Genomic DNA, 202,764 nt, shown 5'->3' with positions numbered 1-202,764 from the left:
TCGGGCCAGTACACGGTGACGCAGAACCATGCGATCCAGCATGCTGCGGGCAACAACGAGAACAACCAGAGCTTCACGATCGGCTATCAGGTGAAGGATGGCGACGGCGATGCTGCCAACGGCTCGATCACCATCAATGTCGATGACGACACGCCGACCATCGGCACCCCGGCGCTCGGCCATGCCGCCGAAGTCGGCTCTTCGCAGATGCTGGCAAACGGCACCTTCGAGCAGAACAGCCTGGCCTCTGGCCAGCCCGGTGTGGAAAGCGACACCAGAGGCAACTACAGCTACAGCGCCCCGAACGGCTGGACCATCAGCGGCGGCGCCGGTGGCCTGTTTGCCCCTGCGGCGGCGATCGTTTCGGCCGAGGGTCATGATGGCGGCAATGTCGTCTGGCTGCGTGAAGGCGCGACGCTTGCTAAGGACACCGGCACGACGCTCGCCGCCGGCCAGGTCTATTCGCTGCATTTCGATGTTGGCAACCGCGCCGACCAGGACTTCGGCGGCGGCGTCGCCAAGCTGATCGCCACCAACGGCAACCAGACGGTCGTTCTCTCGCAGATCACCCTGACGGAACCGGCTGACGGCAAGTGGGGTTCGATCGACCTGAACTCGCCGCTGATCGGCAGCGATTATGCCGGCTGGCAGCTGCGCGTCGAAATCACCCAGACGAGCGGTACCGGAAACCAGATCCTGATCGACGACGTCGAGCTGCGCCAGTTCACGCCATCGGTGGCGACCGGCTCGCTCGGCATCAACTGGGGTGCCGACAACGACGTCGACCTGCGCGGTGTCACCTTCGACAGCCAGCAGGCCTCCGGCCTGACCTCGAACGGCGATGCGATCCACTACACGCTCTCGGCCGATCACACGCTGCTGACGGCGATCTCCGCCGATGGCCGCACCATCTTCACGGTCGAACTGTCGAAGACGACGGGCGAATACAAGCTGACCCTGCTCGACACGCTCGATCATCAGTCGGTGCCGCAGGGTGGCCTGCAGTTCGCCTTCACCGCGACCGACGCCGATGGCGATCCGGCCTCGAGCACCTTCGCGGTCGCTGTCGCCGACGACAAGCCTGTCGTTTCCAACCCCACCGGAAACGCGCCCGGAGTGTCCAACGCCAGCGTTGACGAAAGCGGCATCGTGGCCGCCAGCGGCCAGCCTGCTGGCACCGATGCCGGCCACGGCAACGGCGCGACCGGTAACCTGCTGGTCAATTTCGGCGCCGACGGCTTCGGCTCCACGGCCTTCTCCGGCGCCTTCCAGGTTCCGAACGGCAAGAGCGGCACGCTTGTTGCCGGCGGCACGGGCGCAGATAGTGGCCTGACCTCCGATGGCCGCACCGTCTTCTTCAGCCTGTCGGCCGACGCGCGAACGGTCGAAGGCCGCACCGCGAGCGGCGAAGTCATCCTGCGCGCCGTGCTCAACCAGGGCGACGCCGGCTGGAAGGTCACGCTTCTCGGCAATATTGACCATCAGCCGGGCGATTCCGGCCGTGGCGAAGGCCAGTCGCTGAACTTCACCGTTGTCGCCACCGATGGCGACGGCGACAGCGTCAACCTGACGCTCTCCACGCGCATCCATGACGACAAGCCCGTCATCGCGGCGCCTGCCGATACCGGTCATCTTGCCGAAGCCGGCCTGCCGCGGGTCTCCAGCGACTTCGGCTCGCTGCACGTCAATCTCGGCGCCGACAACAAGGCGACCCATGTCGAGATCGGCCTTGGCACCGATGGCAAGCCGGTTATCAATGGTGGCCTGACCTCCGATGGCGTCGCGCTGGACTATCTCGTCCGCCCGACCAATGGCGGCGACCAGGAAATCGTTGCCTTCAAGCATGGCGAGAGCGCCGACAACCCGGTCTTCATCGTAGCCGTCGTTCGCGAAGGCAGCTTCGCGGCAACGCTCTTCCAGAACCTCGATCACGCGCCGGGCAGCGATACGCTGACGCTTAACCTCGTCGCCCGCGTCTATGACGGCGACGGCGATTACGTTGATCAGGCATTCTCTGTCGTCGTGACCGACACCCAGCCGACCATCACCGGCTCGTTGCAGAACGTAAACCTCCTGTCCAACGGTGATTTCACCGGCGGCACCTGGGCACACGGCGCAAGCTGGGGTGCTTGGGCGACGGAATCGACCGGTTGGAAGATCGACGGCACCGTTGCCGGCCAGACCGGCGTTCAGCTGGAAAAGATCGTCGGACCCTACCTCGGTCTTGCCTCGTCCAACGGCCATCCGATGGTCGATCTCGGCGCATCGCCTGGCAACGTCGCGATCTCGCAGAGCGTTGCCGGCCTGACGGCTGGCGACAAGTACACGATCAGCTTCGAGATCGGCTCGTCCGATCCGAACTCGTCGGCTCTCGAGGTTCGTTGGAACAACGAGGTCTACACCTACGCGGTGACCGGCCAGATGAAGGTAGTCACTCTTGAGGTGACGGCGGGCAGCGGTGCGAATACGCTGACCTTCAAGGAGACCGGTTTTGCAAACGACAACACCGGCACCTATCTCGCCAACGTGAGCCTGACGCACGGCGCGGCCGTTCCCGTCTTCACGACAACGACCGGCGAAGACAGCGGCCAGATCAAGTTCAACCTTCACGAGGGCACCGATTTCTCCTTCGGCGCCGACGAAAAGGGCACGGTGACCTTCGATACGTCGCATGTCACGATCTCGACGCCATCGGGCACGACGATCACGCTCGATCAGTCCGCCTATCACTACGACAAGGCAACCGGCGCCTTCACCATCAACCCCGACTGGCACTTCAACGGGCTGAGCGAAGGCGAGATCGCGACGATCACCATCCCGTTCACCGTCACCGACGGTGACGGCGATAGCAAGTCGGCGGTGTACCAGGTAACGGTCACCGGCAAGAACGATGCGGTATCGACGTCTATAGGCTTCCCCGACGGCGGCACGATCACCGAATACCAGGCGACCGACGCCCGCGCCGGCTCGACCACGGATCGCACCGAGTTTGATGCGCCCGTGGGCTATGCCGGCCACAACGGCGGTGGCTTCTACATTTATGACGATCAGGGCGACAAGCACACGGTGACGGTCGCCGCTGCCGGCACCGGCTATTTCGGCACGCTGACCGCGGCTGTCGGCGAAGAAACCGCCAATGACGGCATCGGCTGGATCGACTGGAAGTATCACGTCAACGACGCGACGCTGAACAAGCTCGCCGAGGGCGAGACGCGGACCGAAGTGTTCCACGTCACGATCGACGACGGCCATGGTTCGACCACGACCCGCGATATAACCGTCAAGCTCGTCGGCACCAATGACAAGCCGGTCTTCGACATCGTCGATCCCGCTGCCGGCGCGGTCACCGAGGATACCAGCCCGACGGCAACAGGCACGATCGCCTTCACCGACGCCGACCTGATCGACACCCACACGGTGACCGTCGCCGGCCCTCAGGGTCCAACGCTCGGCACGTTCACGCCAGGCACCGTCAGCGAATCTGCCACCACGGCGGAAGGCAGCGTTGGCTGGACCTACACGCTGAACAGCGCCGCGCAGGCGCTCGCAGACGGTGAGACCCGCACCGAGACCTACACAGTCTCGATCAGCGATGGTCATGGCGGCGTGATCAGCAAGGATGTGACGATCACGATCACCGGCACGAATGATGCACCGGTGATCGACCTCAATGGTCCCGGCGCCGGCAATGATGCCGCGACCACGGCGGTCGAGCAGCTGGGCCAGCAATTTGCCTGGCAGGCAACGCTCGGCGATGTCGACTCCTCGACACTGCAGTCGATGACCTTGACGCTTGCTCACAATCTGGATGGAGCAGCCGAAAGCATGACGCTCAATGCAACCGCAACGGCAGCGGCAAATGGTTTGACGGTCAGCTACGTCAACGGCGTCCTGTCGATCAGCGGTACGGCATCGATCGCCACCTATCAAACGATCCTGAAAAACGTGGTCTACACCAACAGCAGCGACAACCCGGATGCCTCGATCGATCGAACCGTTACAGTTGTCGTCAACGATGGCCATGATAACAGTGCCGCGCAGGTGGCAACCATCCACATTCAGCCGCTCAACGATGCGCCGGTTCTTGCCGGTACGCTGGCAGCTTCCGTTGTCGAGGGCCAGACGCATACGCTGACCGCCGCCGAGCTTGGTTATGCCGATCCGGATGACATTGCCTCTGGCGTCGTATTCCAGGTGTCGAATCTGTCTCACGGTGTGATAACCAACGGAGCGGCGTCTGCAGCATCGTTTACCGCCGCCGAGCTGAATGCTGGGCTGATCAAATTCACCCACGATGGCTCTGAAGGACCGTCGGCGTCGTTCCAGGTCAAGGTCGAAGACGGAAACGAAGATAGTTCCGCCCCGGTGACAGGCACCTTCAATTTCACCGTGACCCCAGTGAACGACGGTGCCGCGACAGTCTCCATCAGCGATACGACCCAGCAGGCAAGTGCGCCGAAGGTCGGCGACGTTCTCCAGGCGACGCTGGGTGCCGATCCGGATGGTGCGAAGTCCAATATCGTCTATCACTGGCTGCGGGACGGCGTTGACACCGGCGCGAGCGGCGCGAACTACACGCTGGTCGCAGCCGATGCCGGACATGCGATTTCGGTGAGGACTACCTATACCGACGGTCAGAACTTTGCGGAGACCGTGACAAGTGCTGTGACCGCGACGGTCGTCTCGGCAAACCATGCTCCGCAGGCTGCGAATGACGTAGTCATAACAAATGATACGACGATCTCGATCCCGGATTGGGCACTGCTTCTCAACGACCAGGATGCTGATGGCAACAGCCTGCAGATAACGGGTGCCAGCGGCACGTCGTTCTTCGATACCGCGACTCACAATTCGGGCGCAGTCTCATTCACGGACAACTCGTGGCCAATCCCGAACGGCGGGTCGTTTAACTACACCGTTTCGGATGGTACGGCGACAACAACCGCTGGGGTTGAAGTGGACCACCAGTTCTCCAACTTGTCCGGTGGCGCTGCCAACGAGATCCTCATAGGCAGCAACTCAGGGGAAACAATCAACGGCAACGGCGGTAGTGACGTCATTATAGCAAATGGTGGAGATGACACGCTTGTCGGCGATCAAAGTGATCGGCTGCTTGATGGTGGCAATGGCACCGATACTCTGCAGGTTGGCGCTAATTTCACCAGCACAAGTGATGTGCAGATCGCCGGAATTGAGGAAGTGACGATCACCGGCTTCACAGGCCGCACTCTCGATCTCTCCAACCAGAGTGAAGGCTTCAAGATCACCGGCTCCTCCGGCAGTGACACGATAAAAGGCGGCAGCGGTGCTGATATCCTCATTGGAGGTAATGGTACGGATACGCTTACTGGAAATGGCGGAGCTGACGAATTCCGCATATCCAATGGTACCGGCACGGATACTATCACCGACTTCGTCCATGCGGCAGACAAGCTGAGTTTCCTCGGCGCAACGGGGGTTTCGTCGTACAGCAGCTTTGCAGCGATACAGGGTAGCGACGACGACCGCGTTGTCATTATCTCGGCCATTAACCAGACCACGGCCTCTATCACAAATGCGACTGGAGGAAATGCCCAAGATACATATGTGCTTGTCTTCAATTCCGAACTTGGTCGTGCTGAGATCTGGTACGATACGAACTGGAATAGTGCCAATTCCCGTTCGCTCGTCGGAATTCTGAGTAACATCACGAGCCAGGCCCAGTTCAATGCGATTACAGCGTCCGACATCACCAGTCACAACAATGCCACCGACCCCATCATCCTCGACCTCGACCATAACGGCGTCGCTCTGACCTCGCTCGATCACGGCGTCCAGTTCGACATCAATGCCGATGGTCACAAGGATCAGATCGCCTGGACGGCCGGCGCTGACGGCATCCTGGCGCTTGATGTGGACGGCAACGGCAAGATCGACAATGGCAGCGAGATCTTCTCGCCGCACTTTGCCGGCGGCACCTATGTGGATGGTCTGGCTGCGCTCGCAACGCTCGACAGCAACCATGACGGCAAGATCGATGCGGCCGACGAGGCCTTCTCGAAGCTCACCGTCTGGCAGGACCTGAACCACAACGGCATCACCGACAGCGGCGAGCTTTCGAGCCTGGCCGATCACTCGATCGCCAGCCTCTCGCTGGATGCGCACACTTCGGGTGCGGAGATCAACGGCCAGTCGATTCTTGCTGATGGCAGCTATACGTTGACGGACGGCTCGACCGGCCACTTCGTCGAAGTCGCCTTCGACACCACGCTCGGCGGCAGCAATGCATACTCGCTGATCGGCGGCGACGGTGACGACAACCTGTCGGGCAGCGGCGGCATGTACACGATATCCGGCGGGGCAGGGGCCGACACCTTCGTGCTCGACACCGATGCGCTGGCAGACGTCAAGCTCGGCGATGTCATCACCGACTTCAAGGCAAGCGAAGGCGATACACTCGACGTCTCGAAACTCCTCGACAGCCTACTCGGCCATGAGGCAAGCGAGGCCGAAGCGCTCTCAAGCATCAAGACGACGGTCAGCGGTGCCGACACCGTGGTCAGCGTCAACGCCAATGGCGGCTGGCATGACGTGGCGGTTCTCCAGAACACCACGGAAGCGGTGAAGATCCTGTTCGACGACAAGCACGACGCGGTCACCGCGCCGCATGTCGGCTGATCTGGATTGTCTGATGACGGCAGCATTGCCGATGAAACCGGAAAAGGCGCGAAAGCGCCTTTTTCTCGTTCTGGCTTGGAATGCCCAAGGCGCCGGTCTCCTGCTGTCGCTATGCGGCGGGCAGCCTGGCGATCGGCAGGGCTTCGTCCGCATCCGGGCCGCCGCGCTGCGTGGCCATTTCATCGGCGAGCTGGCGGATATGGTTGAAATCGGTCGCACCCTCGAAGATGGCGCCGCCGAGACGGATGTCGATCGAAAGCGGCGCATCGCCGGCGGTGAATGCGGCCTCGGCGACACGGCGGCGAATGCGCGTTCCGACGTCCTGCGCGTTCTCCACCGATGCACCCGGCAGGAAGACGCCAAGTTCGTTGGAGGCAAGCCGGGCGACCAGGTCGCCGCTTCTGACCGAGGTCTGGATGATCGCCGCCAGCGACTGCATGACGGTGTCTGCCCACTGGGGGCCGTAGCGGCGGTTGATGGCGTCCAGGCTCTCGATGACGACAGCGATCATCACGCCGCCGGCATCCGTGGCGATTCGCTTCCGGCGGTCGATGTAGTGCTCGACCGCAGCGGCAAAGGCCGTGCCGTTCAGCGCCTTGGTAACGCTGTCGTGGCGCTGGGCATAGTTGACCGTTTCCTGCAGTTTTCTGATGTCGCTATTCTTCAGGTACAGGCCGATCAGCAGCGGAAATGCAACAAAAAGAGAAATTGCGGTGGCTCCGGCAAATCCTACCAAAAATGGTCGATCCGGAACGAGAAGGTTTAAGATAAGTAAAAATCCGATGGAACCCGCCGCAAAGCAAAAAGCGCCGATTGCGGCTGTCCGAAGAGCTGAAATGATTGTGGCGGAAGAGTAACGCTGGCCGAATTTCATTGCGGGTCAAATCCGTTTGAAAGTAACGTCAGATAAGCAGAAGCGGGAAAAGCCGGGTTTAAAAAAACCTGTAAAATTCTAGCTTTGCATCCTTTTGCGGGGGAATTAACTGTCTCGGCAGGAAAGCCCCGCGCGACAATTGGAATGTGGAAAAATTGGTGTTACTTGTTTGCCGTAATTAATTCTTCGGTATACGGGTAGCCGGTGAATTTTGATGTTGAGGGGCATCCGTCTTGTTTAAGCACAAAAGAATATTTGCGGCTTTGTCTGCTGCCGTTGCTTTTAATTTTGGATTTTGCGTCGATGCCAACGCAATGTCGCTGCAGCAGGCAATCGAGAAAACGATGAAAACCAACCCGCAGATACTTCAGGCTGCGAAAGATCGTGAAGCGGTGGAGTTCGAGCTGCGCCAGGCGCGCGGTCTGTATTTGCCGTCCGTTGATCTTGAGGCTGGTATCGGGCGGCGCAGACTGTCGAACGACACGACCGGTACCTTGAACTCCGACCACGAGTACTTGTCGCCGGGCGATGTCGGCGTCACGATCAGCCAGACGCTCTATGACGGCGGTGGCCGCAAGGCGCAGGTCGATCAGCAGGCCTCGCGCGTCGATGGCGCGTCCTTTCGGGTTCTCGAACGTTCCGAAGCGCTCGCCCTCGAGGTGACGCAGGACTATCTCGAATACATGCTCCAGAACCAGATCGTCGCGGCCGCGAAGGAGAACGTCGGCTTCCATACAGCGATGGTGGGGGACATCAACGAGAGCATCAAGGGCGGTGCCCTTACCGATGCCGATCGCCTCCAGGGCAGCGAACGTCTCCAGGCCGCCAAGGCACGCCAGCGCGAAGCGTTGGAAGAGCTTGAAGCCACGAAGATCCGCTTCCTCAAGGCCGTCGGTGAGCCGATCGTCAATCCGACATCCCCGCCCTCGCTGGCCAAGTACCTGCCGAAGACGCTCAATGACGCCGTCTTCATCGCCGGCAAGAACAGCCCGCGTATATACTCCGCCAACGCCGATATCGACGCGGCTGACGCCGGCGTTCGCGGCGCGCGCGCCAACTATCTGCCGAAGGTCAATCTAGAAGGCACCGCACGTGTCGGCGACGATATCGATGGCGATGAAGGCAACACCAACGATTACCAGGTGCGCGTCGTCGCCCGCTGGAATCTCTATCGGGGCGGCATCGACGTTGCCCGCGAACAGGAGCAGATCCGTCGCGCCGACGAGCAGCGCTATGCGCTTGCTCAGGTCCAGCGCGAGGTTCAGGAGTCCGTGCGGTCTGCCTGGAACGAGCGCGCCAGCCGAAGCGACCTTTCCGGCATCCTCGGCAAGCAGGCGGAGATCAACAACCAGCTCGTCGGTTCCTATCGCGAGCAGTTCAAGGTCGGACAACGTTCGTTGCTCGATGTTCTCGATGCGCAGAACACCAAGTTCAACACCAAGGTTCTCGCAGACACGGCGCGCGTCGCCTCCCTGTTTGCCGAGTACAAGATCCTGGCCGCATCAGGCAATCTGCTCCAGACGATGAAGCTGAAGCCGGTCGAGCAGGCCAAGGAGTATGCGCGGCAAGATTTTGCTGTCCCCGCGAGCGTTCCGAATCCTGGATATGTCGAGCTGAATTCTCATCAGACGCCCGGCATGCCGTTGGACCTCCTAGCGCCCATTCGACAGCAGTAGTCGAGATGGCCATGGAACCATGCTGAACGTAGCGTTAGAACCGACCAGCGGTACGCCGCTTCAAACATTTAAAGCTGCTTTCAAATCAGTGGCTGCGTTCTATGGCCGACCGAGCTCAGATACCGTTCTCTTCTCCGGACTTCCGGACGAGGTGACTGAATCGCTGGATGCCGACGACGTCGAGCGGATGGCGGAGCGGATCGGTCTCCAGGTCATCAAGCATCAGGAGCGCGACTGTCGCTTGGGCAATTTCGATTGCCCGGCGATCGTCGCCTTTGCCGATGGCGCCGTGCTTCCCGTGCTGGAAGTCGGCGAGGACGGCTCCTATGTGACCGAAATCGTCCCCGTTTCCGGCAATCCTATCCGGCTGACGCGCGACGAGTTCGTCGCGTTGCGGCCGCAGATCGCCTTCGCCTTCACGCTCTACTACCAGAATGCCTCGGAAGAGGCGCTGGTCGGCAATGCCGTCGAGATCGAGAAGCGCCACTGGCTGGCGACGACCCTGGCACCGTACTGGCGAACCTACGTCCGCGTCATGGTCGCCGCGCTATTCATCAATCTGATCGCGCTCGGCTCGCCTCTGTTCACGATGAACGTCTACGATCGGGTGCTGCCCAACAAGGCGATCCCGACGCTCTGGGTGCTGGCGGCCGGCATTTCGCTCGCCTATATCTTCGATTTCCTCCTGAAGACGGCACGGTCGTCGCTGATTGACTACGCCGGCCGCAAGGCCGACCTGCGCCTGTCGCAGCTGCTGTTCGACAAGGTGCTGAATTCGACGCTCGCATCGCGCCCGATGTCGACGGGCGAATACGCCAACCGCGTCACCCAGTATGAGTTCGTGCGCGAGTTCTTCACCTCGAACACGATCGGCGTGCTGATCGACAGTCTGTTCGTCTTCATCTTCCTGGCCGTCATCTATCTGATATCGGGCTGGCTGGTGGTCATCCCCGCCGTCGCCTTCCTGCTGTCCGTGGTGATCGGTCTCTATGCCCAGGCAGCGATCGGCAAGCGCATGGCGACCGCCGCCAACGAGGCTTCGCGCCGCCAGTCGCTGCTGGTCGAGACGATTTCGACGATCGAAACGCTGAAGAGCCTGCGGGCCGAGGCGACCATGCTGCGCCGCTGGCAGGAGCTTTCGAAGTACTCCAGCCGCACCAGCGAGGAAATCAAGCACGTCTCCACCAACGCCATCAACCTGACGATGTTCGTTCAGCAGATGGTGAGCGTGCTGATCGTGATTGCCGGCACCTACGAATTCTCCGAGGGCCGCATCGCCATGGGCGCGATCGTCGCGACCGTGATGCTGGCGAGCCGCGCCGGTGCTCCGCTCGGCCAGATCGCCATGACGCTGGCTCGCTTTCGGCAGGCGACGATGTCGCTGCGCATTCTCGACAAGATCATGGAGCAGCCGGACGACAGGCCGTCCACCGTCGGTTTCGTCAACCGCGAGATCGCGCGCGGCGCCTTCAGCTTCCAGGACGTGTCGTTCCAGTACCCGGGCTCGGACTATCCCGTGATCAACAAGCTGTCCTTCTCCGTCACGCCCGGCGAGCGGATCGGCATCATCGGCCGCATCGGTTCCGGCAAGACCACGCTCGGACGCCTGCTGGACGGCCTTTTCGCACCGTCGGGCGGACGCGTGATGATCGATGGCGTCGATATAAGGCAGTATCACATGGCAGAGGTGCGCTCGGCCGTCGCGGTGGCGGGCCAGTCCTCCGATCTCTTCTCGGGCACCGTCAAGGAAAACCTCCTGATGGGCCGCGCCGATGCCAGCGACGAAGAGTTGCTGGAAGTCGCCCGCATGACCGGTGTCGACGAGTTCGTCGGCAATCATCCGCGCGGTTTCGACATGCCGGTGGGCGAACGCGGCACCAACCTGTCCAGCGGCCAGAAGCAGGCGCTGACGATTGCGCGACTGCTTCTGACCAAGCCCAAGGTCGTGTTCCTCGACGAGCCGTCGGGCGCCATGGATTTGGCGACCGAAAGGCATCTCATCGCCCGCCTTTCCAAGGCGTTCAGCCGTGAGACGACGCTGCTGATCGCCACGCACCGCTACAGCATGCTCGAACTGGTTGACCGCCTGATCGTCATCGACAAGGGCCGGATCATCGCGGACGGGCCGAAGCAGGCTGTCATCGAAGCGATGCAGCGCAAGCCGGCGGGGCAGGCGTCATGAGCAATCGCCACGACAATCCGCCACTTCTGGCGCGCGGCATTCTGGCGCTGGTGGCGCTGGTGATCGCCAGCTTCGTCGCCTGGGCCGCCATTGCCAACATCAATGAGATCGCGCGCGGCGAAGGCAAGGTCATTCCGGTATCGAAGACGCAGATCATCCAGTCCTCGGAACCCGGCGTCGTGCAGCAGATTGCCGTCGTCCTCGGTCAGGTGGTGCGCAAGGGCCAGCTTCTGGTGCAGCTCGACAACACGACGACGACCTCGTCGCTCGGCGAATCCGTCGCCAAGGCGCGGGCGCTGGGCGCCAAGGTGGCGCGCCTGAAGCTCGAGGAGGACGGCAAGTACGATGTGCCGTTCATCTGCCCGGAAGATATCCTGTCGGTGGCCAAGGAAGTGTGCGCCAACGAAGCACAGCTGTTCGCGGCCGACCGCGCCAGCTACAAGAACAAGCTCGGCGTCCTGCAGGAGCGCGTTCGTCAGCGCGAGAACGAACTCGGCGAAGCCCATGCCAACATCGACCGGCTGCAGCAGAACATCGACGGCGCGCAGCGCCAGTATGACCTGATCCATCCGCTGGCGCAGAAGAAGCTGGTCGCGCAGACCGAAGTGCTGAAGGTCGAGCGCGACCTCACCGATCAGCAGGGCCAGCTCAAGGTCTATGAGGAAAGTCTCGACCGGCTTCAGGGCGCCATTCAGGAGGCCAAGCTTCAGCTCGGCGATCTGGCGCTGGAGCTTCGCCAGCAGGCATTGACCGAGAAGGCGCAGGCGCTGGCCGAGCTGTCGGTGGTCGACGAGACCGTTCGCGGCGCCTCCGATCGCGTCAAGCGCACCGATATCCGCTCACCGGTGGACGGCATCGTCAACACGCTGGAGGTCAACACGATCGGCGCCTATGTGGATCCGGGCCGCGTCATTGCCGGCATCGTACCGACCGCCGATATATTGCTGGTCGAAGCCAAGATCTCGCCGCGCGACGTCGCATTCGTCCGCCGTGGGCAGCCCGCGATCGTCAAGGTCACGGCCTACGACTTCTCGATCTTCGGCGGCCTCGAAGGCGTCGTCGAGAACATCTCGGCCGACAGCCTTGTCGAGAAGGAAAAGGGCGAGACCTACTATCTCGTCCAGGTGAAGACCGATCGTTCCGAGCTCGAGCGCGACGGCAAGTCCTACCCGATCATTCCCGGCATGGTCGCATCGGTCGAAATCATGACCGGCAGCAAGACCGTGCTCAGCTATCTCATGAAGCCGATCAACAAGGCGCGCACCGAAGCGCTTACGGAGCGGTAGAATGCTGATCATCAAGCCCGGCAGCAATGCAGTTTCCGACCTCGAGCCGATCGATGAGCCTTTGCCCGCCATCGACGCGGAAGAGATCGAACCGCGTTTCCGGGCTGTCGTCGGCCGTGGCGGCGAGCGCCGCGGCATTCGCCTCGAGCGGATCTACTGGGACGGCCTCGGCCGCATGTCGACGTCGGGCAAGATGACGACGGCCGATCTCGTGCACTACACCGCATCGCAGATGCCGGAATCCGGCAACCTTGCCTCGCTTCTGCGCGTGCTCAGCCTCAAATGGGCGCTGCGCCGGCTGGATACGGTCGAGGACATCTCATCCATGGCCAACATCAACGCCATCATCCAGGCGTCGCCGTCGCCGACGATCCTGCTTACGCAGGAAAAGAAGGTACAGCTCTTCAACGATCCCTTCCTGTCGATGTTGCGCCAGCGTCTGCCGCTGAGCGACACGGCGCAACTGACCAAGGGGCTGCGCTTCTCGGTCGATACGCAGATCGAGGAAGCGATAGCGACGCTGCGGCGCAACAAGGGCAAGACGCTGAACACCGGTTTCACCATCTCAGTCGGCACGCAGACGATGAAGGGCCAGATCAACCTGGCCCTGGCGCCGACGCACGAAAAGTCGATGCTGATCGGCTACATCTCGCGATACTGATCGGCGAGGGGCCGTCCATGACATGGACGTGCGGGTGCGGCGCCGTGGAATGCCTGTGCTGCCGAGCAGCCCGGTGACCTGTCCGGCCTGCCGCGCTTGCTTTCAAGGCAGCCAATCTACCTGATCGGCATTTCCATATACCGCGTAGCCTCTTCCAAACCCTTCGGCGCCGGTTCGAACGGTTTGCACGCCCGAAAGCGGAACTTGTGGTAAAGGGAGATGGCGTCCTTCATGAACGAAATTGTCACCAGGTTCACTTTTTTGAACTTTGATTGTTCGATAACATCGAGTGCAGCCGCAAGCAGGCGAGTTCCTGCGCCTTTTCCTCTTCCCTCCGGACGCACGAAGAGTTTGATAATCTCGGCAACATCTGCATGACTCACATAGCCGACGCAACCCAGGACGACTGGGCCGGCCCGAGCGAGGTACATACCCGTGTTCGGTCGTGTGCACTTTTTCAACAAGCTCGCCGCATCGTCGGAATAATAGGCCGAAATCACCTCATCCGACGGAAGACCGTGCTCACGGCACTGTGAAACGTCCCACCGGCCCATCTCCGCGATGAGCGCGTGGGTTTCTTGGAAGTCAGCAAGCGTCCGTGCCTTTGTAATGACAACCATTGCGCCGCTCCGCGATCCGGACTTGCTACCCGACCTTTTTCACCTGCGGGATAACCCAGGAACCGTCCAGGATCGACGGCGGACTGTCGTCGGGCCAGTAGAGCCTCATCATCAGGATGAACTTGCCTTTCGGTGCCGGAAGCCAGTTCGATTCCTTGTCGGCGCCCGGGGATTTGTTCTGGATGTAGATGTCGATCGATCCGTCCGAATTCGGCTTCAGGTCCTGCCGTGCGCTGATGGAGTAGCGGTTGATCGGATTGGCGACGAAGAAGTACTTTTCGTTGTACATCGTGATCGACCAGAACCCCTTCACCGGCGGCGTCTGTCCTTTCTGAAACGTCAGGACATAGTTGTCAGAACCGGCATAGGCACGCGAGAAAAGGCCGTCCCTGGACTTCGTCGACGTCGGATAGATGGCATCTTCCGGACGGTTGGCCCCGAGCCCGATCGCCGCTATGAGAGCACGCTGCAGGTAGTTTGTCCCGTAAATTCCCGTCTTCGTCGTGTAGCCCCAGCCGTTGATATCCTTGATGTCGCCATCGCTGAACTTGAAGTGCAGCATGATGCGTCCGAAGGCGACTTCCGGAATACGTTTGACGAAATGCGCGTCGAGTTTGCTCTTGTCGAAGTCCTTGCCGGGGACGATGCCGACCTCAGCCATCTTTTCGACCATCTCCGTGTCGGCAGCCGTAGGTGGATTGGTCTTCAACAGCTCGCTCAGCAGCGTGAAATATTCGACCGCGTCCATTTTGTTGACCTGCTCGCGGACCGCCGTCTTCATGTCGATCTTGGAGTCGACCTTGCCGGGCGGTGGCGTCCAGTCCTTGCCGTAGCCGCTGAGTGGCACGAGCTTGCATTGGTCCTGCGCGGCGTGAACCGCCTTGTAGTCTTCCGGCGTGCCGGTGCAGTAGATGCGCCCAAGGATCCAGACGAGATTTGTCTGCGATTTGTACTCGGTTACGCCCTCAGGCAGCTTGCCTTGCCATCCGGGGCCGGTGATCGCGTAGGTCTGCGCGCCGCCGCCGGTGGTCCTTTTCCCCGGCACCTCGAAGACGGTCGTCCATCCGTCGAGCATCGGGAACAGGAAGTACCGGTCCTTCATGTCAGGGATCGACAGGACCCAAGGTTCCTTGCCGACGTCGACGAATGCGGTCGTGTAGAGCGTATCCGCATTCGGCGCGGTAACGTCGGTAAAGGACGCGTCAGGGTATTCCCGGACCTTGATGATCTGGCCCATCGGCCCCTTGGTGCCCTTGACCTTGGCGACGTTGGTGACCACCCGCCGTGTCATCTCCATCGTGACCAGCGGATAACCGTAGATGTAGGCGTCGACCGCCAGCCAGAAATCGCTCTTGCCCTCGAACGGGTCGAGCAGCGGATCGTCAAAAGCATGTACAGGTGAAAGCGAGCTGGCGGCAAGCAGGCCAAGACCGCCGATCGACACGGTGCGGCGTGTGACTTTCATCGTAACCTCCCCGGGGCATGTTTCTCCATGGGCAGATTTGGCCGGTTGCCAATATCATGCTCCCGCAGATTGTTTAACATGTCCTAATTTTACCTACTAGGACTAGAAGTGCGTGGGGGACTACAGCAAAAGGATTATGGTCACGGGCGGGCGCCTACCTCTGCATTCCGCCTGGAACGGCTCCTGCTCGCGTCACGTCCGGCGCTTGAAGGTCCATTTCACAACATATTCGCCGCTGCGCTTCTTTTTGGTCTTGGTCTTCAACCGGACCGGCCCGCCCAGCGCGATCTGCGCGTTTTCGAAGGCCTGGCGAGCCTCGGCCATGGCGCTGTGATACGCGCTGTTGTCACGCTTCGGGCTCTCGGCAATCGCCTTCAGCAGGGCGATCGTGTCTGGCTTGTCTTCCGCCATGAATGGTCGCACTCCTCGACGCTGTACCGCGGCCCGCGGGCCAATCTGTGCCGCGGCAAATCGGTTCAATACACCAACCGGCACGCGCGCCTCAATCCAAACCTCTGTCGGCGGGTCCGCCGTGTCGCGTTGCAGCGGCAATTGCCTTAGGCTCGCGGGGCAGTTGCCCGTTGCCTCGGAGCGGCCGAATGATAGCCTCGTTAAAACGATGATTTTTACGTCTGCATTTACCGTAACGTACTTCCTCGTAGAGTGCATTCGGACGATGTTTTCAGCCAAACAGCTGGAGGAAGCACCACATGCAACGACTGTTGCTCGCTACGTTGGCGGCCAGCGCGGCAATTTCGTCAGCCGCTGCTGCATTCTCCTCCCGTGAATTGGCAGAGCGCACAATAGAGCGTCGTGCCGTGGAGGCTGCGATCTGGGGCATCCCCGCCGTCAATTATGACCTTATGCTGCAGGAGATGCTGACGAAGACGAAGGGCAAGGTCAACGAGATCGTCTATTGGTCTCGCCCTCTCGACTGGCATAACCAGACACTGACGCCCAATCCGGACGCCATCTATCTGATGAGCTTTACCAACACGAAGGATGTCGGACCGGTCGTCATCGAAGTGCCTCCGGCCGAGGGCGGATCGATCAACGGCAATATCGTCGACACCTGGCAGGTGCCGCTTGAAGATGCAGGACCGTCCGGGGCCGACCAGGGCAAGGGTGGAAAATACCTCATCCTGCCGCCCGGCTACACCGAGAAGATTCCCGATGGCTATATCCCGCTGAAGTCGGACACCTACGGCGGATACGCGCTGCTCCGTTCCAATCTCGCAAGCCACAGCGACGCCGATATTTTAAAGTCGGTCGCCTATGCCAAGCGATTGAAGGTCTATCCTCTGTCTCAGGCCGCCACCCCTCCGGAGACGGTCTTCACCGACGCCAGGGGCGTCCTGTTCGATTCGACCGTCAAGTACGATGCCAGCTTCTTCAAGAACCTCGACCGCATCGTACAGGGCGAGCCATGGCTCCCCCGCGACCGGATCATGATCGACCAGCTCAAGACGCTGGGTATCGAGAAGGGCAAGTCCTACAAAGCGGACGCGAGAACGAACAGGCAGCTTGAGGCTGGCATCCACGAAGCGCACGAATGGCTCGAAGCCAAATACGACACTGAGTTGATACCTTTCTACGAGAAGGGACGCTGGAATTTTCCGGCCAACCCACATCTGGTCAAGGCGGCGGCCGCCTCTTTCGACGAGCCTGACGCCTATCCCGTCGATGTAAGGGGCCTGACCTACAGCTATGCCTATGTGGGGATCAAGCGTCTTGGAGCCGGCCAATTCTACCTGATCTCGATCGAGGACAAGGATGGGAAGCGTTTCGACGGATCGAAGACCTATCGCCTCAACGTCCCCGCAAAGGTACCGGTCGAGCAATATTGGTCGCTGACAGCGTATGATCGCGAGACGCATGCGTTGATTCGCAACATGCCCCGCGCCAGCCGGTCGTCGCAGATCCAGCAACTTGCGAAAAATGCCGATGGTTCGGTCGATCTCTTCCTTGGGCCCAAAGCGCCAAAGGGACAGGATGCCAATTGGATCCCGACCGACCCGAAGCGGGATTTCGAGGTCATGTTCCGGCTCTATGCGCCGACGAAAGCCTTGTTCGACAAAACCTGGGTGCTGCCGGACATCGAGCGGGCGCGCAAATAGCGCTCAAAGTGGCATGCACTCCGTGAGGAAGGCGGCCATGGCCCCGCACGTTCGAACTCAGGGATCACCCTCAGCGACGATCTGAGCGACGTCGCGCGGGACATCCGTTCAGTGGCGTGGGTCGAGGGCACCGGTTCGTGCGCAGGGCACCCGCCCTTGCGCTGCGTCTCAGAAGGCGACGCCTTCGCCGGGGGCGACTTTTTCAATCGGCAGGGCAGAGGCCATCTGGCTGCCGCCGACGCGTGAGCCGTGGATGTAGCCCTTGCCGCCGGCGATGGAGTAGAGCGGCATATAGTCGGGCAGCCGCGTGTCCGGCAGCACCTCGTCGCGCATGTTGTCGAGAATGAAGCGGTTGCCGTTGACCGAGACGGACAGGATCGCATGGTAGAAGTGCCGCTTCTGGTCGAACAGTACGACCACTGCCATGTCCTTGAGGTCGATCCCCTCGGCATGCAGAGCTGCCATCTTCAGGATCGCGAAGTCTTCGCAGTCGCCCTGCTGGCGGGCAAGGGTCTCGGCTGGCGTCGCCCAGTAATCGGCGACCTTGTAGGTGTCGATGTCGCGGCGGTAGCGGATCGTATGGTTGATGGTGGTGTTGACCGCATTCATCTTGTCGCGGATGGAGCCCTGCGAAGTCTTGGTGAAGGCCGCCTTGATGGCCACGGTCGCATTGGAGCACTTGCCGGCGCCGCAGACGATCGCCGTGCCGTCGTTCATTTCCGACAGCGAAGGGGCCAGTCTCTTGAGTGCGGCAAGACGCTTGAAGGGGATGGCGACCGATCCGAACACGGCGCTGTCGGTCGGAGGAGCCGCAACAGACGGCCGAACCGCTGGTGTCACTGATGCTGTCGTCTCGCGCGTCCATCCGGCGGGCGCAGGCTCCAGCGGCTGCGTCAGAGCCGCAATATCAAGCGAACCGACTGCGCGCGCGATGCTGCGTCCCGCGATGCCGATGAGATCGGCAATGCCGCCGATGCTCGCGCCCTGCGCCAATTCGCGAACGATGCCAGTCGTAAGTGGAGCGGAGTATAGTGCGCTAGACACTTGCGTATCGTATGGTGTTGATGCAGATGCTGTTTCGAAAGAGCAAGATGAAATAGTAGAAACAAATGTAATAAGTGCAATTCTTTTGAAGGTTATTGTTGTTTTCATGGGGCGTAAGTTCTCCCTGTTCGGAAGAAATGTACGAAATAGCTATAAATATGAGGTATTTAAGCGTAGATAACTTTGAACGAAATTATAAGCTCAAAAAAGCAGAAAATTTTAGTGTTTCCATCAACCAACTTTGGGGGAAGGGTTTGCTTTCGCCTGTCGCCTGTGCAGATATGAGGCCAGAAAAATGGCCGTTTCGGACGGCATTCATAGGGTTGGGGGACATCGTGACAGTGCATTGGACCGGGCAGGCGCGGAACTCGCATGGTTTACGGCGGGCGCAGCAGGCATCTCTCCTGAATGCCTGCATTGGAGCGAAATCCCTCAGAAGGCTCCTGGCATCGCTGGTCGTCGTATCATGCGGCGTCCTGGCAGCGTGCCAGTCCGATGTCGATGGCATTGCCAAGAATGTGAAGACCAACGACATCAAGCCTCCATCCACCGAGGTCGAGGAAACGTTCGGCGAAAACGGCGCCGAAATTACCTTGCTGCTGCAGAAGGGGCCGAGCGGCCTCTATGAGGGCGCCTCGCGCGATATTCGCGATGGTTCTGCGTTGAGCGTTGGCGAACTCGGCGGCAACCAGGCCTTCGTCAAGGTCGTGGATGTGACGGGTGGCGCAGCAAGCGTGCCGGCGGCGGTCGCAGCGGCAAAGGCCAGAAACTCCGCACTGCTCGTCAGCTACGTTCAGCCCGCGGTGGCAGCCGCCATTGCCGCGATGCCGTCCGACCAGCGGCCGCCTCTGATCAATCTCGATGCGCCCGTGCCGGCGACCGCAGGCAATGTCTACAATCTCGTCTCCGATGAGGTCGACAGCGCGATCGAGGGCGTGCGGGCCTCTTTTGCCAGTGGCCGCAAGAAGGTGATGGTTTTCGCCCAGAAGGACTTGCCTCAGGCCGGCGAGACGCAGCTCGCCAACGCCATTCGCGGCGCCGGCGGTACCTTCGTCGGCATCGCCCGTTACGATCTGACCGATGCATCCGCCGCCGATGCCGTCCAGAAAAGCCGGCCGCTGCTGCAGACCGCAGATACCGTGCTCATCCTTGGCCGGACGGCGATCGCCACCACCGTGGAAGGTGCCGTCAAGGCGGGTGGACAAAGCAATCTCAATTTCATCGGCACCAGCGCCTGGCCGCCGCAGGCCTATGCGGAGCCGACCGCCAACGGCACGTTGATCGCACTGGTCGAGCCGGAGGGCGCGTCGCTGATCGCCGATCGCTACCAGCGTCACTACAAGCGCCCGCTCTCGACCGAGGCGGCCTACGGCTACGATGCCGTCGCCATCGCCTCGGGTATCATCCGCACCAAGGGGCCGGAAGGTCTCAATGCGCAGAACCTCACCAGCAAGGTTGGTTTCCGCGGCGTGACGGGCCTTTTCCGGCTGACGCCCACGGGTCTTGTGGAACGGCGGCTGAGCCTCTATGCGATCAGCGGCGGCAAACTCAACGTGCTCGCCGGCGCCCCGTCGTCGTTCTGATTTCTGCGGCGCTCCGGATCAGGATGATTAGGTCAGATCGACCTAAAGTCTGAATCCTGAAGTGCCGCGTCTCCTTTTCAGGACAGAGCTGCCGCCGAAGCGAAAAACGCCTCGGGGCTTTCCACCTCGATCAGCCGCTTCCGTTCGATCAGCCAGAAGCGATTGCCGACGGTGCGGATGAAGCGCCGGTCGTGTGAGACGAGCAGGCAGCTCGCCTGTTGCGTCATCAGTTCGCCTTCCAGCGATTCCTGTCCCTCGATGTCCAGGTGGTTGGTGGGCTCGTCGAGGAGGTAGAAGTTCGGATTGGCGAGCCGCAGCGCAAGCATGCCCAGGCGCGCCTTCTGCCCGCCCGAAAGCCGCCCGATCGGCTTGTCCTGCATCTCGATCGTCATGCCGGCGCCGGCCAGAAGCGCGCGCGTACGCTGGTCGCCGACGTCGAAGCGCCGGATGATCATCCGCATCGGCGTCTCGCTATCCGAAAGATCGGCAAGCGCCTGGTCGCAGTAACCGAGAACCAGCGACGGCGTTGCCTTGACGTCGGCCTGTGCGGGTTCGGTGCCCATTACCGCCCTGCGCAGCATCGCAACCAGGCGGCTCTTGCCAACCCCGTTTGCGCCGAGAAGCACGATGCGGTCGCCCTGGCAGATGAACTGCTTTCCTGTGCGGAAGAGAGGCGTGCCGTCGGGTATCGCCACCGTCGCGTCATCCAGCGTCAGCAGCACCTTTGCATGCGTGCCGCGATTGGCGAGCCGGATGGCGCCGGACGAGCGTTCGAGATGCGCCGGCTTTGCCGCATCCTCCAGCCTGTCGGCCCGCTGCTTCAGCTGCTTGGTCTTCACCACCAGCAGGTCGCTGCCGGAGTTGATGCCGATGTTGTTGAGCTTGGCTGCCTGCTGGCGAAGCTGCTGTGCGGTCTTCATGTCCCGCTGGTAGCGCCGCTCCTCGGAGGCGTCCGCCTCGTCGAGTGCGGCGCGCGCCGGGCTGTAGGGCAGGGCAAAGACCTGCGACTGGTCCGGTCGCAGGAACAGCGTCCGGTTCGTCGTCGCGTCCAGAAAGGCGCGGTCATGGCTGGAGAGGATCACGGGCATGTCGCGCGGCAGCGCGTTCAGCCATTCCTCCAGCCGCGTGATCTTGCCGAGATCGAGGTGGTTGGTCGGCTCGTCGAGCAACAGGACGTCCGGCTCGGTCACCCACACGCGGGCGAGCATCGCCAGCCGCTGCCAGCCGCCGCTCAGCTGCCCGACGGACCGCTCCCTCAGGTCCTCGGGAACCTCCAGCGAACCCAGCACCATGTCGACGCGCCAGCTTTCGTTCATCTGCTGGTCGCTGGGCAACGCCTGCATGACAGCCTGATGGAATGGCAGCGGGAGGAGGGCAGGTGGTACGTCCTGCTCGACATGGCCGATCGTCAAGCCGCGCGAGCGGGTCACGTCGCCTTCGGTCGCTTCCAGCGTGCCTGCAAGGCATCGCAACAATGTCGACTTGCCCCGCCCGTTGGCGGCAACGAGACCGATGCGATCGCCGCCGCTGACGGCGAGATTGAGCTTCGAGAACAGCGTCGTGCCAAGGCTGACGCCGAGATTGCGGATATTGATGAGAGTCATGATCTTGCCCTGGTCTTCCAAGCGAGCACGACAGCGAGGGCCTCGGCCTTCATCGCGTGCGTGTGCTCAAGCTCGGTGGATTTCAACAAACGCAGCCGAGCGACAGCTCGGATCTGCATTGCCACGAGGGGCAGACCAGGAAGAGATTTGCGAGAAACGGTCTCTGGTCAGCCCTGCAAACGCATCTGCAGGGCGTTGACGGGGCCACGCTGGCGGTTGAACCGGAAATATGTCTTCACGCGTAGCCCTCCTTTCCAAGTAGGCAATGAATTAGCATCGGCCGTGAGAATTTTCAACCGTGCTGTTCGTAGGAGGTGACGAGGAAGATATCCTCCGCTTCGATACTGCGCAGGATCGCGCCGCCGTCGCTTCGGTAGATCTGGAGTTCGCAGAGAAGACCCGCCGCCTCGAAGAGGATGATGTCGACGAGAGGTCCGTAGGGATCGGGCGTGTCCTTGTCGTCGAAGTAGGCCGATGCGATCGGACGAACGATCGCACCGGTCGCAAGATCGGCCTTGTCGCGCGGCCGAAGCCGCAAGGAGCCGAAGTCGTCGATCTCGGCTGCGCGGTAGTTCTCGATATCCCAGGCCGGTGCGACATTGCCTCGGGCGGCGTGGCGCACCAGCCGCTCGATGATCCGCTTTTCAGCGGCGGTCAGCTCTCTCCACGTCACCGTCACGAGGGTGTTTCCGACATGGTTGGCAGGCCTACCGCTTCAGGCTTCCGAGGATGCCACGTACCAGCGCCCGGCCGACCTGCGTGGCAACGGTGCGGGCGACGCTCTTCATCGCCGCCTCGACCACCGTTTCGCGCTGATAACCGGCTGAGCGGGTGCGGCCCTGGGCGGCTGGTTTGTCCTCGTTGTCGTCGTCGCCGAATCCCGGCAGCGTCCAGCGGCCGGAAGCGCCGCCTTCGGTCGGCTGGTCCTGTTGCGCCTGCTTTGCCGCGTCGGAATCGGAGGCTTTTTTCGCCCTGGCGGCAAGGATCTCGAAAGCCGATTCGCGGTCGAGATCCTCGTCATAGACCCCGATGACCGGGCTCTTGTCCATGACCTGCTGGCGCTCCGCATCGGTGAGGGGGCCGACACGGGCGGACGGCGGGCGGATCAGCGTGCGCTCGACGATCGAGGGCGAGCCCTTCGCCTCCAGCGTGGAAACCAGCGCTTCGCCGGTGCCGAGCGTGGTGATCACGCTCGCGCAGTCGAAGGCCGGGTTGGGGCGGAAGGTGTCGGCGGCCGTCTTGACTGCCTTCTGCTCGCGCGGCGAATAGGCACGCAGCGCATGCTGCACGCGGTTGCCGAGCTGGGCGAGCACGGTCTCGGGCACATCAAGCGGATTCTGCGTCACGAAATAGACGCCGACGCCCTTCGAGCGGATGAGGCGAACGACCTGTTCCACCCGCTCGGTCAGCACTTTCGGCGCATCGTTGAACAAAAGGTGCGCTTCGTCGAAGAAGAAGACGAGGTTCGGCTTATCAGGATCGCCCACTTCCGGCAGCTCCTCGAACAGCTCCGACAGTAGCCACAGAAGAAACGTCGCGTAGAGCCGCGGGTTCATCATCAGCTTGTCGGCGGCAAGCACGGAGATCTGGCCATAGCCGCGGTTGTTGGTGCGCATGATGTCGGTGATCTTGAGCGCCGGTTCGCCGAAGAAGTGCTCGGCACCCTGCTGCTCGAGCACCAGCAGCCCGCGCTGGATCGATCCGACGGATGCCTTCGAGATCAGCCCGTACTGGTTCGAAAGCTCGCTGGCGTTCTCTCCCATGTAGTTCAGGAGCGACGAGAAATCCTTGAGGTCGAGCAAGGGCAACCCGCCCTTGTCGGCGATCTTGAAGGCTATGTTGATCACGCCTTCCTGCGGCTCCGACGCATCCATCAGTCGCGACAGGAGCAGGGGTCCCATCTCGGCGATGGTGGTGCGCACGCGATGGCCCTTTTCGCCGAAGAGGTCCCAGAAGATCACCGGGAACTGATCGAACTCATAGTCGTCGAAGCCGATCTGCTCGGCGCGCTTCGTGATAAAGTCCTTCGGCTCGCCCTTGGCGGCGATGCCGGACAGGTCGCCCTTGATGTCGGCGCAGAAGACCGGGACGCCGGCCCTGGAAAAGCCCTCGGCCAGCACCTGAAGCGTTACGGTCTTGCCGGTACCGGTGGCGCCGGTCACCAGCCCGTGTCGGTTTCCGAACTTGAGGTCGAGGTATTCCGGCTTGTTGATGCTGTCATCCGGCTTGCGGCTGACCCCTACGAAAATCTTGCCTTCCTCGAGCATTTCGGAACTTCTCCTGAGACGGTTTGCGCCCTTGTGTCAAAATGCGGAGCGCGGTTTCCGCATGGTCATTGTAATATCGTTCGCCTGTTATAAGCAGGGAGTTCGGTGGGGACAACTGTCTGCACCCAAAGGAAAACTCGGATAAGGCCTGCTATCGCAGCGGGCGGCTTGAGTTACCTGACAAAGTCCATTAACGTTGACGTTAACGTCAAATAAACAGGAGGCCTGACGATGAATGAAATGGTGGATCAGATTGCCGCGCGGGTAGGGATTCCGGCTGAAGTGGCGGAGAAGGCGGTCGGCATGATGCTCGGCTTCCTGCAGCGCGAAGCGGCCGACGGCCCGGTCGCCAAGATGATTGAAGCCATTCCTGGGGCATCCGACCTCGTTGCCAAGTATAACGGCGAAGACCAGAGCGGCGGTGGCGGCATCCTCGGCAGCATCATGGGAGCGCTCGGCGCCGGCGGCGGCGTCATGGCGCTTGGCCAGCAGTTGATGTCCGAAGGCCTCGGCATGGGTGAGATCACCACGCTTGCCAAGGAAACGATCGCGATTGCCGAGCAGCACGCCGGCAAGGATGTGGTCGATGAAGTCGTGGCGTCCGTACCCGGCCTGAGCCAGTTCGTCTGAGGCGGATCGACTGCAAACAGGATGACGGGCGGATCTCTTCCGCCCGTCGCCGCACCGGCGCATGGCTCTACGGGCTCTCGCCTCTGGACGCTTGGTTATTGCGCTATGCCGAGCAGGCCGAGCCAGACTGTCGATTGATCGCGGGCCGCTTGTCTGTCCGCGTCGTCGACAAATCCCGAACCGCAAAATTGCCGGATGGCCGCCGTGTCGGCTTCTGCAGACTGCGGGTGCCTTGAGCCGGCGATTACATGGCGCCAGGCGCAGCCGAGGACACGGTTCTCGATGATGGCGTCATCGCAACCCGTACTGAGGCACAAGGCGACCGCCCGCTGGCTGTCGTAAGCGCCGGCGACGGCGCTCGCGTAGGTCTCTGTCCATGTTTCGCGGGTGTGGGCGCAGCCGCCTGGGGCGGCGCTTTGGCTGCAGCTGGTTTTCGCGACATAATCGTCAGCCGGCGGCCAGTCGGCAAACTCCGCCAGACTGACGCATCCGCAAGCCAGAAGAGCGGCGGCAACCCACTGCAATAGCAATCCCCGTTTTCGCGCAACCAAACGGACCGCGGGAATCACCGCAAGTCGTCGCTGAATCTAGTACGTGTTGTCTGCACTTGCCAGAAGCCGTTTTCGGCACCGGACAGGGTATCCGATCGTGAAGCGGGTCAGTGTTTGCTTTTTGTTTCGCGCGCGAGTTTCAATATGACGTCGTCGGCCGCGTCAGCCACCGCCATAGCAATCTCAGCCGCCTTCCAACCCCTCTTTTCGCCATTGCGGATGAGTTCGAAAAGCATGGGTTCAAATTCGGACCTGCAGGTCTCCATTCGCTGGTCGGAATTGGAGCGATTCTTGGAAGATTGAATATCAGTCATCTCAATACCCCAGATTTAGAGGGTAGATTTAGCAAGGCGGCTGAGGAGCGCAAGTAAATATGTTAATCGAACATTAATAATTCGATTATTTGAGCCATTTCAACCGCAAACCACTGAAAACCTAAGAAGGGCTCGCCGGGGTTTGACGAGCCCCGCCTTCTTTGTCGCACTGGAAAAGCAACGCGGTCAGCCTAAAAACCTTGCGTTTGCCTAAGCGGTCAGTCAACTCCTACTTATTTTGTATGGACCAAGCTCCTGGGATCCACTCTTGGAGTATTCACTGTCGAAGAATTGTCGGAATACCTCTGAAATACGATAGGTTGCAGTATCGTTGGCGGAGGGATGCTAACTAAAGAGTGTATTTTATTTGCCGGCCTTTGTGTGGTTGTGCATCAGGACGCCGAGCTCATGCCATTCTCGGCCATCCCTGCGGATGAGATCGTCGGCGCAGGCAGGACCCATGCTTCCCGGCGCATAGGGATCGGGTTTCTCGCCGCTTTTCGTCCAGGCATCGAGGAACGGCTGAACGGCGGCCCACCCGGCCTCGATGCCGTCGGCGCGCTGGAACAGCGTCTGGTCTCCGATAAAAAGGTCGTAGAGGAGGGACTCGTAGCCCGTCATCTTACCGATGTCGAACTTGTCGGCATATCGGAAGTCGAGCGAGACTGGCACGGTGTCGACCGAAAGCCCCGGCGACTTGATCGACAATTCGATGCTGAGGCCTTCGTCCGGCTGCACCTGGATCACCATTCTGTTCGGCGGAAGACTGCGTTTTATGTCGGTCTCGCGGAACTGCGCGAAGGGGACCTGCCGAAAGGTCACCACGATTTCGGTATCGCGCGCGGTCATCGCCTTGCCGGTCCGGAGATAGAAGGGCACGCCGGCCCACCGCCAGGTGTCGACGTAGAGCTTGAGGGCGACGAATGTCTCGGTCTTGCTGTCGGGCGATACGTCTTTCGTCTGCGTGAAGGCGGTGACGGTGTTGCCGTCGAGGGCGCCGGCGGTATAGGCGCCGCGCACGGCATGGGTGGCGGCCTCTTCCGGTGTTGCGATGCGAAGCGCGCTCAGCGCCTTGCTCTTCTCCGTGCGAATGGCTTCGGCGCCAAAACCGTTCGGAGCTTCCATGGCGATCATCGCCAGAAGCTGGAACAGGTGGTTGGGGACCATGTCGCGGAGCGCGCCGGTGGCGTCGTAGAATTTGCCGCGGCTGCCTACATCGACGACCTCGGCAGCCGTGATCTGCACGTGATCGATGTAGTTGTTGTTCCACAGCGCCTCGATCATCATGTTGGCGAAGCGCGCCGTCAGGATGTTCTGCACCGTTTCCTTGCCGAGGAAGTGATCGAGTCGATAGACTTGGCTCTCGGCGACCTTGCTCAGGATCCGCGCATTCAAGGCGCGGGCCGAGGCGAGGTCGGTTCCGAACGGCTTCTCGATCGCAATCCGGCGGAACGATCCGTCGCCTTCTTTGGTCAGGCCGCGCTCGGCCAGTTTTTCGACCAGTGTTCCGAAGAATTGTGGCGGTACGGCAAGATAGAAGGCCGCGTTGCCGCTCGGCGCGCTCGCCAGCCGCGCCTTGATCTCCGCGAAGATCTCGTCCTTGGTGAAGTCGCCGGCAATGTAGGCAATACGCTCGCGCAGCTTCTGCCAGGCCTCGCTGTTTTGATGGGCGCCGTCATCGTCGAGTTCGGAGAGAAAGCTGTCCAGCCGCGCCACCAGCGTCGCATCGTCGCCGGGTTCGATCCCGACGCCGAGAATGTGCAGATCGTCCCCCACCAGCCCGCTCTGGGTAAGGTTGATGATAGCCGGCACGAGAAGGCGGCGTGTCAGGTCGCCGGTGGCGCCGAAGATAACCAGCGTGACCGGCGGGGTGGGGGCTGCTGCCATGATGATCTGCTCCTTGGGGCCGCCGTCGATTTCAGCGGTCAATGTAAAGCGAGGCGTTTGCCTGGCAAGGGGGAAGGAAATCGCAGCGAGCTCCCCTCAGCCTTTCACCGCCACCACGAAGAGCCGCGGGAAGCGCAGCAGCACTCTCCCGTCCGACATGTTAGGATAGGCTTTCTGCACCCGTGCAAGGTAATCCGCAATGAATGCCTCGCGATGCGCTTCGCCGGCATGATCGAGATAGGGGCGAAGGCCCGTGCCTTTCACCCACTCGACGATCGCCGCCGCATCCGCCATCGGGTGATTGTACGCCGTGTGCCATATATCGACGCGGGCCGCCTTCCGGATCAGCCGGCTGTAGTATGTGGATGGCGGCGGCAGCGCCGCACGCCGCACACTCCTTGCCTCGAACGCCGTCTTCCATGGCCCGGCATGCGCCGTCTCCTCCATCAAGAGATGCGTCGGTTCGGTGAGATTGTCTGGCATCTGCACGGCAAGCACGCCGCCGGGCGCCAGCCCGTCCATTAGCCGGTCGAATATATCGATATGGTTCGGCAGCCACTGGAAGACGGCATTGGCAAACAGCAGGTCCGCCGGTTCGCTCGGCTGCCAGGTCGCAAGGTCTGCCTCGACGAAAGCSGTGCCGGGCAGGCGCTTGCGGGCCGCCTCCAGCATGTTCATGTCGCTGTCCAGCCCGCAGACACCCTCCGCCCCGAACCGCTCGACGATCAGCTCCGTCGAATTGCCCGGGCCGCAGCCGAGATCGATGGCGTGATGCAGGCGCTCCAGCGGAACCTGCGCCAAGAGGTCGCGCGCCGGGCGGGTGCGCTCATCCTCGAATTTCACATACTGGCTGGCAGACCAGGCCATCGGTGCTCTCCATGTTTATGCGGCTTCGTCGATACGTTTGATACGAACCTTGTCGATGTTGCGGCCATCGAGCTTGACGACCTCGAAAGAAAGCTCGCCGACGCTGATGTTCTCGCCCTCGTGCGGCAGATGGCCGAGCCGCCAAAGAATGAAACCCGCAAGCGTGGAGTAGCGATCCGCCCCGTCGACAAGATCGGCATTCAGCAGCTTCGAGGCGTGGCGGATTTCGATCCAGCCGTCGACGGTCAGCGAGCCGTCGTCTCCCCGCTCGATGGTGAGCTTCTCCTCGTCCTCGTCGGGGAATTCGCCTGCGATGGCCTCCAGAAGGTCCGTCGGGGTCACCATGCCTTCCAGGTCGCCGTATTCGTCGAGAACGATCGCGACCGCCTCGCTGGAATGGCGCAATTGTTCCATCAGCTTCAACGCGCTGATGCTTTCGTGGACGACGAATGGCTGACGGATGGAACGCTCGGCGTTGATCTCGCCGTTGACGATGAGGTCGCGCAACAGGTCGCGGGCGTTGGCGACGCCGACGAAGTTGTCGAGGCTGCCGCGCGCGACCGGGAAGCGCGAATGGCCGAGATCGACGATGCGTCGCTGCAGCTCGGCCTGCGGTGCATCGAGGTCGAGCCAGTCGATGTCGATGCGTGGCGTCATGATCGACTTTGCCGACCGTCCGGCGAGCGTCAGCACGCCCTGGATCATGTCCTTTTCCTCAGTGGAGAAGACGTCGTCCTCGGCGGTCTGTTCGGCGATCAGGTCGGCCGTCGGGCCGAGCGCCACCTGTGACCGCTTGCCGCCTAGAAGACCGAGAACGGCATCCGCGGTGCGCTCGCGGATGTTGGTGGGCGTGATCAGGCGTTCGCGGTTGTGCCGCGCCAGCTGGTTAAGCGATTCGATGATCACGGAGAAGCCGATCGCCGCATAGAGATAGCCCTTCGGCAGATGCACGCCGAATCCCTCGATGATCAGCGAGAAGCCGATCATCATCAGGAAGCCGAGGCAGAGGATGACGACGGTCGGGTGCTTGTTGACGAATGCCGTCAGCGGCTTGGAGAGCAGCAGCATGACGCCGATGGCAACGACGACGGCGATCATCATGACGGGCAGATGCTGCACCATGCCGACGGCGGTGATGACGCTGTCGAGCGAGAAGACCGCATCGAGTACGACGATCTGGACGATCACCTGCCAGAAGACGGCATGGACGAGCTTCTTCTCCGACGTCTCCACATGGCCCTCGAGCCGCTCGTGCAGCTCCATCGTTCCCTTAAACAGCAGGAAGAGGCCGCCGACGAGCAGAATGATGTCGCGGCCGGAAAAACCGAAGCCGAAGGCTGAAAACAGCGGCGTCGTCAGCGTCACGACCCATGCGATGGAGGCGAGCAGTCCGAGTCGAATGATGAGCGCGAGGGCGAGGCCGATCAACCGCGCCCGGTCGCGCTGATGCGGCGGCAGCTTGTCCGCCAGGATGGCGATAAAGACGAGGTTGTCGATGCCGAGAACGATCTCGAGCACGATAAGGGTTGCAAGACCGACCCAGGCGGAAGGGTCGGACATCCAGTCAAAGAACATCAATGGTTTAATGCGGCCAGGTCGGACGGGCCGCTCCTTCTCAGATGAAAGCGTGAAACGCGGAAAGCGTCGGGCACGAGCGACCGACGACGAACTACCGCAATGAACAGGAAGGAGGCCGCGTCATCCGCGGCGGTTGTCGGCCTTGGGCCGGCACGATCACAATCGAGCCATCTACAGTGGTCACCGCCATCGTCATCGGGAAGATCCCGTTGGGAATGGGCGGAGTTGGTACTGGAAGGGTCGCTGTCAGGCATGGCGTAATTTTGGAGACGAATGGGAACGAACGCAAGAGGGGCGCGTAAGAATTCGTTTAAACGATCTGTCCGTGGCGTCCCACGAAAGGGCACGCACGGTGGCCGTCCGGGCGGACCGGACGGCCAATCGGCGGTTCAAGCCGCCAGAACGGTTGTGCCGTCGGTGTTGGCGACGACCGTCACGCGGTTCATCGTCTCCCCGGAGAGAGTGGCCTTGGAGGGATCGCGGGACGCCGTGGCTTCGAAGAATTCCGCCATTTCGCTGTCGATGATCGCCGAGAAGACAGCGGTCTCCGGTCCGGGATTGGAATAGCCGTGCGCCTGGTCGGCATCGATTCTCACGATGTCTCCCGCGGTCGCCTCGAATTCTTCCAGGCCCTGATCCGTCATGCGGCGGATTTTCAGCCGGCCTCCGATAATACGGAAAATCTCGGGGCTGGCGTGCCGGTGAAGCGGCGTCCGGCAGCCTGAAGGCACTGTGACGTCGAAGATATTGAGCCAGGTTCCTTCCAGGCGAGCCCGTCGCTCGACCTGGTCGTCCGTGACGAAGAGGGCCTTCGCGCCTGACTGGGCATGCGTGTTTACAAATGAGTTGGACATGATGTCTCGCTTTTCTTTTTCTTGGCGGCGAGCCGGTTAGACCTTTCTCAAGCTCTTGGCAACCCGCCTGCGGCCATCGGGTGCTGCCGCAATTGACCTCGCGGCATATGTGTTTTGCGGCTCCGCCATTCAAGCGGAAACCTCTCTTTGAGGTTGGTTCCGTGCAGCAAGACAGCCCCGGGCGGCCGCGTCCGGAGCCGTCTCGCCGATTGCCGGCCCGGCGATCAGAATCGCGTGATCACACTGATCCCTGTGGTCTCCGCCTTATCAAGCGTCATCAGCGCGGGAATGCCTTCCTCGAGACTGATCCTGCGGGCGATCAGCTTCTGCGGCGCGATTTTGCCGGCAGCAAGCATGGAAAGCATCGCATCGTAGCGCCACGCCTGCATGCCATGGCTGCCGTAGATCTGGAGCTCGTGGCCGATCACTTGCGACATCGGAATCTGTGGCGTCGCATGCTCACCGAGCATCAGGCCGACCTGCACATGGCGCCCGCGGCGGCGCAGGTTCTTGATCGAGTTGAAGCAGGTGACGGGGTGGCCGAGCGCGTCGATCGAGACATGCGCGCCGCCTTTGGTGATCTCGCGCACGGCCTCCGGCACGTCGGCCACCGCGGTCGCATTGATCGTCGCCACGGCGCCGCATTCGCGGGCAAAGGCAAGCTTCTCGTCGGAGACGTCGATGCCGATGGCATTGGCGCCGAGCGCGGTGGCGATCATGATCGCCGAAAGGCCGACGCCGCCGCAGCCGTGCACCGCGATCCATTCGCCCGGGCCGGTGCGGGCCTGGTCGGCAACCGCGCGAAACGAGGTGGCAAAGCGGCAGCCGAGGCTTGCTGCCGTCGCATCGTCAATGCTGTCGGGTAGGTGCACCAGATTGGTATCGGCATAATCGATCGCCACATACTCGGCGAACGATCCCCAATGCGTGAAGCCCGGCTGGAACTGGTTGGGGCAGACCTGCTGGTTGCCGGAATGGCATTCGCTGCAATGGCCGCACCCGGATACGAAGGGCACGGTAACCCGGTCGCCGATCTTGAAGCGCACCACGCCCTTGCCCTTGGCGACCACCTTGCCGGCGAGCTCGTGGCCCGGCACATGCGGCAGGCGGATGTCGGGATCGTGCCCCATCCAGCCATGCCAGTCGCTGCGGCAGAGCCCGGTCGCACCGACGGCGATGACGACGCCGTCCTCGCCTGCTGTCGGATCGGGCACGTTGCGGATGTCGGGAGCCTTTTCGAATGCGTCGTAGAACATGGCTTTCATCGCGGGTACTCCGGTTTGGCCTGTTTCTTCTGGCGCCTATGATGACATGTGACCGGCGCAGGTTCCAACCGTGGCATCCATGATTTTCGTTGATGCACTCATCGATCAGACCCGTGTTCCCGCGCATGAATCTTGCCGGTAGAGGCTATTGTCGGGCACTTTTCTTGCGTAGCGTTTTCTGGTGCGGATTTCCGCTTGACCCGGTCTCGAACGGGGGATTTTGCTCTTCGAACTTTCAAGGAGAGTCTCATGGCCGTCGACACATCGCCCCGCTCATCCACCTGGACCTATGTCGAGGGAGAGTGGCTTACCGGCAATCCGCCGCTGATCGGGCCGACCTCGCACGCCATGTGGCTGGCCTCCACCGTTTTCGACGGCGCCCGCTGGTTCGACGGCATTGCACCCGATCTCGACCTGCATTGCCAGCGCATCAACCGCTCCGCCGTCAGCATGGGCCTGAAGCCGGTCAAGACGGCCGAGGAGATCGAGGCGCTTGCCTGGGAGGGGATCAAGAAGTTCGACGGCAAGACGCCGATCTACATCAAGCCGATGTACTGGGGCGAGCATGGTTCTGCCGGTAGCGTCGTCACCGTCGATGGCGACTCCACGCGCTTCGCGCTCTGCCTGTTCGAAGCCCCGCTCGGCAACAACGCCCCGAACTCGCTGACCCTTTCGTCCTATCGCCGCCCGTCGCCTGAAACGGCGATGACGGACGCAAAGGCCGGCTCGCTCTATCCGAACAGTGGCCGCGCCATCGCCGAAGCCAGAAGCCGCGGCTTCGACAACGCGCTGATGTGCGACATGAACGGCAACGTCGCCGAGACGGCATCCTCCAATGTCTTCATGGTCAAGGACGGCATCGTCTCGACGCCGATCGCCAACCGCACCTTCCTCGCCGGCATCACCCGCGCCCGTGTCATGGGCCTGCTGCGCAAGGCAGGTTTCGAGGTACGCGAACTCACCCTCACGGTCGAGGACTTCATGAACGCCGACGAGATATTCACCTCGGGCAACTATTCCAAGGTCGTCGGCGTCAATCGCCTCGATGGTCGCGATTTCCAGCAGGGGCCTGTCACCCGCAAGGCACTCGACCTCTACATGAACTGGGCTTTCGGCCGCAGCGAAAGCGGCGAGTGAGGCAAGGCACACGCTGCGATCGATAAAGCGAAGCGATTTCAGCGGCGGAAACCCCTCTCGTTCATGCGTTGGAGGGGCACGGGTTTGCGTGCCCCTCCAACGCATCCGGTAGCTGTCGAGGCGGGCCGGAACATTTGTCCTGCGCCGTGGTTTAGCTCCTGTGCATGAGCACACAGAGGGAGCCAGCACATGTCCGACAAATCACCTTTCGACACCGACCGCGGCAACGGCGGCGAGACCCACCAGCACATTCCCGCCAAAGGGCCGCATGACGGCCTCGATCACCTGACGACAAACCAGGGTATTCGCATTTCCGACAACCAGAACAGCCTCAGGTCAGCGACGCGCGGCCCGACGCTACTTGAGGATTTCGTTCTGCGGTAGAAGATTTTCCATTTCGACCACGAGCGCATCCCCGAGCGCATCGTCCACGCGCGCGGGTCCACCGCGCACGGCTATTTCGAGGCGACGGAGTCTCTTTCCGATATCACCAAGGCCGATCTCTTCCAGCGCAAGGGCGAGAAAACGCCGGTCTTCGTACGTTTCTCGACGGTCGCAGGCGGCGCCGACGAGGAGGGCGACAAGCTGCGTATCCGGGGAGAGCTATTCGCCGACCACTACAGCCAGGCACGGCTTTTCTGGAAGTCGCAGACGCCATCGGAACAGGCCCACATCGCCTCCTCCTTCGTCTTCGAGCTTTCCAAGGTCAACCTCGACGAGGTGCCCGCGCGCATGGTCGGCAATCTGCTGAATGTGGATCCGGCTCTGGCCGCACGCGTCGCCAATGGCCTCGGCATGGACGCATCGCCGGCCTTGTCGATCCAGAAAAACTGAAGACGACCATAGAAGGCCGCAGGATTGGCATCCTGATCGCCGACGGCACCGACGCCAAGGCGTTGCAGGCGCTGGTTACCGCGATCGAGAACGCCAAGGCGCCCCCTTCGTCGTCGCACCCAAGGTCGGCAAGGCGAAGCTCTCCGACGGCACGGTGATGAAGGCCGACGGTCAGCTCGCCGGCTCTCCCTCGCAGCTATTCGACGCAGCCGCCGTCCTTCTGTCGAAGGAGGGCACCGCAATGCTGCTGAAAGAGGCCGCGGCCATCCAGTGGGTCATGGACGCCTATGGGCATCTGAAGGCGATCGGCCATACCGCCGAATCCGCGCCCCTGTTGCAGAAGGCGGGCGTCGAGCCGGATGCTGGCGTGGTGGCGTTGGACAAAGGCTTTCTGGAGGCTGCAGCCAGGCGCTATTGGGACCGGGAACCGAAGCTTCGTACACTGGCCTGATGTTCCATGGACGGCGAAAGCCGCATCAGCGGCTTTCGTCTTGTCTCGGCCGCACCATCCATGAGTAGGCCGCTCCCGCGACCAGCAGCAGGCAGGTCCCGAGAAAGACCGCCCGCATGCCGATGTGGCCGCCGACGAAGCCGCCGAGCACGGGTCCTGCCACCTGGCCGACATATTGAGACGAGACCGAGAAGCCAAGGATGCTGCCCGCCGCGCTGTCCGGCACGCTGTGCCGGATGACGGCCGAGATGCAGGGCAGGAGCCCGCCAAGCGCTACTCCCATCAGGAAGCGCAGGATGATCAGCTGCCAGGAATTGGTCACGAGGGCCTGCGGGATCAGCAGCAGTCCGGCCACCGCCAGCGCACCCGATATCACCGGCCAGTGGCCGATCCGGTCTGCAAGCTTGCCGAGCCGCGAGCCGGACAAAATGGCGCCGAGGGCTGCTGTCGACATGACGACGCCCGCGATCATGGTGACCTTGCCCTGATCCGCGACCAGCTGCGCCACGTAGACGGTGATGATCGGTTCGATCGACATGTTGGCGAGCATCAGCAGCAGGCCGGTCGCCAGCATGGCGATGACCGGCCGCTTGTCGGGGATCGAAGCCCAGCCGCCGCTTGCCTTCGCCGCCTTCTTGCGGGCCGGGGATTTCTCTTCCTTGATCAGGAAGGTCGTCGCCAGAAACGCCAGGAATATAAGCGCGCCGGCGGCAAGGAAGGTGCCGCGAATGCCGATCAGCGGCGGCAGCACGCCACCGATCAGCGGTCCGACCAGGTTGCCGGCCATGATGCCCGAAGCCAGCGTGCCGAGCGCCCAGGCGGAGCGATCCTTGGGCGTCTGGGTTGCGACCAGCACCATGGAGCCGGAGGAGTAGCCGCCGGCCAATCCGACGAACAGGCGCAGGGCGACCAACTGCCAGACGTTGCCCGCCATGCCCATCAGCGAGATCGCCACCGTCATGCCGAGGCTGGCGCGCACCAGCATCAGCTTGCGCCCGTAGATGTCGCCGAGCCGTCCCCAGAGCGGCGCGACGAAAGCCGCGGCAAGGAAGGTCGCGCCGTAGGCGATCCCGGACCACTGCACGATCGCTGCGTGGTCGCTGACGCCGAGCTCCTCGACATAGAGCGGCAGGAACGGCAGCAGCAGCGTCATCGCGACGATTGTGGTGAAGGAGCCGATCAGCGAAACGACCAGATTGCGCTTCCAGTGGATGGAGCCGTCTTCGGCTGCGGCTGCATCCCATTTCGTATCGGTCATTTCGTGGCCTTCGCATTGATCGTGTAGGTCAGTTCCGCCGCGCCGGACGAAACGATATGGCCATTCGCCGCGGCGAGGAAATCGGCGCGGGTGAAGGCATCGGGAAGCGTGAGCCGATCGGTGTCGAGTGCATAGACCGTCACGCGATAACGGTGGATGCGCAGGTCGTTCCAGGGCGGGCACGCGCCCATATAGCCCCCGTGCGGCCCATCCTTCAAGAAGGCCGCGAAGCCATTTTGGCCGCGCCGGCCGTGCTCGGTCCTCTCCAGCGGCAATCCACCCCGCGATATGCCGTCGCCGTCGGCGCCCTCCGCAAGCCGCGTTGCGGAGGCGGGGATGTCGGCCAAGATCCAGTGCGTGAATTCCATGCGCGGCAGATCGCGTGCAATCTCGCTCTCTTCCCTGTTCAGCAGGGAAAAGTCGGCCGGCACATCAGGATCGGTCATGACAAGCGCATAGGAGCGCGTGCCGGCGGGACCTTTCGACCAGGAGAGGGCCGGGCTCCGGTTCCTGCCCGGCGCCGCCTTGCCGTTGGCCGCGACGCACGAGGCGTTTTCCGTCGGAAGTGTACCGCCTCTGCCGCTCCTGTCGAATGTCACTGCCATCTCTGTCGCGAGAACATCCGGTGCGCCGAAGGCCAGAAGGGAAATGGTGGCGAAAATGGTCCTGATATGCACAAGCCTGTCCTTTCGTTTGACGGACGAGCTCTAGCAATCTGGTGATTTGCGCGGCGTCCAGAAACGCTCAAATACCGAACGTTTCCGCTCAAACGTCAGCTTGCTTGCCATCCTTTCCGGATCGCATTCGCGCCGCAAAGCGGCGTGGAGACCGATAGCCGGTCGCAAGCGCGGCTTCCCGGAGCGAGAGCCCGTCCTCGGCGAGCATCGCCGCCGCAAGGCCGACGCGCACGTCGGCAAGCAGCGCGCGCAGCGACGTCGCCTCGTCGGCAAGCCGGCGTCTCAATGTTGCGTTGCTGGTCCCGAGCTCGGCGGCAATGGTGTCGGCGGTCCAGGCCCTGTCCGGTTGCCAGCGGACGAGTGCACGCACGGCCTCGCCTGTTGTCCGTGGCTTGACGGGCAGGGCGCCGCGCATGCCGAGAACCATCAGCACTTCCATCACCCGGTGCTCGATCAGGGCATTGGGGAGATTGCCGGCGACGATCCCTTCGCCGGCATGATGGATCGCACTGCTGAGAACCGCGTCCAGCGGAAGGTCGAGCTCTTCGGCCGGGCGCTGCGGCGGAAAGGCACGAGCCGCCCGCGCCACGAGTTCGTCGGGAAAATCGATGAAGATTGCGCGGTAGACGCCGCTTTGTGGATCCGGGTCGTTGACCACATCGCCCCGCCATCCGCCGGGCAGGACAAGCACGGCGCCCGCGGCAAAGCGCATTTGCCGCCCCATCGTCACCACGTCCTTGGAGCCTTCGACGATCGCGACGATGGAGGCGCGCGGAAAGGCGCAGCCGGCAATGCGCTCGCGCTCGCGTGTGACGAAGGAAAACAGCGCCGACGCGCGCTGCGCACCCTCCGGCAGCGCCGGTGGCCGGTTGTCCCTGGCGGCAAGCTTTTGCAGCCGCTCCAGTATGTGTTGAACGTCCGTCATGACCTGACCCGCATTCGATGGTGCCGCCAATCCTGGACCACCACCGGCGAATTTCCAAGCGCCAAGCCGCAAGTGGATGCGGTTGTCGCCCGATGCCCCTCGTGCTGGGGCTTTGACCACGACGCCGAACGGAGGTTGCCATAGACACCGCCAGCCTGTCGCGCGAGCGAACCGTGCGGAGCACTCTATGCGGCCCATCTCAGGGGACGAAAGGATATCGTCGGCAGCAATGCTGAGCGAGGATTTCGTGTTTTCCAGCCCGCGCGACGATCACATCTCCCGTGAGGTCTATTTCGACCGGTGCTGGCCTTCGCCGCCGCCCTTTCGTGATATCGCTGTCGAGTATGTCGCGATCGAAGGCGATGAAGCCGCCGTTTGCTACCGCGCCGAAAAACCCGACGGCAGCGCATTCCGAACATGGAAATGCTGCGATTGAGAGGCGACAAGATCGCCTCCGTCGATGTCTATTTCGGACGGTCTGCCTTGAGACGGCCTCGAAGCCCTCGCACGGTATCCGGCGAGGGCTTGCGAGCGTCGTTATTCGGCCGGCGTGATGTGAACGGACTCGGCGGTCTCAGCAGAGCCGGCAGCGCTGCTGGGCCGCAGCGAGCGCTCGGAAATATCGATCATCGGCGTGAAGCTGGCCGCGGGCATCCTGACGTCATCGAGCGCCGCCGAAGACGCGACGCTGCCCGTACGCTCGCTTCGGGCCACTTCGAGCTGGCCCGTCAGGATCGCCCGTTCGGCACGCAACTGGCGAATTTCCGACTTCGCGATTTCCAGGCTCGTGCGCAGCTGACCGATCTCATGGCGGTCCGAGTCCATGCGGGTGTCCATGTCGCGACGCAGCGCGTCGGCATCCCGATCGCGCCGGACGCGCAGGCTGTCCGTCTCGCGCAGCTTCAGTGTCAGGTCGTTGTTCTGCGTGGCCAGTTCCCGGCGCGCATTTTCGTTTTCGGCGCTGGACGCGCGGGCGCGCTGCAGGTCCTCGGCAAGGCGTTCCGTGCGCGACAGCGTCGTTGCCAGCTCGGACTTGACGCGCTTCAACTCGGCGCGCGCTGCCTGGAGCTCTTCGTCCGTCATCCTGTTGCGGCCGTTTGCCGTGATGAGGAGCTTTTCAACGAGCTCGGCCTTCGAGCCGATCGCCTCGTGCTTGGTGGTCAGATGCGCGACCTCCAGGGCCGAGGAGGCCTGCAGTGTTTCGAACTCGACTTCGAGGCGCTTGTGACGCTCTTCGAACAGCGACAGGTCCTGCTTCAGCCCGGCAACCGTCATCTGCAGATTGCGCACCAGCGCCTCCTGCTCCATCAGGCTGCTTTTCAGGTGGCTGCGCTCCTCGTTGAGGCGTGCCATCTCGCGTGCCTGTACGCCGTTTTCGCGGCGCGACGTTTCGATCAGCAATTGATGCGCTGTTGTCTCACCGTCGAGCTTTTCACGCGTAGCGCTCAGCTCGCGGCTGCGCTGGTCGAGTTCCTGCTGTGCACGCTTCAGAAGTGCCGAGGCTTCGTCGAACTGGATGGCGCGGTCGCTGAGCTCGCGTTCGGCGTCGAAAAGACGGGTCTCGACGATGGTGAATTCTTCGCGGGTGACCTCATGCACGCCCTGGAGCTTGGTCAGCTCTTCGCGCAGCGCCTCGGATTCCGTGCGCAATTGCGTATTGTCGCTGCGAAAATCCTTGTTTTCGGCGTTGAGGCGCGCGTTGTCCTGGTCGGCCTTCTGACGGACGCTGCTTTCGTAGTCCAGAAGCGAGCTGATCCGCGCGCATTCGGCCCGCAAGGCGCCGGTTTCGTTGAGGGACTGGCTGTGGGTGCCGAGCAGAGCCGAGACGCGGCCCTGCAGCGAGGTGAGGCTCTGCATCAGGTCTTCCGACGTGCGCTGGTTCTCCTCAAGTGCCGACCCGAATGCGGAAAAATCGTTGACGTCCGGGATCGCGTAGCGCAGCGGCTCGCTCGTGCTTGGACGCCGATCGGCTATCGATGCCGGCCGGTAGCCGGCCGTCGGCAGTGCCCTGCCATCTTCATTGCGACGAAAAAAGCTCATGACCATGACCTGTGCCCCAAAAGTACTTTGCCAAAGACGCCGGCGAAATATGAAATACAGCTAAATACGTAAGTCCGATAAAAGACTGCGCTGATTCCTTAACTCCCATGCTCCCGTTGTATTTAGAAATGGCTATATGACGCTGTCAAAATACAGCAGATGACAATCAACAGGCTTTTTTAGGTTGCAGGTTTTTGGAGCGGCCGTGTGGGCTTTGAGCAACAGCCCAAGGCGGCATTATTCGTCGGGAAGGAGCCTCATGTTCTCCGTCTCGAGTTCGCTGCCGAGTTCGACGTTTTTCGTCTGCTTGTCGTAGACGCAGAAATAGCTGACGAAGCCGTTTGCGCCCTTCGGCTTTCCGGTCACCAGCGCCACGCCGAAGTGCTCGCTTCCGAACGGATCGACGACGGCGTGAGGGAATTCGATCGCTTCCCGTGCAGCCGCTTCGCATTTGCCCTGGACCTCGCTCGCGAACTCGGCCCATGCGTCACCCGACGAGGCGTGCACGCTGGAAGCTGCACTGAACGTTGCGGCAAGGATGCAATACCGGATCTGATGCGGTCGCATGCGTGACCCCCCGTATTCCTGCGATAGGCAGCTGTCATCATGGTTGATTTGGGCCTTGCATGCCAAGCCCTTAGCGGAGGCAAATATTCCTCTTCACCCATCTTTTTTGACAATTCTCCGGTTGCCTCACCCTGCTTGCGCTCCTATGTTCCGCCTCACCTGCCGATTACGCAAACCATTGCCAAGAGGAGACTACAATGGCTTTTGAATTGCCTGAACTTCCCTACGACTACGAAGCGCTGCAGCCCTTTATGTCGAAGGAAACACTGGAGTTCCATCACGACAAGCACCACAAGGCCTATGTCGACAACGGCAACAAGCTCGCGGCAGAAGCCGGTCTTGCAGATCTCTCCCTGGAAGACGTGGTCAAGAAGTCGTTCGGCACAAATGCCGGCCTCTTCAACAATGCTGCCCAGCACTACAACCACGTCCATTTCTGGAAGTGGATGAAGAAGGGCGGCGGCGGCAACAAGCTGCCGGGCAAGCTGGAAGCGGCTGTCACCTCCGACCTCGGCGGCTACGACAAGTTCAAGGCCGATTTCGTTGCAGCCGGCACGACGCAGTTCGGCTCCGGCTGGGCATGGGTATCCGTCAAGAACGGCAAGCTCGAAATCTCCAAGACACCGAACGGCGAGAACCCACTCGTTCACGGCGCCACCCCGATCCTCGGCGTCGACGTGTGGGAACACTCCTACTACATCGACTACCGCAACGCTCGTCCGAAGTACCTCGAAGCCTTCGTCGACAGCCTGATCAACTGGGACTACGTCCTGGAGCGCTACGAAGCAGCGACCAAGTAAGCGGCATCAGCGAGACGTGATGAAACGCCCGGCGCCTCAAGACGCCGGGCGTTTTGATTTGAGGCTGTTTTTGATGGTCACGCCTGCGCCGGCTGCCCCCCTCATCCGCCTGCCGGCAGTTTCTCCTGGGGGGGCTCGTGGCGACGGCGCGGCATTCCATCTTCTCCGCTCGGGGGCCGCTCCCCCAAAGCCCGCTTCCATGAAATACCAACCGTCCTGTCACATCCGTGTCACTCGCCGCTCATAAGCCACCGCCATGACACAATCTCCTGCTATGGTCACTTTCCGTTTCGGCATCATCGCAGACCCGCAATATGCTGATATCGAACCGCATGTCGGCATGAATCGCCACTATGCCAACAGCCTTGAGAAGCTCGCGGAGGCGATCGAGGTCTTCAACGGCGAGGATTTGAGCTTCGTCATGACGCTCGGCGACATCATCGACCGAGATTTCCGGAGCTTCGACGATATCCTGCCGGTCTACGAGCGTTTGAACCACGAGACCTTCTTCCTGCTCGGCAATCATGATTTCTCCGTTGCGCCGCAGCACCTGCCACAGGTCGCAGCCCGCGTCGGCTTGCCTTCTCCCTATTACGGCTTTGCCCGCCACGGCTGGCGCTTCGTCGTTCTCAACGGCAACGAGATCAGCACCTTCGCGCCGCCGGAAGGGCAGCCGTATCGCGCGCTGGCAGACGTCCGGCTGGCGGAGTTGCGCGCCGAAGCGGCGATCAACGCTCATCCGTGGAACGCCGCGCTTAGCGACGAGCAATTCGCTTGGCTCAGCGATGAAATCCAGGCGGCCAAGGTCGCCGGCGAGCGCGTCATCGTCATGAACCACTACCCGGTCTACCCGCCGAACGAACACGATGCCTGGGACCACGATCGCATCATCGCCCTGTTGACCGCCTACGACCATGTCGCCGCCTATTTCAGCGGCCACAACCATGTCGGCAACTACGGCGAGATCGATGGCCGCCACTTCGTGAATTTCAAGGGTATGGTCGATACCGAGAACGACAATACCTTCGCCATCGTCGAAGTATGGCAGGACCGCATCGAGATCCGGGGTTTCGGCCGCGAGGAGAACAGGACGCTGAAGCTTCGGTCCTAGGCCGCGACGACCATTGGCAGGACCTTCATCTCGCTGACGTCGCGCTTCGGCGGCGTTCCGAACATGCGCGCGTAGTCCCGGCTGAACTGCGAGGCGCTTTCATAGCCCACCTGGTAGGCAGCGCTCGCCACATTGGCGCCGCCGGTCACCATCAGCCGTCGCGCTTCGAGCAGCCGCAGGTGCTTTTGATATTGCAGCGGCGTCATCGAGGTCAGCGTCTTGAAATGCTGGTGGAAGGACGAGGGGCTCATCCGAGCCACCGCCGCAAGTTGCTCGATCCGCACGGGCTCGGCGAAACGCTCCCTCAGCAGGTAGATCGCGTCCGTCATGCGCCGCGCATGGCTGCCGGGCAGGGCGAGCTTGCAGATCTCGCCGCCGTTCGGTCCCGCCAGCAGCCAGTAGCAGATCTCCCGCAGGATGGAACGGGCAAGCGCCGGGATTGCCTTCGGCGTTTCGGTGAGCTGGATCAACCGTCGCACGCAATCCTCGATCGCCGCATCGAAATCCTGCACGAACACGCCGGCGACACCCTCGCCGGAGGGTCTCGGCGGCTTGCCCATATCGTCCATCACCTCGCGCATGATGGCCGGATCGAAATCGATGTTGAGCCCCAGATAGGGCCGCTCCCGGCTGGCGGAAACGATCTGGCCTGATGCAGGGATTTCGACGGTCACGATCAGCAGCTGGTTTTCGCCGTAGTCGAGCACGCGGTCGCCGGTCATGATCTGCTTGGCACCTTGGACGACCACGCAGATCGTTGGCCGGTAGATGCGATGATGCGGCATGACGGGTTGGCTGGCGCGCGTCACCGCGAGGCCGGGCACCTCAGTTGCAAACGCCCCGTCACCGCCGCCCTGCGCATCGATGTACGCTAGGATCGCCTCTTTCAACGCCGCCGGCATCACCGCTCTCCACCTGTGAACCGCCTTGCGCGGCACACGTCTGATATTAGACCACCCGGCTCATGTCGCAAGGCGGTTGGAGGAATAGGCAATAAATTCGAGAGTTCCGGCATTCAAGCAGAGCGGACTTCGGGCGTAGGCTGGCATAGTCGAATTCACGCACGGAGAATGCAAATGCCTGCCGAAAGAAAAGACAATCCAATCGCCAAGCTGGCGCTCGTGACCGGTGGCAGCCGCGGCCTCGGTCGAAACACGGTCATCAACCTCGCCAGGCGCGGCGTCGATATCATCTTCACCTACCGCTCGAATAAGGCAGAAGCCGACGCCGCGGTCGCCGAGGTTGCGGCACTCGGTTCGAAGGCCGTGGCGATCCAGCTCGACACAGGCATGATCGCATCCTTCGACAGCTTCGTCGAAGAGGTGAGGCAGGTGTTGGCGGGCCTTGGTCGCGAGCGTTTCGACTATCTCGTCAACAATGCCGGATCCGGCCATCACGCGACGATTGCCGAGATGACGGAGGAGAATTTCGACGAGCTGTGCAACGTCCACTTCAAGGGCGTCTACTTCCTGACGCAGAAGCTGCTGCCGCTGATCGCCGACGGCGGCCGTATCATCAACGTGTCGAGCGGCCTTGCCCGCTTCACCGTCCCCGGGATTTCCGCCTACGCCGCGATGAAGGGGGCGATCGAGGTCTTCACCCGATATCTGGCGAAGGAATTGGGATCTCGCGGCATCACCGCGAATGCTGTCGCCCCCGGTGCGATCGCCACGGATTTCAGCGGCGGTCTGGTGCGCGACAATCCGCAGTACAACAAGCTTGTTGCCGATGCGACGGCACTCGGCCGCGCCGGCTTGCCCGACGACATCGGCCCGATGATCGCCTCGCTGCTGTCCGACGACAACCGCTGGGTCAACGGCCAGCGTATCGAAGTCTCGGGCGGCACCAATCTCTGACGCCGCGAGCAGCGTCATTCCACCGGCGGGCGGAATGACGCTGGCGATCAGGACGAAGGGAGGGCGGCTTGCTGCGCCCAGCCGGACGTCCAAAGGTCCCGCAAGCGGTCGCCTTCGCCCTTGAAGTAGTCTTCGGCGGCAGCGCAATGCTCGACGCGGTCGCTGCGGAAGTTGCGGATCGCCTGGCGCAGCTCGCACCAGGCGACGATATTGGCGGTCTGCGAGTAGTAGATCAGTGCGATCGGCCGCACCGTGCGCTCGGTGCCGCGGCCGAGCTCGTCGCGATAATCGAGCGCGAGCTTCTGCTCATCGCGGATCGCGCGGCGGACAAGCCCCAGATCAAAGCCGGCTGGGGACTGGGCGGCCGATCCCCAGGCATAGAGCGCCTTGCCCTCCATCGCCTGGCGCAAGGGAGCAGGCACGGCGCCGGCAATCTTCTGGTTGACGCGCCTGGCCGCCTGCTTCAGCTCGTCGTCGCCGGTGCGATCCAGGAGCGCCAGCGCCAACACGATCGCTTCCATTTCCTCGATCGAAAACATCAGCGGCGGCAGGTCGAAGCCCGGCCGCATGATATAGCCTATGCCGCGCCCGCCCTCGATCGGCACCCGCATCGCCTGAAGGGCCGCGATGTCGCGGTAGATCGAGCGCACGGTCACCTCGAGCGTCTCGGCCATGGTAGCCGCGGTCATCGGCCTGCCGGCCAGCCGCAGGATCTGGATGATCTCAAAAAGCCGTGAGGCCTTGCGCATTTTTAGCCCTCGTCGTCAACGCTACTGACAATACACTGTCAGTTGGAGTCTCGTATAGAGCCGCCTATCGAATTGAAAATCAACAAGGTCTGCAAATCAGGCCTTGGTTTGGAGGGCGGCAAACTGACATGACTTATAGCGAAAACCTCTGGCTCTACTTCACCCTTCTCTTCGGCATTATCATCGTACCGGGTATGGATATGCTCTTCGTGCTCGCCAACGCGCTGACCGGCGGCCGGCGCACCGGCATGGCCGCGACGGCCGGCATCATGGCCGGAGGCGCTGTGCATTCGCTCTACGGTGCGATTGGCGTCGGCATCCTGGCGAGCCTGTTGCCGACGCTGTTCAACCCGCTGCTCTTTGCGGGCGCGGCCTATATGGCGTGGATCGGCTATACGCTGGTCCGCAGTTCCATCACCGTGCACGCGGTCGATGCCGATGGCGCCAGCTCCCGTTGGCGGGCCTTTCACCAGGGCGCGGTCACCTGCCTCATCAATCCCAAGGCCTATCTCTTCATGCTGGCGGTCTATCCGCAATTCCTGAAGCCGATCTACGGTCCGATCTGGGTGCAGGGCATCGTCATGGGGCTGATGACCATGGCCACGCAGGCCGCGATCTATGGCACCGTGGCCTTCACCGCCGCGCGAAGCCGGACGATGCTGATCTCCAACCCGCAGGCAACGATCCTCGTCGGGCGCGTTGCAGGCGGCTTGCTGATGCTCGTTTCGCTTCTTACCGCCTGGCACGGCTTGCGCACGCCGGTATGAACCGGAGGGCCGCAAGCCCGTCGGATTGCTGAAATGCGTGCGATATCACCCACTTGTTACTGCGTGCCTGAGATAAATTTGTCATCATGCCGGGGTTAGAACGAAGCGCCGGGCTTCGAAGATCTCGGTATCGAAGAGGAGTGGAGACATGAGACTGAAAGCAATCGCCGCGGCAGTTCTCGTCGCCGGCATGGGGGGGGCCTCGGTCTTTGCTGCAGGGGAAGGAACGCATGATGCGCGCGTTGCATTGATGAAGAAGGTCGGCGGCGCCGCCGGCGCGCTCGCCGCGATCGCCAAGGGCGAGAAGCCCTATGATGCCGAAGCCATCAAGGCGGCGCTGACGACGATCTCAGAAACCGCCAAGATCTTCCCCGATCAGTTCAAGCCGGGCACGGACACCAGTGAGAAGGACCCTGAGGCGAGCCCGAAAATCTGGGAAAACATGGATGACTTCAAGGCACGTGCGGCAAAGCTTGGCACCGACGCCGGCACGCTTCTGGCGCAGCTTCCCGCCGATGCGGCTGGAGTCGGCGCCAGTTTGAAGGTGCTCGGCGCAAACTGTGGCGGCTGTCATCAGATCTACCGCATAAAGAAGGAATAGCGATCCTCGTCCTCTTGCCTGCGATCCGCTGCGGTCTTGCCGGCCCAGCGGATCGCTTTATGTCTAAGCGTTGGATCGGCAATGGGAGAGCGGTGCATGGTTCGCAGGTTTGTCCGGTTTGTGCTCTGCGTCGTCGGTGTCGCAGCGATCGGCGGAGCCGCATTCTACTTCATAACCACCCCCAATCCTCTTCCCGAGAGCCATTGGGCGAACCTCGGGGCCCCAGATGTCAAAAACGGCGAGATGGTCTTCTGGGCGGGCGGTTGCGTCAGCTGTCACGCAGCACCGGGCGCGCAGGCAGATGCCAAGCTCACGCTTTCCGGTGGCCTGGCGCTGAAGAGTCCGTTCGGGACATTTCATGTTCCCAACATTTCGCCGGACGAAAAGGCCGGAATCGGCGGATGGACACTTGCCCAGTTCGGCAACGCCATGAAACGCGGTGTGGCGCCGAACGGCCAGCACCTCTATCCGTCGTTTCCCTATGGTTCCTACGCCCGCATGACCGACAAGGACGTCAACGATCTTTTCGGCTATCTCAAGACGTTGCCGAAGAGCGCCAACGTTGCTCCGCCGCACGAGCTGCCGTTTCCGTTCAACATGAGGCTTGCGCTCGGCGGCTGGAAATTTCTCTATTTCAACGACCAGCCGCGCGTCGTGCTTGCCAATACCGACGACAGGCTGAAGCGCGGGCAGTATCTGGCCGAGGGACCCGGCCATTGCGGCGAGTGCCATACGCCTCGCGGGGCGCTGGGCGGCTTCACGGCCGGCATGTGGCTCGCTGGCGCCCCCAATCCGGAGGGCCGGGGTCGGATACCCAACATTACGCCGGGGTCGAAAACGGTCGGTACGTGGAGCGAAGGCGATATTGCGACCTATCTGGAAACCGGCTTCACGCCGGATTTCGATTCCGCCGGCGGCGCGATGACGGAGGTGCAGCAGAATCTCTCCCACCTTCCCAAGCCTGACCTGGAGGCGATCGCTGCCTATCTGAAGGCCGTACCGAGCCGCTGACGCCAACGGATCGCAAAATTGGGAACCGTTGCAACGAAAAGTCGCGTCTGATGATGGCGGTCGGCTTCGGGGTCTCCAAGTCTGGGTGCCGAGCCCTGCCGGCTGTGATCAGGCGGCCTTCGGCTGGTGTTCCGCACCGAACATCAGCACATATTGGTCGAGTTCGTCGCCGCCAAACCCCAGAGCCCGGTAGATCTCGGCCGCAAATGTCACCGGCGCCGATCCGGCCGCGGTGATGATCTTGCCACCGCGCACCGCGTAGGGGCCATCCTTGTAGTGCGCCTTGCCGGAATAGCCCGGCGTCCCGGCGATGAAATCGGCTGCATTGCTGGTGTGCGCGGCCCTGTTCAGCACCCCCGCTTTGGCAAGCGCCAGTGTCGCGCCGCAGATTGCGCCGACAATCTTGCCATGCTCGAGAAAGTCTTCGATGACAGGCCCGAGATCAGGCGACTTTTCCGTTTCCCAGATGGTGCCGCCGCAAAGGATGAGTGCGTCGAAGGCATGCGCATGCAGGGTTTCCAGCGCCATATCGGGCGATACGCGCAGGCCGCCCATCGAGCGCACTTCCGCGCCTTCAGGCGTTGCCGTCACCACGTCGAAGTTGAAATAGGTGCGCGCCGATGCCGTCAGCGGCGCCACTTCCCAATCGGCGAATCCGTCCGTGAGCACGATAGCAAGTCGCGTCATATTTCTCTCCCTGGCCAACACGTGAACGACAGGCGAGCTGTTACGCCAAAGCCTGCATATAGCGCATGCCGGTGACCGGGCGAGGGACGAAGTCCATGTTCTCGTAGAAACGATGTGCCTGGACGTTGCCGGTCGCGGCGCTGACCGAGAGGTAGCCGCAGCCGGCATTGCGGGCGGTATCGCGGGCCCGGTTGACGAGATGTTGGCCGACGCCGTGGCCGCGATGGCCGTCGCGGACGAAGAGATGATGCAGATCCATGCCCCGCGCGCCCTCCTGCGCCCTGTAGAGAGGGACCAGAATGGCGTAGCCGATCAGGCCCTCGTCCGTCTCGGCGACAAGCGCCGATATCCAGGGCAGGGGACCGAACAGGTCACGCTCGAGCTGCTCCGGCGTGGAGGCTGCCGCGTCGCCGTGGTGCTTGGCCAGAAGCGCTATCATCTCGTTGAGTTCGGGCAGGTCGCGCGGCTTGGCGGCACGGATGTTGATCACCGGCGGGCGGATCAACGCGATTTCGGTGTCTTCGATTTCGATCATGGTCTTCGCGTCCTTATCTGGTGTTCTGCCGTCAGGACGCTGCCGATACAACAAAGCCGCCTGACGGCGGCTTGTTGACATTATGATCTGTCCAGCCGCCCCTTACAGGTACAGCCAAAAATACGTGCTGGTGATGTGCGCGTTCTTGATCATGGGCGGATACTTCGTCGCAAACGAAACGTTTGTCAAGTCGCTTGCTCTGGGCGTCCGCAACACTTCTTTCCATCCTTGAATTTATATAGTATACCCCCCTATATTATTTGAGAGAAGACGATGTCCCACACCACGCACCACAAGAAGAAGCTGATGGCGCGGGTCAACCGCCTGAAGGGCCAGATGGAGGCGGTCGAGCGGGCGCTGGAGGCCGCGCGCCCCTGCGGCGAAATTCTGCAGCTCCTGGCGTCGATCCGCGGCGCCCTGAACGGCCTGACCGGCGAGGTGCTGGACGACCATCTGCGCGAGCACGTGCTGCACGCGGCGGACGAAAGGGCCCGCGCCGAGGCCGTCGAGGAAATTTCGGAAGTGCTGCGGACCTACATCCGCTGATGCGTTACTGAGAAGGAATATGCCATGAGTGCGCAGACCGAAAGACTGGGCCACGACCATGTGTTCCTCGGTACCGACCACGATCGCAACGCGCGTCGGGTGTGGCTGGTGATTGCGCTGACCGCCGCCATGATGGTGGCGGAGATCGTGGCGGGCACCTACTACGGCTCCATGGCGCTCGTCGCCGACGGCTGGCACATGTCGACGCACGCGAGCGCCATGCTGATATCGGCCGTCGCCTATCTCTATGCCCGTCGCCAGGCACACAATCCGCGCTTCACCTTCGGCACCGGCAAGCTCGGCGATCTGGCCGGCTTTGCAAGCGCCATCATCCTTGCGTTGATCGCGCTGCTGATGGCCTGGGAGAGCGTGCTGCGCCTTGCGCATCCGGTGACGATCAGCTTTTCGCAGGCGATCGGGGTCGCCGTCGTCGGGCTGCTGGTGAATTTGGCAAGTGCATGGCTGCTCAAGGGCGAGCATCCTCATGCGCATCACCATGGCCACCACGGCCACAGCCACGCTGGCGATCATGCTCACCATCATGCCGGCAGCCACGCCCGTCACGCCTCGGACAACAGCATGCGCGCGGCCTATGTGCACGTCATCGCCGATGCCCTGACCTCCGTGCTGGCGATCGCGGCCCTTGTGCTGGGCAGCCTCTATGGCTGGCTATGGCTCGATCCCCTGATGGGCGTCGTCGGCGGTCTGATCATCGCCCAATGGTCCCGGAGCCTGATGAAGTCGGCCGGTGCCGTCCTTCTCGACACAGTGCCGACGAGCGGCGATCTTCCCGGTAAGATACGCGCTGCGATCGAGACCGATCGCGAGCATATCACCGACCTGCATGTCTGGCAGGTCGGCCCCGAACACCACGCGGCCATCGTTGCCGTGGTCACCAGCGAACCGCACGCCCCGTCGTTCTACAAGCACAAGCTCGCGGCGCTCGCCCGCCTGTCGCACGTCACGGTCGAGGTAACCCAAGAGGCGGGCTGAATGCGACGCAAGCGAGCCACAATCTCCCTCTAGCTCTGTCTCCTTTGATTCTGGCAGAGGGCTTTTCATGCATCGCTTTTCGATCCGCCGTCGGACGCTTCTTGGTTCGGCATTGCTTTATCCCGCGTTGTTCTTGCCGGGCGCCACGCGGGCCGCCGAAAGCGACGACGAGATCGATCGTCGCGTCGGCGAACTGGAAAAGCGGATTGGCGGTCGTATCGGCGTTTCGGTGATCGATACCGAGACCAACATCTCGTTCGGCCATCGCGAGACTGAGAGCTTTCCCATGTGCAGCACCTTCAAGGTTCTCGCCGCTGGCCTTGTGCTCGCGCGGGTCGACAAGGGCCAGGAGAACCTCGAGCGCCGCATCGTCTACAACAAGGACAAGCTGGTKACCTATTCGCCGGAAACCGAACAGCATGTCGGCGGCGAGGGCATGAGTGTCGGCGAGCTCTGCAAGGCTGCCATTACCCTCAGCGACAATACGGCGGGCAACCTGCTGCTGGAGAGCCTCGGCGGCCCGAAGGAGCTGACGAACTGGCTGCGCACGCTGGGCGACGGCTCCACCCGGCTCGACCGCTGGGAGACCGATCTCAACGAAGCGAAGAAAGGCGACCAGCGCGATACCACGACACCCGATTCCATGCTCGACACGCTTGGCAATCTGGCGCTCGGCTCGGTGCTCTCGGAACCTTCGCGGAATACGCTGATCGAATGGATGGTCGCAAACACCACAGGCGCAGCACGCCTGCGCGCCGGTCTTCCCGACAGCTGGAAAATCGGTGACAAGACCGGAACCGGCAACAACGGAACCGCAGCCGATATCGCCATCGCCTGGCCTCCCGGGCACGGCCCTGTGCTGGTCACGACTTATGTCGCCGAAGCCCAGGTGCCGGTCTCTGAGATCAACCCGATCTTCGCCGAAGTCGGCAGGATCGTCACCGAAATGGTCTAGACTCCCGGCCATATTACCGACGGTTTATCCCGCGACTACATTGGGGATACAAGGTAGGGATATCCGATGCCTCTGTATGTCAAGAATGACGACTTCGACAAACTCGGCGAGAGGCTTGCGGCGCTGCGAAACCAGAGCAAGACGGAAGTGGTAAGGCAAGCCCTGTCGCACGAACTGGAACGTGAGCAGGGCTTCGGTTCGCTGGTCGAGCGCGGCGTCGATTTTGGCCCTGCACTTCGGGCGCGAGCCGATCGGGCAAAGGCGGAATCGCCGACAAGGTCTTCATCGACAGCCTCTACGCGGACTGAACTACATCGACCCGGCCTGATTTTTCTGATCGGCTGCTGCGACCCGATAAAGCTTGATGTTCAATAACATACGGCGGAAATGTGAATCTCCGCCGTATCGATGTGAATCAATCTGTGAAGTCACTCAGGCCGTAACGACGCCTGCTTCGCCGTTGGTCTACTTGTCATCGACACCGGTGAGCTGCTTCTTGATCTCGTCGCGATCTGCTTTTCGATCGCCTCGCGTTCTTCCCAGGGCATGCCCTTCAGGTCGTCGTCGGTCAGGCCGAGCCGTTCCAGGATCTGGGCGCGGATGCGCTCCGCTGGCGTCGTGTCGGCAAGCTCCGTGAACGCGCTGATGACCGCATTATGTTGCGCCAGAGCGCTGTCGTCGTCGACGCTGACCGAAAGGCTGCCACTGCTCCGGTGTTGCGGCCATTCTGTTGTGCGACGGAGCGCCGTTCAGGGCAGCGTGTAGGCGATCACGTAGTCGCCCGGCTTGGTGCCGATCGAGCCATGCCCGCCGGCGACCATCACCACATACTGCTTGTTGTCACTTGTCGTGTAGGTCATCGGCGTCGCCTGGCCGCCGGCCGGCAGTCGCGCCTGCCAGAGCTGGTTGCCGTTGGTCACGTCGTAGGCGCGCAGATAGTTGTCGACCGCAGCGCCGAGGAATGCGACGCCGCCCCTGGTCAGCATCGGACCGCCGATGCCGGGCACGCCGACCTTGAAGGGCAGGGGCAGGGGCGTCATGTCGCGGACGGTGCCGTTCTTGAGTTTGTAGGCAATCTTGCCGGTGCGCAGATCGACGCCGGCGACATATCCCCATGGCGGTGCCTGGCAAGGGATGTTCAGCGGTCCGAGGAACGGTCCCAAGAAGACGCCATAGGGTGCGCCGTCGTTGCGGTTCAGGCCCTGTTCGCTGCCTTTCTCGTCCTGGCCTTTCGGCGGGATGTCGGCCGCCGGCACGAGGCGCGAGGTAAAGGCCAGATAGGTCGGCATCGCGAACATGATCTGCCGCTCGGGATCGACCGCGACGCTGCCCCAGTTGAAGGTTCCGAAGTTGCCGGGATAGATGATCGAGCCGACAAGCGACGGCGGCGTATAGCGGCCTTCGTAGTTGTAGCGATGGAACTGGATGCGGCAGGCGAGCTGATCGAACAGCGACACGCCCCACATGTCCTTTTCCTGTAGTGGCGGCGGAGAGAAGGTGAGATCGGAGATCGGCTGGGTCGGCGATGCGCGATCCTCGGGGATTGCGCCGCCGGGGGCAGGGATCTCCTTGAAGGGAATGATCGCCTCGCCGGTGCGGCGGTCGAGCACGTAGATATCGCCCTGCTTGGTGGATCCGACGAGTACCGGAACGACCGTGCCGTCGGTCTTCTTCATGTCGAAGAGCACCGGCTGGGCCGGGACGTCCATGTCCCAGAGGTCGTGGTGCACGAACTGCTGCACCCATTTCAGCTGCCCGGTATTGATGTCGAGCGCGACGATCGACGAGGAAAACTTCTCGACATTCTCGCTGCGGCCCATGCCGAGCTGGTCGGGCACCTGGTTGCCGAGCGGCACGTAGATCATGCCGAGCCCGTCGTCGACGCTGAGGACGGACCAGCTGTTCGGCGAGTTCGTCGTATAGGTCTGACCCTCGGGGAGCGGCGTCGTGACATCGGGATTGCCCGAATCCCAGTTCCAGATCAGGTCGCCGGTATTGATGTCAAAGGCGCGGATCACGCCGGACTGTTCGTGCGTCGAGTAGTTGTCGTTGACGGCGCCGCCGACGATCAGCTTGCCGGCGACCGCGACCGGCGGAGAGGTGGAATAGTAATAGCCGGCCGGATTGTATTTCATCCCCTTTTCGAGGTGCAGCACGCTCTGGTCGGCAAAGCTCGTGCAGGCCTTCCCGTCCATAGCATCGAGTGCGATCAGGCGGGCATCCGATGTTGGGAGATAGATGCGGTCCACGCAGGGCGCGCCGCCGGCAGCCGCCGTGTCATGGTAATAGGTCACGCCGCGGCAGGTTTGGTGCTGCCGGTCCGGGTTCATGCCGGAGTTGGAGTCGTATTTCCATTTTTCCTTGCCGGTCGCGGCGTCGAGAGCGATCGCCCAGTTGTGCGGCGTGCAGAGATAGAGCGTATCGCCGATCTTGAGCGGCGTTACCTGGTAGGTGGTCTCGCCGACGTCGTCAGGCCGTTTCACGTCTCCGGTCTGGTAGCGCCACGCCTCCTTCAGATCCTTGACGTTGCTGACATTGATCTGTTCGAGCGGCGAATAGCGCTGGCCAAAGGGCGTGCGGCCGTATTGATGCCACTCGCCGTCGGTCACGGTTCCACCGAAGGTCGGCGTGCCCGTGACCTCGGTCGGCAGGCTGCCGGTCTGGTCGTGCGGCGTGGTTGTCATCGAGAACCCAGCCAACACGATCGCGATCAGGACCGATATGGCAAGCGGCCACGGGTTTGCGCCGTAGGAAGTGCCGGTCGGGCTCAGGAAGCCGAGAGGCCGGCGGATCCAGGGTGTCAGCAGCCAGAGGCCGAGCAGAATGATCAGGCCGCCGCGGGGCCCGAGTTGCCACCAGTCGAACCCGACCTCTCTGATCGCCCAGACAAGGGCGGAGATAACAAGCACGGCATAGAACCATAAGGCCGAGGCTTTTCGCATCAGCAGCAGGATGGCCGTCAGCAGGAACATGACGCCGGCGAAAAGATAGAAGAAGCTGCCACCGAGCATCACGAGCCAAAGCCCGCCGCCGCACAGCGCCAATCCGATGAGCATGAAAACCAACGAGGTAATGACGATCGCCATTATGGATTTCTCCGGGCTCGGGAAGCAATTGCGAAAGCTCGCGAAATGCGGCGAAGAGTTGCCGTCGGCAGCATTCTCAACCACATAGAGCGACTTTTCTGCCTTTCAACTGCCACATTTGCCGCAGGTCGGCTCGGCCGAATGATCACCTCATTCCTATGTTCGTCGTTTGCCAAATGGCGGCTCGGCCAAGAGATCTCCCTCACCCCTGTGCTTGTCAAAGGGATCCAGCAGCGCCATGTCCATGGCGCGGGAGTCCACTTCAACCGGTTTCGGCGGACATGCGTCGGCTGGATTCCGGCGACGGGCGCAGGAATGAGCGAGCACCTAGAATTCAGGTGCCGCAGAAAGTCTGCAGCACGCGCTCGTCCGGCTTCGGCGGCTCCATGTAGGCGGCAAGGGCCGGCTGCTCTTCGTAGGGTCTGGAGAGCACCGTCAGCAGGGCTTCGAAGAGTGAGAAATCGGCGTGTTCCACCGCCGCTGCAATGGCCTGTTCGATCCGGTGGTTGCGCGGGATGAAGGCCGGATTGGCGCTCGCCATGTTGGCGGCGCGTTCGGCCGCGGGCCGCGTCTCGACCGACAGCCGCTCGCGCCAGCGCACAAGCCATTCGCTCGCCGCCGCCGGCTCACGGAAGGTTCCGAGGAAGGCCGGTTCTGCGTTCTCTTCGGCGGCAAGATGGGAGAGGCGCCGGAAGGTCAGCGTAAAGTCGGCCTGCTGCGCCTGCATCAGCGCCAGCAGCGACTGGACGAGATCGAGATCGCTGTCCTCCACGGACGAAAGCCCGATCTTCTCCCGCATCCCGCGCAGCCAATGGATCTGGAAGCGCTCGCCGTAATCCTTGAGCACGACATTCGCCGCCTCCAGCGCTTTCTCGGTATCGTCCCCGAACAGCGGCAGCAGCGTTTCGCCGAGCCGAGCCAGGTTCCATTGCCCGATGCCGGGCTGGTTGGCGTAGGCATAGCGGCCGCGCTGGTCGATCGAGGAGAAGACGGCCGCCGGGTCGTAGGTGTCCAAAAAGGCGCAGGGGCCAAAATCGATCGTCTCGCCTGAAATCGTCATGTTGTCGGTGTTCATGACGCCGTGGATGAAGCCGATATGCAGCCATCTGGCGATCAGCGCCGCCTGCCTCTCGCACACCGCCTCAAACAGGCCGAGACAGGGATTTGCGGTCTCTTTCAGGTCCGGATAGTGCCGGTCGATGACATAGTCGGCGAGTGCCTTGACGCCATCGGCATCGTCGCGCGCGGCAAAGAACTGGAACGTGCCGACGCGGATATGGCTGGCGGCAACGCGCGTGAACACGGCCCCGGGCAGCACGTCCTCGCGATAGACCGGCTGGCCGGTGGAAACGGCCGCCAACGCCCGCGTCGCCGGCACGCCGAGGGCATGCATCGCCTCGCTGACGATATATTCCCGAAGAACCGGCCCGACTGCAGCCCGACCATCGCCGTTGCGGGAAAACGGTGTCCGTCCGGCGCCTTTCAGCTGGATGTCGCGGCGCTGGCCATGTCGGTCGATCACTTCGCCGAGCAGGATCGCCCGCCCGTCGCCGAGCTGCGGCACGAAGCCGCCGAACTGGTGCCCGGCATAGGCCATCGCCAGCGGATCGGCGCCCTCGGGAACGAGGTTGCCGGAAAAGATTGCCGCGCCGTCGCGTTTCAACGCTTCGACGTCAAGCCCGAGCTCGGCGGCAAGCGGCTCGTTCAGCTTGATCAGCCACGGCTCGGTTGCCTGAGACGGTGCCTGCCGCGCAAAGAAGTGCTGCGGCAACCGCGCGTAGCTATTGTCGAAGGCGAAAGGCCGCAAGGTCGATGCGGTATCCTGCAGGGATTGGGTCATGGCCCATAGGTAGTGCCCGGCGCCGATTGCTGCAAGCGGGCCTCAATGTGATCAAGGCCGAAGTCGAGGCCGGCACCTTCGCCTCGATCAGCGAAGTGTTGCGTGAAGCCATGCGCGTGTGGATGCGACGGGAAGAGGAACACAAGGAGCGCATCCCCGCGATCCGCGTCCGTGTGCAGGCCTCGCTGGACGATCCGCGTCCGAGTTTGACGGGTGCAGAAATTGACGAGTGGCTTGAATCTTTGCGCAATGAGCAACAATAACTGTAAAGCACTATCGCGTTCTCTTTCGCGAGATCGCCAAAGCCGATCTTCGGTCTATTTTTGACTATGTGCGCCATAGAAGCGGAAGCCGGAAAACCGCCTTCCGCTATACTAGGCGGGTGCGCGGACGCTGCGAGAAAGTTGGCGAGGCGTCGCTCGGCCTCTATGCCGTGGTCGATGGGCGTGTCGAGATTGCCAATATCGTCTCCGGCGGGCAGGACTATGAGACGCTGATGCGCGGAGATAGTTGAGCCGGCACCCATACGCTGAGCTCACACCAGACCTTCCGTAAAAGCACAACGCCGCCTCATTTGCGGGCGTATACAAAGACGCAATCCCCCTTTGGCATCACGCCATACCATATCGCGGCCATCGCTTCCGCGCCGGCCGCGCCATCGCGAGTGATCCCTGACGATGTCGGATCAGATCTATCAGGTTGCTGCCATCGGGCGCCGCCAGCCCAATTTCCGCGTGATTGCAATGATCGTTGCGAGCGCCATGTTCATGGAGCAGCTCGACGCGACGGTGCTTGCGACAGCGCTTCCCACCATGGCGCGCGATTTCGGGGTCAGTGCGCCGTCGATGAGCATCGCGCTTACCTCCTATCTGCTGAGCCTTGCGATCTTCATCCCGGCAAGCGGCCTGATCGCCGATCGTTTCGGTTCCCGCACGGTCTTCCGCTCGGCGATCGCCGTCTTCATCGCCGGTTCCGTCTTCTGCGCGCTGTCGCCCAATCTCCTCTGTCTGGTGCTGGCCCGCCTGCTGCAGGGGCTGGGCGGCGCGATGATGCTGCCGGTCGGCCGTCTCGTCCTGCTGCGCAGCGTCGATCGCAAGGACATGGTCAACGCCATGTCGTGGCTGCTGGTGCCGGCACTGATCGGCCCGATCCTCGGCCCGCCGGTCGGCGGCCTAATCGTCACCTATCTCGACTGGCGATGGATTTTCTACATCAACGTGCCGATCGGCATCATCGGCTTTGCCCTAGTTTCGATCTTCATCGCGGACTTCAAGGGCGAGGCGAGGGTTCCTTTCGATACGATTGGCTTCATTCTGTCCGGCATCGCGCTCGGCTCGCTGCTCTTCGGCTTCGAAACATCGAGCCGCCCGGGGGAGGGCGTCTTCTCGCTCTTCCTCATTGCCGTCGGCCTGCTCTTCGGCATCGCCTATCTCAGCCACGCGCGGCGCCACCCGTCGCCGATCATGGACTTTTCGCTGATGAAGGTGCCGAGCTTCGGTACGTCGGTCATCGCCGGCTCCCTGACGCGCATTACGCAGGGCGCGCAGCCGTTTCTGCTGCCCTTGTATTTCCAGCTCGGCTTCGGGCTGTCGGCTGCCAAGGCCGGCCAGTTGGTCACGGCGGCTGCGATCGGCTCCATGGCCATGAAGGCCTTTGCGCCGCGAGTGCTGCGCCGCTTCGGTTTCCGCAACGCGCTGATCGCGAATGGCGTGATTGCAACCTTCGGCTATGCACTCTGCGCCGCCTTCCGTCCCGACTGGCCGCTGACGCTGATCTTCGCGGTCCTGGTCATGTGCGGCTTCTTCATGTCGTTCCAGTTCACGGCCTACAACACCGTCGCATATGACGAGATCGACCGCGACCGCATGAGTTCGGCCACCAGCTTCTATACGACCTTCCAGCAGTTGATGCTGTCGCTCGGCATCTGCGTCGGCGCGCTTGCGCTGCACGCGTCGATGTCGTTCAACGGCAGCGAAACGCCGCAACTCCATGATTTTTCAGCGGCCTTCCTCTTCGTGACCGCGATTTCGATCACCGCGACCTTCTGGAATCTGCGCTTCTCGCGCAACGCCGGCTCCGACATCAGCGGCCATGCAGTCGACAAGCCCACGTACGACGGGCACTGAGATCGTCAGGCCCGGGCGAACGCCGGCATGCATGCCTCGCAGATAGCCGCGACGTGCCTGTGGTCGGTGCCGCAGCAGCCGCCGACGATCCGCACCTGCGGCATCTTCTGCACCAGTTGGCGGTATAGCCGCGCCAGATCGGCCGGATCGCCGACATCCAGCGTTTCGCTCCCGTCGAGCTCGGCATGGCTCATCCGCGAGGCATTGGCGCGCAAGCCACGGATCCGTTTCGTCCAGTTGCTGGGGTGGTCCAGCGCACCCTCGAAATGGGTCGGATGCGCACAGTTGATCATGTAGTAGGCCGGCGATCCGCCGGTGGCAGCATCCGTGGTTTCGATCGCATCCTGTATGCTCCTCCCGGTCACCAGCCTGCCGTCGGTCTCGACGGTGAACGAGATCGCGCAGGGCATGTCCCTTGCTGCGGCTGCGCGCGCCACGCCGATCGCCTCGTTGATACTGGTCAGGGTGAACGCCGTCACCATGTCGGCGTCGCTCTCCGCGAAACTGCCGATCTGGACGCTGTGATAGTCCTCGGCATCCGCTGCGTTCATGGTGCCCGACTTGTAGCCGTCGCCGCGCGGCCCGATCGTGCCGCTGATCACGATCGGCCGGCCGGGTAGCTCGTACCTCGCGCGCAATCCTGCCAGCAGGCCGACGCTCGCAACGTTTGCCGCGTGCAGTGCCTCGGGCGTGTAGCCGAGCTTCTCGGCCCAGTCCGGATTGGCGCGCCAGGTCGGGGTGTCAAGGATGAAGCCGGCCGCATGCTTGCGGGCGATGTCGAGGTAGCGGCGATAGTAGGCCTGCAGGCGATCGCGGCCTTCTTTCGACGCCAGCATCACGAAGGACGCGAAATGCGGCAGCTGCAAGCGGTCGTGAAAAATGAAAGTCGTCTCCATGCCTCCGTCGGTCACGAAGAGGCCGCCATCCAGCTGAGGCAAGCTGTGTCGGTAGATCGTCATCGTCGTCCCCCCGGTGTTGGGCGAAAAGAGAATGCGATGCAGAAAGTGATTAACAAGTATGTTCTAAAATTGACGGCTTGCAACGGTTCCAGGAGGTCCCTGCGCGTCTTCCATCGTCGCAGCCATTTCGGCGAGCTTGCGGACCGTGTTGAAGTTCCGGGCGGTTCCCGATTTGATCGCCGGCAGCTTGAGTTTCGACTTGCCGGAGCCGGCCGGGAAATGCACGTAGATCTCCCGCCCGGCGACAAAGGCTTCCTCGCCATCAGGTGCGACCATCTTGGAGAGCGCGTTCTCGGGCGCTTCCGCAGGCAAAAAACTGACGAGCAGGTAATTCGGCTTGGCGTCAGGGAATGGCACATTTGCCACGATCGCGTCGAGTTGCCTGCGGCTGCGCAACATCACACCCGGCTTTTTGCCGAGCGCCTTGCCCAGGGCTTCGTCCAGTCGCCGCCCGACAACGGCTTCCGCATCGTCGGAGCGAAACAGCACGTTGCCGCTCTGGATGTAGGTCTTGACGTCGACGAAGCCGAGAGCCTCGCAGATCGACTTCAGCTCCGACATTCCAAGCTTGCCTGTGCCGCCGACATTGATAGCTCTGAGAAGCGCGATATGGACGGGCATTCTCTCCTCCTATTGCATGCGTCTTCCCGGGGCAACGAGCCGACGCGCGCAGTCTAGAGCAGCATCCACAGTCCCCTCATCCGGTTGCCGCCACCTCTCCCCGAGGCGAGAAGGGAACCAGCCGCAAGGCTCGCCAGCAGTCCCTTCTCCCCATCGGGGAGAAGGCGCCCGAAGGGCGGATGAGGGGGGTGAGGAGCGGACGCGACGAACGTCCTGAACGCCAGCCGGAGGCCCACTCCCGCCGCCTTACACCTTGCCGGCAACCTTGATCGCAAACGCATACTCGAAGGCGATCTCTTCCAGCCGCTGGAAGCGGCCGGATGCGCCGCCGTGGCCGGCGTCCATGTTGGTCTTCAGCAGGATCGGTGCTTCGCCGGTGGTCTTCTCGCGGAGCTTGGCCACCCACTTCGCCGGTTCCCAATAGGTGACGCGCGGGTCGGTCAGGCCGCCGAGCGCCAGGATCGGCGGGTAGGGCTTGTTGCCCACGTTATCGTAGGGCGAGTAGGCTGCGATCTGCTCGTATTCTTCGCTGCTGTCTATCGGGTTGCCCCATTCCGGCCATTCCGGCGGCGTCAGCGGCAGGGTGTCGTCGAGCATGGTGTTCAGCACATCCACGAAGGGAACGGCGGCGATGACGCCGGCGAACTTCTCCGGCGCCATGTTGGAGATGGCGCCCATCAGCATGCCGCCGGCCGAGCCGCCCTCGGCGATGATGTTGGCGTAGGAGGTGAACTTCTCCTGATTCAGATAGTCAGCCGCTGCGATGAAATCCTTGAAGGTATTGGTCTTTTTCTCCATCTTCCCGTCTTCGTACCAGGCAAAGCCCTTGTCCTTGCCGCCCCGGATATGGGCGATGGCATAGACGAAGCCGCGGTCGACGAGCGACAGGCAATTGGTGTTGAAGCCGGCCGGAATGGTGACGCCATAGGCGCCGTAGCCGTAGAGCAGGCAGGGCGCCGAACCGTCGAGCGGTGTATCCCTGCGATAGAGCAGGGTGACAGGCACCTCGACGCCGTCCCAACCGGGCGCAAACACGCGGCGGGTGATGTAGTCGTCGGGATTGTGGCCCGAGGGCACTTCCTGCGTCTTCAGCAGGGTACGCTCGCGCGTCACCATGTTGTAGTCGTAGAGCTGCGAGGGCGTCGTCATCGAGGAGTAGGAGAAGCGGATGACGTCGCTGTCGTATTCGGCGGCGCCCTGCAGCCCGAGCGAATAGGCCTCCTCGGCAAAGGCGATCGCATGTTCCCCGCCGGTCTTGCGATCGCGGATCATGATCTGCGGCAGGCCGTCCTTGCGCTCCAGCCAGAGCAGGTGGCGGGCATAGGCCATATGGCTGATCACGAGCGTGCCGGGCTTGTGCGGCACCACCTCGCGCCAGTTTTCCTTGCCCGGATTTTCAACCGGCGCTTCCACGATCTTGAAATCCTTGGCGCCGCCGTCGTTGGTAAGGATGTAGAACACATCGCCGCCCTCGGTCAGCGAGTACTCGATGCCTTCCTCGCGCACCGCGACAAGCTTTGGCTCGGCCGTCAGGTCCTTGGTCGACAACAGCCGGTATTCTGACGTCTCGTGGTCGTGGATGTCGAAGTAGATGAAGTCGTTCAGCAGCGAGCCGCCGACTCCCATGAAGAAGCCCGCATCCTCTTCCTCGTAGACCAGGCGGTCTTCGGATTGCGGCGTACCGATGATGTGGTGAAATACCTTCGAGGGGCGATGGTTCTCGTCCAGTGCCGAATAGAAGAAGCTCTTGCCGTCCGGGGCCCAGGCGCCGCCGCCGCCGGTATTCTCGATGACGTCGGCCATGTCCTCGCCGGTCGCGAGGTCGCGAACCTTCAGCGTGTAGAATTCCGAACCCTTGTCGTCATAGCCCCAGATGCCGCGATTGTGATCGGTGGAATGATCGATGCCAGCCAGCCGGAAATAGGCCTTGCCGGCCGCTTCCTTGTCGCCGTCGAGAAGCAGGGTGCGCAGCGTCTCGTCCTTGACGTCGCCGTCGCGCGGAATGCGGAAATAGCGCGGCTGCTCGCCGCCGGTCACGAAGAAGGTACCGTAGGCATAGTCGCCGTCCTTCATCGGCACCGAACTGTCGTCTTCCTTGATGCGGCCGCGCATCTCGGCAAACAGCGCCTTCTGCAATGGCTTGGTGTCTTCCATCGCCGCATTCATATAGGCATTCTCGGCTTCCAGGTGCCTGCGGATCTCGGGGTCGAGGATCGACGGATCCTTGAACATCGCCTGCCAGTTGTCGGCGCGCAGCCAGGCATATTCGTCCGTGCGGGTGATGCCGTGGCGCGTGTCGGAGAGCGGCTTCTTGGGAGCTGCGGGCGGGGTCGGCAGATTTTTAAAGGCGGACAAGGAATGCTCCGGGTGGGAATTCAGCTGCGCAAGAGATAGAGGTGCGGGAGCGCCGGATCAAGCTCTGCGGCCGCTTCGTGGGCACGCTGCGCGAAATCGAAGGATTGCTCACGTTGCCTTGATGTCACCACATTGTTTAACAATGTCCGCTACCGTCGAGCGGAATTTTGCCATCGTTCGCTGCTCTGTTTAAGGCGGACGATGTCGCGTTCCGGAACAAGGATGCAAAGGAATTTCTCGATAATGCCAAAACGTATCGTCTTGCTTCTGTCTGTTCTCTGCCTTGCCGCGCCCGCCTTTGCAGTCGATCCCGCGATCAAGAAGCAACTCGAAAAGCTCGACCCCTCGACCCGACTCGAACAGAGCTGCGATACCGAGGCGATGACCCGGATCAACAAGGACGCAACAGGCTTTAATCCCGACAAGGTGATCGCCTACACCTTCAAGGATCCGGTGGCCGCCGACGACAGGCTCGAAGCCCCCGGCGCCGTTTTCCGCAGCAAGGGCGATTGGTATCACCTCTCCTACAGCTGCGTCACAGGCCCGCAGCACATGAACGTCCGCGAACTGCAGTATAAGATCGGCGACAAGGTGCCGCGCGAAAAGTGGACCACGTATTACCTTTATGATTGATGCAAACCTCTCCCTTATTCCTGTGCTTGTCACAGGAACCAGCCGCCGCGCTTCTGCGCGGTGAGTGAATCAAAGGAACTTGCAGTTTCCGGCACTGGATTCCTGTAACGAGCACAGGAATGAGGTCAAGCGGAGGCGCGGCATCGGGCCGCATCGCCGCCTTTCGCCGGGGGGCATAGAATTCCTTCACTGAAGTAGTGGAAGCTCACCTCCCATGATCCGCACCCTTCTTGCCCCCGCGCTGGTCGCAGCCTCCATCTCAGTTGTCTCTGCAGCCGAGGTTCCCGTTGCTGCGCCTTCGGCGCAAGCGGCTATGGCGCCCGCGCCGAAGGCGGCGATGACCCCGAAGCTGGTCGAGCCGCATCTACGCATTGCGCAGTCCGGCCTCAAGGGCCATGCGCGCGTCGCGCTGACGTTCGATGCGTGCATGGGCAAGGCCGACGACCGCATTCTGTCCGTTCTGGTCAGCGAGCGTATCCCCGCGACGATCTTCGTCACAGCGCGCTGGCTGAAGCACAATCCGCAGGCGCTGCAGGTCTTCCTGCAGAACCCCGACCTCTTCGAACTGGAAAACCACGGCCAGAACCATATTCCGGCCGTCGACAAGCCAGTGTCGATTTACGGCATCGCGTCTGCCGGTTCTCCCGAAGCGGTGCGCCAGGAGGTGCAGGGCGGCGCCGATGCGATGCTGTCAGCCGGTATTGCGCCGCCGCGCTGGTTCCGCGGCTCCACTGCCAAATACGATCTCTCCTCGATAGCCCAGATCCGCGCCATGGGTTACCGCATCGCTGGTTATTCCCTAAATGGCGACGGCGGCTCGCTGCTTGGCGCTGCCGTGACCGAAAAGAGGATCGCGGCCGCCAGGGACGGCGATGTGGTCATTTCCCATATCAACCAGCCGACGCATGCGGCAGGCGAGGGTGTGGCAAAGGCCATCGTCGATCTGAAGGCGAAGGGCACGGAGTTTGTCCGGCTGCAGGATGTCGAGGACACCGGCGACGACCGGACGACAGAGTGATTGAACTGCATGAACAAAAGCTGCTTAAACGAAAGCTAGCTCAGAGCGTCGGCGCCGGTGTGCTCGACGCCTGCGAAGCTCTTCTGCCCCGGCACGTCGCGATCGATCGCGAAATCGTCGAACCACTCCCTGTACCCGCCGGCAATCATAGCGCCGATCATCTGCGCGGCAAGATATGAGAAGGTGATGCCGTTGCCGCCATATCCGTAGGCGCCGTAGACATGAGGCAACGACTGAACCGGCCCGATCAGCGGCAGCCCGTCGACGGTTTCCCCGAAAGTCCCGCACCAGGCATTGGCAACGCGTGTATCCGCCTTCGGCCACAGCCTCTTCATCTTTTCCCGGATGGCCATGATCTTCTGCGGCAGCTTGCTGTCCCGGATCGCGGAATCGACGCTATCGTCGTCCTCGCCACCGGCGACGATACGGCCGTCCGGCGTCGTGCGCATGTAGAGGTACGGATTGCTGTCCTCCCAGATCAGGGCCTGGTCGCGCCAGAGCGTCGCCGGATCCTGGGGCACGGTGGCAAGCGCCCAGCTGGAGGTCGGGCGATGAAGCTTCGGCATGTCGATCCCCGGCAGCGTGTAGCCGGTTGCAAGGACCGCAGCCTTTGCCTCGATCACGAAGGAGCGATCCGTTTCCGCCGTCACGCGACCTCCTTCGCTATGAAGCCCCGCCACGGAGGCGCCGACGAGGCGCGCGCCCTGCTGTATCGCGATCCCGAGCAAGGCACGGGTCAGAAGCAGCGGATCGGCCTCCGCCGAGCCGCGTGACAGAATGCCGGCGTCGCGGTCGAGTTCGAACTCTGTGAAGAGATCGCAATGCTCCAGATAGGTGCTCGGCAGGCCTGCTCGACGGCGAAGCCCGACTTCGGTCAGAAGATCGCGCGCGCCCTCATGGTTGCTGGTGAGGAACAGCGATTGCCGCGGACGGAAATGGCAGGGAATGCGATGAGCGGCGATCAGCTTAGCAAGGCCGGCGACGGCAGCGGCGCTGCGCCGATACATGCCGACGGCGCGCTCGAAGCCATAGAGATGTTCGAGCTCGCTGAGCGTCCGGTCGATCTCCCATTGCAGCATTGCCGTGCTGGCGGCCGTGCTGCCGAGCCCCGGCTCCTCGCGATCGACGATAGCGACCGAAAGCCCGCGTTCGGCAAGATGCTGACCCGTCAGCGCGCCGGTGATGCCGCCGCCGATTACGAGCGCATCTACATGGAGGTTTTCCTCCAGCGGTTGATAGCTGGGCCTGACCTCCGGCTGGCCCCAGGGCGACATGCCGCTCATCAGGCGGTCGTGGCTGGAGTCTTCAAGATCGATTTCGGCCATCGGACGCGTGTTCCCTCGATTATTTCGGCAGCTGCGGCTGCACTTTTTCCTCGATGAACAGTTCATCGATGATGGTCATGCCGATCAGCGACAACGGTAACGCGAGCATCGCGCCGACAGCGCCCCACATCCAGGTCCAGAAGAGAATCGCAATGAAGACCACGAAGGGATTGATCTCCAGCCGCCGCCCCATCACTGCCGGGAAGATCAAATTCTCCATGACCAGGTGGAAGGAAAAGAAGGCCGCTGCGGGGATCAACCCGAACAGCAGGCTGTCATGCGTCAGGATTCCGGCAATCGCGATGGCGAGCGTCATCATCGTGATGCCGAGATAGGGAACGAAGCTCGATAGGAATGCGAAGAAACCCCACAGAACAGGCGAGGAGAGACCGCCGACATAGGCGATGACGGTCATCACCAGGCCGAGGCAGACGTAGATCAGGGATGCCGTGGCGAAGTAGAAGCCGAGGACCTGTTCCACTCCGTTGATGACGCGAATGGCGGCAAGGCGCTGCGGCCTTGTCCGGAACACCATGATGATGGATTTGCGCAGATTGACGCGCCCGGCCAGAAACAGCAGCAGCGCKGCGAAGAAGATCAGCGCCTGAATGAGCGCGGGAGTCAGGTTTGCCGAGACGACGTGCAGGATGTTGCCCGTGTTCTCCAGCAGCTTGTCTGCCGACATCGGGCCACTCTGGAAGGTTTGCGGCGTGATATGCAGCCACCGGATCCGCTCCAGATAGGGCATCAGCCTGTTCAGGGTCGTCTCGAAAAACGCTGGCCCCTCGTTGGCAAGCGTCGCAAGCGGACCGGCAAGCGAACTGGCCACGAGAAAGATGACGAGTGCTACGGCAGACGACAGGATGACGGCATTGGTGATGCGCGGCACGCCGAGCTTGCTGAGCTTCTCGGCGAGCATGCCGAGGATCATCCCGACGACGATGGCCAGCGTGAGGGGAATGAGGATCAGCGACATCATATAGACCGCGGCGAGGCCGAGAATGGTGAAGATGCCGATGATCGCCCAGGCGGTGCTGATATCAAGCCCATCCTTCTCGACGCGGCGCATCGGCGCCTGCGGCAACTCCTCGGTCGCCTCGTTGAGCTTCGCGGCCCAACTGCTGACATGCCGTTCGCCGATCGCGATCTTGCTCGCGTGTTTCCTGATGCCCGTGGCGATGCCCATGGATGATAGCTTCCCCGGAAGCCCATTGCTTCGCGATCACAACGCGCGATATGCCGTTCCGTTCCGTTGGCTGGGAATGACCTATCGAATGGATGAGGAAACAGTCGGCGCCTCGAGAAAATCGACGAAGGCTCGAAGCGGTGGCGGCATCTGGGATAGTAGAGACGGAAGCCCTGAAACGGCGGCGTCCAATCTTCCAGCATGCGCACCATGGCGCCATTCTCGATAGGCTGCCGGACCTGAAATTCGAAGAGATAGCTGATGCCGACTCCATTCACAAAGACCTCGGGTTCGGTGACGATAGGGGGGTCGTTGACCAGGACCTCAAGTTTTTCCGCTTCCTTCTCGAACTCCCAGTGATAAAGGCCGCCACCGGTCGGCCAGCGGAAGTTGGCGCAGCGGTGATTTTGCAGATGGCGCGGCGTTTTCGGCTTGCCGAAGCGCTTCATATAGTCTGGAGAGGCAACCACCATCATCTGCAACTCGCCGCCGAGCTTCACCGCCGGGCCGTCATCGCCGCTTTCTGCCGGCGATTACATTGCCGGACTTTCGCAGACGGTATCCTCAGGTTCGTTTGTTCTGCGCCCAAGGAACAGGCTGACGACGATTGCCGTCATGACGGTGATGCCCGCGAGCAGCAGCAAGAGAGTGCTGAACGCATGCCCGTAGCTCTGGATCAGCGCATCATGCGTCATGCTGGGCAAGGCCGCGGCCGCAGCGTGGATATCACCCGTTACCATGCGCTGCGCCGCAACGGCAGTCGAACCTTGTTGACCACCGCCGATGCTGGACTGGGTCAGCGCCGAGAGCACCGCGCTGACGATCGCCAGCGCCACGCCTTCGCCCGCGACGCGAGTCGTGCTGAAGATGCCGGTCGCCATGCCTGCGCGCTCCTTCGGAACGACGCTGACCGCAAGGCCGTCCATCAGACCCCAGGGCAGGCTGATGCCGACGCCGATGGCAAGCAGAGGCGCAATCAGCGACGCGTGCGCGGCACTCCCGGGAACGCTGCTCAGCCAGAACAGGCCGGCGGCCGAAATCAGCAGGCCGACGCTGCAGATGATGGCAGGCGCAAACCAGCGCGTCAGTTGGCCCGCCACCATCGGCAGCACCAGCAGCGGCGCGGAAAGCCAGATCATCATCTGGCCGGCGCCGACCTCGCTCATCCCGTCGATGCCGACGAAGCGAACCGGCAGCAGGATGAGAAGCACGACGAAGGCATAGGCGGGCGCCGCGGCCAGAAGCTGCACGCCGACGAAGCGCGGATATCGGAAGAGCGTCAGGTCGAGCATCGGCCGTTTGACCGTCCGCTCGATAAAGCAAAACATCGCCATCAGCACGGCGGACGCAGCAAGCAGCGCAAGGACGGCAGGATCCTGCCATCCGTGCTCGGGTGCGCGAAGCATGCCATAAGTGAAGAGCGTCAGCGCCAGCGTGAAGCTGATCGCACCCGGCCAGTCGACTCCACTTGCCGCCGGATCACGCGTCTCGTGCAGGAAGCGCGCGCCAAACGCGAAAGCCAGTGCGCCGAGCGCGAAGACCAGAACGAAGATCGCCGGCCAGCCGAACGTCTCGACCATGAAGCCGGAGGCAATGGGTCCGAATGCCAGGCCGACGCCGAAGCTCGACCCGACGATGCTGAATGCCCGCATGCGCTCGTCCCCTTCGAATTCCTGGGCGAGCGATGCCATGCCGCCCGAGAAGGCCGCGGCTGCGCCGACGCCTTGCAAGGCGCGCAGGACGTCGAACCGGACGATGTCACCGGAAAAGGCAAGGGCCGCGGAAAAGAGCATGAATACCGCTAGGCCGGACAGAAATATCCGCTTGCGCCCATAGCTGTCGGCAAGCGCGCCGGCGGCCATCAGAGCGCTTCCGAAGGTCAGCATGAAGGCATTCGTAACCCAGTTGAGGGCGATCGGACTGCCGCCAAGGTCACGGCTGATGGCGGGCAGGGCGACCGCGGGCCCGGTGAATGTCAGCGGCATCGCGGCGGCGGCACAGCATACGCCGATGAGGGCCAGCATTTTCGTAGCCGCGCTCGCGCGCGCTCTATTGTTAGGTCTTGTCATGAGGTTTCCGCCTGGTTGGATACGACGTGCTCGCGGGAGCGATGAGACCCCTGGTGTTCGCGGCTCGGGCAAGATAAAATTTCAGCAGTGAATGGAAAAGGCGGCTATCTTTCCGCATATATTGGAAAATAACGCTCGAATGAGGGTGCAAAATGGACCAGTTGAGCGGCTTGGCTGCCTTCGTGAAAACGGCCGATCTTGGGAGCTTCGTCGCCGCCGGACGTGTCCTTGGCCTCTCGGCCTCGGCCGTCGGCAAGGCAGTGACCACACTGGAGCGGCAGGTTGGCGTGCGGCTCTTCCAGCGTTCGACCAGAAGCATAAGGCTGACCGAGGAAGGGCGGTTGTTCCACGAACGCTGCCGGCGCGTGCTTGATGATCTGGAGGACGCCCAGGCCTCGCTTGCGCAGGCCGTGGCGGTTCCCCGTGGTCGCCTGCGTCTCAGCGCCCCCCTGGTCAGCTACCACTTGCTGCTGCCCGTCCTGCCGGAGTTCGTCCGGCTCTACCCGGAGGTGGAGCTTGATCTCGACTTCAACGACCGCATCGTCGACCTGATCGAGGAGGGGGTGGATGTCGCGATCCGCAGCGGCAATCTGCCCGATTCGCGTCTCATGTCACGCGCGCTCCGGCCCTTTCAGATGCTCCTGTGCGCCTCTCCCGCCTATCTCGATGAGCATGGTCTGCCGGATTGCCCGCAGGATCTGTGTGGCCATCTCGGTATCCGCTTTCGCTTTCCCAACAGCGGCAAGATCCAGGACTGGCCCTTGACCCTGCGGCCGGGCGCACAGGAGCTCTCCGTCCGCACGGCCCTAACGTGCAACAACATGGAGGCCCTGCGCGGCGCGACGTTCAGCGGTCTGGGGATCGGCTGCATGCCGGATTTTCTGGCCCGCCGGCATCTTGCCGACGGTACACTGCGCACCGTTCTGGACAATCATATCGATGGCCCCGGCCAGTTCCATTTGCTCTGGCCGTCGAACCGGCATCTGTCGCCGAAGGTGCGCGTCCTCGTCGATTTCCTGACGGAGGCGCTGTTTGCGGATCGCTGCGACACCCTTCCGGCGCGATAGCCCAGCCCTTTCGAGCGTCGCAAAAACCCGCCACGCTCTGCCGGTATCTCAGGCCGAAAGCGTCAGGCCGATGCCCCAGGGGTCTCTCAGGAACACGCCGCCGCCACGCTTCTCGCTGTTGATCTCGAGCGCGTCGAGCTTGGCGACGGCCTTGTCGAGTGCTGCGGTGTCGTTGAAGCGGAGCGCGTAGTCCGAAAGGCCGGTCATGCCGTCGGTACGGGCGCCGGCACCGCGGCTGTTCCAGATGTTGGCGGCAACATGGTGATGGTAGTCGCCGGTGGCAAAGAAGCTGGCGCCGGGATAGCGCGCCATCAACTTCAGGCCGAGGACATCCCGATAGAAGCTGTCGGCCTCTGGAATGTTGCCGACCTGCAGATGGATATGGCCGATCGCCGTGCCATCGGCCATGCCGTTCCAGGCGCCCTGCGGCGCGCTGTCGTAGAGCGCCTGCAGATCGAGGCGCAGCGTTGCCATTTCGACCTTGCCATCCTCATGGAACTTCCACTGCTGGTGCGGCCGGTCTGCATAGATCTCAATGCCGTTGCCCTCTGGGTCGGAAAGATAGATCGCCTCGCTGACGAGATGGTCCGAAGCGCCGTCGAGCGGGACATTGTTGTGCGCGGCGTGGCGCAGCCAGCGTGCAAGCTCGGTGCGGTCGGGCATCAGGAACGCTGTATGGAAGAGGCCGGCGGCGTTAGCAGGCGCGACGCGGACATCCTTGCTCGTCGTTAGCGTCAGGAGCGGCGTGCCGTCGACACCGAGCACTTCGCCGCTGGCGGTTTTCTCGATGACCTTGAGGCCAAGCATTGACTGGTAGAAACTGGAGACCAGCGAAAGGTCGGTGACAACAAGATGCGAGTGATCGACATAGGCCGGGCGCGTCAGCGCGTAGGACGTCTCGGTGGTCGTCATGCGGGTGTCTCCTGCCCTAGTCGTAGAAGGCCTATCTGCGGTGGCAGCGAGGGTGCTGCCGGTAGCGATGCCAAGGAATTTTCGCCGGTCCATGCCTCGGAGGTCCCTTTTTGGCCGCTGTACTTGACCTTTATATGACGGATTCCGATTGTTCACAGAAGGCCTGTTTTTGGCGATTAAGCGTTCGACGTCTGTTGACGACCTCGCGCCGGCCGGACTTGATCTTGATCAAAGCGCCTTATCTATTTTCTGAGAGATATGTGTTTTGCCGCGAACGCCAAAGAGGAGCGCCCTGAATGTACAAGAAGATCGTCGTCGCAATCGAAATCGGCGCGCTGGGGGACGGCGAAATGACCTTTCGCAAAGCCGCCACATTGCTCGATACCGGGGGCGAGATCATACTCCTCAACGTCGTTGAGGACATTCCGACTTATGTCGCTATCGATCTGCCGGTCGAGCTGGTCGAAAACGCGGCCAAGGATGCGCGTGAAAAGCTCGAAGGGCTGATCCTGACGACCGGGATCCCGGCAAACATCGAGATCAGCCATGGCCGCCCCGCGAGCGGCATCCTTGCTGCCGCGGAAGCCCACGGAGCCGATCTGATCATCCTGGCATCGCATGTCCCCGACTTCAGCAATTACTTCATCGGCGCGACGGCCGACCGCGTCGTGCGGCATGCAAAGTGCTCGGTGCTGGTCGACCGGCGACGCTAGGAAGACGAAGAAGAAGAACAACAACGACAACAACTCGACGGAGGAACCGATGAGCGACATCCAGGCCTACGAGACGATTCTGAGGGATCGCCAGCGCGAACTTCAATCGCGGCTGTCCCGAATCGACGTCGATCTCGGGCGCACCAAGGAGCAGGACAGCGACGACCGCGCCACGGAGAGCGAGAATGACGAGGTTCTCGAAGGTCTGGGGCAGGCTGGGCAGGACGAACTGCGCGCGATCGGCGCGGCGCTCGAACGGATCGCCAAGGGCACCTACGGCACCTGCGTCAATTGCGGACAGCCCATTTCCAAAGAGCGCCTCGCCGCCGTGCCGTATGCCCCGCTCTGCGAGGATTGCATAGGCCAGACCTAGTCTGGCGATCCCCCGCTGGTGGACACGCTGTTGTATTGCGCCTCGGCCGTTTCGGTGACACGATCGCCGCGGATCGAATAGGGCGTTCGTGCATGGGCGAGTTCAACGGTATCCGCTGGGCCTATGATAAATATGAGCTGATCGCCGATGGCATCGTCCACGGCGTCGGTCTGGCGCTTGCGCTGATCGGCGCGACGGTGCTGATCTTTTATGCGACCGTCTGGAGTTCGCATGGCGAGCTGGCCGCGGCGTGGATCTACAGTATCGGGCTGGTGCTGACGCTTGGCGTCTCCTTTTCCTACAATGCCTGGCCGGTGTCGCGCACGAAGTGGTTCCTGCGAAGGCTCGATCATTCCTCGATCTTCATCCTGATTGCCGCCACCTACACCCCCTTCCTCGAACGCGGCGCCGACAATCCTCTGCTCCTGGGCATGCTGATCGGCATGTGGGCCATTGCGGCGATGGGCGTGTTCCTGAAGTGCGTCTTTCCGGGCCGCTATGACAAGCTTGCGATCCTGCTTTATCTCGCGATGGGCTGGAGCGGCGTGCTCGTGGCGGGGCCGGTCGCCGAGCGTATCCCATACGCCTCGATGCTGCTGATCGTGATCGGCGGCATCATCTATTCGCTGGGCGTCATCTTCCACGTGTGGGAGAAGCTGCGGTTTCAAAATGCGATCTGGCACGGCTTCGTGGTCGCCGCCGCCGCCGTCCACTACACGGCGGTTCTCACCTGCTTCAGCATGAGCGCGTCCGGTCTCTGATCAGGCGCAATGCGGCGGCGCGGCAAGCGTCTTGACCAGATGCCCGACCACGGGGTCGTACTGCTTCAGTGCCGCCTTCGGATACTCCAGCGTGACAAAGCCGACTGCGTCGTGGCAGAGCGATATGGCGCGAACGTAGAGGATGCGATCCTTGCGGGTGCCGGAATAGCTTGCCCAGGTCTTGGACGGCTTGCTGTAGCTGATCGTCCAGCCTTCCTTCTCGTCCATCTCCGTCCGGCTCCTGATCTCCGCGGCGAAATCCTCCTGCAGCCGGCTGGCGCCGAACACCCGGAGTTCGGCCTTGCCGTCCTTCGACGTCAGCGTCATGCCGTCGCCATTGTCGGCCTCGCCGGTGACCGTGAAATCCGCGGGCAGATCGATCGCATAGCCGAAGCGGGCGTTGGCATAGGGCCGCCAGTCGTCCGCCAGCGCAGGCGTTGCGGCAAGGCACAGCAGAATGACGAATCGATTGATCATGAGCCCTCCCGGTCTGGGGCCGAGCCTAGCGCAATTCCAGCAAAAGTGCGCAGCAGTTTTGCGTTCGGAATTGCGTAAAATAAAAGAAAGAGCGTCTTCGCGATTCGAAGAGAAGCGGAAATGCTCCCGGCGCATTCTTCCTCTCGTTTCAGCCTGCTTTCAGAACCGTCACGACGTAGCGGCAATTGACCGCCCTGAGGTTGCGGAACTCGCAGTCCGCAGCCGGCCCCAGCAGCAGGCAGTCGCCGCTCTTCAGAGTGTGTACGGCATCTCCTTCGCTAAAGCGGAGTTCGCCGTCGACAATCCATATGCATTGCCGCAGAAAGACGAAGGCCGACGCGGGGTAGGTGACGGCAGCGCCAGGCGGAAGATCGATCTCGACGATATCGAATGGACTGCCGTTCGGCGGTGAAATATGACGGCGCGAATAGCCGGTCTCCGGATCGGTCCACACCTGCTGCTCCAATCGCCGCGTCAGCCTCCGGCCTCCGGCCTCGGCGCGGGCGATCAGCGACGATACTGTCAGGCTGAACGCGCCGCAGAGCTTGCCGAGCAGCGAGGCTGTGGGACTGCTCTCGCCGCGCTCGATCTTGTGGATCATCGCGCGCGACACGCCGGAGAGGTGGGCAAGGTCGGTAAGGGACCATCCGCGCAATTCCCGCTCGGTTCGGACGCGCTCCCCTAGACAGTGATCGAGATCGTTTGATATAGTAGACATAATGAAACAATAGTGGACTGAAACCGATGACGCAAGCCGTTCTCCTGCGCGATGCCACAGAGGCGGATCTGCCGGCCATTCGCGATATCTACAATCACGCCGTGGAGCACACGACGGCGATCTGGAACGAGACGGTCGTCGATCTCGGCAACCGCCTGGAGTGGTTCAGGATGCGTCGGGCGAGGGGCTTTCCTGTGCTCGTCGCCGAAAAGGACGGGCGGATCGCCGGCTATGCCTCCTATGGCGACTGGCGCGCCTTCGAGGGGTTCCGCCACACGGTCGAGCATTCCGTCTATGTCGAGAAGGATCATCAGGGTGCCGGCATCGGCAAGCTGCTGATGACGTCCTTGATCGAGCGGGCGGGTGAAAACGGCATTCACGTCATGATCGCCGGCATCGAAGCCGGCAATCTTGCGTCGATCAAGCTGCACGAGAAGCTCGGCTTTCGAAACGGCGGCACCTTCTTCGAAGTGGGGACCAAATTCGGCCGCTGGCTGGACCTGACGTTCATGGAACTCAGGGTCTCGAAGTAACGGGGATTGCCGCTGTCGTAAGCGGGTGCCCGCCAAGGTTCTCGGCGGGCAGTCGCACTTCAAGCCTACTTGCCGGGCTCGAATACCATCGAATGGCCGTTGATGCAGTAGCGCAGCCCCGTTGGCGGTGGGCCGTCGGGGAAGACGTGGCCAAGATGCGCGTCACAGTTGCCGCAGCGAATTTCCGTGCGGACCATGCCGTGGGTCGAGTCGCGATACTCGGTGACAGAATCGGCAGACACCGGCTCGAAATAGCTCGGCCAGCCGCAGCCGGCGTCGAACTTGGTGTCCGAGCGGAAGAGCGGCGCATCGCAGCAGACGCAGCGATAAAGCCCGGTCTCGAACGAATCCCAGTAGGGGCCGGTGAACGCCCGCTCCGTGCCGTGCTGGCGGGTAACGCGGTATTGCTCAGGCGTCAGTTGTTCCTTCCATTCGGCATCTGTCTTGTGAACCTTGGCGATCGTCGTGTCGGCCATGGGCTTGCTCCTTTCGCGCTGGGGGGGCGTTCGATTTTTCGTCAGTAATGTGGTGCGTACCGCGAAATCGATCAAGGGATAGATCTTTCGGCTGAGCACCTGGCCTACGCATATTGGGGCACTCAAATCGCCCGTCGTTTGCCTGTATCTTGGATCAATCGTGTCGACGCGGTACGGTCGGGAGGGATGCCGTGCTCCTTATTCATGTTCTGTGCGGGGGATACTGCGCTGTTTCGGCGGTATTCCTGCTGATCACCGTTCTGGAAGGCTGGGCCTTTCACGGCGGCTGGACGCTGGCGCGCATGATGGGGCTTGTCCTCTGCCTCGCCTGGCCGCTGCTGGTGATTGCTTTTCTGCTGCACAATCACGTGTCATGCAGGTTCGCAGGCGCAGTCCGGCTCGCTTCCCTGTGAGAAACGCGCCTTTCGTCCGAACAGAGCTTGAGACGGCGCGCGTCTTCTCCTAAACGTTACGGGCACTTCCGATTTCAGGTCGGCTTTCAAAGCCTTGCGAGCAGAGGAGGGGACATGGCCGATGTGACGGCATTGACGTTCGCAGCCCTTTGCATGCCGTTTCTTGGTGCTGTTCTTGCCCCCTTCCTTGTCCGCGCATTGGGCGCGAATGCGGCCTGGCTGCTGGCGCTGGCGCCCTTGCTGGCCTTCCTGCATTTCTTCAGTCTCCTGCCGACGCTCGCCGTAGGCGGGATCATCCGCGGCGGTTACGTCTGGGTGCCGAGCTTCGATCTCAGTTTCTCCTGGCTGCTCGATGGCCTGTCGGTGACGTTTGCGCTGCTGATCACCGGCATTGGCGCACTGGTGGTGCTCTACGCCGGAGCCTACCTGAAGGGCCACCCGGATCAGGGGCGCTTCTTTTCGTTCATTTTCCTCTTCATGGGCGCGATGCTCGGCCTTGTCGTGTCCGACAATTTCCTGGTGCTGTTCGTCTTTTGGGAACTCACCTCGATCACCTCGTTTCTGCTGATCGGCTTCGACCATCGGCGCGAAGCCTCGCGCCGCGCTGCGCTGCAGGCGCTGGTGGTCACGGGCGGCGGCGGGCTGGCGCTGCTGGCCGGGCTGCTGCTGATCTGGAGCGTCACGGGCGCGGTGCAACTGTCCGTCCTGTTGCAGTCGGGCGACCTGCTGCGCGCCAATCCGTACTACCTGCCGATCCTGTTGCTCGTGCTTGGCGGCGCATTTACCAAGTCGGCGCAGTTTCCGTTTCATTTCTGGCTGCCCAACGCCATGGAGGCACCGACGCCGGTTTCGGCCTACCTGCATTCCGCAACCATGGTGAAGGCGGGCGTCTATCTGTTGATGCGCCTCAACCCGGCCATGGGCGATACCCTCGCCTGGAACATCCTGCTTCCGGTTTTCGGCGGGGTGACGCTCATCGTCGGCACGCTTTTGGCCGTGCGCCAGACTGACGTGAAGCTCAAACTCGCCTACACCACCGTGTCCTCGCTGGGCCTGCTGGTGCTTCTGACAGGCTTCGGCGCGCCTTATGCCATCGAGGCGGCGGTACTGTATCTGGTCGCCCATTCGCTGTTCAAGGGCGCGCTGTTCATGGTCGCCGGCATCATCGACCATGAAACCGGCACGCGCGACATCACCCGCCTCAGGGGGCTTCGAAAGGCGATGCCGCTGACATTTGCGGCGGCGCTTGCTGCGGCCGTTTCGATGGGTGGCCTGCCGCCGTTTTACGGCTTCCTCGCCAAGGAGGAGATTTATGCAGCACTCGCGCACGGTGATCCGCGTTCCATCATATTCACCGTCGTCGCCGTCTTCGGCAATGCGCTGATGTTCGCGATCGGTTTTGCCGTGGCGCTGAGGCCATTTCTCGGCGCCCCTGCCGAGACACCGAGGCATCCGCATGAGGCGCCGCCGCTGCTGTGGGCCGGTCCGGTCGTGCTGGCGCTGCTCGGTCTGGCGGGAGCGCTGTTTTCAGCAACGGCGCACCGTTACATTTCCTCGCCGATGGCCTCGGCGGTGCGCGGTTCGGAGGCGCAAATCGAGATTTCGCTCGTGCCGCATATCGGCGTGCCGCTGTTGCTCTCGGTGCTCACCGCCGCCTTAGGCATCGCAGTCTATTGGCAGCTCGACCGTGGGCGCGTCCTGATGGCCTCGCTGTTGCGCATGCTCGGAACAGGCCCCGACCGCGGCTTCGACCACACTGTCGCCGGTCTCGTGCGTTTCTCCGCCCGTGTCACGCGCGTCATCCAGCCCGGACGGCTGGAACTCTATGTTACCTGCACTTTCCTCTGTGTCGCGGCGATCCTCCTCGTGCCCCTCTGGCTCTTCGATGAATGGCCGTCTCTTCCGCCATGGCCGGCGGGCGTGCAGATTCACGAATGGGCGATCCTGCTTCTGGCTGCCATCGGCCTTGCCGCCGTGGTCGCCGCACGAGACCGGCTGACGGCGATCGTCTCGCTTGGCATCCAGGGCTTTTCTGTCGCCATCATCTTCCTGCTGTTCGGCGCGCCCGACCTTGCCTTCACCCAGTTCATGGTCGAGACGCTCTCGGTCGTTATTCTGGCGCTGGTGATGACGCGTCTGAGGCTCTCACCGACCGATCGAAGGCCGCTTCGGCAAAAGCTGTTCGATGGCGCCGTGGCGATCGCCTGTGGAACCGGCTTTGCCTTGTTGTTGATGAAGGCCACCGAAGCGCCTTTCGACACGACGCTGACGGATTTCTTCAACACCTATTCCAAGGCGATCGCTCACGGCGCCAATGTCGTGAACGTCATCATCGTCGACTTCCGCGGCACCGACACCCTCGGCGAAATCGCGGTCGTCGCGATCACCGGCCTCGCCATTCTGGCGCTCATTCGCGTGCGGGCCGAGACGGAGCGCAAGCTTGCCGAAAACGATCCCGATGCGCCTGACGATCTCGGGGTGGAACGCCCATGAGTACGCTGATCTTCCGCACCATCGCCCCGGCGCTGACCGCACTGATGTTGCTGTTTTCGGTCTTCGTGTTGTTGCGCGGCCACAACGAACCGGGCGGCGGCTTCATCGGCGGACTGATTGCCGCGTCGGCGCTCGCGATCTTCGGGATTGCCCGCGGCGTCGGTTCGGTGCGTCGCGCGATCGTCTTTCACCCGCTGGCGATATCAGGCGCGGGTCTGCTGATGTCGTGCTCGGCGGGCCTCCTGTCGGTCGCTTTCGCCGTTCCGTTCATGACCGGCCTGTGGATCTACCCTGAGATAGCAGGCGTCGAAGTGCCGCTCTCGAGCGTCATGCTCTTCGATGTCGGTGTCTATCTCGTCGTCGTCGGCGCCATAACCTCGATCGCGCTGGCGCTCGAGGAAAGGGAGGTCGATTGATGGAGCCGGTCTTTGCCATCCTCGTCGGCCTGTTCTTTTCAGCCGCCGTCTACCTGATGCTGTCGAAGTTCTCGATCCGCATCATGCTCGGCATCGCCATCCTCGGCAACGCCGTGAACCTGCTGCTGTTCACGGCCGGCCGGCTGACGCGCGAGGTGCCGCCGATCATTCCGGAAGGCCTCGACACGCTGCCTGCCGGTGCCGCCAATCCGCTGCCACAGGCGCTGATCCTGACGGCCATCGTCATCTCGTTCTCGTTCCTCGCCTTCCTGCTGGTGCTGACCTACCGCGCCTATCAGGACATCGGCACCGACAACACCGACGAGATGCGCGTCGCGGAGCCCGACAATCCGCCGCTGCCGCCGTTGGGGTATTGATCATGGCAGCTCCGACCGGAAAAATCGCGGATCTTTCAGCGGCATTCGTCACCGAGCCTGTACCGCTCGACAACTGGCTGGTCATCGCGCCGGTTGCGCTCTGCATCACTCTGGGCGCAATGCTACTCATGGCCCGGGGCTCCATCCGCCTGCAGGCATGGATCGCCATTCCCGGCCTTGCCCTCTTGGCGCTGACCGACGCCGCCCTGCTTGCCAAGGTGGTTGCGCACGGTCCCCTGACCATGGTCATGGGACGTTGGCTGCCGCCCTTCGGCATTGCCTTCACCGTCGATCTGTTCGGCGCGCTGATGGCGCTGACGGCGGCCATCGCGGCCTTCGCCGGTGGCATCTATGCGCTGGCCGACATCACTGACAGCGGCCGCCGCTACGGCTTCTTCCCGCTTTTGCTGATGTTGATGGCGGGTGTCACGGGCGCGTTCCTGACCGGCGACGTCTTCAACCTCTACGTCTGGTTCGAAGTATTGCTGATCTCCTCCTTCGGCCTTTTGATCCTAGGCTCCGAGCGCAGGCAGATCGACGGCGCCATGAAATATGCAGTCCTCAATCTCATTGGGACGACGCTTTTTCTGATTGCAGTCGGCATCCTCTATGCCGTTTTCGGCACGCTCAACATGGCCGACATAGCAACCAAGGTCGAGGTCACGCGGTCGGCCGCACCGATGATGACGCTGTCGGCGCTCTTCCTGCTTGCCTTTGCCATGAAGGCCGCCGCGTTCCCCGTCAATTTCTGGCTGCCTGCCTCCTATCATACGCCACGCATCGTCGTCTCGGCGCTCTTTGCCGGGCTGCTGACCAAGGTCGGCGTCTATGCGCTGATCCGCATCATGGTCATGCTGCTGCCGGTGGAGCGGGAGCAGCTGAGCCTGCTGATCGCAGCCGTAGGTGCGGCGACCGTCGTCGTCGGCGCGCTCGGCGCCTTGGCGCAGGACGATATCCGCAGGCTTCTCGGCTACGTCGTCATCTCAGGGATTGGCAACATGCTGATCGGCGTGGCGCTCGGCACCTCGGGCGGTCTCTCCGGCGCGGTCTTCTATGCGGTGCACTCCATGGTGCTGATGACGGCGCTCTACCTGCTCGCGGGCCAGGCGGCGCTGCTGGGCGGCAGCTTTTCGCTGGCCGGCCTCGGGGGGCTATATCGGCGAAACGGCGCCTTTGCCGGCGTTTCCCTTGTTCTCTTCTTCGCCGCCTGCGGCCTGCCCCCGTTCTCCGGCTTCTGGCCCAAGGTCATGCTGGTCAAGGCGTCGATCGATGTCGGGGCATGGTGGCTGGCGGCAGCCATCCTCGTCGGCGGCTTCCTGACGACGATCGGCTTCGGCCGCTTGTTCCTGCTGGCCTACTGGCGACCGGCGGCGACGGGTCGCGAAGCGGCCGAGCCGATCGGATGGCGGGCCGCGTTGCCCCTGCTGATCCTGTCGGCGCTCGTCGTCGGCTTCGGCATATTGCCGGAGCGGTTGCTGGCGCTGTCGCAGGCTGCGGCGGTCGGTCTGGCGGATCCGTTCCCTTACGTTCAGTCGGTCTTTCCCGGAGGCGTCGCGCCGTGATAGGTGTTTTCCTCAATCTGCTGCTGGCGATCGCCTGGGCCGCCGTGACGGGCAGCGCCTCGGCCCACAATCTGGCCTTCGGCTTCGTGCTTGGCGCACTTGCGCTATTCGTCGTGCGCGAGCCCTACGGCAGCCGCGGATATCTGCGGCGCTCTTTTGCCATCCTGTCCCTGGTGCTGCTGTTCCTCCGGGAGCTCGCGCTCTCCGCGTGGAAGGTCGCGCTCACCGTGCTCAGCCCCGACATGCAGCTGAAGCCGGGCATCCTTGCCTTTCCGCTGACTGTCGATCGTGATTTCGAGATCACGTTGCTTGCCAACATGATCACCCTCACTCCGGGCACGCTGTCCGTGGATGTCTCCGATGACCGCAGGACCCTCTACGTTCACGCGCTGGATTGCTCCGATCCGGAAGCGACGAAACGCGACATCGCGAACGGTTTCGAGCGCAAGATACTGGAGGCGTTCCGATGATCCCGCCGCTTGCGATCGTTTCCGCAGCCGCCGCCGTCGCTCTCGTGATTCTGGCTGTCGCCTTCCTGCTCGCTGGCTGGCGGGTCGTGGCAGGGCCGACGCTTCCGGACCGTATTCTTGCACTGGATACACTTTCGGGCACGGCGATCGGTTTTACTGCCGTGATCGCGGTCAAGACCGGCTTTGCTCTTTACATCGACATCGCCATTTCGCTCGGCCTTGTCGGCTTTCTCGCCACCGTCGCCTTCGCGCGCTTCGTGATGTCGCGTGGCGGCTTGACCGAGCGGCACAAGCCCGAGCGGCACGCGAAGACCCGACGAGATGCGAAAAGAGCGCGGGCCGTCACGAAAAAGCCCGATGGCACCTCCAAGGGCAGTGGGCGAAAAACCAGGAAGGGCAGGAATTGACAGACTATTTTGTCGCGATCGTTGTCGCCGTCCTGCTGCTGCTGGGTTCGCTTTTCGCGCTTGTTGCCGCCCTCGGCATCCTGCGTCTGCCGGATCTCTACACCCGCATGCACGCCGCGTCGAAGGCGGGAACGGTCGGTTCCGGTTTGCTGCTCGTTGCCGCCGGCATCAACTCGGGAGAACTTGCCATTTTTGTCCGTGCCATCGCAGGTTTCGTCTTTTTTATACTGACGGCACCGGTTGCTGCACATCTGCTCGCGAGAGCGGCGCACAAGACAGGTTATCGACTTCAACCGCCTTCCGTACGTGACGATCTTCTTGAAAGGTAAGAGCGCTGCCGATTCAGTATTTTAAGCAGTTTTTTGCAGCTTTAAGCAGTGCCGCCGATGATTAATGTTTCGGCACATTCTTATTAATTCTTAAGAGATGGGCATTTTTCGGCGGATATATATGAAATAATAATTGGCGTTTTCGCAAAACGGTGATAATTGATTGTCCAAGTAGAGTTCTGATATTGAATTAGAATCACATTGCTTTTTTCCTCAGTGACTTTGGATTTCAGTGTTTAATTGAGGAGACGACGTGGATGCGATCGTACTAATTTAATATCAGGCAGTATAAGAACGGGTTTCGGCCTCGGAATCTAGGGGTGGATTTCAGTTTTTCGAAACATGTAGCCGCAGACTGAGTTTTTTGCTGTTCGCTCTACGATAGCGGTCTGGGACCAAGAGGCCCTAGACGTTTTGAGCATGCAAACAGGAGAAACGAAATATGACGGATACTGCAGCCGCCGGTAGCGGGCCGGAATTGCTGGTGGAGCTTACCGCAGATATTGTCGCCGCCTATGTCAGCAACCACGTCGTACCGGTGGGCGATCTCGCCAACCTCATTTCCGACGTGCATTCGGCACTCAGCAATACTTCGACGCCGCAGCCTGCAACAGCGGTCGTCGAAAAGCAGAAGCCGGCTGTATCGGTACGCAAATCCGTTCAGGACGAGCAGATTACCTGCCTTGAATGTGGTGGCAATTTCAAGTCGTTGAAGCGTCATTTGATGACACACCACAGCCTTTCGCCTGAAGAATATCGCGAAAAATGGGATCTCCCGGTAGACTACCCGATGGTAGCTCCGGCCTATGCCGAAGCGCGTTCGCGCCTCGCCAAGGAAATGGGTCTCGGTCAGCGCCGCAAGCGCGGTCGCGGCTGACACCCTTTCAGACTTCACGAATACGAAGAGCCGGGCGTGAGCCCGGCTTTTTTGTTGTGCGCCCAGCATGGGCGTACTCTTGTGGGTGCAAGTCCCACCGTAAGCTGGTCATGGCGAGCGAAGTGAAGCGCAACTGCGGAAGGGCGACCGACCGTGGGGAGGAAGCGTGGATCGAACCTGCGGGCCGATGGACAAGAATCCGGATATGAGGCGATGCCGACCAGGGCGAGCGGGCAACAAACCGTGAAGCTCTTGTGACCAAGGGGCGGTGGCGTAAATCCGGCGGTCGTGCAGTGAAGGAGTGCGTTCTTACCTGGAGATCTCGCCTTGCGCCTGAAAGGGCGACGGTGTCGAGCCGGAGCGAGAAGTCAGCAGAGGCCGTAGTAGGGAGCGCCTTGGCGCGAACAAGGGCCGAAGGAGAGAGAGTGAAGTTCCCACCGAGGATGAGCAAGGCCATGCGTCAGATGCCGGGATTATCCGGGAGATCGGAGAGGCAAGCGGGTGAAGCCCGTCGGAACTCCGATCTTGACGAAGCCGCGCCCCCGCCACGGAACGGTAACGACACAGGCGCGGGGCTGCTTGAGGCGGCCCTGCGGCGAGAGAACCTTCTGCGGGCGTGGAAGCAGGTGCGGGCAAATAGAGGCGCGGCAGGCGCGGACGGGATGTCGAGGGAACTGCACAACGCGGGCGCATCAAACGCCAGGAATCGCCGCTGGCCGGCCTTTCGCGCCTGAAGGACGGGAGCGGCAGCCCGTTCCTGCCCGAGATCGCCGCCGCTTCCGACGAGAGGCTTCTTGCGGATTTTACCCGCGGCCAGCTTCAGCCGTGCGTCACCGCATCGTGGAAACCGCGCCTGTCCGACAATACCAAGGGAATGCGCGGCGGCGGCATGGCTGAGCTGACGACAGCGCGACGGCTGCGCGCATCACGGTCAATCACGCGTTGACGGCGCTGTCGCGTCACTGCAATCCGCCAGCCCCCGCGCGCCGCCAGCGCTTCGAGCATGGGGAGCAGAAGGCTATCGCCCGGAACAATGATGCCGGGCGGCGCGGGTGCAAGGACCCAATGGCCGAAGGCCCCAAGGATCAGGCCGCAGCGCGCACCCGCGCCTCTTCGCGGATCCGGTTGACCATCGAGCGCAGCCCGTTGGAGCGCTGCGAGGACAGGTTTTCCACAAGGCCGATCTTCGAAAACACCTCGAAGGCGTCGAGGGCTGCGATGTCGGACGCGGTCTTGTCGGAATAGGTGGCCAGCACGATGGCGACAAGGCCGCGTACGATATGCGCGTCCGAATCGCCTTCGAAGGTCATCAGCGGATTGTCGGGATTGCCGGATGTATGCGTGACCAGCCATACCTGGCTGGCGCAGCCCATCACCTTGTTGGCTGACGTCTTCTTCTCGTCCGCAAGGTCCGGCAGCGCCTTTCCGAGCTCGATCACATAGCGATAGCGATCTTCCCAATCGTCGAGGAAGGAAAAATCGTCGATGATCTGATCGAGGGACGTCATGGAAAAATGGCCTTTCGTTGTCATGTCTCATATAGGTGAAACACAGCCAGATTTGAACCATTAAAAAGAAACGCCGCGAAGGATGGGTATCCTCGCGGCGCAGCAAAATGCTGGAAGGCAAACAGAGCAGGCACGTCAGGCACAGGGCGGCTCCGCGTCGTGCGGCGCACCGGTGCAAGCTTTTGGTGCGGGATATCCCGCGAAATTCTTCAGGTTGCCGGTCGTGGGGTCGGCAGCGGAATGGTGCCTGTGGTCACGGCATCGGACGCCATGTCTTCGCCGTCATCGACAGGCGGGCGGTAGGGCATCGGTTGATTGAGCGCTGCGGTCTTCTGCTCGTGGATCTGAGCAGCGGCCACGCCTGCAGTCTGCGACGGCGCCAGCGCTGCGGCGGGAACCGTCGGTGCAGCCGCCGCGACAACGGGGTTCGCGCTCTTGCCGTCACCGAACCGGTTGTCGAGAAGTTCGAAGGCAACGCGGGCGCCTTCACGGGCACGGTGGCCGAGCGCCGAAACCGTTTCTGCGCCCTTGACGCAGACCTCGGGCTTTTCGCCGCACAGGCCGCTCAGATAGTCGTATGCGCCGGTCGCGGCGACGAAAGCGTCGGAAAACTGCAATGTCGGCTGGCTGGCAACGTCCGTCGAACGCTCGCCGCTGAAGAACGACAAGAGCACGAGCACAAGTCCGAACCAGAACGATCCTTTGATCAGAAACCACATAGTCGTTGCCCATCCTGTTTTCCGTTCGGTCTTGTTGCCGAATCGGGCCGGTTCTCCGGTGTGACTTCACCTTAGAGAGAACTTGCGAATGCCTGTTTTCAAAACTCGTCGGCATTTGCGGCAAATTTAGTTCAAATTTTAATCGAAGGCATCTTTGGCGCATTTCGGTCGAATTGTAGCGACCGCCGTTAAGCATGCGAAGGCCTGCCTCCTGTAATTGCAGGGATTCCTTGTGGCGGGGTTGCCACAAGCGTTAACGACAACGTGAAATATGAGCGAAATCCGTCGCTTACTCGCTGTTAACCGTAAAAAACAAAGCCGCCCTGCCGTGCTCCAAAACGGGACTTTTGGCCCTTTCGGCCTGTGGAGCGGCGCTTTCCTTTATTCTTTCCTTAAGCGCCCGCGGCCTATTGTCAGCACTCGGTAAAGAGCCTTTTTTGGGCGGGTATTGCGTGCGTATATTGAGTGAAATCGCAGATCGGGCGGCAGCCCTCGTGGACCGGACGGCGGAACGCTGGCTCTCCGGGACGGGGGGAAGTGCAGCGCTGCGCCAGCGCGAGCTCGTCATTCTGCGCCGCCTTGCGCTCCTGTCATCGGCGGCCCTCGTCGCCGCGCCTGTCGGCCTTTCCCTGATCACCAGCCCAGCGGTGGCCTTGCCCGCAGGCGTGGCGGCGGTCTGCGCCGCTTTCCTGTTTTCCGCTGTCGGGAGTATTGCCTTGTCCCGCCAGAGCGTTGCCACATCGGTTGTGGCGACCCAGTCTGCCGAAGACTTCTTCATGGAAGCGAGCGCCGGGCTCATCCTGTTCCTTGATCCTCAGGGCGGCGTCATGACCGCCGGTGGTCGCGACAAGCGCGACTATCTTGCCTGGATGCGCCCCCTGGAAGGCAAGGGCTTCGTCGAGCAGATCCACGTCTCGGACCGCATCGTCTTCCTGCAGGCGCTCGATCAGCTGCGTCAGGGGGAGGACCAGGCCACCGCCGACCTCAGGCTTGAGCGCCCGCCGCTGTCACGCGACAACCGGCAGTTCTCCTATCTCAGGACCGACCTTACGGCGCGGCGCGATGTCGACGGCGTCCTCCTGAGCGTCGTGGCGCAGCTGCGGGACGTTTCGGTGGAGCAGCAGTTGCGCCTCGAGGCTCATAACCACGCCGTGGAGGCGCAGTCGGCCAATGATGCGAAGTCGCGTTTCCTGGCAGCCGTCAGCCACGAGCTGCGCACGCCGCTGAATGCCATCCTCGGTTTTTCGGACATCCTGCTCGGCGAATATTTCGGCAAGCTCGGGAATGACCGTCAGCGCGAATATGTCGGGCTCGTTCGCGATTCCGGCGCGCACCTCCTCTCCGTCGTCAACACCATGCTCGACATGAGTAAGATAGAGGCCGGCCGCTATGAGCTGCTTCTCGAAGGCTTCGATATTGGCGCGGCAATCCGCTCCTGCGAAGCGATGCTGGGGCTGCAGGCAAGGGCCAAGGGCGTTTCGCTGACGAGCCGCATCCAGCGGGGCCTCGAAGACGTCGTTGCCGATCAGCGCGCCATCCAGCAGATCCTCATCAATCTCGTCGGAAACGCCGTCAAGTTCACCGAGGCAGGCGGTGCGATCTCGATCGACGCCTCGATGCGCGACGGCATTCTCGAGCTCTGTGTAAGCGATACCGGCATCGGCATCCCGTCCGACAAGCTGGAGATGCTCGGCCAGCCCTTCGTTCAGATCCAAAACGAGTATACCCGTCGGTTCGAGGGCACGGGCCTCGGCCTGTCGCTGGTAAAGGGTCTCGTGGCGCTGCACGGTGGCGACTTCGCGATCGCCAGCACGCCAGGCGCGGGCACGATCATAACGATTTCGATTGCGGCGGATGGCTCGGGCATTCCGGCAGCCGACGCTGCCAGCAACGATCCGGTCGAGTTTCCGCCGCGACTGAAGACCGCGCCGGCCTATGCCGGCATCTTGGAAGAGGGGCTTTTCGATGGCCGTGAGCAAGCGAAAATCGCCTAAGGGAAGGAAGGACCGGCAAAAGCCGGGTCTGCTTCTCACGGGGGCCAGCGTCGTCGGCGGTCTGGGACTGCAGGGCGCAGGCGTGCTCGGTGGTATCATCGGCCGCAACCCGTCGATCGCCGGTGGAACGGCTGCGTTCCTCGTCATCTTCAGCTTCGTCGCCGCCAACGCGCTCTGGTATCAGCCGGGCACCCATCCGCATCCCTTCCTGCGCACCCGCGATCCGCTCTTTCCGAATGTACTTGGCGGTCGTCCGCCGGTCGAGCAGCATGTGGGTGAGGTCACGACCTTCAAGATCGAGCGGCAGGACGAGGCGGACGCGTCACAGACGACCAACGCCACGCCGCCGGCCGCCCCGGGCGGCCAGCCGGCCAGCCGGCTCGTCATGGACATCCAGAGCGAACTCGTGCGCCGCGGCCTCTACAACGGCGCTCCGGACGGCTTCATCGGTCCGCGCACCAGCGCTGCGATCCTGTTCTTCGAGGAAACCGTGGGCATGCCGCAGAAGGGCGACGCGACACCCGACGTGCTGGCGGCCCTCAGGACCGACAGGGTCGGCCCGTCGACCGTGCCGGCCGAGCGGCCGCGCGAGGACGTGTCCTCCAGGGCGGCCGCCGAGGATCCGGTCGCCGCCGCCATCCGTAGCGCGGAGAAGACCATCAAGACCGCGCCGACCCCGGCGAGGCAGGTGCAGTCTGCGGCGCTGACCAGCGTCGACCTGGTGTTGAAGATCCAGAAGGGCCTGGCCAACATGGCTTACACCAATGTCGGCGTCGACGGCGTGGCCGGCGAACAGACCCGCGTCGCCATTCGGCACTTCCAGAAGCACTACAATCTGCCGGAGAACGGCGAGCCCAACGAGGCCGTGCTGAAAAAACTCAAGGAAATTGGGGCGCTGTGATCGGTGCAGGCCGTCATAGGCAACCCGCACAAGCCATGGCATTGCAGCCATCGGCGGGCCGGCCTATATCGCGCTCATGAGATTACGCACCGACATCTTCGTTTCCGCACTGCTGCGCCGTGTTTTCGGCAAAGGCGATTTCGCGGCTATCGAGAAGAAGGGAGCCGAGGAGGCCGGCGCAGTCTTTATCAGGCAACGTTTCCGCGATGGGCTGGAAACGCTCTATGGCCCGGCACCGCAGAGTTTCTTCGATCGGGAGGACAGCGGCGATCGGCTGTTCGAGATCAGGTTGGCGCGGCAGGAGGCCGACCACGTCCTCGACATGCTGGACCGCGAACGCAGGTTCGATCCAGATCTATGGATCGTCGAGCTTGAAGCCGATGATGTCGATGGCATCGTCCCGATGGTCGACGAGCGCAAGAACCCTTTGTAGCGGGAGGAAGTCGTTGTAGCCGGTATCAGCGCGCGCGGCTGATGATCCGCATGTCGCGCGCCGGGGGCACCTGGCGTGTCGGGCGGTTTGCGGGCACCTGCTGCGCCGCCGTTGTCGACTGCTCCGGCAGATAGGTATAGCGATCGGCCCGGCGCCAGGATTCGACGCGAGCATTGCATTCCTCCGGATCGAGCGCATCGAGCACCATCCAGGCGCGCGTGACGTTATGCTGCGTCTCTGCCAGATGCAGGTAAAGCTTCTCCAGTACGAATACGGCGTCGAGAAAGTCCATGCCGAGGCTTGTCAGCGTCGTCGCCAGCTGCTGTCCGGACATGTCGAGCATGATGCGTTCGGCAAGCCAGCGGCTCGCCGAAAGCGCATCGGCAAGCGCCGTTGCAAACTGTGGTGCTTCCCTGTTGCGGGCAAAGCGGACCAGCAGCGCCGCCTGAACGCCTGAAAGGGTCCTGAGGCCCAGACGGTCGGCATCGTCCCGCCCGAGATGGCGCGCGAGCCCCTTGATCCGCTCGCGCGTCTCCTCTTCGCGGTTGATGAGTGCCGTCTCCGGACCGCTGTGGGAGGGCACAATCGGCGGCGGCACGAAGACCCGTTCCTCGACGCGCTGGGCTGCGGGAGGCGTCGCTGCCTCTTCCATCTGTTGCGGTTCGGTGTGGCGCAGTCCGACCAGGGCATCGATCACCCTCGGAGAAAGCGTATCGCGGCTGACGATCGCCCTCATATGCGCACTGCCCTGCATGCGGGCGATCGCGATCAATGTGTCGTCGTCGATGGCGGTCGAGGAGGTGAGGAAAGGGGCTGCGATCCCGACCGGCTGGCAGCCGACGAAAAGCGCAACCGCCTGCGGGATCTCAGGGCATTGGGAGAGCGCCGCGACCGCCTGGCGCTTGGCTTCGTCGGAGGACGCCGTAAAGAGGGGAGTGAACAGTTCAGCAAACTGTCTGAGTTCGGATCGCGTCGGCGGTTGCAATCCCTCGAAACTGCTGACAGTCGCCATGAGAACTACGTCCTTCTTCCGGCTGGCGGAGGGGGCCTCTAGGTCTCGAAACCGGTCACGCACAAGAACACACCCTGGAAATGCAAGAGGGATGCCGCAGGACTGGACGCGTTGGATAGACGCCCTCTACCACATACGGTCTATGAACAAATCCTACAGACGCAGGGTTAATGCTTGCTGAAGATTTGATTCAAATTGTACCGGAATGGACGCCGGGTGCCGGCGGGCAGCGCGGGACAGACCGCTCAGGGCCTCGTGTTCAGGCCCCGTGTTCAGGCAAGCTGAAGCGCAAACGATCGCCGGCTCAAAGAGCCTTGTGTCCGCGCAGCGCCAGCAGAAGCCGTTCGCCGTCATTGTATCCGGACTGATAGAGATCTAGCGCCGCGGAAGCGGCTATATGTGCTTCGGAGCTTTTGATATCGACGTGCTTTTCGGCGCACCAGGCGTCGAGTGCGTGTCGCAATACATCCAGATCTTCAGGGGAAAATGTCGAACCAATCAATAAAGTCATTTGCCTGCCCACCCTGGCTAACACATTAGACCCAATATGACATCAGTCGCCCTTGCCCTTCGGCTGATAGGCCTACCTTACCTCCATGGCGGCGAACTGCAATTAGTATTTTCGTGATGTAAATATGCAACAGTAACGTTTGCGTCGACCCTCGATCCGCGACGCCTGCCTAAGTGTATGAATCAAAGCTAATTTTCAATTTGCCGATTGATGACCATTCTTTTTCGAGGAATGCTGAAACCAAAGAAGGTAGCAACGCGTTTATAGGACGGCGAATGCCGGATGGAAGATTAGCAATCTGTTAACTCTCATATGTCTCAATTCGGTCAAGGAACGACGCGGCCGGTACTCGGCCGCAGGTATCCACGTCACGGTATTTTCAAATAGTGCCGTGAGAAGGCGCGAATGACCTGAGAGCCGGGGGTTCGAAAGGACGCGTTGGTCCGCGAAGGCGGGCAGGGTGAGATTCACGTAGTTCATCCGTCTCGGGCAGTGCAGGGGGACGAGCATGGCAATAGTCGTCGCATTGGCTGACCGTCTGTCTCAGACGCATGGCCGCAAGGACAGAAAACCTGTGGAGGCGCAGATCCTGCTCTTCACGGGCGTACGCTACGAACGCCTCGTCGAAGGCGCGAAACGCCCCATGGGCCGCCGCGCAACGCGAACGAAGAAGTAGGAAGCCACCTCAGTTCGAAGCGCTGGCGAATTCGTCGCAAGCGGCTTGCGAAAGGAAGTTCGTTGCCGCCGCGTCGAAGCTTGCCTGAGGGGCAAGCGTCCTCAAGACCGCATAGCCTTCTGTGCGCGTCGTCTCGACCAGAATGGTCTTTTGCAACTCCTGCGGCAACGCCTTGCGAAGCTCGGTCAGCTGGATCGGCGTTCCGATCAGGATATCGAGCGCGCCCCCGACCGATGTCCTGTCGTTCATGCTGAAGATCTCGTTGGATGCCTCGTCGTAGAGCGCGGTCGACCAGAAGGGTACATTGCCCTTTGCCGTGAGACGCACGGGATTCTCCTCAATATCGTAGGAGCAGACAGCCGTGCGCACGAATGGATCGTCGTTCGACAGGCCGGCCGTGTCGTTCGTCGCGCCGAGCAGGTAGAAGGTGTCGAGATCGCCTTCCGACGCAACGCGGGTTGCGGCGTCCTTGCCGGTGAAATGGGGCAGCGACAGGATGATGACGAGATGCAGGAGTGCCGCGCCGAAAAGGCCGGCAAGCAGGCCAAATACCATTCTAAGCATTGCCGCACCCCGTCTTCAGGAGTTTCGGCATGGCAAGGTCGATCACCCCTGAACTGCCGGCTGTCGGCGTGTCGAAGAGCGTCAGTACCAGCTGGAAGGTTCCCGCTGCCGGCAGCGCCAGCCAGTTGCCCGGCCGGGCTTGGGCGGAAATCTCGATCGAGAAGCTGCTGTCCGGCTGGCGCAGCACCGTCCAGGAATTCAACGCGCCAGGCAGGCCGTCCTGCAGCGAAGCCGGGTTGCCGCTGTTGTCGGCGGTGAAGAGCGTCCAGATGCGCGCGGGCGGCGTCTGCCCGACGAGCCGGTAGCTGCAGCCCGCGTTCAGGCGTTGCCCTGCATCGTCCACCTTGGCGGTAAACATCAGCCCTTCGGCGCTTCCATAGAGCAATTGGCCTGCTCGCGCCCGATGCGATTTGGCATAGGGGTCGGCGTCTTCGGTCTGCAATTCCGGAAAGGCTTCCCACGCGCCAAGCTTGATCGCGCCGAAGCCTGCCGTCGCATTCAGCGCATAGAGCGAAATCAGAATCCCGCCGCCAAAGGCGATAATCAGCGTCATCGCAATGAAGAGAGGAAATCTAAACACCGGGCGCCCTTGATAGACAAATCAGTTGAAAGGGTTACCACTGATTCTAGCGTGGCGGAATGGTCGAGGCGCAAAAGGGGCAGTCTGACATTGCATAACGCATCGCGTTATTTAACGACAAACGATATAGCGGATCGCATATGATCTCGAGCTTTGCCGATGCTGAGGCAGAGTAGGAGTGGGGCGGTGGCCGAAGCAGAAATTGCCCCCAATGTTCAAGCGATCGCGCTCAGAAAGCTTCGTTCCCGCTACTGCGGCCTACCAGACGGCTTTTTTCTTGGACTGCAGGCCGACCATGACCTCATGGAGCGGCATCGCCAAATTCACGGCGACCTCTCGCGTATCACGCCGCGCGTCGCGTGAGCCATCCTCAACCGGCGATGGCGACCTTCTGCGGTGCGAGCGGCGGGGCGGCCTTGAGCTGGTCGCCGAGGTCCTTGAGAATGCGCGTCGATTCAGCGGAGAGCATGCGCGGGCGCAGGAGCGGCGGCGGGCTGCCCTCGGCGGGCTTTGCGGCAACGGTCTTGACGGGTTCGGGCGCCGTCACGCCAGGGATCTGGCGGAGCGTGATCCCCTGGTGGGCATAATCCATGGCGCGCTTGAAGGTCATGGCCGGCAGCGAGCCGCCGGTCATCTTGTTGGTCGACGTATAGTCGTCGTTGCCGAACCACACTGCGCCGGTGAAGTTGCCGGTATAGCCGATGAACCAGGCGTCGCGGTAGGCCTGCGTGGTGCCCGTCTTGCCCGCGGTCAGAATGCCGTTGTCGAGGGCCGCCTTGCGCGCAGTCCCGACGTAGGGAACGCGGGTCAGCATCTGGTTCATGTAGGAGTCGGCCTTTTCCGAAAGCACGCGCTTGGCCGCCGGCTCGTCGCGGTCGAAGTCGTAGAGCACATCCCCGCTATAGTCGAGAATCTGGCTGACGCCGTGGCGCCGCGACTGGTAGCCGCCTGCCGGGAAGACGGCGTAGGCCGTCGCCTGATCCATAACAGTCACTTCCGACGTGCCGATCGGGATCGTTACATCGTTGCGAACCGGGGATTCGACGCCGAGGTTCTTGGCCATCGCCCTGATCGGGGCGATCCCGAACTTCTCCTTGGCGAGACGCACCGGTATCGTGTTGATCGATTGCGCGATGGCTGTCGCCAGCGTGACGCGGCCGGCATAGCGGTTCTCGTAGTTGTGGGGACTCCAGTTGCCCCAGGAGATCGGCGCATCCACCACGATGCTGTCAGGCGTCATGCCGTTCTCCATGGCCACCGAATAGGTGTAGACCTTGAAGGAGGAGCCCGGTTGCCGCAGTGCCTTGGTGGCACGGTTGAACTGGCTCTCGCCGTAGTCGCGGCCGCCGACCATGGCGCGCACCGCACCGCCGTTTTCGATCATCACCATCGCACCCTGCTTGGCGTGATAGCTCTCGCCATATTCGCGCAACGAGGTCTCGACGGAATCCTCGGCTGCGTGCTGCATGCCCATGTCGATCGTCGTGCGAACGATCAGCGAATGCTGGTGGAAGCGCGGGGAGAGGCGCATGACCTCGTCGAACGCCCAGTCGAGGAAGAAGTCCGGCGATTCCACCTGGTTACGGTCGACGACGGTGGCGGGATTGCGCCGCGCGGCGATGACCTGTCCCTCGGTCATCAGCCCGCTCTGCACCAGATTGGTGAGCACCTCGTTGGCGCGTCCGCGCGCGGCCGGCAGGTTGACGTGCGGCGCGTACTTCGCAGGCGCCTTGAAGAGGCCGGCGAGCATGGCCGACTCGGCAAGGTTCACATCCGTGATGCTCTTGCCGAAATAGAACTGCGCTGCCGCAGCCGCCCCGAAGGTGCCGCCGCCCATATAGGCGCGGTCGAGGTAGGTGGAGAGGATTTCCTTCTTGGACAGGTTGGCTTCCAGCCAGAGCGCCAGGAAGGCTTCCGTGATCTTTCGGTCGATCGAGCGTTCGTTGGAGAGGAACAAGTTCTTGGCGAGCTGCTGCGTCAGTGTCGAGCCGCCCTGGACGACGCCGCCCGCCCGCGCGTTTTCGGAAAGTGCGCGGAACAGGCCGATGAAATCGATCCCGAAATGGTCGAAGAAGCGCCGGTCCTCGGTGGCGATGACCGATTTGATCAGCGCATCCGGAAGTTCGTCGATCGGCACCGAGTTCTGGTGTATGACGCCGCGGTGGCCGACGATGTTGCCGTAGCGGTCGAGAAAGGTAACGGCATAGTCGCCGCGATTGCGCCAATCTTCCTTGGTAGCCTCGAAGGCTGGCTGGGCAAGGGTCAGCATCAGCACGGCGCCGACAGCCCCGAGCGTCAGGCCTTCGCCGCCGAGTTCGACGACGATGCGCTTCCAGCCGCGAACACGGAAGCGGCGGAAGAAGATGGTGATGTCCTCCCAGATCTCGGCAGAGCGGAAACCGGCGTTCCAGATGGTCGAATCGATCCACGAATCGATCTTCAGCAGCAAGTGGCGTTTCTTGCGCGGCTGTTTTTCTGGATTGTCCGGATCCGTCACGTCTTATATTCCCGCCCGATCAGTCACTTCGACGTCGGACGAGCCTGACGCCGGACTATGGCAAACCTGCCGATAGCTCCGAAGTACCCGGAGCACGGTGAATCATTGGTTGATTTGCCTGCCAAGAACAAGAGAAATGGAAAGCCCTCACGCGATTTTGCGGGCTGTTGCAAGAATGGAATGATGGAACAAGCACCCTTCTGGAAGCAAAAGACGCTTGCCGAAATGACCGGCGTCGAATGGGAAAGCCTCTGCGACGGCTGCGGGCTCTGTTGTCTTAACAAGCTCGAGGATTGGGATAGCGGCGACATCTTCTTCACCTCGATCCGATGCAAGCTTCTCGACAGCGACAGCTGTCGCTGTTCGAGCTACGAGAACCGCTGGGATTTCGTGCCGGATTGCGTCCAGCTCACCAAGCAGAACGTCGATGAAATCCCCTGGCTGCCGCCCACCTGCGGCTACAGGCTGGTCAACGAGGGACGCGATCTCTACTGGTGGCATCCGCTGGTGTCAGGTGACCCGCAAACCGTGCACGCGGCCGGTATTTCGGCACGGGGCCGGACGATCAGCGAGACGGAGGTCGATGTCGAAGACTTCGAGGACTACGTCGTCGACTGGCCACTGACGGTGGGAGAGCAGGGGGACAAGGACGAAGAGGACGAGGCCGAAGAGGCTAAGGTGTAAGCGCGCCGCCGACGGCATCGAGGAAGCGCTGCAATTGCCTGCGTACGTAGTCTTCGATGGCGCCTTCCGGCTCGAAACCCCACCAGAGCAGGCATCCCTGCCACTGCGACAGCATCAACCGGCCAAGCGGCCCGGCCTTGCCTTCGACATGAAGGCATCGATCAAGTGCATCGGCGAGCGTCGTGCCCCAGGCGGAACCGCGGGCACGTAGCGCCGGATCGCGCAGATCCTCCCGAAGCAACAGCAAGCCGTCGGCATAGGACACCGCGTCGCCGCCGTAGTCTTTCGACAGTCCAGAGAGCAACGCAATCGCCCCTGCCGGCGTCTTCGGAACAGACTGCGCCAGCCGGACCGTTTCCGCATCCAGGCGGTCCCAGGCGCGCAGCAGCGACGCGCGCAGCATCGCAGCCTTCGTGCCGAAACGCTGGACGAGAGTCGAGCCGGAGAGACCGCTCGCCTTGGCGACCGCGCCGAAGGTCGCTGCGTCAGGTCCCTCGGCGTGGATCAGCGCCAGCACCATGTCCAGAAGCTGTTCGTCGGAAAGCGTGCGGTGGCGCGGCATGAAATCCCTCTTGCGTTCGCAACGATTATGAACGAACATTAGTTTATATTCAATCCGGGAGACTGCTGGATTGATGTCTGGCCCCGGTTCCAGAGCAATTCCAGTAAAAGTGCGTAGCAGTTTTGTGTTCGGAATTGTGTGAAAACAAAAGCTTTGGGCGATTTCGCAAATCGAAGAAAGGCGGGGGCCTCTGGCGTGGAGGAGTGCGGGATGACAGCAGACTTGTCGGGAAAGATCGCCCTTGTGGCCGGCAGCACCCGTGGCGCGGGCCGCGGCATTGCCGTCGAGCTCGGAGCGGCTGGTGCCTCGGTTTACGTGACCGGCCGCACGACGCAGACGCATCAATCGGAATACGCGCGACCGGAAACGATCGAGGAGACGGCCGAGATGGTGACCGCAGCCGGCGGTCGTGGCATTGCCGTGCGCGTCGATCACCTCGTGGCGCAGGAGGTCGAGACGCTCGTTGCCCGCATCCGCCGCGATGAGGGCAGGCTCGACATTCTCGTCAACGACATATGGGGCGGCGAGCATCTGACGGAGTGGAACAAGCCGGTCTGGGAGCATTCGCTGGATAAGGGCCTGCACATGCTCCGCCTGGCGATCGACACCCACCTGATCACTGCCCACTACGCCCTGGCGCTGATGATCGAGCAGCCGGGCGGACTGATGGTCGAGATGACCGATGGAACGGCCGAATACAACGAAACCCACTACCGGCTCTGCCCATACTACGACCTCGTCAAGACTGGCGTCATCCGCATGGCATGGGCGCATGCGAAGGACCTGGCGCCGCACGGCGCCACGGCGGTGTCGCTGACGCCCGGCTGGATGCGCTCGGAGATGATGCTCGATATCTTCGGCGTCCGGGAAGGCAACTGGCGCGACGCGACGGCGGTGCAGCCGCATTTCGTCATCTCCGAAACCCCGCGTTTCACCGGCAGGGCGGTGACGGCGCTGGCGTCCGATCCGCAGCGCGCTCGCTGGAACGGCCGGTCGCTGTCGAGCGGCGGACTGGCGCAGGTCTACTGCTTCGACGATGTGGATGGGTCCAGGCCGGATTGCTGGCGCTACATGGACGAGGTGATGGAAGCGGGAAAGCCCGCCGACGCCACGGGCTATCGTTGAATCCGTTTAACCGGAAGGAATGACAACCCACTGCCTCTGCAGGGTTTTCGGCGCGGCGTTCTGCCATGATTTGCGCACCAGATCCTGCACCAGAGCCTCGCCGGCAAGCTGGTAGAAAAGCCGTGTCGAACCGCGAAGACCCCAGCCGCCGGGCACCGCTGCGGTCTCGTCGGGCGCAATCGCAAGCGTCATGTGCTGCTGGTCGGGTGTCAGCCGGACGACGCAGTAATCCTGGTCGGGCATGGTCAGGAAAATCTTGCTGCGCACGCGGAAATCACGCGTGCCGTGATGCGCGCTCTCGACCGCCTCCGGCAGGCTGAGCGCAAAGGATACGAGCTCTTCCCGGGTCATGCTGCAGTTTTAGCACAGGCGGACGGTTCGCGGCCAATCAGAAAAACTCAAGCAGCCGCCAACCAGTTGTGCGACTTCGGCCCCGACGGTCTTTCCTCCGGCCATTCGCCCGACCGGCTGGATGCGCTGGTCTGGGCGCTGACGGCGCTGATACTGGAAGGAAAAGGTGAACCGCGTAAGGGGCGTATGAACGTTCAGCGCTGCGGCTGCTGTGGTGTCGGGCGCGGCTGCTGCTCTGAGCGCACCTGGCGCCATTCGTTTTCGAGCTGGTCGATCACGTGTTGGGGAATCGTCGGCTGGTTGCTGTTGGCAGGCTGCTGCATTCTCTCCTCCGGCGGCCAGGTTTTAACGCTGGATTAATCACTGGCATGGCTCAAATAATCTGTAAATCAGGGCCTTAAACACTTTAAACGATTGAATTTATTTTAATCGATTAAGACGGATAATGCCGTTTCAGTTTCCGAGGCGAACACCATGGTTATCCACATAGACCGTCGCTTTTTCTTCGATTCGGCGCGGGACACCCTCTTCAAGGGCACGCTCGATCAGCCACAGGTCGACGGCATGACGGCAATTCTCGATTTCTGGGAGGCGCGGATGCCGGACGCCGATCCGCGCTGGCTGGCCTACATCCTGGCCACCGCCTTTCACGAAACCGCGTTCACGATGCAGCCGGTGCGCGAGACGCTGGCTGCGACCGACGCCCGTGCCGTTGAAATCCTCGAGAATGCCTATGCCAGCGGCAAGCTCTCCTGGGTGAAGACGCCCTACTGGCGGCCGGACGAGGACGGCAAGAGCTGGCTCGGGCGCGGGCTGGTGCAACTGACCCACAAGCGGAACTACGAGGCGATGAGCGTGCTGACGGGCCTCGACCTCGTCGCCGAGCCCGACCGGGCTATGGAGATGGATGCGGCGGTCTCGATCCTCATCGAAGGCATGGTGCAGGGCAGCTTCGCCAACCACAAGCTCGCCGACCACCTGAACGAAACGACGGACGACTGGGTAAACGCCCGCCGCATCGTTAACGGCACCGACCGCGCCGAAAAGCTGGCCGGCTACGGCAAGACCTTCCTTGCGGCAATCCGCCACGAGGCGCCGCCGGGAGTATTCTCGCGGTTGAAGGCCTGGCTTGCGCGTGGTATCGCGCGGGTCTCAGGCTGGAGCAATGCCAGCAAAAGCGTAGCGGTTTCGCGTCCGCAATTGCGTAAATCAATAAGCGAGCGTTTTCGCTATTCGAAGGAAAGCGGAATGCTCTAGACCCTGACAGGAGTTCCCGCGTGATCCGCCACATTGTCTTCTTCACAGCGTCTGCGGAAAACCTGGAAAAGGTGAGAACAGGCCTGTCGATCCTGACGGCCATCCCGCATGCTCGCCTGCTGGAGATCGGCACGAACGTGAAGACCGACCAGCTGGGCACGGAAGTCGACCTCGTCGTCTACGGCGAATTCGACGACGAGGCGGCACTCGCGGCCTACAAGGCGCACCCCGACTACCAGCGCTCGATCGACCTCGTGCGCCCGATCCGCGAAATGCGGATGGCGGCGGACTACGAGAGCGACACGGCGGTGAACCGGCCGCTGGGATAGTCGATGGTGTCGGGGCTTGCGCGCAGGCGAATGCGGGGTTTGCCCATGGAACGCCAAGCGGCCGCCTTCGGCGGTGGGTTCAACTGATCGCTGCAACACACTCTGCAAACTTCTCCGCGGGGCGTTTGATAAAGCAAGGTCTTTCTTGGACGTTCGTTGAGCTGCCTCGCGATAGCACTGAGCTTAGCTTGTCTGTGTACGGACAGGTCGGTGCCGCTTGGAAGATATTGGCGCAGCAACCGATTGGTGTTTCATTCGAACCGCGCTGCCAGGGTGATCGAGGATCGCAGAAGCAGACCTCAACGTCAGCGGCCATTGCCAGTCGTTGGTGGTCGGCCAGTTCCTTTCCCCGATCCCAGGTCAGTGATTGATAGAGTTCGGCCGGTAGTTTTTGCGACTGCCTGATCAAGGCAGAGACCACGGTTTCGGTATCCTTATTGGCGACCTCGATCAGCATCACATAGCGCGAGTGACACTCGACCAGCGTTGCTATGTAGCTGTCCTGGATCCACCGATAAGGTCACCTTCCCAATGACCGGGAACGGCACGATCTTCGACAGACGGAGGTCTCCCGCCTATGGATATCGCGTTGCCGACGCTGGCCCGCACCGCCGCCTCGCTCTCGACCTGGCTTGCCGGCAGCCACGGCAACGGCCTGCGGCTGGAGCCTGAACTGGACAATGTCGCGGGGCTGGCAGCCGAGCGCGCCGCGGATGTGCAACGCGGCGTTCTTGACCGACGAGGAGAAGCGGCAGGCGGTCGAGTATTGAAAACGGATTGCATTGGGAAATACTGAAAACCGACATCGGATTCCGGCGGCCGAAGCGGTATCAACATGCGAACATCCGGACGCAATCCTCGAAGAAATTCGTCCAAGCGATTCAAAAGATTCACGGAAGTGGTCGAGGTTTCCGAGGCGATGCTGTCGGGATCGGCGGCATCAAGCCTCTACCGCCAGGTTTGCGCGCGCGTCGGAACGGACCTACGCGCAAGCCGACGAGACTGCGGATTTCGGCAGCCGGCAGGCGAGCCTCTCGGTGCGAATCCGGCAGGTAAAAAGCGACATTGGCAGTGTGACGTCTCAATGAAAGGAGAAACGCATGAGTGACTTGAAAAACTGGTACAGCTCAAAGGCGATTTGGGGAGCATTGATCTCGGTTGCTGCGTCCCTGATGCACTTTACGGGTGTGGATGTTGGGGACCGCGGACCGCAGCCAGGTCGTGGACCCGATTGTCAATCTTGCCGGCGCGTTCGGCGCTCTGTTGGCCGTCTACGGGCGGGTTGCGGCCAAGTCTGCAATCAAGCCGGGATCATGATCCGGGCATGGCTTGCGAGGGGTGGACGATGCCCGCACCTAGCAGGTTTTCCACTGTCGGATACCTTGTCGCGCTACTCTTAAATCGTTCTAAACATCAGGCATTACAGTGCATTCATTTGCCATTCAGGTGGCGTGAGTACATAGTCGGGGCAAGTTGATATCCATTGAAAGCATAGCACATGGCCTCTCCTTTGAGCGTCGCAGCGTTGGCCGCCGGGCTGGCGGTATCGTCGCCCTCACCGGACAATTCGCGCAACTTTATCGTGCGCGTAGCAGGCGATTGCAGCGCAGCCGCACAGCAGGTCGTGGAAAAGACGGGAGGGCAATTGCTCTCCGTTCAGCCTTCCGGCGACAGCTGCATCATCACGGTTCTGGTTCAGGGCAACGGTCAGCGTCCGCGCAAGGTAACCGTCAAGGTTCCGATGTAGGCAGAATCGGCCTATGAGACAGCGAAGAGAACAAGCGGAGTAAAGCGGACCGATGCGCATCCTGGTAGTCGAAGACGACGTCAACCTGAACCGTCAACTGAGCGACACTCTGAAGGAGGCCGGCTACGTCGTGGATCAGGCGTTCGACGGCGAGGAAGGACACTTCCTCGGCGATACCGAGCCATATGACGCGATTATCCTCGATATCGGCCTTCCCGAACTGGACGGTGTGAGCGTGCTGGAGAAGTGGCGCGGCGCCGGTCGCGGCATGCCGGTGCTGATCCTGACCGCGCGTGACCGCTGGAGCGACAAGGTCGCCGGTATCGACGCCGGCGCCGACGACTACGTCACCAAGCCGTTCCATGTGGAGGAAGTGCTCGCGCGCATCCGCGCATTGATCCGCCGCGCTGCCGGCCACTCGTCGTCCGAAATCGTCTGCGGCCCCGTGCGCCTCGACACCAAGACTTCGAAAGCCGTGGTCAACGGCGTGACGCTCAAGCTGACGTCGCATGAATACCGCCTTCTGGCCTATCTGATGCATCACATGGGCGAGGTGGTATCGCGCACCGAACTCGTGGAGCACATGTATGACCAGGATTTCGATCGCGATTCCAACACGATCGAGGTCTTCGTCGGCCGCCTGCGCAAGAAGATGGGTGTTGATTTGATCGAAACGGTGCGCGGTCTGGGTTACCGCATCCAAGCGCCGACCAATGCGAATTAAGTCTCTTACTGCACGCGTTCTGCTTCTCACCACGATCTGGTCGACCGTGGCCCTTGTGGTCATCGGTCTTTTGATCTCGACGCTCTATCGCAAGAGTGCCGAACGCGGCTTTCAGGATCTGCTGCGGGCACAGCTCTATAACGTCATCAATTCGGTTGCGATCGGCGATCAAGGTTCGCTGAGCGGCAGCCCTCAGCTCGGCGACCTCAGGTTCGCGCAGCCGAAGACCGGCTGGTACTGGGTTGTCGAACCACTTGGCACCTATACCGCCCCACCGCTGGTGTCGCCGTCGCTGGGATCGGCGACGATCCCGGTTCCATCGGTTCTCGAGGCGCCCTTCGACAAGAACTACGAGCGCTACTATCAGGTGACGGACGCCTCCGGAAACCGGATCCAGGTCGCGGAAACCGAAGTCGTCCTCGACACGGACGGAAGAGCCGCGCGTTTTCGCGTCACCGGCGCCGTCGATGTCGTTGAAGACGATGTCCGCAATTTCTCCCATAGTCTCTATCTGGCGCTTGCCGGCTTTGGTGTGGGCAGCCTCATCGTCAATGCCCTGGCCATTCTTTACGGCCTCAAGCCGCTCGATAAGGCCCGCGCGGCGCTGGAGCGTATCCGGGCCGGCGAGAGCGAGCAGTTGAAGGGAGCGTTTCCCCGCGAGATCCTGCCGCTTGCCAACGAGGTGAACGCGCTGATCGACAGCAATCGGCGCATCGTCGAGCGCGCGCGCATGCAGGTCGGCAATCTCGCCCATTCGCTGAAGACGCCGATCGCCGTCCTGCTCAACGAGGCGCGCGTGCTGGAACGGTCTCATGGCGAGCTGGTGCGCAGCCAGGCCGAAGCCATGCAGGGGCAGGTGCAGTCCTATCTGAACCGCGCGCGCATTGCCGCGCAACGCGAATCTGTTCTGGCGCGTACCGACGCCGAGCCGGCGATGGAGCGATTGGTTCGCGTCATGCGCCGCCTGAACGTGGACAAGGAATTCGAGCTTTCGGTCACGCCCCAGCACATTGCGGTCGCCATGGAGCAGCAGGATCTGGAAGAGGTTGTCGGCAATCTTCTGGAGAATGCCGCCCGTTTTGCGGCGAGCAAGGTTCGCCTGTCGGTGGCTGAGACGCATGACGAGGTCAAGGGAACCGAGGCCAGCGCAAGGCGCCATTGGGTCGAGTTGATCGTCGAGGACGACGGGCCGGGCCTCGAGCCCGATCAGATTCGCGAGGCGCTGAAACGCGGGCGGCGACTGGATGAAAGCAAGCCGGGCACCGGACTTGGCCTTTCGATCGTGACCGAGATCTCCAATGAGTACCAGGGCAGGCTCGAACTCTCCCGCGGGGAACGGGGCGGTCTCAAAGCGCGCCTTATTCTGCCCGGTGTGACAAAGGATGTTGCGTGAGGAACTGCTTGATGCCACAAAGACATAGGCGTTTGCATAGCATGCTTTGCCTTATTGACGACAAGGCGCGATGCGCCTCTGGCGGCGTGATGACACCTGATTCGGGTTCGACTGAATGATGCTCCGTTCAAAAGGCATGATTGTTTCTTCGCTTCTGGCAGCCGTAGTGCTGTCGGGTTGCCAGACAACCAAGGGTGGCGCTTCGGCTGGCCTGTTTGGCACCGGCAAACCATCCGCATCCGCGTCCTTCATCGCCGACCTGCAGGGCGGTATCGTTGGCCGTGCGGGGGTGACCCTGAGTGACAGCGACCGTCAGCGCGCTCTTGAGGCCGAGTATCGCGCACTGGAAGGTGCGGCCGTCGGGCAGCCGGTCGTCTGGAGCGGGCGCAACGTCAGCGGCAAGGTTGTGGCTGCTGCTCCCTATCAAGTCGGCTCGCAGAATTGTCGTCAGTATACCCATACGCTCACTGTCGAGGGCAAGGAGACCGTCGCGCGCGGTTCGGCTTGCCGCAACGACAACGGCAGCTGGACGCCGCTCGGATAGCCGTATGGGCGGCGCTGCTGAGATCATTCAATTGAGAATTGCGGCCAAACGCCTCAAATCGCCGTCATCACGGCTTTGCTTGTTGGAATGGGGCCGCGCTTCGAGTATTTGGCGGTTATGATTTTCTGGATTCTTCTGGCTGCTATGACGGCGGCTGTTGCCGCCATTCTGCTTTATCCGCTTCTGCGCGGAACGAAGGCGGCTGACGATGGTCGCGCCGGCGAGGCTGCCGTCTATCGCGACCAGTTACGCGAACTCGATCGTGACCTCGCTGGTGGCCTGATTGCGGTAGAAGAGGCCGAGTATGCGCGTGCGGAAATCGGCCGGCGCCTGATTGCCGTCTCGAATGCAGCCCCGGTCAAGAATCTGAAGACGTCAGGCCATCGTCGCCTTGCCGAGGCCCTCGTTCTCCTGCTCCTTCCCGTCGTCGGGCTCTGTCTTTACACGGTGATGGGCAGGCCGGATCTGCCTTCACAGCCGCTGGCAGCACGGTACGAGGACCCCGGCAACGATATGGGCATCCTGATCGCCAAGGCCGAGCGTCACCTCGCGCAGAACCCCGACGACGGCAAGGGGTGGGACGTTCTCGCGCCGATCTATGTCAGCACCATGCGCGTCGCGGAAGCGGAGACGGCCTATCGCAACGCGATCCGGTTGCTCGGCCCGAGCACCGTGCGGCTGGACGGTCTTGCCGAGACGCTGATGGCCAAATCGAGCGGTATCGTGACCGACGATGCGCGCCAGATCCTGGAGCAATCGCTGCAACTGGAGCCGGATAATCCGCGCGCCCGGTTCTATGTTGCGCTGAGCATGGAACAGGCGGGCAAGGCGGACGAGGCTCGCGCGGCCTTCGAAGCGATCGCCAGCCAATCGCCCGCCGATGCGCCGTGGGTGCCGCTCGTCAACGAGCATATTGCAAGGAACGGCCGAACGTCTTCGCAGCCGCCCGCAAATGCACAGCCGCCCGGCAATCCGACACAGTCCGACGTCGCAGCGGCCGAGCAGATGAACACCGGCGACCGGCAGCAGATGATCAAGGGCATGGTCGAAAGTCTCGATGCCAAGCTCACCGAAAACCCCAACAATCTCGAAGGCTGGTTGCGGCTCGTCCGTTCCTATGCCGTATTGAACGACAAGGATCGTGCGGCGGATGCGCTGAAGCGCGGGCTCACCGCATTCCCCGGCAACGGCGAACAGGGCAAAGAGTTGCTGGCGCTGGCGCGCGAGCTCGGCCTTGCGACGGAAGGAATGACCGAATGACGCGCAAGCAGAAGCGCCTGGCGGTGATTGGCGGCGGCATGAGTTTTATCATTGCCGCGGTTCTGCTCGTCATGTTCGCCTTCGGCCAGTCGGTCGCCTATTTTTACATGCCGGCCGATCTTGCCAAGCATCCGGTGTCGCCTGGAACCCGCATACGGCTCGGCGGCCTTGTCGGTGACGGGAGCGTCGTGCGAGGCGTCGGATCGACCGTGCAGTTCGCTGTGACCGATGCCACCGGCGATCGCGTTCAAGTCCGCTACACCGGCATACTTCCCGATCTCTTTCGCGAGGGGCAGGGCGTCGTGACGGAGGGCCGTTTCGAGGCGGGCAGCAACGTCTTCACCGCCGACACCGTGCTTGCCAAGCATGATGAAAAGTACATGCCCAAGGACGTCGCCGACAGGCTGAAGTCGCAAGGGCTGTGGAAAGAGGGAGAGGCGCCGCAATGATCATCGAGGTCGGGCACTACGCTCTCATTCTGGCGCTGGCGACGGCGATCGTCGTCTCCCTTGTGCCTGTCATCGGCGCGCGGCGCCTCGATCAGGCGATGATGGACGTGGCGCCTATCGGCTCCATCGTCATGTTCGGTCTGGTGGCTTTCTCGTTCTGCGTGCTCACCTATGCGCATGTCGTATCGGACTTTTCCGTCGCCAACGTCTGGGAAAACTCCCACTCGCTGGTGCCGCTGATTTACAAATACTCTGGCGTCTGGGGCAATCACGAAGGCTCGATGATGCTGTGGTTGCTGATCCTGGCCTTGTTCAGCGCCCTTGTCGCAGCCTTCGGCCGCAACCTGCCGGATACGCTGAAGGCAAATGTGCTGGCGGTGCAGGCCTGGATTTCGGTCGCCTTCGTTCTCTTCATTCTGCTCACCTCCAATCCGTTCTTGCGTCTTGATCCGGCACCTGCGGAAGGCAAGGATTTGAACCCCGTCCTCCAGGACATCGGCCTCGCGATCCATCCGCCCTTGCTCTACCTCGGCTACGTCGGTTTTTCGGTCTGCTTTTCTTTCGCGGTTGCGGCGCTTCTCGAAGGGCGGATCGATGCCGCATGGGCGCGATGGGTGAGGCCCTGGGCGCTCGCGGCCTGGACCTTTCTAACGCTGGGCATCGCCATGGGCTCCTATTGGGCCTACTACGAGCTTGGCTGGGGCGGCTGGTGGTTCTGGGATCCGGTCGAGAATGCCTCCTTCATGCCCTGGCTTGCGGGCACAGCGCTGCTGCATTCGGCGCTCGTCATGGAGAAACGCGAGGCGCTGAAGATCTGGACCGTGCTGCTCGCGATCTTGACCTTCTCCCTGTCGCTGATGGGCACCTTCCTGGTCCGCTCCGGCGTTTTGACCTCCGTGCATGCCTTCGCCAGCGACCCCTCGCGCGGCGTCTTCATCCTCTGTATCCTGCTGCTCTTCATCGGCGGTGCGCTGTCGCTCTTCGCCTTCCGCGCGCCACGGCTGACCGCAGGCGGCCTGTTCGCGCCGATCTCCCGCGAGGGTGCGCTGGTGGTCAACAACCTGATCCTGACGGTTGCCTGCGGCACCGTGCTGACCGGAACGCTTTATCCGCTGCTTCTCGAAACGCTGACCGGCGACAAGATCTCGGTCGGCCCGCCTTTCTTCAACATGACCTTCGGTCTTCTCATGGCACCTTTGCTGGTGATCGTTCCGTTCGGGCCGCTGCTGGCCTGGAAGCGCGGCGATCTGCTGGGCGCGCTGCAACGGCTCTATCTCGTGGCTGCTTTGGCCTTTGTTGTCGCGGTCGTGTTCTTCTACATCCAGCACGGGGGGCCGGTGATGTCCGTGCTCGGGCTTGCTGCCGGTCTGTTTCTCACCTTCGGCGCCGTTGCCGATCTCTGGTATCGCGCCGGCGTCGGCAAGGTCGCGGCCGATGTCGCCTGGCGCCGGCTTGCCGGCCTTCCGCGCTCTGCCTTCGGGACGGCGCTTGCTCATGCCGGCCTCGGCGTTGCCGTGCTCGGCATCGTCGCCGTAACGACGTTCGAGACCGAACACGTGGTGCAGATGAAGCAGGGCGAGGTCGTCGAGGCGGGAGGCTACACACTGCGTTTTGACGGCATGAAGTCGGCGACCGGGCCGAATTTCACGGAGGAACGTGGTCACTTCACCATCGCCCGCGGCGGCGTCGAGATCGCCGACGTCTGGTCCGCCAAGCGTCTCTACACCGCGCGACAGATGCCGACGACGGAGGCGGGTATTCTGACCTTCGGCCTCAGCCAGCTCTACGTCTCGCTCGGCGATGCGACGGCGGACGGCGGTATCGTCGTCCGTATCTGGTGGAAACCCTTCATCCTTTGCATCTGGGGCGGAGCGGTGATCATGGCGATCGGAGGCTTCGTGTCGCTGAGCGACCGGCGCCTGCGCGTCGGAGCGCCGCGTCGCAAGGCAAAGCCTGCGCGCCCTGCAATGGAGCCGGCCGAATGATGCGCCGTGTTCTTTTGGCCGTTGCTCYCGTGCTCGCAGCCGCGCCGGCCTTCGCCGTCAATCCCGACGAGGTGCTTGGCGATCCGGCGCTTGAGACCCGCGCGCGTGCCATTTCGGCCGAGCTGCGTTGCATGGTCTGCCAGAATCAGTCGATCGACGACTCCAATGCGGAGCTGGCCAAGGATTTGCGGCTGCTGGTGCGCCAACGGATTGCCGGCGGGGACAGCGACGAGCAGGTCATGACCTACATCGTCTCCCGTTATGGCGAGTTCGTTCTGCTGAAACCGCGGTTCGAGACCAAAACGCTGCTGCTCTGGTGCGCACCGCTTCTGCTGATCGYGCTTGGCGGCATCTCGCTGGCCGTCTTCGCCCGGCGACGCGCCGGCAAGCCGACAGGCACGGCGTTGACGGAAGGCGAACAGGCCCGGTTGAACGAATTGCTCAAGAAATAGTGTCAGCCGCTGCGGGGCAGGCGCTGACGCAGAAGAGACACGACGAACCAGGCGGTAAACGCCAGGACCACGCTGCCTGCGGCAATCGGGCCTGCGGCTGGAGAGTAGATATCCATCGCTGCGCCGACCGTCGTTGATCCCGCGGCACTTCCGACGGCATAGGCGAGCGCAAATGCGGCGCTCCCGGCGACAAGCGTGTCCCCGGCATAGCGCTCGCCGAGGATGGTCAATGCGCAGGTATAAAGCGAAAAGCTCGCCGCCCCCATGATGCCGAAGGCGATCAGGATGGCTGCCTGAGACTGAAGAAACGGGATGGCGATGAAGCTGAGCCCGGCGAGGCAGCCGGAACAGACGGCGACGCCTGACCGCGACGTCTTGTCGAGAAACCAGCCGACGACCGGCTGCGCAAGGGCGGTGGGAAGCGCAAGGACGGTAACGCTGACGGCTGCAAACGCCTCCGAATACCCAAGCCTGACGAAGTACACGGGCATCGCCGAAATTGCTGCGATGTCGGCAAAAGCGAACGCGGCGACCATGCCGATCAGGATCGGCGCGCTTCTGACGAACTTGAAAAGCGCGCCCGAGACTGCTTGCTCGGGCTGCGTGCGTGCTCTCCTGCTGAGGATAACCGTCAGGAACGCCACGCAGGCGACATAGACGGCAAGCAACGCGAACGCAAAGCCTTGCTCGGTTCCAAACAGCGGGATGGCGAGCGGGCCTGCAGCGAAGCCGCCGCACATGCCTGCACCGTAGAGACCGGAAATCCGCCCGCGCAGGCGATCGGGGCAGGCGGTATTGAGCCAGGCCTCGCTCAGCATGAAGATCAGGCTGACGCACACGCCAAGACAGAAGCGCGCGATGCACCAGACCCAGAAAATGTCGAAGGTCGCGAAAACGGAAAGACTGAGCGCGCAGCCGACCAGGCCAGCGACGATCAGCCGATCACCCCGGACGCGACGCGAAAGCCATCCGACGGCGAATGTGGCGGTTGCCAGCCCTGCCGCGAAGCATCCAGCGTTGAAGCCGATCAGGCTTGGAGAAACATTGCGATGCTCGAGAACCAGCGAAATCAGCGGATAGGTGAGCCCTTGCGCCACGGCAAAGGCCGTGACACCGATAATCACGGCGGCGATTGCGGCGCTGTCTGGCGCAAAATCGTCTACCGGAATTGCATGGTTCATCGGTGGGCCTCGTTCGCGTTGCGGAGCGACGAATAACGGTTGGGCGCTTCGAAGTCGAGAGCGGGCCGGGGGCCATGCTGCGGCTGGGTCAATTTCGGACATTACGAATTATTCATCGCCCGGACAGTTCGCAGTAAGGTGTGCCGTCCTATATCTTCATTCATCAACGGATCCGGTAGTCACCGATCCTGCGGACGCAAAGATAAAGAAGGTGCCTCTTATGCTCAAGAATATCAAAACCCCGTCGCTCAATACCGCCCTCAAGGCTTCGACCGTCGCGGGTCTTGCCGCTGCGGTGCTGGCAACCGGTATTCCCCTCGAAATCACACGCTCCTACGCCGAAGCCGTCAAGGTTCAGGCTCCATCCGTTCCAAGCTTCGCAAACGTCGTAGACGCCGTCTCTCCCGCGGTCGTCTCGGTACGTGTCGAAAGCCGCATTAGCCCAGTTTCCGACGAAGACGGCGGCAACGGCTTCTCGTTCGATTTCAACGGCCGCGGCCTCGACGATCTTCCCGACGCCCTGAAGCCTTTCTTCCGCCAGTTCGGCGAGCAGGGCCCGCAAGGCCCGCAGGGTCATCGTGGTCCGTCGGGAAAGCATTCCGGTCCAGATGGCAAGGGCCGTCTGCGTCCGGTTGCCCAGGGCTCCGGCTTCTTCATTTCCGATGACGGCTACATTGTCACCAACAATCACGTCGTATCCGACGGCGCTGCTTTCGTCGCGGTCATGAGCGATGGCACCGAGCTCGATGCCAAGCTTATCGGCAAGGATCCGCGTACCGATCTCGCGGTTCTGAAGGTTGACGGCAAGGGCCGCAAGTTCACTTACGTCAACTGGGCGGATGACAACAACGTCCGCGTCGGTGACTGGGTCGTCGCTGTCGGCAACCCCTTCGGCCTCGGCGGTACGGTAACGGCAGGCATCGTCTCGGCTCGCGGCCGCGACATTGGCTCCGGCCCCTATGACGACTACCTGCAGGTTGACGCTGCGGTTAACCGCGGCAACTCGGGCGGCCCGACCTTCAACCTCGCCGGCGAAGTTGTCGGTATCAACACGGCGATCTTCTCGCCGTCCGGCGGCAGCGTCGGCATTGCCTTCGCAATTCCGGCTTCGACCGCCAAGGATGTCGTTGCCGACCTCATGAAGGACGGTACGGTGTCGCGTGGCTGGCTTGGTGTTCAGATCCAGCCGGTGACCAAGGATATCGCCGACTCGCTCGGCCTATCGGAAGCAAGCGGTGCGCTCGTCGTGGCACCGCAGGAAGGCTCGCCCGGCCAGAAGGCCGGCATGAAGGCCGGCGACGTCGTGACCGCGCTCAATGGCGAGACGGTCAAGGATGCTCGCGATCTCAGCCGCCGCATCGGTGCGATGCAGCCCGGCAAGAAGGTCGAGCTCTCGGTCTGGCGCGCAGGCAAGGCCCAGCCTCTGTCTGTCGAACTAGGCACTCTTCCGGCCGATCAGAAGGAAGCCTTGGCTGATGACAGCGATCAGGCACCGGAAGCACAGACCCCTGCCTCGGAAAAGGCGCTTGCCGATCTCGGCATGACGGTTGGTCCGGCCGATGACGGCAAGGGTCTGCAGATCACGGGTATCGACCCGAACTCCGATGCTGCCGACAAGGGCATCAAGGAAGGCGAGAAGATCACTTCGGTCAACAACCAGGAGGTCACCTCTGCCGCTGATGTCGTCAAGGTTCTGAGCCAGGCGAAGAAGGACGGTCGCACCCGTGCGCTGTTCCAGATCCAGTCGAAGGACGGCAGTCGCTTCGTGGCGCTTCCGGTCGACAACCAGGGTTGATCCTGCCAGAACAAGGACTGGAGCCGCGCTGTTGCGCGGCTCCCTTTTTGTCAATCCACCATGGGTGACGGCAATGACCCCCACGCAAAACGATACAGCTTTGAGCCTTGCCGAAACACAGGCGGCGGGTAATGTCGGCCGCATGAAGATTCTCATTATCGAAGACGATCTGGAAGCTGCAGTTTATCTGACAAAGGCGTTTCGCGAGGCGGGGATCGTCGTCGACCACGCAAGCGATGGTGAAAGCGGACTGTTTATGGGCACCGAAAACACCTACGATGTTGTCGTGATCGACCGGATGCTGCCGCGCCGCGACGGCCTCTCCGTCATCAGCGAGCTGCGTCGCAAGGGTATTCACACCCCCGTTCTCATTCTGTCGGCCCTTGGGCAAGTGGATGATCGCGTCACCGGCCTTCGCGCCGGCGGTGACGATTACCTGCCGAAGCCCTATGCCTTCAGTGAACTGCTTGCGCGCGTGGAAGTGCTCGGTCGCCGCAAGGGCACACCCGATCAGGACGTCGTCTACCGCGTCGGCGATCTGGAACTCGACCGCCTTGCCCACGAAGTGCGCCGCGGCGGAAAAGAAATTCCGCTGCAGCCGCGCGAGTTTCGCCTGCTGGAATATTTGATGAAGAATGCCGGTCAGGTCGTTACCCGGACCATGCTTCTGGAAAACGTATGGGACTATCACTTCGATCCGCAAACGAACGTCATCGACGTGCATGTCTCGCGCCTGCGCTCGAAGATCGAGAAGGACTTCAGCCAGCCTTTGCTGAAAACCATTCGGGGTGCGGGTTACATGATCAAGGATGACGGATGAGCCGCTTCTTGGTTCTCTTCAAGTCCACCGCAGTCCGCCTTTCGGCACTTTACATCCTGCTTTTTGCCATCTGTGCCGCAACGCTGGTCTTCTATGTGACCGCGATGTCCGAGAGCCTGTTGACGAGCCAGATTCGCGAGTCCGTGCAACAGGAAGTCGACCAGGTCGGGCGCGCCTACGATGCCGGCGGCATGAACCTGCTGCTGCGCACCATGGAGCGACGCGCACGCCAGCCCGGTGCCAATCTCTACATCATCGCAGGTCCTTCAGGTGACATCCTTGCCGGCAACGTCGCTTCCGTGCAGCCAGGCGTTCTGGAGGAACAGGGTTGGACGTCGTTGCCGTTTCGGTATCAGCGCTACGCAGAGGGCGACCAGGGCAAGCGGCACATGGCCGTCGCCAACATCGATGTTCTCGACAACGGGTTGCGGATACTGATCGGCCGGGATCTCGGGGAACCGGAAGCCTTTCGGGTGCTTGTCAGGCAGGCGTTGATGATCGCCCTGGCGATCATGGGGCTCGGCGCCGTCATCATCTGGTTCGGCATCGGCCGCAATGCCCTGAAGCGGATTGACCGCATGTCGGCGGCCAGCAAGAAGATCATGGCTGGCGATCTCTCGCAGCGCCTTCCCGTCGGCGGCTCCGGCGATGAGTTCGACCGTCTTTCTGTTTCGCTGAATGCCATGCTCGGGCGCATTGAAAAGCTGAACGAGGGCTTGCGCCAGGTCTCGGACAATATCGCCCACGATCTGAAGACGCCCCTTTCACGGCTGCGCAACAAGGCAGCCGATGCGCTCGATACGCCGGACACGGAAACGCGCCGCGTTGCGCTTGAGGGGATCATCTCCGAGTCCGACCAGTTGATTCGGACCTTCAACGCCTTGCTGATGATCTCGCGCGTGGAGGCCGGATCGGTCGCTGCCGAAATGTCGACCGTCGATCTATCGGCAATCGTTGCCGATAGTGCCGAGCTCTACGAACCTGTCGCAGAGGAAGCGGGGCTTGCACTGACGTCGTCGATCGAGCCCGGGATCGCGGTGCAGGGCAATCGCGAGCTGATCGGTCAGGCGATCTTCAATCTGATCGACAACGCTATCAAATATTCTTCAGATACGGACGGCGGTGGAGAAGTCTCCCTGCGGCTGACCCGTAGCGTTGACGGCATTTGCCTTCAGGTCGCCGATCGCGGCCCCGGCATTCCTGCAGAAAAGCGAGAGGAAGTGCTGAAACGTTTCGTACGTCTCGACGAAAGCCGCTCGAAGCCGGGCACCGGTCTCGGCCTGTCGCTCGTCGAGGCTGTCATGGAGCTGCACAGCGGCAGGCTGGAGCTTTCCGACACCGTTGCCGACGGCGACGACGTCAAGAGCCGCGGCTTGGCTGTCACGATGATCTTTCCCGTGAAATAGGCGACATCCCGATGTCGGTGCCGTATTGCGAACCCGACATCGAGTGAATTGGCTGTTGGCCATTGCGCTCCCAGACCCTACCTTAGCTGTCAGTTGTTGAAGCGAGTCTGATTCTGCTCCGGCTCTTTCGCTGCTGCTTGCCAGGGAGGGCGCATGCTGACGAAATCGAAGCACAGCCTCACGGACGTGGCCGACGGCCTGCTTAAGCCGTTGAGCAAGACCGAGTTGAAGCTTGCTCTGAGCGATCTCCAGAAAATCGGCAAGACCGAAGCGGCCGTCGCTGAAATGCTCAAAGTGGACGGGCCGCTTCGTGATTTCATCACCGCGGCGTTGACGCTGTCGCCCTATCTGCGCGACATCGCAAATGTTGACCCGAGCATCCTTTGCGGAGCGATAGTCGACCCGCTGGAGCCGCAGATAGAGACGCTGATTGCCGAGGCCAGAGACGCCTGGAGACCGGCAAGTGACGGCGTCCCGCCATCTGAATCGGAAATGATGAGCCGCTTGCGCATCGCCAAGCGCAAGGTGGCCTTCCTCGTGGCGCTTGCCGATCTCGCCCGCATCTTCGACGCGCGCGCCACCACCGCGTGGCTGAGCCGGCTTGCCGAAGCATCGGTTGCCGCTGCGATCGACCACCTCCTGCTCTCTGCACACGAGAGCCGCAAGCTTCAGCTGAAGGACGTTGCACGGCCAAGCGAGGGATCGGGGCTGATCGTCCTTGGCATGGGCAAGCTCGGCGCCTCCGAGCTCAACTATTCCTCCGATATCGATGTGGTCGTTTTCTTCGACGAGCAGGCGGGCATTCTTCCCGATCCCGACGACGCGATTGAGGTGTTTCCGCGTCTTATGAGGCGTCTCGTCAGGATCATGCAGGAGCGCACCGCGGACGGCTATGTGTTCAGGACGGACCTGAGGCTGCGGCCGGACCCCGGCTCGACGCCGCTTGCGATCTCCGTCGATGCGGCCATGATCTATTACGAGGGCAGGGGGCAGAACTGGGAACGGGCGGCCTTCATCAAGGCACGCGCGGTCGCCGGCGACGTCCCGGCGGGTGAGGAGTTCCTGCGGGGCCTCGTGCCTTTCGTCTTTCGCAAGTACCTCGACTACGCCGCGATTGCCGACATCCATTCCATCAAGCGCCAGATCCATGCTCACAAGGGACACGGTGCCATCGCCGTCAAGGGCCACAACGTAAAGCTTGGCCGCGGCGGAATTCGCGAGATCGAGTTCTTCGCGCAGACCCAGCAGCTGATCGCCGGCGGCCGCATGCCCGTGCTTCGCTTGCGCAGCACGGAGGAAACGCTGGTGGAGCTCACCAAGGCAAAGTGGATCGACGAGGAGACGCGCGACGAACTGACGGAGGCCTACTGGTTTCTCCGTGATGTCGAACACCGAATCCAGATGGTTCGCGACGAGCAGACGCACCTGCTTCCGGAGGCGGAAGCCGATCTGAAGCGCATCGCATTCATGATGGGCTTCAGCGATACACCGAGCTTTTCCGAACGACTGGTCGAGGTATTCAGAACCGTCGAGCGCCGCTACGCACGTTTGTTCGAACAGGAGACCAGACTTTCCACGGAAACCGGAAACCTCGTCTTCACCGGTCAGAACGACGATCCCGATACGCTGAATACGCTGAAGAAAATGGGTTTCGAGCGACCTTCGGATATATCGCGCGTTATACGCACCTGGCATTACGGGCGATACAAGGCGACGCAGTCCGTGGAAGCGCGCGAGCGGCTGACGGAACTGACGCCGCAACTGCTGCGGGTCTTCGGCGAGAGCAAGCGCGCGGACGAAGCGATCCTTCGGTTCGACAGCTTCATTTCCGGCCTTCCTGCCGGCATTCAACTTTTTTCTCTTCTTGGCAGCAACCCGGCTCTGCTTTCCCTCATCGTCAACATCATGTCGTCAGCGCCAAAGCTTGCGGAGGTGATTGCCGCCAAGCCGCATGTTTTCGATGGGATGCTCGACCCCGGCCTGATGGCGGAGCTCCCGACCCGCGACTATCTTGCAGAGCGGCTGCGGGGATCGCTGCAGCAGGCGCGTTACTACGAAGAGATCCTCGACCGCCTGCGCATCTTTGCTTCCGAGCAGCGCTTCCTGATCGGCATCCGCCTGCTGACGGGTACCATCAACGGCGCAATGGCCGCACGCGCCTTCACCCATCTGGCCGATCTCATCATCGAGGCAGCGCTCAAGGCTGTCATAGGCGAAATAGAAGCTGCTCACGGCAAGTTTCCCGGCGGCCGCGTCGCGGTCGCAGGCATGGGCAAGCTCGGCAGCTTCGAGCTGACCGCGGGCTCCGACATCGACCTCATTCTTCTCTACGACTATGAGGAGACGGCGGGCGAATCCGATGGTGCCAAGCCGCTCGACGCCGTCCGCTATTTTACGCGCATCACGCAACGCCTGATCGCCGCTCTTTCCGCGCCGACAGCGGAGGGCGTGCTGTACGAAGTCGATATGCGCTTGCGCCCCTCCGGCAACAAGGGACCGGTTGCCACCCGCATCAGTTCATTCGGCAAGTATCAGCGCGAGGAGGCCTGGACCTGGGAACATATGGCACTCAGTCGCGGCCGTCTGATTTGCGGTGATGGCAGTCTGATCGCGGAGGCGCAGCATATTGTTGGCGAAGTGCTTTCGAAAACGCGGGAGATAGGCAAGGTGACGCAGGATGTCACCGAGATGCGCGAGCTGATCGAAAAGGAAAAGCCCCCGGCAGGTCTGTGGGATCTGAAACTCATCCCCGGCGGCGTGATCGATATCGAATTCATCGCGCAGTACCTCGCGTTGATCGCCCCGGCAAAGGGCGTCGACGCGAAGGTCAACGGACTGAACACAGGTGAGGCGTTGAAGCTGCTCGGCGGAAAGCTGATGACGGCGGCGGACGTCGACACCTGTATCGAGGGCTTTGCGCTTTACACAGAGTTGTCGCAACTGATCCGGCTTTGCATCGACGCGCAGTTCGACCCCAAGGACGCGCCGGCCGGGCTGACCGATCTGGTCTGCCGTGCCGGCGACTGCCCTGACATCAAGACGCTCGAGGGCGAGGTGAAACGTCTCTCCAAGGCAGTCCGGAAGGTGTTCCTGTCGGTCGTTAGGGCTTAGCGGCCGCTGTCGGGGATGCGCAGCGATATGACCGTGCCGATCGCCTCGCGCGAGCGGATCTTCATCTGTCCGCCATGCAGGCTTGTGAGAGAGCGGGAGATCGCCAGCCCGAGCCCGGAGCCGCCCTTGCTCTTGGCATACTGGCTCTGGACTTGCTCGAAGGGTTGACCGATCTTGCTCAGGGCTGCGCGGGGAATGCCGATGCCGGTATCGGCGATGGTCAGAACAACAGCGCCGTTCGTCCGGCGGGTGCGTACGGCAATGCGGCCGCCCTCGTTGGTAAACTTGACGGCATTCGAAAGCAGGTTCAGCAGGATCTGCTTCATCGCACGGCGGTCGGCCGTCAGGGCCATACCGTCGCAGAGGCGCTGTTCGATCTGGATATTCTTCTCGCTTGCCGGGATCGCCGTAAAGCGAAGGCTTTCCTCAATCAACGGTGCGAGGTCCATATTCTCGCGATGTAGCTTCATGTGGCCAGCTTCGATCTTCGACATGTCGAGAATGTCGTTGATCACGTTCAGCAGGTGCTTGCCGCTGTGATGGATATCGCGGGCGTACTCGTCGTACTTGGCCGAGCCGAGCGGACCGAACATCTCGTCCTGGAGGATTTCCGAAAAGCCGAGGATCGCATTGAGCGGCGTGCGCAGTTCATGTGACATGTTGGCGAGAAATTCCGACTTTGCCCTGTTGGCGGCCTCGGCTCGCTCCTTTTCCGCCTGGTAGTTGGAGTTGGCGACCGAAAGCGCGGCCTTCTGGCTTTCAAGCGTATGTCTGGAGGCGGAGAGGTCGCCGATCGTTGCCATCAGGCGCCGTTCGGAATCGCGCAGGCGCTCCTGATTGCGCTTGAGCAGCGTAATGTCGGTGCCCACCGAAACCATACCGCCGTCGCGCGTGCGCCGCTCGTTGATCTGCAGCCAACGCTCGTCGGCAAGCTGCACTTCCGTCGTGCGCGAGTATCCAGATCCGTCGGCGTCGGCGATGCGCCGCTCGATGACGGGGCGGGCTGCCGCAGCGTTGACGGTCGAGCGCTCCGTGCCAGGTACCAGAACGCGGTCGGGTAGGCCGTAAGCCTGCTGGAAGTGGGCGTTGCACATGACCAGCCGGTCGTTCTTGTCCCACAGGACGAAGGCCTCCGACGTGCACTCGATGGCATCGGCCAGTCTTTGATCGGCTTCGGCGTATCGCTGCGCGAGACGATGCTGCTCGGTCACATCCATCGCGATGCCGATCATGTGGACACGGCCTGCGTTGGTTCGAATGACCTGGGCGCGCGCGCGCATCCAGACATAGTGGCCGCCTGCGTGGCGCATGCGAAAGATCTGATCGATCTGCTCGGAATCGCCGCGTGCGATCGAACGCGCGATTTCGTAGATGCCGCCGTCATCTGGATGCATCAGCCGGGCTGCGTCGCCGAAGCACATGTTGCCTTCCGAAGTCGGAAGGCCGAGCATTTCGTACATCGAGCGGGACCAGAAGAACTCGCGACGGTCGAAATCAAAATCCCATAGACCGCAGCGGCCGCGAGAAAGGGCCGTCTCGACGCGCAGGTTGGATTCGAGAAAGATCTCGTCCGCGTCGCGTGCGCGTTTCACCTGCGTATAGTAGGCGTAGAGCACGACGAGCAGGATCGAGGAAATGCCGGCAAATAGGGTAACGTTCAGCGTTGCCTCTTCACGCCAGAGCTTATCGATGCGGTCGAGAGACGTCGCTGCAACGACATAGCCGCCGGAATTGCCGACAAGCGTGATCTCCGCGTAATGTGGACGGCCGCTGATGGTCGTTTCGATGACACCGGCGCGATCACCGAAACGACGAATTGCCGAGACCTCTGAGAGGAAGTCGCCGACGCTCGCGCCGATGTAGGCGGCGCCGGCTGCCGATGCAGCAAAGACTTTGCCCGTTGGCTGGACAAGCAGCACGAAGGCATCGTCGTCCAGACGATCCTGCGGAAGAAAGCGCGCCAGGCGGGACTGCGCCGCGGTGACGTCGCCAGCCTCGAAAACCGCGCCGGATTCGGCGAATGCGGCGGCGGCGGTCGCGGCTGCGAGCGCCGTGGAATGACGGGCGGCAGCTTCCATCCGGCTGTACTCGGACATCATGCCGAAGAAGTGCGATGCAGCGACCACCGTGAGAAACGCGACGATCAACATCGGGATAGCGCGCTTGAGCGTTGTCTCGGCATGCACGACGTTGCGGGAGGGCGCTGAACTGCTGTTGGCGAAGGTATCGCGCCAGGAGCGGAAGCCTTCGAAATCGACACGCAGCCGCCCTTCGGCCACGGTTGCCCGCCGCACGTTCATCATCGTTTGAGCCTTGATCCCTCGTGTGATTCGCTGCGCCGCTCGCCCGAACCTGTCTCAATGAATCACTGGTGATTCGCGTTGTCCAGAGGAAAAGGTAAAAATCTGTTAACCGATTCTAAGTGCTTATTTTTCCAGAGCGTGCTGGAGGCGGCTTGCGATAGCGCGGCCGCTTCCCGTCGCAAATCACCCCTTGAGTGTGCGTTCGACAATATCGCGAACGTCCGTCGAAAGGCCCGCGGTCTGTTCAATTTCCGCCAAAGCCTTGCGTGCATGCTCGGCACGGATCGGCTCCAGTGAACGCCACGAACGCATGGACGTGAGGATGCGCGCGGCCAGCTGCGGGTTGCGGCCGTCGATGTCGAGTATCTCGCGTGCCAGGAACCGGTAGCCTTCGCCGTCCGCGCGCCCAAAGCCCGTCGGATTGGCAAAGGCAAACGTCCCGATGAGGGCGCGCACGCGATTGGGATTGGTTCGCTTGAAGAGCGGATTGTCCAGCAGCGTGAGAACGCGGTCGAGCGTCGCCGCTCCCGGGATGGCCGCCTGCACGGAGAACCACTTGTCGACCACCAACGGGTTTTCGGAGTAGCGGCCCAGAAACGCCGCCAAGGCTTCGGTCGCTTCATTGCTGTCGGGGAAACGATGAGCAAGGACGGTTAGCGCCTGCATAAGGTCGGTCATGTTGTTTGCGGCATCGAACGCGGCCTTGGCGCGCAAGGGCGCGTTTTCCGCATAGGAGAGATAGACGAGTGCCGCGTTACGCAGAGCACGGCGCCCAGCACTCTTGGCGTCGGGGCTGAAGGCGCCCGTTGTCGTCATCGTATCCAGAAGTGCGGCGAATATTTCTTTTCCGGCTGCTGCGACCTGCTGCATCACCGCCTGGCGGCCGGCGTGGATGGCGTCCGGATCGTTGTTCCCGCCAAGTTCCCGTGCGATGTCGGCTTCGCTCGGCAGCGCCAGCGCCTGGGCGCGGAAAGCCGGTTCGAGGCTCTCGTCGGTGGCCGCGGCAAGCAGCGCGTCGACAAAGGTCCGCTCGGCCACCACGGTTTTGCCAACGCGCGTATCGCGTCCCGCGGCCAGCAGAGTAGGCAACGCCAGATCCGTGAGCGCTTGCCAGCGAGAAAAGTGATCGGTCTCATAGCGGGCCAACAAGGCGAGATCTGCCGGCGTCTGATCGAAGTGCAGGTTGACAGGCGCCGAGAAGCTGCGGTTGATCGACACGACAGGGCGCGAAGCAATGCCATCGAACACTGCCGTCTGCGCCCGCTCGGTAAGATGCAGCACATTGCCGGTGTACTCGGCCCCAGCGACGGTAGCAGGCTGAAACGCCGTGCCGTCCTCTGCAAACAGCGCGACGCTGAGCGGAATGTGCATCGGTTCCTTGTCGGTTTGCCCCGGCGTTGCCGGGATCATCTGTTCGAGCGAGAGGCTGAAGGTTTTCGCTGCAGCGTCGTAGGTCCCGGAGGCGGTGATGAGCGGCGTACCCGCCTGATGATACCAGAGCGAGAACTGCGCGAGGTCGCGTCCGCTCGCATCCTCGAAGCATTTGACAAAATCCTCTATCGTCACGGCTTGGCCGTCATGACGATCGAAGTAGAGGTTCATGCCCTTCTTGAACGTCTCCTTGCCGAGCAGCGTCGCGATCATCCGCGTGACCTCGCTGCCCTTCTCATAGACGGTTGTCGTATAGAAGTTGTTGATTTCACGATACTTCGTCGGGCGCACCGGATGAGCGAGCGGACCGCCGTCTTCCGGGAACTGTTCCGATTTCAGATGCCGGACTTCAGCAATGCGCTTGACCGGGCGCGAGCGCTGATCGGCGGAGAATTCGTGGTCGCGATAGACCGTCAAGCCTTCCTTGAGGCACAGCTGGAACCAGTCGCGGCAGGTGATGCGGTTGCCGGTCCAGTTGTGGAAATATTCGTGCGCGATGATCGCCTCGATATTGGCGTAGTCTGCATCGGTCGCGGTTTCCGGATCGGCGAGGACGTATTTGTCGTTGAAGACGTTGAGCCCCTTGTTCTCCATGGCGCCCATGTTGAAGTCGGAGACGGCAACGATCATGAAGATATCGAGGTCGTATTCGCGGCCGAAGGCTTCTTCGTCCCACTTCATCGAGCGCTTCAGGGCGTCCATCGCATAGCCGGCACGGGGCTCCTTGCCGTGCTCGACATAGATCTTCAACGCGACGTCGCGACCGGACATCGTGGTGAAGGTGTCCTCAATCACGCCGAGATCGCCGGCCACCAGCGCGAAAAGGTAGCTCGGCTTGGGATGCGGATCGAACCAGGCCGCAAAATGCTTGCCTTCGCCGTAACCTGCGCCGCCGAGGAAATTGCCGTTCGAGAGCAGCAGCGGGTTGGCCGCCTTGTCGGCGATGATATTGACCGTGAAGGGAGCCAGTACATCCGGGCGGTCGGGAAAATAGGTGATGCGGCGGAATCCCTCCGCCTCGCACTGCGTGCAATAGATCCCGCCGGTGCGGTAGAGACCCATCAGTTGGGTATTCGCTTCCGGGTTGATGATCGTCGTGATAGTCAGCTCAAAGGGACCGGACTCCGGCAGGTCTCGGATCGTCAGGCTTTCCGGCGTGGCCGTATACTGGCTGGCGGGCATGTCCATCTGGTCGAAGAGCAGACCGGAAAGCGCCAGTTCATCGCCATCAAGGATCAACGGGGCCTTTGCGTCAGCGCCTTCGCGGCGACGGAAGATCAGGCGCGATTCTACTTTTGTTTCCGTGGGATCGAGTTCGAACGTCAGGTCGACCCGCTCCAGAACGAAGTCGGTGGGGCGGTAGTCTGCCAGATTGATGACCTGGCCGGTATCTGTGCGCATAGTGTTCCCTGAAGACCTTAAGACATTGCTTCGCAAACAGAGTGGGCGCTCTGCCGTAAAATTTGAGGCTATGATTACATCAAAGTCTGAACCAAAGCTAAAGCGAACGGCCTTCGAGCCCAAGTTTTAGCGCGGCCACGTGTCGGAGATACTTGATGCATTCTGTTTCTACTATCTCAGATTGAGAGCCGTGTTTGCAGCAATAATCCGGATGCGCCAGATGCAGAACGGGAGTGTAAATCCGCCTTGATTTGTACATGCATAGGTTGTTTGTTGTCGGACGGGGACATTGCGAAACAGTGAGAGTTCGTGGCTGTGGAAAGGTCAGCAACCATTTGGCTAGCTGACTATTTCTGGGCGTTTATCGACGATGGCGATCGTCGCCCTGATCAGACGCGGCGGCAACTCCCTCTCGATTTTAGATTTTTGCCCTGTTCTTTAAAGGAAACCACTGCCACAGTCGGCACGCGTCGAGTCTGATGCGTTCTCCCGCCCTCCATTGCCAATACAAGAGCTTGTGACATGCAGTCGGTTCCCGGAAATCCGATGAGGGGTATTGCGCTAAAAGTCGCCTCGGTCGTCGTCTTCCTCGCAATGCAGACCTTCATCAAACTGGCCGGCAGCGACATTCAACCAGGGCAGGTGACGTTCTGCCGATCCTTTTTCGCTCTTTTTCCCATCATCGCCTACCTGACCTATCGCGGCCAGCTGCGGTCCTCTTTCCACACGGCCAATCCGGTGGGCCATCTGAAGCGCGGGACGCTTGGGATCATATCCATGGGGCTCGGATTCTACGGTCTGCTGCACCTGCCGTTGCCGGAGGCGATCGCTCTTGGCTATGCGACGCCGCTGGTTGCCGTGGTCTTTGCAGCGATTTTCCTCGGCGAGACCGTGCGGGTCTATCGTTGGAGCGCAGTCATCGTGGGCATTGTCGGCGTTTCGATCGTGTCCTGGCCCAAGCTCACCCTTTTTCGCGACGGTGGAGGTGAAACCGAACAGGCAATCGGCGCGATAGCAGTCTTGCTGTCGTCGGTTCTTGGCGGGATGGCGATGATCCAGGTGCGCCGGCTTGTCGAGGAGGAGAAGACCTCGACGATCGTTCTGTATTTCTCGATCACGGCATCGGTCTTCTCGTTGGTGACGTTGCCTTTCGGCTGGGACTTTCTCGACCTCGCGCCGCAGATATTTCTGATTGCCGCCGGCTTTTGCGGCGGCGTTGCGCAGATATTGCTGACAGAGAGCTATCGGCACGCCGATGTCTCCACAATTGCACCATTCGAATACACGTCGATCGTGCTGGGCGGCGTCTTGGCCTACTTCGTGTTCGGTGACATACCGACCCTCAGCATGCTGGCCGGCACGGCCATCATCGTGGCTGCCGGTATATTCATCATCTACCGCGAACATCGGCTGGAACTCGAGCGTCGGGCTTCTCGCGCAACCGGCTAGCCGTACGAGGTCGCTGCATCGAAAAACAAATCCCCTGCTTGTAGCAAATTCGATACCTTCGCATAGATTGAATAAAAACCAGGAAAATTGAAGGCTGGTATCTTGGCATGCGCCGTGGTTTCTGAATATGAAAGTGTTTCATTTATTCGCAGTGCTGCATATTAGAAATAGGCGGCGTTCTTGGGCTGTCGTATGCACGATGGATGCCAATCGGGTGCGAAGTCCGGGAGAGACATGCCGTTAAGTGCTGAAAACCTTGTCGCAGATCCAAAATTCATACTAGGCATCCGTTTCCATGCCGGCCGCATGCGCAGCATGTTCGACGCGGGACCGCGGCTCGCCCGGCTGCTGGCCTCTCAGCAACGCTGGTTGTTGACCCAGATGGCTTACGCGTTGAGTATGGAACGTGATCCAGCGGATTCTTCCTCGGGTCTGACGGCCGTAAGGCTGACCAGCGAGATCACCGCTTTGAAGGTCGCAAGCCGCAACACGGTGCTGAGCTTTATCGACGAACTTTTCACCTATCGCTTCATTGCTTGCGAGCCGGGGGACGAGCGGAGAAGGCCGCGCCATTACGAGCCTTCCGACCACAGCCATCAGGCAATGTTCGGCTGGCTGTGGTCCAATCTTTGCGCGTTGGATATGCTGGACGGCTCCGACCGTGCTGTCCAGTTTCAGGCGCAGCCCGCCTGGATGCGTCTCATGCAGCCCCGTATCGCCCGAAATTGCGTTGGTGACCCGTTGTGGCGCGAGCCGCCGGAACAGGTTGGCCTCTTCTTGTGGAATGATGCGGGCGGGCTGATCGTCGACCATCTGATGTCGCGACTCGACCTCGATGAACAGGATCCCGACCGATATGTCATCGGCCATATCGACAGCCGTGCGCTTGCCGCCGATTTCATGATGTCGCGCACTCATATGCAGAGGCTCTTTGCCAAGGCAGCGCAGCACCGATCCGCTGGGTGGGAGCCAGGCTCGAAGCGGCCCTCGCTATGGGTTTCTCGCGATTTCGTTCAGGCATACTGCCGCTGGCAGGCGATCAAATTTGCCTACGTGGACGAAGCCTTCCACTGGGTGAGGTCTTTGTCGGAGGAACGGCTTGGCGAGTGGCAAAGGTCGTAGCCGCGGCCGCCTAGGCGGCGTCAGGCGACATGTCCCGTTCGTATGATTCGGCGGCGCAGACGGCCGCGCGGATATGCTCGATCGTATTGATTTTGCAGAAGAGCGAAAGAAGACGTGTCGTCATGATCATGCCAAGTAAAATGAGGCAGGCGTGACGCCCGCCGCCTCTCTGTCAATATTGCTGGAAGTCCGCAAAGATAGCAGCGGGGCGCGCAATGCGCCCGCTGGCGCCTGTGCCGCGAGCCACCATCTGCTCGTTGGTCGCGAAGCCGATACGGTTGTAGCTCTGCGTTTTGCGAACGCGATCGCTCACGACGCGGAGGGTTTCAAACCCGCAGTGAATAGGACGTAAAAGTGCGCTCATGGCCTTGGTTCCTTTTGATTCCTCCCAAGACACAGGCCCAATATTGCAGTGCACCATGATTTTTGCAACGCATAAGAACACGCAACTGGTATGCGCTAATTGCATGCGTCGCTTCATAAAACGTTTACAATTGGCTATTTTTAATGCAGGTCAGAGTGCCGCAAGTTTTTCTCTAAAAGCCAAAAGGTCGTTCCATGCCAAACGTTTATTGATCGGCGCGGTCAGAAGATCCTGCGGATGCAGCGTTGCGATCGCCGGAATGGTCTGCCCACCGATCGCAATGTCGCGCCATTGGCCGCGGAGCCCGTGGATCGTGTCGCTCTCGCCGAAAAACACGCGAGCGGCAAAATTCCCCAGCAGGAGAATCACTTTCGGTTCTGCCAGCGCGATTTGCCGCTCGATGAAAGGGCGGCAGATATCCATCTCGGCAGACGACGCGACCCGATTTCCGGGGGGGCGCCAGGGGATGACCTGAGTGAGCACAATGCCGCTGCGGTCGAGCCTGATCGCTGCAAGCATCTTGTCCAGCAACTGGCCGGGTCTTCCTGCGAAGGGTTGGCCTTCGCGATCGTCTTCCGCGCCCGGCGCCGAACCGATGACCATGATGCCACTTCCTGCGTCGCCGCTGGCAAAGATGGTCGAGCGGGCGCTGTGTTTCAGGTTGCAGCCGTTGAACGCCTCGATGGCAGTCTTCAGCTCCGTCAGCGAACGGGCGCCTTCGGCGGCAAAACGTGCCTGTTGGACCGCTTCGCCATCCGGAATTGCCGGCTGCGGTCTTTGGGCGGCGCGCTCGGGCTGTGGAGCGCCGCGTTGCTGCGCTTGCGGTGAGGGGCGAGACGCCGGCTGGCGGCTCTCCCCGACCTGTGGGGCAGGGGCGGCGGTACGCCTTGACGCCTTCATTGCTTCGAACTCGGCGAACCGATCGACGGCCTCCTCCTCCAGCAGCCACTCGACTCCGGCCTCTGTATGAAAGTGCAGAAGCGCGGCAAGTTCGCCCGGGGAGAGGTCGTTGACGGAGATCATGCGTGCGACTTTACCGAAGCCGCATCGTCAATGAAAGAGCGCCGAGGTGCACAAGCGACCTATTGCACCGTCCATTGCGCAATGTCGTCGCGTTCGCCGATCAGCGCCAGGCCATGCGCGATCGACAGCAGTTCTCCACCCGTCTCGATCCGATCCGAATCGAAGCGCTCGGTAAAGATACGACGAACGGCCGGCACGAAGGAGGTGCCGCCGGTCAGAAAGACCTTGTCGATGGCTGTCGACGTCGTGTTCGTCTTCTGCAGAACATCGTCGAGCGCGCCCTCGATCCGCGCGAGGTCGTCGGCAATCCAGCTGTCGAAGTCCGCGCGACGCACTGTGCGGTGTCCGCCGCGTCCTAGCGGACCGAAGTCGAACGCGGCCTCATCGGCTGCGGAGAGCGCCATTTTGGTTGCGGAGACCGCCTGGTAGAGCGGATATCCCTCGTCGTGGTCGACGAGATCGATGAAGGTCTCGAGCTTCTCCGGTTCCAGAGCTGTCCGCACCAGCTTCTTCAAATCTTCGAACTCGCGCGATGTCTTGAAGATCGACAGCTGGTTCCAGCGGCCGAAGCTCGAATAGTAGTTGCTGGGAACTTCAAGAATCTTGTCGAAACTTCTGAAATGACTGCCTTTGCCGATCTGCGGCGCAATGATGTTGTCGATGATACGGTAGTCGAAGTGGTCGCCTGCGACACCCACGCCGGCGTGACCAATGGGCGTTGCCGTCAGCTTTCCGGCAACAGTCTCGAAGCGGATAAGCGAATAGTCGGTGGTGCCGCCTCCGAAGTCGGCAACCAACACCGTTGCGTCCGACTTCAGGTTCTGCGCGAAGAAGAAAGCTGCGGCCACCGGCTCGTAGACATAGTGGATTTCGGGAAAGCCGAAGCGGGAGAGGGCCTCGTTGTAGCGCTCGGTCGCCAGCGCCGGATCGGGGTTGGCGCCGGCAAAATGCACCGGCCGCCCTGTAACGATCCGCTGGACATCCGACGGCCAATTGTTGCCGGCATAATTCTTCAGGCGCTCAATGAACACCTCCATCAGGTCCTCGAAGCTGTGACGCTTGGCGTAGATTAAGGTGCCTTGGAAGAGGGCGCTGGCGGCAAAGGTCTTGATGGACTGCAGAAAGCGGCAGTCGCCGGGATTGTCGATGAACTGGCGGATTGCCGCGTGGCCAGCCTCGACCTTGAGGGCCGATGTGCGGAGTTGCCCGCCTTTCATGAAAGAGAGTGCCGTGCGCATGCTGTCGGAGATGCCTGCCGCGCTGGTGAAAGCCATGGAATGGGTCGTTTCGCCATCCGCTGTGGCAAGCACCGTGTTCGTCGTGCCAAAGTCTAAACCAAGCGCCTGAGCCATGCTCGCACCTCTTAAATCAGATTGTTGCCTGAGACTGGAGCAGATGCTCCGCCAGGGCGCGGAAGGGCGCCCGAATTCTAGGGAGGGCGCGTGATGCCACAGAGGTCGGTCTTATTCAAGACGTCGATTGAAAATGAAACGGGCGCCATTGGCGCCCGTCGGGTCACTCGGCGGCGATCGCCCGAGGAACCTCTTCTTCTTCCGCGGCTTTTTTCTTGCGGCCGAAGCTCAGGAGCCAATCGCTGAGCCTGCCCATCTCGACGAAGATCACAGGCGTAATGAACAGCGTCAGCGCCTGAGACACAATCAGGCCGCCGACGACGGCAATGCCAAGCGGCTGGCGAAGCTCGGAGCTGGCACCGGTGCCGAGGGCGATCGGAAGCGCACCGAGCAACGCACAGAACGTCGTCATCATGATCGGCCGGAAACGTCTGATGCAGGCTTCGTGGATGGCTTCGGAGGGCGACATCCCGGTGCCCGAGCGCAGGTTTTCCAACGCGACGTCGATCATCATGATCGCGTTCTTCTTGACAATGCCGATCAGCATCAGCAGGCCGATCAATGCGATGATCGACAGGTCGAAGCCCATGACCCTGAGCGCCAGCAGGGCGCCCAGCGCCGCTGCCGGCAGCCCCGATAGAATCGTCAACGGGTGGATGAAGCTCTCGTAAAGCACGCCAAGAACGACGTAGATCGTCAGAACGGCCGCCAGGATGAGCAACGGCGTGTTGCCCTGAGACTGCTCGAAGATTTGCGCGGTACCGCCGTAGGACGTGAAGATGTCCGCCGGCATGTTGATGTCCTTCTTGATCTGATCGACCGCGGCTGTTGCGTCTCCGAGTGCTTCGCCGGCGGGCAGGTTGAAGGAAACCGTGGTCGAGACCAGCTGCCCCGTCTGGTTGATCGTTACCGGACCGGTGGTGCGTTGGACCTCGGCGAAGTTCGACAACGGGACGAGGGTCCCATTGTTTGATGCAACGCGGATTTCCTGGAGCTTCTGGTCGTCCCAGGGCTTGCTGGTGTCGTATTCGACGATCACGTCATAGCTGTCGCCGGTCGACTGGATCTGCGCTGCCGCGTAACCGCCAAACGATTCCTGCAGTGTCGTACGCAACTGATCGTCGTCGATGCCGAAGGCGGCAGCCTTCTCGCTATCGACGACGATGTTGGCTTGCAGTGCATTGTTCTGCGCATCGGACGTGACATCCGTGAAGCGTGGATCGGCGTGCATCGCCTTTTGGATCTTGTCGGCCCAGAGGTTCGTCTGCTCGGCGCTCAGTGCCTGAACGACGAGCTGATACTGGCTGGCTGTCTGGCGCCCGCCGAAGCGCAGGCTCTGCTGTGGCGTGATGAAGGCCTGCAGCCCCGGGATCTTGCTGATGCTGGCGCGCAGTTCCCTCAGTGTCTGGTCCAGCGGAACGCGCTGATCCTTGTTCTTCAGCTCCACGAACATCGTGCCGTTGTTGAGCGGGCTGCGTGCGTTGCCGCCGACGATCGACATCACATGGTTCACCGCCGGGTTCTGCCTGACCAGGTCTGCGGCCTGGTTCTGCAGTGACTGCATGGCAGGGTAGGAAATGTCCTGACGCGCGCGTGTCGATATGTTCAGGCGACCAATGTCTTCAGTCGGGAAGAAGCTCGCCGGCAGCGTCATGAACAGATAGACTGTCAGTCCCACGGAAGCGAGGAACAGCGCTAGAATGGCCGGCCGGTGGGCTAGGCACCAGCCGACTGCCTTCTCATAGCCTCTGAGCGTCTGCTCGAAGCCGGCATCGAACCAGCGAATGAAGAATGGCGGCTGTTCGTGGCCGCTGCCCAGCCGCGAGGCAAGCATCGGCGTCACCGTTAGCGATACGATCGCGGAGGCGACAATGGCGATCGCAACAACCATGCCGAACTCGTTGAAGATTCTGCCGACGACGCCGCCCATCAGAAGGATCGGGATGAAAACGGCAATCAGCGATACCGACATCGAGATGATCGTATAGCTGACCTCGCCCGCGCCTTTGATCGCCGCGTCGAGAACGGGCATTCCTTCTTCCACATGCCTCAGAATGTTCTCAAGCATCACGATCGCGTCGTCGACGACGAGGCCCACCGCCAAAGTCAGTCCGAGCAGCGATATGTTGTCGATGCTGTAGCCGAGCACATACATCATTCCGAAAGTCGAAATCAGCGACAGCGGAACGGCAAGGCCCGGAATGAGCGTTGCCGTCAGATGACCCGTGAACAGGTAGATCACCAGCACGACGAGGCCGATCGTCAGGAGCAGCGTGAACTTCACGTCGGATATCGCGTCGCGGATCGGCTTGGCCGAATCGTTCATGACCTGCGTTGTCACCGATGCTGGGATTTCCGCGTGCAGAGCGGGCAGCTTGGCGTTGATCGCATCGACCACCTGGACAGTGTTCGCATCCGGCTGGCGCTGTATAGCGAGGATGATGCTCTGCTTGCCGTCGTACCAGCTTCCGGTGTTCAGATTCTCCACGCTGTCCTGAACATCCGCGACATCGCCGAGGTGGATCGGCGCGCCGCCCGGATTGGCGATCACCAACGAGCGGAATTCTTCCGCGTTGGTGCGCTGGGTGTCGGCGTTGATCGTCATGCTCTGGCTGTTGTTCTGCAGCGTGCCGACAGGCACCTGGCTGTTTGCAGCGACCAGCGCCTTGTTTACCGTGTCGATGCCAATGCCGCGGTTAAGAAGCTTGCTCGGGTCGACTTCGACGCGAACGGCATATGTCTGTGCGCCGAAGACTGACACTTCAGCAACGCCTGGAAGCGTCGAAAGAGACGGCGCGATGATGTTCTCGGCGATCTCGTCGAGCTTGCTTCGTGGCATCGTGTCACTTTGGACTGCAAGCAGCATCACCGGCGCATCGGACGGGTTGGTCTTGCGATAGCTCGGCGGCGTCGTCATGTTGTCGGGCAACTGGCGGGTCGCGTGCGATATCGCGGCCTGAACGTCGGCCGCGGCCGCATCGATGCTGCGGTTCAGATCGAACTGCAGAACGATGCTCGTGTTGCCGAGCGAGTTGGTGGCGCTGATTTCGCTGATGCCAGGAATAGTCTCGAACTGTTTGATCAGCGGCGTCGCGACCGATGTAGCCATCGTTTTGGGCGAGGCGCCGGTCAGCGCGGCGGAGACGTTGATTGTCGGAAAGTCGACCTGCGGCAGGGCTGCCACTGGCACAAGCTGGTAGCCGGCGATACCGGCAAGAACGACGCCGATCGCAAGCAGCGTGGTGGCGACAGGACGCTGGATACAGAAATTCGGTATCATTCTTTCGTGTCCGCTACGATGGTTTCTGTCTTCTTCGGCTGAGCGGCGGCAGCGACATCCAGTGCCTTGGCGTCGAATTCCTCTTTGACCGCCTGCTGATCGACGAGTTGAGCCTGTCCTTCGATCACCACGTGGTCGCCTTCGGAAAGGCCGGCTGAGATGGCGCTGAACCCCCCGTTGGCGCGTGCGACGGTTACCTGGGTCAGTTGCGTTTTCCCATCCTTGACGACGAATGAAAAGAAGCCGTCTGCACCGGGGCTCACTGCCACGGTCGGAACGACCACCTGCTGCTCATTGTTGTTGAAGTGGACAACAATGTTGACAGACTGGCCAGGCCAAAGCGCACCGGACGCATTCTCGAATTTTGCCTTGGCAAGGATCGTGCCCGACGCCGGATCGACGGTATTATCGTAAAAACTGATGGTCCCTTTCCGTGCCTTGCCCTTGTCGGACTGCGGAACCGTGGTGACATCGACAGTGCCTGCCGCAAGCGATTGTTTCAACTGCCGCAGATCGCGCTCCTGGAGGTGAAACTTCACGTAGATCGGGTCATACTTGGCGATAGTGACGATCGCAGAGCCGGCATTCAAGAAGGCGCCGGGGCTGACGGCGATGTCGCCAAGGCGGCCGTCGAACGGTGCTCTTATCTGCGTATGTTCGAGCAGTACCTGGTCTGAGGCGAGTGCTGCCTTATCCGCCTGGACAGTGGCGGCAGCGGTGTCGCGTGCAGCCTTTGCCTGATCATAGGTCTGCTGCGTACCGGCCTTGGACGTCAGCAGGTCGGAGGCGCGCGTCAGCGCAGTTTCTGCTTCCGCCAAAGTCGCAGTATCCCTGACGATCATCGCATTGTCCCTGTCGACAGCCGCCTGTGCGGTGCGGTCGTCCAGCTTCGCGATGAGGTCGCCACGCTTGACGGTCGCGCCGTCCGTGGCGACGATATCGGTGACAAGTCCTTGCTCTTGAGCCGCGATCGTCGTGTTGTCGTCGGCATCGGCCCAGCCGGAAGCCGTGACGTCGCGAGGCAGCACCGTTTTGACCGCCGCAACCGTCCTCACGAGGGTCGGTCCGCCGCTGCCGCGGCTGTGTCCCTTGCCACCCTTCTGGTCGCCGCCCTGTTGCGCACCGTCGCTGCCGGCTTGATGGCCGCTTGCAGCATCTGCCTGCTGCGTTGCCTTCGTGCCGAACTGCGCAAGGAAGGCAATGCGATCCCTATATTGCCAGGCGCCAACACCGGCAGCGGCAATGATGCAAATGGTGATCCAAAGTTTCTTCATGGGTAAAACCGGTCAGGGACGAGTTGTGCGAAAATGCAGCCTCTAGTGAACCACGTTTATTGCGGCGCAAAAAAGACACAATTCTGCAAGGGCCATCACTAAGTGGTTATTATAGCTTAAATTTCTGTAATGAAAGATATGTCTAATATAAAGGCATTTGGCGTGCGGAGCAGATGCGACCGCCGGCGCCGCCTCGCGGCTGCCGATTGTCGTTTTCAATCAGACGGATCGCGCTGCACCGCCGTCGCATCGGACAAGACTGCCGGTGATGTAACTCGCCTGCTGGCTGCAGAGAAAAGCGGCAGTGGCGGCGAACTCCTCGACTGTCCCGTAGCGCCCGACCGGAATGAGTGCTTCCTTGCCGGCTCGGATTTCATCCATGCTTTTGCCGGCTCGCTTGGCCGCTGCCCCGTCGAGGTCGTCAAGGCGGCCGGTCAGGATGCTGCCGGGAAGCAAGAGGTTCGCGGTGATTCCATCACGGCCGATCTCTGTTGCCAACGTCTTGCTCCATCCGGCGAGGGCAGGGCGCAGCGTGTTGGACAGAGCGAGATTTCCGATCGGCTCGATCACGCCCGACGAGGCGACGGTCAGAATTCGGCCCCAGCCCTGCGCCTTCATCGCTGGCAGCAGTGCATTGGTGAGGGCAATGACGCGAAGCACCATGGAGAAAAAATAGGTTTCCAGCTTTTCCGGTGTCATATCCGCCGTTGTCCCCGGTGTCGGACCACCGGTGTTGTTGACGAGGATATCGACGCTTCCGAGCTTGGCTTTTGCCGCAGCGGCTACACCGCCAACGAAATTGTCGTCGAAGAGGTCGGCCCAGATCCAGTCAGCCTTGCCTCTGCCCTCTGCGTTGATCGTCTGGCAATTCGCCTCCAGCGTTTCGCCGCTGCGACCGCACAACAGGACGTTTGCCCCTTCGCGGGCCAGCGCAACGGCGATGCCGTGGCCAAGCCCGCGCGAAGATGCCAGAACGAGGGCGCGCTTGCCCTTGATACCGAAATCCATTGAAGCCTCCAATTTTTCCGTCCAATCTATAGGGTGGATGAAGATGGAAAGGGAAGAGTATACCCGCGTTATTTGCGTGAGTTTATTGACGTTGACGTAAACGTCATATAATTCTTCTGTTCGGAGGAGGGCTGTTGCGCGAAATGGGGGATTGGCTGTCGTTTCCCGGCTCGACAACGCTCCTGCGTTTTGACAAGAAATACCCCATCACGGGGGAAATGGCCGCAAGGTCGGCCGAGCGGAGATGGACGGATGACCGAGACGACTGAGCTGCCGGAACGCGAAAGCATGGAATTCGATGTGGTGATCGTCGGCGGCGGTCCTGCGGGTCTTTCGGCGGCCATCCGGCTGAAACAGATCGATCCGGAACTCTCGGTCGTCGTGCTGGAGAAGGGGGCAGAGGTCGGCGCCCATATCCTTTCGGGCGCCGTCGTCGACCCGATCGGTATCGACCGGCTGCTGCCGGACTGGCGCGCCGAGGCGGATCATCCCTTCAAGACCGAGGTCAAGGCCGATCACTTCCTGCTGCTCGGCCCGGCCGGCTCGGTCCGGCTGCCGAACATGCTGATGCCGCCGCTGATGAACAATCACGGCAATTACATCGTCTCGCTCGGCAACGTCTGTCGGTGGCTCGCCACCCACGCCGAAGCACTCGGTGTCGAGATCTATCCGGGCTTTGCCGCAACGGAAGTGCTTTACAACGACGCGGGTGCGGTAACAGGTGTCGCCACCGGCGACATGGGTATCGAGAAGAACGGCGAGCCCGGCCCGAACTTCACCCGCGGCATGGAACTAACAGGCAAGTATGTGCTGATCGGCGAAGGCGTGCGCGGTTCGCTCGCCAAGCAGCTGATTGCCAAATTCGATCTGTCGAAGGATCGCGAGCCGCAGAAATTCGGCATCGGCATCAAGGAACTCTGGCAGGTGAAGCCCGAGAACCACCGTCAGGGCCTCGTGCAGCACTCCTTCGGCTGGCCGCTCGACATGAAGACCGGCGGCGGCTCCTTCCTCTATCACCTCGAGGATAATCTCGTCGCCGTCGGCTTCGTCGTGCACCTGAACTACAAGAACCCTTACCTCTATCCCTTCGAGGAGTTTCAGCGCTTCAAGACGCATCCGGCGATCCGCGGCACCTTTGAGGGCGGCAAGCGCTTGTCATACGGCGCCCGCGCCATCACCGAGGGCGGCTGGCAGTCGGTGCCGAAGCTGACCTTCCCCGGCGGCGCGTTGATCGGCTGTTCGGCCGGTTTCGTCAACGTCCCGCGTATCAAGGGCAGCCACAACGCGGTTCTGTCAGGCCTGATGGCGGCCGAGCGCATCGCCGCTGCGATCGCCCATGGCCGCGCCAACGACGAAGTGATCGAGATCGAGAACGACTGGCGCTCAAGCGATATCGGCAAGGACCTGAAGAGGGTCCGCAATGTTAAGCCGCTGTGGTCGAAGTTCGGCACGGCGATCGGCGTGGCGCTGGGCGGCCTCGACATGTGGACGAATTCGCTCCTGGGCTTCTCCTTCTTCGGCACCCTGAAGCACGGCAAGACCGATGCCGCCTCGCTGGAGCCGGCCTCCAGGCACAAGCCGATCGCCTATCCGAAGCCGGACGGCGTGCTGACCTTCGACCGCCTGTCCTCTGTGTTCCTGTCGAACACCAACCATGAGGAAGACCAGCCGGTGCATCTCAAGGTGAGGGATATGGCGCTGCAGAAGTCGTCCGAGCACGACATCTATGCCGGTCCGTCGGCCCGCTATTGTCCGGCCGGCGTCTACGAGTGGGTGGAGAAGGACGGCGAGGAGACCTACGTCATCAACGCTCAGAACTGCGTCCACTGCAAGACTTGCGATATCAAGGACCCCAACCAGAACATCAACTGGGTGCCGCCGCAGGGTGGCGAGGGGCCTGTCTATCCGAATATGTGAGGTACGGGTATGAGCGATGTGCCGGCTGGAGACTTTGACATCCGGCCGGCCCGACCCGACGAGCTGCCGCTGCTGGCGGAAATCGAAATCGACGCCTTCGCAACCCTCGCGGAGGCATTGGGTGTTGCGCGTGATGCCCATGCCCTGCCGCAGGACGTCCTTCGCCAGTCGCTTCGGGAAGAGCTTCTGACCGTCGCTATCGATGACTATGATCGGCCGGTTGCGTTTCTCGCAGGCACCGAGATCGAGAACACGCTCTACGTCATCGAGCTCGATGTGAGCAGACGATGGCAGCGACGCGGCGTGGGCCGGCGTCTGATGCTTCAGGCGATGGCGGCGGCGCGGAGCCGGAGGCTTGCCGGGGCGGCGTTGACCACCGATCGCCACGTTTCGTTCAATGCGCGGTTCTATCGTTCGTTGGGCTTTGAATTACTCGAGGAGGGATTGCCGCAGTTTCTGCGCAGGAAACTTCGTGAGGAGATCGAAAGCGGAATGGACCCGGATCGGCGCGTTGCCATGGCTCTGTGGTTCTAGACTGCAGGCGGGTGTCGCTCTTCGGGCCGGGGCCGGAGCTTGCGGCCCCGGCCCACCCTGCGTTCTACGACCTGCGCTTTGAAACGATCCCGGTCGAAAGCGCTACGCCGATCCCGGTGATCGCTGCCGCCGAAATTTCGGTAACGCCGATCTCCTCGCCAAGCAGAAAGGCGCCGCCCAGCGTCGCCAGCACGGGGGTAATGGCCGTGAACGCTGCTGCCTGAGTGCCACCCAGCGACTGCACGGCGATGCCGTAGGCAACGGTGGCGGCAAGGCCCGAAAGGATACCTTGGCTGAGCACCTGGAGGCCGATTTCCGGCAGGGACACCTCTATAATCGACGTGCCGAAGACAGTCGCAAGGACGACATGAATGAGGAACGACCAGATGGCGATCAGCGAACTTGCCTGGACCGCCGTCAGGCCGGAACGACGGAAGGCGTGCGTGTAGCCTGCCCAGAGCATCGCGCCCATAGGCAGGAGCACGAAGCTGCTCCAAGGCAGAGTTGTCCCGCAAAGGCTATGGGCAAGCAGAGTGATCATGCCGGCAACGATGGCTGCCAGTCCGAGCCAGCGCGCTTTGTCGGGACGTTCGCCAAAGATCACCACGCCGATCAGGGCTGCGGCAAGCGGCATGGAGCCGCCGAGCAGGATGCCGGCAGCGGCGGCCGGCGTCGAGTGGATCGCCGACGTGGTCAGCTGGAAGAAGACGGCACCGGCACCTGCGACCATCATGGCAAGCAGCCTTGGCGAAACGCCCTTCGGCAGCAGGCCGATCTTTAGCCAGACAGGCGCCAGCACAAGCGCCGGAACGCCGTAGCGAAGGAGGCCGATGTCGATTGTGCTGAGCTGCGTCGCCACGCTGTGACGGGTTGCGAGGATCCATGCCGCCCAGATAAGGACGGTGGTGACGGCCCCTGCATATCCCGTGGCCGCGGACTTCGGTTTCGTGTTCGAGAATGCAAGAACGGTCATGGATCAATCCTCTCGTCGCATCCGGACCACAGTCCGGCTGGCAAGAAAGGTAGGGCGAAAGGCCGAGGCATGTCCTTGCTATCTGTGGCTCAATGTGGCTATCATACGCAATGATATGCCAATGCATATGTTGAAAGTTATCGGTTATGCCAAATCTTGATAAATTCGATCTGGCGATCCTGAGGTGCCTACAGGAGGATGCGCGCGCCACGAACGTCGAGATTGCCGAGAAGGTCAATCTCTCGCCGTCGCCGTGCCTTCGCCGTATTCGAAACCTGGAAAAGTCGGGCGTCATTCGCGGCTATCGTGCCGATATCGACCGCAAGGAGGTTGGTCTTGGGCTGACCGTGTTCGTCGAGTTCAAGGTTGCGCATCATAGCCGCGAGAACTCGGAGGCACAGCAGGCGGCCCTTCTCGCCATTCCCGAAATCGTTTCGTGCTTCCTGATATCGGGAACCGCCGACTTCCTGGCGGAGGTGGTAGTGGAGGATCTGGCTGCCTACGAACGGCTCCTCACGCAGACCTTGCTGACGCTGCCCAATGTCAGCGATATCAGATCGAACTTTGCGATCCGCAGCATGAAGACGCACGGCACATTGAAATTGCCCGAGGCGAAATGAAGACGGGGCCAAGCGGGCCCCGTCGACGTGGTCAAAGCAGTGTGCCGCTGAGGATCATCAGGGCCACCGAGAAATAGATCACCAGGCCGGTCACGTCGACCAGCGTCGCGACGAAAGGGGCTGACGCGCTCGCCGGATCGAGCCGCAGTCTCTGAAGCACGAACGGCAGCATCGAGCCGGCGATGGAACCGAACGTCACGATGCCGATCAGTGCGGCGAAGATCGTCCAACCGACCAGGATCCAATGCTCGCCGTAGTCAAAGAGGCCAATGGTCTGCCACAGAATGATGCGGGCAAAGCCGACGAGCCCGAGAATCGTGCCAAGCACGATTCCGGTTGGCAGTTCGCGCACCAGTACGCGCCACCAGTCCGACAGCTTCAGCTCGCCCAGAGCGAGCGCGCGGATGATCAGTGACGTTGCCTGCGACCCGCTATTGCCGCCGGAGCTCATGATGAGCGGCACGAAGAGCGTGAGCACGATGGCCTTTTCGAGCTCGCCTTCGAAATGCTGCATGGCGCTTGCGGTCAGCATTTCCCCGAGGAACAGGGCGCAGAGCCAGCCCGCGCGCTTACGGATCATGCCGGCAAAGCTGATCGTCATATAGGGCTTGCCGAGCGCTTCCATGCCGCCGAACTTCTGGGCATCTTCAGTCTGGTCGGCGATCATGGTGTCAATCACATCATCGACGGTCACGATACCGAGCATATGCCCGTTCTCTCCGATAACGGGCAGCGCCAGCAGGTTGTGCTTGCGGATCAGCCTCGCCACGTCCTCCTGCGTCATCAGCGGGTCGGCCCGCACGATGCCGCCCTGTTGGGCAACGCTCAGAACCGGCTCCTGCGGCTCGCCGGTGATGAGGCGGCGCAGCGTCACGACGCTCGTCAGCGCCTGGGTCTCGGCGTCGAGAACGTAGATCGCATAGACCGTCTCCCGCGAGCGCTCGACCTTGCGTACATGCTCCAGCGTTTGCTCCACCGTCCAGGTGGCCGGCACACTGACGAATTCAGTCGTCATGATGCTGCCGGCCGTCCGCGGCGGATAGCCCATCAGGTGCTGGACGGCGAGCGAGGTCGTGCGGTCGAGCTTGGAGAAAAGGTGCGCGCGTGCGTCCTCGCCCATCTCCTGAAAGAGGTCGGCGACGCGGTCGTTTGCGGTTGCGTTCAGCAGCCGCGCTGCCTGCTCGGCCGACATTTCGGTCAGCATGGCGGCGGCAGTGTGCAGTTCGGGGCGCCCCAGTATGCGGACAGCCTTCTGCTGCGGCAGCGTGGCGAGGATAGCCGCTGCGTCGGATATTTCGAGTGCGTTCAGCCGCTCGACACGCTCGGCCGTGGTGATTGCGCCGAGATTGTCACCGGTGAAGAAACGGGCGGCATGGCCGACCCGCGGAGGGAAGCGATTGATGTTCATTAAGCTCGCCTTTCCGTCGATCCGCCGTAGCGTCCGACGGGCGAGCCCGACGGAAATCGGTCAGCGCACGAGGGCCGCGTACGGCAAAGGCAATCGACTGCTACTGTCGCTTGGCATCGTGATGATGGCTCCGTTGATATCCGCGAAAGACGGACGTCGTCCGCGTGAGACAGTAGGTGGTCGCAAACCTTGGAAAAGTCAAGTGTCAGAGGCGGTTAACGCCAGAATGCCGCACCTCCCGGCGCGGCATCTTTTTGGCGGTGATCGATGAGCTGCTTTTTCCTCGATCCCCGGATCGCTGGCTGAGGAGTTCGTCCTCTTGCCTACCGGACGGCCGCCGCCGGCAGATGGTGCGGCAGAGCTTTTGTCAGCTCCGGCTGCGGCGCTCCAGGCGTAGCGACGCCGCAAAGACGAACATCCCAAGGAAGGACAGAACGGCGCCGACATACCCCGTCGCTGCAAAGCCATAGCCCCACGCGATGACCAGGCCACCAAGCCAGGCGCCGAGTGCATTTGCGATGTTGAAGGCCGAGTGGTTCGAGGCTGCTGCCAGCGTTTGCGCGTCTGCCGCAACGTCCATCAGGCGTGTCTGGAGGGCAGGGCCCGCCGCGAAGCCGCAACCTATGAGGAAGACGCAAAGCGCCAGCATGAAGGGGCTCGCCGCTGTCAGCGAGAAGAGCGTGAGTACCACCACGTTGAACAGCAACGAACCACCGATCGTTCCCATGACGGACTTGTCGGCAAGCCAGGAACCGATCAGATTGCCGACGTTCATGCCGACACCGAACAGGACCATCATGACGGCAACCATGCTCGCCGGCAGCATTGCCACCTTCATCGTGGTGTCGGCGATGTAGCTGAACATAGCGAACATGCCGCCATAGCCGACTGCGGCGATGCCGAGCGTCAGAAGCACCTGCGGCCGCTTGAAGGCACCGAGTTCGCGGATAAAGCTTGCACCATCTGCCACCTCGTCGCGCGGCACGTAGTACCAGATCAGCGCCATCGTCACGAGCCCGATCACGCCAACTGATGTAAAGGCCACACGCCAGTCGAGTGATTGGCCGAAAAAGGTCGCGAGCGGCGTGCCCAGTAGCGTCGCGATGGTGAGGCCGAGCATGACCCGGCCGACTGCACGCGCGCGTTTGTGGGCGGGCACCATGGAGGCCGCGACGATGGCTGCGACGCCAAAATAGGCGCCATGAGGCAGGCCCGTGATGAAACGCAGGATGGTGAAACTGTTGAATGTCGGGGCCGTCGCGCTCAGGATATTCCCGACCGCGAAGATGCCCATCAGCAACAAGAGCAGCGAGCGCCGGGCCATTCTTGCGGCAAGCACGGCGATGACAGGCGCGCCGACAACGACGCCAAGCGCATAGGCGCTGATCACGTATCCCGCCTGCGGCGTCGTCACCGAAAAAGTGTCGGCGACATTGGGAAGCAGGCCCATGATGGCGAATTCGCCGGTTCCGATTCCAAATCCGCCGCAGGCAAGCGCGAGCTGCACCAGGGCGATCGCCATCGGCGAGGGCGCCCCGACTGCCGGGCTGGTGTCGATGGAATCGTTTACGGCGATCTGGCTCACGCGCGAACTCCTTGAGCATGCAATGCCTGAATGACGGGATAATGGCAGGATGCTGCCGTGGCCGGATAAGCAGGAATGGAGGGGGATGGGACTACGCCCAATACAGCATCTTTCGGTGATTTGTCATGAGGCGTCACGTGCGTTTTTTGCAGTGCAGCATCCCTGCTTGCGCATACGTTCTTCGCCGAACAGGAACATGGCGTGCGGCGGCGCTCTCGTATGATGGAGCATCTGCTTGAAATCACTGGGGCAAGAACCATCTTTAAGCAGCGCGGTACAGGCGAGCGCTCTAGTTGACGGATCACAAGAACCGCATGAAGCTCATAGGTTTTTTCAATCGAGACGGCGGTACGTTCAGGACCACCGACATGGCGGCCTATGAAAAGCACGCCGAAACTGTCTTCGGGAAGGCTGGCCACGACTTCGATGCCGTCGTTTTCTCAGGCAGCGAAATTGTCCCTGCGATGGAGCGCGCCGCCCGCCGCGATGACATAGACGGGATCGTCGCCGGCGGTGGGGACGGAACCATATCCGCCGCAGCGTCGATCGCCTGGAAGAACGGTGTTGCACTGGGCGTCGTGCCTGCAGGCACCATGAACCTCTTCGCCCGGTCGTTGCGCGTCCCGCTCGATATCTGGCAGGCGCTTGACGTCCTCGCATTCGGCGAGGTCGACAATGTCGATATCGCCAGCGCCAACGGCAGACCGTTCATACACCAGTTCTCCGCCGGCCTGCACGCACGCATGGTGCGGTACCGCAATTCCTACAGCTATCGCTCGCGTATCGGCAAGATGCGGGCGAGCACGCGGGCGGCTTTCGGGGTCGTGCTAAACCCACCTGAATTCGAGGTTGAATTCGAAGCCGCGGGCATCCGTGAGCGCCGCAAGGTCTCGGCCGTGTCCGTGTCGAACAATCCATTTGGCGAGAATGCGCTGCTCTATGCAGATAGCCTCACCGGCGGCGAATTGGGTTTTTACACTGCAAAGCCGTTGAAGCCTCTGGGCGTCGCACGCCTGGCGATCGACCTGCTTCGAGGGAAAGTCCGCGAGAACGCCGACGTCATGATCATGCATCCGGCGGAGGTGCATCTGCATTTTCCGAAACTGCACGCCAAGGCCAATTGCGTCGTGGACGGCGAACTGCTGCCGCTTGAGCGCGACGTGGCCCTCAAGCTGCATCCGGGAGAGTTGAAGGTTCTCGTGAGGCAGGGGCTCGCCGCGCAAGTCGATAAAACCGAGCGCCGCGAAACGACGATCTGACAACTCGCCAGCTCGCTACAGACGCGGAAGATAGGTGCGGTAGTCGAAATCGGAGACCGTCCGCAGATGGGCGATGGCCTCCTTGCGCTTCGTGTCGCCATAGAGCTTCCGGTAGGATTGCCCGAAGACATCGGCGATGAACGGCGAGGCGCGGAATGTCTCGACCGCCGTCAGGAAGTCGTGCGTCAGCTTCGTCGTATTCTCGGGCATATGGGACGGCGTCGTCTCCTCGCCGGGATCGAGCTCCTTGTCGAGGCCGAGCAGCATGCCGCCGAGGATGGCCGCGAGCAGCAGATAGGGATTGGCATCGGCGCCGGCGACACGATGTTCGACGCGCGCGGCCGGCCCATTCCTATCCGGGATGCGGATCGCGGTGCCCCGGTGACCGTAGCCCCAGGTAAGGTCGACGGGCGCGAACGAACCGGGCTGAAAGCGGCGATAGGAGTTGGCGAACGGCGCGAAGACCAGCTGCGCCTCGCGCATCGTCTGCAGCATGCCGGCACAGACGGATTTGAGCCTCCTCGGTTCGCCGGCATTGGCGTCGAGGACGTTGCGACCGTCCCGGTCGAGAACGCTTGCATGCACGTGCAGGCCGGAACCGGCATGCTCCGAATAGGGCTTCGCCATGCAGGTGGACTTCAGCCCATGTTTGCGAGCCGCCTGTTCGACGATCCGCTTGAGATAGATGCAGTCATCTGCGGCCGCCAGCGCGTCCGGGCGATGCAGCAGATTGATCTCGAACTGGCCGGGACCGAACTCGGCCGTTGTCGCATCCGCCGGCAGGCCCTGGGCCTTGGCATAGGCGCGCACTGTCTGCAGATAATCGTCGAGCGCATCGACCGCACTCATGTCATAGAGCTGGAAGCCGTTCGGCTCGCCTTTGTAGGTGAGGCCCTTCGGCGGCGATGGGCGGCCGGAGTCCCGCCAGTCGTCGGCCACGACATAGAACTCGAGTTCGGTCGCGATGACAGGCGTCAGGCCGCGTTGCTCGTAGCGCTTCAGGACGGATGCAAGGATGGCGCGAGGGTCCATGAAGCTCGGTGTCCCGTCGAACTCGTGCATCGTGGCGAGAACCTGCATGGATCCCTCCGGTGCCCACGGCATCGGCGTCAGGCTGCGTTTGTCGGGAATGCAATTGCCATCCGGATCGCCGACTGAAAGCGAGAGGCCGGTGATATCGTCGTTGTCGTCTCCCCAGATGTCGAGGGATTGTGTGGAGGAGGGGAGACGGACTTCGCCGGCCCAGATCTTTTTCTGTACGTTCAGCGGGATCTGCTTGCCGCGCAAATCGCCGTTCATGCCGACAAGCAGGATTTCGATGCGCGGATCGCCGCCCGCAGCTTTGCCGTGCAATTTGTCGTTCGCCATGATCTTGAAAATCCCCTCGGACAAGTTCAAGGTCCTAACCCATTGGGAAGAGGCTTTCAATCTCCGAAGGTGTTTTGCAAATCATGTCCGATACTTACGCGCGCTCCAACCTCGCCGCTATCGATGCCGCCCATCACATGCATCCGTTCTCGGATATGAAGAAGCTGAATGCCGACGGCACGCGCATTATCCAGCGCGGCGAAGGCGTGCATATCTGGGACAACCACGGCAAGAGGTATCTGGATGGCTTCGCCGGGCTGTGGTGCGTCAACGTCGGTTATGGCCGCAAGGAAATCACCGATGCCGTCGCACGGCAAATGAACGAACTGCCCTATTACAACACCTTTTTCGGCACCACGACGACGCCGGCGACCCTGCTCGCTGAAAAGGTGACGGCTCGTGCTGGTCCGCGCTTCAATCACGTATTCTTCACCGGCTCCGGCTCGGAAGCCAACGACACCTGGTTCCGCATGGCGCGCGTCTATTGGAGCGCGATCGGAAAGCCATCGAAGAAAATCGTGATCGCTCGCAAGAACGGCTACCACGGCTCGACGGTTGCCGGCGCCAGCCTCGGCGGCATGAAATACATGCATGAACAGGGTGATCTGCCGATCCCGCGCATCGTCCACATCGGCCAGCCCTATTGGTACGGCGAAGGAGGCGCCTTGTCGCCTGCCGAATTCGGCCTCAAGGTCGCCCGCGAACTGGACGCGAAGATCGATGAACTCGGGGAGGACAACGTCGCGGCGTTTGTCGCCGAACCCGTGCAGGGCGCCGCCGGCGTGATCATTCCGCCCGAAACCTACTGGCCGGAAATTGACCGCATCTGCAAAGCCCGCAACATCCTCCTGGTAACCGATGAAGTCATCTGCGGCTTCGGTCGCCTCGGTGAATGGTTCGGCTACCAGTATTTCGGTGTCGACCCCGATTTCGCTCCGATCGCCAAGGGTCTGTCGTCAGGCTACCTGCCGATCGGCGGCGTCCTGGTGAGCGACCGGATCGCCGAGGTCCTGATAAACGACGTCGGCGATTTCAACCACGGCTTTACCTATTCCGGCCATCCGGTCTGTGCCGCGGCGGCACTGGAGAACCTGCGGATCATCGAGGACGAGAAGCTGGTCGACCGCGTCAGGGACGACATCGGTCCCTATTTTGCGAAGGTCTGGAGCGACCTCGGCAGTCACGACCTGGTCGGCGAGGCCGTGAGCATCGGGCTTATGGGGGCTCTGCAGCTGACGTCGGACAAGGCTTCGCGGACACGTTTCGAAAAGCCGGATGCGGTCGGTGCGCTGGTTCGCAATCACGCGTTGGCAAACGGCCTCGTTCTCAGGGCAACCGGCGACCGCATGCTCGCCTCGCCGCCGCTGGTCATCAGCCACGACGAGGTCGATGAGATGGGGCGAATTGCCAAGATTGCGCTTGACGCCGCCTGGAAGGAAGTGAGGGCCTGACGTCCAGGTTACTTGGGATAGATCCAGGCATAGCCGAAGCGCTGTTTGTCGTCCGGGTTGCCGCGAGCGTAGCCGATAGCCGCCTGCTTGACTTCCATCGCCGTGTATTGGGGGCCGAGATTGGCGGCGACCCACGCGCCCAGTGATGCCGGGACGATGGTCTGGTCGCTGGAGGAAAGCCAGGCAAGCAGGATCGGCTTGTCGCTCCTCCACTCATAGTCGACTTTCAGGTTCGGGAAGAACATCGACATCATGGGGACATCAGGTGTCTGGAGATGCAGATTTCCGGCAGGGATCCAGTCGTCGGTCAGGACGAGGCCCGGCTTTCTGCCTTCCTCAGCAACGATCTTCCCGACGAAATCGGCATAGGGAACATTGTAGGCCTCGTACCTGTGGAACAGGGTCGGAAAACTGGTCCGCGTCAAAAGCGACGCCGGAATGACGATCATCATGACCAGCGGCACCCAGAAGAACCGGCGCGCGAAATTCTCCGGCCGGACGCCGGCTGCCTGCATCTTCAGGCAAAAATAAATCGGCATGAGAAACAGGAATGGCAAGAGCCAACGGTCTCGCAACGAGGTCATGCCAATCACCAGGATCAGAACCAACACCAGAAGCGCGATCGTCACAAACAGCGCATCGAAGAAACGCGTCCAAACAGTGACAGAACGAGCGCTTCGCAGAAACGACTTTCCAAACACGATGGCGTAGATGACCACGGTGGGGGCCAGGATGACGACGATCAGCCGGAAGAACTTGAACGGTCCCTGGGCGAGTTTCGCCAGCGCGGTTTGCGGAGCATCCTGCTCCATGATGCCGAGCGTGCGCGTCGAGGCGATCGAAAGATTGTCGAGCAGCCACAGGAAATGTGGAAGGAAAATCAGGAAGGCGAGGACCAGCGACAACAGAAAGCGGCGGTCAAGGACGCGAGCCTTTCCGTCTGGATGCAGCCAGACTGCCACCGGTACCGCTATCGCCACGAGGGCGAAATTGTATTTCGAGAGCATTCCCAAGCCGAGAGCAACGCCGACGAATACGTAGGATGCAAGCGATGGAGCCTTCAGCGTCCTGATGACACCGTAGAGAAGGAGGTTGATCGTCAGCAGCTGCGCAACGGTGTGCGTCAGATCCCGCTGCGCTTCCCAGAAAAGCTGCGGAATGGTGAGCAGGGACAGTGTCGCGATGGCAGCAAACAGCTTGTCCTCCAGCACTTCGCTGGCGAGTTTGTAGTAGCTGAGATAGACGAGGAACAGGACCAGATTCTTGGTTGCGGAGACCGTCGCGAGTGACAGCCCGAACAAGGATACGACGGCGGTCTGAAACCAATTGTAGAGCGGCGGTTGGGAATCGTAGCCAAACGTCAGCCACTGCGAGAAGAAGGCTTGCTGCGATTCGTCGAAGCGCATGCCGTGGGGCATGAGCAGTCGGGTAACAAACGCCAGGCAAAAATATCCCGCCAAAAGCAGTACTATTGTATCTGGCCTGCGCGCCAGCAGACTACGCATTCTCACGTCCATCGAAAATCTGCCGCACGATGTAGTTCGGCGAAGCGTCGTCGCGATAATAGGTGCGGGCAATCATTTCGGCCAGGATGCCGGTCGTGATCAACTGCACGGAGGATAGCAGCAGGACGATGCCGACCATGAGCATCGGTCGGGTGCCGATGTCGTTGCCCATGATGAACTTGTCGAAGAAGAGGTAGATGAGCACCAACGCCGAAATGGCGCCCAGGCCGAGGCCGAGCGAACCGAAAAAATGCCCCGGGCGCGCTTTGTATCGCATGAAGAACATGACCGAAAGCAGGTCGAGGATGACGCGGAACGTCCGGGATATGCCGTATTTCGATTGGCCGTGCTCGCGGGCATGGTGGGTCACGACCATCTCGCCGATGCGCGAGCTTGGGACCACTCCGGCGACCCACGCTGGAATGAACCGATGCATCTCGCCCATCAGCTTGACCTGCTTGATGACCGAAGCGCGGTATATCTTGAGGCTGCAGCCATAGTCGTGCAGTTTGACGCCCGTGGTGCGGCCGATCAGGTAATTGGCACACCATGACGGGATCTTGCGCAGCAACAATCCGTCCTGCCGATTCTTTCGCCAGCCGACGAGAAGGTCGAGTTCGCGTCGCTCAAGTTCGACCACCATCGCGGGGATGTCTTTCGGATCGTTCTGCAGATCGCCGTCCATGGTGGCGATGAGGCGGCCGGCGGCCGTGTCGATGCCGGCCTGCATGGCCGCCGTCTGACCGAAATTCCGCTGCAGTTCGACGATCTTCAGCGCGAGGTCGTCACGGCCGACATGCTTGCGAGCGTTCATGAGTGTCGCGTCCGTGCTTCCGTCGTCGACCAGAATGAGCTCCCAGCGACTTGGATAGTCTGTCATGGCCAAGCAAATGCGATCGATCAGCGGACCAACGCTGTCTTCTTCGTTGAAGACAGGAACGACAAGCGACAGTTCGAGCGGAACTGCGGTGTTGATAGTGTCTGAAAGTGACTCTGCCGTTGTCTGCAACTCTAATTTCTCCTAAAACGCCGCCCAGGCGCGCCGCTCTTTTTGGCGATCGAAGTCAGGAAGCTAGTACATGAAGTCTCCGGTTGTTGCCAGCCGACAATCCTGGTTTGCGCGCAATCGCATGGCGCTGTTGACGGTGACGATCGTCGTCGCCTATGCGCTCTTCATCGAATGGTTCTGGGGATGGTCATCCATCCTCGGCCAGTGGGCTGAAGTCGGTGCGCTGCCGGTGATTGCGGCACTTGCCCTCCTGACCAGCACGTACTTCCTGCGGACCTGGCGCATCTACGACTATTTTCCGCGCGAAACCTCCGGCCGCTTTCGAGCGCTGTTCCGCGTCACCCAGATACATAACCTCCTGAACATCATGCTGCCGTTTCGAACAGGCGAGACCAGCTTTCCGTTGCTGATGCGAACCGAGTTCGGCATTCCCTTGGCTCGGGGTACGTCGGCGCTCTTCGTCATGCGACTTCTGGACCTGCACGCTTTGCTCGCGGCGGCCGGCATCGGCTTTGCCATCGCATCGCCGCACAGCAGTCTGGCGTGGCTGGCATGGACCGTCTTTTTCCTGCTGCCGGTAGGCGCTTTTACCGCCCGCAAGCCGCTGTTGCAGCTCTGCGGTAAATTGCTCCCCTCGAAGGCTCAGAAGTTTGTTGTCGAGATTGAGCACGGGCTGCCGGCAAATGCCTCTGCCTTTGCGCGGGCCTGGGCGATGACGGTGATCAATTGGCTGGTAAAGGTCCTGGTATTGGCCTGGGCGCTGCGGCTGATGGGCGTTTCACCCGCGGCCGCCAGCTTTGGCGGTGCGCTCGGCGGCGAGCTATCGTCGGTCCTGCCCGTGCATGCGCCGGGTGGGGTCGGAACCTATCCTGCTGGGATAACCGCGGGCGCAATGGCTTTCGGCGCGCCGACCGAAAGGACTGCCATTGCCGCGTTGGCTCAGGCAAGTATCAATGCCCACCTGCTGGTCATTGTCTCTGCGCTCACAGGCACGGCAATCTCATTGCCGTTCGGGCGCCGCAAGGTCTGAAATCTGCTTCCTCAAGAATGCCTGTTCCGGCTCCTGCCGGCAGAGCGACAGCGCCGTCTCGTAAGCTACGACGGCCTCCTTTTTGCGTCCCAGTCGCCGCAGGAAATCCGCCCGCGCGGAATGGGCGAGATGGTAGGAGCCGAGATCGCCGGATCGCAGAATCGCATCGACCAGATCCAGCCCCTTTTCCGGCCCATCCCTCATGGCAATGGCGACGGCTCGGTTGAGTTCGGCAATCGGCGAAGGATAGGCCGACAGCAGAAGATCGTAGTAGGCCGCGATCTGCCGCCAGTCTGTATCCTCCGGCGTCTTCGCCCGCGCGTGTTCGGCGGCGATGGCAGCCTGCAGCGTATAGATCCCTATTTCACCGTGCCCCATGACGTCCCGCAGCAGTTTCAGCCCTTCCGCGATCATGCCGCGATCCCACATGGTTCGGTTCTGATCGGCAAGGAGCACGAGTTCGCCGTTCGGACCGGATCTCGCAAGCCGACGGGAATCCTGCAGCAGCATGAGCGACAACAATCCCGAAACGTCCGGATGCGGCAGAAGTGCAGCCAACAACCGGGCAAGCCGGATCGCCTCGACGGCCAGATCCGTGCGGATCATCTCTCCGCCGGAGGAGGCGGAGTATCCTTCGTTGAAGACGAGATAGATCACATGCAGTACGCGGTCGAGCCGCTGAGGCAGCTCCAGGCGAGCCGGCACCTCGTAGGGAATTCCCGCCGCGCGAATCTTGCTCTTGGCGCGGACGATCCGCTGCGCCACAGTTGGCGCGGGAACCAGAAACGCGTGAGCGATCTCTTCCGTGGTCAGGCCGCAGACCTCGCGAAGCGCCATTGCCATCTGCGCATCGGATGGAATCGCCGGATGACAGCAGGTGAAGATCAGCCGGAGCATGTCATCTTCGATAAGATCCATGTCGCCGATCTCCTCTTCGTCGGCAGAAGGATAGAGGCTGTCCTCGATGTCCTTGAACGAAGCGTCGAAGCGCGAACGCCGACGAATGTGGTCGATCGCGCGGAAGCGGCCGGTCGACACCAGCCATGCGGTCGGATTCGCGGGCACGCCGTCGCGCGGCCAGGTGCGTGCCGCTGCCGCGAATGCGTCATGCAAGGCTTCCTCCGCCTTGTCGAAGTCGCCTAGCAGGCGGATGAGGGTCGCCAGGACCCTGCGTGATTGCGATCGGTAGATGTCTTCGATCACGTTTTCCAAGGTTCACTCCGCCAGCGAAAGGATCCTCACCGGGCGGATCTCCACGGCGCCCACGCGCGCACAGGGAATGCGCGCGACAACCGCCTTGGCCCCTTCCATGTTGGCCGCATCGATGACGTAGAGCCCGGCAAGATGCTCCTTCGTCTCGACATAGGGGCCATCCGTCGTGCTGAGCACGCTGTTGCGAACGCGCAGCACGACGGCCGTTTCGGGCGGCTCGAGCGCGTCTGCATGGATCAGCGTGCCGTCACGCAGAAGCTCTTCGTCCACGCGAAAATGGTCACGGACGATGCCATTGGTTTCGGCTGCCGTCAGCGTGCCGTCGACGTCGGAGGAGTTGTAGATAAGACAGACAAAACGCATAGTATCATCTCCCATCGTTGATCGAATAGGCCGGGCGTATCTCCACGGAAGCGTATTTCAGAATGGGGAACGTGGAGACGATCGCCTTGGCCTCGACCATGTCAGGCGCCTCGATCAGCACGAAGCCACCAAGATGCTCCTTTATCTCGGCGAACGGCCCATCGGTGGCGGCCATCGTCCCATTTCTGATGCGCAGCGTGACGGCGGCAGACGGTTCTTTGAGCGCGAGTGCTGTCTGCAGCACACCGCGGTCACGCCAGTGGTCGTCGCTGACGATGCACTCCCGGGTCAGTGCGTCCCATTCTTCCGCCGGCACGAGCTTGCTTTTCTCTGTGTCGAACCAGACCTGGCAGAGGTATTTCATCGCATTCACCTCAGTTCTCGACGGGGATTTCGTAGATTGGTCGGACCTCGATCGATCCTATCCTGGCGAGCGGAATGCCCGCGGCCACGCGAACGGCGTCGTTCAGGTCTTTCGCCTCGATCAGGATGAAGCCGCCGAGCTGTTCTTTCGTCTCGGCATAGGGTCCGTCCGTCACCGACATCTCCCCATTGCGGACGCGAACGGTCACGGCGCTCCTCGGAGATTGGAGCGCTTGAGCGGCAATCATATGCCCGCTCTGGACCAGATCCTCGTCATAGGCGAGGGAGTCTCTGTCGAGCTGCTTCTTGTCCGCGCTTGCCATGCGCTCGATCTCTGCGGGCTCGAACCAGACTTGGCATAGATATTTCATGGCGCTCGCTCTCCCGAACTGTACCTCGACAGTTCTTGGACGTTCAGCCTAAGTGGATTTCGACAGCAAGGGAAAATATCTTTCCGCAGATGTCGGCGTCGAATCGGAAAGATCACGTTCGACCACAGACCGTCAACAACATGGAGTGATGGTCATGAGCCTCTTCGAGATAGCGCTGGCGAACCAGATCTGGGCACGTCGCCATCAAGGCAAGCCAGTAGATCCGCTGGAACGCGGTCTCCCGAGCGCGCGCGCCGTTATCCTCCGGCTGGCGGCTGTTCTGGTGGTCTTTGCGGTATCCATCGCCGCATTGGAACTTGCGGGCGACGGCTACGGGCAGCAAGCCTTCACAGGAAGCACCGTTGCCGCTTCGCGACAGTAAGGAAACGGCCTACTGGAAGGCCGTCTCGAAAAAGCTTCTGAGCTTGCGCGAGTGCAGCGCTTCCGGCGGCATGGCGGCGAGCTTCTGGACGGCACGGATGCCGATCTGCAGATGCTGGTTGACCTGCGTTCGGTAGAATGCGGTTGCCATGCCCGGCAGCTTGAGTTCGCCATGCAGCGGCTTGTCGGAAACGCAAAGCAGCGTACCGTAGGGGACGCGGAAACGGAAGCCATTGGCGGCGATCGTTGCCGATTCCATGTCGAGCGCGATGGCCCGGGCCTGCGACAGCCGCTTGACGGGTCCGCGCTGGTCACGCAGTTCCCAGTTGCGGTTGTCGATCGTGCCGACGGTGCCGGTGCGCATGATGCGCTTCAGCTCGAAGCCCTCGTAGCCGGTAATCTCGGCAACAGCGGCTTCCAGAGCCACCTGCACTTCCGCCAGCGCCGGGATCGGCACCCAGACAGGCAGATCGTCGTCAAGGACGTGGTCCTCGCGCATATAGGCGTGCGCCAGAACATAGTCCCCGAGCCGTTGGCTGTTGCGCAGGCCGGCGCAGTGGCCGAGCATCAGCCAGGCATGCGGCCGCAGGACCGCCACGTGGTCCGTGATCGTCTTGGCGTTGGACGGGCCTACCCCGATGTTGATCATGGTGATCCCGGCATGCCCCTTCTTCTTGAGATGATAGGCCGGCATCTGCGGCAAGCGCGTGAGCGTGACGTCCGTCTCCGGGTGGCTGCTGCCGGGATGGGTGACGATGTTGCCGGGCTCCACAAACGACGTGTAGCCATCGCCACCGCCGTCCTCCATCATCTTGCGCGCCCAGCCGCAGAACTCGTCGATGTAGAATTGGTAGTTGGTGAACAGCACGAAGTTCTGGAAGTGCTGCGCGCTTGTCGCCGTATAGTGCGAGAGGCGAGCCAGCGAATAGTCGATGCGCTGCGCCGTAAATGGCGCCAGCGGTGACGGTTCGCCGGGGGGCGGCAGGTACTCGCCGTTGGCGATCTCGTCGTCCGTCGTGTTCAGATCCGGCGTATCGAAGAGGTCCCGCATCGGAACGTCTATGAAGGCGGAAGCGGATGCCTCCACATGAGCGCCTTCGCCGAAGGCAAAATGCAGCGGAATCGGTGTCGTCGATTCCGAAACGACCACCGGTACATTGTGGTTTCGCATCAAAAGACCAAGCTGCTGTTTCAGATAATGCCTGAACAACTGCGGATGGGTGATCGTCGTTGTGTAGACGCCCGGGGCAGTCACGTGCCCATAGGACAGACGCGTATCGATATGACCGAAGCTCGTCGTCTCGATGCTGACCTGTGGATAGAACGCGCGGTAGCGCGAGGTGATCGGCGCACCCTTGGCGAGCGAGGTGAAGTTCTCGATCAGAAAGGCGGTGTTGCGCTCGTAGAGCGCAGTCAACGCATCGACGGCTTCCACAGGATCGTCGAACGTCTGCGGCACGAACGGCGTGGGCGATAAAATGTCGAGAGGGGCAGAAGGAGAGATTCGTTTGCTCATGAGACATTATAGTGCGTTGTTTTTGACAAGCAAACGACGCGTTCTCCGAGAGCGCACAGATTCCGGCGGCGCGTCAGTTCATGGCCGTGCAGAGCGGGCTGTTCTTGTCGAGGCATGTATAGTTGGCGCCGAAGTGCGACTGCGCGCCGCCGCCTGCGTTGCGGTTGACGGCCGCCGAAAACGAAACGGCGAAGATCGCTGCAAAGAGCGTAATGATGGTGAAGCGTCTTGCCAGAATCAACACGTCCATGTCCTTGCCCATATGCGAGGTCGAAAGCGTGTGCCGCAGGTCTTTGGTGATGCGCCGCGCTTTACTGTGACACCGTTTTGCCATGGTCCGGCTGAACCGGTGCTGAGATGGCGGTTCATCCGCCGTTCAGGAAGCGAGCCAGCCGAAGCCGTGCCAGCGCGGTGCGAGCGCGGTAATTTTGCCGATGACAAGGAAGCGCGAAGCATGTGCGCTCTGAGAGAGTAGAAGAAGGCGCCCGGCGTTGACCAGGCGCCCTACGAAAAGCGTCCCTGTTTCAGAGGCGCGTCCAGGTCTGCGACTTGCACAGAACCGACATGACGCATCCCTTCATCTTCAGCGTGCTGCCGGAGATGATCCCCGAACCGCTATAGATCTTGTTATTGGCGGGATCGGTGATTTCCCCATTGTAGGTTCCGTCGCTTCCCGCGAGCCTGCCGATCTTCCGTCCTGCGAATTTGCCCGTTTTCAACGTGATGCAATAGCTCCCGCCGCAGGATGCGATCACGGCCGTATCCCCCGCCATGGTCTTCCAGTTGCCCACGATAGGCTCGTCTGCATGGGCAAGTGTCGCCGAAAGCGCCAACGCGCCTGCGAGAATGTAGCTGCGGATCATCTCTTCCTCCCCTGATGTTCAAATGGCGCGGAAATTAACTGACGCGAACGTAAAGGTAAATATGAGCCAGGCGCAATAAAATCGAAAATCCAGACGCCTTCAGCGGCTGAAAACGACGCTTCCGATTTTAGCAGCTCATTTCGTGGTGAACGAAGGGTTGATTTTAAAATATGAATTTTCCGTAAATCGGGCGCCAAATTCCTTAATTTGCAAGCCATCCGATGTTTAACGAAAACCCAATTTTACCAAGCGTTTGCACTTTGTTTGTCTCAAATTAATCATGCATTTTAGGCGTTTCTTGAAAGCGCTCCCGCATAGTGGAGGCATCAAACGAGCGGGGCAAACCCGCCGAACCCAAGGGACCAAACGCTGCGATAGACGGCAAGGCCCGGACGGTAAAACAGGGTAAGTCGACAACAGGCTGAACAGGGATAAAACCGATGGCACGCTTTGAAATGCACAATGCTGAAATGGCCACCATGGGTGGCGACAACAGCGCCGATGTCTTCTGCGAAATGGGTCTGATGTATGCAACCGGCCGAGGCTGCGCCGTCGATCTGGTCGCCGCTCACAAGTGGCTGAACATTGCCGCAATCAAGGGCAACGATCGTGCGGCCGAACTCCGCGCCGATCTCGCCGCCAGCATGGACAAGATGCAGCTGGCCGAAGCGCTCCGTGCCGCCCGCGAATGGATGACGATCCACTGAGGATCGCGATCCACGACAAAAAGATAAGAACAACGACCTCAAAAGAGGGATGGCAGGGCCCGCATGCCGATGCCTGAAATGAAGAACCGCGACCGGCAGGAACAAGGCCGGCGCGGTTCGTGTCGTTTGCGATCAGCCGAGTGACTTTAGAACCTGCGGCAAGGCTTCCTCGAACAAGTCCATATCGGCGTCAGGACCGACGCTGACGCGGATGCAGCGGTTGAGCGGCGCCACACCCGGCATGCGGATGAAGACGCCGTGCTGCATGAGCCCATCGACGATTGCACGTGCATGGGTGCCGTCGCGCCCGGCGTCTATTGCAACGAAATTCGTCGCGGACGGGAGGGGCGCCAGGCCATTCGTTCTCGCGATGACGGAAATCCGTTCGCGCGCCGCATGGATATTGGCAACCACTTCGGAAAGATATGCCTGGTCCTTCAGTGCCGCGAGCGCCGCCACGGTTGCCAGCCGGTTCATCCCGAAATGGTTGCGGATCTTGTCGAAGGCCAGAGCCGTGCCCGGCGTGGAGATGGCGTAGCCTACCCTGGCGCCGGCAAGGCCGTATGCCTTCGAGAAGGTGCGCGTGCGAATGACGTTTGGCAGGTCGATCAGCGACGCGATCGAGGGCAGGGCCGCTGCAGGACCCGTTTCGCTATATGCTTCGTCGAGGATCAGAAGCGTCGTTTCCGGCAGCGCCTTGGCAAAGGCGACGATGCTGCCGGCGTCCCACCAGCTTCCCATCGGATTGTCCGGATTTGCAAAGTAGACAAGCGGCGGGTTCTCTCGCTTCACCGCATCGAGCAGCCCGTCGAGATCTTCGCGATCGCGGCTGTAGGGAACCGCGACCAGCTTGCCGCCGAAACCAGAGACATGGAAGTTGAACGTTGGATATCCCCCAAGCGACGTTACGACGGACGCGCCAGGTTCGATGACCAGTCGCACGATCTGGCCGAGCAACTCGTCGATGCCGCCACCGATCGCGATGTTTGTAGCTGTTGTGCCGAGATGCGTGGCAAGCGCTTCCTTCAGGGCATGATTTTCCGGATCGTTATACATCCAGATTCCGCCGGCTTGTTCGCGCATCGCCGCAAGCACCGACGGCGCCGGGCCGAAGCCGTTCTCATTGGCGCCGATGCGGGCCTTGACGACGAGCCCACGCTGGCGCTCGATCGCTTCGGGGCCGACAAACGGAACGGTGGAGGGAAGGGCACTGGCGAGCGGAGTGAAGCGCGAGAAGGCGGACATTCGAAAGCATTTCCCAAGGCTGTGAAAATCGCGCCAACAATAGGCGCTGACATTGCCAAGGCAAGGAAGATTATTCGCCGAAAGGAACCGAACTACATGCTGATCGTGCGGCCCGCTTGGATGGCCTCCAAGTTGCCGATCATGAAGTCGGCGCGGACGACGTTTCGCAGCACATCGGGCTCGATCGTGTTGATAAAGCGAACGTTGATCYGTTCATTGCGACGAAAGACTTCGGCGCAGCCGATCCGGTAGGCAAGTCCGAGAATGTTCAGGTAATAGTGCTTCGGCAGCCCGGTCGTCGATGAAACGAGGAACGTGGCGCCGCCGCGCGAAATATCGATGATCTCGGCGCTGCGCACCGAAATTCCGGTCAGGCAGGGACGAACGGCGACGATGCGGGCGGGGCGCCTAACACTGAACAGTTCCCACCGCGTCTCATAGACTTCCGACTTGACGGTCGCGAGGTGTGTGGCACGAAGCATCGACATGGCAACTGGCTCCCGAGACCAAGATAATTCTGGTCTTGCAGGCAGACCCTCACACGAATGATTTTCGCATTTGTCAAAGAAGAATATACAATTTTAGGGAAGCGGGATTTTGTTCGCCCGCATTACGCGAACGTCCGTACCGCAAGGAAGCCGCCGGCAGCCGTGAGCGCCGTCACGAACAAGCCCCAGGCCAGATCCACCAGGCTCATCGCGAGCGGCCAGTTCTTCAAGGTGGCGAGATTGGTGATGTCGTAAGTGCCATACGCGGCAAGTCCAAGAATGGCGCCGTAGGCGACCGCCATGATGAGGGAATTGGCTCCGAGCGCCGGAACGACCGCGAGAATCACCACTGCAGCGGCAAAAAACAGATAGAAAACGGCCGCAATTGCCAGAATTGGCGAAGGCAACATCATGTCGCCGAGCTGGTCGCGATAGAATGTTCGGGCAATGAGGCCGAGCCAGATCGCGTCGAAAACAAAAAGCGTGGCAAGCGAACCGGCATAGCCGATGACTGCGGCTTTCATCTGAATCTCCCCGTGTGCAAGTTGTTCTACGCGCCGAGACGGGATTGGATCGTCATGGATGCGAATTCTCTGAGGTCCGTTGAACTCTTTCGGCGCCTACACGTTTACATTGCGTTGCGGGCGCAACAGCGCTCGAACAAAACAGCGAGGAAATGAACATGTCTGACATCAGGGTGCCGCGGAAATCATGGGTGGTTGTTTGCGACGGAGGGAAGGCTCTGATCATGCAGAACGATGGCGATGCAGGAGAGGTAGATCTCAAGGTCAGGGAGACCATGAGCCAGCCGAACGAACCAGATCGTGAGCTTGGCACCGGCAAGCCGGGCCGAACACACGCGGCCGATGGGATGAGCGGGAGCGCGGTAGAGGAAACCGATTGGCACGAGCAGGCCGAGGTGGAGTTTCTCAAGCTGGTCGCATCGAAATTGGATCTGCTGGTACGGGACAGGGACGCGCAGCACATAGTTCTCGTCGCGCCGCCGAGAGCACTTGGTACCTTGAGAGTGAATCTCAGTCCTGACACGCGCGCGGCGATCTCGGCAGAACTGGCGAAGGATTACACGAATTTGCCGGTCGAGCAGATCGAGCGGCGGTTGGTTGCCTGATCGCTGCGGAAAGCGGGCTCTGAGTTCGCTTTCCGGTTGCCGAAAAACGTCAGCTCTCGAAATTCAGCCGCAGCACATGATGTAAGAACTCGGGGTTGATCAGCATGTTGAAGCTGATCGTCACAAGTTCGCCTTCGCGCTTGACGACTGTCGAACCGATCTCATCGTGAATGCCGAGTATTTCCAGGAAAAAGTGGTTGGGCATTTCGAGGTTCGGGCTTACTTCGAGGACCGCGCCTGCAAGGGTGATCGTGCGGATCAGGCACCGGACCTGGGTGCCGGTGCTAAGGTGATGGCCGACGAAGATGATTTTGCCCGGGCGGTCGAGCGAAAACTCCCGATAAGCCTGCTCAGGCTGGGGATTCTCTGTATCGAGATGCATCTGAAAGGCCATGTTAGCCTCCGCTTGTTGTCTGGTTTCAATCTAGCTCAAGAATGCTGTCAAATTCTGAATAACGTCTTTAAGATCCGAACCTTATGCGTGCCTTGATGGCAAATCGGCTCATTATTGGGCAGTGCTTCGAGGTCTTTGCTGTAAATTTACCCACCTTGACAGTCTTGGCGATGTTGCGGCATATCAAGGGCGGTCTGAGGCGCCAGCCGCTCGCGGATGAAAATCCATGGTGAAGTCCTCGCAACAGATGGTCGCAGCCCTTTTTGTGCATGCTGGCTGACGGTAAGGCGAGCCCCCTTTTACGGTCGAGATAGCATGCCTTTCGAAAGGCTGAACCTATGACTTATCCTTCAATCGACGATCTGAAAGCCCAGGCAAGACGCTTGCGTCAGGCCATGGAGACGAGTGGAACCTCGGTGTCTCACAGCGCTGCTCTCGAGCTCGTTGCCAGACAGCACGGCGCACGCGACTGGAACACCCTTGCCGCACTCGCCGCCAAGCCGAACGCACAGCCGGTCGCTTCGATCGGCGTTGGCTCACAGGTGAGCGGCCGTTACCTCGATCAGCCGTTCACCGGCAAGGTTCTGGCGCTCGCCGAACTCGCGGCCGGCCATCACAAGGTCACCATTCATTTCGACAGTCCGGTGGATGTGGTGACGTTCGAGAGCTTCTCGGCCTTCCGGCAGCGCATCAACGCGCAGATCGACGGAAACGGCGTGTCGCCGCGCAAGACCTCGAACGGCGTGCCCCATCTCGTTCTGAGCATCTGAACCCCCGGTCATTCATGGAACACGGCAGCCTGTCTGCCGCATTGCGCGGATTCGCCTTATGAAAAGCGATCCCAAGACGAAAGGCCGCGCTTGGAGGCGCGGCCTGCGATCTCAGGCCTTCAACAGCCATTCGTGCTCTGGGGCATTGTGGAATTTCCACACGCGCTTCGGGCCGGCCATGACGTTCAGATAGTAGAGGTCGTAGCCGTGGCAGGCAGCACACGGGTGATAGCCCTTCGGCACCAGCGTCACGTCACCGTCTTCAAGCGCCATCACCTCGTCCAGCGATCGATCGTCGGTATAGACGCGTTGAAAGCCGAAGCCCTGCGGCGGGTTGAGGCGGTGATAGTAGGTCTCTTCGAGGAAACTCTCGCTCGGCAGGTTGTCCTGGTCATGCTTGTGCGGTGGATAGGACGAGGTATGGCCACCCGGCGTGATGACTTCCACCACCAGCAGCGAAAATGCCGAGGCATCGTCCTCGGGCATGATGTTGTTGACGTGGCGCACGTTCGTCCCCTTGCCGCGCGTCAGGGCAGGATGCGTGCCGGGCGGGATCGCCTTGGCCTCGTAGGTGCCGCCGCCCGGAGCCGAGCAGACGGCGAGCTCGAGATCGGTCTCCGCCGTCACCGACCATGCCGATTCCATCGGAATGTAGAGCGCATGCGGCGCTCCGTCGAAGGGGCTCATCCGCTCGCCGAGCGTCCCGAAGTCCTTGGTGCCGGCCGAGGCCTTGCCCTTGCCGCTCACCCAGACAAGGCAGATCTCTCGCTCACCGGTCTCCCCCGACGCCGTTTCACCCGGTTTCAGCCGGTACATGTCGAACCCGACATAGGTCCAGCCGGCGGTTTCCGGCGTGACGTGGGTGACCCGGCCGTTCGTGCCTTCCGGCTTTACTTTGAGATTCGGCATTGGTGTTTCTCCTGCGTTGCTTGGCGGGATTTCCCCTCCCCAACCCGTCCCCCAAGGGGGAGGGGTTGGGGAGGGGTCTGGTGTCTCAGCTACCCCTTCGGAAAACCTTCGGTCTCGACCGTATAGCCCGCGGCTGTCATGACGCGCATCAATTCGGCGTGGCCGATCTCGGCCATTTTCTGCGGCGGGGCCTTGCGCGGATCCTGCTCGGCCTCGACAACGAACCAGCCCTCGTAGCCATGATCGGCCAGCCTCTGGACGATGGCGCCGAAATCGAGCGAGCCGTCGCCCGGCACCGTGAAGGCGCCAAGCGCCACCGCATCCAGGAAGGACTGCCGGCTGCGGTCGAGCCCATCTACCACACGCTTGCGGATGTCCTTGACGTGAACATGGTTGATACGGGCGTGGTGATTGCCGATGGCGCGCAACACGTCGCCTCCGGCAAAGGCCAGGTGCCCGGCATCGAGCAGGAGCGGAATGCCTTCGCCCGAAAAGCGCATGAAGGCGTCGAGTTCAGGTTCGGTTTCGACCACGGCGGCCATGTGATGGTGATAGGAGAGCGGCATGCCCTGTTCGGCGCACCATTCCCCGAACTCGGTCACGCGGTGCGCATAGGCCTTCATCTCGTCATCCGAGAGGCGCGGCTTGGTCGCAAGCGGCTTCGAGCGATCTCCCTGGATGGAGCGGCCCACCTCGCCATAAACGATGCAAGGCGCATTGACCGCCTTGAAGAGTTCGATCATCGGCGCGATGCGGTCCTTGTTGGCGCCAAGCTCCTCGTCGACCAGCGTCCCCGAGAACCAGCCGCCGCACAGTGTGACGTCGGCAGCGCGCAGAATGGGCAGCATGACTGCAGGATCGTCGGGGAAGCGCCGGCCCTTTTCCATGCCAGTAAAGCCGGCAGTACGCGATTGGCGCAGGCATTCCTCGAGGGACACGTCATCGCTGAGATCAGGCAGATCATCGTTCCACCACGCAATGGGCGACATGCCGAGTTTGGCCTTCATCAACATTCTCCTTAAAGGCAATGTGGGAAAGCGGGGCCGCTTTCCCGAAAAACGACAACAATCTATCAGCCGATACGCTGGGCGGCGCGCGCTTCGACGTAAGCCTTGTGCGCTTTGTTGACCTGTTCGCGCGGGCTCACTTCCGGCACCGCGACATCCCACCAATGGCCGCCGGCCTCGGTTGTAACAAGCGGATCGGTGTCGATGACGAAGACGGAGGTGCGATCGTTCTTCCGCGCATCGGCGATCGCCTTCTCAAGTTCCGCGATGGAGGCCACCTTGACCGCGATCGCCCCCATGCTTTCTGCATGTGCGCGAAAATCGATCTCCGGCATCACCTCGTGATAGGAGTCCTTGAGCAGGTTGTTGAAGTTGGCGCCACCGGTGCCCATCTGCAGCCGGTTGATGCAGCCGTAGCCGCGGTTGTCGAGCACGACGATGTTGAGCTTGAGGCCGAGCATCACGGAGGTCGCAAGCTCGGAGTTCAGCATCATGTACGAGCCGTCGCCGACCATGACAACGACATCCTTTTCCGGATGCGCCATCTTGGCGCCAAGGCCGCCGGCGATCTCGTATCCCATGCAGGAAAAACCGTATTCCATGTGATAACTGCCCGGAACGGTTGCCTGCCAAAGCTTGTGCAACTCGCCTGGCAGGCCGCCCGCCGCGCAAAGCGCGATCGTCTTCTCGCCGCCGATGGAACGGGCGACCGCGCCGATCACCTGCGCATCGGAGGGAAGGGCGGCATTTGTGGTTGCCGTCGCCTTGGCCGCGGCCTCCAGCCAGATATCCTTTTCCTTCCCGGCCTTGGCGGCAAGTGCTGCAGGAGCCTTCCAGCCGGCGAGCCCGCTCGAAAGCGCCTTGAGGCCTTCACGCGCATCAGCGACCAGAGGATGGCCGTCGTGCTTCACAGCGTCATAGGCTGCAATGTTGAGGCCTAGAATGGCAAGTCCCTCGTTCTTGAATAGCGCCCACGAACCGGTCGTAAAATCCTGGCAACGGGTACCGACGGCGATGACGAGATCGGTTTCCTCGGCGATGGCATTGGCAGCGGACGTGCCTGTCACCCCGACGGAGCCGAGCGCCAATGGATGCCGCTCGTCGATCGCCGACTTGCCGGCCTGGGTGACGACGACGGGAACGCCGTGCGCCTCGGCGAATGCCGTCAGCTCTTTGGTTGCCTGCGAATAGAGCACGCCGCCGCCGGCGATGATGACGGGCTTTTCGGACGTCTTGATAAGGGCGATGGCGTTGGCCAGTTCGCCCGCATCCGGTCGTGGACGGCGCGTCGTCCAGACGCGTTCCTCGAAAAAGCTCTCCGGATAGTCGAAGGCTTCGGCCTGCACATCCTGGCAGAGCGACAGCGTGACCGGACCGCATTCGAGCGGATCGGTCAGCACCTGCATGGCGCGCTTCAGCGCCGAGATGATCTGCTCCGGACGCGTGATGCGGTCGAAATAGCGCGACACCGCACGGAAGGCGTCGTTGGCCGAAACCGTGCCGTCGCCGAAATCCTCGATCTGCTGCAGCACCGGATCCGGCGCGCGGTTGGCGAAGATGTCGCCGGGCAGGAAGAGCACCGGAACGCGGTTGACATGGGCAACACCTGCTGCCGTCACCATGTTGAGGGCGCCAGGGCCGATCGAGGTCGTGCATGCCATGAAGCGCTGGCGAAAGCTTGCCTTGGCATAGGCGATCGCCGCATGTGCCATGCCCTGTTCGTTGTGCGCGCGGTAGGTCGGCAGCTCACCGCGCACCTGATAGAGCGCTTCGCCCATGCCGGCGACGTTGCCGTGCCCGAAGATCGCCCAGACGCCGCCGAAAATCGGCACCTTCTTGCCGTCGACCACCGTCATCTGCTTCTTCAGGAAATGCGCGACGGCCTGCGCCATCGTCAATCGTACAGTCTTGCCCATGGGGCACCTCCCGCAATTCTTGCACCTGTTTTCCCCTCCCCAACGTCTCCCCACAAGGGGGAGGGACTAATTTGTGGCGCCGCTTCGTACACCTTGCAACGTTGCGTCTATGGGACAGGTTGCAGTCTACGATCAGGCGGTGCCCCAAGTTAAGCCCCTCCCGGGAGGCGTTGGGGAGGGGCCTTGCCTCTAGCTAAGCCCGCGCGTCTTCAGCCAGGCCTCGGTCAATTGCCGGAAGCGTCCGGCCATATCGGCAATCGCCTCCTCGTCGTTCATCTTACCCGAAAGCCACGCGCGCGCCGCATCGGCAAAGATTGTCCGGCCGACGGCAAAGCCCTTGACCGAGGGCGCCGCGAGCGTTGCCTCAAAACCCTTCACGAGTTCGGCGGCGGGCGCCTCCAGCCCGAGCAGCACGATGCCGCGACACCATGGATCGTTCTTGGCGATCACGGCATCGATCTTCTTCCAGGCGGTTGTTGACGCCTGCGGCTCGAGCTTCCACCAATCCGGCTTGATGCCGAGCGCGTAAAGCTCTTCCATCGCCGTCGAGACCGTATCGTCGGTCAGGGGGCCGTTCTTGCTGGAAATGATCTCGACCAGAAGCTCGCGACCGACCTTGCGCGCCGCCTCGAACAGCGTGCGCAGCTTCTCCTGCTGCTCCGTCTTCAGCTCCGCCGGATCGTCCGGATGATAGAAACACAGGCACTTGATGCAATGGTCGATCGGCCATTCCACGAGCTGCGAGCCGATATCCTGGCTGAATTCGAATCGAAGCGGCTTGGAGCCCGGCAACTCGACCGGACGGCCGATCCAGGCGAAGTTCTTGGTCGCCGCATCGAAGAAGGCATCGCGGCCGAAGCGTTCGTCGATCAGCATGCCGTACCCGCCGCGGCCGTTGGCAACGCGCGCAGCCGCTTCGACGGCAAGCCGCTTGAAGGCGACGATCTTCTTGTGGTCGACGCCGAGCTCGTCGCAGACACTGGTCAATTGCGAGCGGTGATCGATTGCAAGCGCCATCAACAACGGAATCTCGCCCTTGCGGGTCGATGCCCAGTGGATGTGGCTGATCGCCTCGTCCTTGCGCAGTGCCCGGTGCTTGCTGCCGTTCCTCAGGAAGAAGTCGAGTTCGGCCCAGGTGGGATATTCCGGTGAGCAGAGCAGGCGAGAGACGGCAAAGGCACCGCAGGCGTTCGCGAAGGTCGCGCAGGTCTTCAGCGGCTCGTCTTTCAGCCAGCCGCGCAGGAAGCCGGACATGAAGGCGTCGCCGGCACCAAGCACATTGAACACCTCGATCGGAAAACCCTCGCCGACGATGCCGGCCTCGAGGTCTTCGGCAATCGCGCCGTCATACACGATGCAGCCCATGGCGCCACGCTTCAGCACGATCGTCGCAGGCGACAGGCGGCGAATCTCCTTGAGCGCTCCAAGCACGTCGTCGGCGCCGGAGGCGATCAGGATTTCCTCTTCCGTACCGACGATCAGATCACAATCCGGCAACGTCTCTTTCATCTTGGACGAAACGCGGTCGGACTTCACATAGCGCTCGAAGCCCTCGGCGTGGCCGGCAAGGCCCCAGAGGTTCGGCCGGTAATCGATGTCGAAGATTACCTTGCGCCCGTTCGCCTTGGCGATGCGGATCGCCTTGCGCTGTGCGGCTTCCGTGTTCGGGCGCGAGAAATGCGTGCCGGAAACAAGGACGGCGCGCGAGGATTTGATGTAGGCCTCGTCTATATCCCCTTCGTCAAGCGCCATGTCGGCGCAGTCGGAGCGATAGAAGATCATAGGCGAAACGCCCTCGGCTTCCACGGCGAGAAGCACGAGTGCGGTCAGCCGGTGCTTGTCCGTGATGATTCCGGTTGTAGCGACACCCTCGCGCGCCGATTGCTCGCGGATGAAACGTCCCATCTGTTCGTCGCCGACGCGGGTGATCAGGCCGGATTTGAGGCCGAGGCGGGCGGTGCCGATGGCGATATTGGCAGGGCAGCCACCCACCGATTTGGCGAAGGAGCCAATATCCTCGAGTCGCGACCCGATCTGCTGGCCGTACAGATCGACCGACGACCGGCCGATTGTGATTACATCAAGCGGCAGCTCCGGTTGCGAGCCCGGATTCGATTGTACCATGATGTCCTCCCGATAGTTTCAGCGCGGCGTCGCATGCCGACGATTTTCATCAATGAAACATCGGTTCCGTTTGAATGTCAATTCAGAATGTTTGTTCCATTTTGACTTCTGCTAGATTTTGTGGACGCGCTTGCGCCTCCGCTCGGCAATCGCCACGGGAAGAGCCATGGTCAATGCCATGGAGGCCGACAGCGACCGGAACCCGGCAAAATCCGCTTCCGCCACCTCGAACCAGCATGTCGCGCTGGCAGCGAGTGGGGAGAAGGCCGAATCGGTGATGGCGACGAGCGGGACGCCGCGAGCCGCCAAAGCCTCCGCCTGGCCCAGACTTTCGGCCGCATAGGGAGAGAAGCTCGCCGCGACCGCCGCATCCCTTGGCGTCGCGAACTGCACCGTCTCGACATCGACTCCGTTCGGCGAAGCGACGATCTGATGGCGAATGTTCAACTTGGAGAAGGCGTAGCTCATATGTGCGGTCAGCGGATAGGAGCGCCGCTTGGCGATGAGGTAGATCGTATCCGCAGCCGCCAGAATATCGACTGCCTTCGAAAATGTCTCCGTCTGCAGAGTGGCCGCCAATCGGTTGATCGACTGGCCTGCTGCCGAGATGAAGCCAGAGAGAAGATTGGCATCCTCGTCGTCGCCGCCGGATTGCTCGAGGGTGACAAGCCGCTCCTCATAAGTCAGCGTCCGGTCGCGCAGGCGCTCGCGAAAAATGCTCTGCAGGTCGGAGAAGCCGTCATAGCCGAGGTGATGCGCCAGGCGCACGAGAGTCGACGGCTGCACGTCGGAGGCAGCCGCGATGCTCGCTGTCGTCCCGAATGCGATCTCGTCGGGATTGCCGAGCGCGAAGGCGGCGACCTGTGCAAGCCGCTTCGGCATGCTGGCCTTGCGCTCAATGATCGTGCTGCGCAGGCTTTCGAAATCGCGCGGAACACGCGCCGGCGTCTTGGGGTCATTGTCCATGTGTTTGATCCGCGAAATGAAACGTATATTCCATATTGCCCGACCATAGATGATTTCGGTCTTTCGGCCTATCTGTTTTTATCTGCTGAAGAATATGATTTTTTAGCCGATTGATGGCTTCGGGTGATGCGCGCGGCGCGCAAAGACGCTTGCCAAAATGATCTAAACATTCCAAAACTCGCTCGGGATGGAGGAGATATGATGAAGCCACTTGGCGTCGGCCTGATCGGCACTGGCTATATGGGCAAGTGCCACGCGCTAGCATGGAATTCCGTCAGGGCCGTCTTCGGCGACGTTGCGCGCCCGCGCCTGCTCCATCTGGCGGAAGCAAATGCCGATCTGGCGCAAGCGCGCGCCTCCGAGTTCGGCTTTGAAAAGGCCACCGGCGATTGGCGAGTACTGATCGCCGATCCCGACGTCGATGTCGTCTCCGTCACCACGCCGAACCATTTTCACGCCGAGATGGCGATCGCGGCGCTTGAGGCCGGCAAGCATGTCTGGTGCGAGAAACCGATGGCGCCGGCCTACGCAGACGCGGAAAGCATGCTGCGGGCAGCAAAGGCTGCGAACAAAACCGCGGTCCTCGGCTATAATTACATCCAGAATCCGATCGTGCGGCACATCAAGGCCTTGATCTCAGAAGGCGCCATCGGCGCCGTCAATCACATCCGTGTCGAGATGGACGAGGACTTCATGGCCGATCCGGACGCCTTGTTCTATTGGAAGAGCGAGCTTTCCGCCGGCTACGGTGCGCTCGACGATTTCGCCGTCCATCCTCTGTCCCTCATTTGGTATCTCTTCGGCCACGTCGAGGCTGTTGTCACGGACATGGTGAAGCCCTATGCGGACCGGCCGCTGAAAGGAGGCGGCCGACGCGAGGTCGAGAACCATGACGCCGCCAGCGTACTCATGCGCCTTGGCGGCGGTATATCGGCCGTATTGATGGCAAACCGCGCCGCCTGGGGCCGTAAGGGCCGAATCGCGCTGCAGGTATTTGGTTCTGCGGGTTCCATTTCCTACGACCAGGAGCGCATGAACGAGTTCGAGCTCTATCAGGCGCAGGGCCGTGGCACGGAGCAGGGATTCCGCAAGATCCTGACGTCACCCGCTCACCCGCCCTTCGACCGCTTCATTCCGGCCCCGGGTCACGGACTGGGGTTCAACGACCTGAAGATCATCGAATGCCGGGAACTCATTCGCGAAATTTCCGGCGAGCCGTCGTCCATCGTCACATTCGAAGACGGTCTCAGGATAGAGAAGTCCGTTCATGCCATGGCACAGTCCTTCAACGAACGTCGCTGGATCGAGGTCGGCTGAAGGTCGATCCGCTCGCAGTTGACGACGCAAGGGGCAGGGGGTAGGCCTTTGCCCAGCGCGCGAACGTATGGTGGGAGTGACGACGTGACGGACAGACTGGTGATCATCGGCGCGGGTCAGGCAGGCTTTGCATTGGCCGCCAAACTGCGTGCCCTCAGGGATGCGCGCCCCATCACTATCATCGGCGCGGAAGATGTGTTGCCCTATCAGCGACCGCCTCTCACCAAGAAATACCTGCTCGGCGACATGAGCTTCGACCGGCTGCTGTTTCGTCCGGAACATTGGTACGCCGACAACGACGTCGAGATCAGGCTTTCCACATGGGTCGAGCAAATCAAGCGCGATTCCAAGCAGGTGATGCTGCAGGATGGCTCCGTTCTCGACTACGGCACGCTGGCGCTGACGACGGGTTCGACCCCGCGCGGCCTCCCCGCGGCGATTGGCGGCGATCTCTCTGGCGTCTATGTCGCCCGAGACAAACGCGACGCCGACCTCCTGGCGGGCGAAATGCGCCCCGGCCGCCGTGTCCTTATTATCGGCGGAGGCTATATCGGCCTCGAAGCCGCCGCTGTTGCCCGCCATCTCGGTCTTGAAGTGACCGTCATCGAAATGGCCGACCGAATCCTGCAGCGCGTCGCTGCCAAGGAGACGGCAGACATCATGCGCGTGATTCATGAGGCGCATGATGTCGTGATCCGCGAAAAGACCGGACTGAAACAGTTGGTCGGGCGCGACGGCAAGGTCGTCGGCGCAGAACTCTCCGACGGAACGACCATCGACATCGATTTCGCGATCGTCGGCATCGGCGTCGTGCCGAATGACCAACTAGCGAAGGAAGCCGGGCTCGAAGTGGCGAATGGCATTGTCGTCGACGACTTCGCCCGCACGTCCGATCCGTCGATCTTCGCTGCCGGCGACTGTGCTGTTCTGCCTTGGCAGGGCGGACGCATCCGTCTCGAATCGGTGCAGAATGCCGTCGACCAGGCCGATGCCGCCGCAGCTGTTATTGCCGGCGGCAACGCACCGTACGAACCGAAGCCCTGGTTCTGGTCGGATCAGTATGACGTGAAGCTGCAGATCGCCGGCTTTAATTTGGGATACGATGAGACCCTTCTGCGCCCCGGCTCTCGCGAGGGCGCGCATTCAGTCTGGTATTTCAAGAACGGCGCCTTCATTGCCGTTGATGCGATCAATGACGCGAAAGCCTATGTGAGCGGCAAGAAGATGCTGGATTCGGGCATAAACCCGGACAAGGCGATCCTCGCCGACGCATCGGCCGATCTGAAGCAATTGCTGACCCAGAGCTAAGCCGGCTTTTCTTCCTTGGAGAAAGCCGAAAAAGCGCTTGCGTCACCCGGCGAATGACTCTATCAGGCTCTCGACCGGAGAGGTGGCCGAGTGGTCGAAGGCGCTCCCCTGCTAAGGGAGTATACCCGGAAGGGTATCGTGGGTTCGAATCCCATCTTCTCCGCCACTTCATTTTTTGTCCATTCCGAAGACATAGGTAACAGAGCGTACCTCAGACATGGGTGACAACCTCGTGCCGAACGGGTTGTCGATGGTTTGCAAGGTCCTCTGCTCCAGGTCGATATATCCCAGATCATAGTGCATGAAGCTGACGAGCCAAATACCGTCGTCGACTTCCGTGATTGCGAGTTTCTGGCCGGCCATCACGGTCGATATGTTGACCTTCTTGCGGTAGATGCAGATGCGGCCGCAATGGGTCACCAGCGCCTCTCTGTCATGGAAGAGGTAGTCGATCTCCGGCAGGCCCTGATAGGGGCGTGACGAAGCAACGTAGAGATCTGCCGGCACCTTCATGTGAGCGCCTCGTGCGGCCGCTCGGTATTGAATTCCCTGACGAACGCGTCGAAGCGGGCCTGCTGCTGGAGAATGTTTCTGCCAGACGGCCTGGTCGCCTCTTTCTTGAGCGTCAGGTGCATGCGCTCATGCCGGCCATTCTCTTGCGGATGGCCCGGCCTGATGCGCTCGAGCGCGATGCCGAGCCGCAGCCACCAGACTGACAGCTTCGACAGATTGTAGAGGCCGTTGGGGCTGGCGAACGGCAGGCCGTTGTCACTGCGGATCGCGCTTGGCAGACCATGTTCGGCAAACAACCGGCGGAACGCCTCGAACACCCCCACCTCCTTTGTCGAATCGAAGGCTTCACAGGCAAGCAGGTAGCGTGACGCCTGGTCGGTGACCGTCAGCGGGTAACAGTATCGGCCGTCACACCACAGATCGTTCGGCAGCAATGCCTGAGACAAGGCTGTTCCTTCGGCTCGGTGTCGTTGCCGCTTACGTCCATACCGAAAACATAGGTAACAGTTTGTCCCAAACTTATGGGTGACAACTGACGACAGGCGCTCACATATCGCCGATGCCTTCGCCTCCAGAAGGCGGGCAACAAATCGTAGACGTTCGTGCATCGCCGAAATCCGTCTTCATGGTCTCGGCCCCCCACAAAAAAGCGGATGCTGTCACCCCATGCCCTCCGGTACGAAACGTCACCAGCCACGCATGTCGAACACACGAAACGCTATTCGATGACGGACCAGCGCAGCGCAGCGACATCGTGGAGGGTCGCGATGATCGATTCCTTCCAAATCTCGCGTCAAGAGAATCGAAACGAGAATCACCAACGATCAGCAAAACTGATTCTGGAGGGTTCGCGCTACCTTGCCGCCACGCGGTCGAGCGCAAATGTCTTGCTGCCGCGGCGAAAGCGCCGAATCTGGCGGGAAACTGGTTCCAATGTGGCACATCCTCCAGCATTTACCGGAGTGGCGGTGCCGGTAAATACCCGCAAACTCAGCACTTTCTTAATAGAGTATAAAGAAACAGCTGGGGCGGGTGCCGCATTTGTGACCTTTAAGCAACAGCGCATACGTAAGGCTGTCGCAAATACCCCAAACGGGCAAGTTGGTGATTGCGTGACAGTCCCGGTCTTGTATTTTCAACTTCGGAAGCGAGGGCGGTTGATCGTCCGACTTCTTGAAACATGGGGATGGGGCAGGGAACGCTGCTCTAACGGCGAAAAACCCAGACCCGATCGAAACTTTGAATTGGAGGTCAATATGAACATCAAGAGCCTACTTCTCGGCTCCGCTGCTGCTCTCGCAGTAGTTTCCGGTGCTCAGGCTGCAGACGCTATCGTTGCTGCCGAGCCGGAACCAGTTGAATACGTCCGCGTCTGCGACGCTTACGGCACTGGCTACTTCTACATCCCGGGCACGGAAACCTGCCTGAAGATCGAAGGTTACATCCGTTTCCAGGTTGACGGTGGCGAAAAGCTCTCTGGTCAGTCCGATTGGAACGCCAAGACCCGTGGTCAGGTTCAGTTCACGTCGAAGAGCGACACCGAATATGGTCCGCTCACCGGCGTTATCGTTCTGCAGGCGAATGCGAACAACGCAAGCGACCAGGACACGATCCTCGACTCGGCTTACCTCGACATCGCTGGCTTCCGCGCTGGTCTGTTCTACAGCTGGTGGGACGATGGCCTGAGCGGCGAAACCGACAACCTGGCCAGCGGCTCGACCCTGCATAACTCGGTCCGTTATCAGTATGAAAACGGCGACTTCTATGCCGGTCTGTCTGTTGACGAGCTGGAAGATTCGATCCACGGCACTCGTCTGGTCGCCAACTCTGACGGTTCGTTCGGTCTCGGCGAAACCCGCAACAACGTTGGTATCGCTGCTGGTCTCGGCGGCAAGGCTGGCGCATTCACCTACCAGTTGATCGGTGGCTACGACACCGACACTGAAGAAGGCGCTATCCGCGGCATGGGCACTGTTGCCTTCGGCCCCGGCACCTTCGGTCTCGCTGCTGCTTGGGCAAGCGGCCCGAACGCTTACTACGAAGAGTCTGAGTGGACGATCGCTGCTGAATACGCAGTTAAGGCCACCGACAAGCTCACTCTGACGCCTGGTGTTCAGTACTTCGCGAACATCCGCAACGGTGGCTACGGCAGCAACGCTGACTCGCTTAGCGGTGTAACGAACACGACTGACTTCAGCAGCGAAGATGTCTGGAAGGCCGGCCTGACGGTTGACTACCAGATCGTAGAGAACTTCTACGCTAAGGCTTCTCTGCAGTGGCAGGATCGCACGAGCGTAGATGACTCGGACGATAGCTTCTCTGGTTACTTCCGCCTGCAGCGTGCATTCTAATCTGATCTGACTTCGGTCAAATCAGGAAAGCCCGGCTCTCGAGCCGGGCTTTTTGTTGTTCTGACGAGCGCGTCGGCTGAAGAAATTCTAGATAGCGGCCAGAAATGATCGGATGCGCTGAAGCACCGGCTCGATGTGCAGCAACGGCGGGTGGCCCTGGCCGGGCGCCGTGACGACGCTGAGGTCCGGATGGCGCGTGGCCATGGCTGCTACGGCCGCATTGGTGAGTAGAGCGGAGTTCTCGCCCCTGACGACCATCAGCGGGCAATTTGAAAACGCGTCGTAGTGCTGCCACAGAGTGGGGAGCGGTTTGCCGAGGTCGATTGTCGTCAGCTGTTCGGCGATGGCGGGATCAACGTCGGCAGTGAGCCTTCCGTCCATCTCGCGGTAGATGGCGACCGACATCTCCTCCCAGTCACGGTCCTCAAGGGCAGGGAAGTGGGCAGCGTGACGAGCCTTGAGCAGTGCCGCCGCGTCACCCCAATCCTTCGGGTCAATCGCGCCATTGAGGTCATCGCGGATCTGCATCAGGCCTTCGGCCTCAATCTCCGGCCCGATGTCGTTGAGAATGACGCCTGCAATCAGCGCCGGCTTCATCGCGATCAGAAAATGCAGGATCAAACCACCCCTTGAGGTGCCGATGAAGACTGCCTTGTCGATCCCGAGGTGCTTGCAGGCTGTCAGCACATCCTGCGCTTCGACACGGAGATTGTAGTTTGCCTTGTCGTCATCGCGGGCGGATAATCCGCGCCCGCGATAGTCGAGGGCGACGACGCGTCGCGGCGCGACGGTATCTTGAGAGAGAATCACCGCCAGTTGGTGGAAGTCCCGGCTGTTGCGGGTCAGGCCGGGCAGGCAGATGATTGGGAGCCTCGATCGCGCACCCGGCGCCTGCGGATCGTAATCGCGAAGATGCAGCGTTAGTCCGTCGTCAGAACGATAGGTCCGTCCGACAAAGTGTTGATTGGTGGTGTCCATAGGCGCTTTCCCCGTTGTCAGGCCGAAACACGAGCACCCTGCGCGTTGTTGGCAAACGGCTCAGGACGCGCGGCCCTCGATCAGGTCACGTTCGATGTCGGCCGGCTGCCCGAGACGGGCTTTGTACACTTCATAATTCTCCATGACGCGCTGAACGTAGTTGCGCGTTTCCGGGAAAGGGATGCGTTCGATCCAGTCGACGACGGCGTCGATCGACTTGCCGCGCGGGTCGCCATATCGGTCGAGCCATTCCGGCACCCGCTTCGGACCGGCATTGTAGGCGATGAAGGTCATGACGTATGAGCCGCCGAAGGCGTCGATCTGCTCGCCGAGATAATGCGCGCCGAGCGTGGCGTTATAGCCCGCATCCGCCGTCAGCTTGTCCTTGGAGTAGGCGATGTTGTGTCGCTTGGCGACGGCCTTTGCGGTCCCCGGCAGGATCTGCAGAAGACCTCTGGCATCTGCAATCGAAACCGCCGTGGGATTGAAGGCACTTTCCTGCCGCGCAATCGCATAGGCGAGCGCCTTGCCGGAGCCTGAAATATTGGCATTCCCTGGAATGACCCCAAGCGGAAAGGCGAGAGCGGCAACATCGATGCCGCGCGCATAAGCGGTCTTGCCGATCTGCAGCGAAAGATGGTGATCGCCGGAGCGTTCGGCTTGCGCGCTGAGGATCGCAAGCTCGCCCGGGCTCTGCATCTGGTCCGCGAGAGCGAGATAGAGGCCGTTTGCGCGCCAGCCGTGGCCGGCAGCGTCCAGGCGCGCGATTGCCTGTACGGCTTCCCTGGACTGGTAACGCTTGCGGTCTGCTTGCGTCGGGTTGGGATAGCTGACGTTCAGCGTCTTGCGGCCGAGCTTCTCGCCGGCCAGTTGACCATAGAAGGTTGTCGGGTAGCTTGCCGCCTTGGCGTAGAAGTCACCCGATTGGCCGGGCGCGCCGGCCTCTGCCGAGCGACCCATCCAATACCATGCGCGCGAAACCGAAATGGGGCCATTGGAGAAATCGAGAATCTTGCTGAAGTGGCTTTGTGCGGTCTTTGCATCCTGCAATCCGCGCAGTGCATACCAACCGGCGTGGAACTCCGCCTCGACGATGTCGGTCGGCGTGGTGGCGGCATAGTTGGCGACGATGCGGTATGCGGTCGTGAAGTCACCCTGGTCCACCAGTCCGCGACTGACGATCCGCTGTTCGTTCCACCATTCGCCGGCATTGACCAGTTCGTCACGGTTGCGCGGCATCTGCTGCAAAAGCTTCGCCGCTTCGGCATATTTCTCCTGCTTGCGCAGATATTCGATGCGCGCGAACAGATAGCCCGGATCGCCGTTCCATTTTCCATCGACGGAAGCAAGAAGCGCTCCGGCATTCGGCGGCTTGCTGATCACCGCGTCCCAGGCTTTGTAGAGCGACTGCGCTTGGCCGAGGTCGCCGAAGCGCTTCGCCTGAGCCGAGCGGTTGCGGTACATAAGGTACTCCATCCGCGCCTTGTGATCGGCGACGGTGAGCAGACCGGAAAACTCGGCCAAGATCTTGTCTTCTGTCGGCTTGTCCAGGCCATCACCGCGCCAGATCTTGCGGATGTATTTCGCCGCCTGGCTCTGCTTGTCTGTTGCGACAAGCGCACGCGACAGGATCATTGCACCGGCCGTTGTTTCAGGCGCCGTCTCGCCAAAGGCGCTGAGCACTGCGCCGGGGGCAGGGTTCTCGTCGGAAAGCGCGCGCTCGGAATAGGCGCGCAGTTTTGCAAGGCCGGGCCAGCCCTGAAGTTCCTGTGCGGCAGCGGCAATTTCAACGGAGGGAACGCCTTTCTGACCGGACACGGCGATTGCCCAAGTCATGATATGGCGATCGAGAGTTCCCGGGCGCATGCGGTCGCGAATGGCAAACGCCTGCATCGGGTCCTTGGCGGAAAGCGCATCGAGGCCGGCTTTGAGGTCGTCGCTGACCGGCGCAACCGTCTGGCTTCGCGGAATGGCGCCGGTCATGATCGATTCCGGCATCGACGTCTGCGGCACGAAGCCGATCGGCTTCAGATCGGGCACCGGAATGTCATCGCTCGGAAGCGGCGACGCAAAGCTGCTCCACGCGGCGACCGTCAAGCCGAGGGCGGAGAGGATCAGGACAGCTCTCTTCATACCGGGTACTCTCAATGGAAACACGTCCTTCCATTTGGTCGGACGCATATTAACGAAACCTTACCGAAGCGGTTAAATTTCGTTCACATTTGCTATCGGAATTTGCCCCAAACAGACCTCTGCGCGCTTGTCGCAGCGTTTTCGCCGCACTATGGTGCGCTCCTCATATTCATGGAATGCGGCCGAAGCATGGATTGCGGTCGCAAGGAGTTCTGCATGTTCCAGGGATCCATTCCCGCACTCGTCACCCCCTTCACAGATGCCGGACAGGTCGATGAGGCGGCGTTCGCCGCTCATGTCGATTGGCAGATCAAGGAAGGCAGCAGCGGTCTCGTGCCGGTCGGCACGACAGGTGAGTCTCCGACGCTGTCGCACGCCGAGCACAAGCGGGTTGTGGAACTTTGCATCGAGGCTGCCAGAAAGCGTGTTCCTGTTATGGCCGGAGCAGGGTCGAACAACACTCGCGAAGCCGTCGAGCTTGCGCAGCATGCCGAAAAGGCGGGCGCGGATGCCGTGCTGGTCGTCACGCCCTACTACAACAAGCCCACACAGAAGGGTCTCTTTGCCCACTTCTCAGCGATCGCAGACGCCGTGAAGCTGCCGATCTATATTTATAACATTCCCGGCCGCTCGGTCGTCGACATGACGCCCGAGACCATGGGTGCTCTCGCCAAGGCGCATGCAAACATCGTCGGCGTCAAGGATGCCACCGGCAAGATCGAGCGCGTCTCAGAGCAGCGTATCACCTGCGGCAAGGATTTCCGGCAGTTGTCGGGCGAGGATGCAACGGCTCTCGGCTTCAACGCCCATGGTGGCGTCGGCTGCATCTCCGTGTCGGCGAATGTTGCGCCGCGCCTCTGCGCCGAATTCCAGGCGGCGACGCTTGCCGGCGACTACGCAAAGGCGCTGGAATATCAGGATCGCCTGATGCCGTTGCACAAAGCAATTTTCCTGGAGCCCGGCCTCTGTGGCGCGAAGTACGGACTTTCGAAACTCGGCCGGATGAGCCGCAACGTGCGCTCGCCGCTGATCTCCACGCTTGAGCCCGGCACCGAGGCTGCGCTGGACGCGGCCATGCGCCATGCGGGCCTGTTGAACTGAGCGAGCGAACTCGCCTCTTCACAAGGATGGGCTGTTCTCTTACATACCTGCAAGAAATGAGGGCGCGGCTTTCGCGCCCGTAGGATTGGAATTTCGTCATGGCCCCCAAAGGCAGCCAGCGTGTCGTAAACAAGGTCGTGGCCGAAAACCGCAAGGCCCGGTACAACTACGAGATCATCGACACCTATGAAGCCGGGCTCGTTCTTATGGGTACCGAGGTCAAATCGTTGCGCGAGGGTAAGGCGAACATTGCCGAATCCTATGCCTCCGACGAAGGCGGCGAGATCTGGCTGATCAATTCCTATCTGCCGGAATATCTGCAAGCGAACCGTTTCAACCACGAACCTCGCCGCCGCCGCAAGCTTCTGCTGACGGGCAGGGAGATCAACCGTTTGCGTGCGGGAATCAACCGCGAAGGCATGACGCTGATCCCGTTGAAGATCTATTTCAATGATCGCGGTCGCGCGAAGATGGAACTCGCGCTTGCCAAGGGCAAGAAGCTTCACGACAAGCGTCAGTCCGAGAAGGAACGCGATTGGAACCGGCAAAAGAGCCGGCTGCTCAAGGACAACGGTTGATCGCAGCGGCCGGCGGTCTGAAGGCGGGATGCCGTCATGGTGACGGCCTGCCAGCTCTGAGACTGCCCTAAGCCTCGAAATCGCTTGGTGCTGACGCCGCTTCGCTCGGCCGTGGCGCCCGCTCCGAAGGGTCGCGGCCGATTTCACTCTTCAAGGACAACAGATCGATGAAATGGTCAGCCTGACGTCGCAGATCGTCAGCAATCATCGGCGGCTGCGTTGCCATCGTCGAAATGATCGAGACCTTTCGGCCCTTTCGCTGCAGCGCTTCCACCAGCGTCGTGAAGTCGCCATCGCCGGAGAAGATTACCAGATGGTCGACGGTTTCCGACTGCTCCATGGCGTCGATCGCGAGCTCGATATCCATGTTGCCCTTGATCTTGCGTCTGCCCATGGAATCCGTGAATTCCTTGGCGGGCTTGGTTACAACCTTGTAGCCGTTGTAGTCCAGCCAGTCGATCAGCGGGCGAATGGACGAATACTCCTGATCCTCGATCAGCGCTGTATAATAATAGGCGCGCAGCAGATATCCGCGCTTTTGAAATGCCTTTAGAAGTTTTCTGTAGTCGATATCGAAGCCTAGGCTTTTGGATGCGGCGTAGAGGTTGGCGCCATCAATGAAAAGAGCAATTTTTTCGCGTGGGTCAAACATTCCTTACCAATCCGCTTTGAGAAATCTAAATTGTCATAGCCAAAAACCCGTAAAAACAACGAGTTATCTGATAGACCAGAACAATTCTTAATTTATGAACTATTCATATAAGAGAGATTTAGGGCACGAATCGGGATATTCCAAGCAACTATTGGTGGAAATCCCCGCATTATCTCTAAAATTGGAAGCTTCAGCGCGCCGTCGAAGGGAGTTTCACGAAAAACTTGAATTTGCCCGGTTTTAATTGTATCGCCGTGCTAATCCCGAGATCACGACCGCAAAGGACAGGCAATGGCCCGTGTCACAGTTGAAGATTGCATCGACAAAGTTGAGAACCGCTTCGAGCTGGTTCTGCTTGCCAGCCACCGCGCCCGGCTGATTTCCCAGGGCGCCTCGATCACCATCGATCGCGACAATGACAAGAACCCTGTCGTCGCACTGCGCGAGATCGCAGACGAGATGCTGTCGCCGGACGACCTCAAGGAAGACTTGATCCACTCGTTGCAGAAGCATGTCGAAGTGGATGAGCCCGAGCCCGATCCGGCAAGCCTCATCGCTGCCGGTGCCGCTGCTGGCACCGAAGGCGAAGAGCAGGACGACGTGCCGGAGACCGTCACGTTCGACCAGATGTCTGAAGAAGAGCTTCTCGCCGGTATCGAAGGTCTCGTGCCGCCAGAAAAGAGCGACKATTACTAAAAGAGCGACGGTTACCAATCGTCAATCTTGCATCATTACTGCTTCGGCATATGATTGATTACCATGTGCGCCAATCTGTGATTGGCGCGCTTTTCTTTTGTAACGGAGTGGTTTCGGGATGATGCGGCAGTACGAGCTCGTGGAGCGGGTTCAGCAATACAAGCCCGATGCCAACGAAGCCCTGCTGAACAAGGCCTATGTCTATGCGATGCAGAAGCATGGGCAGCAGAAGCGTGCCAGCGGCGATCCCTACATTTCCCACCCCCTCGAAGTTGCAGCCATACTGACGGACATGCATCTCGATGAATCGACGATAGCGGTGGCCCTGCTTCACGATACGATCGAAGATACCACGGCCACGCGCGCCGAAATCGACGAGCTTTTCGGGGAGGATATCGGCCGCCTCGTCGAGGGCCTGACGAAGATCAAGAAGCTTGATCTGGTCACCAAGAAGGCCAAGCAGGCAGAGAACCTGCGCAAGCTGCTGCTCGCCATCTCCGACGACGTCCGGGTCCTTCTCGTGAAGCTGGCCGATCGTCTCCACAATATGCGCACGCTTGACCACATGTCGCCGGAGAAGCGCGCACGCATTTCCGAGGAGACGATGGATATCTATGCGCCGCTGGCCGGCCGCATGGGTATGCAGGATATGCGCGAGGAGCTGGAGGACCTGTCCTTCCGGCACATCAATCCCGAGGCGTACGAGACGGTCACGAAGCGGCTTGAGGAGCTGTCGCGGCGCAACGAAGGGCTTGTGAAGAAGATCGAGACCGAACTGCGCGATCTCCTGGTCGCCAGTGGCCTGACGAACGTCTACGTCAAGGGGCGGCAGAAGAAACCCTATTCCGTATTCCGCAAGATGCAGTCGAAGTCGCTGTCCTTCGAGCAGCTGTCGGACGTCTACGGCTTCCGCATAATCGTCGACGACATTCCCGCCTGCTATCGGGCGCTGGGTATCGTCCACACGCGGTGGCGCGTCGTGCCGGGACGCTTCAAGGATTACATCTCCACCCCGAAACAAAACGACTACCGCTCGCTGCACACGACGATCGTCGGGCCGTCGAGCCAGCGTATCGAGCTGCAGATCCGCACCAAGCGCATGCATGAAATCGCCGAGTTCGGCATTGCTGCGCATACGCTTTACAAGGACGGTGCATCCAACGCCGACGGCGAAATACTGTCGCGCGAATCCAATGCCTATTCCTGGCTCCGACACACGATCGAGGCGCTGGCAGAGGGTGACAGCCCCGAAGAGTTCCTCGAGCACACCAAGCTCGAGCTGTTCCAGGATCAGGTCTTCTGTTTCACGCCGAAAGGCAAGCTGATTGCCTTGCCGCGAGGCGCAACGCCGATCGATTTCGCCTATGCGGTCCACACCAACATCGGCGACACCACGGTCGGCGCCAAGATCAACGGCCGCATCATGCCGCTGGTGACCCGGCTTGCAAACGGCGACGAGGTTGAGATCATCCGCTCGGGCGTGCAGGTGCCACCGGCCGCCTGGGAGGAAATCGTCGTTACCGGCAAGGCTCGCGCTGCGATCCGCCGGGCCACGCGCATGGCGATACGCAAACAGTATGCGGGACTCGGCCACCGCATCCTCGAGCGCACGTTCGATCGCGCCGGCAAGATATTCTCTCGCGAGGCAATGAAGCCCGCGCTTCACCGTCTTGGCCAGAAGGATGTCGAGGATGCGATTGCAGCTGTCGGCCGCGGCGAGATGTCTTCGCTCGACGTGCTGCGCGCCGTCTATCCCGATCACCAGGAAGAGCGGGTGACCGCAAAACCGACCGGCGACGACGGCTGGTTCAACGTTCGCAGCGCGTCCGGCATGATTTTCAAGATCCCCGGTAAGTCGAAATCGGGTGAGGGGGCGCCCACTGAGCTGGAAGCTGCTATCGATGCGGATGCCGTCCCAATCCGCGGCATATCGAGCAGTGTGGATGTGCAGTTTGCGCCCACCGGCGCAGTCCCAGGCGACCGGATCGTCGGCATCATGACGGCGACGGACGGCGGCAAGAGCATCACGATCTACCCGATCCAGTCGCCGATATTGCAGCGCTTCGACGAGCAGCCAGACCGCTGGATAGATGTCCGCTGGGATCTGGATGAGGCAAACAAGTTGCGCTTCATGGCGCGCATCATGGTCAATGGGCTGAATGAGCCAGGCACGCTCGCAAAGCTCGCTCAGACCGTGGCTGGCGTCGACGTGAACATTCGCGTGCTCAACACGATCCGCGTTGCGACCGACTTCACGGAGATGACCCTCGACGTCGAGGTCTGGGATCTCCGTCAGCTCAATCAGCTGCTTGCGCAGCTGGCCGATCTGGATTGCGTTGCGACGGTGCGCCGTCTCTACGACTAGGCTCGGGAAGGGCAGCTTTGCCCTCGCTTGCACATTTTGTGATCGTTTTATGACCGAAATCGCGCAGATAAAAGGCTAGGCATGCACCAGGCGCATGCCTGACTGGGTATTACAGCGTTGGTAATCGCCATCGATAGCACCTATCTTCTGGTCATCAAGAAATGAAACGAAGATGAGGCAAAGAAAATGTTTAAACCGATCAAGAAGTTCGCCCGCGCCCTGCGCGCTCCGAGCGCAGAAGAACGCGAATTGGCATATCTGAATGGCTCGTTTGACCGTATCGATCTCGAGTATCGCCAGCGCCAGGTTGATCGCGGTCTGTTCCGTAGCCGCTAATACCGGATTTATATTGGAAGAATGAAAGGGGCGTATCGCATATTGCGCCCCTGGTGAGTGCTCAGTCGGTGCCAATCAAATAGTGACTGAGGTGGTTTGACGCTCTTGTCATGCCGGTGTGCGTTGCACTACATACGCGCCATGTTGTTTCGACGTCGAAGACCTGCCGGATTTCGTGAAAAGTTGCGAGAGTTGCTTTGGCCCCGCAAGGGCTTCATGCGTCCGCCGCGCTATCTTGTGATGCGTGTCTTGCGGCTGCGGGCGTCCCCGCATGCTGTTGCCATGGGAGTGGCGGCCGGGATATTCGTTTCCTGGACCCCGTTCATCGGTGTGCACTTCATCATGGCTTTTGTCCTGAGCTACCTGTTCGCCGGAAACATGGTCGCTGCCGCCCTTGGCTGCGCAGCATTCGGCAATCCGCTGACCTATCCCTTCATATGGGGTACGACCTGGGAGATTGGGCACCTTCTGCTAAGCCGGAAAGACACGCTGCAGGGGCATTCCCTGGACCTTGCGGCTCTATTCCATGAGCTTCGCTTTACCGAACTTTGGCGCCCCGTCCTTGAGCCGATGCTGATCGGCTCCATCCCTCCGGCGCTGGTGACCTCGGTCATCCTCTATTTTGCGACGTTTTACACCGTCAAAGGGTTCCAGGGCCGACGCCGCGCTCATCTTTTGGAGCGTGCGCGCCTGCGTCTCTCAAGTCCCATGCAGGAAACCGTATGATCATCGGCATTGGCAGCGACCTGATAGATATTCGTCGCGTCGAGAAATCGCTCGAGCGATTCGGCGAGCGCTTTACCAGTCGATGCTTCACCGAGATTGAGCGAACGAAATCAGATCGTCGCGCCAATCGTGCGGCATCCTATGCCAAACGCTTTGCGGCCAAGGAGGCCTGCTCCAAGGCATTGGGGACGGGCATTGCGCAGGGTGTGTTCTGGAAGGATATGGGCGTTGTCAACTTGCCGAGTGGCAAGCCGACCATGAAGCTCACAGGTGGAGCGGCCGACATACTGCAGTCGATGCTGCCGGAAGGCCATCGAGCCGCCATTCATTTGACAATTACTGATGATTATCCGCTTGCGCAGGCTTTCGTCATCATCGAAGCGCTGCCGGCAACGGCCTGAAGCAGCGACCTGTCGTCGCTTTTAATGTTCGCGCCATTGCCGCAATCGGCCGAAGCCGCTACACAGAACCAAATAAGAGCTGCGCCTCCCAAGGTGCCCTGAAGGAATAGAACTGCGTGTCCGAAAAAGTTGAAACCAAGCCGAACGCCCTCTGGGAAAACATCAAGGTCATCGTCCAGGCGTTGATTTTGGCAATGGTCATCCGCACGGTCCTGTTCCAGCCTTTCACTATCCCTTCCGGTTCGATGATGCCGACCTTGCTTGTCGGCGACTATATCTTCGTCAACAAGTTCGCCTACGGCTACTCCAAGTATTCGCTGCCGTTCTCGCCGAACCTCTTCACCGGGCGCATTTTTGCAAGCGAACCGAAGCGTGGTGACATCGTGGTGTTCCGCTTCCCGCCGAATCCCGAGGTTGATTACATCAAGCGTCTCGTCGGGCTGCCGGGAGATCACATTCAGGTGACGGAAGGTGTGCTGTACGTGAACGGCAAGCCTGTCCCGAAGGTACCGGACGGAACGTTCAATTCGGACTACGCGCAGGATCCGGGCCAGGACGTGCCGGTCTTCCGCGAAACGTTGGACAACGGCGTCAGCTACGACACGCTGGACCAGTCTCCTGTTTCGCGCGGCGACAACACCCGCGAGTTCATCGTGCCTGAAGGCCACTATTTCATGATGGGCGACAATCGCGACAATTCTCTCGACAGCCGCTTCGATGTCGGCTTCGTTCCGGCCGAGAATCTGGTCGGTCGCGCCAGCGTCATCTTCTTCTCGCTCGGCAACGACACCTCGTTCCGTGAAATTTGGAAGTGGCCAGCCAACATGCGTTGGGATCGCCTTTTCAAGGGCGTTGAATGAGCAAGGCTCAGACGCTCTCGGCGGCGGATCGGACAAGCCTGGAGACCCTTATTGGTCATCAGTTCGCCGAGAAAGAACGCCTGGACCGCGCATTGACACATGCCAGCGCTCGCACCCAAAAAGGCGGCAATTACGAGCGGCTGGAATTTCTCGGCGACCGTGTGCTTGGCCTCTGCGTCGCGGAATTGCTATTCCGCACATTTGGCGTGGCGACGGAAGGCGAGCTTTCCGTGCGACTGAACCAACTGGTCAGTGCCGACACCTGTGCTGAAGTTGCCGATGAGCTTGGGCTGCATCTTTTCATCCGGACTGGTGCGGACGTGAAGAAGCTGACCGGCAAGCGCATGATGAACGTTCGCGCCGATGTTGTCGAAAGCCTGATTGCCGCCGTCTATCTCGATGGTGGCTTGGAAGTCGCGCGGCGCTTTATCCTGAAATACTGGGAGAAGAGGGCGGCACGCGCGGACGGCGCGCGGCGCGACGCGAAGACGGAATTGCAGGAATGGGCACACGCCAAATTCGCCGTGACGCCAACCTACCGGGTTGAAGAACGCACCGGACCGGATCATGATCCGCGTTTCAAGGTGACGGTCGAGGTTGCCGGCGTTCATCCGGAAACAGGCGTCGAGCGCTCCAAGCGTGCTGCCGAGCAGGTAGCCGCCACGAAGATGCTCGAGCGCGAAGGTATTTGGCAGAAATCATCTGCCGGAAATTGACAGGGACAATGACCGAAGAACACGACATCGCAGATAGCGCAGCAGAACCTGCTGGTCCGACGCATTCCGGCTTCGTCGCCCTGATCGGGCCGACAAATGCCGGCAAGTCGACGCTTCTCAACCGCCTGGTCGGTGCCAAGGTATCGATCGTCAGCCACAAGGTGCAGACGACCCGGGCGGTCGTCCGCGGCATCGCGATCCACAACAACGCGCAGATCGTGTTCATGGATACGCCAGGCATCTTCAAGCCACGTCGCCGGCTCGATCGCGCCATGGTGACGTCTGCCTGGGGTGGCGCCAAGGATGCCGACGTGATCATGCTGCTGATCGACAGCGAGCGCGGCCTGCGCGGCGACGCCGATGCGATCCTCGAGGGTCTCAAGGACGTCCCGCAGCGCAAGATCCTCGCCCTCAACAAGATCGACCGTGTCAAGCGCGAGGATCTTCTGGCACTGGCCTCGGCGGCCAACGAGAAAATTGCATTCGACCAGACATTCATGATCTCGGCCGAGAATGGCTCCGGTTGCGACGATGTGATGGACTATCTGGCGAAAACCCTGCCGGAGGGGCCATGGTACTATCCGGAAGACCAGATCTCTGATCTTCCGATGCGTCAGCTTGCTGCCGAAATCACCCGAGAGAAGCTTTTCCTGCGCCTGCATCAGGAGCTTCCCTATTCGTCGCATGTCGAGACGGAAAAATGGGAAGAGCGCAAGGACGGATCGGTTCGCATAGAGCAGGTAATCTACGTCGAGCGCGACAGCCAGAAGAAAATCGCCCTGGGCAAGGGCGGGGAAACGATCAAGGCGATCTCTACTGCATCAAGAAAAGAGCTGGCGGAAATTCTTGAACAGCCGGTCCACCTCTTCCTGTTCGTCAAGGTCCGTGAAAACTGGGGCGACGATCCCGAGCGTTTCCGCGAAATGGGGTTGGATTTCCCACGCTGAGTGGCAGCGGAGCCTCCGCCTCTGGTCGGCAAGTGTTTCGATTGTCTATCAAAATTCGGGAGCGCGGGAACGAACTGCCGCGCAGCGTGTTTTAGGAGGCGGCGTCTCAATAGCCAGGGCGCCGTTTTCGGATTCAGGGGCACGCATGCCTACAAGTCGACCGACCCATTCCTTCAAGACACCATGCGAGCAGTGTCCATTGCGGCCGCTGCCGCAATTCAGGGAATTCACGAGCGAGGAACTCGAGTTCGTCTCCAAGTTCAAAAAGGGTGAACTGGCGGCGGATACCGGGGCCACGATCCTGGTGGAAGGCGCCCACAGCGCGCATTTGTTCACGGTGCTGTCAGGGTGGGGCTTTCGCTACAAAACACTGGAGGACGGCCGGCGACAGATCCTGAATTATGTGATGCCGGGCGACCTGATCGGACTTCAAGGGACGATCATGGGGGAGATGCAGCACTCCGTCGAGGCGCTGTCGCCGGTCTCGCTCTGTGTCTTCGAGCGCGACAAGCTGATGACGCTTTACAACAAGCATGCCTCGCTCGCCTTCGACATCACCTGGATTGCGGCGCAGGAGGAGCGGATTCTCGACGAACATCTGCTTAGTATCGGCCGCCGCACAGCTCTGGAGAGGGCCGCCTATCTCATTGCCTTCCTGTTCCAGCGAGGCAAGCAGCTGAAGCTTTTCAGCGAGCACAGCGCCATTCCCATTACCCAGCAACACATTGCGGACACTCTCGGCCTTTCGATCGTTCATACCAACAAGACTCTGAAAAAGCTTGCAGTTCGTCGGCTGATCCGATGGCAGGAACGCGCCTGCGAGGTGCTCGATGGCGATGCGCTGATGGCAATTGCCGGCTGGGAGGGACTGGACGGAAAGGCGCGTCCGTTCCTGTGAACGGCCCGATCTCTATGTCTTTTTTAAATGCAATTCGCAGAGCCGGACCATAAGGTCGTCACCGTGCCATTTTTTCTCCGGTTTTGCTTCTTATCGACCGAGACGGAAAAAGCGGCTATGCAAGCAAGGATAGCATGGGCTGTTCGACCAACGAGCCGGGGGCGCGTCAGAGGTGGAAATGCGGGTTAAGTGTGCGAGGCGCGCCGAAAGCGGCGTCCGAAAGAGGGCGTACCGATCATGAGCGCGAGGCGTGTTCTGGTCCTTGAGGACAGCTTGATCATCGCGATGGAGGCAGAAGATATTCTGCGCACTGTCGGCGTGGAGACGATCAGCATCTGCAACAGCATCGATCAGGCAATGGAAGCCGTCACGGCCGACCGCTATGATTTTGCGTTGCTGGACGTCAATCTCGGGGACGTGATGAGCTTCGATTTCGCTCGCTATCTCGCAGGTGTCGAAATCCCCTTCGGCTTTGTCAGCGGCTATTCGGACACGCTCGATTTTCCGGAGGACCTGCAAGACAGGCCGCTTTTGGTCAAGCCGTTTGACGAAACGGCGATGCGCGAGTTTCTGCGGCGGCTTTCCCTGTCCGAAGTTTGATAGCGTTTCATGACAGACCTGTCGTCTTGCGCTAGGATAGATTAGCTGGCGTGAGGTTTAATGTGCAATGCAATGGCAGGATCGGGCGATCATTCTGGGTGTCAAGCGCCACGGCGAGACGACTGTCATCGTCGAGGTGATGACGCCGGAACGGGGGCGACACCTCGGCATGGTCCGGTCTGGCCGTTCTCGCTCGATGCAGCCTGTTCTGCAGCCGGGCAACGAGGTGGAGGTCACCTGGCGCGCGCGCCTCGACGAGCATCTTGGGGAATTCCGTGTCGAGCCGGTCAGATTGCGTGCAGCTCGGCTGATGGAGACGGCAACCGCGGTCTATGGCGTACAGGCAATGGGTGCATTGCTGCGTCTGTTGCCCGAGCGCGATCCGCATCCGCACCTCTTCGAAGCGCTCGAAATCATCCTGGAAAATCTGCACAATCCCGCGGACGCGGGCGAACTGTTCGTCCGCTTCGAACTGGCTGTGCTGAACGATCTCGGCTTTGGGCTCGACCTCAGCGAATGCGCGGCAACCGGCGCGCGCTCCGATCTTGCCTATGTCTCGCCGAAGTCTGGTCGCGCGGTGAGCCGCGCCGCAGGCGCGCCGTGGGCTGACAAGATGTTCGCCCTGCCGGCGTTTCTGGGCGCAGAGCAAAGCCAGGCCGCGGACTTCGAAAGCCTTGCGGCCGCCTTCCGTTTGACGGCCTTCTTTCTGCATCGTCACGTCTACGAGCCGCGTGGCGTGGAAGCCGCCGACGCACGTGAGGGCTTTGTGCAGGCTGCTCTCAAGGCACTGCGGCAGCCTGTCCACAAGGCGGACGAGCTGTCCGCCTGACCCGATCGTTTTTCACGGCTGCAAGACGCTTTTCGAATCTCGCGCTTTACCAGGCTCGCCGGTTTTCCTATCTGGCTGACGGAATGCTTGTAGCCGAAGGAGGGCACCATGCTGACGAAGCCGGATATGCACACGACGATGGAGCTTTGGAATGGGCGTGAAATCCCGCGCCTTGGGATGGGGTGCTGGGCGATCGGCGGCCCCTTCTTTGCAGGCGATACGCCGCTCGGCTGGGGAGATGTTGACGACGATGAGTCGATAGCCGCGATCGATCGCGCCATCGAACGCGGCATCCGCTTCTTCGACACTGCGTCAAACTATGGGGCAGGGCACTCGGAAGAGGTTCTGGGCCGCGCGATCGGCGCCCGCAGCGACATCATCATCGCAACCAAATTCGGATTTGCGACCGATCCCGCGACGAAGCAGGCCACCGGTGCCTTTGCTGACGCACCATTCATCCGCGGCTCGGTCGAAACGTCGCTCCGGCGCCTGAGGCGCGAACGCCTCGATCTGCTGCAGTTTCACTTGAACGACTTTCCCCTTGAGCAATCGGACGACGTCTTTGATACCTTGGAAACGTTGCGCGGCGAGGGCAAGATCGACGCATTCGGCTGGAGCACCGACTTCGTCGATCGTGCGGCACGTCAAGCGACGCGCCCGGGCTTCGTTGCGGTCCAGCATACGATGAATGTGTTCGAGCCGGTGCCGGAGATTGTTTCGGTGATCGAGCGCCATGGCCTGGTATCGATCAATCGCGGCCCGCTCGCCATGGGCTTGCTGAGCGGCAAGTTCACCCCCGACATGGTCGTCGGCGCCAAGGACGTGCGCGGCGCAAGCCTCGATTGGATGGTCTACTTCAGGGATGGCCGGATCGCCCCTGAATTTGCGACGCGGCTGGAGGCCGTCCGCGACCTGCTGACCTCGGGCGGTCGCACGCTGACTCAGGGTGCGCTGGCATGGCTTTGGGCTCGCTCGTCGCGCGCGTTGCCGATCCCAGGCTTCCGCACCGTTGCGCAGGTCGAAGAGAACGCCGGTGCATTGGACAAGGGGCCCCTGTCTGCCGAAGTCATGGGCGAGATCGACGCGGTGCTGGCTCGGACCTAGGCTCGGTTGCGGACTTTCAGCGCCCAGCCTTCCGGACGCTCTTCGAGGACCGTTACCGCGTCTCCGATGGCAACCCTGCCGCTCGCGCGAGGGGTGACATTCCATCCGAAGAGCGGCCCGGGAACACGGCGGTCGGCAGACATTCGGATGCGGCCCATGGCGGGCATCGGATTGGGAACGTCGCGTGAGCCGGTTTGCTGGTGCTGCGTCGTCATGATGCAGCGAGCGCAAGGTTTGACGAGATCGAAGCGGACTCCGCCAATCTCGATTGCTGCCCAGTGGTCTTCAGGCCACGCTTCCTCCGTATCGATGACAATGTTCGGGCGAAAGCGCTCCATGCCGACGCTACCCTCGCCATGCGCCTGCAGGTCTGCATTCAGTGCCTTCAGCGATCCCGTCGTCGTGACGAGAATCTGGTACCCGTCCGCAAAAGCGACCGGGGTGCCGTCGCCCGCCCATTCCGCGCTCGCGGTGCGCCTGGCGTCCTCGTCGAAGAAGACGAGCCTGACATCGCGGCCTAGCCATTGCGAGAGCGTTCGATTGCTGTCGTCGTCGGCAAGCGCCGCGCTGACGATGGATTTCCAGATCGAGACATCGATACGGCGCGGGGCGCCCGGCGGCGGCACCACCGTTTCCTTGTCCCCCATTGACAGTCGAAGGGAAGAAGCGTCTGCGCGCACCTCGATCCGGGCAAGCTCCGGCAATTCACGTTGCGTTATGAAGTGCCCATCCGGATCAGTGATCATCGCGCGGCGGTCGCCGGGCAATCCGAAAGCATCGATCTCCGCAGCCGGTATGGCAATGCCGCGGCCGCTCTTGAGCGGGTAGATGAAGAGATCGCTGACGCGCATCGGATGCTCCTAGATTTCGTCCATGAAGGCCTCGAGGAAGTCTCGTAGCCGCTTATCGCGCTCAGCGGCAAGAGCCCGGCCGGCTTCGGTCTTGAATCCATCGGCCAGCTTGAAGAGCTTGGTCTGAAAATGGTCGATAACATAGCGGCGGTCGTCGAGGGGGCGGTTGCTGCCGGCGGGATCGAAGGGATCGTAAAGCGCCGATGACATGCGCCCGCCGATATAGAAGCAGCGGCCGGCGCCGACCATGCCGATCGCATCGAGCCGGTCGGCATCCTGCAGAATCTTCGCCTCGATCGTTTCGGGTTCAATATTTGCGGAAAAGCTGTGTGCCATCACGGCATGTGCGACCGCAGCAATGTCCGGGGTATCCCATCCGAGGTCTGCAAGAACGCTGGATGCCTTCTCCGCGGCCAGTGCCGAAGCCTGCGCCCGCAGCGGCGAGCTTTTCTCTACGGCGACGCAGTCGTGCAGCAGAACAGCGGCGGCGAGGATCCTGGCATCTCCGCCCGCACTTGCCTGGATCCGCATCGCGTTCTTGAAGACACGCAGGATATGAGCGAGATCGTGAGAGCCGTCATCGCCTTCATGCGAGCATGGGATGAGTTCCGCTGCAAGCGTTTCAAATGGAGAAAAGGCCTTGGCCTCGAACATGATGCACCTGACAGGGATGGCGATACCCTCTCATAGAGGCGGGCGATCCGAGTCGCAATGTATCCGGTCAGCTCGCCCTGGCATTACCCGCGCCTCGCGGCAGGCTGAGCAAGGCGGGCACCTCTGCGACAGGGCGTGGCGGGCTGATATGATAGCCCTGTATTTCGTCGCAAGCCTCCTGTTGCAGCAACGCCAACTGCTCTGCCGTTTCCACGCCTTCGACGGTCACTCGCATGCCAAGCGCATCGCCGAGAAGGATGATGGCGCGCATGATTGCAAAGGCTTCCCTGTTCTCGACAATGTCGGTCACAAAGGACTTGTCTATCTTGATTTTGTCGAAGGGAAAGCTGCTGAGGTAGCTCAGGGATGAATAGCCTGTGCCAAAATCATCCATGGCGACCCTTATGCCGCGCTGTTTGAGGATGTGAAGAATGGGCAGAGCTTCGTCCATGTTTTCCATCAGCACGCTCTCGGTAATCTCGACCTCCAGCCGTGCCGGTGACAGTTGCGATGCTGACAAAGCTGCCGAAACATCGTCCGGCAAGTTGCCGTGAGTGAACTGGATCGGCGAAACGTTGACGGCAACCTTGATACTGTCGGGCCAGTGGGTTGCATCGAGGCACGCCTGCTTCAGCACCCAGCGACCGATGTCGACGACAAGGCCCACCTCTTCGGCAAGCGGAATGAACTCCATCGGAGGAACGCGGCCGCGGGTCGGGTGATTCCACCGAATCAACGCCTCGAAACCGCAGATGCGTTTCTCCGCGATGTCGTAGAGTGGTTGATAGTGAAGCTCGAACTCCTCGTTCTGAACCGCCTTTCGAAGATCTGCCTCGAGAGCGTGGCGCTCCTCGAGTTGCGCTTCCATCGCGCTCGTAAAAAAGCGCTCGCCCCTTCTGCCGGCGGCCTTGGCGTGTGACAGGGCGACGCCCGCGTGCTTCAGAAGTATCTCGGTATCCGTGCCGTCCTGCGGGCTGATGGCGATCCCCATCGAGACGCTGAGTCCGACCGCCATCTCGCCGCGAAAGAACGGCTCTGACAACTCGCGGCGGATCTGTTCGGCTAGCGCCGTGACGTTCCAAGGCTGCTGTCGTCCACATTGAAGAATGGCGAACTCGTCGGACCCGAGACGCGCGAGCGTATTGCCTTCGCCGACAGAGAGCCGCAGTCGTTCGGCAACCCGCCGCAGAATCCTGTCGCCGGCTGAGATGCCAAGCGTATTGTTGACTGACTTGAACCGATCGAGGTTGAGGTGAACGAGGGCTATGTGCTCGTCAGCCTTGCGTGCGGCGAGAGCGGCATCGATGCGCTCGCGGAAGCTGATGCGATTCGGCAGGCCGGTCAAAGGGTCGTGATGCGCGAGATATGCGATGCGTTCGGCCGCCTTGCGATCTTCCGTGATATCGGCATGGATCGAGATGTTGCTGCCATCGGGCAGGACCGTGACGACGCTTTGAATGATGCGTCCATCATTCATGATCCATTCGCGACGGCGAATGCGCCCGTTGTCCGAACTCGGGTCGCGTTCACGCGCACCCTGCCGCCAATCCGGGTTTTCGGTGCCGTCGATCTTGGTGATCAGCGAAACGATGGCTGCCCCGGGCTTGACCTCTTCTTCGCTGAAACCGAACAGCTGCCGGAAGCGGATGTTGGAAACGATCAGTCTCTGCTGAGTGTCGAAAACACTGAGCCCGAGCGGCAGGTGATTGAGAACAATCTCGAATAGTCGCCGCTGTTCAAGGAGATCGCCGCTCGCCGACGACAAGGCGGCCTTGAGCGTTTCGTTCTCCTCAAACGCAAGATCGGCGCGGTTCGCGGCATCGCATTGCCTGCCCGGTTGCTCGCGGTAGGTGGCGAGAACGAGTTCCATCAGGCGCTTGGCATCGACGCTGCCGTCTTGGTTCAGGGATGCAGCACATTGTTGCCGGAAAAGCGCTTCAGCGTCCATAGGCGAACCGTTCCGTATGGGCGCGGAGCTGAACGCAGGCACGCGTTCCCACCATTTTATTTCGATGCGGCGTGCAAGACATGCAAAGAAATTCCTGAAATCTGACGTTCTGGTTTTACAATTTTTGATTGAAATATGGAGGCGCTTGTTGTTGGCAGATAATCTCCCGGTCGCATTAATATTCGGTTGCAACAAAAAATAATATGTCGGCGGCACTATATTTGGTCGCAGCTGCCAGATGCCTGAGACGCGGAAAACCAAGACCGCGCGGTTTGCGCCAAGCCGGGCGTTGCGACGGCATAACACTCTGTCAATTATAGTTAATGCGGTATTAACAACTTATTGACGGCGCGCGCAAATCAGTTTACCTGAACCACCTAGTTGTGATTTCCATATTTGTATTGCGTACAAACATCACCGGTATAGCGGTGAACGGAGGTTTGTATGAGCCGAGTTTCATCTGTCAACGATACTTCGTATGCGTATCTGGCGACTCTCTCGAGACTTGACATGAATGGCGACGGCGTTTTGAGCCGTGGCGAAAAAGCGGCTGATGATAAGCCCGGAATCCTGAAACAGTTGAACGAAGGCGAGGAAGCCCAAGAACCCTCGCCGAAGCTTTCCAGCGGCGTGCTTGCGTTCATGATGGAAGCGCAGGAGGTCGGTAGCGTGAACTTCTCTTCACAGCGTCAGAATAACGTGTCCGACGATCTGTATAGGAATACTTACGGTCAGTATGATCTGGATATCGCGTCCTGATCGTTTCTGCGGATCATTGTGGGAAGCCGGCCTCGTGGCCGGCTTTTTCTTTGGCTCTAGGCGGGGAACACTTGTCGGTCGTCGTGCGTTTCGCATTGACGGCCAAAGGGAGGCAAATCCGTGGGAGCGATGCGATTGATTGCATTGGTGAGCTTTGTTGCCATCACCACTGTTGCGGCGGCTCAGGACAAGCAGACAGCCATCGCGAATTTCGTAGGCAAGGATGGCAAGGAGACCGGGCGCGCATCGATCACGGCCGCCGCGAGCGGCGGCGTATTGATCGAACTCGAAGTATCGGATCTGCCTGCCAATAAATGGGTGGCATTCCATGTTCACGAGATCGGCAAATGTGATGCCGCGACCCACCATGAGTCGGCCGGCAAGCATTTCAATCCGACCAACGCGGAGCATGGCTTCTTTGCTGTAAAAGGTCCGCATGCAGGCGACTTGCCGAACCAGTATGTCGGCCAGGACGGTGTCCTTAGGGCACAGGTTTTCGATAGCATGGTGACGCTCGACGGCAAGCAGGACGGCATTCGCGGACGAGCATTGATGATTCATGCAAATTCAGACGACTATCGCAGCCAGCCTGCCGGCGATGCCGGCGAGCGCCTCGCCTGCGGCGTTGTGAAGTAGCTGCTGCTGCGGCGTCAACTGTAATATAAACGCTCGGCGTACCACTTCCGGGAAGCCATCGGTTGCTCTGTTGCCAACCAGCGCGCAATGTCGCTTTCTTCGAGCAACTCGGCTGTGGCGCTGTCCTCCAGTCCGACGAAGATGAGGTTGGTGTTTTCGCGAAGACGCGAATCCCCCCTGCGCGCGGTCCGATCCTCGTTGCCGGCATGCACGATGTTCATTCGCACGTAAAAGAACTCGGGACGGTAATCCATTTCGCTTGCTTCGTGAAACGCGTGAGCGACGTCGATGACCGACTCTACAGGGCCGCTGTAGGCCGTAATTGTTTCATTGAGCCCGAATGTCGCGCCATAAAGTGTCACGGAGCGGAAAGGCACAGGTGTCGCGTCGCCGCTGGTCAGGTCGACCTGTTGGCCGAAGGAGGCGATGTCGGAACCGTTCAGTGCGCCGCGGAAGAAATATGAGAAGCGTTCGCGCGTAATGTACACCGCCTGCCAGCTGAAACGCACCCAATCCTCTCGCTGGTTGGTGACGTTCTTCAATGCGCTGAGGCATCGGACGAATGTAGCGCGGTAGTCCGGCAGTGACATCGATCAATCTCCTTGCAAGGGAGAAAACAGATGTCAGCTCAAAACGTTCCGCCTTTGCCTGGATGTCGGCCGGGTTGGCGTATGGGTAAGCCCTTTTCGTCAAAGTTGGCCTTGCCTTGCGGCTCCCCGAGCGTCAGGACGAACGGCGCGTTGCCGTCCGTATCGGCGCCGCGCCCGATCGCCCGAACGGCATCAGTCAGTCGTCCATTCCGGCCGAGGATGGCATCGCCGATTTCAATGATCCGCATATTTGGCGTCGCAAACGGCGATGCGGCGCGGAGACGGCGCGCAAGCGTGGCCTCGCTCTGGTCCGGCACCAAGGAAAGGGCGGCAATCAAGGCCGCCGCCGGCGAACGTGAGACGCCCATCCAGCAATGAACGAGAAGCGGCGCGTCCTGATCCCAGTGCCTGGAAAAGTCGATGATTTGCCGAACATGCGTTTCGTCGGGTGCAACGAGGTTGCCCGTTCCCTTGAAGGCGATGTCGTTCATGTTAAGAAGCAGATGGCGGTGCGCCTGGATGACGGCGGGCCTGTGGAAGGTCTGCTCCTTGGCCATCAGGCTTATCATTTCACGGGCACCATGCCTTACTGCCATTTCGGCGATACGGGCAAGCGGTGCAACGACGATCGCGGTCATGACTTACTCCGCAAGGCGTCGATCGCGTCGAAGCGCTCGCAGAACAGACGCTGGGCTTCGATTGCCGGCAAGGGATTGATCAGCAGCATCTCCTTGGTGATGCCGCGCGGCTGGCCGAAGAATTTCTGGGCTTCCGTGGTGCTGAACCCTGCAAGCTGCGATGCCTCGAAATAGGCGGCAATCGTGTCGGCTTTCTTGATCCTGTCCTTCAGCTCGCGTGACGGGTGTGGCGGCAGGCCGAAGCGCAGGTGGATCGCTGCCTCCAGCCGCGTCTCGACCGCCTTGTACCCGCCCCCGACGACCGACTTGAACGGTGAGATCATATCGCCGATCACATATTCGGGCGCATCGTGCAGCAATGCCATGAGGCACTCCTCGGGCGTTGCCTCGTCGAGGCGCCGGAAGATATCCTCAACGACAAGGCTATGCTGGGCGACGGAGAAGGCGTGGTCGCCAGAAGTTTGCCCGTTCCATCGCGCAACCCGCGCAAGCCCATGGGCGATGTCGCCGATCTCGACGTCAAGAGGCGAGGGGTCGAGCAGATCGAGCCTGCGACCGGAAAGCATGCGTTGCCAGGCGCGCGGAGCCTTTGCGGTCAAGCGGTGGCCTCGTCGGCTGTGGACGGGAAGACAAGCCCGGACCAGACCGGCAACGCCACCGTGACCGGGATCGCACCCGCAAGAAGCGGTGTTCCCGCGGCGATCGCCTCGCCCGCTCGGTCTATGCGGACGATGGCAAGTCCGGTATGCCCCACGACGGAGCCGATGGTACCGATCGGCTTGCCAGCCGCCGTGATCTCGCTTCCAGAGACAGGTAGCGGCTCCGCGCTCGTCACGGTCACGACGCGGCGGCGGGCCGTACCGCGGTGTTGCATGCGCGACACCACCTCCTGGCCGACATAGCAGCCTTTCTTGAAGGAAAGGCCGCCGTTTAGATCCATCAGAACGTCGTGAGGAAACACATCCTGCAGCGCGTAATCTGAACCCGATTCCGCAACCCCGTACGCCGCACGCAACGCGTCATATGCCGCAGGATCGCCGTCGCCATGTCGGCCGGCGTTCCTGGAAACTGCCAATCCAGCCTTTGCAAACCGGCTGTCGTTCCATCCTGGCCCGTGGCCATCACCCCACGAAACCGTAACGCCTTCGCCGTCTGCTTTGAGGTCGACGGCGGCTCGCAACTTGTACATAGCCAGCCGCTTCAACAGGGCGTCCCGCTGGCTGACTTCGGTCTCGATCAAGTAGCTGTCGCCATCCTGCCAGATCATGAAGTCGAACAGGATCTTCCCTTGGGGGGTCAACAAAGCACCCGGTCTGGCTTCGCCAGCGCCCAGCGACACGACATCGGTGGTGATCAGATTCTGTAGGAAGGACTGAGCTTCGGCGCCGCTCACTCGTATGAGCGCACGGTCTCTCAGAAAGACGGCTGGCATGGTCGCACCTGTCGCGTTGTTGTCGCTCAGAAGTATGTCTTCGGGGACAGGATCGCAAGCGTCAGTCGCCCGCGGTGAAGTACTTCCACTTGCCGTCAGCTGTAATGCCGAGACGGTAGAAATTGTAGCCGCCGAACTCCTGCATGTCGGCCAGGTCGCCCGCCGTCACGATGCGCAAGAGTTCGACACGTTCCGGCGGCGTCAGGGTCTTGAGATCCTTTTCGGCAAAGTACGGCCAGACATACATATCTTCCGCCGTGCCTTGACCAACATGGACGAAACCTGTCGAGATGATATCGAGCATGATCGCCAGGATTTCGTCTCCGTCCGGGTCGCCGGAGAGCTCCTTGAGCGCACTGATCGGGTCGTCCGTCGGCTCGCCGACAGTCACTTGAGTCTGGTTTGCGCCGGTTCCGAGCAACGGGCGCAGCCGCTCGAGATCGCCCGACGCAGCAGCTTCGACGATCTGCTCGCGCATGCGCCGGACGGGTTCCGGTACCTTGGTGATATCGTAGATCACATCGACCGGCTTGGAAGCGTCCTGGGCGCCGGGAGTGGTGTCGGAGCCTTGCGCTGCGGGCTTGTCGATCAGCGGGCCGGGCGAGGGGATTCCGGAAGGCGCTGCCGGCGATGCCGCGGGTTTGTCGCCGCTTTGACCGGACGTGGAACTGTCGGAAAGGCCGGGGGTCTTCTGCAGTTCGGAGAGTGCTGACGCAGTCGTCGCGCTCAACAGACTGGTGGCACCGACGCTGATCGCAAGCAAAAGCGGCGCGATCGCGGGCCGCGAAGCATTGTCCTTATCGGTGCGCATAAAACTCTCTGTGGCTGTTATTGCAGGGTGCGGCTCGGAGAAAACTCACCGGCAAGCATGCGTTCGCGCAGCGATTCCAGCAAGGCTTCCGCACTGTTTTCGCCGTGAAGGCGAATAGTCTCACGAAGGGCATGAATGATGGCCGTATCGGCAATGATTTCCGGCTCGATGCCGTCTGCCATGCCATCGGCCCAAGCTTCATTATGGTACTCCAAGGCCGCCTGCATCTTTTCGTGGACGATCATATCGTCGATGTCATTGAGGCTCGGTTCCATTGTTTTTTCCTCGAACTGCATGCCTTACTGCCTAGTTAACAACTCTATCAGCCTTTTCCCAAAACGACACGTCCGCGAGTGAAAAGAGGTTAATTAAACGTTAATTTCCAAAGCGAGACGTTATTTCTGTGGCGAGTGTTGCGCCTTCGTTACGGTAGCGCTCTTCTGCCATGATCGCGGCCGGTGTGCAATCCGTATAAACCGAGGCGAAGGCGCGATAGCCGCGATTGAAGGCTGCGGTAAGCTTCTCCTTGCGCTGCGGCTCGTCTTTCGCTTCCGAATCAAGCAGTTGCTGCATGTGCAACCGCCACTTGTCTCCGTTTTCCGCCTTGCACAGCGTCCTTAGATAATGCACGGATCCAAGCACTTCTGCGAGGCGAGAGAGCTTGTCGTCGTAGGGCACCGTGACCGTTTTTGGTGCAACCGTTTCCGGCAGCGTGGGAGCTGTTTGGCCCTGTGCCCGGGCAAATATCGGTATGGCCGTGCCGGCGCAGAGAACTACAGACAGGAACGCGCGTCGAACGGGAATCATGGAGATAGTTGATACCTTCACGATGACGGGAACAAGGCATTGCGCTGGATTTCCACCTGCTTATTCTCCCGCGCTATTCGCTCCGCGCATTCCAACACGCTCTGCGGCGTCGGCAGCCTGCGGATTTCATCGACGGTGTACCAGCCAAGCGCAACTGCATCGTCGGCCGCGACCGCAAAGGCTGCTTCGTCCGCATCGACGAGAAAGACGGAGAGATGGAAATGGCTGCGCAAGCTTCCGTCGGGGGCGTGCGTCTTCAGGTCATAGGTCGCGAAAGGCTGTGGATCGCGAGCGCAGATACCCGTCTCTTCCTCGAATTCGCGCAATGCCGTTTCCTCGGGCGTCTCGCCGGGCTCGGCTCGCCCGCCAGGGAAGGCATACATGTCGACGGATGGCGGATTGCGCCGCAGTACCAAGAGAAATCGTCCGTCGCGTTGTAGGATACCCGAGGAAGCGGCTGTTGGAAGGGAAGTCATGAAAGGATACCGTTTGTTGCGTGCCGGTCGATGCGCTTGCTTGGCTCCATGCTCATTCCGTCGTTTAGCGAGCGGAGCGATTCGAGGGGAGCCTTCGTGATTTATATCATCTATGCCGCAGCCGCCCTGTTCGAGATTGCCGGGTGCTTTGCTTTCTGGGCACGGATCAGAATGGCCAAGCCTGTCTGGTGGCTTGTACCGGGGAATGGTTGCACTGGCTCTCTTTGCGTGGCTGCTGACCCTGATACCCAGTCAGCCAGCCAGTCGAACTTTCGCCGCCTATGGCGGCATCTATATCGTCGCCTCCCTGATCTGGCTTTGGCTCGTCGAGAACCGCGTCCCGGATCGATGGGATGTCGGCGGCGCGCTTGCCTGCCTTTGCGGCACCGCGATCATCCTCTTCGCCCCTCGATGCTGAGCCAGCGCTTGACTGGCAAAGGGCAGGGTGCAAAGACATCGCCATGTGTGGACGATATGCGCTGACGGTATCTCCTGAAGAGCTGATGGAAATCCTCGGCGTGGTGGACCTCGATGATTTTCCTGCGCGTTACAATATCGCGCCGACGCAGCCGATTCTTGTTGTCGTTTCGGGCGACACTCCGGAAAGGGGGAGCAACCTTCCCGACCGGCGCGCCGTGCTGGTACGATGGGGCTTCACGCCCGGCTGGGTAAAGGACCCGAAGGCGTTTCCGCTGTTGATCAACGCCCGCTCCGAAACCGCGATCGGCAAAGCCTCGTTTCGTGCAGCCATGCGGCATCGACGCGTGCTCATTCCCGCCTCCGGCTTCTACGAATGGCATCGCCCCTCCAAGCAGAGCGGTGAGAAATCCCAACCCTATTGGATCAAGCCTCGGCGCGGCGGCATCGTTGCCTTCGCCGGCCTGATGGAGACTTGGTCCTCGTCCGACGGCTCGGAGGTCGATACCGGTGCAATTCTGACGACGGCTGCAAATTCCGCCATCGCGCCGATCCATGATCGCATGCCTGTGGTCATCAAACCCGAAGACTTTTCCCGCTGGCTCGACTGCAAGACACAGGAGCCACGCGATGTCGCCGATCTCATGCGTCCGGTCGAGGCGGATTTTTTCGAGGCGATCGCGGTCTCCGACAAGGTCAACAAGGTTGCCAATATGGGCTCCGATCTGCAGACGGCCGTCGCCGTCGAGAAGCCGCCTTCGCCGGCAGAGAACAAGCCGGATAACGGCCAGCTAAGCTTCTTCTGATTTCCTATTCCCGCCTTCTTCACTTCCGGAAAATCACATGTTCTCCATCTCGGCCGCACTCTCCGGCTTCTTCCTCGGTGCCTCTCTCATCATCGCAATCGGCGCACAGAACGCCTTCATTCTGCGCCAGGGGGTGCTGCGGTCGCACGTCTTCATTCTCTGCCTGATTTGCGCACTGTCCGACGCTTTTTTGATTGCCGCCGGCGTCGCGGGCCTCGGAACGCTGGTATCCCGGTCGCCCCTGCTGATTTCGGTGGTTACCCTCGGCGGCGCGATCTTCCTCGGATCCTATGCCGCCCTGGCCTTCCGGCGTGCGCTTGATCCGGGCACAATGCAGGCAGGTTCGCCGCAGGTCCTTGGCCTGAAAGCAGCCGTGGCAACCTGCCTGGCGTTCACGTTTCTCAATCCGCATGTCTATCTGGACACGGTCGTGCTTCTCGGAAGCCTGTCGGCGGCTTACGAGGGGGCGGACCGCATAGCCTACTCCGCCGGAGCGGCAGCGGCTTCATTCATCTGGTTTTTCGGATTGGGGTACGGTGCACGCCTGCTGCAGCCGGTTTTCACGAAACCCGCCGCATGGCGGGTTCTGGACGTGGTCATCGGTATCGTCATGGGGCTGTTGGCAACCAGCCTGCTTGTCCGATTTTTCGCGGGCGCCTAGGCGGTCTTCTTGACCAGGGCCGGCTTGCTCTTCAGCATCAGGGCTGCAGCAAGAACGGCCTTGAGGCCGAGCGGGCGGTAGTTTGCGCTGAGATCGGTCGTCTGCGGCTGTTCGGCGCTTGTCTTTTTCGGGGTCACAACTCTCTCCTTACGTGCTGTCCCTAGACTCTTATAATTATTGCTCTTTTGTCTGTAATAGCGACAAAATGGAGGCGAGCCCCATCAGGAATTATGTACGCAAACCATAATTCGCGAGCCTTGAGCCAGGCATTTCGAGCGAGGAGCGATAGAGAGCCTCAGATATGACGGCCGATGTCGTCTTCACCTACCCCCGGTTCTTCGATCGTCAGAGTGCCGTACTTGCGCTTCCACTTTCGGGCGCCGAAGGGAAGCGTCAGCAAATAGATAACGGCGGTGATGACCATGACCTCCCAGGTGAAGCTCGACAGCAGCGCGACATAGAGAACGACGCCGAGCATCATGGGCAGTACGAGGTCGCGCCGCAACTTGCTGCCCTCGGACTTTCCCGACCAGACGGGCAATCGGCTGATGAGCAGGAAAGCGATGAGCACGGTATAGGCGGCCGAAATATAGGCGAAGGTCTTGTCAGTGGTCAGCCCCAGGAAGCCGACGTAAACAGGCAGCAGCACGAGCATGGCGCCAGCCGGGGCCGGAACGCCGACGAAATACTCCGACTGCCACGTTGCTTTGTTTTCACGCTCGGCCATCACATTGAACCGAGCCAAGCGAAGTCCTGCTGCGATGGCGTATATGAGTGCCGCGATCCATCCGATCGATCGGGCCTGATCCAGCGCGAAGACATAGACCACAAGGGCTGGCGCGACACCGAAGTTGACGATATCGGCGAGCGAATCCATTTGGGCGCCGAATTTCGACGTCGCCTTCATCAGGCGCGCGACCCGACCGTCGATACCGTCGAGAAACGCTGCGAGCAGCACCATTCCCACGGCGAGTTCGTAGCGATTTTCAAAGGCAAGACGAATGCCGGTCAGTCCGGCGCAGATCGCCAGAATGGTGATGAGATTGGGAACGACCAGCCGAAGCGGTATCTCGCGAAGCCGCGGTCCGCGCGCCGAATCGTCAAGCGGGCCGTTTGGTTCGAAAGGCGGGAAGGGCGTTTCCATGTCGCGCTCCAATCGTTCTTAGCTGCGACGGCTTACGACCGCGCCCTTGGCGGAGCCGAACTCGGCCAGCACAGTCTCGCCGGCGATCGACGTTTGCCCGAGGGTAACGCGCGGCGAGGCGCCTGCCGGTAGGAAGACGTCGAGGCGCGAGCCGAAGCGAATGAGGCCGAAGCGCTCGCCGGCATCGAGCGGCTCATTCGCATTGGCCCAGCAGAGAATGCGGCGTGCGACGAGACCGGCGATCTGAACGACGCCGATCTGGCCGTGTGCCGTTTCGATGACGAGGCCATTGCGCTCGTTGTCTTCGCTCGCCTTGTCGAGTTCGGCGTTGACGAAGCTACCGGAGCGATAGTTGATACTGACGATACGGCCGCGCATCGGAGCACGGTTCACATGGCAGTTGAAGACGTTCATGAAGACCGAGATGCGCAGCATCGGCTCGGAGCCGAGGTTCAGTTCGGCCGGTGGTATCACCATCTGGACAGACGAAACCTTGCCGTCGGCCGGCGAGATCACGAGATCGTCGTCCTGCGGCGTCATGCGCTCCGGATCACGGAAGAAATACACGCACCACAGCGTCAGGAGCAGGCCGATCCAGAACAGCGGCTTGAACAGCCAACCCAGAATCAATGAGGCGACGAAGAAGGCGGCGATGAAGGGATAGCCTTCCTTGTGCACCGGAACGATCGTGTTGCGAACCGTATTGAACAAGCTCATGTATGCCGCTCTCCTAGCGTTTTCGTATCCGCTGGTTACAGGGAAACATTGGCGGGGGCAATGCTGGTGCCCCCTAGTGCACATCTATGGTAGGTTTCTGAACAGCAAAACGCTGGCGCGGCTGATCCGTCTGGGTTTCAGGTTGCTGGCGCCAGTCTGTTTACGACCCCCATGTCATCGCTCTCACGCACCTGCTTCAGATGCTCCTCTGCCTGCGTTGCCTCCCGCTGGCGGCTCCACATCGAGGCATAGAGACCGTTTTTGAGCAGAAGCTCCGCATGCGTGCCGCGTTCGGCAATCTCGCCACTCTTCAGGACGATGATTTCGTCCGCGCCGATGACCGTCGACAGGCGGTGGGCGATGACCAGGGTTGTGCGATTTTTGGAAACAACGTCGAGCGCAGCCTGGATTTCGCGCTCTGTCGTGGTGTCCAGGGCAGAGGTGGCTTCGTCCAGGATCAAGATCGGCGGGGCCTTGAGGACGGTCCGGGCGATGGCGACGCGCTGTTTCTCGCCACCTGAGAGCTTCAAGCCGCGCTCGCCCACCTTTGTATCGAAGCCTTCCGGCAGGAGATCGATGAAGTGGGCGATCTGGGCGATCTCCGCGGCCGTCTTGACGTCCGCTTCGCTGGCGGAAGGGCGGCCATACCGAATGTTGTAGGCGACGGTGTCGTTAAACAGCACGGTGTCCTGCGGGACCATGCCGATCACCGTTCTGAGGCTCTTCTGGGTAACCTTGCGAATGTCCTGGCCATCCACCGTGATCGAGCCGCTCTGAATGTCGTAGAACCGATAAAGCAGGCGCGACAACGTGGATTTGCCGGCGCCGGAAGGCCCGACGACGGCGACCGTCTTGCCGGCCGGCACGTCGAAGGATATCCCCTTCAGGATTGGTCGCGCCGCATCATAGGCGAAATGGACGTCCCTGAAGGCAATGGCACCCATGCCAATGTTCAAGGCCACTGCATTGGGCGCATCCTTCACTTCGGCCTGCACTTCCAGAAGGTCGAACATCTGCTCGATATCGGTCAGGCCCTGTCGGATTTCGCGGTAGACGAAGCCGATGAAGTTCAGAGGCACGGAAAGCTGCAGCAGCATGGCATTGACGAAGACGAAATCGCCGACCGTCTGCTCGCCGCGCTGAACGGCAAGCGCGGACAGGATCAACATCACCGTCGTTCCGAGACCGAAGATGACACCCTGACCAAAGTTCAGCCAGCCGAGCGATGTCCACACGCTCGTTGCCGCTTTCTCGTAGCGTTCCATCGACGCATCGAAGCGCTTCGCCTCCATCTCTTCGTTGCCGAAATACTTGACGGTCTCGAAGTTGAGGAGAGAGTCGATCGCCTTGGTGTTAGCGTCGGTATCGCTGTCGTTCATCGACTTGCGAATGGAAATGCGCCAATCGCTCGCCCGGATGGTGAACCAGATGTAAGCCCAGACCGTGAAGGCAGTCACTGCTAGGTACGAAAAGCCGTAGCCCCACCAGAAGATGACCGCCGTCAGCAGGAATTCGATGAGTGTCGGCACCGAGTTCAGGATGGTGAAGCGCACGATCGTCTCGATGCCCTTCGTGCCGCGCTCGATGATACGGGAAAGGCCGCCCGTCTTGCGCTCGAGGTGAAAGCGAAGCGAGAGCTCATGCATGTGCACGAACGTCTTGTAGGCGAGCTGTCGCACCGCATGCTGGCCGACGCTGGCAAAGAGTGCATCGCGCATCTGGTTGAGGGCGAGCTGAATGAGACGGGTGAGATTATAGGCGATCACCAGCGCCGTCGCGCCAACGAGCAGATCCGGCACCTTGCCCGCAAGGTCCATCTTCCCGTTCAGCGCGTCGGTCGACCACTTGAAGAAGTAGGGAACCAGTAGCAGCACGAACTTGGAGACAAGCAGAAAGACCGAAGCCCAGACCACCCGCATCTTCAGATCGGGACGGCCGGAAGGCCACATATAGGGCCACAGATTCAAGAGTGTTTGGAGCAGGTTGGAGTCTGAAACCGTTTTGCCGTTTGCCATGCATGTCTCCGGCCCACAAAGGGCTCTGGCCGTGTCGCGATGTCGGCAAATTGGCAGGGGCGACGCTTGAAAAAACCGCCGCCGAACGTGTCGCCGTCACCGCCAGATAAGGTGTCGGCCGGAGCAATACAACATATGGATGCCACAGGAAAAGACAGGCCGGCTGTCATATTGACGCCGGCCGGTCGCTTGTTGCTTCCTATTCATGCTGGCCCGACATCCGCTTGCGGTGCAGCTCTTCGGCATTCGGCAAAGCGTCCTTGGGCAGGCCGAAGATTTGGCCCGGCAGAATGCGGTCGGGGTTCGTGATCTTGTCTTCGTTGGCCACGTAGATCGTCGTATAGCGCACGCCCAGGCCGTAGACGCGTCGGGAGATCTGCCAAAGCGTGTCGCCCCGGCGGATGATCACGGTGTCCTTGCTCTCCTGCAGCGGTGCCTGCTCGATCGTTGCCGGCTGGCCACTCGCCACTTCATTTGTTGCCGGAGCGGAAGGAGCGGCTGCTGGCGGTGCTAGTTCAGCAAGCATAGGGCCGAGTTTGCCGACTGCGTCGCCGACGGATTTGGCATCCTTCGGTAGGGCTTGCAGCATCTTCAGGGCCTTGGTGGCAGCAGTGGATGCGTTTGCTGCTCGCTCCTTGAAATCCGCCGTCGCATCCGCCGCAACAGGGAAATCGATGATGGAGCGCAGTGCAAATTCGTTGGCGGAGCGGGCCGCGGCAAGCTGCTCCGTACCCGGGATCTTGCCATCGGCAAACAGGCCGCTCAACAGCGCGAATGCTTTGCTGAGATCGTTCTTCAGTTTGCCAAGCGCACCTTCGTCGAGCGTGACAACCGGGGCGGGGCTGTTGGCGCCAGCGGTGCCGCTCTGGGCTGCGACAGTTACCTGGTTTCCTTCTGGTCGATTGAAATTGACCGAAGCGCGAACGACAACCTTGCCGGCATTGTCCACGACATCGACGCGGATCTTGTGATCGCCGACAGCCAGCGGCATCACGCCGTCGATCACGAAGTGGCCGTCGGGGCCGGCAGTGGCCTTGCCTATCAAATTGTCATCCGCATAGGCAAGCACCTGCGCCGAAGGCTTTGCCATCCCCGCGACGAAAATCCTGTCGCCTTCAATCTCGACAGCGTTCACCATGACGTCGGTTGCGGCCGGTGCGGCAGCCCTTGGGGCGCCTGCAACGCCTGACGGGTCGGATGCCGCTGCCGAGGCCTGATCCGCCGGTGCAGTGTTGCTGGCAACAACCGGCGCTCCTGCGGTCGGGGCTGTGATGATGCGGCTTGCGGTGCCCGGCCTGGAGACCATGGCAAGCAACTCCGAACCTTTGCCGTCCTTCGGTACCGAAACGGTAGCGACCTCCTCGGATGTCGAACTCCTTCCGTCCTTGCCGGTTGCTTTCAGCAGCAGTTGATGGTCCCCTGCCGGCAGGGGATTGTCGAGAACGGCTGCAAAGTCGCCGCCAGCGCCGGCCTCGGTGGTCGTGACGACCTTGTCGCCGTCGATGATCTCAATCTTGCTGTTCGGCTCTGCTGAACCGGCGATCACCGTCGAGCCATCCGGCTCGACACGCAGAACGTCGAAGGTGGGAAGTTTCGGGCCGGCATTGGCAGTGGTTTCCGCAGCGGGGCCGGGGGTCCCTTGGGCCCCGTTGCCCTGGTTGCCTGCCGCAGGAACCGCAGGTTCTGGCGCGCCCGTCAGGGCCGCCTCGGCCTTGGCAACAGCGGCCGCAGCGTCCGCGATATTCTCCGGCAGCGCTTCTACGATAGCGAGCGCCTTGGCAGCCCCTTCCTTCGCCTTGTGAACAGCCGCTGCGGTAACCTGGTTTGTCCCCTCTGGCACGGCGAAGTCGGCAAGGCCCTGGAGCGATGTCGTCGCCTTGGACTTGGCGGTTCCGAAAACCTCTTCGGTTGGCCCCTTGCCATCGGCGAAGAGCGCCTTAAGTTCTGTGAGCGCCTGTCCGGCTGCGGCGGTCGCAGCGCCGAGTTCTTGGGTCGTGGCGGCATCGTCCGGCGCTGAGGAGCGCGATGTCTTTGCAGATTCCGTAACTGTATTCTTGACCTCGGAGCCGGCCTGGTTGATCGCGTCGCCAACTTTCGCTGCGTCGCCGCCGATGCGGGGCATGACGAAAAAGACCATCAACAGAATTGCGATTACGAGTACTGCAAGGGCCAGCAAGCCGGCACGGTTTTTCATCATTAGGTCTCCCCAGGCGGCAAACTTGCCGGACTTCCTAAAATTGCTAGCGATTCCCGTTGCTTTGCACAAGCAGTCAAACTAGCCATGCAAATGTAAGAAGCAGGTTTTCCGTCATTTTTCTTGACTGGACGCGGAGAGGATAGTTGTTTGCGGCTATGACAGATCAATCTCATTCCGTTCGCTCCATTTGCGTTTACTGCGGCTCGCGCCCTGGTCGTGATCCGAGCCACATGGCCGCTGGCCGTGCTCTCGGCAAGGAAATCGCCGAATACGGCCTGCGCCTCGTCTACGGCGGAGGCACAAAGGGCATCATGGGAGCGGTTGCGAGCGGCACGCTTTCGAACGGCGGTCAGGTGACCGGCATTATTCCCGAGTTCCTGATCGACATGGAGGCGACGCGCCACTCCCTCGGCCAGCTCAACGAACTGATTGTAACCCCTGACATGCATGTGCGCAAACACACCATGTTCGAACGCTCCGATGCCTTTGTCGCTCTGCCGGGCGGCATAGGCACGCTTGAGGAGATCATCGAGATCATGACCTGGGCGCAGCTCGGGCGCCATGAAAAGCCGATGGTGTTTGCCAACATCAACGGCTTCTGGGATCCGATGATGGAGCTGCTGCGCCATATGACGGACGAGGGCTTCGTACACACCGCCCACCGCGTCCAGCCGCTCGTCATCGACGACGTGTCCGAGATAATCCCGGCGATCATGGCGAGGGCCGCGGAACTGGCATCTGCCGATCGCGACGGCGAGGAAGCGGTTATCTCGAAGATGTGAGGCGGGCCGCTATCGCTCGCGGCTCCCTTTGAACATCGACCAGGTATAAAGGACAAGACCGGCCCAGATGAGCGGGAACGCGATCATGCGCGCAGTCCCGAGCGGCTCCTTGAAGATGAAGACCGCGATCAGGAAGATGATCGTCGGCGCTATGTACTGCATGATCCCGATTGTCGACAGACGCAGCAGCTTTGCGCCGTTTGCATAGATCATCAGCGGCACGGCGGTAATGATGCCGCAGCCGAGCAACAACGCGGTATCCGCCATGCCTGTGCGATAGAGATGTCCTTCCCCGCTGCCGAATTCCAGGTACAGGATATAGATCAACGCCGGCACGCTCAGGAGCAGCACTTCCAGGAAGAAGCCCTGATTGGGGCCAAGCGGAAGCGTCTTGCGGAAAAAGGCGTAGAAGCCCCAGGTGATCGTGAGCGTCAGTGCCACCCACGGAACGCCTCCGTTGTCGACGGCGAGGATCACGACGGCAATTCCGGCCAAGGCGATCGCTGCAATCTGAGCAGGACGAAGCTTTTCTTGAAGCAGAACGGCTCCGAGGAAGATGCTGAACAGGGGATTGATGAAGTAGCCGAGCGCCGCGTCGAGCGAGTGGCCGGCGCCGATCGCCCAGACGTATGTCCCCCAGTTGATGGTGATGAGCACGGCCGTAAGCGAAGCCATCGCCAGCATCCGCGGCGAGCGCAGCGCCGGGCGGATATCTTGCGTGCGACCGAGAACGAGCAGCACCAGTCCCGCCAGCGGCAGCGACCACAGAATGCGGTGCGCGATGACTTCGGCGGGTGAGATATGAGCGACCGCTTTCATGTAGATCGGCAGGAAGCCCCATAGCAGGTAGGCAGTCAACGCGAAGGCAAAGCCGCGCGGACTGTCTTCGTTCTTGATCAGTGGAGCGCTTGCATCGGCGGACATCGGGTGTTTCCATGATTATTCCAATTATGGAGCCGATTATCGCAACGGCTGTGAATGGGCCAATTCATTTCAGTGAACGGATGCCGGCCGATGTCGCAGCAGGGTGAGACAGATGGACAAAAGAGCTCTTGCGATCTGCCGCAGTGCGTTTGCCGCTCACATGCTGGCGAAAGAGGGCATTGCGGACGACAATGCTCTGTTGCATGCCTTCGCCACGGTCCCGCGTGAACGCTTTCTCGGGCCGCCGCCCTGGAAAATGGCACATTGGGCCGGCTATGTGGATGTTCCTTCGAGTGATCCCGCGGCCGTTTACCAGGATGCGCTGTTTGCTCTCCAGCACGAACGGCAGGTCAACAACGGCAGTCCGAGCCTGCACGCGCGAGGCCTGCACAGGCTCACTCTTCGAAACGGCGATAAGGTGTGCCACATCGGTGCCGGCAGCGGGTACTATACTGCCATGATCGCGTTGATCGTCGGCCCGCACGGTAGCGTCACCGCTGTCGAATTCGATGAGGCACTAGCGAAACGCGCGAGGGACAATCTCAAGGACTACCCCAACGTTGATGTCATCTGTGGAAATGGGCATGAGTGGCCACGAGAAGCCGTGGACGCGATCTATGTGAATTTCGCCGTTCACCGTCCCGCTGATCCATGGATCGAGCGCTTGAACATCGGCGGCCGATTGATTTTTCCCCTGGGAGTTCCAGATGTCGACAGCGATGGCCGGTCGACCGGTCTTGCGTCCTATGCAGGCTTCTTTCTGGTGGAGCGCCGAATGCAGGCCTACGGCGTCGAGTACCTCGGTCCTGTCGCCTTCGTTTGGGGGGAGGCGACCACAGGAACATTCGAAGGCTACAGAAAGCTTGAGGCGGCGTTTCGCAAGGGCGGGATGCATGGTATCCGCGCCCTGCGATGGAAGACGAGGCCTTCCGCGGAAGAATGGTATACGCAGCCGGACTGGGGCCTCGTCACCACTCGCTAGGAGGGGAAGCACTACTCGGCGGCGATCTTGCCGGCCAGGTGGCGGTTCTTCATCAGCTTGTAGATGACCGAATC

Annotated in this window: 194 protein-coding genes, 1 tRNA gene and 8 pseudogenes (1 of these 203 only partly in view); 102 read left to right on the top strand and 101 right to left on the bottom strand. The window is 61.3% G+C overall.

The window, feature by feature from the left end; translation table 11 throughout:
* Positions 1–15 precede the first annotated feature (15 nt).
* Positions 16–6,657 (top strand): T1SS-143 repeat domain-containing protein, encoded by a 6,642-nt coding sequence (locus AC1DMK_RS11080; RefSeq protein ID WP_477858910.1) that lies wholly within the window; start codon positions 16–18, stop codon positions 6,655–6,657.
* Between the two features lie 109 nt (positions 6,658–6,766).
* Here AC1DMK_RS11080 and AC1DMK_RS11075 read toward each other — a convergent pair whose 3' ends face one another.
* Positions 6,767–7,393 (bottom strand): GGDEF domain-containing protein, encoded by a 627-nt coding sequence (locus tag AC1DMK_RS11075; RefSeq protein ID WP_477858908.1) that lies wholly within the window; start codon positions 7,391–7,393, stop codon positions 6,767–6,769.
* 452 nt (positions 7,394–7,845) lie between these two features.
* On the opposite strand from AC1DMK_RS11075, the gene AC1DMK_RS11070 reads away from it, so the two are divergent.
* The 4 genes from AC1DMK_RS11070 to AC1DMK_RS11055 are packed head-to-tail and all read left to right on the top strand — an operon-like array spanning position 7,846 to position 13,336.
* Positions 7,846–9,207 (top strand): TolC family outer membrane protein, encoded by a 1,362-nt coding sequence (locus AC1DMK_RS11070; protein WP_037062287.1) that lies wholly within the window; start codon positions 7,846–7,848, stop codon positions 9,205–9,207.
* Between the two features lie 19 nt (positions 9,208–9,226).
* Positions 9,227–11,389, top strand: coding sequence for a type I secretion system permease/ATPase (locus AC1DMK_RS11065; RefSeq protein WP_037062286.1), 2,163 nt, complete (start codon positions 9,227–9,229; stop codon positions 11,387–11,389).
* Entirely contained in the window at positions 11,386–12,675 is a 1,290-nt protein-coding gene (locus AC1DMK_RS11060; protein WP_037062285.1) for an HlyD family type I secretion periplasmic adaptor subunit, read from the top strand. The genes AC1DMK_RS11065 and AC1DMK_RS11060 overlap by 4 nt, the downstream gene beginning before the upstream one ends.
* 1 nt (position 12,676) lies before the next feature.
* Positions 12,677–13,336, top strand: coding sequence for a ribbon-helix-helix domain-containing protein (locus AC1DMK_RS11055; protein WP_477858905.1), 660 nt, complete (start codon positions 12,677–12,679; stop codon positions 13,334–13,336).
* A 116-nt stretch (positions 13,337–13,452) separates the two neighbouring features.
* Here the strand turns inward: AC1DMK_RS11055 and AC1DMK_RS11050 are convergent, their stop codons facing one another.
* The 3 genes from AC1DMK_RS11050 to AC1DMK_RS11040 all read right to left on the bottom strand — a co-directional run bounded on the left by AC1DMK_RS11050 (position 13,453) and on the right by AC1DMK_RS11040 (position 15,973).
* On the bottom strand, positions 13,453–13,956 hold the full coding sequence (locus tag AC1DMK_RS11050) for a GNAT family N-acetyltransferase (RefSeq protein ID WP_477858903.1): 504 nt from the start codon (positions 13,954–13,956) through the stop codon (positions 13,453–13,455).
* 25 nt (positions 13,957–13,981) lie between these two features.
* The gene (locus tag AC1DMK_RS11045) at positions 13,982–15,421 is read right to left on the bottom strand and encodes a DUF1254 domain-containing protein (protein ID WP_477858902.1); all 1,440 of its coding nucleotides are present in this window, start codon (positions 15,419–15,421) and stop codon (positions 13,982–13,984) included.
* A 192-nt stretch (positions 15,422–15,613) separates the two neighbouring features.
* Positions 15,614–15,973, bottom strand: a complete 360-nt coding sequence (locus AC1DMK_RS11040) for a hypothetical protein (protein ID WP_477858901.1) — start codon at positions 15,971–15,973, stop codon at positions 15,614–15,616.
* Positions 15,974–16,131: 158 nt separating this feature from the next.
* Here AC1DMK_RS11040 and AC1DMK_RS11035 point away from each other — a divergent pair, with 158 nt between their 5' ends.
* The gene (locus AC1DMK_RS11035; protein WP_477858899.1) at positions 16,132–17,538 is read left to right on the top strand and encodes a DUF1254 domain-containing protein; all 1,407 of its coding nucleotides are present in this window, start codon (positions 16,132–16,134) and stop codon (positions 17,536–17,538) included.
* A 168-nt stretch (positions 17,539–17,706) separates the two neighbouring features.
* On the opposite strand, the gene AC1DMK_RS11030 is transcribed toward AC1DMK_RS11035, so the two are convergent.
* On the bottom strand, positions 17,707–18,582 hold the full coding sequence (locus AC1DMK_RS11030; RefSeq protein WP_477858897.1) for a transglutaminase-like cysteine peptidase: 876 nt from the start codon (positions 18,580–18,582) through the stop codon (positions 17,707–17,709).
* Between the two features lie 335 nt (positions 18,583–18,917).
* On the opposite strand from AC1DMK_RS11030, the gene AC1DMK_RS11025 reads away from it, so the two are divergent.
* The gene (locus AC1DMK_RS11025) at positions 18,918–20,165 is read left to right on the top strand and encodes an ABC transporter substrate-binding protein (protein ID WP_477858895.1); all 1,248 of its coding nucleotides are present in this window, start codon (positions 18,918–18,920) and stop codon (positions 20,163–20,165) included.
* Between the two features lie 77 nt (positions 20,166–20,242).
* Here AC1DMK_RS11025 and AC1DMK_RS11020 read toward each other — a convergent pair whose 3' ends face one another.
* From AC1DMK_RS11020 to AC1DMK_RS11010, 3 genes are all read right to left on the bottom strand, one after another.
* Complete coding sequence (locus AC1DMK_RS11020) at positions 20,243–21,769, bottom strand: ABC-F family ATP-binding cassette domain-containing protein (RefSeq protein ID WP_477858893.1); 1,527 nt, start codon at positions 21,767–21,769, stop codon at positions 20,243–20,245.
* Positions 21,770–22,061: 292 nt separating this feature from the next.
* The gene (locus tag AC1DMK_RS11015; RefSeq protein ID WP_037062273.1) at positions 22,062–22,448 is read right to left on the bottom strand and encodes a DUF6984 family protein; all 387 of its coding nucleotides are present in this window, start codon (positions 22,446–22,448) and stop codon (positions 22,062–22,064) included.
* Positions 22,449–22,476: 28 nt separating this feature from the next.
* Positions 22,477–24,036: a helicase HerA-like C-terminal domain-containing protein gene (locus tag AC1DMK_RS11010; protein ID WP_477858890.1), complete on the bottom strand. Its 1,560-nt coding sequence runs from the start codon at positions 24,034–24,036 to the stop codon at positions 22,477–22,479.
* A gap of 231 nt (positions 24,037–24,267) precedes the next feature.
* Between AC1DMK_RS11010 and AC1DMK_RS11005 the strand changes: the two genes are divergently transcribed.
* Entirely contained in the window at positions 24,268–24,666 is a 399-nt protein-coding gene (locus tag AC1DMK_RS11005) for a hypothetical protein (protein ID WP_037062269.1), read from the top strand.
* 95 nt (positions 24,667–24,761) lie between these two features.
* On the opposite strand, the gene AC1DMK_RS11000 is transcribed toward AC1DMK_RS11005, so the two are convergent.
* The 7 genes from AC1DMK_RS11000 to AC1DMK_RS10970 all read right to left on the bottom strand — a co-directional run bounded on the left by AC1DMK_RS11000 (position 24,762) and on the right by AC1DMK_RS10970 (position 31,982).
* On the bottom strand, positions 24,762–25,190 hold the full coding sequence (locus AC1DMK_RS11000) for a hypothetical protein (protein ID WP_037062267.1): 429 nt from the start codon (positions 25,188–25,190) through the stop codon (positions 24,762–24,764).
* A 134-nt stretch (positions 25,191–25,324) separates the two neighbouring features.
* The gene (locus tag AC1DMK_RS10995) at positions 25,325–25,531 is read right to left on the bottom strand and encodes a hypothetical protein (protein WP_037062265.1); all 207 of its coding nucleotides are present in this window, start codon (positions 25,529–25,531) and stop codon (positions 25,325–25,327) included.
* Between the two features lie 363 nt (positions 25,532–25,894).
* A complete protein-coding gene (gene zwf, locus AC1DMK_RS10990) occupies positions 25,895–27,418 on the bottom strand; it encodes a glucose-6-phosphate dehydrogenase (RefSeq protein WP_477858888.1) in 1,524 nt (507 codons plus the stop codon).
* Positions 27,419–27,514: 96 nt separating this feature from the next.
* Complete coding sequence (gene tam / locus AC1DMK_RS10985; protein WP_477858886.1) at positions 27,515–28,285, bottom strand: trans-aconitate 2-methyltransferase; 771 nt, start codon at positions 28,283–28,285, stop codon at positions 27,515–27,517.
* Between the two features lie 15 nt (positions 28,286–28,300).
* Positions 28,301–29,860: a TerC family protein gene (locus AC1DMK_RS10980; protein ID WP_037062259.1), complete on the bottom strand. Its 1,560-nt coding sequence runs from the start codon at positions 29,858–29,860 to the stop codon at positions 28,301–28,303.
* Between the two features lie 392 nt (positions 29,861–30,252).
* Positions 30,253–30,717, bottom strand: a complete 465-nt coding sequence (locus tag AC1DMK_RS10975) for a cupin domain-containing protein (protein ID WP_477858884.1) — start codon at positions 30,715–30,717, stop codon at positions 30,253–30,255.
* A gap of 224 nt (positions 30,718–30,941) precedes the next feature.
* On the bottom strand, positions 30,942–31,982 hold the full coding sequence (locus AC1DMK_RS10970) for a zinc-dependent alcohol dehydrogenase family protein (RefSeq protein ID WP_037062256.1): 1,041 nt from the start codon (positions 31,980–31,982) through the stop codon (positions 30,942–30,944).
* 249 nt (positions 31,983–32,231) lie between these two features.
* On the opposite strand from AC1DMK_RS10970, the gene AC1DMK_RS10965 reads away from it, so the two are divergent.
* The 4 genes and pseudogenes from AC1DMK_RS10965 to AC1DMK_RS10950 all read left to right on the top strand — a co-directional run bounded on the left by AC1DMK_RS10965 (position 32,232) and on the right by AC1DMK_RS10950 (position 34,404).
* On the top strand, positions 32,232–33,119 hold the full coding sequence (locus AC1DMK_RS10965) for a branched-chain amino acid aminotransferase (RefSeq protein ID WP_037062255.1): 888 nt from the start codon (positions 32,232–32,234) through the stop codon (positions 33,117–33,119).
* A gap of 189 nt (positions 33,120–33,308) precedes the next feature.
* Positions 33,309–33,680 (top strand): annotated as a pseudogene (locus AC1DMK_RS10960) (catalase); the annotation flags it as partial.
* A gap of 24 nt (positions 33,681–33,704) precedes the next feature.
* Positions 33,705–33,953 carry a catalase-related domain-containing protein gene (locus tag AC1DMK_RS10955; protein ID WP_477858933.1) on the top strand — a complete coding sequence of 83 codons (249 nt, stop codon included), beginning with the start codon at positions 33,705–33,707 and terminating at the stop codon, positions 33,951–33,953.
* A gap of 157 nt (positions 33,954–34,110) precedes the next feature.
* The gene (locus AC1DMK_RS10950) at positions 34,111–34,404 is read left to right on the top strand and encodes a type 1 glutamine amidotransferase family protein (RefSeq protein ID WP_477858881.1); all 294 of its coding nucleotides are present in this window, start codon (positions 34,111–34,113) and stop codon (positions 34,402–34,404) included.
* A 25-nt stretch (positions 34,405–34,429) separates the two neighbouring features.
* Here the strand turns inward: AC1DMK_RS10950 and AC1DMK_RS10945 are convergent, their stop codons facing one another.
* The 3 genes from AC1DMK_RS10945 to AC1DMK_RS10935 all read right to left on the bottom strand — a co-directional run bounded on the left by AC1DMK_RS10945 (position 34,430) and on the right by AC1DMK_RS10935 (position 37,264).
* Positions 34,430–35,662, bottom strand: coding sequence for a multidrug efflux MFS transporter (locus AC1DMK_RS10945; protein ID WP_477858879.1), 1,233 nt, complete (start codon positions 35,660–35,662; stop codon positions 34,430–34,432).
* The gene (locus AC1DMK_RS10940) at positions 35,659–36,339 is read right to left on the bottom strand and encodes a YbhB/YbcL family Raf kinase inhibitor-like protein (RefSeq protein WP_477858877.1); all 681 of its coding nucleotides are present in this window, start codon (positions 36,337–36,339) and stop codon (positions 35,659–35,661) included. The genes AC1DMK_RS10945 and AC1DMK_RS10940 overlap by 4 nt, the downstream gene beginning before the upstream one ends.
* A gap of 88 nt (positions 36,340–36,427) precedes the next feature.
* On the bottom strand, positions 36,428–37,264 hold the full coding sequence (locus AC1DMK_RS10935; RefSeq protein WP_477858875.1) for a helix-turn-helix transcriptional regulator: 837 nt from the start codon (positions 37,262–37,264) through the stop codon (positions 36,428–36,430).
* Positions 37,265–37,404: 140 nt separating this feature from the next.
* On the opposite strand from AC1DMK_RS10935, the pseudogene AC1DMK_RS10930 reads away from it, so the two are divergent.
* Positions 37,405–37,744, top strand: a pseudogene (locus AC1DMK_RS10930) (nuclear transport factor 2 family protein); the annotation flags it as partial.
* A 57-nt stretch (positions 37,745–37,801) separates the two neighbouring features.
* Here the strand turns inward: AC1DMK_RS10930 and AC1DMK_RS10925 are convergent.
* On the bottom strand, positions 37,802–39,310 hold the full coding sequence (locus AC1DMK_RS10925; RefSeq protein ID WP_477858873.1) for a hypothetical protein: 1,509 nt from the start codon (positions 39,308–39,310) through the stop codon (positions 37,802–37,804).
* A 231-nt stretch (positions 39,311–39,541) separates the two neighbouring features.
* On the bottom strand, positions 39,542–39,871 hold the full coding sequence (locus AC1DMK_RS10920) for a hypothetical protein (protein WP_037062243.1): 330 nt from the start codon (positions 39,869–39,871) through the stop codon (positions 39,542–39,544).
* Positions 39,872–40,068: 197 nt separating this feature from the next.
* Here AC1DMK_RS10920 and AC1DMK_RS10915 point away from each other — a divergent pair, with 197 nt between their 5' ends.
* Complete coding sequence (locus AC1DMK_RS10915) at positions 40,069–40,671, top strand: superoxide dismutase (protein ID WP_057466827.1); 603 nt, start codon at positions 40,069–40,071, stop codon at positions 40,669–40,671.
* A gap of 256 nt (positions 40,672–40,927) precedes the next feature.
* Positions 40,928–41,782 (top strand): metallophosphoesterase, encoded by an 855-nt coding sequence (locus AC1DMK_RS10910; RefSeq protein WP_477858871.1) that lies wholly within the window; start codon positions 40,928–40,930, stop codon positions 41,780–41,782.
* On the opposite strand, the gene AC1DMK_RS10905 is transcribed toward AC1DMK_RS10910, so the two are convergent.
* Complete coding sequence (locus AC1DMK_RS10905; RefSeq protein WP_477858870.1) at positions 41,779–42,684, bottom strand: AraC family transcriptional regulator; 906 nt, start codon at positions 42,682–42,684, stop codon at positions 41,779–41,781. The two genes, AC1DMK_RS10910 and AC1DMK_RS10905, sit on opposite strands and share 4 nt — an antisense overlap.
* Positions 42,685–42,858: 174 nt before the next feature.
* Between AC1DMK_RS10905 and AC1DMK_RS10900 the strand changes: the two genes are divergently transcribed.
* Complete coding sequence (locus AC1DMK_RS10900) at positions 42,859–43,638, top strand: SDR family NAD(P)-dependent oxidoreductase (RefSeq protein ID WP_477858868.1); 780 nt, start codon at positions 42,859–42,861, stop codon at positions 43,636–43,638.
* A 47-nt stretch (positions 43,639–43,685) separates the two neighbouring features.
* Here the strand turns inward: AC1DMK_RS10900 and AC1DMK_RS10895 are convergent, their stop codons facing one another.
* Positions 43,686–44,387 carry a helix-turn-helix transcriptional regulator gene (locus AC1DMK_RS10895; RefSeq protein ID WP_477858866.1) on the bottom strand — a complete coding sequence of 234 codons (702 nt, stop codon included), beginning with the start codon at positions 44,385–44,387 and terminating at the stop codon, positions 43,686–43,688.
* A gap of 128 nt (positions 44,388–44,515) precedes the next feature.
* Here AC1DMK_RS10895 and AC1DMK_RS10890 point away from each other — a divergent pair, with 128 nt between their 5' ends.
* From AC1DMK_RS10890 to AC1DMK_RS10880, 3 genes are all read left to right on the top strand, one after another.
* Positions 44,516–45,154, top strand: coding sequence for a LysE family translocator (locus AC1DMK_RS10890; protein ID WP_477858864.1), 639 nt, complete (start codon positions 44,516–44,518; stop codon positions 45,152–45,154).
* A 148-nt stretch (positions 45,155–45,302) separates the two neighbouring features.
* Entirely contained in the window at positions 45,303–45,755 is a 453-nt protein-coding gene (locus tag AC1DMK_RS10885) for a cytochrome c (protein WP_037062233.1), read from the top strand.
* 96 nt (positions 45,756–45,851) lie between these two features.
* Positions 45,852–46,766 carry a c-type cytochrome gene (locus AC1DMK_RS10880; protein WP_477858862.1) on the top strand — a complete coding sequence of 305 codons (915 nt, stop codon included), beginning with the start codon at positions 45,852–45,854 and terminating at the stop codon, positions 46,764–46,766.
* 108 nt (positions 46,767–46,874) lie between these two features.
* Here the strand turns inward: AC1DMK_RS10880 and AC1DMK_RS10875 are convergent, their stop codons facing one another.
* Both AC1DMK_RS10875 and AC1DMK_RS10870 read right to left on the bottom strand, forming a co-directional pair.
* On the bottom strand, positions 46,875–47,453 hold the full coding sequence (locus AC1DMK_RS10875; protein ID WP_477858860.1) for a type 1 glutamine amidotransferase family protein: 579 nt from the start codon (positions 47,451–47,453) through the stop codon (positions 46,875–46,877).
* A gap of 40 nt (positions 47,454–47,493) precedes the next feature.
* Positions 47,494–47,988 carry an N-acetyltransferase family protein gene (locus tag AC1DMK_RS10870; protein ID WP_477858859.1) on the bottom strand — a complete coding sequence of 165 codons (495 nt, stop codon included), beginning with the start codon at positions 47,986–47,988 and terminating at the stop codon, positions 47,494–47,496.
* A gap of 273 nt (positions 47,989–48,261) precedes the next feature.
* Between AC1DMK_RS10870 and dmeR the strand changes: the two genes are divergently transcribed.
* The 4 genes from dmeR (at position 48,262) to AC1DMK_RS10850 (ending at position 50,857) form a co-directional block, all read left to right on the top strand.
* On the top strand, positions 48,262–48,534 hold the full coding sequence (gene dmeR, locus AC1DMK_RS10865; RefSeq protein WP_037062227.1) for a Ni(II)/Co(II)-sensing transcriptional repressor DmeR: 273 nt from the start codon (positions 48,262–48,264) through the stop codon (positions 48,532–48,534).
* Positions 48,535–48,558: 24 nt separating this feature from the next.
* The gene (gene dmeF / locus AC1DMK_RS10860) at positions 48,559–49,527 is read left to right on the top strand and encodes a CDF family Co(II)/Ni(II) efflux transporter DmeF (protein ID WP_477858857.1); all 969 of its coding nucleotides are present in this window, start codon (positions 48,559–48,561) and stop codon (positions 49,525–49,527) included.
* Between the two features lie 67 nt (positions 49,528–49,594).
* Positions 49,595–50,482, top strand: coding sequence for a class A beta-lactamase (bla, locus tag AC1DMK_RS10855; RefSeq protein ID WP_037062224.1), 888 nt, complete (start codon positions 49,595–49,597; stop codon positions 50,480–50,482).
* A 66-nt stretch (positions 50,483–50,548) separates the two neighbouring features.
* The gene (locus AC1DMK_RS10850; protein WP_477858855.1) at positions 50,549–50,857 is read left to right on the top strand and encodes a type II toxin-antitoxin system VapB family antitoxin; all 309 of its coding nucleotides are present in this window, start codon (positions 50,549–50,551) and stop codon (positions 50,855–50,857) included.
* A gap of 374 nt (positions 50,858–51,231) precedes the next feature.
* On the opposite strand, the gene AC1DMK_RS10845 is transcribed toward AC1DMK_RS10850, so the two are convergent.
* Positions 51,232–53,568 (bottom strand): glucose/quinate/shikimate family membrane-bound PQQ-dependent dehydrogenase, encoded by a 2,337-nt coding sequence (locus AC1DMK_RS10845; protein ID WP_477858854.1) that lies wholly within the window; start codon positions 53,566–53,568, stop codon positions 51,232–51,234.
* A gap of 334 nt (positions 53,569–53,902) precedes the next feature.
* The gene (locus AC1DMK_RS10840; RefSeq protein WP_477858852.1) at positions 53,903–55,408 is read right to left on the bottom strand and encodes a protein adenylyltransferase SelO; all 1,506 of its coding nucleotides are present in this window, start codon (positions 55,406–55,408) and stop codon (positions 53,903–53,905) included.
* A gap of 47 nt (positions 55,409–55,455) precedes the next feature.
* Between AC1DMK_RS10840 and AC1DMK_RS10835 the strand changes: the two genes are divergently transcribed.
* From AC1DMK_RS10835 to AC1DMK_RS10825, 3 genes are all read left to right on the top strand, one after another.
* Positions 55,456–55,671, top strand: coding sequence for a ribbon-helix-helix domain-containing protein (locus AC1DMK_RS10835; RefSeq protein WP_477858851.1), 216 nt, complete (start codon positions 55,456–55,458; stop codon positions 55,669–55,671).
* 119 nt (positions 55,672–55,790) lie between these two features.
* Entirely contained in the window at positions 55,791–55,922 is a 132-nt protein-coding gene (locus tag AC1DMK_RS10830) for a hypothetical protein (RefSeq protein ID WP_477858849.1), read from the top strand.
* Positions 55,923–56,085: 163 nt separating this feature from the next.
* Positions 56,086–57,534, top strand: a complete 1,449-nt coding sequence (locus tag AC1DMK_RS10825; RefSeq protein WP_477858848.1) for a DHA2 family efflux MFS transporter permease subunit — start codon at positions 56,086–56,088, stop codon at positions 57,532–57,534.
* Between the two features lie 5 nt (positions 57,535–57,539).
* Here the strand turns inward: AC1DMK_RS10825 and AC1DMK_RS10820 are convergent, their stop codons facing one another.
* The 3 genes from AC1DMK_RS10820 to AC1DMK_RS10810 form a co-directional block, all read right to left on the bottom strand.
* A complete protein-coding gene (locus AC1DMK_RS10820) occupies positions 57,540–58,493 on the bottom strand; it encodes a homocysteine S-methyltransferase family protein (protein ID WP_477858846.1) in 954 nt (317 codons plus the stop codon).
* A 63-nt stretch (positions 58,494–58,556) separates the two neighbouring features.
* A complete protein-coding gene (locus tag AC1DMK_RS10815; protein ID WP_051974002.1) occupies positions 58,557–59,114 on the bottom strand; it encodes a DUF1697 domain-containing protein in 558 nt (185 codons plus the stop codon).
* A gap of 246 nt (positions 59,115–59,360) precedes the next feature.
* On the bottom strand, positions 59,361–61,469 hold the full coding sequence (locus AC1DMK_RS10810; protein ID WP_477858844.1) for a S9 family peptidase: 2,109 nt from the start codon (positions 61,467–61,469) through the stop codon (positions 59,361–59,363).
* A 243-nt stretch (positions 61,470–61,712) separates the two neighbouring features.
* Between AC1DMK_RS10810 and AC1DMK_RS10805 the strand changes: the two genes are divergently transcribed.
* On the top strand, positions 61,713–62,102 hold the full coding sequence (locus AC1DMK_RS10805; RefSeq protein ID WP_037062334.1) for a DUF930 domain-containing protein: 390 nt from the start codon (positions 61,713–61,715) through the stop codon (positions 62,100–62,102).
* Between the two features lie 214 nt (positions 62,103–62,316).
* Positions 62,317–63,120, top strand: coding sequence for a polysaccharide deacetylase family protein (locus AC1DMK_RS10800; protein WP_037062210.1), 804 nt, complete (start codon positions 62,317–62,319; stop codon positions 63,118–63,120).
* A gap of 35 nt (positions 63,121–63,155) precedes the next feature.
* Here the strand turns inward: AC1DMK_RS10800 and AC1DMK_RS10795 are convergent, their stop codons facing one another.
* The 4 genes and pseudogenes from AC1DMK_RS10795 to AC1DMK_RS10780 form a co-directional block, all read right to left on the bottom strand.
* The gene (locus AC1DMK_RS10795; protein ID WP_477858842.1) at positions 63,156–64,445 is read right to left on the bottom strand and encodes an NAD(P)/FAD-dependent oxidoreductase; all 1,290 of its coding nucleotides are present in this window, start codon (positions 64,443–64,445) and stop codon (positions 63,156–63,158) included.
* A gap of 19 nt (positions 64,446–64,464) precedes the next feature.
* The gene (locus tag AC1DMK_RS10790; protein ID WP_037062207.1) at positions 64,465–65,631 is read right to left on the bottom strand and encodes an AI-2E family transporter; all 1,167 of its coding nucleotides are present in this window, start codon (positions 65,629–65,631) and stop codon (positions 64,465–64,467) included.
* A 152-nt stretch (positions 65,632–65,783) separates the two neighbouring features.
* Positions 65,784–66,131 (bottom strand): annotated as a pseudogene (locus tag AC1DMK_RS10785) (LysR substrate-binding domain-containing protein); the annotation flags it as partial.
* 33 nt (positions 66,132–66,164) lie between these two features.
* Positions 66,165–67,655, bottom strand: a complete 1,491-nt coding sequence (locus AC1DMK_RS10780; RefSeq protein ID WP_477858840.1) for an MFS transporter — start codon at positions 67,653–67,655, stop codon at positions 66,165–66,167.
* A gap of 197 nt (positions 67,656–67,852) precedes the next feature.
* Here AC1DMK_RS10780 and AC1DMK_RS10775 point away from each other — a divergent pair, with 197 nt between their 5' ends.
* Positions 67,853–68,767, top strand: a complete 915-nt coding sequence (locus tag AC1DMK_RS10775) for a LysR family transcriptional regulator (RefSeq protein WP_037062203.1) — start codon at positions 67,853–67,855, stop codon at positions 68,765–68,767.
* Between the two features lie 48 nt (positions 68,768–68,815).
* Here the strand turns inward: AC1DMK_RS10775 and AC1DMK_RS10770 are convergent, their stop codons facing one another.
* Positions 68,816–69,772, bottom strand: a complete 957-nt coding sequence (locus AC1DMK_RS10770) for a VOC family protein (RefSeq protein ID WP_477858838.1) — start codon at positions 69,770–69,772, stop codon at positions 68,816–68,818.
* Positions 69,773–69,975: 203 nt separating this feature from the next.
* Here AC1DMK_RS10770 and AC1DMK_RS10765 point away from each other — a divergent pair, with 203 nt between their 5' ends.
* The 3 genes from AC1DMK_RS10765 (at position 69,976) to trhA (ending at position 71,526) form a co-directional block, all read left to right on the top strand.
* Positions 69,976–70,392 (top strand): universal stress protein, encoded by a 417-nt coding sequence (locus AC1DMK_RS10765; RefSeq protein ID WP_037062201.1) that lies wholly within the window; start codon positions 69,976–69,978, stop codon positions 70,390–70,392.
* A gap of 49 nt (positions 70,393–70,441) precedes the next feature.
* The gene (locus tag AC1DMK_RS10760) at positions 70,442–70,765 is read left to right on the top strand and encodes a TraR/DksA family transcriptional regulator (protein ID WP_037062199.1); all 324 of its coding nucleotides are present in this window, start codon (positions 70,442–70,444) and stop codon (positions 70,763–70,765) included.
* A 92-nt stretch (positions 70,766–70,857) separates the two neighbouring features.
* On the top strand, positions 70,858–71,526 hold the full coding sequence (gene trhA / locus AC1DMK_RS10755) for a PAQR family membrane homeostasis protein TrhA (RefSeq protein ID WP_037062197.1): 669 nt from the start codon (positions 70,858–70,860) through the stop codon (positions 71,524–71,526).
* On the opposite strand, the gene AC1DMK_RS10750 is transcribed toward trhA, so the two are convergent.
* Complete coding sequence (locus AC1DMK_RS10750) at positions 71,527–72,003, bottom strand: hypothetical protein (protein WP_477858835.1); 477 nt, start codon at positions 72,001–72,003, stop codon at positions 71,527–71,529. It abuts the gene before it with no gap.
* Between the two features lie 148 nt (positions 72,004–72,151).
* Positions 72,152–72,721: a helix-turn-helix domain-containing protein gene (locus tag AC1DMK_RS10745; protein WP_477858833.1), complete on the bottom strand. Its 570-nt coding sequence runs from the start codon at positions 72,719–72,721 to the stop codon at positions 72,152–72,154.
* Between the two features lie 26 nt (positions 72,722–72,747).
* Between AC1DMK_RS10745 and AC1DMK_RS10740 the strand changes: the two genes are divergently transcribed.
* A complete protein-coding gene (locus tag AC1DMK_RS10740; RefSeq protein WP_477858831.1) occupies positions 72,748–73,254 on the top strand; it encodes an N-acetyltransferase family protein in 507 nt (168 codons plus the stop codon).
* 65 nt (positions 73,255–73,319) lie between these two features.
* Here the strand turns inward: AC1DMK_RS10740 and msrB are convergent, their stop codons facing one another.
* The gene (gene msrB, locus AC1DMK_RS10735; protein ID WP_037062192.1) at positions 73,320–73,730 is read right to left on the bottom strand and encodes a peptide-methionine (R)-S-oxide reductase MsrB; all 411 of its coding nucleotides are present in this window, start codon (positions 73,728–73,730) and stop codon (positions 73,320–73,322) included.
* Between the two features lie 191 nt (positions 73,731–73,921).
* On the opposite strand from msrB, the gene AC1DMK_RS10730 reads away from it, so the two are divergent.
* From AC1DMK_RS10730 to AC1DMK_RS10685, 10 genes are all read left to right on the top strand, one after another.
* Positions 73,922–74,143: a hypothetical protein gene (locus AC1DMK_RS10730; protein WP_477858829.1), complete on the top strand. Its 222-nt coding sequence runs from the start codon at positions 73,922–73,924 to the stop codon at positions 74,141–74,143.
* A gap of 114 nt (positions 74,144–74,257) precedes the next feature.
* Positions 74,258–76,636 (top strand): putative monovalent cation/H+ antiporter subunit A, encoded by a 2,379-nt coding sequence (locus AC1DMK_RS10725; RefSeq protein WP_477858827.1) that lies wholly within the window; start codon positions 74,258–74,260, stop codon positions 76,634–76,636.
* Positions 76,633–77,052, top strand: a complete 420-nt coding sequence (locus tag AC1DMK_RS10720) for a Na(+)/H(+) antiporter subunit B (RefSeq protein ID WP_477858825.1) — start codon at positions 76,633–76,635, stop codon at positions 77,050–77,052. The genes AC1DMK_RS10725 and AC1DMK_RS10720 overlap by 4 nt, the downstream gene beginning before the upstream one ends.
* Positions 77,052–77,429 (top strand): Na+/H+ antiporter subunit C, encoded by a 378-nt coding sequence (locus tag AC1DMK_RS10715; protein WP_037062187.1) that lies wholly within the window; start codon positions 77,052–77,054, stop codon positions 77,427–77,429. The genes AC1DMK_RS10720 and AC1DMK_RS10715 overlap by 1 nt, the downstream gene beginning before the upstream one ends.
* A gap of 2 nt (positions 77,430–77,431) precedes the next feature.
* A complete protein-coding gene (locus tag AC1DMK_RS10710) occupies positions 77,432–78,991 on the top strand; it encodes a Na+/H+ antiporter subunit D (RefSeq protein WP_477858824.1) in 1,560 nt (519 codons plus the stop codon).
* Positions 78,988–79,461, top strand: coding sequence for a Na+/H+ antiporter subunit E (locus AC1DMK_RS10705; protein ID WP_477858822.1), 474 nt, complete (start codon positions 78,988–78,990; stop codon positions 79,459–79,461). The genes AC1DMK_RS10710 and AC1DMK_RS10705 overlap by 4 nt, the downstream gene beginning before the upstream one ends.
* Positions 79,458–79,868, top strand: coding sequence for a cation:proton antiporter (locus AC1DMK_RS10700; protein WP_477858820.1), 411 nt, complete (start codon positions 79,458–79,460; stop codon positions 79,866–79,868). The genes AC1DMK_RS10705 and AC1DMK_RS10700 overlap by 4 nt, the downstream gene beginning before the upstream one ends.
* Positions 79,865–80,197 (top strand): monovalent cation/H(+) antiporter subunit G, encoded by a 333-nt coding sequence (gene mnhG, locus AC1DMK_RS10695; protein WP_037062183.1) that lies wholly within the window; start codon positions 79,865–79,867, stop codon positions 80,195–80,197. The genes AC1DMK_RS10700 and mnhG overlap by 4 nt, the downstream gene beginning before the upstream one ends.
* A 442-nt stretch (positions 80,198–80,639) precedes the next feature.
* Complete coding sequence (locus tag AC1DMK_RS10690; RefSeq protein WP_037062182.1) at positions 80,640–81,074, top strand: Ros/MucR family transcriptional regulator; 435 nt, start codon at positions 80,640–80,642, stop codon at positions 81,072–81,074.
* Between the two features lie 691 nt (positions 81,075–81,765).
* Positions 81,766–82,020 (top strand): DUF6456 domain-containing protein, encoded by a 255-nt coding sequence (locus AC1DMK_RS10685; protein WP_477858932.1) that lies wholly within the window; start codon positions 81,766–81,768, stop codon positions 82,018–82,020.
* A gap of 139 nt (positions 82,021–82,159) precedes the next feature.
* On the opposite strand, the gene AC1DMK_RS10680 is transcribed toward AC1DMK_RS10685, so the two are convergent.
* A complete protein-coding gene (locus AC1DMK_RS10680) occupies positions 82,160–82,582 on the bottom strand; it encodes a SufE family protein (RefSeq protein ID WP_037062331.1) in 423 nt (140 codons plus the stop codon).
* A 209-nt stretch (positions 82,583–82,791) separates the two neighbouring features.
* Entirely contained in the window at positions 82,792–83,301 is a 510-nt protein-coding gene (locus AC1DMK_RS10675; protein ID WP_037062181.1) for a DUF5330 domain-containing protein, read from the bottom strand.
* A gap of 452 nt (positions 83,302–83,753) precedes the next feature.
* Here AC1DMK_RS10675 and AC1DMK_RS10670 point away from each other — a divergent pair, with 452 nt between their 5' ends.
* From AC1DMK_RS10670 to AC1DMK_RS10660, 3 genes are all read left to right on the top strand, one after another.
* Positions 83,754–85,295: an ATP-binding protein gene (locus AC1DMK_RS10670; protein ID WP_037062180.1), complete on the top strand. Its 1,542-nt coding sequence runs from the start codon at positions 83,754–83,756 to the stop codon at positions 85,293–85,295.
* Complete coding sequence (locus AC1DMK_RS10665) at positions 85,267–86,196, top strand: peptidoglycan-binding domain-containing protein (RefSeq protein WP_037062179.1); 930 nt, start codon at positions 85,267–85,269, stop codon at positions 86,194–86,196. Before AC1DMK_RS10670 ends, AC1DMK_RS10665 begins: the two co-directional genes overlap by 29 nt.
* A 76-nt stretch (positions 86,197–86,272) precedes the next feature.
* Positions 86,273–86,629 carry a DUF1491 family protein gene (locus tag AC1DMK_RS10660; protein ID WP_037062178.1) on the top strand — a complete coding sequence of 119 codons (357 nt, stop codon included), beginning with the start codon at positions 86,273–86,275 and terminating at the stop codon, positions 86,627–86,629.
* A gap of 25 nt (positions 86,630–86,654) precedes the next feature.
* On the opposite strand, the gene AC1DMK_RS10655 is transcribed toward AC1DMK_RS10660, so the two are convergent.
* Together AC1DMK_RS10655 and AC1DMK_RS10650 are read right to left on the bottom strand one after the other, a co-directional pair.
* Positions 86,655–87,704 (bottom strand): DUF2336 domain-containing protein, encoded by a 1,050-nt coding sequence (locus tag AC1DMK_RS10655; protein WP_477858817.1) that lies wholly within the window; start codon positions 87,702–87,704, stop codon positions 86,655–86,657.
* A 241-nt stretch (positions 87,705–87,945) separates the two neighbouring features.
* Positions 87,946–88,152 carry a hypothetical protein gene (locus tag AC1DMK_RS10650; RefSeq protein WP_037062173.1) on the bottom strand — a complete coding sequence of 69 codons (207 nt, stop codon included), beginning with the start codon at positions 88,150–88,152 and terminating at the stop codon, positions 87,946–87,948.
* 508 nt (positions 88,153–88,660) lie between these two features.
* On the opposite strand from AC1DMK_RS10650, the gene AC1DMK_RS10645 reads away from it, so the two are divergent.
* Complete coding sequence (locus AC1DMK_RS10645; protein WP_196246753.1) at positions 88,661–88,828, top strand: hypothetical protein; 168 nt, start codon at positions 88,661–88,663, stop codon at positions 88,826–88,828.
* A 9-nt stretch (positions 88,829–88,837) separates the two neighbouring features.
* Here AC1DMK_RS10645 and AC1DMK_RS10640 read toward each other — a convergent pair whose 3' ends face one another.
* A complete protein-coding gene (locus AC1DMK_RS10640; RefSeq protein ID WP_037062171.1) occupies positions 88,838–89,392 on the bottom strand; it encodes a membrane protein in 555 nt (184 codons plus the stop codon).
* Complete coding sequence (locus AC1DMK_RS10635) at positions 89,385–89,972, bottom strand: DUF1214 domain-containing protein (RefSeq protein ID WP_477858814.1); 588 nt, start codon at positions 89,970–89,972, stop codon at positions 89,385–89,387. The genes AC1DMK_RS10640 and AC1DMK_RS10635 overlap by 8 nt, the downstream gene beginning before the upstream one ends.
* 186 nt (positions 89,973–90,158) lie before the next feature.
* On the opposite strand from AC1DMK_RS10635, the gene AC1DMK_RS10630 reads away from it, so the two are divergent.
* On the top strand, positions 90,159–90,335 hold the full coding sequence (locus AC1DMK_RS10630) for a hypothetical protein (RefSeq protein ID WP_477858812.1): 177 nt from the start codon (positions 90,159–90,161) through the stop codon (positions 90,333–90,335).
* A 7-nt stretch (positions 90,336–90,342) separates the two neighbouring features.
* Here the strand turns inward: AC1DMK_RS10630 and AC1DMK_RS10625 are convergent, their stop codons facing one another.
* Positions 90,343–92,469, bottom strand: a complete 2,127-nt coding sequence (locus AC1DMK_RS10625) for a transglycosylase domain-containing protein (protein WP_477858810.1) — start codon at positions 92,467–92,469, stop codon at positions 90,343–90,345.
* Positions 92,470–92,652: 183 nt separating this feature from the next.
* Between AC1DMK_RS10625 and AC1DMK_RS10620 the strand changes: the two genes are divergently transcribed.
* A complete protein-coding gene (locus tag AC1DMK_RS10620) occupies positions 92,653–93,153 on the top strand; it encodes a YcgN family cysteine cluster protein (RefSeq protein ID WP_477858809.1) in 501 nt (166 codons plus the stop codon).
* On the opposite strand, the gene AC1DMK_RS10615 is transcribed toward AC1DMK_RS10620, so the two are convergent.
* The gene (locus tag AC1DMK_RS10615) at positions 93,143–93,715 is read right to left on the bottom strand and encodes a TetR/AcrR family transcriptional regulator (protein ID WP_037062327.1); all 573 of its coding nucleotides are present in this window, start codon (positions 93,713–93,715) and stop codon (positions 93,143–93,145) included. The genes AC1DMK_RS10620 and AC1DMK_RS10615 overlap by 11 nt on opposite strands.
* Before the next feature lie 210 nt (positions 93,716–93,925).
* Between AC1DMK_RS10615 and AC1DMK_RS10610 the strand changes: the two genes are divergently transcribed.
* Entirely contained in the window at positions 93,926–94,840 is a 915-nt protein-coding gene (locus AC1DMK_RS10610; RefSeq protein ID WP_477858807.1) for an SDR family oxidoreductase, read from the top strand.
* Between the two features lie 6 nt (positions 94,841–94,846).
* On the opposite strand, the gene AC1DMK_RS10605 is transcribed toward AC1DMK_RS10610, so the two are convergent.
* Both AC1DMK_RS10605 and AC1DMK_RS10600 read right to left on the bottom strand, forming a co-directional pair.
* Positions 94,847–95,191: an MmcQ/YjbR family DNA-binding protein gene (locus AC1DMK_RS10605; RefSeq protein ID WP_477858805.1), complete on the bottom strand. Its 345-nt coding sequence runs from the start codon at positions 95,189–95,191 to the stop codon at positions 94,847–94,849.
* Between the two features lie 194 nt (positions 95,192–95,385).
* Positions 95,386–95,514, bottom strand: a complete 129-nt coding sequence (locus tag AC1DMK_RS10600; protein WP_477858804.1) for a hypothetical protein — start codon at positions 95,512–95,514, stop codon at positions 95,386–95,388.
* A 151-nt stretch (positions 95,515–95,665) separates the two neighbouring features.
* On the opposite strand from AC1DMK_RS10600, the pseudogene AC1DMK_RS10595 reads away from it, so the two are divergent.
* Together AC1DMK_RS10595 and AC1DMK_RS10590 are read left to right on the top strand one after the other, a co-directional pair.
* Positions 95,666–96,346: pseudogene (locus tag AC1DMK_RS10595) on the top strand (hypothetical protein); the annotation flags it as partial.
* 122 nt (positions 96,347–96,468) lie between these two features.
* Positions 96,469–96,777 (top strand): Dabb family protein, encoded by a 309-nt coding sequence (locus AC1DMK_RS10590; protein ID WP_037062165.1) that lies wholly within the window; start codon positions 96,469–96,471, stop codon positions 96,775–96,777.
* A 79-nt stretch (positions 96,778–96,856) separates the two neighbouring features.
* Here the strand turns inward: AC1DMK_RS10590 and AC1DMK_RS10585 are convergent.
* A pseudogene (locus AC1DMK_RS10585) lies at positions 96,857–97,374 on the bottom strand (IS30 family transposase); the annotation flags it as partial.
* Between AC1DMK_RS10585 and AC1DMK_RS10580 the strand changes: the two are divergent.
* From AC1DMK_RS10580 to AC1DMK_RS10540, 9 genes are all read left to right on the top strand, one after another.
* On the top strand, positions 97,355–97,573 hold the full coding sequence (locus tag AC1DMK_RS10580) for a hypothetical protein (protein ID WP_477858935.1): 219 nt from the start codon (positions 97,355–97,357) through the stop codon (positions 97,571–97,573). The pseudogene AC1DMK_RS10585 and the gene AC1DMK_RS10580 sit on opposite strands and share 20 nt — an antisense overlap.
* Positions 97,574–98,275: 702 nt before the next feature.
* Positions 98,276–98,524, top strand: a complete 249-nt coding sequence (locus AC1DMK_RS10575) for a hypothetical protein (protein ID WP_037062162.1) — start codon at positions 98,276–98,278, stop codon at positions 98,522–98,524.
* 52 nt (positions 98,525–98,576) lie between these two features.
* Positions 98,577–99,248 (top strand): response regulator transcription factor, encoded by a 672-nt coding sequence (locus tag AC1DMK_RS10570; RefSeq protein WP_037062161.1) that lies wholly within the window; start codon positions 98,577–98,579, stop codon positions 99,246–99,248.
* The gene (locus tag AC1DMK_RS10565; RefSeq protein WP_037062158.1) at positions 99,238–100,641 is read left to right on the top strand and encodes a sensor histidine kinase; all 1,404 of its coding nucleotides are present in this window, start codon (positions 99,238–99,240) and stop codon (positions 100,639–100,641) included. Before AC1DMK_RS10570 ends, AC1DMK_RS10565 begins: the two co-directional genes overlap by 11 nt.
* Before the next feature lie 115 nt (positions 100,642–100,756).
* The gene (locus AC1DMK_RS10560; protein ID WP_037062156.1) at positions 100,757–101,185 is read left to right on the top strand and encodes a membrane protein; all 429 of its coding nucleotides are present in this window, start codon (positions 100,757–100,759) and stop codon (positions 101,183–101,185) included.
* Between the two features lie 117 nt (positions 101,186–101,302).
* Positions 101,303–102,445, top strand: coding sequence for a c-type cytochrome biogenesis protein CcmI (gene ccmI, locus AC1DMK_RS10555; protein WP_037062325.1), 1,143 nt, complete (start codon positions 101,303–101,305; stop codon positions 102,443–102,445).
* A complete protein-coding gene (gene ccmE, locus AC1DMK_RS10550) occupies positions 102,442–102,894 on the top strand; it encodes a cytochrome c maturation protein CcmE (protein ID WP_037062155.1) in 453 nt (150 codons plus the stop codon). Before ccmI ends, ccmE begins: the two co-directional genes overlap by 4 nt.
* Positions 102,891–104,879 (top strand): heme lyase CcmF/NrfE family subunit, encoded by a 1,989-nt coding sequence (locus tag AC1DMK_RS10545; RefSeq protein ID WP_477858800.1) that lies wholly within the window; start codon positions 102,891–102,893, stop codon positions 104,877–104,879. The genes ccmE and AC1DMK_RS10545 overlap by 4 nt, the downstream gene beginning before the upstream one ends.
* A complete protein-coding gene (locus AC1DMK_RS10540; protein ID WP_477858798.1) occupies positions 104,876–105,331 on the top strand; it encodes a cytochrome c-type biogenesis protein in 456 nt (151 codons plus the stop codon). Before AC1DMK_RS10545 ends, AC1DMK_RS10540 begins: the two co-directional genes overlap by 4 nt.
* Positions 105,332–105,333: 2 nt before the next feature.
* Here the strand turns inward: AC1DMK_RS10540 and AC1DMK_RS10535 are convergent, their stop codons facing one another.
* Positions 105,334–106,512, bottom strand: coding sequence for an MFS transporter (locus AC1DMK_RS10535; RefSeq protein ID WP_477858797.1), 1,179 nt, complete (start codon positions 106,510–106,512; stop codon positions 105,334–105,336).
* 220 nt (positions 106,513–106,732) lie between these two features.
* Between AC1DMK_RS10535 and AC1DMK_RS10530 the strand changes: the two genes are divergently transcribed.
* The 4 genes from AC1DMK_RS10530 to AC1DMK_RS10515 all read left to right on the top strand — a co-directional run bounded on the left by AC1DMK_RS10530 (position 106,733) and on the right by AC1DMK_RS10515 (position 113,644).
* Positions 106,733–108,307 (top strand): Do family serine endopeptidase, encoded by a 1,575-nt coding sequence (locus AC1DMK_RS10530; RefSeq protein ID WP_477858795.1) that lies wholly within the window; start codon positions 106,733–106,735, stop codon positions 108,305–108,307.
* 142 nt (positions 108,308–108,449) lie between these two features.
* Complete coding sequence (locus tag AC1DMK_RS10525; protein ID WP_196246754.1) at positions 108,450–109,127, top strand: response regulator transcription factor; 678 nt, start codon at positions 108,450–108,452, stop codon at positions 109,125–109,127.
* Entirely contained in the window at positions 109,124–110,533 is a 1,410-nt protein-coding gene (locus tag AC1DMK_RS10520) for a sensor histidine kinase (RefSeq protein ID WP_477858793.1), read from the top strand. The genes AC1DMK_RS10525 and AC1DMK_RS10520 overlap by 4 nt, the downstream gene beginning before the upstream one ends.
* A gap of 153 nt (positions 110,534–110,686) precedes the next feature.
* Positions 110,687–113,644, top strand: coding sequence for a bifunctional [glutamine synthetase] adenylyltransferase/[glutamine synthetase]-adenylyl-L-tyrosine phosphorylase (locus AC1DMK_RS10515; protein WP_477858791.1), 2,958 nt, complete (start codon positions 110,687–110,689; stop codon positions 113,642–113,644).
* Here AC1DMK_RS10515 and AC1DMK_RS10510 read toward each other — a convergent pair.
* Positions 113,641–115,947, bottom strand: a complete 2,307-nt coding sequence (locus tag AC1DMK_RS10510) for a PAS domain-containing sensor histidine kinase (protein WP_477858789.1) — start codon at positions 115,945–115,947, stop codon at positions 113,641–113,643. The genes AC1DMK_RS10515 and AC1DMK_RS10510 overlap by 4 nt on opposite strands.
* A 183-nt stretch (positions 115,948–116,130) precedes the next feature.
* Positions 116,131–118,779: an aminopeptidase N gene (pepN, locus tag AC1DMK_RS10505; RefSeq protein ID WP_477858788.1), complete on the bottom strand. Its 2,649-nt coding sequence runs from the start codon at positions 118,777–118,779 to the stop codon at positions 116,131–116,133.
* Between the two features lie 522 nt (positions 118,780–119,301).
* Here pepN and AC1DMK_RS10500 point away from each other — a divergent pair.
* Complete coding sequence (locus AC1DMK_RS10500) at positions 119,302–120,228, top strand: DMT family transporter (RefSeq protein ID WP_037062144.1); 927 nt, start codon at positions 119,302–119,304, stop codon at positions 120,226–120,228.
* 234 nt (positions 120,229–120,462) lie between these two features.
* Positions 120,463–121,350, top strand: coding sequence for a hypothetical protein (locus tag AC1DMK_RS10495; protein ID WP_037062143.1), 888 nt, complete (start codon positions 120,463–120,465; stop codon positions 121,348–121,350).
* Positions 121,351–121,522: 172 nt separating this feature from the next.
* Here the strand turns inward: AC1DMK_RS10495 and AC1DMK_RS10490 are convergent, their stop codons facing one another.
* From AC1DMK_RS10490 to AC1DMK_RS10465, 6 genes are all read right to left on the bottom strand, one after another.
* Positions 121,523–121,714, bottom strand: coding sequence for a hypothetical protein (locus AC1DMK_RS10490; RefSeq protein WP_037062141.1), 192 nt, complete (start codon positions 121,712–121,714; stop codon positions 121,523–121,525).
* A gap of 150 nt (positions 121,715–121,864) precedes the next feature.
* Positions 121,865–122,737, bottom strand: a complete 873-nt coding sequence (locus AC1DMK_RS10485) for a uracil-DNA glycosylase (RefSeq protein ID WP_477858787.1) — start codon at positions 122,735–122,737, stop codon at positions 121,865–121,867.
* Between the two features lie 59 nt (positions 122,738–122,796).
* The gene (locus tag AC1DMK_RS10480; RefSeq protein WP_477858786.1) at positions 122,797–124,089 is read right to left on the bottom strand and encodes an Hsp70 family protein; all 1,293 of its coding nucleotides are present in this window, start codon (positions 124,087–124,089) and stop codon (positions 122,797–122,799) included.
* Positions 124,090–124,252: 163 nt separating this feature from the next.
* A complete protein-coding gene (locus AC1DMK_RS10475; RefSeq protein WP_037062134.1) occupies positions 124,253–127,369 on the bottom strand; it encodes an efflux RND transporter permease subunit in 3,117 nt (1,038 codons plus the stop codon).
* Positions 127,366–128,643: an efflux RND transporter periplasmic adaptor subunit gene (locus tag AC1DMK_RS10470; RefSeq protein ID WP_037062132.1), complete on the bottom strand. Its 1,278-nt coding sequence runs from the start codon at positions 128,641–128,643 to the stop codon at positions 127,366–127,368. The genes AC1DMK_RS10475 and AC1DMK_RS10470 overlap by 4 nt, the downstream gene beginning before the upstream one ends.
* A 219-nt stretch (positions 128,644–128,862) precedes the next feature.
* Positions 128,863–129,651: an SDR family oxidoreductase gene (locus tag AC1DMK_RS10465; RefSeq protein ID WP_477858783.1), complete on the bottom strand. Its 789-nt coding sequence runs from the start codon at positions 129,649–129,651 to the stop codon at positions 128,863–128,865.
* A 252-nt stretch (positions 129,652–129,903) separates the two neighbouring features.
* Here AC1DMK_RS10465 and AC1DMK_RS10460 point away from each other — a divergent pair, with 252 nt between their 5' ends.
* Together AC1DMK_RS10460 and AC1DMK_RS10455 are read left to right on the top strand one after the other, a co-directional pair.
* Positions 129,904–131,568 (top strand): electron transfer flavoprotein-ubiquinone oxidoreductase, encoded by a 1,665-nt coding sequence (locus tag AC1DMK_RS10460; RefSeq protein ID WP_477858782.1) that lies wholly within the window; start codon positions 129,904–129,906, stop codon positions 131,566–131,568.
* Between the two features lie 9 nt (positions 131,569–131,577).
* Complete coding sequence (locus AC1DMK_RS10455) at positions 131,578–132,102, top strand: GNAT family N-acetyltransferase (RefSeq protein WP_477858780.1); 525 nt, start codon at positions 131,578–131,580, stop codon at positions 132,100–132,102.
* Between the two features lie 64 nt (positions 132,103–132,166).
* On the opposite strand, the gene AC1DMK_RS10450 is transcribed toward AC1DMK_RS10455, so the two are convergent.
* Positions 132,167–133,075 (bottom strand): DMT family transporter, encoded by a 909-nt coding sequence (locus AC1DMK_RS10450; protein ID WP_037062126.1) that lies wholly within the window; start codon positions 133,073–133,075, stop codon positions 132,167–132,169.
* A gap of 146 nt (positions 133,076–133,221) precedes the next feature.
* Between AC1DMK_RS10450 and AC1DMK_RS10445 the strand changes: the two genes are divergently transcribed.
* Positions 133,222–133,695: an Lrp/AsnC family transcriptional regulator gene (locus AC1DMK_RS10445; RefSeq protein WP_037062125.1), complete on the top strand. Its 474-nt coding sequence runs from the start codon at positions 133,222–133,224 to the stop codon at positions 133,693–133,695.
* Between the two features lie 31 nt (positions 133,696–133,726).
* Here AC1DMK_RS10445 and mgtE read toward each other — a convergent pair whose 3' ends face one another.
* Both mgtE and AC1DMK_RS10435 read right to left on the bottom strand, forming a co-directional pair.
* A complete protein-coding gene (gene mgtE / locus AC1DMK_RS10440; protein ID WP_477858778.1) occupies positions 133,727–135,103 on the bottom strand; it encodes a magnesium transporter in 1,377 nt (458 codons plus the stop codon).
* 367 nt (positions 135,104–135,470) lie between these two features.
* Positions 135,471–136,688 carry an MFS transporter gene (locus AC1DMK_RS10435; protein ID WP_037062123.1) on the bottom strand — a complete coding sequence of 406 codons (1,218 nt, stop codon included), beginning with the start codon at positions 136,686–136,688 and terminating at the stop codon, positions 135,471–135,473.
* A 314-nt stretch (positions 136,689–137,002) separates the two neighbouring features.
* Here AC1DMK_RS10435 and AC1DMK_RS10430 point away from each other — a divergent pair, with 314 nt between their 5' ends.
* Positions 137,003–137,947, top strand: coding sequence for a diacylglycerol/lipid kinase family protein (locus AC1DMK_RS10430; RefSeq protein WP_037062322.1), 945 nt, complete (start codon positions 137,003–137,005; stop codon positions 137,945–137,947).
* A 15-nt stretch (positions 137,948–137,962) separates the two neighbouring features.
* On the opposite strand, the gene AC1DMK_RS10425 is transcribed toward AC1DMK_RS10430, so the two are convergent.
* Positions 137,963–139,315, bottom strand: a complete 1,353-nt coding sequence (locus AC1DMK_RS10425) for a glutamine synthetase family protein (protein ID WP_477858775.1) — start codon at positions 139,313–139,315, stop codon at positions 137,963–137,965.
* 83 nt (positions 139,316–139,398) lie between these two features.
* Between AC1DMK_RS10425 and AC1DMK_RS10420 the strand changes: the two genes are divergently transcribed.
* Positions 139,399–140,766, top strand: a complete 1,368-nt coding sequence (locus AC1DMK_RS10420) for an aspartate aminotransferase family protein (RefSeq protein ID WP_477858773.1) — start codon at positions 139,399–139,401, stop codon at positions 140,764–140,766.
* 8 nt (positions 140,767–140,774) lie between these two features.
* Here the strand turns inward: AC1DMK_RS10420 and AC1DMK_RS10415 are convergent, their stop codons facing one another.
* Positions 140,775–142,271 (bottom strand): glycosyltransferase family 39 protein, encoded by a 1,497-nt coding sequence (locus AC1DMK_RS10415; protein ID WP_477858771.1) that lies wholly within the window; start codon positions 142,269–142,271, stop codon positions 140,775–140,777.
* On the bottom strand, positions 142,264–143,280 hold the full coding sequence (locus AC1DMK_RS10410; protein WP_037062117.1) for a glycosyltransferase family 2 protein: 1,017 nt from the start codon (positions 143,278–143,280) through the stop codon (positions 142,264–142,266). Before AC1DMK_RS10410 ends, AC1DMK_RS10415 begins: the two co-directional genes overlap by 8 nt.
* Positions 143,281–143,350: 70 nt before the next feature.
* Here AC1DMK_RS10410 and AC1DMK_RS10405 point away from each other — a divergent pair, with 70 nt between their 5' ends.
* On the top strand, positions 143,351–144,310 hold the full coding sequence (locus AC1DMK_RS10405) for a lysylphosphatidylglycerol synthase domain-containing protein (RefSeq protein ID WP_037062115.1): 960 nt from the start codon (positions 143,351–143,353) through the stop codon (positions 144,308–144,310).
* On the opposite strand, the gene AC1DMK_RS10400 is transcribed toward AC1DMK_RS10405, so the two are convergent.
* The 4 genes from AC1DMK_RS10400 to AC1DMK_RS10385 are packed head-to-tail and all read right to left on the bottom strand — an operon-like array spanning position 144,281 to position 146,619.
* Positions 144,281–145,522, bottom strand: coding sequence for an RNA polymerase sigma factor (locus AC1DMK_RS10400; protein ID WP_477858768.1), 1,242 nt, complete (start codon positions 145,520–145,522; stop codon positions 144,281–144,283). The two genes, AC1DMK_RS10405 and AC1DMK_RS10400, sit on opposite strands and share 30 nt — an antisense overlap.
* A gap of 3 nt (positions 145,523–145,525) precedes the next feature.
* Positions 145,526–145,885 carry a YciI family protein gene (locus AC1DMK_RS10395; RefSeq protein ID WP_037062111.1) on the bottom strand — a complete coding sequence of 120 codons (360 nt, stop codon included), beginning with the start codon at positions 145,883–145,885 and terminating at the stop codon, positions 145,526–145,528.
* 4 nt (positions 145,886–145,889) lie between these two features.
* Positions 145,890–146,249: a YciI family protein gene (locus AC1DMK_RS10390; protein ID WP_037062320.1), complete on the bottom strand. Its 360-nt coding sequence runs from the start codon at positions 146,247–146,249 to the stop codon at positions 145,890–145,892.
* Between the two features lie 10 nt (positions 146,250–146,259).
* Positions 146,260–146,619: a YciI family protein gene (locus AC1DMK_RS10385; protein WP_477858765.1), complete on the bottom strand. Its 360-nt coding sequence runs from the start codon at positions 146,617–146,619 to the stop codon at positions 146,260–146,262.
* 154 nt (positions 146,620–146,773) lie between these two features.
* On the opposite strand from AC1DMK_RS10385, the gene AC1DMK_RS10380 reads away from it, so the two are divergent.
* The gene (locus AC1DMK_RS10380) at positions 146,774–147,001 is read left to right on the top strand and encodes a hypothetical protein (RefSeq protein ID WP_477858763.1); all 228 of its coding nucleotides are present in this window, start codon (positions 146,774–146,776) and stop codon (positions 146,999–147,001) included.
* Between the two features lie 9 nt (positions 147,002–147,010).
* Here AC1DMK_RS10380 and amn read toward each other — a convergent pair whose 3' ends face one another.
* The 3 genes from amn to AC1DMK_RS10365 form a co-directional block, all read right to left on the bottom strand.
* Positions 147,011–148,516: an AMP nucleosidase gene (gene amn / locus AC1DMK_RS10375; RefSeq protein ID WP_037062107.1), complete on the bottom strand. Its 1,506-nt coding sequence runs from the start codon at positions 148,514–148,516 to the stop codon at positions 147,011–147,013.
* A gap of 73 nt (positions 148,517–148,589) precedes the next feature.
* Positions 148,590–148,766, bottom strand: coding sequence for a hypothetical protein (locus tag AC1DMK_RS10370; RefSeq protein ID WP_196246752.1), 177 nt, complete (start codon positions 148,764–148,766; stop codon positions 148,590–148,592).
* 274 nt (positions 148,767–149,040) lie between these two features.
* Positions 149,041–149,379 carry a DUF2147 domain-containing protein gene (locus AC1DMK_RS10365; RefSeq protein WP_037062105.1) on the bottom strand — a complete coding sequence of 113 codons (339 nt, stop codon included), beginning with the start codon at positions 149,377–149,379 and terminating at the stop codon, positions 149,041–149,043.
* A 440-nt stretch (positions 149,380–149,819) separates the two neighbouring features.
* On the opposite strand from AC1DMK_RS10365, the gene AC1DMK_RS10360 reads away from it, so the two are divergent.
* A complete protein-coding gene (locus AC1DMK_RS10360) occupies positions 149,820–150,086 on the top strand; it encodes an SEL1-like repeat protein (protein ID WP_037062103.1) in 267 nt (88 codons plus the stop codon).
* A gap of 132 nt (positions 150,087–150,218) precedes the next feature.
* Here AC1DMK_RS10360 and AC1DMK_RS10355 read toward each other — a convergent pair whose 3' ends face one another.
* The 3 genes from AC1DMK_RS10355 to AC1DMK_RS10345 all read right to left on the bottom strand — a co-directional run bounded on the left by AC1DMK_RS10355 (position 150,219) and on the right by AC1DMK_RS10345 (position 152,343).
* Positions 150,219–151,331: a pyridoxal phosphate-dependent aminotransferase gene (locus AC1DMK_RS10355; RefSeq protein ID WP_477858760.1), complete on the bottom strand. Its 1,113-nt coding sequence runs from the start codon at positions 151,329–151,331 to the stop codon at positions 150,219–150,221.
* A gap of 92 nt (positions 151,332–151,423) precedes the next feature.
* Positions 151,424–151,819 (bottom strand): PilZ domain-containing protein, encoded by a 396-nt coding sequence (locus tag AC1DMK_RS10350; RefSeq protein WP_477858758.1) that lies wholly within the window; start codon positions 151,817–151,819, stop codon positions 151,424–151,426.
* Positions 151,820–151,941: 122 nt separating this feature from the next.
* Positions 151,942–152,343, bottom strand: coding sequence for a DUF2177 family protein (locus tag AC1DMK_RS10345; protein WP_037062096.1), 402 nt, complete (start codon positions 152,341–152,343; stop codon positions 151,942–151,944).
* A 158-nt stretch (positions 152,344–152,501) separates the two neighbouring features.
* On the opposite strand from AC1DMK_RS10345, the gene AC1DMK_RS10340 reads away from it, so the two are divergent.
* Complete coding sequence (locus AC1DMK_RS10340) at positions 152,502–152,948, top strand: baeRF12 domain-containing protein (protein ID WP_477858756.1); 447 nt, start codon at positions 152,502–152,504, stop codon at positions 152,946–152,948.
* Between the two features lie 49 nt (positions 152,949–152,997).
* On the opposite strand, the gene AC1DMK_RS10335 is transcribed toward AC1DMK_RS10340, so the two are convergent.
* On the bottom strand, positions 152,998–153,330 hold the full coding sequence (locus tag AC1DMK_RS10335; protein WP_477858930.1) for a hypothetical protein: 333 nt from the start codon (positions 153,328–153,330) through the stop codon (positions 152,998–153,000).
* Positions 153,331–153,680: 350 nt separating this feature from the next.
* Between AC1DMK_RS10335 and AC1DMK_RS10330 the strand changes: the two genes are divergently transcribed.
* Positions 153,681–154,112 carry a glyoxalase superfamily protein gene (locus tag AC1DMK_RS10330; RefSeq protein WP_477858755.1) on the top strand — a complete coding sequence of 144 codons (432 nt, stop codon included), beginning with the start codon at positions 153,681–153,683 and terminating at the stop codon, positions 154,110–154,112.
* 111 nt (positions 154,113–154,223) lie between these two features.
* On the opposite strand, the gene iolB is transcribed toward AC1DMK_RS10330, so the two are convergent.
* The 5 genes from iolB to AC1DMK_RS10305 all read right to left on the bottom strand — a co-directional run bounded on the left by iolB (position 154,224) and on the right by AC1DMK_RS10305 (position 161,034).
* Complete coding sequence (gene iolB, locus AC1DMK_RS10325; RefSeq protein ID WP_477858753.1) at positions 154,224–155,021, bottom strand: 5-deoxy-glucuronate isomerase; 798 nt, start codon at positions 155,019–155,021, stop codon at positions 154,224–154,226.
* 89 nt (positions 155,022–155,110) lie between these two features.
* Positions 155,111–156,028, bottom strand: coding sequence for a myo-inosose-2 dehydratase (gene iolE, locus AC1DMK_RS10320; protein WP_037062090.1), 918 nt, complete (start codon positions 156,026–156,028; stop codon positions 155,111–155,113).
* A gap of 65 nt (positions 156,029–156,093) precedes the next feature.
* Positions 156,094–157,944, bottom strand: coding sequence for a 3D-(3,5/4)-trihydroxycyclohexane-1,2-dione acylhydrolase (decyclizing) (gene iolD, locus AC1DMK_RS10315; protein ID WP_477858750.1), 1,851 nt, complete (start codon positions 157,942–157,944; stop codon positions 156,094–156,096).
* Positions 157,945–158,133: 189 nt separating this feature from the next.
* The gene (locus AC1DMK_RS10310; RefSeq protein WP_477858748.1) at positions 158,134–160,068 is read right to left on the bottom strand and encodes a bifunctional 5-dehydro-2-deoxygluconokinase/5-dehydro-2-deoxyphosphogluconate aldolase; all 1,935 of its coding nucleotides are present in this window, start codon (positions 160,066–160,068) and stop codon (positions 158,134–158,136) included.
* 111 nt (positions 160,069–160,179) lie between these two features.
* A complete protein-coding gene (locus tag AC1DMK_RS10305; RefSeq protein ID WP_037062086.1) occupies positions 160,180–161,034 on the bottom strand; it encodes a MurR/RpiR family transcriptional regulator in 855 nt (284 codons plus the stop codon).
* Positions 161,035–161,235: 201 nt separating this feature from the next.
* Here AC1DMK_RS10305 and AC1DMK_RS10300 point away from each other — a divergent pair, with 201 nt between their 5' ends.
* The 3 genes from AC1DMK_RS10300 (at position 161,236) to AC1DMK_RS10290 (ending at position 163,825) form a co-directional block, all read left to right on the top strand.
* Entirely contained in the window at positions 161,236–162,351 is a 1,116-nt protein-coding gene (locus AC1DMK_RS10300; RefSeq protein WP_477858928.1) for a Gfo/Idh/MocA family protein, read from the top strand.
* An 84-nt stretch (positions 162,352–162,435) separates the two neighbouring features.
* A complete protein-coding gene (locus AC1DMK_RS10295) occupies positions 162,436–163,659 on the top strand; it encodes an NAD(P)/FAD-dependent oxidoreductase (protein WP_477858746.1) in 1,224 nt (407 codons plus the stop codon).
* 76 nt (positions 163,660–163,735) lie between these two features.
* A tRNA-Ser gene (locus tag AC1DMK_RS10290) sits at positions 163,736–163,825 on the top strand.
* Between the two features lie 2 nt (positions 163,826–163,827).
* Here AC1DMK_RS10290 and AC1DMK_RS10285 read toward each other — a convergent pair.
* Positions 163,828–164,654, bottom strand: a pseudogene (locus tag AC1DMK_RS10285) (integrase core domain-containing protein); the annotation flags it as partial.
* A 774-nt stretch (positions 164,655–165,428) separates the two neighbouring features.
* On the opposite strand from AC1DMK_RS10285, the gene AC1DMK_RS10280 reads away from it, so the two are divergent.
* Entirely contained in the window at positions 165,429–166,523 is a 1,095-nt protein-coding gene (locus tag AC1DMK_RS10280) for a porin (RefSeq protein ID WP_477858926.1), read from the top strand.
* A gap of 87 nt (positions 166,524–166,610) precedes the next feature.
* Here the strand turns inward: AC1DMK_RS10280 and AC1DMK_RS10275 are convergent, their stop codons facing one another.
* Positions 166,611–167,501 carry an alpha/beta fold hydrolase gene (locus tag AC1DMK_RS10275; protein ID WP_477858744.1) on the bottom strand — a complete coding sequence of 297 codons (891 nt, stop codon included), beginning with the start codon at positions 167,499–167,501 and terminating at the stop codon, positions 166,611–166,613.
* 60 nt (positions 167,502–167,561) lie between these two features.
* Positions 167,562–169,634, bottom strand: a complete 2,073-nt coding sequence (locus AC1DMK_RS10270) for a lytic transglycosylase domain-containing protein (protein ID WP_477858742.1) — start codon at positions 169,632–169,634, stop codon at positions 167,562–167,564.
* Positions 169,635–169,850: 216 nt separating this feature from the next.
* On the opposite strand from AC1DMK_RS10270, the gene dapA reads away from it, so the two are divergent.
* Together dapA and smpB are read left to right on the top strand one after the other, a co-directional pair.
* Positions 169,851–170,735: a 4-hydroxy-tetrahydrodipicolinate synthase gene (gene dapA, locus AC1DMK_RS10265; RefSeq protein ID WP_477858740.1), complete on the top strand. Its 885-nt coding sequence runs from the start codon at positions 169,851–169,853 to the stop codon at positions 170,733–170,735.
* A gap of 98 nt (positions 170,736–170,833) precedes the next feature.
* Entirely contained in the window at positions 170,834–171,313 is a 480-nt protein-coding gene (smpB, locus tag AC1DMK_RS10260) for an SsrA-binding protein SmpB (RefSeq protein WP_037063961.1), read from the top strand.
* A 67-nt stretch (positions 171,314–171,380) separates the two neighbouring features.
* Here the strand turns inward: smpB and AC1DMK_RS10255 are convergent, their stop codons facing one another.
* Positions 171,381–171,965 carry a LabA-like NYN domain-containing protein gene (locus AC1DMK_RS10255; RefSeq protein WP_037063959.1) on the bottom strand — a complete coding sequence of 195 codons (585 nt, stop codon included), beginning with the start codon at positions 171,963–171,965 and terminating at the stop codon, positions 171,381–171,383.
* A gap of 291 nt (positions 171,966–172,256) precedes the next feature.
* Here AC1DMK_RS10255 and rpoZ point away from each other — a divergent pair, with 291 nt between their 5' ends.
* The 12 genes and pseudogenes from rpoZ to AC1DMK_RS10195 all read left to right on the top strand — a co-directional run bounded on the left by rpoZ (position 172,257) and on the right by AC1DMK_RS10195 (position 182,443).
* Positions 172,257–172,661 (top strand): DNA-directed RNA polymerase subunit omega, encoded by a 405-nt coding sequence (rpoZ, locus tag AC1DMK_RS10250; RefSeq protein ID WP_477858738.1) that lies wholly within the window; start codon positions 172,257–172,259, stop codon positions 172,659–172,661.
* A gap of 118 nt (positions 172,662–172,779) precedes the next feature.
* The gene (locus AC1DMK_RS10245; RefSeq protein WP_037063955.1) at positions 172,780–175,026 is read left to right on the top strand and encodes a RelA/SpoT family protein; all 2,247 of its coding nucleotides are present in this window, start codon (positions 172,780–172,782) and stop codon (positions 175,024–175,026) included.
* Positions 175,027–175,212: 186 nt separating this feature from the next.
* On the top strand, positions 175,213–175,362 hold the full coding sequence (locus tag AC1DMK_RS10240) for a DUF3563 family protein (protein WP_080725546.1): 150 nt from the start codon (positions 175,213–175,215) through the stop codon (positions 175,360–175,362).
* 141 nt (positions 175,363–175,503) lie between these two features.
* Positions 175,504–176,088: a DUF2062 domain-containing protein gene (locus AC1DMK_RS10235; RefSeq protein WP_037063954.1), complete on the top strand. Its 585-nt coding sequence runs from the start codon at positions 175,504–175,506 to the stop codon at positions 176,086–176,088.
* Positions 176,085–176,489: a holo-ACP synthase gene (gene acpS / locus AC1DMK_RS10230; RefSeq protein ID WP_037063953.1), complete on the top strand. Its 405-nt coding sequence runs from the start codon at positions 176,085–176,087 to the stop codon at positions 176,487–176,489. The genes AC1DMK_RS10235 and acpS overlap by 4 nt, the downstream gene beginning before the upstream one ends.
* 116 nt (positions 176,490–176,605) lie before the next feature.
* Positions 176,606–177,349 (top strand): signal peptidase I, encoded by a 744-nt coding sequence (gene lepB, locus AC1DMK_RS10225; protein ID WP_037063952.1) that lies wholly within the window; start codon positions 176,606–176,608, stop codon positions 177,347–177,349.
* A complete protein-coding gene (gene rnc, locus AC1DMK_RS10220) occupies positions 177,346–178,065 on the top strand; it encodes a ribonuclease III (RefSeq protein ID WP_037063951.1) in 720 nt (239 codons plus the stop codon). The genes lepB and rnc overlap by 4 nt, the downstream gene beginning before the upstream one ends.
* An 8-nt stretch (positions 178,066–178,073) precedes the next feature.
* Positions 178,074–179,012: a GTPase Era gene (gene era, locus AC1DMK_RS10215; RefSeq protein ID WP_037063950.1), complete on the top strand. Its 939-nt coding sequence runs from the start codon at positions 178,074–178,076 to the stop codon at positions 179,010–179,012.
* Positions 179,013–179,157: 145 nt separating this feature from the next.
* The gene (locus tag AC1DMK_RS10210; RefSeq protein WP_477858734.1) at positions 179,158–179,910 is read left to right on the top strand and encodes a Crp/Fnr family transcriptional regulator; all 753 of its coding nucleotides are present in this window, start codon (positions 179,158–179,160) and stop codon (positions 179,908–179,910) included.
* 222 nt (positions 179,911–180,132) lie between these two features.
* A pseudogene (locus AC1DMK_RS10205) lies at positions 180,133–180,510 on the top strand (response regulator); the annotation flags it as partial.
* 67 nt (positions 180,511–180,577) lie between these two features.
* A complete protein-coding gene (recO, locus tag AC1DMK_RS10200; protein WP_477858733.1) occupies positions 180,578–181,339 on the top strand; it encodes a DNA repair protein RecO in 762 nt (253 codons plus the stop codon).
* 108 nt (positions 181,340–181,447) lie between these two features.
* Entirely contained in the window at positions 181,448–182,443 is a 996-nt protein-coding gene (locus tag AC1DMK_RS10195) for an aldo/keto reductase (protein WP_477858732.1), read from the top strand.
* On the opposite strand, the gene AC1DMK_RS10190 is transcribed toward AC1DMK_RS10195, so the two are convergent.
* From AC1DMK_RS10190 to AC1DMK_RS10180, 3 genes are all read right to left on the bottom strand, one after another.
* Positions 182,440–183,294, bottom strand: coding sequence for an MOSC domain-containing protein (locus AC1DMK_RS10190; RefSeq protein ID WP_477858730.1), 855 nt, complete (start codon positions 183,292–183,294; stop codon positions 182,440–182,442). The genes AC1DMK_RS10195 and AC1DMK_RS10190 overlap by 4 nt on opposite strands.
* A 9-nt stretch (positions 183,295–183,303) precedes the next feature.
* Positions 183,304–183,948, bottom strand: a complete 645-nt coding sequence (locus AC1DMK_RS10185; RefSeq protein ID WP_477858728.1) for an HD domain-containing protein — start codon at positions 183,946–183,948, stop codon at positions 183,304–183,306.
* Between the two features lie 67 nt (positions 183,949–184,015).
* Complete coding sequence (locus AC1DMK_RS10180; protein WP_477858727.1) at positions 184,016–185,896, bottom strand: putative bifunctional diguanylate cyclase/phosphodiesterase; 1,881 nt, start codon at positions 185,894–185,896, stop codon at positions 184,016–184,018.
* A gap of 444 nt (positions 185,897–186,340) precedes the next feature.
* Between AC1DMK_RS10180 and AC1DMK_RS10175 the strand changes: the two genes are divergently transcribed.
* Together AC1DMK_RS10175 and AC1DMK_RS10170 are read left to right on the top strand one after the other, a co-directional pair.
* Positions 186,341–186,655 carry a hypothetical protein gene (locus AC1DMK_RS10175; RefSeq protein ID WP_037063938.1) on the top strand — a complete coding sequence of 105 codons (315 nt, stop codon included), beginning with the start codon at positions 186,341–186,343 and terminating at the stop codon, positions 186,653–186,655.
* Between the two features lie 120 nt (positions 186,656–186,775).
* Complete coding sequence (locus AC1DMK_RS10170; protein ID WP_477858725.1) at positions 186,776–187,291, top strand: superoxide dismutase family protein; 516 nt, start codon at positions 186,776–186,778, stop codon at positions 187,289–187,291.
* A gap of 14 nt (positions 187,292–187,305) precedes the next feature.
* Here AC1DMK_RS10170 and AC1DMK_RS10165 read toward each other — a convergent pair whose 3' ends face one another.
* The 8 genes from AC1DMK_RS10165 to AC1DMK_RS10130 all read right to left on the bottom strand — a co-directional run bounded on the left by AC1DMK_RS10165 (position 187,306) and on the right by AC1DMK_RS10130 (position 192,045).
* On the bottom strand, positions 187,306–187,881 hold the full coding sequence (locus tag AC1DMK_RS10165) for a hypothetical protein (protein ID WP_477858724.1): 576 nt from the start codon (positions 187,879–187,881) through the stop codon (positions 187,306–187,308).
* Between the two features lie 38 nt (positions 187,882–187,919).
* The gene (locus AC1DMK_RS10160) at positions 187,920–188,519 is read right to left on the bottom strand and encodes a tyrosine phosphatase family protein (protein ID WP_477858722.1); all 600 of its coding nucleotides are present in this window, start codon (positions 188,517–188,519) and stop codon (positions 187,920–187,922) included.
* Positions 188,516–189,085, bottom strand: a complete 570-nt coding sequence (locus tag AC1DMK_RS10155; RefSeq protein WP_477858924.1) for an HD domain-containing protein — start codon at positions 189,083–189,085, stop codon at positions 188,516–188,518. The genes AC1DMK_RS10160 and AC1DMK_RS10155 overlap by 4 nt, the downstream gene beginning before the upstream one ends.
* Positions 189,086–189,114: 29 nt before the next feature.
* Complete coding sequence (ygfZ, locus tag AC1DMK_RS10150; protein WP_477858720.1) at positions 189,115–189,951, bottom strand: CAF17-like 4Fe-4S cluster assembly/insertion protein YgfZ; 837 nt, start codon at positions 189,949–189,951, stop codon at positions 189,115–189,117.
* A 61-nt stretch (positions 189,952–190,012) separates the two neighbouring features.
* Positions 190,013–190,762: a hypothetical protein gene (locus AC1DMK_RS10145; RefSeq protein ID WP_477858718.1), complete on the bottom strand. Its 750-nt coding sequence runs from the start codon at positions 190,760–190,762 to the stop codon at positions 190,013–190,015.
* A gap of 17 nt (positions 190,763–190,779) precedes the next feature.
* The gene (locus AC1DMK_RS10140; protein ID WP_037063989.1) at positions 190,780–191,037 is read right to left on the bottom strand and encodes a hypothetical protein; all 258 of its coding nucleotides are present in this window, start codon (positions 191,035–191,037) and stop codon (positions 190,780–190,782) included.
* A 100-nt stretch (positions 191,038–191,137) separates the two neighbouring features.
* Positions 191,138–191,593 carry a TIGR02301 family protein gene (locus tag AC1DMK_RS10135; RefSeq protein ID WP_477858922.1) on the bottom strand — a complete coding sequence of 152 codons (456 nt, stop codon included), beginning with the start codon at positions 191,591–191,593 and terminating at the stop codon, positions 191,138–191,140.
* Entirely contained in the window at positions 191,587–192,045 is a 459-nt protein-coding gene (locus AC1DMK_RS10130; RefSeq protein WP_037063924.1) for an NUDIX domain-containing protein, read from the bottom strand. The genes AC1DMK_RS10135 and AC1DMK_RS10130 overlap by 7 nt, the downstream gene beginning before the upstream one ends.
* Before the next feature lie 96 nt (positions 192,046–192,141).
* On the opposite strand from AC1DMK_RS10130, the pseudogene AC1DMK_RS10125 reads away from it, so the two are divergent.
* The 3 genes and pseudogenes from AC1DMK_RS10125 (at position 192,142) to AC1DMK_RS10115 (ending at position 193,929) form a co-directional block, all read left to right on the top strand.
* Positions 192,142–192,463 (top strand): annotated as a pseudogene (locus AC1DMK_RS10125) (YnfA family protein).
* 43 nt (positions 192,464–192,506) lie between these two features.
* Positions 192,507–193,268, top strand: coding sequence for an SOS response-associated peptidase (locus tag AC1DMK_RS10120; RefSeq protein ID WP_037063922.1), 762 nt, complete (start codon positions 192,507–192,509; stop codon positions 193,266–193,268).
* A gap of 37 nt (positions 193,269–193,305) precedes the next feature.
* Complete coding sequence (locus AC1DMK_RS10115; protein ID WP_477858715.1) at positions 193,306–193,929, top strand: LysE/ArgO family amino acid transporter; 624 nt, start codon at positions 193,306–193,308, stop codon at positions 193,927–193,929.
* Here AC1DMK_RS10115 and AC1DMK_RS10110 read toward each other — a convergent pair.
* The 5 genes from AC1DMK_RS10110 to AC1DMK_RS10090 all read right to left on the bottom strand — a co-directional run bounded on the left by AC1DMK_RS10110 (position 193,926) and on the right by AC1DMK_RS10090 (position 200,002).
* Positions 193,926–194,066, bottom strand: a complete 141-nt coding sequence (locus AC1DMK_RS10110) for a hypothetical protein (RefSeq protein WP_196246770.1) — start codon at positions 194,064–194,066, stop codon at positions 193,926–193,928. The genes AC1DMK_RS10115 and AC1DMK_RS10110 overlap by 4 nt on opposite strands.
* A gap of 158 nt (positions 194,067–194,224) precedes the next feature.
* Complete coding sequence (pssA, locus tag AC1DMK_RS10105) at positions 194,225–195,073, bottom strand: CDP-diacylglycerol--serine O-phosphatidyltransferase (RefSeq protein WP_037063918.1); 849 nt, start codon at positions 195,071–195,073, stop codon at positions 194,225–194,227.
* 18 nt (positions 195,074–195,091) lie between these two features.
* Entirely contained in the window at positions 195,092–195,874 is a 783-nt protein-coding gene (locus AC1DMK_RS10100; protein ID WP_477858714.1) for a phosphatidylserine decarboxylase, read from the bottom strand.
* A gap of 53 nt (positions 195,875–195,927) precedes the next feature.
* On the bottom strand, positions 195,928–197,805 hold the full coding sequence (locus tag AC1DMK_RS10095; RefSeq protein ID WP_037063914.1) for an ABCB family ABC transporter ATP-binding protein/permease: 1,878 nt from the start codon (positions 197,803–197,805) through the stop codon (positions 195,928–195,930).
* Positions 197,806–198,004: 199 nt separating this feature from the next.
* Positions 198,005–200,002 (bottom strand): LysM peptidoglycan-binding domain-containing protein, encoded by a 1,998-nt coding sequence (locus AC1DMK_RS10090; protein WP_477858712.1) that lies wholly within the window; start codon positions 200,000–200,002, stop codon positions 198,005–198,007.
* Between the two features lie 155 nt (positions 200,003–200,157).
* Here AC1DMK_RS10090 and AC1DMK_RS10085 point away from each other — a divergent pair, with 155 nt between their 5' ends.
* Positions 200,158–200,784, top strand: coding sequence for an LOG family protein (locus AC1DMK_RS10085; RefSeq protein ID WP_080725544.1), 627 nt, complete (start codon positions 200,158–200,160; stop codon positions 200,782–200,784).
* A 9-nt stretch (positions 200,785–200,793) separates the two neighbouring features.
* Here AC1DMK_RS10085 and rarD read toward each other — a convergent pair whose 3' ends face one another.
* Entirely contained in the window at positions 200,794–201,708 is a 915-nt protein-coding gene (gene rarD, locus AC1DMK_RS10080) for an EamA family transporter RarD (RefSeq protein WP_477858710.1), read from the bottom strand.
* Positions 201,709–201,820: 112 nt separating this feature from the next.
* Between rarD and AC1DMK_RS10075 the strand changes: the two genes are divergently transcribed.
* On the top strand, positions 201,821–202,690 hold the full coding sequence (locus AC1DMK_RS10075) for a protein-L-isoaspartate O-methyltransferase family protein (RefSeq protein ID WP_477858708.1): 870 nt from the start codon (positions 201,821–201,823) through the stop codon (positions 202,688–202,690).
* An 11-nt stretch (positions 202,691–202,701) separates the two neighbouring features.
* Here the strand turns inward: AC1DMK_RS10075 and cimA are convergent, their stop codons facing one another.
* On the bottom strand, positions 202,702–202,764 hold the 3' portion of the coding sequence (gene cimA / locus AC1DMK_RS10070) for a citramalate synthase (RefSeq protein WP_477858706.1). Its footprint extends 1,554 nt past the window's final position; only the last 63 of its 1,617 coding nucleotides appear in the window; the start codon falls outside the window, past its right edge; it ends in the stop codon at positions 202,702–202,704.

The sequence above is a fragment of the Rhizobium sp. 05L419 genome, from assembly GCF_056397845.1.
This window is presented reverse-complemented; position numbering and strand designations above follow the sequence as displayed.

Coding starts and splice junctions, on each gene's coding strand:
- AC1DMK_RS11070 (WP_037062287.1), top strand. CDS start 7,846: ATGTCGCTGCAGCAGGCAATCGAGAAAACGATGAAAACCAACCCGCAG.
- AC1DMK_RS11065 (WP_037062286.1), top strand. CDS start 9,227: ATGCTGAACGTAGCGTTAGAACCGACCAGCGGTACGCCGCTTCAAACA.
- AC1DMK_RS11060 (WP_037062285.1), top strand. CDS start 11,386: ATGAGCAATCGCCACGACAATCCGCCACTTCTGGCGCGCGGCATTCTG.
- AC1DMK_RS11055 (WP_477858905.1), top strand. CDS start 12,677: ATGCTGATCATCAAGCCCGGCAGCAATGCAGTTTCCGACCTCGAGCCG.
- AC1DMK_RS11050 (WP_477858903.1), bottom strand. CDS start 13,956: ATGGTTGTCATTACAAAGGCACGGACGCTTGCTGACTTCCAAGAAACC.
- AC1DMK_RS11045 (WP_477858902.1), bottom strand. CDS start 15,421: ATGAAAGTCACACGCCGCACCGTGTCGATCGGCGGTCTTGGCCTGCTT.
- AC1DMK_RS11035 (WP_477858899.1), top strand. CDS start 16,132: ATGCAACGACTGTTGCTCGCTACGTTGGCGGCCAGCGCGGCAATTTCG.
- AC1DMK_RS11020 (WP_477858893.1), bottom strand. CDS start 21,769: ATGACTCTCATCAATATCCGCAATCTCGGCGTCAGCCTTGGCACGACG.
- AC1DMK_RS11010 (WP_477858890.1), bottom strand. CDS start 24,036: ATGCTCGAGGAAGGCAAGATTTTCGTAGGGGTCAGCCGCAAGCCGGAT.
- AC1DMK_RS11005 (WP_037062269.1), top strand. CDS start 24,268: ATGAATGAAATGGTGGATCAGATTGCCGCGCGGGTAGGGATTCCGGCT.
- AC1DMK_RS10995 (WP_037062265.1), bottom strand. CDS start 25,531: ATGACTGATATTCAATCTTCCAAGAATCGCTCCAATTCCGACCAGCGA.
- zwf (WP_477858888.1), bottom strand. CDS start 27,418: ATGGCAGCAGCCCCCACCCCGCCGGTCACGCTGGTTATCTTCGGCGCC.
- AC1DMK_RS10980 (WP_037062259.1), bottom strand. CDS start 29,860: ATGTTCTTTGACTGGATGTCCGACCCTTCCGCCTGGGTCGGTCTTGCA.
- AC1DMK_RS10975 (WP_477858884.1), bottom strand. CDS start 30,717: ATGTCCAACTCATTTGTAAACACGCATGCCCAGTCAGGCGCGAAGGCC.
- AC1DMK_RS10970 (WP_037062256.1), bottom strand. CDS start 31,982: ATGAAAGCCATGTTCTACGACGCATTCGAAAAGGCTCCCGACATCCGC.
- AC1DMK_RS10965 (WP_037062255.1), top strand. CDS start 32,232: ATGGCCGTCGACACATCGCCCCGCTCATCCACCTGGACCTATGTCGAG.
- AC1DMK_RS10950 (WP_477858881.1), top strand. CDS start 34,111: ATGAAGGCCGACGGTCAGCTCGCCGGCTCTCCCTCGCAGCTATTCGAC.
- AC1DMK_RS10945 (WP_477858879.1), bottom strand. CDS start 35,662: ATGACCGATACGAAATGGGATGCAGCCGCAGCCGAAGACGGCTCCATC.
- AC1DMK_RS10935 (WP_477858875.1), bottom strand. CDS start 37,264: ATGACGGACGTTCAACACATACTGGAGCGGCTGCAAAAGCTTGCCGCC.
- AC1DMK_RS10925 (WP_477858873.1), bottom strand. CDS start 39,310: ATGGTCATGAGCTTTTTTCGTCGCAATGAAGATGGCAGGGCACTGCCG.
- AC1DMK_RS10920 (WP_037062243.1), bottom strand. CDS start 39,871: ATGCGACCGCATCAGATCCGGTATTGCATCCTTGCCGCAACGTTCAGT.
- AC1DMK_RS10915 (WP_057466827.1), top strand. CDS start 40,069: ATGGCTTTTGAATTGCCTGAACTTCCCTACGACTACGAAGCGCTGCAG.
- AC1DMK_RS10910 (WP_477858871.1), top strand. CDS start 40,928: ATGACACAATCTCCTGCTATGGTCACTTTCCGTTTCGGCATCATCGCA.
- AC1DMK_RS10905 (WP_477858870.1), bottom strand. CDS start 42,684: ATGCCGGCGGCGTTGAAAGAGGCGATCCTAGCGTACATCGATGCGCAG.
- AC1DMK_RS10900 (WP_477858868.1), top strand. CDS start 42,859: ATGCCTGCCGAAAGAAAAGACAATCCAATCGCCAAGCTGGCGCTCGTG.
- AC1DMK_RS10895 (WP_477858866.1), bottom strand. CDS start 44,387: ATGCGCAAGGCCTCACGGCTTTTTGAGATCATCCAGATCCTGCGGCTG.
- AC1DMK_RS10890 (WP_477858864.1), top strand. CDS start 44,516: ATGACTTATAGCGAAAACCTCTGGCTCTACTTCACCCTTCTCTTCGGC.
- AC1DMK_RS10885 (WP_037062233.1), top strand. CDS start 45,303: ATGAGACTGAAAGCAATCGCCGCGGCAGTTCTCGTCGCCGGCATGGGG.
- AC1DMK_RS10880 (WP_477858862.1), top strand. CDS start 45,852: ATGGTTCGCAGGTTTGTCCGGTTTGTGCTCTGCGTCGTCGGTGTCGCA.
- AC1DMK_RS10875 (WP_477858860.1), bottom strand. CDS start 47,453: ATGACGCGACTTGCTATCGTGCTCACGGACGGATTCGCCGATTGGGAA.
- AC1DMK_RS10870 (WP_477858859.1), bottom strand. CDS start 47,988: ATGATCGAAATCGAAGACACCGAAATCGCGTTGATCCGCCCGCCGGTG.
- dmeR (WP_037062227.1), top strand. CDS start 48,262: ATGTCCCACACCACGCACCACAAGAAGAAGCTGATGGCGCGGGTCAAC.
- dmeF (WP_477858857.1), top strand. CDS start 48,559: ATGAGTGCGCAGACCGAAAGACTGGGCCACGACCATGTGTTCCTCGGT.
- AC1DMK_RS10850 (WP_477858855.1), top strand. CDS start 50,549: ATGCCTCTGTATGTCAAGAATGACGACTTCGACAAACTCGGCGAGAGG.
- AC1DMK_RS10845 (WP_477858854.1), bottom strand. CDS start 53,568: ATGGCGATCGTCATTACCTCGTTGGTTTTCATGCTCATCGGATTGGCG.
- AC1DMK_RS10840 (WP_477858852.1), bottom strand. CDS start 55,408: ATGACCCAATCCCTGCAGGATACCGCATCGACCTTGCGGCCTTTCGCC.
- AC1DMK_RS10825 (WP_477858848.1), top strand. CDS start 56,086: ATGTCGGATCAGATCTATCAGGTTGCTGCCATCGGGCGCCGCCAGCCC.
- AC1DMK_RS10820 (WP_477858846.1), bottom strand. CDS start 58,493: ATGACGATCTACCGACACAGCTTGCCTCAGCTGGATGGCGGCCTCTTC.
- AC1DMK_RS10815 (WP_051974002.1), bottom strand. CDS start 59,114: ATGCCCGTCCATATCGCGCTTCTCAGAGCTATCAATGTCGGCGGCACA.
- AC1DMK_RS10805 (WP_037062334.1), top strand. CDS start 61,713: ATGCCAAAACGTATCGTCTTGCTTCTGTCTGTTCTCTGCCTTGCCGCG.
- AC1DMK_RS10800 (WP_037062210.1), top strand. CDS start 62,317: ATGATCCGCACCCTTCTTGCCCCCGCGCTGGTCGCAGCCTCCATCTCA.
- AC1DMK_RS10795 (WP_477858842.1), bottom strand. CDS start 64,445: ATGGCCGAAATCGATCTTGAAGACTCCAGCCACGACCGCCTGATGAGC.
- AC1DMK_RS10780 (WP_477858840.1), bottom strand. CDS start 67,655: ATGCTGGCCCTCATCGGCGTATGCTGTGCCGCCGCCGCGATGCCGCTG.
- AC1DMK_RS10775 (WP_037062203.1), top strand. CDS start 67,853: ATGGACCAGTTGAGCGGCTTGGCTGCCTTCGTGAAAACGGCCGATCTT.
- AC1DMK_RS10770 (WP_477858838.1), bottom strand. CDS start 69,772: ATGGACCGGCGAAAATTCCTTGGCATCGCTACCGGCAGCACCCTCGCT.
- AC1DMK_RS10765 (WP_037062201.1), top strand. CDS start 69,976: ATGTACAAGAAGATCGTCGTCGCAATCGAAATCGGCGCGCTGGGGGAC.
- AC1DMK_RS10760 (WP_037062199.1), top strand. CDS start 70,442: ATGAGCGACATCCAGGCCTACGAGACGATTCTGAGGGATCGCCAGCGC.
- trhA (WP_037062197.1), top strand. CDS start 70,858: ATGGGCGAGTTCAACGGTATCCGCTGGGCCTATGATAAATATGAGCTG.
- AC1DMK_RS10750 (WP_477858835.1), bottom strand. CDS start 72,003: ATGATCAATCGATTCGTCATTCTGCTGTGCCTTGCCGCAACGCCTGCG.
- AC1DMK_RS10745 (WP_477858833.1), bottom strand. CDS start 72,721: ATGTCTACTATATCAAACGATCTCGATCACTGTCTAGGGGAGCGCGTC.
- AC1DMK_RS10740 (WP_477858831.1), top strand. CDS start 72,748: ATGACGCAAGCCGTTCTCCTGCGCGATGCCACAGAGGCGGATCTGCCG.
- msrB (WP_037062192.1), bottom strand. CDS start 73,730: ATGGCCGACACGACGATCGCCAAGGTTCACAAGACAGATGCCGAATGG.
- AC1DMK_RS10725 (WP_477858827.1), top strand. CDS start 74,258: ATGGCCGATGTGACGGCATTGACGTTCGCAGCCCTTTGCATGCCGTTT.
- AC1DMK_RS10720 (WP_477858825.1), top strand. CDS start 76,633: ATGAGTACGCTGATCTTCCGCACCATCGCCCCGGCGCTGACCGCACTG.
- AC1DMK_RS10715 (WP_037062187.1), top strand. CDS start 77,052: ATGGAGCCGGTCTTTGCCATCCTCGTCGGCCTGTTCTTTTCAGCCGCC.
- AC1DMK_RS10710 (WP_477858824.1), top strand. CDS start 77,432: ATGGCAGCTCCGACCGGAAAAATCGCGGATCTTTCAGCGGCATTCGTC.
- AC1DMK_RS10700 (WP_477858820.1), top strand. CDS start 79,458: ATGATCCCGCCGCTTGCGATCGTTTCCGCAGCCGCCGCCGTCGCTCTC.
- AC1DMK_RS10690 (WP_037062182.1), top strand. CDS start 80,640: ATGACGGATACTGCAGCCGCCGGTAGCGGGCCGGAATTGCTGGTGGAG.
- AC1DMK_RS10680 (WP_037062331.1), bottom strand. CDS start 82,582: ATGACGTCCCTCGATCAGATCATCGACGATTTTTCCTTCCTCGACGAT.
- AC1DMK_RS10675 (WP_037062181.1), bottom strand. CDS start 83,301: ATGTGGTTTCTGATCAAAGGATCGTTCTGGTTCGGACTTGTGCTCGTG.
- AC1DMK_RS10665 (WP_037062179.1), top strand. CDS start 85,267: ATGGCCGTGAGCAAGCGAAAATCGCCTAAGGGAAGGAAGGACCGGCAA.
- AC1DMK_RS10660 (WP_037062178.1), top strand. CDS start 86,273: ATGAGATTACGCACCGACATCTTCGTTTCCGCACTGCTGCGCCGTGTT.
- AC1DMK_RS10650 (WP_037062173.1), bottom strand. CDS start 88,152: ATGACTTTATTGATTGGTTCGACATTTTCCCCTGAAGATCTGGATGTA.
- AC1DMK_RS10645 (WP_196246753.1), top strand. CDS start 88,661: ATGGCAATAGTCGTCGCATTGGCTGACCGTCTGTCTCAGACGCATGGC.
- AC1DMK_RS10640 (WP_037062171.1), bottom strand. CDS start 89,392: ATGCTTAGAATGGTATTTGGCCTGCTTGCCGGCCTTTTCGGCGCGGCA.
- AC1DMK_RS10620 (WP_477858809.1), top strand. CDS start 92,653: ATGGAACAAGCACCCTTCTGGAAGCAAAAGACGCTTGCCGAAATGACC.
- AC1DMK_RS10615 (WP_037062327.1), bottom strand. CDS start 93,715: ATGCCGCGCCACCGCACGCTTTCCGACGAACAGCTTCTGGACATGGTG.
- AC1DMK_RS10610 (WP_477858807.1), top strand. CDS start 93,926: ATGACAGCAGACTTGTCGGGAAAGATCGCCCTTGTGGCCGGCAGCACC.
- AC1DMK_RS10605 (WP_477858805.1), bottom strand. CDS start 95,191: ATGACCCGGGAAGAGCTCGTATCCTTTGCGCTCAGCCTGCCGGAGGCG.
- AC1DMK_RS10600 (WP_477858804.1), bottom strand. CDS start 95,514: ATGCAGCAGCCTGCCAACAGCAACCAGCCGACGATTCCCCAACACGTG.
- AC1DMK_RS10580 (WP_477858935.1), top strand. CDS start 97,355: ATGGATATCGCGTTGCCGACGCTGGCCCGCACCGCCGCCTCGCTCTCG.
- AC1DMK_RS10575 (WP_037062162.1), top strand. CDS start 98,276: ATGGCCTCTCCTTTGAGCGTCGCAGCGTTGGCCGCCGGGCTGGCGGTA.
- AC1DMK_RS10570 (WP_037062161.1), top strand. CDS start 98,577: ATGCGCATCCTGGTAGTCGAAGACGACGTCAACCTGAACCGTCAACTG.
- AC1DMK_RS10565 (WP_037062158.1), top strand. CDS start 99,238: ATGCGAATTAAGTCTCTTACTGCACGCGTTCTGCTTCTCACCACGATC.
- AC1DMK_RS10560 (WP_037062156.1), top strand. CDS start 100,757: ATGATGCTCCGTTCAAAAGGCATGATTGTTTCTTCGCTTCTGGCAGCC.
- ccmI (WP_037062325.1), top strand. CDS start 101,303: ATGATTTTCTGGATTCTTCTGGCTGCTATGACGGCGGCTGTTGCCGCC.
- ccmE (WP_037062155.1), top strand. CDS start 102,442: ATGACGCGCAAGCAGAAGCGCCTGGCGGTGATTGGCGGCGGCATGAGT.
- AC1DMK_RS10545 (WP_477858800.1), top strand. CDS start 102,891: ATGATCATCGAGGTCGGGCACTACGCTCTCATTCTGGCGCTGGCGACG.
- AC1DMK_RS10535 (WP_477858797.1), bottom strand. CDS start 106,512: ATGAACCATGCAATTCCGGTAGACGATTTTGCGCCAGACAGCGCCGCA.
- AC1DMK_RS10530 (WP_477858795.1), top strand. CDS start 106,733: ATGCTCAAGAATATCAAAACCCCGTCGCTCAATACCGCCCTCAAGGCT.
- AC1DMK_RS10525 (WP_196246754.1), top strand. CDS start 108,450: ATGAAGATTCTCATTATCGAAGACGATCTGGAAGCTGCAGTTTATCTG.
- AC1DMK_RS10520 (WP_477858793.1), top strand. CDS start 109,124: ATGAGCCGCTTCTTGGTTCTCTTCAAGTCCACCGCAGTCCGCCTTTCG.
- AC1DMK_RS10515 (WP_477858791.1), top strand. CDS start 110,687: ATGCTGACGAAATCGAAGCACAGCCTCACGGACGTGGCCGACGGCCTG.
- AC1DMK_RS10510 (WP_477858789.1), bottom strand. CDS start 115,947: ATGATGAACGTGCGGCGGGCAACCGTGGCCGAAGGGCGGCTGCGTGTC.
- pepN (WP_477858788.1), bottom strand. CDS start 118,779: ATGCGCACAGATACCGGCCAGGTCATCAATCTGGCAGACTACCGCCCC.
- AC1DMK_RS10500 (WP_037062144.1), top strand. CDS start 119,302: ATGCAGTCGGTTCCCGGAAATCCGATGAGGGGTATTGCGCTAAAAGTC.
- AC1DMK_RS10495 (WP_037062143.1), top strand. CDS start 120,463: ATGCCGTTAAGTGCTGAAAACCTTGTCGCAGATCCAAAATTCATACTA.
- AC1DMK_RS10490 (WP_037062141.1), bottom strand. CDS start 121,714: ATGAGCGCACTTTTACGTCCTATTCACTGCGGGTTTGAAACCCTCCGC.
- AC1DMK_RS10485 (WP_477858787.1), bottom strand. CDS start 122,737: ATGATCTCCGTCAACGACCTCTCCCCGGGCGAACTTGCCGCGCTTCTG.
- AC1DMK_RS10480 (WP_477858786.1), bottom strand. CDS start 124,089: ATGGCTCAGGCGCTTGGTTTAGACTTTGGCACGACGAACACGGTGCTT.
- AC1DMK_RS10475 (WP_037062134.1), bottom strand. CDS start 127,369: ATGATACCGAATTTCTGTATCCAGCGTCCTGTCGCCACCACGCTGCTT.
- AC1DMK_RS10470 (WP_037062132.1), bottom strand. CDS start 128,643: ATGAAGAAACTTTGGATCACCATTTGCATCATTGCCGCTGCCGGTGTT.
- AC1DMK_RS10465 (WP_477858783.1), bottom strand. CDS start 129,651: ATGGATTTCGGTATCAAGGGCAAGCGCGCCCTCGTTCTGGCATCTTCG.
- AC1DMK_RS10460 (WP_477858782.1), top strand. CDS start 129,904: ATGACCGAGACGACTGAGCTGCCGGAACGCGAAAGCATGGAATTCGAT.
- AC1DMK_RS10455 (WP_477858780.1), top strand. CDS start 131,578: ATGAGCGATGTGCCGGCTGGAGACTTTGACATCCGGCCGGCCCGACCC.
- AC1DMK_RS10450 (WP_037062126.1), bottom strand. CDS start 133,075: ATGACCGTTCTTGCATTCTCGAACACGAAACCGAAGTCCGCGGCCACG.
- AC1DMK_RS10445 (WP_037062125.1), top strand. CDS start 133,222: ATGCCAAATCTTGATAAATTCGATCTGGCGATCCTGAGGTGCCTACAG.
- mgtE (WP_477858778.1), bottom strand. CDS start 135,103: ATGAACATCAATCGCTTCCCTCCGCGGGTCGGCCATGCCGCCCGTTTC.
- AC1DMK_RS10430 (WP_037062322.1), top strand. CDS start 137,003: ATGAAGCTCATAGGTTTTTTCAATCGAGACGGCGGTACGTTCAGGACC.
- AC1DMK_RS10425 (WP_477858775.1), bottom strand. CDS start 139,315: ATGGCGAACGACAAATTGCACGGCAAAGCTGCGGGCGGCGATCCGCGC.
- AC1DMK_RS10420 (WP_477858773.1), top strand. CDS start 139,399: ATGTCCGATACTTACGCGCGCTCCAACCTCGCCGCTATCGATGCCGCC.
- AC1DMK_RS10415 (WP_477858771.1), bottom strand. CDS start 142,271: ATGCGTAGTCTGCTGGCGCGCAGGCCAGATACAATAGTACTGCTTTTG.
- AC1DMK_RS10405 (WP_037062115.1), top strand. CDS start 143,351: ATGAAGTCTCCGGTTGTTGCCAGCCGACAATCCTGGTTTGCGCGCAAT.
- AC1DMK_RS10395 (WP_037062111.1), bottom strand. CDS start 145,885: ATGCGTTTTGTCTGTCTTATCTACAACTCCTCCGACGTCGACGGCACG.
- AC1DMK_RS10390 (WP_037062320.1), bottom strand. CDS start 146,249: ATGAAATACCTCTGCCAGGTCTGGTTCGACACAGAGAAAAGCAAGCTC.
- AC1DMK_RS10385 (WP_477858765.1), bottom strand. CDS start 146,619: ATGAAATATCTATGCCAAGTCTGGTTCGAGCCCGCAGAGATCGAGCGC.
- AC1DMK_RS10380 (WP_477858763.1), top strand. CDS start 146,774: ATGAGCCTCTTCGAGATAGCGCTGGCGAACCAGATCTGGGCACGTCGC.
- amn (WP_037062107.1), bottom strand. CDS start 148,516: ATGAGCAAACGAATCTCTCCTTCTGCCCCTCTCGACATTTTATCGCCC.
- AC1DMK_RS10370 (WP_196246752.1), bottom strand. CDS start 148,766: ATGGACGTGTTGATTCTGGCAAGACGCTTCACCATCATTACGCTCTTT.
- AC1DMK_RS10365 (WP_037062105.1), bottom strand. CDS start 149,379: ATGATCCGCAGCTACATTCTCGCAGGCGCGTTGGCGCTTTCGGCGACA.
- AC1DMK_RS10360 (WP_037062103.1), top strand. CDS start 149,820: ATGGCACGCTTTGAAATGCACAATGCTGAAATGGCCACCATGGGTGGC.
- AC1DMK_RS10355 (WP_477858760.1), bottom strand. CDS start 151,331: ATGTCCGCCTTCTCGCGCTTCACTCCGCTCGCCAGTGCCCTTCCCTCC.
- AC1DMK_RS10345 (WP_037062096.1), bottom strand. CDS start 152,343: ATGAAAGCCGCAGTCATCGGCTATGCCGGTTCGCTTGCCACGCTTTTT.
- AC1DMK_RS10340 (WP_477858756.1), top strand. CDS start 152,502: ATGTCTGACATCAGGGTGCCGCGGAAATCATGGGTGGTTGTTTGCGAC.
- AC1DMK_RS10335 (WP_477858930.1), bottom strand. CDS start 153,330: ATGCATCTCGATACAGAGAATCCCCAGCCTGAGCAGGCTTATCGGGAG.
- AC1DMK_RS10330 (WP_477858755.1), top strand. CDS start 153,681: ATGACTTATCCTTCAATCGACGATCTGAAAGCCCAGGCAAGACGCTTG.
- iolB (WP_477858753.1), bottom strand. CDS start 155,021: ATGCCGAATCTCAAAGTAAAGCCGGAAGGCACGAACGGCCGGGTCACC.
- iolE (WP_037062090.1), bottom strand. CDS start 156,028: ATGAAGGCCAAACTCGGCATGTCGCCCATTGCGTGGTGGAACGATGAT.
- iolD (WP_477858750.1), bottom strand. CDS start 157,944: ATGGGCAAGACTGTACGATTGACGATGGCGCAGGCCGTCGCGCATTTC.
- AC1DMK_RS10310 (WP_477858748.1), bottom strand. CDS start 160,068: ATGGTACAATCGAATCCGGGCTCGCAACCGGAGCTGCCGCTTGATGTA.
- AC1DMK_RS10305 (WP_037062086.1), bottom strand. CDS start 161,034: ATGGACAATGACCCCAAGACGCCGGCGCGTGTTCCGCGCGATTTCGAA.
- AC1DMK_RS10300 (WP_477858928.1), top strand. CDS start 161,236: ATGAAGCCACTTGGCGTCGGCCTGATCGGCACTGGCTATATGGGCAAG.
- AC1DMK_RS10280 (WP_477858926.1), top strand. CDS start 165,429: ATGAACATCAAGAGCCTACTTCTCGGCTCCGCTGCTGCTCTCGCAGTA.
- AC1DMK_RS10275 (WP_477858744.1), bottom strand. CDS start 167,501: ATGGACACCACCAATCAACACTTTGTCGGACGGACCTATCGTTCTGAC.
- AC1DMK_RS10270 (WP_477858742.1), bottom strand. CDS start 169,634: ATGAAGAGAGCTGTCCTGATCCTCTCCGCCCTCGGCTTGACGGTCGCC.
- dapA (WP_477858740.1), top strand. CDS start 169,851: ATGTTCCAGGGATCCATTCCCGCACTCGTCACCCCCTTCACAGATGCC.
- smpB (WP_037063961.1), top strand. CDS start 170,834: ATGGCCCCCAAAGGCAGCCAGCGTGTCGTAAACAAGGTCGTGGCCGAA.
- AC1DMK_RS10255 (WP_037063959.1), bottom strand. CDS start 171,965: ATGTTTGACCCACGCGAAAAAATTGCTCTTTTCATTGATGGCGCCAAC.
- AC1DMK_RS10245 (WP_037063955.1), top strand. CDS start 172,780: ATGATGCGGCAGTACGAGCTCGTGGAGCGGGTTCAGCAATACAAGCCC.
- AC1DMK_RS10240 (WP_080725546.1), top strand. CDS start 175,213: ATGTTTAAACCGATCAAGAAGTTCGCCCGCGCCCTGCGCGCTCCGAGC.
- AC1DMK_RS10235 (WP_037063954.1), top strand. CDS start 175,504: ATGTTGTTTCGACGTCGAAGACCTGCCGGATTTCGTGAAAAGTTGCGA.
- acpS (WP_037063953.1), top strand. CDS start 176,085: ATGATCATCGGCATTGGCAGCGACCTGATAGATATTCGTCGCGTCGAG.
- rnc (WP_037063951.1), top strand. CDS start 177,346: ATGAGCAAGGCTCAGACGCTCTCGGCGGCGGATCGGACAAGCCTGGAG.
- era (WP_037063950.1), top strand. CDS start 178,074: ATGACCGAAGAACACGACATCGCAGATAGCGCAGCAGAACCTGCTGGT.
- AC1DMK_RS10210 (WP_477858734.1), top strand. CDS start 179,158: ATGCCTACAAGTCGACCGACCCATTCCTTCAAGACACCATGCGAGCAG.
- recO (WP_477858733.1), top strand. CDS start 180,578: ATGCAATGGCAGGATCGGGCGATCATTCTGGGTGTCAAGCGCCACGGC.
- AC1DMK_RS10195 (WP_477858732.1), top strand. CDS start 181,448: ATGCTGACGAAGCCGGATATGCACACGACGATGGAGCTTTGGAATGGG.
- AC1DMK_RS10190 (WP_477858730.1), bottom strand. CDS start 183,294: ATGCGCGTCAGCGATCTCTTCATCTACCCGCTCAAGAGCGGCCGCGGC.
- AC1DMK_RS10185 (WP_477858728.1), bottom strand. CDS start 183,948: ATGTTCGAGGCCAAGGCCTTTTCTCCATTTGAAACGCTTGCAGCGGAA.
- AC1DMK_RS10180 (WP_477858727.1), bottom strand. CDS start 185,896: ATGGACGCTGAAGCGCTTTTCCGGCAACAATGTGCTGCATCCCTGAAC.
- AC1DMK_RS10175 (WP_037063938.1), top strand. CDS start 186,341: ATGAGCCGAGTTTCATCTGTCAACGATACTTCGTATGCGTATCTGGCG.
- AC1DMK_RS10165 (WP_477858724.1), bottom strand. CDS start 187,881: ATGTCACTGCCGGACTACCGCGCTACATTCGTCCGATGCCTCAGCGCA.
- AC1DMK_RS10160 (WP_477858722.1), bottom strand. CDS start 188,519: ATGACCGCGATCGTCGTTGCACCGCTTGCCCGTATCGCCGAAATGGCA.
- AC1DMK_RS10155 (WP_477858924.1), bottom strand. CDS start 189,085: ATGCTTTCCGGTCGCAGGCTCGATCTGCTCGACCCCTCGCCTCTTGAC.
- ygfZ (WP_477858720.1), bottom strand. CDS start 189,951: ATGCCAGCCGTCTTTCTGAGAGACCGTGCGCTCATACGAGTGAGCGGC.
- AC1DMK_RS10145 (WP_477858718.1), bottom strand. CDS start 190,762: ATGCGCACCGATAAGGACAATGCTTCGCGGCCCGCGATCGCGCCGCTT.
- AC1DMK_RS10140 (WP_037063989.1), bottom strand. CDS start 191,037: ATGGAACCGAGCCTCAATGACATCGACGATATGATCGTCCACGAAAAG.
- AC1DMK_RS10130 (WP_037063924.1), bottom strand. CDS start 192,045: ATGACTTCCCTTCCAACAGCCGCTTCCTCGGGTATCCTACAACGCGAC.
- AC1DMK_RS10120 (WP_037063922.1), top strand. CDS start 192,507: ATGTGTGGACGATATGCGCTGACGGTATCTCCTGAAGAGCTGATGGAA.
- AC1DMK_RS10115 (WP_477858715.1), top strand. CDS start 193,306: ATGTTCTCCATCTCGGCCGCACTCTCCGGCTTCTTCCTCGGTGCCTCT.
- pssA (WP_037063918.1), bottom strand. CDS start 195,073: ATGGAAACGCCCTTCCCGCCTTTCGAACCAAACGGCCCGCTTGACGAT.
- AC1DMK_RS10100 (WP_477858714.1), bottom strand. CDS start 195,874: ATGTGCACTAGGGGGCACCAGCATTGCCCCCGCCAATGTTTCCCTGTA.
- AC1DMK_RS10095 (WP_037063914.1), bottom strand. CDS start 197,805: ATGGCAAACGGCAAAACGGTTTCAGACTCCAACCTGCTCCAAACACTC.
- AC1DMK_RS10090 (WP_477858712.1), bottom strand. CDS start 200,002: ATGATGAAAAACCGTGCCGGCTTGCTGGCCCTTGCAGTACTCGTAATC.
- AC1DMK_RS10085 (WP_080725544.1), top strand. CDS start 200,158: ATGACAGATCAATCTCATTCCGTTCGCTCCATTTGCGTTTACTGCGGC.
- rarD (WP_477858710.1), bottom strand. CDS start 201,708: ATGTCCGCCGATGCAAGCGCTCCACTGATCAAGAACGAAGACAGTCCG.
- AC1DMK_RS10075 (WP_477858708.1), top strand. CDS start 201,821: ATGGACAAAAGAGCTCTTGCGATCTGCCGCAGTGCGTTTGCCGCTCAC.